This window comes from Dechloromonas sp. A34 (assembly GCF_026261605.1).
Taxonomy (GTDB): Bacteria; Pseudomonadota; Gammaproteobacteria; order Burkholderiales; family Rhodocyclaceae; genus Azonexus.
Map to the genome: position 1 here is coordinate 2,928,962 of NZ_CP102486.1, position 225,624 is coordinate 3,154,585.

At 62.6% G+C, this 225,624-nt stretch carries 217 protein-coding genes, 5 tRNA genes and 7 pseudogenes; 110 read left to right on the plus strand and 119 right to left on the minus strand.

Annotated features, from left to right (window positions below; genetic code table 11):
• Positions 1 to 56: 56 nt before the first annotated feature.
• Positions 57 to 2,705, minus strand: a complete 2,649-nt coding sequence (locus NQE15_RS14635; protein WP_265942412.1) for a chemotaxis protein CheB — start codon at positions 2,703 to 2,705, stop codon at positions 57 to 59.
• A 326-nt stretch (positions 2,706 to 3,031) separates the two neighbouring features.
• Between NQE15_RS14635 and NQE15_RS14640 the strand changes: the two genes are divergently transcribed.
• The 8 genes from NQE15_RS14640 (at position 3,032) to NQE15_RS14675 (ending at position 10,020) form a co-directional block, all read left to right on the plus strand.
• Complete coding sequence (locus tag NQE15_RS14640) at positions 3,032 to 5,581, plus strand: PAS domain S-box protein (protein WP_265942413.1); 2,550 nt, start codon at positions 3,032 to 3,034, stop codon at positions 5,579 to 5,581.
• A 304-nt stretch (positions 5,582 to 5,885) separates the two neighbouring features.
• Positions 5,886 to 6,923: a phospholipase A gene (locus tag NQE15_RS14645; protein ID WP_265942414.1), complete on the plus strand. Its 1,038-nt coding sequence runs from the start codon at positions 5,886 to 5,888 to the stop codon at positions 6,921 to 6,923.
• Positions 6,924 to 6,926: 3 nt separating this feature from the next.
• A complete protein-coding gene (locus NQE15_RS14650; RefSeq protein WP_265942415.1) occupies positions 6,927 to 7,616 on the plus strand; it encodes a VIT1/CCC1 transporter family protein in 690 nt (229 codons plus the stop codon).
• Positions 7,617 to 7,838: 222 nt separating this feature from the next.
• The gene (locus NQE15_RS14655; protein WP_265942416.1) at positions 7,839 to 8,450 is read left to right on the plus strand and encodes a hypothetical protein; all 612 of its coding nucleotides are present in this window, start codon (positions 7,839 to 7,841) and stop codon (positions 8,448 to 8,450) included.
• Positions 8,451 to 8,518: 68 nt separating this feature from the next.
• Positions 8,519 to 8,731, plus strand: a complete 213-nt coding sequence (locus NQE15_RS14660; protein WP_265942417.1) for a glycine zipper 2TM domain-containing protein — start codon at positions 8,519 to 8,521, stop codon at positions 8,729 to 8,731.
• Positions 8,732 to 8,824: 93 nt separating this feature from the next.
• Positions 8,825 to 9,022 carry a hypothetical protein gene (locus NQE15_RS14665; RefSeq protein WP_265942418.1) on the plus strand — a complete coding sequence of 66 codons (198 nt, stop codon included), beginning with the start codon at positions 8,825 to 8,827 and terminating at the stop codon, positions 9,020 to 9,022.
• An 84-nt stretch (positions 9,023 to 9,106) separates the two neighbouring features.
• Entirely contained in the window at positions 9,107 to 9,466 is a 360-nt protein-coding gene (locus NQE15_RS14670; protein WP_323054895.1) for a hypothetical protein, read from the plus strand.
• A gap of 125 nt (positions 9,467 to 9,591) precedes the next feature.
• A complete protein-coding gene (locus tag NQE15_RS14675) occupies positions 9,592 to 10,020 on the plus strand; it encodes a hypothetical protein (protein ID WP_265942419.1) in 429 nt (142 codons plus the stop codon).
• Positions 10,021 to 10,154: 134 nt separating this feature from the next.
• Here NQE15_RS14675 and NQE15_RS14680 read toward each other — a convergent pair whose 3' ends face one another.
• From NQE15_RS14680 to NQE15_RS14690, 3 genes are all read right to left on the minus strand, one after another.
• The gene (locus NQE15_RS14680; RefSeq protein WP_265942420.1) at positions 10,155 to 10,511 is read right to left on the minus strand and encodes a DnaJ domain-containing protein; all 357 of its coding nucleotides are present in this window, start codon (positions 10,509 to 10,511) and stop codon (positions 10,155 to 10,157) included.
• 265 nt (positions 10,512 to 10,776) lie between these two features.
• Positions 10,777 to 11,340, minus strand: coding sequence for a lipid-binding SYLF domain-containing protein (locus tag NQE15_RS14685; protein ID WP_265942421.1), 564 nt, complete (start codon positions 11,338 to 11,340; stop codon positions 10,777 to 10,779).
• A 228-nt stretch (positions 11,341 to 11,568) separates the two neighbouring features.
• Positions 11,569 to 11,865 carry a heavy-metal-associated domain-containing protein gene (locus tag NQE15_RS14690; protein ID WP_265942422.1) on the minus strand — a complete coding sequence of 99 codons (297 nt, stop codon included), beginning with the start codon at positions 11,863 to 11,865 and terminating at the stop codon, positions 11,569 to 11,571.
• 180 nt (positions 11,866 to 12,045) lie between these two features.
• On the opposite strand from NQE15_RS14690, the gene NQE15_RS14695 reads away from it, so the two are divergent.
• Entirely contained in the window at positions 12,046 to 12,546 is a 501-nt protein-coding gene (locus NQE15_RS14695; RefSeq protein ID WP_265942423.1) for a group I truncated hemoglobin, read from the plus strand.
• A gap of 48 nt (positions 12,547 to 12,594) precedes the next feature.
• On the opposite strand, the gene NQE15_RS14700 is transcribed toward NQE15_RS14695, so the two are convergent.
• Positions 12,595 to 13,497, minus strand: coding sequence for a LysR family transcriptional regulator (locus NQE15_RS14700; protein WP_265942424.1), 903 nt, complete (start codon positions 13,495 to 13,497; stop codon positions 12,595 to 12,597).
• Between the two features lie 134 nt (positions 13,498 to 13,631).
• On the opposite strand from NQE15_RS14700, the gene NQE15_RS14705 reads away from it, so the two are divergent.
• Both NQE15_RS14705 and fghA read left to right on the plus strand, forming a co-directional pair.
• Positions 13,632 to 14,747 (plus strand): S-(hydroxymethyl)glutathione dehydrogenase/class III alcohol dehydrogenase, encoded by a 1,116-nt coding sequence (locus NQE15_RS14705; RefSeq protein ID WP_416336468.1) that lies wholly within the window; start codon positions 13,632 to 13,634, stop codon positions 14,745 to 14,747.
• Between the two features lie 10 nt (positions 14,748 to 14,757).
• Positions 14,758 to 15,606, plus strand: a complete 849-nt coding sequence (gene fghA, locus NQE15_RS14710) for an S-formylglutathione hydrolase (protein ID WP_265942425.1) — start codon at positions 14,758 to 14,760, stop codon at positions 15,604 to 15,606.
• On the opposite strand, the gene NQE15_RS14715 is transcribed toward fghA, so the two are convergent.
• The 6 genes from NQE15_RS14715 to NQE15_RS14740 form a co-directional block, all read right to left on the minus strand.
• On the minus strand, positions 15,603 to 16,304 hold the full coding sequence (locus tag NQE15_RS14715) for an ABC-type transport auxiliary lipoprotein family protein (RefSeq protein ID WP_265942426.1): 702 nt from the start codon (positions 16,302 to 16,304) through the stop codon (positions 15,603 to 15,605). The two genes, fghA and NQE15_RS14715, sit on opposite strands and share 4 nt — an antisense overlap.
• Positions 16,219 to 17,250 carry an MlaD family protein gene (locus tag NQE15_RS14720; RefSeq protein WP_265942427.1) on the minus strand — a complete coding sequence of 344 codons (1,032 nt, stop codon included), beginning with the start codon at positions 17,248 to 17,250 and terminating at the stop codon, positions 16,219 to 16,221. Before NQE15_RS14720 ends, NQE15_RS14715 begins: the two co-directional genes overlap by 86 nt.
• Positions 17,250 to 18,041, minus strand: coding sequence for an ABC transporter ATP-binding protein (locus NQE15_RS14725; RefSeq protein ID WP_265942428.1), 792 nt, complete (start codon positions 18,039 to 18,041; stop codon positions 17,250 to 17,252). The genes NQE15_RS14720 and NQE15_RS14725 overlap by 1 nt, the downstream gene beginning before the upstream one ends.
• 1 nt (position 18,042) lies before the next feature.
• Positions 18,043 to 18,819 (minus strand): ABC transporter permease, encoded by a 777-nt coding sequence (locus NQE15_RS14730; RefSeq protein WP_323054993.1) that lies wholly within the window; start codon positions 18,817 to 18,819, stop codon positions 18,043 to 18,045.
• The gene (locus tag NQE15_RS14735; protein WP_265942429.1) at positions 18,714 to 19,178 is read right to left on the minus strand and encodes an STAS domain-containing protein; all 465 of its coding nucleotides are present in this window, start codon (positions 19,176 to 19,178) and stop codon (positions 18,714 to 18,716) included. Before NQE15_RS14735 ends, NQE15_RS14730 begins: the two co-directional genes overlap by 106 nt.
• 117 nt (positions 19,179 to 19,295) lie before the next feature.
• Positions 19,296 to 19,619, minus strand: a complete 324-nt coding sequence (locus NQE15_RS14740; RefSeq protein WP_265942430.1) for a BON domain-containing protein — start codon at positions 19,617 to 19,619, stop codon at positions 19,296 to 19,298.
• 230 nt (positions 19,620 to 19,849) lie between these two features.
• On the opposite strand from NQE15_RS14740, the gene NQE15_RS14745 reads away from it, so the two are divergent.
• The 9 genes from NQE15_RS14745 (at position 19,850) to NQE15_RS14785 (ending at position 29,560) form a co-directional block, all read left to right on the plus strand.
• Complete coding sequence (locus NQE15_RS14745) at positions 19,850 to 22,552, plus strand: DUF6600 domain-containing protein (protein ID WP_265942431.1); 2,703 nt, start codon at positions 19,850 to 19,852, stop codon at positions 22,550 to 22,552.
• Between the two features lie 314 nt (positions 22,553 to 22,866).
• A complete protein-coding gene (locus tag NQE15_RS14750) occupies positions 22,867 to 23,259 on the plus strand; it encodes a Spy/CpxP family protein refolding chaperone (protein WP_265942432.1) in 393 nt (130 codons plus the stop codon).
• 88 nt (positions 23,260 to 23,347) lie between these two features.
• A complete protein-coding gene (locus NQE15_RS14755) occupies positions 23,348 to 23,686 on the plus strand; it encodes a hypothetical protein (RefSeq protein WP_265942433.1) in 339 nt (112 codons plus the stop codon).
• Between the two features lie 378 nt (positions 23,687 to 24,064).
• Positions 24,065 to 24,187, plus strand: a complete 123-nt coding sequence (locus tag NQE15_RS14760) for a hypothetical protein (RefSeq protein ID WP_265942434.1) — start codon at positions 24,065 to 24,067, stop codon at positions 24,185 to 24,187.
• A gap of 95 nt (positions 24,188 to 24,282) precedes the next feature.
• Complete coding sequence (gene cls / locus NQE15_RS14765; protein WP_265942435.1) at positions 24,283 to 25,671, plus strand: cardiolipin synthase; 1,389 nt, start codon at positions 24,283 to 24,285, stop codon at positions 25,669 to 25,671.
• Between the two features lie 332 nt (positions 25,672 to 26,003).
• Positions 26,004 to 26,531 (plus strand): hypothetical protein, encoded by a 528-nt coding sequence (locus NQE15_RS14770; RefSeq protein ID WP_265942436.1) that lies wholly within the window; start codon positions 26,004 to 26,006, stop codon positions 26,529 to 26,531.
• A 277-nt stretch (positions 26,532 to 26,808) separates the two neighbouring features.
• A complete protein-coding gene (locus NQE15_RS14775) occupies positions 26,809 to 27,603 on the plus strand; it encodes a flavodoxin family protein (protein WP_265942437.1) in 795 nt (264 codons plus the stop codon).
• A 6-nt stretch (positions 27,604 to 27,609) separates the two neighbouring features.
• A complete protein-coding gene (locus tag NQE15_RS14780; protein WP_265942438.1) occupies positions 27,610 to 28,929 on the plus strand; it encodes a PQQ-dependent sugar dehydrogenase in 1,320 nt (439 codons plus the stop codon).
• 133 nt (positions 28,930 to 29,062) lie between these two features.
• A complete protein-coding gene (locus NQE15_RS14785) occupies positions 29,063 to 29,560 on the plus strand; it encodes a 2OG-Fe(II) oxygenase (RefSeq protein ID WP_265942439.1) in 498 nt (165 codons plus the stop codon).
• Between the two features lie 17 nt (positions 29,561 to 29,577).
• Here NQE15_RS14785 and pgl read toward each other — a convergent pair whose 3' ends face one another.
• The 6 genes from pgl to NQE15_RS14815 all read right to left on the minus strand — a co-directional run bounded on the left by pgl (position 29,578) and on the right by NQE15_RS14815 (position 34,402).
• Positions 29,578 to 30,270 (minus strand): 6-phosphogluconolactonase, encoded by a 693-nt coding sequence (gene pgl / locus NQE15_RS14790; protein WP_265942440.1) that lies wholly within the window; start codon positions 30,268 to 30,270, stop codon positions 29,578 to 29,580.
• Positions 30,257 to 31,741: a glucose-6-phosphate dehydrogenase gene (gene zwf / locus NQE15_RS14795; RefSeq protein ID WP_265942441.1), complete on the minus strand. Its 1,485-nt coding sequence runs from the start codon at positions 31,739 to 31,741 to the stop codon at positions 30,257 to 30,259. The genes pgl and zwf overlap by 14 nt, the downstream gene beginning before the upstream one ends.
• Positions 31,738 to 33,177 carry a decarboxylating NADP(+)-dependent phosphogluconate dehydrogenase gene (gene gnd, locus NQE15_RS14800; protein ID WP_265942442.1) on the minus strand — a complete coding sequence of 480 codons (1,440 nt, stop codon included), beginning with the start codon at positions 33,175 to 33,177 and terminating at the stop codon, positions 31,738 to 31,740. The genes zwf and gnd overlap by 4 nt, the downstream gene beginning before the upstream one ends.
• Positions 33,178 to 33,275: 98 nt before the next feature.
• Positions 33,276 to 33,476 carry a hypothetical protein gene (locus NQE15_RS14805; protein ID WP_265942443.1) on the minus strand — a complete coding sequence of 67 codons (201 nt, stop codon included), beginning with the start codon at positions 33,474 to 33,476 and terminating at the stop codon, positions 33,276 to 33,278.
• A gap of 17 nt (positions 33,477 to 33,493) precedes the next feature.
• Entirely contained in the window at positions 33,494 to 33,919 is a 426-nt protein-coding gene (locus NQE15_RS14810) for an OsmC family protein (protein ID WP_265942444.1), read from the minus strand.
• Positions 33,920 to 33,943: 24 nt separating this feature from the next.
• Positions 33,944 to 34,402: a CHRD domain-containing protein gene (locus NQE15_RS14815; protein ID WP_265942445.1), complete on the minus strand. Its 459-nt coding sequence runs from the start codon at positions 34,400 to 34,402 to the stop codon at positions 33,944 to 33,946.
• Between the two features lie 201 nt (positions 34,403 to 34,603).
• Here NQE15_RS14815 and NQE15_RS14820 point away from each other — a divergent pair, with 201 nt between their 5' ends.
• From NQE15_RS14820 to tal, 7 genes are all read left to right on the plus strand, one after another.
• Positions 34,604 to 35,188, plus strand: coding sequence for an NADPH-dependent FMN reductase (locus NQE15_RS14820; protein ID WP_265942446.1), 585 nt, complete (start codon positions 34,604 to 34,606; stop codon positions 35,186 to 35,188).
• Positions 35,185 to 35,388 (plus strand): hypothetical protein, encoded by a 204-nt coding sequence (locus NQE15_RS14825; RefSeq protein ID WP_265942447.1) that lies wholly within the window; start codon positions 35,185 to 35,187, stop codon positions 35,386 to 35,388. Before NQE15_RS14820 ends, NQE15_RS14825 begins: the two co-directional genes overlap by 4 nt.
• Positions 35,389 to 35,443: 55 nt before the next feature.
• The gene (locus NQE15_RS14830; protein WP_265942448.1) at positions 35,444 to 36,463 is read left to right on the plus strand and encodes an alpha/beta hydrolase family esterase; all 1,020 of its coding nucleotides are present in this window, start codon (positions 35,444 to 35,446) and stop codon (positions 36,461 to 36,463) included.
• 127 nt (positions 36,464 to 36,590) lie between these two features.
• Complete coding sequence (locus NQE15_RS14835) at positions 36,591 to 37,034, plus strand: PRC-barrel domain-containing protein (protein WP_265942449.1); 444 nt, start codon at positions 36,591 to 36,593, stop codon at positions 37,032 to 37,034.
• Positions 37,035 to 37,052: 18 nt separating this feature from the next.
• Positions 37,053 to 37,286 (plus strand): DnaJ domain-containing protein, encoded by a 234-nt coding sequence (locus NQE15_RS14840; protein ID WP_265942450.1) that lies wholly within the window; start codon positions 37,053 to 37,055, stop codon positions 37,284 to 37,286.
• A gap of 32 nt (positions 37,287 to 37,318) precedes the next feature.
• Entirely contained in the window at positions 37,319 to 39,688 is a 2,370-nt protein-coding gene (locus NQE15_RS14845) for a phosphoketolase (RefSeq protein WP_265942451.1), read from the plus strand.
• Complete coding sequence (gene tal / locus NQE15_RS14850) at positions 39,685 to 40,770, plus strand: transaldolase (protein ID WP_265942452.1); 1,086 nt, start codon at positions 39,685 to 39,687, stop codon at positions 40,768 to 40,770. The genes NQE15_RS14845 and tal overlap by 4 nt, the downstream gene beginning before the upstream one ends.
• 12 nt (positions 40,771 to 40,782) lie before the next feature.
• On the opposite strand, the gene NQE15_RS14855 is transcribed toward tal, so the two are convergent.
• On the minus strand, positions 40,783 to 41,487 hold the full coding sequence (locus NQE15_RS14855; protein ID WP_265942453.1) for an alpha/beta fold hydrolase: 705 nt from the start codon (positions 41,485 to 41,487) through the stop codon (positions 40,783 to 40,785).
• Positions 41,488 to 41,515: 28 nt separating this feature from the next.
• A complete protein-coding gene (locus NQE15_RS23900; RefSeq protein ID WP_323054896.1) occupies positions 41,516 to 42,640 on the minus strand; it encodes a beta/gamma crystallin-related protein in 1,125 nt (374 codons plus the stop codon).
• Positions 42,641 to 43,122: 482 nt separating this feature from the next.
• Here NQE15_RS23900 and NQE15_RS14870 point away from each other — a divergent pair, with 482 nt between their 5' ends.
• Positions 43,123 to 43,278: a hypothetical protein gene (locus tag NQE15_RS14870; RefSeq protein WP_265942454.1), complete on the plus strand. Its 156-nt coding sequence runs from the start codon at positions 43,123 to 43,125 to the stop codon at positions 43,276 to 43,278.
• Positions 43,279 to 43,318: 40 nt separating this feature from the next.
• The gene (locus tag NQE15_RS14875; RefSeq protein ID WP_265942455.1) at positions 43,319 to 43,897 is read left to right on the plus strand and encodes a chemotaxis protein CheB; all 579 of its coding nucleotides are present in this window, start codon (positions 43,319 to 43,321) and stop codon (positions 43,895 to 43,897) included.
• A gap of 48 nt (positions 43,898 to 43,945) precedes the next feature.
• Here the strand turns inward: NQE15_RS14875 and NQE15_RS14880 are convergent, their stop codons facing one another.
• Together NQE15_RS14880 and NQE15_RS14885 are read right to left on the minus strand one after the other, a co-directional pair.
• A complete protein-coding gene (locus NQE15_RS14880; protein WP_265942456.1) occupies positions 43,946 to 46,108 on the minus strand; it encodes an ATP-binding protein in 2,163 nt (720 codons plus the stop codon).
• Positions 46,109 to 46,366: 258 nt separating this feature from the next.
• The gene (locus tag NQE15_RS14885; RefSeq protein ID WP_265942457.1) at positions 46,367 to 46,858 is read right to left on the minus strand and encodes a phasin family protein; all 492 of its coding nucleotides are present in this window, start codon (positions 46,856 to 46,858) and stop codon (positions 46,367 to 46,369) included.
• 275 nt (positions 46,859 to 47,133) lie between these two features.
• Here NQE15_RS14885 and NQE15_RS14890 point away from each other — a divergent pair, with 275 nt between their 5' ends.
• The 4 genes from NQE15_RS14890 (at position 47,134) to NQE15_RS14910 (ending at position 54,639) form a co-directional block, all read left to right on the plus strand.
• Positions 47,134 to 49,758, plus strand: coding sequence for a diguanylate cyclase domain-containing protein (locus NQE15_RS14890; RefSeq protein ID WP_323054994.1), 2,625 nt, complete (start codon positions 47,134 to 47,136; stop codon positions 49,756 to 49,758).
• 168 nt (positions 49,759 to 49,926) lie between these two features.
• Positions 49,927 to 50,463, plus strand: a complete 537-nt coding sequence (locus NQE15_RS14900; protein WP_265942458.1) for a phasin family protein — start codon at positions 49,927 to 49,929, stop codon at positions 50,461 to 50,463.
• 246 nt (positions 50,464 to 50,709) lie between these two features.
• A complete protein-coding gene (locus NQE15_RS14905; protein WP_265942459.1) occupies positions 50,710 to 51,219 on the plus strand; it encodes a hypothetical protein in 510 nt (169 codons plus the stop codon).
• A 402-nt stretch (positions 51,220 to 51,621) separates the two neighbouring features.
• Positions 51,622 to 54,639 (plus strand): EAL domain-containing protein, encoded by a 3,018-nt coding sequence (locus tag NQE15_RS14910; protein WP_265942460.1) that lies wholly within the window; start codon positions 51,622 to 51,624, stop codon positions 54,637 to 54,639.
• Between the two features lie 40 nt (positions 54,640 to 54,679).
• Here the strand turns inward: NQE15_RS14910 and NQE15_RS14915 are convergent, their stop codons facing one another.
• The 3 genes from NQE15_RS14915 to NQE15_RS14925 are packed head-to-tail and all read right to left on the minus strand — an operon-like array spanning position 54,680 to position 58,379.
• Entirely contained in the window at positions 54,680 to 56,473 is a 1,794-nt protein-coding gene (locus NQE15_RS14915; RefSeq protein WP_265942461.1) for a putative bifunctional diguanylate cyclase/phosphodiesterase, read from the minus strand.
• A gap of 11 nt (positions 56,474 to 56,484) precedes the next feature.
• Positions 56,485 to 57,963: an ATPase domain-containing protein gene (locus tag NQE15_RS14920; RefSeq protein WP_265942462.1), complete on the minus strand. Its 1,479-nt coding sequence runs from the start codon at positions 57,961 to 57,963 to the stop codon at positions 56,485 to 56,487.
• Complete coding sequence (locus NQE15_RS14925) at positions 57,960 to 58,379, minus strand: hypothetical protein (RefSeq protein ID WP_265942463.1); 420 nt, start codon at positions 58,377 to 58,379, stop codon at positions 57,960 to 57,962. The genes NQE15_RS14920 and NQE15_RS14925 overlap by 4 nt, the downstream gene beginning before the upstream one ends.
• A gap of 296 nt (positions 58,380 to 58,675) precedes the next feature.
• On the opposite strand from NQE15_RS14925, the gene NQE15_RS14930 reads away from it, so the two are divergent.
• On the plus strand, positions 58,676 to 58,876 hold the full coding sequence (locus tag NQE15_RS14930) for a hypothetical protein (RefSeq protein ID WP_265942464.1): 201 nt from the start codon (positions 58,676 to 58,678) through the stop codon (positions 58,874 to 58,876).
• Between the two features lie 40 nt (positions 58,877 to 58,916).
• Here the strand turns inward: NQE15_RS14930 and NQE15_RS14935 are convergent, their stop codons facing one another.
• The 3 genes from NQE15_RS14935 to NQE15_RS14945 form a co-directional block, all read right to left on the minus strand.
• Positions 58,917 to 59,303 (minus strand): low affinity iron permease family protein, encoded by a 387-nt coding sequence (locus NQE15_RS14935; RefSeq protein WP_416336469.1) that lies wholly within the window; start codon positions 59,301 to 59,303, stop codon positions 58,917 to 58,919.
• A gap of 83 nt (positions 59,304 to 59,386) precedes the next feature.
• Positions 59,387 to 59,551, minus strand: coding sequence for a DUF1328 domain-containing protein (locus tag NQE15_RS14940; RefSeq protein WP_265942466.1), 165 nt, complete (start codon positions 59,549 to 59,551; stop codon positions 59,387 to 59,389).
• Positions 59,552 to 59,610: 59 nt separating this feature from the next.
• Positions 59,611 to 59,769, minus strand: a complete 159-nt coding sequence (locus NQE15_RS14945) for a DUF3309 domain-containing protein (protein ID WP_265942467.1) — start codon at positions 59,767 to 59,769, stop codon at positions 59,611 to 59,613.
• 228 nt (positions 59,770 to 59,997) lie between these two features.
• Between NQE15_RS14945 and NQE15_RS14950 the strand changes: the two genes are divergently transcribed.
• From NQE15_RS14950 to NQE15_RS15055, 22 genes and pseudogenes are all read left to right on the plus strand, one after another.
• Complete coding sequence (locus tag NQE15_RS14950) at positions 59,998 to 60,330, plus strand: DUF883 family protein (RefSeq protein ID WP_265942468.1); 333 nt, start codon at positions 59,998 to 60,000, stop codon at positions 60,328 to 60,330.
• A 217-nt stretch (positions 60,331 to 60,547) separates the two neighbouring features.
• Complete coding sequence (locus NQE15_RS14955; RefSeq protein WP_265942469.1) at positions 60,548 to 60,772, plus strand: CsbD family protein; 225 nt, start codon at positions 60,548 to 60,550, stop codon at positions 60,770 to 60,772.
• A gap of 243 nt (positions 60,773 to 61,015) precedes the next feature.
• Positions 61,016 to 61,303: a ferritin-like domain-containing protein gene (locus NQE15_RS14960; RefSeq protein ID WP_265942470.1), complete on the plus strand. Its 288-nt coding sequence runs from the start codon at positions 61,016 to 61,018 to the stop codon at positions 61,301 to 61,303.
• Between the two features lie 7 nt (positions 61,304 to 61,310).
• Positions 61,311 to 63,838 (plus strand): annotated as a pseudogene (locus tag NQE15_RS14965) (EAL domain-containing protein).
• A 161-nt stretch (positions 63,839 to 63,999) separates the two neighbouring features.
• Positions 64,000 to 65,184, plus strand: a complete 1,185-nt coding sequence (locus tag NQE15_RS14970) for a hypothetical protein (protein WP_265942471.1) — start codon at positions 64,000 to 64,002, stop codon at positions 65,182 to 65,184.
• 35 nt (positions 65,185 to 65,219) lie between these two features.
• Positions 65,220 to 70,439 carry a glucoamylase family protein gene (locus NQE15_RS14975; RefSeq protein WP_265942472.1) on the plus strand — a complete coding sequence of 1,740 codons (5,220 nt, stop codon included), beginning with the start codon at positions 65,220 to 65,222 and terminating at the stop codon, positions 70,437 to 70,439.
• Positions 70,352 to 72,742 (plus strand): GH36-type glycosyl hydrolase domain-containing protein, encoded by a 2,391-nt coding sequence (locus tag NQE15_RS14980; protein ID WP_265942473.1) that lies wholly within the window; start codon positions 70,352 to 70,354, stop codon positions 72,740 to 72,742. The genes NQE15_RS14975 and NQE15_RS14980 overlap by 88 nt, the downstream gene beginning before the upstream one ends.
• 317 nt (positions 72,743 to 73,059) lie before the next feature.
• Complete coding sequence (locus NQE15_RS14985; RefSeq protein WP_265942474.1) at positions 73,060 to 74,010, plus strand: endonuclease/exonuclease/phosphatase family protein; 951 nt, start codon at positions 73,060 to 73,062, stop codon at positions 74,008 to 74,010.
• Positions 74,011 to 74,534: 524 nt separating this feature from the next.
• Entirely contained in the window at positions 74,535 to 75,074 is a 540-nt protein-coding gene (locus tag NQE15_RS14990) for a hypothetical protein (protein WP_265942475.1), read from the plus strand.
• Positions 75,071 to 75,412, plus strand: coding sequence for a M15 family metallopeptidase (locus NQE15_RS14995; RefSeq protein WP_265942476.1), 342 nt, complete (start codon positions 75,071 to 75,073; stop codon positions 75,410 to 75,412). The genes NQE15_RS14990 and NQE15_RS14995 overlap by 4 nt, the downstream gene beginning before the upstream one ends.
• Positions 75,409 to 75,669 carry a hypothetical protein gene (locus NQE15_RS15000; protein WP_265942477.1) on the plus strand — a complete coding sequence of 87 codons (261 nt, stop codon included), beginning with the start codon at positions 75,409 to 75,411 and terminating at the stop codon, positions 75,667 to 75,669. The genes NQE15_RS14995 and NQE15_RS15000 overlap by 4 nt, the downstream gene beginning before the upstream one ends.
• Positions 75,670 to 75,733: 64 nt before the next feature.
• Positions 75,734 to 77,428: a replication endonuclease gene (locus NQE15_RS15005; RefSeq protein ID WP_265942478.1), complete on the plus strand. Its 1,695-nt coding sequence runs from the start codon at positions 75,734 to 75,736 to the stop codon at positions 77,426 to 77,428.
• Between the two features lie 102 nt (positions 77,429 to 77,530).
• Positions 77,531 to 78,052: a hypothetical protein gene (locus tag NQE15_RS15010; protein WP_265942479.1), complete on the plus strand. Its 522-nt coding sequence runs from the start codon at positions 77,531 to 77,533 to the stop codon at positions 78,050 to 78,052.
• Between the two features lie 4 nt (positions 78,053 to 78,056).
• On the plus strand, positions 78,057 to 78,257 hold the full coding sequence (locus NQE15_RS15015; protein ID WP_265942480.1) for a hypothetical protein: 201 nt from the start codon (positions 78,057 to 78,059) through the stop codon (positions 78,255 to 78,257).
• A 3-nt stretch (positions 78,258 to 78,260) separates the two neighbouring features.
• Positions 78,261 to 78,443 (plus strand): hypothetical protein, encoded by a 183-nt coding sequence (locus NQE15_RS15020; RefSeq protein WP_265942481.1) that lies wholly within the window; start codon positions 78,261 to 78,263, stop codon positions 78,441 to 78,443.
• Positions 78,443 to 79,264, plus strand: coding sequence for a hypothetical protein (locus tag NQE15_RS15025; protein WP_265942482.1), 822 nt, complete (start codon positions 78,443 to 78,445; stop codon positions 79,262 to 79,264). Before NQE15_RS15020 ends, NQE15_RS15025 begins: the two co-directional genes overlap by 1 nt.
• A complete protein-coding gene (locus NQE15_RS15030; protein ID WP_265942483.1) occupies positions 79,261 to 79,878 on the plus strand; it encodes a hypothetical protein in 618 nt (205 codons plus the stop codon). Before NQE15_RS15025 ends, NQE15_RS15030 begins: the two co-directional genes overlap by 4 nt.
• Before the next feature lie 3 nt (positions 79,879 to 79,881).
• Positions 79,882 to 80,679, plus strand: a complete 798-nt coding sequence (locus tag NQE15_RS15035; RefSeq protein WP_265942484.1) for a hypothetical protein — start codon at positions 79,882 to 79,884, stop codon at positions 80,677 to 80,679.
• 3 nt (positions 80,680 to 80,682) lie between these two features.
• A complete protein-coding gene (locus NQE15_RS15040; RefSeq protein WP_265942485.1) occupies positions 80,683 to 81,405 on the plus strand; it encodes a hypothetical protein in 723 nt (240 codons plus the stop codon).
• Positions 81,402 to 81,737 (plus strand): HU family DNA-binding protein, encoded by a 336-nt coding sequence (locus NQE15_RS15045; protein ID WP_265942486.1) that lies wholly within the window; start codon positions 81,402 to 81,404, stop codon positions 81,735 to 81,737. The genes NQE15_RS15040 and NQE15_RS15045 overlap by 4 nt, the downstream gene beginning before the upstream one ends.
• A gap of 127 nt (positions 81,738 to 81,864) precedes the next feature.
• Entirely contained in the window at positions 81,865 to 82,743 is an 879-nt protein-coding gene (locus NQE15_RS15050; RefSeq protein WP_265942487.1) for a hypothetical protein, read from the plus strand.
• A gap of 96 nt (positions 82,744 to 82,839) precedes the next feature.
• On the plus strand, positions 82,840 to 83,106 hold the full coding sequence (locus NQE15_RS15055; protein ID WP_265942488.1) for a hypothetical protein: 267 nt from the start codon (positions 82,840 to 82,842) through the stop codon (positions 83,104 to 83,106).
• Positions 83,107 to 83,219: 113 nt separating this feature from the next.
• Here NQE15_RS15055 and NQE15_RS15060 read toward each other — a convergent pair whose 3' ends face one another.
• Together NQE15_RS15060 and NQE15_RS15065 are read right to left on the minus strand one after the other, a co-directional pair.
• On the minus strand, positions 83,220 to 83,669 hold the full coding sequence (locus NQE15_RS15060; protein WP_265942489.1) for a hypothetical protein: 450 nt from the start codon (positions 83,667 to 83,669) through the stop codon (positions 83,220 to 83,222).
• 32 nt (positions 83,670 to 83,701) lie between these two features.
• Positions 83,702 to 84,313, minus strand: coding sequence for an EAL and HDOD domain-containing protein (locus NQE15_RS15065; protein ID WP_265942490.1), 612 nt, complete (start codon positions 84,311 to 84,313; stop codon positions 83,702 to 83,704).
• Between the two features lie 562 nt (positions 84,314 to 84,875).
• Between NQE15_RS15065 and NQE15_RS15070 the strand changes: the two genes are divergently transcribed.
• Together NQE15_RS15070 and cfa are read left to right on the plus strand one after the other, a co-directional pair.
• Positions 84,876 to 86,891, plus strand: a complete 2,016-nt coding sequence (locus NQE15_RS15070) for an AsmA family protein (protein ID WP_265942491.1) — start codon at positions 84,876 to 84,878, stop codon at positions 86,889 to 86,891.
• A gap of 7 nt (positions 86,892 to 86,898) precedes the next feature.
• Positions 86,899 to 88,209: a cyclopropane fatty acyl phospholipid synthase gene (gene cfa, locus NQE15_RS15075; protein ID WP_265942492.1), complete on the plus strand. Its 1,311-nt coding sequence runs from the start codon at positions 86,899 to 86,901 to the stop codon at positions 88,207 to 88,209.
• A 252-nt stretch (positions 88,210 to 88,461) separates the two neighbouring features.
• Here cfa and NQE15_RS15080 read toward each other — a convergent pair whose 3' ends face one another.
• The 12 genes and pseudogenes from NQE15_RS15080 to NQE15_RS15140 all read right to left on the minus strand — a co-directional run bounded on the left by NQE15_RS15080 (position 88,462) and on the right by NQE15_RS15140 (position 108,121).
• The gene (locus tag NQE15_RS15080; RefSeq protein WP_265942493.1) at positions 88,462 to 89,733 is read right to left on the minus strand and encodes a glycoside hydrolase 100 family protein; all 1,272 of its coding nucleotides are present in this window, start codon (positions 89,731 to 89,733) and stop codon (positions 88,462 to 88,464) included.
• Positions 89,730 to 92,786, minus strand: coding sequence for a malto-oligosyltrehalose synthase (gene treY / locus NQE15_RS15085; protein ID WP_416336545.1), 3,057 nt, complete (start codon positions 92,784 to 92,786; stop codon positions 89,730 to 89,732). The genes NQE15_RS15080 and treY overlap by 4 nt, the downstream gene beginning before the upstream one ends.
• An 87-nt stretch (positions 92,787 to 92,873) precedes the next feature.
• Positions 92,874 to 94,687 (minus strand): annotated as a pseudogene (malQ, locus tag NQE15_RS24080) (4-alpha-glucanotransferase); the annotation flags it as partial.
• Positions 94,688 to 94,961: 274 nt separating this feature from the next.
• Complete coding sequence (gene treZ, locus NQE15_RS15100; protein ID WP_265942496.1) at positions 94,962 to 96,839, minus strand: malto-oligosyltrehalose trehalohydrolase; 1,878 nt, start codon at positions 96,837 to 96,839, stop codon at positions 94,962 to 94,964.
• A gap of 106 nt (positions 96,840 to 96,945) precedes the next feature.
• Positions 96,946 to 99,096: a glycogen debranching protein GlgX gene (gene glgX / locus NQE15_RS15105; protein ID WP_265942497.1), complete on the minus strand. Its 2,151-nt coding sequence runs from the start codon at positions 99,094 to 99,096 to the stop codon at positions 96,946 to 96,948.
• A gap of 50 nt (positions 99,097 to 99,146) precedes the next feature.
• Positions 99,147 to 99,836: a mechanosensitive ion channel family protein gene (locus NQE15_RS15110; RefSeq protein ID WP_265942498.1), complete on the minus strand. Its 690-nt coding sequence runs from the start codon at positions 99,834 to 99,836 to the stop codon at positions 99,147 to 99,149.
• 10 nt (positions 99,837 to 99,846) lie between these two features.
• Positions 99,847 to 100,743 (minus strand): phosphotransferase, encoded by an 897-nt coding sequence (locus NQE15_RS15115; RefSeq protein ID WP_265942499.1) that lies wholly within the window; start codon positions 100,741 to 100,743, stop codon positions 99,847 to 99,849.
• On the minus strand, positions 100,740 to 103,244 hold the full coding sequence (gene treS / locus NQE15_RS15120) for a maltose alpha-D-glucosyltransferase (protein ID WP_265942500.1): 2,505 nt from the start codon (positions 103,242 to 103,244) through the stop codon (positions 100,740 to 100,742). The genes NQE15_RS15115 and treS overlap by 4 nt, the downstream gene beginning before the upstream one ends.
• A gap of 8 nt (positions 103,245 to 103,252) precedes the next feature.
• Positions 103,253 to 105,271, minus strand: coding sequence for an alpha-1,4-glucan--maltose-1-phosphate maltosyltransferase (locus tag NQE15_RS15125; protein ID WP_265942501.1), 2,019 nt, complete (start codon positions 105,269 to 105,271; stop codon positions 103,253 to 103,255).
• A gap of 79 nt (positions 105,272 to 105,350) precedes the next feature.
• Positions 105,351 to 107,300 carry a 1,4-alpha-glucan branching protein GlgB gene (glgB, locus tag NQE15_RS15130; RefSeq protein WP_265942502.1) on the minus strand — a complete coding sequence of 650 codons (1,950 nt, stop codon included), beginning with the start codon at positions 107,298 to 107,300 and terminating at the stop codon, positions 105,351 to 105,353.
• 24 nt (positions 107,301 to 107,324) lie between these two features.
• The gene (locus tag NQE15_RS15135) at positions 107,325 to 107,849 is read right to left on the minus strand and encodes a zinc ribbon-containing protein (protein WP_265942503.1); all 525 of its coding nucleotides are present in this window, start codon (positions 107,847 to 107,849) and stop codon (positions 107,325 to 107,327) included.
• A gap of 119 nt (positions 107,850 to 107,968) precedes the next feature.
• Positions 107,969 to 108,121 carry a hypothetical protein gene (locus NQE15_RS15140; RefSeq protein ID WP_265942504.1) on the minus strand — a complete coding sequence of 51 codons (153 nt, stop codon included), beginning with the start codon at positions 108,119 to 108,121 and terminating at the stop codon, positions 107,969 to 107,971.
• A 429-nt stretch (positions 108,122 to 108,550) separates the two neighbouring features.
• Here NQE15_RS15140 and NQE15_RS15145 point away from each other — a divergent pair, with 429 nt between their 5' ends.
• From NQE15_RS15145 to NQE15_RS15155, 3 genes are all read left to right on the plus strand, one after another.
• On the plus strand, positions 108,551 to 111,550 hold the full coding sequence (locus tag NQE15_RS15145) for an ATP-binding protein (protein WP_265942505.1): 3,000 nt from the start codon (positions 108,551 to 108,553) through the stop codon (positions 111,548 to 111,550).
• A 197-nt stretch (positions 111,551 to 111,747) separates the two neighbouring features.
• A complete protein-coding gene (locus NQE15_RS15150) occupies positions 111,748 to 113,217 on the plus strand; it encodes a sigma-54-dependent transcriptional regulator (RefSeq protein WP_265942506.1) in 1,470 nt (489 codons plus the stop codon).
• Positions 113,218 to 113,367: 150 nt separating this feature from the next.
• Entirely contained in the window at positions 113,368 to 114,717 is a 1,350-nt protein-coding gene (locus NQE15_RS15155) for a cation:proton antiporter (RefSeq protein ID WP_265942507.1), read from the plus strand.
• A gap of 23 nt (positions 114,718 to 114,740) precedes the next feature.
• On the opposite strand, the gene NQE15_RS15160 is transcribed toward NQE15_RS15155, so the two are convergent.
• The 7 genes from NQE15_RS15160 to NQE15_RS15190 form a co-directional block, all read right to left on the minus strand.
• Complete coding sequence (locus tag NQE15_RS15160) at positions 114,741 to 115,103, minus strand: EF-hand domain-containing protein (RefSeq protein ID WP_265942508.1); 363 nt, start codon at positions 115,101 to 115,103, stop codon at positions 114,741 to 114,743.
• A complete protein-coding gene (locus NQE15_RS15165) occupies positions 115,084 to 117,663 on the minus strand; it encodes a sensor domain-containing diguanylate cyclase (protein WP_265942509.1) in 2,580 nt (859 codons plus the stop codon). The genes NQE15_RS15160 and NQE15_RS15165 overlap by 20 nt, the downstream gene beginning before the upstream one ends.
• Entirely contained in the window at positions 117,660 to 117,914 is a 255-nt protein-coding gene (locus NQE15_RS15170; protein ID WP_265942510.1) for a hypothetical protein, read from the minus strand. The genes NQE15_RS15165 and NQE15_RS15170 overlap by 4 nt, the downstream gene beginning before the upstream one ends.
• Positions 117,915 to 117,924: 10 nt before the next feature.
• The gene (locus NQE15_RS15175; protein ID WP_265942511.1) at positions 117,925 to 118,224 is read right to left on the minus strand and encodes a hypothetical protein; all 300 of its coding nucleotides are present in this window, start codon (positions 118,222 to 118,224) and stop codon (positions 117,925 to 117,927) included.
• 129 nt (positions 118,225 to 118,353) lie between these two features.
• Positions 118,354 to 119,703: a phospholipase D-like domain-containing protein gene (locus NQE15_RS15180; protein ID WP_265942512.1), complete on the minus strand. Its 1,350-nt coding sequence runs from the start codon at positions 119,701 to 119,703 to the stop codon at positions 118,354 to 118,356.
• A 62-nt stretch (positions 119,704 to 119,765) separates the two neighbouring features.
• On the minus strand, positions 119,766 to 119,927 hold the full coding sequence (locus NQE15_RS15185) for a DUF1328 domain-containing protein (RefSeq protein ID WP_265942513.1): 162 nt from the start codon (positions 119,925 to 119,927) through the stop codon (positions 119,766 to 119,768).
• 97 nt (positions 119,928 to 120,024) lie between these two features.
• Positions 120,025 to 120,363: a BON domain-containing protein gene (locus NQE15_RS15190; protein ID WP_265942514.1), complete on the minus strand. Its 339-nt coding sequence runs from the start codon at positions 120,361 to 120,363 to the stop codon at positions 120,025 to 120,027.
• Positions 120,364 to 120,813: 450 nt separating this feature from the next.
• Here NQE15_RS15190 and NQE15_RS15195 point away from each other — a divergent pair, with 450 nt between their 5' ends.
• Complete coding sequence (locus NQE15_RS15195) at positions 120,814 to 120,963, plus strand: DUF3096 domain-containing protein (protein WP_265942515.1); 150 nt, start codon at positions 120,814 to 120,816, stop codon at positions 120,961 to 120,963.
• 104 nt (positions 120,964 to 121,067) lie between these two features.
• On the opposite strand, the gene NQE15_RS15200 is transcribed toward NQE15_RS15195, so the two are convergent.
• The 5 genes and pseudogenes from NQE15_RS15200 to NQE15_RS24090 form a co-directional block, all read right to left on the minus strand.
• The gene (locus NQE15_RS15200; protein ID WP_265942516.1) at positions 121,068 to 121,325 is read right to left on the minus strand and encodes a hypothetical protein; all 258 of its coding nucleotides are present in this window, start codon (positions 121,323 to 121,325) and stop codon (positions 121,068 to 121,070) included.
• A 73-nt stretch (positions 121,326 to 121,398) separates the two neighbouring features.
• Positions 121,399 to 121,689 (minus strand): hypothetical protein, encoded by a 291-nt coding sequence (locus NQE15_RS15205; RefSeq protein ID WP_265942517.1) that lies wholly within the window; start codon positions 121,687 to 121,689, stop codon positions 121,399 to 121,401.
• 47 nt (positions 121,690 to 121,736) lie between these two features.
• On the minus strand, positions 121,737 to 122,144 hold the full coding sequence (locus tag NQE15_RS15210; protein WP_265942518.1) for a TraR/DksA family transcriptional regulator: 408 nt from the start codon (positions 122,142 to 122,144) through the stop codon (positions 121,737 to 121,739).
• Between the two features lie 928 nt (positions 122,145 to 123,072).
• Entirely contained in the window at positions 123,073 to 124,074 is a 1,002-nt protein-coding gene (locus tag NQE15_RS24085) for a vitamin K epoxide reductase family protein (RefSeq protein ID WP_416336546.1), read from the minus strand.
• A 760-nt stretch (positions 124,075 to 124,834) separates the two neighbouring features.
• A pseudogene (locus tag NQE15_RS24090) lies at positions 124,835 to 125,632 on the minus strand (NAD-dependent epimerase/dehydratase family protein); the annotation flags it as partial.
• A 145-nt stretch (positions 125,633 to 125,777) separates the two neighbouring features.
• On the opposite strand from NQE15_RS24090, the gene NQE15_RS15220 reads away from it, so the two are divergent.
• Positions 125,778 to 126,308, plus strand: a complete 531-nt coding sequence (locus NQE15_RS15220) for a hypothetical protein (protein ID WP_265942520.1) — start codon at positions 125,778 to 125,780, stop codon at positions 126,306 to 126,308.
• A gap of 180 nt (positions 126,309 to 126,488) precedes the next feature.
• Here the strand turns inward: NQE15_RS15220 and NQE15_RS15225 are convergent, their stop codons facing one another.
• Positions 126,489 to 126,995, minus strand: a complete 507-nt coding sequence (locus NQE15_RS15225) for a DUF6496 domain-containing protein (RefSeq protein ID WP_265942521.1) — start codon at positions 126,993 to 126,995, stop codon at positions 126,489 to 126,491.
• Between the two features lie 180 nt (positions 126,996 to 127,175).
• Between NQE15_RS15225 and NQE15_RS15230 the strand changes: the two genes are divergently transcribed.
• Positions 127,176 to 127,349 carry a DUF1328 domain-containing protein gene (locus NQE15_RS15230; protein WP_265942522.1) on the plus strand — a complete coding sequence of 58 codons (174 nt, stop codon included), beginning with the start codon at positions 127,176 to 127,178 and terminating at the stop codon, positions 127,347 to 127,349.
• Between the two features lie 37 nt (positions 127,350 to 127,386).
• The gene (locus tag NQE15_RS15235; protein ID WP_265942523.1) at positions 127,387 to 127,536 is read left to right on the plus strand and encodes a hypothetical protein; all 150 of its coding nucleotides are present in this window, start codon (positions 127,387 to 127,389) and stop codon (positions 127,534 to 127,536) included.
• On the opposite strand, the gene NQE15_RS15240 is transcribed toward NQE15_RS15235, so the two are convergent.
• On the minus strand, positions 127,527 to 127,952 hold the full coding sequence (locus tag NQE15_RS15240) for a PRC-barrel domain-containing protein (RefSeq protein ID WP_265942524.1): 426 nt from the start codon (positions 127,950 to 127,952) through the stop codon (positions 127,527 to 127,529). The genes NQE15_RS15235 and NQE15_RS15240 overlap by 10 nt on opposite strands.
• A 173-nt stretch (positions 127,953 to 128,125) precedes the next feature.
• On the opposite strand from NQE15_RS15240, the gene NQE15_RS15245 reads away from it, so the two are divergent.
• Positions 128,126 to 128,386, plus strand: coding sequence for a hypothetical protein (locus tag NQE15_RS15245; RefSeq protein ID WP_265942525.1), 261 nt, complete (start codon positions 128,126 to 128,128; stop codon positions 128,384 to 128,386).
• Positions 128,387 to 128,395: 9 nt separating this feature from the next.
• Positions 128,396 to 128,695 carry a DUF421 domain-containing protein gene (locus NQE15_RS15250; protein WP_265942526.1) on the plus strand — a complete coding sequence of 100 codons (300 nt, stop codon included), beginning with the start codon at positions 128,396 to 128,398 and terminating at the stop codon, positions 128,693 to 128,695.
• Positions 128,696 to 128,942: 247 nt separating this feature from the next.
• Here the strand turns inward: NQE15_RS15250 and NQE15_RS15255 are convergent, their stop codons facing one another.
• The 3 genes from NQE15_RS15255 to NQE15_RS15265 all read right to left on the minus strand — a co-directional run bounded on the left by NQE15_RS15255 (position 128,943) and on the right by NQE15_RS15265 (position 130,858).
• The gene (locus NQE15_RS15255; protein WP_265942527.1) at positions 128,943 to 129,254 is read right to left on the minus strand and encodes a BON domain-containing protein; all 312 of its coding nucleotides are present in this window, start codon (positions 129,252 to 129,254) and stop codon (positions 128,943 to 128,945) included.
• 201 nt (positions 129,255 to 129,455) lie between these two features.
• On the minus strand, positions 129,456 to 130,316 hold the full coding sequence (locus NQE15_RS15260; RefSeq protein WP_265942528.1) for a Crp/Fnr family transcriptional regulator: 861 nt from the start codon (positions 130,314 to 130,316) through the stop codon (positions 129,456 to 129,458).
• Positions 130,317 to 130,333: 17 nt separating this feature from the next.
• Positions 130,334 to 130,858 carry a hypothetical protein gene (locus tag NQE15_RS15265; protein ID WP_265942529.1) on the minus strand — a complete coding sequence of 175 codons (525 nt, stop codon included), beginning with the start codon at positions 130,856 to 130,858 and terminating at the stop codon, positions 130,334 to 130,336.
• Between the two features lie 514 nt (positions 130,859 to 131,372).
• Between NQE15_RS15265 and NQE15_RS15270 the strand changes: the two genes are divergently transcribed.
• The 7 genes from NQE15_RS15270 (at position 131,373) to NQE15_RS15300 (ending at position 137,196) form a co-directional block, all read left to right on the plus strand.
• Positions 131,373 to 131,789 (plus strand): hypothetical protein, encoded by a 417-nt coding sequence (locus NQE15_RS15270; protein ID WP_265942530.1) that lies wholly within the window; start codon positions 131,373 to 131,375, stop codon positions 131,787 to 131,789.
• A gap of 81 nt (positions 131,790 to 131,870) precedes the next feature.
• A complete protein-coding gene (locus NQE15_RS15275; RefSeq protein ID WP_265942531.1) occupies positions 131,871 to 132,224 on the plus strand; it encodes a DUF883 family protein in 354 nt (117 codons plus the stop codon).
• A 58-nt stretch (positions 132,225 to 132,282) separates the two neighbouring features.
• Entirely contained in the window at positions 132,283 to 132,417 is a 135-nt protein-coding gene (locus NQE15_RS15280) for a cbb3-type cytochrome oxidase subunit 3 (RefSeq protein ID WP_265942532.1), read from the plus strand.
• 90 nt (positions 132,418 to 132,507) lie between these two features.
• A complete protein-coding gene (locus NQE15_RS15285) occupies positions 132,508 to 132,870 on the plus strand; it encodes a BON domain-containing protein (RefSeq protein WP_265942533.1) in 363 nt (120 codons plus the stop codon).
• Between the two features lie 81 nt (positions 132,871 to 132,951).
• Positions 132,952 to 133,881, plus strand: a complete 930-nt coding sequence (locus NQE15_RS15290) for a transglutaminase family protein (protein WP_265942534.1) — start codon at positions 132,952 to 132,954, stop codon at positions 133,879 to 133,881.
• Between the two features lie 311 nt (positions 133,882 to 134,192).
• Positions 134,193 to 136,430 carry a VTT domain-containing protein gene (locus NQE15_RS15295; RefSeq protein ID WP_265942535.1) on the plus strand — a complete coding sequence of 746 codons (2,238 nt, stop codon included), beginning with the start codon at positions 134,193 to 134,195 and terminating at the stop codon, positions 136,428 to 136,430.
• Positions 136,414 to 137,196, plus strand: coding sequence for an endonuclease/exonuclease/phosphatase family protein (locus tag NQE15_RS15300; RefSeq protein ID WP_265942536.1), 783 nt, complete (start codon positions 136,414 to 136,416; stop codon positions 137,194 to 137,196). Before NQE15_RS15295 ends, NQE15_RS15300 begins: the two co-directional genes overlap by 17 nt.
• 142 nt (positions 137,197 to 137,338) lie before the next feature.
• Here NQE15_RS15300 and NQE15_RS15305 read toward each other — a convergent pair whose 3' ends face one another.
• The 3 genes from NQE15_RS15305 to NQE15_RS15315 all read right to left on the minus strand — a co-directional run bounded on the left by NQE15_RS15305 (position 137,339) and on the right by NQE15_RS15315 (position 138,952).
• A complete protein-coding gene (locus NQE15_RS15305; protein WP_265942537.1) occupies positions 137,339 to 137,803 on the minus strand; it encodes an OsmC family protein in 465 nt (154 codons plus the stop codon).
• A 20-nt stretch (positions 137,804 to 137,823) separates the two neighbouring features.
• A complete protein-coding gene (locus NQE15_RS15310) occupies positions 137,824 to 138,387 on the minus strand; it encodes a ferritin-like domain-containing protein (RefSeq protein ID WP_265942538.1) in 564 nt (187 codons plus the stop codon).
• 142 nt (positions 138,388 to 138,529) lie between these two features.
• Entirely contained in the window at positions 138,530 to 138,952 is a 423-nt protein-coding gene (locus NQE15_RS15315) for a CBS domain-containing protein (protein WP_265942539.1), read from the minus strand.
• Positions 138,953 to 138,983: 31 nt separating this feature from the next.
• Here NQE15_RS15315 and NQE15_RS15320 point away from each other — a divergent pair, with 31 nt between their 5' ends.
• The 5 genes from NQE15_RS15320 (at position 138,984) to NQE15_RS15340 (ending at position 143,357) form a co-directional block, all read left to right on the plus strand.
• Positions 138,984 to 139,826: a hypothetical protein gene (locus tag NQE15_RS15320; RefSeq protein ID WP_265942540.1), complete on the plus strand. Its 843-nt coding sequence runs from the start codon at positions 138,984 to 138,986 to the stop codon at positions 139,824 to 139,826.
• A 43-nt stretch (positions 139,827 to 139,869) separates the two neighbouring features.
• On the plus strand, positions 139,870 to 141,753 hold the full coding sequence (locus NQE15_RS15325; protein WP_265942541.1) for a PHA/PHB synthase family protein: 1,884 nt from the start codon (positions 139,870 to 139,872) through the stop codon (positions 141,751 to 141,753).
• A 64-nt stretch (positions 141,754 to 141,817) separates the two neighbouring features.
• Positions 141,818 to 142,249: an SRPBCC family protein gene (locus NQE15_RS15330; RefSeq protein ID WP_265942542.1), complete on the plus strand. Its 432-nt coding sequence runs from the start codon at positions 141,818 to 141,820 to the stop codon at positions 142,247 to 142,249.
• Positions 142,250 to 142,278: 29 nt separating this feature from the next.
• Entirely contained in the window at positions 142,279 to 142,836 is a 558-nt protein-coding gene (locus NQE15_RS15335) for a septal ring lytic transglycosylase RlpA family protein (protein ID WP_265942543.1), read from the plus strand.
• A gap of 17 nt (positions 142,837 to 142,853) precedes the next feature.
• Positions 142,854 to 143,357 carry a hypothetical protein gene (locus NQE15_RS15340; RefSeq protein ID WP_265942544.1) on the plus strand — a complete coding sequence of 168 codons (504 nt, stop codon included), beginning with the start codon at positions 142,854 to 142,856 and terminating at the stop codon, positions 143,355 to 143,357.
• A gap of 77 nt (positions 143,358 to 143,434) precedes the next feature.
• Here the strand turns inward: NQE15_RS15340 and NQE15_RS15345 are convergent, their stop codons facing one another.
• From NQE15_RS15345 to NQE15_RS15380, 8 genes are all read right to left on the minus strand, one after another.
• Positions 143,435 to 143,893 carry a DUF1178 family protein gene (locus NQE15_RS15345; RefSeq protein ID WP_265942545.1) on the minus strand — a complete coding sequence of 153 codons (459 nt, stop codon included), beginning with the start codon at positions 143,891 to 143,893 and terminating at the stop codon, positions 143,435 to 143,437.
• 9 nt (positions 143,894 to 143,902) lie between these two features.
• A tRNA-Leu gene (locus NQE15_RS15350) sits at positions 143,903 to 143,988 on the minus strand.
• A gap of 71 nt (positions 143,989 to 144,059) precedes the next feature.
• Positions 144,060 to 144,135 (minus strand) — tRNA-Gly (locus NQE15_RS15355).
• Between the two features lie 7 nt (positions 144,136 to 144,142).
• A tRNA-Cys gene (locus tag NQE15_RS15360) sits at positions 144,143 to 144,216 on the minus strand.
• Positions 144,217 to 144,273: 57 nt separating this feature from the next.
• Positions 144,274 to 144,349 (minus strand) — tRNA-Gly (locus tag NQE15_RS15365).
• A 50-nt stretch (positions 144,350 to 144,399) separates the two neighbouring features.
• Positions 144,400 to 144,981 carry a CDP-diacylglycerol--glycerol-3-phosphate 3-phosphatidyltransferase gene (gene pgsA, locus NQE15_RS15370; protein ID WP_265942546.1) on the minus strand — a complete coding sequence of 194 codons (582 nt, stop codon included), beginning with the start codon at positions 144,979 to 144,981 and terminating at the stop codon, positions 144,400 to 144,402.
• Positions 144,982 to 144,984: 3 nt separating this feature from the next.
• Positions 144,985 to 146,796, minus strand: coding sequence for an excinuclease ABC subunit UvrC (gene uvrC, locus NQE15_RS15375; protein WP_265942547.1), 1,812 nt, complete (start codon positions 146,794 to 146,796; stop codon positions 144,985 to 144,987).
• A 12-nt stretch (positions 146,797 to 146,808) separates the two neighbouring features.
• On the minus strand, positions 146,809 to 147,492 hold the full coding sequence (locus NQE15_RS15380; RefSeq protein WP_265942548.1) for a uracil-DNA glycosylase: 684 nt from the start codon (positions 147,490 to 147,492) through the stop codon (positions 146,809 to 146,811).
• On the opposite strand from NQE15_RS15380, the pseudogene earP reads away from it, so the two are divergent.
• Both earP and efp read left to right on the plus strand, forming a co-directional pair.
• Positions 147,481 to 148,562, plus strand: a pseudogene (earP, locus tag NQE15_RS15385) (elongation factor P maturation arginine rhamnosyltransferase EarP). The gene NQE15_RS15380 and the pseudogene earP sit on opposite strands and share 12 nt — an antisense overlap.
• Positions 148,563 to 148,601: 39 nt before the next feature.
• Entirely contained in the window at positions 148,602 to 149,159 is a 558-nt protein-coding gene (gene efp / locus NQE15_RS15390; protein WP_265942549.1) for an elongation factor P, read from the plus strand.
• A gap of 54 nt (positions 149,160 to 149,213) precedes the next feature.
• On the opposite strand, the gene nagZ is transcribed toward efp, so the two are convergent.
• Genes nagZ through rpoE form a run of 13 tightly spaced genes read right to left on the minus strand, consistent with a single transcriptional unit; the run spans position 149,214 to position 159,362 of the window.
• Positions 149,214 to 150,233 carry a beta-N-acetylhexosaminidase gene (gene nagZ, locus NQE15_RS15395; RefSeq protein WP_265942550.1) on the minus strand — a complete coding sequence of 340 codons (1,020 nt, stop codon included), beginning with the start codon at positions 150,231 to 150,233 and terminating at the stop codon, positions 149,214 to 149,216.
• Positions 150,230 to 150,607: a holo-ACP synthase gene (gene acpS / locus NQE15_RS15400; RefSeq protein WP_265942551.1), complete on the minus strand. Its 378-nt coding sequence runs from the start codon at positions 150,605 to 150,607 to the stop codon at positions 150,230 to 150,232. The genes nagZ and acpS overlap by 4 nt, the downstream gene beginning before the upstream one ends.
• Entirely contained in the window at positions 150,604 to 151,359 is a 756-nt protein-coding gene (locus tag NQE15_RS15405; RefSeq protein ID WP_265942552.1) for a pyridoxine 5'-phosphate synthase, read from the minus strand. The genes acpS and NQE15_RS15405 overlap by 4 nt, the downstream gene beginning before the upstream one ends.
• Positions 151,356 to 152,084, minus strand: a complete 729-nt coding sequence (gene recO / locus NQE15_RS15410) for a DNA repair protein RecO (protein WP_265942553.1) — start codon at positions 152,082 to 152,084, stop codon at positions 151,356 to 151,358. The genes NQE15_RS15405 and recO overlap by 4 nt, the downstream gene beginning before the upstream one ends.
• A complete protein-coding gene (era, locus tag NQE15_RS15415) occupies positions 152,081 to 152,965 on the minus strand; it encodes a GTPase Era (RefSeq protein ID WP_323054897.1) in 885 nt (294 codons plus the stop codon). The genes recO and era overlap by 4 nt, the downstream gene beginning before the upstream one ends.
• A complete protein-coding gene (gene rnc, locus NQE15_RS15420; RefSeq protein ID WP_265942554.1) occupies positions 152,962 to 153,630 on the minus strand; it encodes a ribonuclease III in 669 nt (222 codons plus the stop codon). Before rnc ends, era begins: the two co-directional genes overlap by 4 nt.
• A gap of 3 nt (positions 153,631 to 153,633) precedes the next feature.
• Positions 153,634 to 153,987, minus strand: coding sequence for a DUF4845 domain-containing protein (locus tag NQE15_RS15425; RefSeq protein ID WP_265942555.1), 354 nt, complete (start codon positions 153,985 to 153,987; stop codon positions 153,634 to 153,636).
• Positions 153,988 to 153,997: 10 nt separating this feature from the next.
• Complete coding sequence (lepB, locus tag NQE15_RS15430; protein ID WP_265942556.1) at positions 153,998 to 154,786, minus strand: signal peptidase I; 789 nt, start codon at positions 154,784 to 154,786, stop codon at positions 153,998 to 154,000.
• 8 nt (positions 154,787 to 154,794) lie between these two features.
• Positions 154,795 to 156,585: a translation elongation factor 4 gene (gene lepA / locus NQE15_RS15435; protein ID WP_265942557.1), complete on the minus strand. Its 1,791-nt coding sequence runs from the start codon at positions 156,583 to 156,585 to the stop codon at positions 154,795 to 154,797.
• Positions 156,586 to 156,645: 60 nt separating this feature from the next.
• Positions 156,646 to 156,891, minus strand: a complete 246-nt coding sequence (locus tag NQE15_RS15440; protein WP_265942558.1) for a glutaredoxin family protein — start codon at positions 156,889 to 156,891, stop codon at positions 156,646 to 156,648.
• Positions 156,881 to 158,302 carry a DegQ family serine endoprotease gene (locus tag NQE15_RS15445; protein WP_265942559.1) on the minus strand — a complete coding sequence of 474 codons (1,422 nt, stop codon included), beginning with the start codon at positions 158,300 to 158,302 and terminating at the stop codon, positions 156,881 to 156,883. Before NQE15_RS15445 ends, NQE15_RS15440 begins: the two co-directional genes overlap by 11 nt.
• 23 nt (positions 158,303 to 158,325) lie before the next feature.
• Positions 158,326 to 158,760 carry a SoxR reducing system RseC family protein gene (locus NQE15_RS15450; protein WP_265942560.1) on the minus strand — a complete coding sequence of 145 codons (435 nt, stop codon included), beginning with the start codon at positions 158,758 to 158,760 and terminating at the stop codon, positions 158,326 to 158,328.
• 2 nt (positions 158,761 to 158,762) lie between these two features.
• Positions 158,763 to 159,362, minus strand: a complete 600-nt coding sequence (gene rpoE, locus NQE15_RS15455) for an RNA polymerase sigma factor RpoE (RefSeq protein ID WP_265942561.1) — start codon at positions 159,360 to 159,362, stop codon at positions 158,763 to 158,765.
• 172 nt (positions 159,363 to 159,534) lie between these two features.
• Here rpoE and nadB point away from each other — a divergent pair.
• Together nadB and NQE15_RS15465 are read left to right on the plus strand one after the other, a co-directional pair.
• Positions 159,535 to 160,616 (plus strand): annotated as a pseudogene (gene nadB / locus NQE15_RS15460) (L-aspartate oxidase); the annotation flags it as partial.
• Between the two features lie 216 nt (positions 160,617 to 160,832).
• Entirely contained in the window at positions 160,833 to 161,111 is a 279-nt protein-coding gene (locus tag NQE15_RS15465) for a hypothetical protein (RefSeq protein ID WP_265950300.1), read from the plus strand.
• Here the strand turns inward: NQE15_RS15465 and NQE15_RS15470 are convergent.
• From NQE15_RS15470 to NQE15_RS15510, 9 genes are all read right to left on the minus strand, one after another.
• Positions 161,086 to 161,523, minus strand: a complete 438-nt coding sequence (locus NQE15_RS15470; protein ID WP_265942562.1) for a protein YgfX — start codon at positions 161,521 to 161,523, stop codon at positions 161,086 to 161,088. The two genes, NQE15_RS15465 and NQE15_RS15470, sit on opposite strands and share 26 nt — an antisense overlap.
• 21 nt (positions 161,524 to 161,544) lie before the next feature.
• Entirely contained in the window at positions 161,545 to 162,780 is a 1,236-nt protein-coding gene (gene fabF / locus NQE15_RS15475; protein ID WP_265950303.1) for a beta-ketoacyl-ACP synthase II, read from the minus strand.
• Positions 162,781 to 162,852: 72 nt separating this feature from the next.
• On the minus strand, positions 162,853 to 163,089 hold the full coding sequence (acpP, locus tag NQE15_RS15480; protein ID WP_203466564.1) for an acyl carrier protein: 237 nt from the start codon (positions 163,087 to 163,089) through the stop codon (positions 162,853 to 162,855).
• A gap of 74 nt (positions 163,090 to 163,163) precedes the next feature.
• Entirely contained in the window at positions 163,164 to 163,904 is a 741-nt protein-coding gene (gene fabG / locus NQE15_RS15485) for a 3-oxoacyl-ACP reductase FabG (protein ID WP_265942563.1), read from the minus strand.
• Between the two features lie 3 nt (positions 163,905 to 163,907).
• Positions 163,908 to 164,834 (minus strand): ACP S-malonyltransferase, encoded by a 927-nt coding sequence (gene fabD / locus NQE15_RS15490; RefSeq protein WP_265942564.1) that lies wholly within the window; start codon positions 164,832 to 164,834, stop codon positions 163,908 to 163,910.
• Positions 164,835 to 164,852: 18 nt separating this feature from the next.
• Positions 164,853 to 165,812, minus strand: a complete 960-nt coding sequence (locus NQE15_RS15495) for a beta-ketoacyl-ACP synthase III (RefSeq protein WP_265942565.1) — start codon at positions 165,810 to 165,812, stop codon at positions 164,853 to 164,855.
• Positions 165,813 to 166,841, minus strand: coding sequence for a phosphate acyltransferase PlsX (plsX, locus tag NQE15_RS15500; RefSeq protein WP_265942566.1), 1,029 nt, complete (start codon positions 166,839 to 166,841; stop codon positions 165,813 to 165,815).
• A gap of 54 nt (positions 166,842 to 166,895) precedes the next feature.
• Entirely contained in the window at positions 166,896 to 167,075 is a 180-nt protein-coding gene (rpmF, locus tag NQE15_RS15505; RefSeq protein WP_203466559.1) for a 50S ribosomal protein L32, read from the minus strand.
• Between the two features lie 18 nt (positions 167,076 to 167,093).
• On the minus strand, positions 167,094 to 167,582 hold the full coding sequence (locus NQE15_RS15510; protein WP_265942567.1) for a YceD family protein: 489 nt from the start codon (positions 167,580 to 167,582) through the stop codon (positions 167,094 to 167,096).
• A gap of 110 nt (positions 167,583 to 167,692) precedes the next feature.
• Between NQE15_RS15510 and NQE15_RS15515 the strand changes: the two genes are divergently transcribed.
• Both NQE15_RS15515 and NQE15_RS15520 read left to right on the plus strand, forming a co-directional pair.
• Positions 167,693 to 168,274 carry a Maf family protein gene (locus NQE15_RS15515; protein ID WP_265950306.1) on the plus strand — a complete coding sequence of 194 codons (582 nt, stop codon included), beginning with the start codon at positions 167,693 to 167,695 and terminating at the stop codon, positions 168,272 to 168,274.
• On the plus strand, positions 168,274 to 168,981 hold the full coding sequence (locus NQE15_RS15520; RefSeq protein WP_265942568.1) for an SAM-dependent methyltransferase: 708 nt from the start codon (positions 168,274 to 168,276) through the stop codon (positions 168,979 to 168,981). Before NQE15_RS15515 ends, NQE15_RS15520 begins: the two co-directional genes overlap by 1 nt.
• 3 nt (positions 168,982 to 168,984) lie before the next feature.
• On the opposite strand, the gene NQE15_RS15525 is transcribed toward NQE15_RS15520, so the two are convergent.
• Genes NQE15_RS15525 through NQE15_RS15540 form a run of 4 tightly spaced genes read right to left on the minus strand, consistent with a single transcriptional unit; the run spans position 168,985 to position 171,941 of the window.
• A complete protein-coding gene (locus NQE15_RS15525; protein WP_265942569.1) occupies positions 168,985 to 169,947 on the minus strand; it encodes a S49 family peptidase in 963 nt (320 codons plus the stop codon).
• Positions 169,940 to 170,299, minus strand: coding sequence for a Rieske (2Fe-2S) protein (locus tag NQE15_RS15530; RefSeq protein WP_265942570.1), 360 nt, complete (start codon positions 170,297 to 170,299; stop codon positions 169,940 to 169,942). Before NQE15_RS15530 ends, NQE15_RS15525 begins: the two co-directional genes overlap by 8 nt.
• Positions 170,278 to 170,928, minus strand: coding sequence for an HAD family hydrolase (locus NQE15_RS15535; RefSeq protein WP_265942571.1), 651 nt, complete (start codon positions 170,926 to 170,928; stop codon positions 170,278 to 170,280). The genes NQE15_RS15530 and NQE15_RS15535 overlap by 22 nt, the downstream gene beginning before the upstream one ends.
• Positions 170,925 to 171,941 (minus strand): RluA family pseudouridine synthase, encoded by a 1,017-nt coding sequence (locus NQE15_RS15540; RefSeq protein WP_265942572.1) that lies wholly within the window; start codon positions 171,939 to 171,941, stop codon positions 170,925 to 170,927. The genes NQE15_RS15535 and NQE15_RS15540 overlap by 4 nt, the downstream gene beginning before the upstream one ends.
• 397 nt (positions 171,942 to 172,338) lie before the next feature.
• Here NQE15_RS15540 and NQE15_RS15545 point away from each other — a divergent pair, with 397 nt between their 5' ends.
• Positions 172,339 to 174,747, plus strand: a complete 2,409-nt coding sequence (locus NQE15_RS15545) for an Rne/Rng family ribonuclease (protein ID WP_416336470.1) — start codon at positions 172,339 to 172,341, stop codon at positions 174,745 to 174,747.
• A gap of 312 nt (positions 174,748 to 175,059) precedes the next feature.
• Here NQE15_RS15545 and NQE15_RS15550 read toward each other — a convergent pair whose 3' ends face one another.
• On the minus strand, positions 175,060 to 175,542 hold the full coding sequence (locus NQE15_RS15550) for a low molecular weight protein-tyrosine-phosphatase (protein WP_265942573.1): 483 nt from the start codon (positions 175,540 to 175,542) through the stop codon (positions 175,060 to 175,062).
• Positions 175,539 to 177,611: an excinuclease ABC subunit UvrB gene (gene uvrB, locus NQE15_RS15555; protein ID WP_265942574.1), complete on the minus strand. Its 2,073-nt coding sequence runs from the start codon at positions 177,609 to 177,611 to the stop codon at positions 175,539 to 175,541. Before uvrB ends, NQE15_RS15550 begins: the two co-directional genes overlap by 4 nt.
• Positions 177,612 to 177,687: 76 nt before the next feature.
• Here uvrB and NQE15_RS15560 point away from each other — a divergent pair, with 76 nt between their 5' ends.
• Positions 177,688 to 178,896 (plus strand): amino acid aminotransferase, encoded by a 1,209-nt coding sequence (locus tag NQE15_RS15560; RefSeq protein ID WP_265942575.1) that lies wholly within the window; start codon positions 177,688 to 177,690, stop codon positions 178,894 to 178,896.
• A gap of 45 nt (positions 178,897 to 178,941) precedes the next feature.
• Here NQE15_RS15560 and NQE15_RS15565 read toward each other — a convergent pair whose 3' ends face one another.
• The gene (locus NQE15_RS15565; protein ID WP_265942576.1) at positions 178,942 to 180,534 is read right to left on the minus strand and encodes a hypothetical protein; all 1,593 of its coding nucleotides are present in this window, start codon (positions 180,532 to 180,534) and stop codon (positions 178,942 to 178,944) included.
• A gap of 165 nt (positions 180,535 to 180,699) precedes the next feature.
• On the opposite strand from NQE15_RS15565, the gene NQE15_RS15570 reads away from it, so the two are divergent.
• The 4 genes from NQE15_RS15570 (at position 180,700) to NQE15_RS15585 (ending at position 184,038) form a co-directional block, all read left to right on the plus strand.
• A tRNA-Asn gene (locus NQE15_RS15570) sits at positions 180,700 to 180,775 on the plus strand.
• Positions 180,776 to 181,052: 277 nt separating this feature from the next.
• Positions 181,053 to 182,126, plus strand: coding sequence for a GTP 3',8-cyclase MoaA (gene moaA / locus NQE15_RS15575; protein WP_265942577.1), 1,074 nt, complete (start codon positions 181,053 to 181,055; stop codon positions 182,124 to 182,126).
• 15 nt (positions 182,127 to 182,141) lie between these two features.
• Complete coding sequence (locus NQE15_RS15580; RefSeq protein ID WP_265942578.1) at positions 182,142 to 183,134, plus strand: sensor domain-containing diguanylate cyclase; 993 nt, start codon at positions 182,142 to 182,144, stop codon at positions 183,132 to 183,134.
• 43 nt (positions 183,135 to 183,177) lie between these two features.
• Positions 183,178 to 184,038: a putative bifunctional diguanylate cyclase/phosphodiesterase gene (locus tag NQE15_RS15585; RefSeq protein ID WP_265942579.1), complete on the plus strand. Its 861-nt coding sequence runs from the start codon at positions 183,178 to 183,180 to the stop codon at positions 184,036 to 184,038.
• A gap of 112 nt (positions 184,039 to 184,150) precedes the next feature.
• Here NQE15_RS15585 and typA read toward each other — a convergent pair whose 3' ends face one another.
• The 8 genes and pseudogenes from typA to NQE15_RS15625 all read right to left on the minus strand — a co-directional run bounded on the left by typA (position 184,151) and on the right by NQE15_RS15625 (position 196,746).
• On the minus strand, positions 184,151 to 185,989 hold the full coding sequence (gene typA / locus NQE15_RS15590) for a translational GTPase TypA (RefSeq protein WP_265942580.1): 1,839 nt from the start codon (positions 185,987 to 185,989) through the stop codon (positions 184,151 to 184,153).
• Positions 185,990 to 186,094: 105 nt separating this feature from the next.
• Positions 186,095 to 186,484 carry a group II truncated hemoglobin gene (locus NQE15_RS15595; protein WP_265942581.1) on the minus strand — a complete coding sequence of 130 codons (390 nt, stop codon included), beginning with the start codon at positions 186,482 to 186,484 and terminating at the stop codon, positions 186,095 to 186,097.
• 27 nt (positions 186,485 to 186,511) lie between these two features.
• A complete protein-coding gene (locus NQE15_RS15600) occupies positions 186,512 to 188,647 on the minus strand; it encodes a YgiQ family radical SAM protein (RefSeq protein WP_265950309.1) in 2,136 nt (711 codons plus the stop codon).
• Between the two features lie 149 nt (positions 188,648 to 188,796).
• Positions 188,797 to 191,283, minus strand: coding sequence for an ABC transporter permease (locus NQE15_RS15605; protein WP_265942582.1), 2,487 nt, complete (start codon positions 191,281 to 191,283; stop codon positions 188,797 to 188,799).
• A complete protein-coding gene (locus NQE15_RS15610) occupies positions 191,280 to 193,367 on the minus strand; it encodes a putative bifunctional diguanylate cyclase/phosphodiesterase (protein WP_265942583.1) in 2,088 nt (695 codons plus the stop codon). The genes NQE15_RS15605 and NQE15_RS15610 overlap by 4 nt, the downstream gene beginning before the upstream one ends.
• A gap of 27 nt (positions 193,368 to 193,394) precedes the next feature.
• Positions 193,395 to 194,753 carry a DNA repair protein RadA gene (radA, locus tag NQE15_RS15615; RefSeq protein WP_265942584.1) on the minus strand — a complete coding sequence of 453 codons (1,359 nt, stop codon included), beginning with the start codon at positions 194,751 to 194,753 and terminating at the stop codon, positions 193,395 to 193,397.
• Positions 194,754 to 195,847: pseudogene (gene alr, locus NQE15_RS15620) on the minus strand (alanine racemase).
• Positions 195,844 to 196,746, minus strand: coding sequence for a LysR family transcriptional regulator (locus tag NQE15_RS15625; RefSeq protein WP_265942585.1), 903 nt, complete (start codon positions 196,744 to 196,746; stop codon positions 195,844 to 195,846). Before NQE15_RS15625 ends, alr begins: the two are co-directional and overlap by 4 nt.
• 274 nt (positions 196,747 to 197,020) lie before the next feature.
• On the opposite strand from NQE15_RS15625, the gene lplT reads away from it, so the two are divergent.
• Positions 197,021 to 198,286, plus strand: coding sequence for a lysophospholipid transporter LplT (gene lplT / locus NQE15_RS15630; protein WP_265942586.1), 1,266 nt, complete (start codon positions 197,021 to 197,023; stop codon positions 198,284 to 198,286).
• A gap of 7 nt (positions 198,287 to 198,293) precedes the next feature.
• On the opposite strand, the gene NQE15_RS15635 is transcribed toward lplT, so the two are convergent.
• Genes NQE15_RS15635 through NQE15_RS15650 form a run of 4 tightly spaced genes read right to left on the minus strand, consistent with a single transcriptional unit; the run spans position 198,294 to position 200,574 of the window.
• The gene (locus NQE15_RS15635; protein WP_265942587.1) at positions 198,294 to 199,097 is read right to left on the minus strand and encodes a uracil-DNA glycosylase; all 804 of its coding nucleotides are present in this window, start codon (positions 199,095 to 199,097) and stop codon (positions 198,294 to 198,296) included.
• The gene (gene rimI / locus NQE15_RS15640) at positions 199,094 to 199,555 is read right to left on the minus strand and encodes a ribosomal protein S18-alanine N-acetyltransferase (RefSeq protein ID WP_265942588.1); all 462 of its coding nucleotides are present in this window, start codon (positions 199,553 to 199,555) and stop codon (positions 199,094 to 199,096) included. Before rimI ends, NQE15_RS15635 begins: the two co-directional genes overlap by 4 nt.
• Positions 199,552 to 200,241 carry a tRNA (adenosine(37)-N6)-threonylcarbamoyltransferase complex dimerization subunit type 1 TsaB gene (gene tsaB / locus NQE15_RS15645; protein WP_265942589.1) on the minus strand — a complete coding sequence of 230 codons (690 nt, stop codon included), beginning with the start codon at positions 200,239 to 200,241 and terminating at the stop codon, positions 199,552 to 199,554. Before tsaB ends, rimI begins: the two co-directional genes overlap by 4 nt.
• Before the next feature lie 39 nt (positions 200,242 to 200,280).
• A complete protein-coding gene (locus tag NQE15_RS15650) occupies positions 200,281 to 200,574 on the minus strand; it encodes a hypothetical protein (RefSeq protein WP_265942590.1) in 294 nt (97 codons plus the stop codon).
• A gap of 160 nt (positions 200,575 to 200,734) precedes the next feature.
• On the opposite strand from NQE15_RS15650, the gene ompR reads away from it, so the two are divergent.
• Complete coding sequence (gene ompR, locus NQE15_RS15655) at positions 200,735 to 201,460, plus strand: two-component system response regulator OmpR (protein ID WP_265942591.1); 726 nt, start codon at positions 200,735 to 200,737, stop codon at positions 201,458 to 201,460.
• On the plus strand, positions 201,457 to 202,761 hold the full coding sequence (locus tag NQE15_RS15660) for an ATP-binding protein (RefSeq protein WP_265942592.1): 1,305 nt from the start codon (positions 201,457 to 201,459) through the stop codon (positions 202,759 to 202,761). The genes ompR and NQE15_RS15660 overlap by 4 nt, the downstream gene beginning before the upstream one ends.
• On the opposite strand, the gene NQE15_RS15665 is transcribed toward NQE15_RS15660, so the two are convergent.
• From NQE15_RS15665 to ispD, 5 genes are all read right to left on the minus strand, one after another.
• On the minus strand, positions 202,751 to 203,593 hold the full coding sequence (locus NQE15_RS15665; protein WP_265942593.1) for an HDOD domain-containing protein: 843 nt from the start codon (positions 203,591 to 203,593) through the stop codon (positions 202,751 to 202,753). The two genes, NQE15_RS15660 and NQE15_RS15665, sit on opposite strands and share 11 nt — an antisense overlap.
• Positions 203,590 to 203,910, minus strand: coding sequence for a hypothetical protein (locus tag NQE15_RS15670; RefSeq protein ID WP_265942594.1), 321 nt, complete (start codon positions 203,908 to 203,910; stop codon positions 203,590 to 203,592). Before NQE15_RS15670 ends, NQE15_RS15665 begins: the two co-directional genes overlap by 4 nt.
• Before the next feature lie 84 nt (positions 203,911 to 203,994).
• The gene (gene thpR, locus NQE15_RS15675) at positions 203,995 to 204,588 is read right to left on the minus strand and encodes an RNA 2',3'-cyclic phosphodiesterase (RefSeq protein WP_265942595.1); all 594 of its coding nucleotides are present in this window, start codon (positions 204,586 to 204,588) and stop codon (positions 203,995 to 203,997) included.
• Positions 204,578 to 205,060, minus strand: coding sequence for a 2-C-methyl-D-erythritol 2,4-cyclodiphosphate synthase (gene ispF, locus NQE15_RS15680; protein WP_265942596.1), 483 nt, complete (start codon positions 205,058 to 205,060; stop codon positions 204,578 to 204,580). Before ispF ends, thpR begins: the two co-directional genes overlap by 11 nt.
• Entirely contained in the window at positions 205,057 to 205,743 is a 687-nt protein-coding gene (gene ispD, locus NQE15_RS15685; RefSeq protein ID WP_265942597.1) for a 2-C-methyl-D-erythritol 4-phosphate cytidylyltransferase, read from the minus strand. Before ispD ends, ispF begins: the two co-directional genes overlap by 4 nt.
• Positions 205,744 to 205,784: 41 nt before the next feature.
• Between ispD and NQE15_RS15690 the strand changes: the two genes are divergently transcribed.
• From NQE15_RS15690 to NQE15_RS15725, 8 genes are all read left to right on the plus strand, one after another.
• Positions 205,785 to 207,041 (plus strand): MgtC/SapB family protein, encoded by a 1,257-nt coding sequence (locus NQE15_RS15690; RefSeq protein WP_265942598.1) that lies wholly within the window; start codon positions 205,785 to 205,787, stop codon positions 207,039 to 207,041.
• 10 nt (positions 207,042 to 207,051) lie between these two features.
• Positions 207,052 to 207,849: an AmmeMemoRadiSam system protein B gene (gene amrB / locus NQE15_RS15695; RefSeq protein ID WP_265942599.1), complete on the plus strand. Its 798-nt coding sequence runs from the start codon at positions 207,052 to 207,054 to the stop codon at positions 207,847 to 207,849.
• Positions 207,842 to 208,390 carry an AmmeMemoRadiSam system protein A gene (gene amrA / locus NQE15_RS15700; RefSeq protein ID WP_265942600.1) on the plus strand — a complete coding sequence of 183 codons (549 nt, stop codon included), beginning with the start codon at positions 207,842 to 207,844 and terminating at the stop codon, positions 208,388 to 208,390. The genes amrB and amrA overlap by 8 nt, the downstream gene beginning before the upstream one ends.
• Positions 208,387 to 209,481: an AmmeMemoRadiSam system radical SAM enzyme gene (gene amrS, locus NQE15_RS15705; RefSeq protein ID WP_265942601.1), complete on the plus strand. Its 1,095-nt coding sequence runs from the start codon at positions 208,387 to 208,389 to the stop codon at positions 209,479 to 209,481. Before amrA ends, amrS begins: the two co-directional genes overlap by 4 nt.
• Positions 209,478 to 210,068, plus strand: a complete 591-nt coding sequence (locus NQE15_RS15710) for a hypothetical protein (RefSeq protein WP_265942602.1) — start codon at positions 209,478 to 209,480, stop codon at positions 210,066 to 210,068. The genes amrS and NQE15_RS15710 overlap by 4 nt, the downstream gene beginning before the upstream one ends.
• 111 nt (positions 210,069 to 210,179) lie before the next feature.
• Positions 210,180 to 210,812 (plus strand): uracil phosphoribosyltransferase, encoded by a 633-nt coding sequence (gene upp / locus NQE15_RS15715; protein ID WP_265942603.1) that lies wholly within the window; start codon positions 210,180 to 210,182, stop codon positions 210,810 to 210,812.
• Positions 210,809 to 212,044 carry a uracil-xanthine permease family protein gene (locus NQE15_RS15720; RefSeq protein ID WP_265942604.1) on the plus strand — a complete coding sequence of 412 codons (1,236 nt, stop codon included), beginning with the start codon at positions 210,809 to 210,811 and terminating at the stop codon, positions 212,042 to 212,044. The genes upp and NQE15_RS15720 overlap by 4 nt, the downstream gene beginning before the upstream one ends.
• 4 nt (positions 212,045 to 212,048) lie before the next feature.
• Positions 212,049 to 212,825 carry a hypothetical protein gene (locus tag NQE15_RS15725; RefSeq protein WP_265942605.1) on the plus strand — a complete coding sequence of 259 codons (777 nt, stop codon included), beginning with the start codon at positions 212,049 to 212,051 and terminating at the stop codon, positions 212,823 to 212,825.
• Between the two features lie 18 nt (positions 212,826 to 212,843).
• Here the strand turns inward: NQE15_RS15725 and NQE15_RS15730 are convergent, their stop codons facing one another.
• Positions 212,844 to 214,052: an MFS transporter gene (locus NQE15_RS15730; protein WP_265942606.1), complete on the minus strand. Its 1,209-nt coding sequence runs from the start codon at positions 214,050 to 214,052 to the stop codon at positions 212,844 to 212,846.
• 58 nt (positions 214,053 to 214,110) lie between these two features.
• Here NQE15_RS15730 and mfd point away from each other — a divergent pair.
• The 8 genes and pseudogenes from mfd to serB all read left to right on the plus strand — a co-directional run bounded on the left by mfd (position 214,111) and on the right by serB (position 221,317).
• Positions 214,111 to 217,631, plus strand: a pseudogene (gene mfd / locus NQE15_RS15735) (transcription-repair coupling factor).
• A 2-nt stretch (positions 217,632 to 217,633) separates the two neighbouring features.
• Entirely contained in the window at positions 217,634 to 218,707 is a 1,074-nt protein-coding gene (locus NQE15_RS15740) for a 3-deoxy-7-phosphoheptulonate synthase (RefSeq protein ID WP_265942607.1), read from the plus strand.
• Positions 218,708 to 218,717: 10 nt separating this feature from the next.
• Positions 218,718 to 218,978, plus strand: coding sequence for a DUF4160 domain-containing protein (locus NQE15_RS15745; protein ID WP_265942608.1), 261 nt, complete (start codon positions 218,718 to 218,720; stop codon positions 218,976 to 218,978).
• Positions 218,933 to 219,253: a DUF2442 domain-containing protein gene (locus tag NQE15_RS15750; protein ID WP_265942609.1), complete on the plus strand. Its 321-nt coding sequence runs from the start codon at positions 218,933 to 218,935 to the stop codon at positions 219,251 to 219,253. Before NQE15_RS15745 ends, NQE15_RS15750 begins: the two co-directional genes overlap by 46 nt.
• A gap of 67 nt (positions 219,254 to 219,320) precedes the next feature.
• The gene (locus NQE15_RS15755) at positions 219,321 to 219,749 is read left to right on the plus strand and encodes a GNAT family N-acetyltransferase (RefSeq protein WP_265942610.1); all 429 of its coding nucleotides are present in this window, start codon (positions 219,321 to 219,323) and stop codon (positions 219,747 to 219,749) included.
• A 110-nt stretch (positions 219,750 to 219,859) separates the two neighbouring features.
• Positions 219,860 to 220,063, plus strand: coding sequence for a 4-oxalocrotonate tautomerase family protein (locus tag NQE15_RS15760; RefSeq protein ID WP_265942611.1), 204 nt, complete (start codon positions 219,860 to 219,862; stop codon positions 220,061 to 220,063).
• Positions 220,064 to 220,144: 81 nt separating this feature from the next.
• Entirely contained in the window at positions 220,145 to 220,462 is a 318-nt protein-coding gene (locus NQE15_RS15765) for a DUF167 domain-containing protein (RefSeq protein WP_265942612.1), read from the plus strand.
• Positions 220,463 to 220,471: 9 nt separating this feature from the next.
• On the plus strand, positions 220,472 to 221,317 hold the full coding sequence (gene serB, locus NQE15_RS15770) for a phosphoserine phosphatase SerB (protein ID WP_265942613.1): 846 nt from the start codon (positions 220,472 to 220,474) through the stop codon (positions 221,315 to 221,317).
• A gap of 9 nt (positions 221,318 to 221,326) precedes the next feature.
• On the opposite strand, the gene NQE15_RS15775 is transcribed toward serB, so the two are convergent.
• The 3 genes from NQE15_RS15775 to NQE15_RS15785 form a co-directional block, all read right to left on the minus strand.
• Complete coding sequence (locus NQE15_RS15775; RefSeq protein WP_265942614.1) at positions 221,327 to 223,057, minus strand: SulP family inorganic anion transporter; 1,731 nt, start codon at positions 223,055 to 223,057, stop codon at positions 221,327 to 221,329.
• A 138-nt stretch (positions 223,058 to 223,195) separates the two neighbouring features.
• Positions 223,196 to 224,203 carry a M48 family metallopeptidase gene (locus NQE15_RS15780; RefSeq protein ID WP_265942615.1) on the minus strand — a complete coding sequence of 336 codons (1,008 nt, stop codon included), beginning with the start codon at positions 224,201 to 224,203 and terminating at the stop codon, positions 223,196 to 223,198.
• Entirely contained in the window at positions 224,200 to 225,528 is a 1,329-nt protein-coding gene (locus tag NQE15_RS15785) for a DUF898 family protein (RefSeq protein WP_265942616.1), read from the minus strand. The genes NQE15_RS15780 and NQE15_RS15785 overlap by 4 nt, the downstream gene beginning before the upstream one ends.
• Positions 225,529 to 225,624: the final 96 nt, after the last annotated feature.

Here is a 225,624-nt window from a genome sequence, read left to right on the forward strand (position 1 = left end):
GAAAAGCGCAATCCCGTAGCGTTCGGCTTGCGGAATGGCCGCCCTGGTTTATCGCCTCAGGCCTTGTCGCCTTCCGACAATCGGAAAGTCTTGCCGTCCCGGCCGATGGCCCGCAGTTCAGCCTCCAGTTGCTTGGCGCGGCTGACGTCGTTGACGGTGATGACCACCCCGTCGATCACATTATCCAGCGTGCGGTAAGGCATGATCTTGACCTGGAACCAGCGGCCGTCGCCGGTGGCCACTTCGCGGTCCGAGAAGACCAGTGTGCGTAGCACTTCCTCGGCATCGCCGAGCAGCGTCGGATAGTCGAGGTCGGTGACGATGTCGGACAGGGCGCGGCCGAGATCGCTCGGGATCAGCTTGAAAATTCGCGTCGCCTGGGTCGTGAAGCGCCGGACGTGCAGCGCACTATCGAGGAAGACGGTGGCGATGTCGGTGCTGTTGAGCAGGTTCTTCATGTCGTTGTTGGCGGTCGACAGCTCATCAACCTTGGATTGCAGTTCGACATTGACCGTCTGCAATTCCTCGTTCAGGGACTGCATTTCCTCCTTGGAAGTCGTCAGTTCCTCGTTGGCCGACTGTAATTCCTCGTTGGTCGATTGCAACTCCTCGTTGGCCGACTTCAGTTCTTCCTGCGAACTCTGCATCTCCTCGCGCAGGGTCTGGACTTCCTGATGCTTCTGCTCCAGCGCCTGTTCCAGTTCGGCTTCGCGCTGGCTGCGCTTGCCGCCGTGCTTGCCGGCCGTGGCTTCCGGCAGGCGCAATGCCTTGGCGACATCGGCGAAGACCAGCATGATCATGCCGCGTAATGCGGCGGGTTCGGTAATCGGCTGCACCGTCAGATCGACGATCTGGGCGCTGCCATTGCTGCCGATTGCCAGGTTGTGGCAAACCACGCGCTCGCCGGTGCGCAGGGCCTTGGGCAGGGCAACGGCGATTTCCTGGCGCAAGCCATCGCGGGCCATGGCGTGGATGTTCCAGTTAACCTTGCCGGCGGCGGGTTCCAGGTACTTGCCGGTGCGCCCGCTGATATAGACCAGGTCGCCGGTGGCGGTGACCAGTACGGCGGCGGGCGAAAATTGCTGGAGCAGCAGGTCGTCGGCGAGATGTTGCAGATTGGCGGTGACTGGTTCGGGTTTGGTATCCATGAAAGGCTCGGTTTTGTTGTGAAAATTCCGGGTCGGGAATTCAAGGGTGGCGGAGCGCTGCGGGCTGTCGTTGCGTTTGAACAGGCGTGCCTTGGCTTCCAGCGGCACGAACAGGTCGCTGAAGTTGCCGATCGATTCGGCACTGCCCAGCAGTAGCACGCCGCCCGGCTTGAGACTGTAATGAAACAGCGGCAGCACCCGCTTTTGCAATTCGGCGCCCAGATAGATCAGCAGGTTGCGGCAGGTCAGGATGTCGAGCTTGGTAAAGGGCGGATCCAGGATCACGTCCTGCGGCGCGAAGACGACCATTTCGCGGATTTCCTTGTTGACCCGGTAGCCATTGCCTTCGTCGCTGAAAAAACGCTTCAGGCGCGCCTCGGATACGTCGGCTACGATATTGGCCGGATACAGGCCACGCCGCGCCTTCGCGATGGCGTCCGGGTCGAGATCGGTGGCGAAGATCTGCAGCGACAGGCGCGCGGTTGCCGGCAACTGGTCCAGCGCTTCGCGGAAAGTGATCGCCAGCGAAAAGGCTTCCTCGCCGGTCGAGCAGCCGGCCACCCAGGCCCGCAAGACGCTGCCCGGCGGGTGATTGGCCAGCAGTCCGGGCAACACCTTGCGTTCCAGATATTCCCAGGTCGCCGGGTCGCGAAAAAAGCTGGTGACGCCGATCAGCAGTTCCTTGAACAGCAGGTCGACTTCCTGCGGGTTCTCACGCAGGTAATGCACATAGTCGGCAATCCGGTCGAGCTGATGGATTGCCATCCGGCGCTCGACCCGGCGATAGACCGTCGTCTTCTTGTAGAGCGAAAAATCGTGGCCGGTGCGCGCCCGTAGCAGGATGCAGACCCTGTCGAAGGCGCTGCGCTGGTCGGCGGTTTCGATTTCCTGCAGATTTCTGCCGAGGGCCGTCGGGCGCAGGTGGTGCAGGGTCTCGACGATGCGCAGCGGCAGTTGTTCGGCGGGAGCGACGATATCGGCGAGGCCGGCCGCAATGGCGCTCTTTGGCATGCTGTCGTACTTGGCGGTGGCCGGTTCCTGGACCAGGGCAAGACCGCCGGCTTCCTTGATGGTGCGCAGGCCGAGCGTGCCATCCGAGCCCATGCCCGAGAGGATGACGCCGATGGCGAATTCGCGGCGGTCCTCGGCGAGGGCGTGGAAGAAGAAGTCGATCGGCAGGCGCAGGCCGCGCGGCGCCACTGGTTCGAGCAGGTAGAGGCTGCCGTGCAGGATGGAGATATCGGTGTTGGGCGGAATCACATAGACGTTGTCCGGCCGGACCTTCATCCGGTTACGGGCCGGCGTCACCGGCATTGCGGTGGACCGTTGCAGCAGTTCCGAAAGCATGGCCTCGCGGTCGGGGGAGAGATGCTGGATGACGACGAAGGCCATGCCGCTGGCCGGCGGGACATGAGCGAGAAACTGTTCCAGTGCCTCAAGGCCGCCGGCCGATGCACCGATTGCGACAATCGGGAAGGTGCGTGCCAGGACTGCCGGTTTCTCCTCCCCGGTCTTGGTCTGGCGGCTGGGCCGGCTCTTCATCACTTCCGCTGGCATCAGCCCTCTCTCCTGGGAAAATATTGGTGTCTCGGCGCAGAACATGGATTCAACGGTGCTGTAGCGCCGCAGCACGGTTAATGACGGGAGTCAGACTAGCACCGATTCTCCGGGATTTATGTGCCGTGACACACTTAACCGAGTGCCAGTCGTCGTCGGCGATATTTTTCCCGGGGATGGACGGGAAATTTACCGGAAATTCCGAAGACTTTCGCGCTATGTGTGCTTGCCGACATACAAATCCGTCATCGGGAACTAAGCTGAGAAAAGGGCCATGTTATGCATCACTCCAGATGCTCGGCAATCAATGGCCGTAGAGGTAATCAATGCCGTCGAATCCGCTGCAAAACCCGAAACAGAACCGCATACTGGCAGCCCTGACGCCTAATGATTACGCGCGCCTGCAGGACGATCTCGAACCCGTTACGCTGCATCTCGGCCAGGTGCTATTCGAGTCGGGCGACAGCCCGACCTACGTCTATTTTCCGGCGACCTGCATCGTTTCGCTGATCTTCACCACCCGCAAGGGGGCGTCTGCCGAACTGGCGATCACCGGCAACGACGGTCTGGTCGGCATTCCGCTGGTGCTCGGTGGCGAAACCACGACCCATCGGGCGGTGATTCAGAGCGAGGGGACGGCCTACCGGCTGAAGATCGAGGTCATGCGCTGGGAACTCGACCAGGGTGGCGAACTGCAGCATCTCGCCCTGCGCTACGCCCAGGCCCTGATGACGCAGATGGCGCAGAGCGTGGTCTGCAATCGCCACCACGCCGTGGACCAGCAGTTGTGCCGCTGGTTGTTGCTCAGTCTCGACCGCCTGCCGGGCAACCAGCTGAACATGACGCAGGAACTGATCGGCAACATGCTCGGCGTCCGCCGTGAAGCGGTGACCGAAGCCGCCGGCAAACTGCAGGCGGCGGGTTTGATCCAATACAGTCGTGGGCATATCACCATTCTCGATCGGCCGGGCCTCGAGTCCCGGGCCTGCGAATGCTACGCCGTGGTCAAGGCGGAATACGACCGGCTGTTTCAGTTCCCGGTCAATGAGCGCATCAAGAGCCGCTCGCGACCCAATCCGGAAACTTTCCGCAAGCGGGCCGAAGCGCGCTTCCTGCAGTCATCGCCAGAGGTGCCGAAGACGCCGTGGGATTACGCGCAGTTGGTGCATGAACTGCAGGTCCACCAGATCGAACTCGAAATGCACAACGAGGAGCTTCGTCATGCCTATGACGAGGCCGATGCCCTGCGTGACCGCTACGCCGACATCTACGATTTCGCCCCGGTTGGCTACTTCACACTCGACCGCCAGGGCGTCATCCTCGACATGAATCTTGCCGGTTCGATCCTGCTCGGCATCAAGGGTTCGCAGAAGGGCCGGCATCGTTTCGCCTCCCATGTCGTGGAGGACGACCTGCCGGTCTTCAACGGCTTCTTCGACAAGATACTGACGGCGACGCACAAGATGCAGTGCGAAGTCCAACTGGCGCCGACCACTCATCGTGGCGAGGCCAGCGTCAGGATCGAAGCCGTTCCCGATGAAAACGGCGACGAATGCCGCATGGTGGTGATGGACATTTCGGCCGCCAAGCAGGCCGAAAAGGCCTTGCAGGAGCGCGAGCAGTACCAGCGCGCCGTGCTCGATAATTTCCCCTTCAAGGTCTGGCTCAAGGACTCGCAATCACGTTTCCTGGCTGTCAACACGCCCTTCGCTACCACGTTCGGCAAGCCGTCGGCCGATGCCCTGATCGGCCAGTCCGATTTCGATATTTTCAGTCGGGATATCGCCGAGGCGCATCGGGCCGACGATCTGACCGTCCTCGAATCGGGCCAGCAGAAAACCGTGGTCGAGATGATCGAAGCCGACGGTCAGCGACGCTGGTTCGAGACCTACAAGTCGCCAGTGCATCTGGCGGGGCAGCCGATCGGCACCGTCGGTTTCGCGCGCGACATCACCGAACGTCACAATACCCAGCAGGCGCTGAAGAATTCGGAAAAGCGCTACCGCAGCTTCATCGAGAAGCTGCCACTCAGCGTCGCCATCCTTCAGGACGGCGTACTCAAATACCTGAATCCGAAAGGTCTGGAACTGATCGGCTACGCGCCCGACGAGTGCATCGGCAAACCCTTCCTGTCGCTGATCTTTGACGCCGATCGCCAATGGGCGATCGAGGCCCACAAGTCGCATTCGCTCGGCCAACTGCAAGCGTCAAGCTCCGAGATCCGCCTGCTGACCAAGTCGGGCCAGGTGATTGACTGCCTGATGCACGTCAATAGCGTCGAATGGGAAGGGCACATCGCCGTCCTGGCAACCCTCGAGGATGTCACCGCCACCAAGGCGATGGATCAGGAGCTGCGTCGTCTGGCCAGTATCGACACGCTGACCGAACTGGCCACCCGGACGCACTTCTACAGTCATATGGAACAGGCGCTTTCCCGGCTCAAGCGTGGTATCGATCCGGAAGTCGCCGTGCTGGTGCTCGAACTCGATGATTTTCCGGCGATCAGCGACGCCCTCGGTCATCTGGCCAGCGATGCCGTCCTGCACCTGTTCTCGGCACTGTTGCGCGAAGAATTGCGCAAGATCGATTTTGCCGCCCGGATCGATGGCGAGCGCTTCGCCGTTTTGCTGCCGAGCAGCCTGGCGGCGGCTCAGGTATTCGCCGAACGCTTGCGGGCGAAACTGGCCGGGATGGCAGTTACTGTCGGCAAGCGGCAGGTCACGATCACCGCCAGTATGGGGATCGCCATGTTGACTGCCGCCGATGGCTCGGCCGGTCAGGCGTTCCGGACGGCCGAATCGGGCGTCGCCAGAGCCCAAGGCGCCGGCGGCGATCGGGTGGTGGTTGCCGCCGCCGAGTTCGAAAGCGCTCATTGAGTTGATGGCCGGTGGCGCTGTCGTCGCCACCGGCCATCCATGTCTTGTGTGCGCTAGCGCACGGTGGCGCCTGGCGAAGCAGAAGACAATGACTTCAGGTGTTCGTGCCCCACCCCCAATTTCCGAACACCTTTTGTACTTTGCCCGGCACGGTCCGCCCGTTCCGGGCTTCTTTTTGCCGGCACCGGCGCCCGGCTTGCCCATAAGTTCGACAGCACACATACACGGTGCGCGCGATGGCAGACAATCCCCCGAAGACCGTCAGTGCCCAGGCCGGGAACGACGCGATCCGGGGAAACGAAAAATGAAGAAGAGAATGATCATCCCGCTGGCCATGCTGGCCGGGACCTGCATGGCCAACGAGCCATCCGCCACCTGCGCCGGCGAAGCGGACGACAGGCGGCGGCTCGCCTGCTATGACCGCTCGGTCGGCCGGCCGACCGACGTCTCTGCCGCATCGCCGGACGGTACCCGGGCCGTCGATAGCGGACTCGTCACCAACAACGAGAACCGACGCACGGCATCGGCCATGCAGTCGGCCTGGGAACTGGGCGACGCCGACAAGCGCCGCGATTTCGTAATCCGGACCTATCACCCCAACTTCCTGCTGCCGCTGCACTACACCTCGAACATCAACCGGACGCCGAGCAGTCCGACCCTGTCAGGAGGCTCGCTCAACCCGAACTATCGCCCGATCGAAGCCAAGCTGCAGATATCGCTGCGCGCCAAGGTGGTCGAGGACTTGTTGCTGCCGGGGGCCGACCTGTGGGTTGCCTATACCCAGCGCTCGTTATGGCAGGTCTGGGATACCAAGGATTCGGCGCCGTTCCGCAGTACCGACTATCAGCCGGAAATGATCTACGTCATCCCGGTGCCGGAGAAGCTGGGGGCTTTGCCTTTCGGCTGGAACTTGCGCATGGTTCAGCTCGGTGCCGTGCACCAGTCGAACGGGCAGAGCGATCCGCTGTCGCGCAGCTGGAACCGGCTCTATCTCGGACTGGGGCTGGAACACGGCGATTTTTCGCTGATGCTGCGCACCAACCAGCGCTTGCGCGTACAGGATCTGGATGACAATCCGGATCTCGTCGATTACATCGGCCGCAACGAAATGACCATGGCCTGGGCTCCCGGCCTCTCTACCTTCGGCCTGAACTGGCGCACCAACCTGAATTCGGTCAGCCGCGGTTCGCTGCAATTCGACTGGACCTATCCGGTTTTTGCCAGCCAGCCATCGGGCCTGCGCTGGTACGTGCAACTGTTCACCGGTTATGGCGAGACCCTGCTTGACTACAACCATCGCCAGACCAGCATTGGGGTCGGCCTCGCCTTGTTCCAGTTCTGAACCATGAGGCACACCGAGAAACACCGGACGGAACGCATCGGCTGGTTACGTGCTGCAGTCCTCGGTGCCAATGACGGCATCGTGTCCACAGCCAGTCTGGTGCTTGGTGTTGCGGCAGCCGGTGCCGATGCAAAAGGCGTTTTGGTCGCCGGCGTGGCCGGACTGGTTGCCGGTGCGGCCTCGATGGCTGCCGGCGAGTACGTTTCCGTTAGTTCTCAGGCTGATACGGAAAATGCCGATCTCGAACGCGAAAGGCGGGAACTGGCGGCTGACCCGGCGCACGAAAAAGCCGAGCTTTCCGCCATTTATGTCGGACGTGGCCTGGATAAGAGCGTTGCCTCGGAAGTCGCGACGCAATTGATGGCGCACGACGCCCTTGGCGCGCATGCACGTGACGAACTGGGTATTTCCGCAAGTCTCGGGGCCAGGCCGCTCCAGGCTGCGCTGACTTCTGCCGCCACCTTTTCGGTGGGGGCGGTACTGCCCCTGCTCGTTGTCCTGGTGGTCCCGGCATCGCTGCTTTTTTGGAGTGTTGCCGGTAGCGCCCTGTTGTTTCTTGCTCTGCTCGGCACCCTGTCGGCCTGGGCCGGCGGTGCCCCCTTGATCGTCGCGGCAGCCCGGGTGAGCTTCTGGGGGGCATTGGCGATGGCCCTGACGGCCGGCGTCGGCTCTTTGTTCGGCGTCTCCGCCTGAGACTGGCGGGGGCTGAATATATAGGCCGATCTATGTGCGCCAGCGGACAGATGGCAGCCCAACTGTCCCGTAGCCTCACCCCCATCGGAGCCAAAAGCAGTGCCTTCCTGGACTGCGGCAATGCGCGATGCTCAAGCACTGCGCGGTCTTGGCGAAGAAAACTGTGGTCCTGGCGTCGTTTGCCAGTGCAACGGTCCAAGGATCAACATTTAAGGAACGACAATGAAAAAACTCAACATCAATGCGATCGCCCTGGCGATCACCCTGGCATTCAGCGCCGGTGCCATGGCTGAAGGCATGTCCAAAGGCGATTACAAGGGCCACAAGGACAAGATTTCGGCGGAGTACAAGTCGGCCAAGGCCGCCTGCGGTTCGCTGGCCGGCAATGCCAGCGACGTCTGCGTCGCCGAAGCCAAGGGCAAGGAAAAGGTTGCCCTGGCCGATCTCGAAGCCAGCTACAAGCCGACCCAGAAAACCCGTTACGACGCCCGCGTCGCCAAGGCTGACGCCGACTACGGCGTGGCCAAGGAAAAGTGCGACGACCTGGCCGGCAATGCCAAGGACGTTTGCGTGAAGGAGGCGAAGGCCGCCGAAACCACCGCCAAGGCCGATGCCAAGGCACAGATGAAGACGGCAGCAGCCAACACGACGGCCAATGAAAAATCGGCCGACGCGCGCAACGATGCCAACAAGAAGGCCGTCGATGCCAACAAGGATGCCAAGGCCGACAAGGTTGATGCCCAGAAGGATGTTGCCAAGGAAAAGTGCGATGCCTACTCCGGTGCCGCCAAGGACAGCTGTCTGGACAAGATGAAAGTGAATTACACCAAGTAGGAAGTTCCCGTTGCACTCCGGCAATCGCCGGGTGCCGGAAACCAGAGGTTCAAGAAAGAGGTAATCCCATGAAATCAATGCAAAGCTATCTGCCCAGTGCCTTCGCCATCGTGCTGACGCTGGGGCTGGGGGCTTGTGCGGGCGCGTCGCAGGGCCAGAACACGGCCATCGGCGCCGGTGTCGGAGCGATCGGCGGGTCCGTTCTGACCGGCGGTAGCGCGGCGGGAACCATCGGCGGCGCCGTTGTCGGTGGTGTCGTCGGCCACGAAATCAAGAAGTAGGTCCCAATGACGAGCGGCGGTGATTCCCGGGAGGGCGTCACCACCCGCTCATTTCCCCGACGCCAGGTGGCAAGGGGGGAACAGGAGGAAATCATGATCAAACTCGGAAAAAGTGTCACCGTCGCCGTTGCAATGACCGCCTTGCTGGCGGCCCTGTATGGCTGCGAGAAGAAGGAAGGCCCGCTGGAAAAGGCGGGCAAGGCAGTCGACAACGCCGCCGCAACCGCGGGGCAGAATATCGAGAAAGCCGGCGAGAAGGTCCAGGACGCAGCCAAGGGCGACAAGAAGTAACGCCGCAACACCCAACCCCGCACTGAAAGGATCGCCCGCCTTCCGGCGAACGATTCTCCCCAAGCCTATTGAGAAGGACACACCATGAACTATTCGAAACTATCTGTCGTCGCGCTGATGACCCTTGCGCTGAGTGCCTGTATTACCGCGCCCGCCGGCCCACCCGGACCGCAAGGCGCGACCGGCAGTACTGGCGCCAAGGGTAGTACCGGCTACACCGGGGCGACCGGCAGCGTTGGTGCTACCGGCAATACCGGCGCTACGGGCTACACCGGCGCGGCCGGTGGCACGGGAGCCACGGGCGCGACTGGCTATACCGGGGCGACCGGCGATACCGGCGCCACCGGCAGCACGGGTGCAACCGGCACCACTGGCGCCAAGGGCAGCACCGGTGCCCGGGGCAGCACGACCGAAGGCACCGTGGTCATCGTTCCCGGGCGCTAATTTCGCCGTGGCATGATCGAGCACGCAGAGAAATTTCGGCGCCAATTAAGCGGCTACCGGAATTCGCGTTTCTGACGTGCTCACTTGTGCGGCCCGGCAACTGCAGCATATTGATGAGGATTCCCATGATGAGACTATTTCTGATCGCAGTCTTACTGGCGGCAGCAACCACGCCGGCCCGCGCGGCTGATGTCGGTGTGTCGGTCAACGTAGGCCAGCCTGGCTTTTACGGTCGACTCGATATCGGCGACTATCCGCCGCCGCGACTGATTTATCAGCAACCCCGGATGGTTCGCCGGGTCGAGGTGGACCGTCCGCCGGTCTATCTGCACGTGCCGCCAGGACACGCCAGGAACTGGCGCCGCCATTGTCGTGCCTACGACGCCTGTGGCGAACGGGTCTACTTTGTCCGAAACAGCTGGTACGAGCGCGAATATGTGCCGCGTTACCGGGATCGTCACGATGGACGCGGTGATGGCCGTCGCGACGGACACCGCGGTGATAATCGCGGCGATTGGCGCGACAACGATCATGATCGTGGTCGCAATCGCTGACCCAGAAAATATCGAGCGTTATTTGAGAGCCCCGGAAACCGGGGCTTTTTCTCGGTCGTATCGGCCAGACGGCAGAACCCGGTAAGACCGGGGCAGGGCGGAGGCGAACCGGCGGCAGGCCGATCGGCCGATGGCTATCGCCGGAAGGTGTATTTGTTGGAATCGCCCTTGCGAACTGGCCAGAACCATGGCCAGTAGCGCCAGAGGATGAAGCCGTAATCGAAGAAGCTGGCGCCGGCAGGGTCGGCGATCCCGGCGGCCTTGTCGCCAACGCAGAAATTGTTGATCTTGCGGTCGTAGGCGACACGTGACGCGGGCAGCTTGAGCGCCCGGTAAGCTTCCGCAACATCCTTGAATTTGCGCTCACCGTCGGCGTCTTCGGTAACGTCGGGATGAAAGCGCTGGGCGAGCGCTCGGTAAGCCCGTTTGATCTCGGCGCAGGAAGCGCAGCGGTCAATGCTCAATGTGTCGTAGTGGTCGTGGTTCTTCATGGATGGCTCCTTCGAAGCGGGGCCGCCGCCTCGTGCAAGGCAACCGTCTTTGATATCTGCTACTCAGTCGCCTTCACTACAGCCTACGCGTCGGGTGGGCACAGTCTGTGCCCTGCCGCGCATTAGGTCTCCATTGTCCAGTTTCCACGCAGCGGTCGCCGGATCGCCGGCACTTCGGCAAGTCGTATCTCCTGGACGTTAAAACGGCCCTGATTCACGATGGAATCAGGGCCGTCCGGGGTGCTGCGGACTTATTGGTTGCAGCTTAACGCTTGATGCGGGAAATCTTGGTGCCTTCGAGGCTCAGGCTGGCCATCAGGCCTTGCTGGTCGAAGATGAAGGCATAGGCATCGTTCTTCAGGGTCGAGGTCGAGAGATTCTTGGCAATGCCCTCATTGACCACGACGATGGTCGGGCCGACGCCGAATTCCCAGCCCTTGGAGTCATCCAGGTACTTGACGGCCTTGTCGCTCATCAGGAAGACCACATAACCGTATGACTCGGCGCCCGCTTGCCAGCCGAAGGAGGCGGTCACGGAGTTGTAGTAGTTACCGTATTTCCCGTCCTTGCTCAGAACGCCTTCACCATAGGCGCCGCCGAAGACCAGTCCGGCCTTGACCATCTTGGGGAATATCAGGATCGCCTTGGCTTTCTTGGAAAGGCTCTCGGCTGTCGGGTTGGACTTGTACAGGGTTTGCAGCGCCTGCGCGGCATCCTTGTTCAGATCCTCGGCGGATGCCGCGACGGCCTGCTGGCTGATGCTGCCCAGTGTGAAGACAGCGGCGGTGATCAGAATGAATTTCTGCAAAACACTTTGTGTATTGGTCATTTTCTTGTCCTCAAAATTGCAAAATGGAACTCGGCTTATCCTGATACGAGCCTTGAATTAACCGGCCGATGTGGATAAGAATTCCTGGGGACAGGTTAGCTTGGACGATTGGCGCTCACTGTTCGCTAGCGCACTTAAGAGGGGTTGATATGCTTGCGCGTTGAACAGCGGCGGCGCCAAAAAAATCCATGCATTGTCGCGATCGGGACAGGTTGCGAATAACGGCTTTCAATAGCGACACTCAGCTTCAAAACCGGCATCGACGATGGCTTGAAGAATGTCGTCCGGGCTAACGAAGCGGCCATGGTCAATACTGGCCTCGCCTTTTTCCAGTGATATCTCGACTTGGCCAATGCTTGGCAGGTCTTGTATGGCGTTGGCCAGGGTCCGAACGGAGTTCTCGTCGGTCAGACCGCTGATCTTGAAAAGCAAGTGCTGCATGGGATATCCGCGGCCAGAAGTAATTAGTGGCTGGTTCGGCAATGGTTTTTCCATGAAGTTCGCCGCCCGGGACTTTTCGACCATCAATCGACCTCATCAGCCTGTCCCGATGGCAGCCATTCAGAAGTGGTCAAAGCAACGCCCGGCAACTGATCGAGAGGGCTCTCCTATGTGCGCAGGGGAACAGACCAGCCCTGGCCTGGCCCACAAACTTCCTCGCACGCCCCCAGTCTTGGCGCGATGATTCAAATAAAGGAGATCGTGATGAAAAAGTACTTAATAACCGTACTGTCGATATTCACATTGACACTGGCTCTGCCGCTGCAAGCCGCTCCCGAGGCCGAGAAGAGTCTCTATGAACGGCTTGGCGGCGTCTTCGCCATTGCCGCGGTCATTGACCATTTTAGCGATGCGGTGGTGCAGAACCCGATCGTGGGCAAGACTTCCCAGAACCCGGCCCTCAGGGAATGGCACACCAAGAACCTGGGCCGCTTGCCGGGCCTCAAGTTCGAGCGGACCCTGTGGGTCTGCGAAGTCGCGGGCGGGCCGTTCAAATACTCGCCAACCAAGCCGGGCAAGATGCATTTAGGCCTTGAGGTGGCGCATCGTGACCTCAAGATCTCGCCGGAAGAATTCGACGAGGTAGCGGCCGAACTGGGGCGCAGTCTTGACTTCGCCAAGGTGCCGGCGCGTGAAAAGGGAGAAGTCCTCTCTGCCTTCGCGGCGCACAAGAAAGAAGTCACGGCAGGCTACAAGACGAAGTGATCTTCCCTGGCTGGCGCTTCGGCCTGCTATGCAGCAGCCGTTCGCTGGCTAATCAGCCCGTTCGCACCGATATTCCGGGCGAAGCGCCAGACCGCTCTTGAGGGCTTCGATCAGCAGACGGACCTTGGGCAGCGCGTAGCGCCGCTGGGGATAGACCGCCCATACCGCAGTGTTGGGGGGCTGATTCGCTTCGAGAAGGGAAACCAGGCTTCCTTTCTGCAACAGATCCACAACGTAGTAATCCGGAAGCTGGCTCAGGCCGAAGCCGCGCAGCGTCGCATCGAGCACGGCCTGGCCGCTATTGCAGCGCCAATTGCCGCTCGGCCGGAACTGGTGTTCGCGTTCGCCTTGCTGGAACAGCCACACGTCGCTGGTGCCGATCAGGCAATTGTGTTGTCCGAGTTCCGAAAGCGTGTGGGGACGACCGTAGCGTTCGAGGTAGGAGGGGGCCGCACACAGATACATGGCACGCGGCGACAGGCGGGTGGCGACCAGACTCGATTCGTTGAGCCGGCCGAGACGGATCGCCAGGTCGAAGCCCTCATGCACCATGTCCAGCGTGCGGTTGGTCAATTCGATATCGACTCGCAACTGCGGGTGATCGGCCATGAAGTCATTGACCAAAGGCACGATGAAGCGCTCGCCGTAGGCTACTGCAGCGGTCATGCGGAGCAGGCCGGCCGGCGCGTTCTGCAGATCGCCCATGGTCAGGAAAGCCTCGTCGCGTTCTTCGACCAGGCGCTGGCAGCGGGCAAAGAAAGTCTGACCGGCTTCGGTCAGCGATACCCGCCGGGTCGTCCGGTAGAGCAGCCGTGCCTGCAGACGCTCTTCGAGGGCGGCTACCTGTCGGCTGACGTGCGAGGAGGAAACATGCAGCGCCTCGGCTGCCCGGGCAAAGCTGCCGCTCTCGACCACGGCGACGAATTCATCCAGACCATCCCAGCGGCTCACTCGCTTACCCTCAAGCTGAAACCCTTCAAAGCTATTATCCCTGACAGGCAACAATCAATTGCACAGAACGAATTTATCGATCACTTGGCACTAATTATACTCAGCGCCATTCGTCTTCCTTCGAGAGAGCCATCATGACCATCAAATCCCGTGCCGCCGTCGCCTTCGCCGCCAACCAGCCGCTGCAGATCGTTGAAGTCGATGTCGAAGCGCCAAAGGCCGGCGAAGTGCTGGTCCGTATCGTCGCTTCCGGTGTTTGCCACACCGACGCCTTTACCCTCTCCGGCGACGACCCGGAAGGCATCTTCCCGTCCATCCTCGGCCATGAAGGCGGCGGCATCGTCGAAGCCATTGGCGAGGGCGTTACTTCACTGGCGGTCGGCGACCACGTCATCCCGCTGTACACGGCCGAATGCGGCAAGTGCAAGTTCTGCCTGTCGGGCAAGACCAATCTTTGCCAGGCGGTGCGCGCTACCCAGGGCAAGGGCCTGATGCCGGACGGCACCACGCGCTTCTCCTACAAGGGACAGCCGATCTACCACTACATGGGTTGCTCGACCTTCTCCGAATACACCGTGCTGCCGGAAATCTCGCTGGCCAAAATCGCCAAGGACGCGCCGCTGGAAAAGGTCTGTCTGCTCGGCTGTGGCGTCACCACCGGCATCGGCGCCGTACTCAACACCGCCAAGGTGGAAGCGGGCGCCACCGTCGCCATCTTCGGCCTGGGCGGCATCGGACTGGCGGCGATCATCGGCGCCACCATGGCCAAGGCCTCGCGCATCATCGCCATCGACATCAACCCGGCCAAGTTCGAGATCGCCCGCCAACTGGGCGCCACCGACTGCGTCAACCCGAAGGATTGCGCCAAGCCGATCCAGGAGGTCATCGTCGACATGACCGACGGCGGCGTCGATTACTCTTTCGAATGCGTCGGCAACGTGCACCTGATGCGCGCCGCGCTCGAGTGCTGCCACAAGGGCTGGGGCGAATCGACCATCATCGGCGTCGCCGGTGCCGGCCAGGAAATCAGCACCCGTCCGTTCCAGCTCGTCACCGGCCGCGTCTGGCGCGGTTCGGCCTTCGGCGGCGTCAAGGGCCGCAGCGAACTGCCAGGCTACGTCGAAAAGGCGCAGAAGGGCGAAATCCCGCTCGACACCTTCATCACCCACACCATGCCGCTCGAGCGGATCAACGAGGCCTTCGACCTGATGCACGAAGGCAAGAGCATCCGCACTGTCATTCATTTCTAGGGCGCCAGCGATGAACCTCGAAAACATCTCCTGCCAGAAAAGCTTCGGCGGCTGGCACAAGCGCTACCGGCATCGCTCCGCGACCCTGAATTGCGACATGAGCTTTGCCGTCTATCTACCGCCACAGGTCGAGGCCGGAGAAAGACTGCCGGTCGTGTACTGGCTGTCCGGACTGAGCTGCACCGACGAAAATTTCATGCAGAAGGCCGGCGCCCAGCGCATGGCCGCCGAGCTCGGACTGATCATCGTCGCCCCGGACACCAGTCCGCGTGGCCCGGAGGTGCCAGGTGACCCCGATGGCGGCTGGGACTTCGGGCTAGGGGCGGGCTTCTACCTGAACGCCACGCAGGCGCCCTGGGATCGGCACTATCGCATGCATGATTACGTGGTGCATGAACTGCCCGCCCTGATCGAGGCCAGTTTTCCGGTTACGGACCGGCGCGGTATCTGCGGGCACTCGATGGGCGGGCATGGCGCTCTGGTCTGTGCCCTGCGCAATCCCGGTCGCTACCAGTCGCTATCGGCCTTCGCCCCGATTTGCAACCCGATGACCGTGCCCTGGGGCGAAAAAGCCTTCTCGCGTTACCTGGGCGAGGACCGTTCGGCCTGGCGTGAATGGGATGCCAGCTTCCTGATCGCCCAGGCCGCAGAGCGCCTGCCCATCCTCATCGACCAGGGCGACCGTGACGATTTTCTGCCAACCCAGTTGAAACCGGAAACCTTGCGCGCCGCCGCCGAGGCGGCAAATCATCCGCTCGCGATACGCATGCAGGCCGGCTATGACCACAGCTACTATTTCATCGCCACTTTCATTGAGGACCATCTGCGGCATCATGCCCAATCGCTGAAGCCGGTTTAGCGGGCCGCCGTGGGTTGTTCTTCAGCTTGATGACGCGTCCTTGCCGCCGGTCGCCAGTTGCCCGCCGCTTCGACGCAAAAGCTGGCCAGGCGCTGCATGACGTTTTGCACGGCGCTATTCGCCGCCATCACGCCGCCGTAGGGATCGGCCTGGGCGGCCACCACGGCGTCGTCGAATTCCCGCCAGGCCAGCACCTGACGGCTGTCGTTATCGACCAGGTAGGCGCGTAGCGTGAAGCGGGCGCGACTGGGCGAACTGTCGAACTCATGCTGCAGGCGGACGATTTCGACATCGAGGCGGAGATCGCCGGCGGCAGCACTGGGGGTCAGGACGACGGCGCGGAAGGCACCGGTGTTCTCGAGCGCGGCGACGATGCTCGGAGCAATCATCCGAGCCGGCGTATCGACCCATTCGCTGTGCGCGAAATACTCCAGCTGGTAGGGCTCGCGGACGTAGATGATGCGCTGGCTGTCGAACCCGGCCGCGGCCCGCGGCGGATTGACGATCAGCGTCGGGGCGAGCGACCAGGGGGCCGGCGATGCGGTCGCCGCCTGCGCGCCGGGGCGGGCACCGTAAAGTGAATAGAAAGCCGGTTGCGTTTCCTTGGTCGCATCAAGAATGCTGCAGGCACCGAGCAGGGCCAGCAAAAGACCGGCGACGGCGAGCCGGGACAGGGGGGTATGTGCTGGGCTGATCATGGCTTTCGGCTTCCTTTGGATGATTCTCCCGGGCCATCCGGCACCGGTTTGCGGCCGAACAGCAGCCCGAGGGGTTGCGTTCGGTCTGATCGCTGAGGCGACGCAGCGAGGTGGTCAGCACGCTGAGTTCGCCGAGCAGGCGCTCCAGCTGGGGCAGGGTTTCCGCCGTGAAGCGGTTGATGTCGCCACCGACCGAGTTGATGGTCTTGCCGGCGCTGGCACTCGTTCCGGCGACTTCATTGCCCATTTTCTCGACGGCGTCGGCCGCCCGGCCGATGCGACCGATCAGCGGCTCGAGTTCGGCGCTCGCGCGCGCAGTATTTTTCATCGTCCGGGCGGCATCGACCAGGCCGGCGTCGATGCTCTCGTTACGGGCGGCCAGGGTGTGCGCCACGCTAGCGAGGTCGGCCAGGGTGCTCTTGATGGCCGCCTGGTTTTCCGGGCCGAGCATGGCGTTGAGATTGTTCGAGGTGCTATCCAGCTTGGCCAGCACGCTGGTCAGGATGTTCTCGAGGCGCGCGGCAAGCGACGGCTTGGTGCGGATCACCGGATACTCGTTGCCGGCGGTGGCCTGCAACAGGGGCATGTCGTTGGCGCCGCCGCTCAGTTCGACGTAGGCGATGCCGGTCAGCCCCTGCGTCTTGAGGACGGCCACGGTGTCCTGCTTGATCGGCGTGCCGTGCTCGATGGCGAAGAGCAGATTGACCCGCTCGGGATTGGCCGGGTCGAGGTGGATCTGCCGTACCTTGCCGACATCGACGCCGTTGTATTTGACCGGCGCATTGAGGTTGAGGCCGGCGACCGACTCCTCCGAGATCGCCATATAGAGATCGTATTTCTTCTGGAAGGCGCCGCCCGAGGCGAGCCACAGGGTGACGGCGACCAGCACGGCGCCGAGGATGACGACGAAGCTGCCGACCAGTGTGTAATTGACTTTGGTTTCCATCAGGTGGCCCCGCTCTGTTGCTGGGCGGCCCGCCCGCGCGGGCCGTCGAAGAATTGCCGGATTGCCGGGAGGTCGATGTCCGCCAGCTCGGCCATCGAGCCGACACCCTGCACCTTGCCGTCGCCGAGCACGGCGACGCGGTCGGTCACCTGCCACAGCAGGTCGAGATCGTGGGTGATGAGAACGATGGTCAGGCCGAACAAGTCGCGCAGTTTGCGGATCAGCTGGTCGATCTCGCCGGCGCTCTCGGGGTCGAGGCCGGCGGTCGGTTCGTCGAGAAAGAGCAGTTCCGGGTCGAGGGCCAGGGCGCGGGCGAGCGAGGCGCGTTTCATCATGCCGCCGCTCAGTTCGGCCGGGTACTGGGCGCCGACGGCCGGCTCCAGGCCGCTCATCGCCAGTTTCCAGTCGGCGATTTCGTCGATCAGCCGGTCGGCCAGCGCAGTGTGCTCGCGCAGCGGCAGGCCGACGTTTTCCTTGACGGTCAGCGAACCGAACAGCCCGCCGCTCTGGAACATCACCCCCCAGCGCTGGCGCAGGGCGAGGGCGGCGTCGTCGGCAATGTTCTCCAGATCGACGCCGAGCACCTGGATCGAGCCCGATTCGGGTTTCTGGAGCAGGATGATCTCCCGGAGCAAGGTCGATTTTCCCGAACCCGAGCCGCCGACCAGCGCGAAGATTTCGCCGCGCCCGACGACCAGATCGAGCCCGGCATGCACGACATGCTCGCCGAAGCGCGTCGTCAGCTGGCTGATCGCGATGGCCGGGGTGTCGATGGCGGTCCGGTCGTTCATCTCAGAGATCCAGGGCGCTGAAGGCGACCGAGAACAGGGCGTCGGCCACGATCACCAGGAAGATCGACTGGACCACGCTGCGCGTCGTCTGCCGCCCGACACTGTCGGCGCCGCCATGGGTGCGAAAACCCTGGAAACAGCCGACGGTGACGATGATCGCGGCAAACACCGGCGCCTTGCCGATGCCGATCAGAAAGTCAGTGACGCTGACCGTCTTGACGAAGCGGTCGAGGAATTCGACATAACTGACCGCCAACTGTGCGCGCGCCATCAGCATGCCGCCGAAGACGCCGAGGACGTCGGCAAACACCGTGAGCAGCGGCAGGGTGATGAGCAGGGCGACGATCTTGGGCAATACCAGCATGTCGAGCGGCGGGATGCCGATGGTGCGCATGGCGTCGATTTCCTCGGTCACCGCCATGGTGCCGATCTGTGCCGCATAGGCCGAACCCGAGCGGCCGGCGACGATGATGGCGGTGATCAGCGGCGCGAACTCGCGCAGCATCGAGAGGCCGACCAGATCGGCGACGAAGATGTTGGCACCGTATTGCCGGAGCTGGTCGGCGCCCTGGTAGGCGACGACGATGCCGAGCAGGAAGGAGAGCAGACCGACGATGGGCAGGGCGTCGAAACCGGCGCTGCGGATGTTGTAGAGGATGGGGCGCCAGCGGATCAGCGCCGGGCGGGCCAGCCAGCCGCCAAAGGCGAGCGTGCATTCGCCGACGAAGGCGAGCAGGGCGCTACCTTGTTGGAAGGCGGCAGCCGTGCTGCGGCCCAGGCTGGCGAGCCGGGATGTGGCGCGGGCGGGAGCCGGCGTGCCCGGAGCGGACGGGGGGCGACTTCCCGGCCAAGGACGTCGAGCAGTCTGGCGAACTCCGGACGCAATTGGCGCAGTTCGACGTTAGCCGAATCGTCCCGCAGTCGGTGCAGCAGTTTCTGCACGACCCAGGCGCCTGCCGTATCGAAAGCCTCGATGCCCGAGGCATCGATGACCCAGGAGGTGCCGGACGGCGCCGACAGGGCGTCGAACTCGGTGACGAGCTGGCCGATGCCGCGCGCCGTCCACGAACCCGACAATGCCAGTTCCTGCGGTGTCGTGCGGAAGATGGCAGCCGGTGCTGCCGGAGTAAGCGTCATGGCTCGTCTGACTGTCGAATGATTGCCCTGAACAGGCGAAGCGCCGGAGCGCCACTGTCAGCGAGCCTGCACGAAAAGCCGCCTTGGCACGAAATGCCCCCGGGCGGCAGCGGTTGCCTACTTGTCGGCCACGACCTTGATGTCATTCTTGACGTGGGTCACGCCCTTGACGCCTTTGGCAATCGAGACGGCCTTGTCCACTGCCGCCTGGCTCGCGGCCGTGCCGCTCAGGGTGACCGCGCCGGCCTTGTCGGTATCGACGTTGATCTTGACCAGGCTGGACATCTTTTCGGCGGCCAGTTCGGCCTTGATCTTGGTCGTAATGACCGAATCCTTGACGTATTCGGTTGGCGTCGACTTCTCGGCATCGGCGGTATAGCCGGCAACCGGTAGCAGCAACAGGCCGGCCACGAGGAAACTTGCGGTGAGTTTGTGGTTCATGGTGGATCCTTCCCAAATAGTTGAAAAAACGCGCGCCTGGCAACGCAGGGGGCTTGCCATTCGCCGTTATTAACGTTTAGCACGGACTGCCCCGGGGTTCTGTGCGGCGTCGTACATAGCGTGTTTTTCGCGGGGCGACCGGCTGCTTAGGTGCGCTGGCGCACAGATGCCGGTTTGGCGCTGGCGCATTCTGCAAGCCGGTTCAGCGAACGTTCGCGCAAGGAAACATCATGCCGGTACACCTCATTCATCGTCGCGCCCTGGTCTTCGTGGTCGGTCTGGCAATCGTCGCATTCAGCAACTGGGCCGCGGCCGATCCCCCCTCGCGGGTTGCCCGGCTCAGCTACACGGCCGGCGCCGTCAGCTTCTCGCCGGCCGGCGAAAACGACTGGGTGAAGGCGAGCCTCAACCGCCCGCTGGGTCCCGGTGACCGCCTGTGGACCGATAGCGGTGGTCGGGCGCGGGCCGAAATCCAGGTCGGCGGCGCGATGATCCGGATGGATGGTGGAACCAGCCTGTCCGTACTCAATCTCGACGATCGCATCACCCAGTTGCAGGTGACGCAGGGCTCGTTGAATGTCCGCGTCCGGCGGCTCGACGCGAATCAGGTCTTCGAGGTCGATACCCCGAATCTCGCCTTTACGTTGCGCCAGCCCGGTGCCTATCGGATCGATGTCGATCCCGAGGGCAATGCGACGACCATCATCGTCCGCCAGGGCAAGGGTGAGGCCTATGGCGAAGATGCGGCCTATGTGATCGATGCACAGCAGCCCTATCGCTTCACCGGTACCGGCCTGCGCGATTACCAGCGGCTCGAGGCGCAACGCCTCGATGATTTCGACCGCTGGGCGGGCAGCCGCGATCGCGGCTATGACAACTCGCGCTCCGCGCGTTATGTCTCTTCCGACGTCGTCGGCTATCAGGACCTCGATGACAACGGGACCTGGCGGGTCGATAACAGTTATGGCAACGTCTGGGTCCCGAATCGCGTTGCCACCAACTGGGTACCCTACAGCGATGGTCACTGGGCCTGGGTCGACCCCTGGGGCTGGACGTGGATTGACAATGCGCCCTGGGGTTATGCCGTCTCCCACTACGGTCGCTGGGCCAACCTGCGTGGCCAGTGGGCCTGGGTGCCCGGCCCGGTGCGATCCCGCGCCTACTACGCCCCGGCGCTGGTCGCTTTCGTCGGCGGCAGCAACTTCCAGCTCAGTATCTCGAGCGGCAGCATCGGCGCCGTCGCCTGGTTCCCGCTAGCCCCGCGCGAAGTCTATCGGCCATCCTATCCGGTCAGCCGACGCTACTTCGAAAACGTCAATCGCAGCAATACGGTGATCACTAACACGGTCATCAACCAGCAGTACACCACGATCAATACCACCAATGTGACCAACGTGGTGTACGCCAACCGCCAGATTACGGGCGCGGTGGTTGCCGTGCCGACGACGGCCTTTGTCCAGTCGCAGCCGGTGTCCAGCGGGCGGCAGCGGGTTTCCCGTGAGGCCCTGGTCGGGCGACCGGTGATGGTGGCGCCGAGTGTGGCGCCGACCGAAAGAAGTGTGCGGGGTGCTGCCGCCAACTCCGACCAGCCGCCACCCAAGGTCTTCCAGCGACCGGTCGTCGCGCGCACTGCTGTGCCTGCAGCCCATGCCGGCTTCGCGGCGCAACGCGAACAACTCGCTACCAAGCCTGGCCGGCCGCTCGATGCCGCCAGCCGCCAGAGATTGAAAGCCGAAGCCAGCGCACCGGCGCCGGTCGTCAAGGTTCTCGCCCCGAGCAACGAACCCGTCAAGGCGGCACCACCGCCGACTGCGGCGCGGCCGGATGAGCGGCGCGGCCGAGCGGAATCGCGTCAGGAATCAGTCGCACCGGTACTGCCGAGCGCACCGCCACCCGACAAGTCAGCGCCGACGGTCAAGCCGCCGGTGCCGGTTGCTTCGGTGCCGGAGGCGCGGGGAAAACGCGAGAGCGATGAGCGCCGTGGCTCGCCGAATGCGCGTCGGGATAGCGCCGTACCGATGGTGCCGAGCGCACCGCCACCCGACAAGTCAGCGCCGACGGCCAAGCCGCCGGTGCCGGTTGCTTCGGTGCCGGAGGCGCGGGGAAAACGCGAGAGCGATGAGCGCCGTGGCTCGCCGAATTCGCGTCGGGATAGCGCCGTACCGATGGTGCCGAGCGCACCGCCACCCGACAAGTCAGCGCCGACGGCCAAGCCGCCGGTGCCGGTTGCTTCGGTGCCGGAGGCGCGGGGCAAACGCGAGAGCGATGAGCGCCGCGGCTCGCCGGATGCGCGTCGGGATAGCGCCGTACCGATGCTGCCGAGCGCACCGCCACCCGACAAGGCTGCGGCACCGATGCCGAAGCCACGTGAGCAGCCGGAAACGGATGCCAGGCGCGAGCAGCGCTTGCCTGCTGCAACGCCGCCGTCAGAAAAGGCCGGCTCGGCAATACCCGCCCTCAGGCCGGACCGGAGCCAGGAAGCGGCCGGGCAGCCGCCTGAATCGCGCGGCCGGGGCGAAGCGCGCAACAGGAACGAGGCACCGGCCTCTCCGGTCGCCCAGCCCAAAGCCGCTGCGCCTCCGGAAAGCGCGCCACGACCGGCCAAAGCGCCGGAAGCGCCGGCCCGGGAGCCTCGTGGTCAGGACCAACGCGGTAGTGCCGAGCCGCGTCCGCCGGTGGTGACACCGCCGCCGCGCCCGCCCGAACCGAAAGCTCCGCCACCGCTGGCACCACCGCCGCAACCGGCTGCTCCGCCGCCTCCGCCTCTTCCAGCTCAGGCAGCCCCGCCGCCTCCGCCTCCGCCAGCGCCGAAGGCTGCACCACCGACACCGGCTCCCCAGGCCGCGCCACCGGCCACCGAGAAGCCGAAGGAGCAGCAACGCGGTCGTGGTGACAAGGAACGCGATGACGACAAGCCGCCGCGTGATAAATAGACAACCCGGCCAGTGACTGATGAGAACAACCGAGGGGCCGCCGCTCAAGCCGCAGCCCTCGGCTTTGTCTGGTGTCCGGTGTTTCATGGCCCATTGTGTGCCAGCAAACGGAGCGCCTCGGGCGGAAGGGAAATACTGAATCCTCGAAGGCCATGTCCGGGAATTGTCCGGGACGCAAGGGCCTGAGCCACGAGGAGAACGAACATGAAACAGAACCCCCTTCAATTTACCCAGGCTGGAGCGCGGCTGTTGGCGGCGGCGGCTCTGGCTGCCAGCCTGGTCTTCGCGCCGGCGCGGTGCTGGCTGCCGACAAGGTGTCCCACACGGTCCGCGCCGAGCAGCATGGCAAGAAGATGCACGACAAACTGATGATCACGCAGGCCCAGGAAGAGCAGTGGGGCAAGGTCGCCCAGGTCATGGCCGAGAACGCGAAGACCATGGATACCCTGACCCAGGCCAGGGCCGATCGCGCCAAGGAAATGACGGCGGTCGACGATCTCAAGTCCTATGGCGAGATCACCGATGCCCATGCCGACGGGATCAAGAAGCTGACGCCGGTGTTTGCGACCCTCTATGCCAGCATGTCGGACCCGCAGAAAAAAGTTGCCGATACCTTGTTCCGCCGCGGTGACCGCATGCAAGGCATGCACAGGCAGGGACATCGCCACGGTCATCGCCATGACCAAATGAAGCCCGACAGCAAGTGAGCCAGGCTCCGGAAGCCACTGATGAACTCAGGCGCTTCCGGCCGCGAGGCCACCGATGCACCCACCATCCCGGAAAGGGAAAACTACTATGACGAACACTTCAATAGGCCAGACCATCGACATCTGGTCGATCGGCCGCAAGCTGCTGTCGACCATCGCGATGGCATCGGCAGTGATGACGCTGAGCGTTTCACCTGCGCTCGCCGATCGAGACGGCAACCATGGTCGGGGCGACCGGCATGGCAAACACAGCCAGAAGCATTCGCGGGGCGATCACGACAGCTATCGCCAGGCCAACCGTTACCAGCGAACCTACCCGCAACCCTACTACTACGCCCAGCCCGTCTATGTCCCGCCACCGGTTTACTACGAACCGCAACGCTCGCCCGGCATCAGTCTGTTCTTCCCGCTTGACCTCCGGCGATAACGGCAAGGGCTGGCGCTCGCGATCGATCGCTGGTAACGCGACAGCCGCCGGCAGGCGGCGCTCGCCCAGGGTGGCTATCTGTGCGCCAGCGAACGGACCTGATCGACCTGGCATCGTATTGTTCAGAGGTCGCTCCCGATGGTCGCCAGACCATCAACAAGAGGCGTTTTCATTCAATAGCCAAGAGGAATCAAAATGAAATATTCAGTGATCTTTTCCGCAGTATTGGTCGCGCTGGCTTTAAGCGCATGTGACAAACCGACGGTGGTGCAACCGACTGTCGTGACCGTACCGGCTCCGGCTCCGGTTCCGGGCCCACCGGGCCCGACTGGGGCTACCGGCTCCAGCGGCATGACCGGATCCTCGGGGGCTCCTGGAATGACCGGCTCGACCGGCGATACCGGTGCCACCGGTTCGACCGGCGGCACTGGAGCGCAGGGCGAGCCAGGCAAAACTGGCGGCGATACCATTGTCGTTGTCCCGCCGGCCCCGGCACGCTGAGTATCCGGCAACACAAGGCAGGTCCCTGACCGCGGCTGAGCACCAGATTTCTGCGTAGCCGGTGCCGAGAGCCTGCCTCGTGTGGCAGGCAAACCATGCTCGCGCGCGGTTTCAGGTTTCTTGCGGTGGCGGCAGCCGTCCTGTTCGTGACGGCAGGGTGCGCCGCGCTCCCCGATAGCGATGCCCTGATCGATCAGCATTCCGGGCGGGCCGCCCAATTCGAGAATGCCGGCGGCCCGCTCTCGGCGCAGAAAGGCGCGGCCATCGTGGCCGACCTTAAACGCAGATCCGGCGACATCGATATTCTCGACAAGCAGATTGCGCTGGAACAGGCCATTGTCGGCAGCCCGCTGATCACCGGCAACAAGGTGCTCCTCCTGCAGGACGGTACGGCCACCTATGCGGCGATGTTTGCGGCAATCCGCGCCGCCCGCGACCATATCAATGTCGAAACCTACATCATCGAGGACGACGAAATCGGGCGCCAGTTCGCCGATCTGTTGCTGCTTCAGCAGCAGCGCGGCATTCAGGTCAATCTGATCTATGACAGCGTCGGCTGCATCAATACGCCCAAGGCCTTCTTCGAACGCCTGCAACAGGGCGGCATCAATGTCCTCGAATTCAACCCGATCAACCCGCTGGCGGCCGGCAAGCCGTGGTTGCTCAATCATCGCGACCACCGAAAACTGCTGGTGGTCGACGGGCGCATCGCCTTTCTGGGCGGGATCAATATCAGCAGCGTCTATTCCTCGGGGTCGGGTACCCGGCGGCACATGGAAGCTGAACAAAAGAAAAGTGCCTGGCGCGATACCGACCTGCAGGTCGAAGGTCCCGTGGTGGGCGAATTGCAGAAACTGTTCATCGAGACCTGGGCCAAGCAGCAGGGCAAGCCGCTGGCCGCCCGCAAGTATTTCCCCGAATTGCGGAGTCAGGGCAAGGATATCGTGCGCGCCATCGGCAGTTCGCCCGACGAGCCCTACAGCCTGATCTACGTGACGCTGATGTCGGCCATCGGCAATGCTGAACGCCAGATCCAGCTGACCAATGCCTACTTCGTTCCCGACGCCCAGTTGCTCAAGGCGCTGACCGATGCCGCCGGACGGGGCGTCGAGGTGACATTGATACTGCCCAGCCATACCGACTCGGAAATCGTATTTCAGGCCGGGCGCGCGCACTATTCCCCGCTGCTCAAGGCCGGCGTCAGGATCTATGAGCGGCGCGGTGCGCTGCTTCACTCGAAGACCGCGCTGATCGACGGCGTCTGGTCCTGCGTCGGCTCGACCAACCTCGACTGGCGCAGTTTTCTCGACAACGACGAGGTCAATGCGGTCGTGCTCGGGCGCGATTTCGCCGGGCAGATGACGGCGATGATCAACCGCGACCTCACAGCGTCGGAGGCGATCACTCTGGAGAAGTGGGAGCAGCGCTCGTTGCTGCTGCGCATCAAGGAGTGGGGCGCCAGCCTGTTGCAGCGACTGCTTTAGCCCACAGGGTTGCGGCCAAAAAAATGCCCGGTACGGGCTGGCCGTGCCGGGCAAAATACAGAAGGTGTTCGAAAAGGGGGTGGGGCGCGAACACCTGACGCCATGTTCTACTTATTCGTCATTAAGTTCTGTGCGCTACCGTACATAAGAGAAAACTTGTGCACCGGGGTCTGATCTCGCGACGGGATGGCGATCCGCTCCGACATGGCAGGGTTTTCGCCGCCGCCGTCGGCCTGGCCTGCTTGGGTGCGGCGGCGCACAGACCGGCCGGAAGGTGCCGACTAGCCTGTGGATTCACCCGTCGAGCACGGGTCAATCCAAGGAGAGTCAATATGGATCAATATCGCCATCACGTATCGGGCTTTTTTGCCCACCGCGAAGAAGCCGAAGGCGCGCTTTCCCGACTCGTCGAGCAGGGCCTGCCACGCAGTCAGTTGCAACTTTTCGCTGCCGACTCGGGGCCGGCCGTTACCAAGCCGCAGGGCGAGAGCAACGAGGTGCTGAACAACGTTCTGGTCGACGGCGCCATCGGTACGGCGGTCGGTACCGGCATTGGCGCCCTGGCGCAACTGGCGCTGGTTGCCAGCAGTGCCACCTTGTTCGTCGCCAGCCCGCTGGTTGCGCCGCTGGTCATGCTCGGCTGGGGCGCCAGTCTCGGTGCCCTGGTTGGCGCTGCCGCCGGAGCCAATACCGACGTCAAACCCAAGGAAGGCTGGCTTTCGGACCTGGTCCAGGATGCCATCGCCAACGGCCAGGTGGTTCTGGTCGTGCAGACCCGGACCGAGCAGGAGACGGCAACCGCCCGCGAGGTGATCGGCGCGGCAGTCGGCGAGTTCAAAGACGTTGCCAGCCTTACCTGAACATGATCGAGATTCGCAAAGGCCAGGCGCCGGCTCAACTTGAACGAACCGAGTTCAGTCGCCGTTTTCGCGAGGCCTTTGTCGATCCTGATTTCCGGAATGAAGATCAGGCTATCGCCCGGCTCGAAGAAATCGCCTGGCAGATATATCTCGTCGGCCGCAAGGCGCCCTTCACCCGCCGGGCGGGTCGGGGTATGCCGATCCCGAGTACGAACTGTCGGTCGAGTGGCTGGCGACCAAGGCGCGCATCGATGAAGCCCAGCGTCGCTGGTCTGATGTGGCGAGCTCGTCGCGGGTCCTGCTGATCTGCGGTTCGGCGCGCAATGACGGCACCTGTCCGGGCGAGATGTCGAAGTCTTTCCGATTGGTCGGGCTGGCTCGCGAAATCCTGGAGCAGGCGGCAATCGAGGTCGATGTGCTCGACCTCAGCCAGCTGACTTCCGAATATGGCCGCAACATCTTCCCCTGCAAGGGCTGCGTCTCGACAGCCATGCCGCTCTGCCACTGGCCGTGCAGTTGCTACCCGAACCACACGCTGAACCAGACCAACGACTGGATGGCGGAAATCTACGAACGATGGACCGCCGCCCATGCGGTGATCATCGTCACACCGGTCTATTGGTATCAAAGCCCCAGTCCCTTGAAGCTGATGATCGACCGCCTGGTCTGTGCCGACGGCGGCAACCCCGACCCGACCTCGACCTCGGGCAAGACGGCGGCCAAGGCCAAGGCGCTCGAAATGGCCGGCTGGGACTACCCGAAGCACCTGGCCGGGCGGGCTTATGGTCTGGTCGTCCACGGTGACGTGGCCGGTATCGAAGATGCCCGCCGCGCGCTGTCGGACTGGCTGGACTGGATGGGCTTCATCGATGCCGGTGCCGCCGCCCGGCTCGACCGCTACATCGGTTACTACGAGCCGTACGCAACCAGCCACGAAGCCCTGGACCGCGACGAAGCGATGCAGGAAGAAACGCGCAACGTGGCGCGGGCCGTCGCCAAGGCCGTGCTTGAGCTGCGGGCCGGACGACTGCAGGCCGTGCAGCCGGCGTTGTCGCGACCGCGACCCAAATAGAGGTGAATGATGAAAACGAACCTGACCCCGCTATTGATCGGCCTGCTGGCGCTGACCCTTGCCGCTTGCGGCGAAATGGCCAAGCTGCCGGTCTCGGCTGGCACCGGTAGCCAGCCGGCGTTGCCGGCGCCGGTACGGAATGTCATTCCCACCGTCAATATCGCACCGGCCAAAGGCTGGGCGGTCGGTGCCTCGCCGCTGGCGGCACCGGGCACCCGGGTCGCCGCGTTTGCCGGCGGCCTCGATCACCCGCGCTGGCTCTACGTGCTGCCCAATGGCGATGTACTGGTCGCCGAGACCAATGCCCCGCCCAAACCCGACGACGCCCAAGGCGTCAGGGGCTGGGTGATGGGCAAGGTGATGAAACGTGCCGGTGCGCGGGTGCCCAGCGCCAACCGCATTACCTTGCTGCGTGACGGCGATGGCGACGGGGTGGCCGAATTCCGCTCGGTATTGCTGGAAGGACTGAATTCGCCATTCGGCATGGCCCTGGTCGGCAACGATCTCTATGTCGCCAACTCGGATGCAGTACTGCGCTTTCCCTACACGGCCGGCGATACGCGCATCACGGTGCCCGGCACCAAGGTCGTCGACCTGCCGGCCGGCACGATCAATCACCATTGGACCAAGAACCTGATTGCCAGCCGGGACGGCAGCAAGCTCTATGTGACGGTCGGCTCGAACAGCAATGTGGCCGAACGCGGCATGGCGGCCGAGGAAGGCCGGGCCGCCATCTGGGAGGTGGATATCAAGACTGGAGCCCACCGGGTCTTCGCCTCCGGCCTGCGCAACCCGAATGGCCTGGCCTGGGAGCCGGCCAGCGGCGCGCTGTGGACGGTGGTCAATGAGCGCGACGAACTGGGCAGCGACCTGGTGCCTGATTACCTCACTTCGGTGCGCGCCGGCGCCTTTTACGGCTGGCCGTACAGCTATTACGGCCAGCATGTCGACGAGCGCGTCAGTCCGCCGCACCCCGAACTGGTGGCCAGCGCGATCGCCCCGGACTATGCCATCGGGCCGCACACCGGCTCGCTGGGCCTGGCTTCTTCGGCCGGTACGACATTGCCCGCTACTTTTGCCAATGGCATGTTCATTGGCCAACATGGCTCCTGGAACCGCAATCCGCACAGCGGTTACCAGGTGATCTTCGTTCCCTTCGCCAAGGGCAAGCCCTCCGGCGCACCGCCGGTGGAGGTGCTGACCGGTTTTCTCAGCAAGGACGGCGAAGCCTATGGCCGGCCGGTCGGCGTTGCGCTCGACAATCGCGGCGCGCTCCTGGTGGCAGATGATGTCGGCAACGTCATCTGGCGGGTGAGCGCACGATGAACAGCAGCGCTGGTCGTTTCACTTGAATAGCCATCCGCCCCCGCTCATTGAAAGAATTGCGCAACAATTGGAAAAAGTAGGCTATGTCGTTCTCCAGTATCCGCAGCTGAGGACATTGGCCAGGCGTTTGCTGGTGCGTTGCCAGAACGACGAAGTCTCACGCTTCCAACCGGCCGGGATTGGCCGGGGCGCGGCCAATCAGCGGCGTGAAAGCATCCGCGGTGACCTGATCAGTTGGTTCGATCTGGCGGACCACACCGACCGCGCCTATCTCGCCTGGATGGAAGAGCTGCGCCTGGGGCTGAATGCCGCCCTGTTTCTCGGCTTGTTCGACTACGAGTGTCACTACGCGATCTATGGCTCGGGTGCCGGCTACGCAAAGCATTCGGATGTCCTGAACGGGGCGCGGCAGCGCGTCCTGTCCACCGTGCTCTACCTGAACGAAGGCTGGCAGGAAGGCGATGGCGGCCAGCTGCGCCTGTTCGATCCGACCGGCGACGGGGTCATCGCGACGATCCAGCCGGAATTCGGCACGATGGTCATTTTCCTGAGCGAAGTCTTTCCGCATCAGGTGCTCACGGCAAACCGGCAACGGCGCAGTATTGCCGGATGGTTTCGCGGCCGCGAGTGAGCCGCGTTGTCGTTATCTCAGCCTGAGGCGAGACCGGCGGCGCGGGCGGTTCCGGTATCGACCAGCAGGCAGGCGTTGTCGGTTGCGGCCAGGGCGATGGGCAGCTTCTCGCCTTGCCGCCAGGCAGCCAGGGCGGCCGATTTCCCGGTGCCGCTGACCAGGATCAGCTGCCGGCGGCAGGCGCGCAGGCTCTGGTAGTTGAGGCTGACGCGCTCGGCCGGGGCTTTGGTCGCACCGTATACCGCGATCACCGGGTCGGGCGCGTCGGCGCTTCCCGGAAACAGGCTGGCCGTGTGGCCGTCCTCCCCCATGCCGAACACCACCAGATCGAAGGGCAGCTGGTCGGCGATGGTCTTCGCATAGGCGGCGGCGGCTGGCGCGGCGCCGAGTTCGGCCGGAATGACGTGCACCTGAGCCGCCGGGAGCGGCACATGCGCCAGCCAGGCCTGATACGCCAGCACGGAGTTGCGGGCGGGGTGGTCGGCCGGCAGGCAGCGCTCGTCGCCCCAGAAAATCTCCCAGGCCGCCCATTCCTGCCGGGCCGTGGCCAAGTGCTGATAAGCCCGGCCGGGCGTTCTGCCGCCGGCCAGCACCAGGCGAAAAATCCGCCGTGCGCGAATGGCTTCCTGCGCCGCGTCGACGATCAGGCGGCAGGCTTCGACGGCCAGCGCTTCGCCGTCGGCCAGGAGGCGCGTGTCAGCCGGCAGCATTCGGGAGAAAGTCCGCCTTGCCGTTGCAGCCCATGCTCTGCCGCCATTCCTGGCCGGCCTGGCCGAAGATCTGGTTGGCGGCCTTCGGCCCCCAGCTGCCGACCGGGTATTGCAGCGGCGGGTGCTCATCGTCGGCCCAGGCGCGCATCACCGGATCGACGACATTCCAGGCTGCCTTGACCTCGTCGTAGCGCAGGAACAGCGAACGATTGCCCTCGATGACATCGAGCAGCAAGTCCTCGTAGGCGTCGGCCTTGCGCTCGCCGGGATTGCCGACGCTGGCATCCATCACGATCTGCCGCGTCCTCGTCTCGGTGCCCGGCACCTTGGCGGAAATTTCCATCTGCACCACGTCGTCGGGCTGGATGCCGATCAGCAACCAGTTGGGGTGGACGGTGGCGGCGCTGGTCCCCTGAAAGAGCTGCATCGGCGGCTCGCGGAAGCGGACGGCGACCATCGAGCGGCGCTCCTTGAGGCGCTTGCCGGTGCGCAGGTAGAAGGGCACGTCGCGCCAGCGCCAGTTGTCGACATAGAGCTTCAACGCGGCGTAGGTCTCGGTGTGGCTGCCCGGGGCGATGCCCGGTTCCTGCTGGTAGCCGGCATACTGGGCGCGTACCGCGTGGCCGGTCAGTTGCGCGGTGTCCACCGGGCGGATGGAGCGCAGCACCTTGACTTTTTCATCGCGCAGCGACTCGGCCTCCAGCGAGACCGGCGGTTCCATCGCGAGCAGCGCGAGCACCTGCAACAGGTGGCTCTGGATCATGTCGCGGGTCGCTCCGCCATGGCCATCGTAGTAGCTGGCGCGGCCCTCGACGCCGACCGTCTCGGCATGCGTGATCTGCACATGGTCGATGTAATGGCGGTTCCACAGCGGTTCGAGGATCATGTTGGCGAAGCGCAGGACCAGCAGGTTCTGGACCGATTCCTTGCCGACGTAATGGTCGATGCGGTAGATCTGCTCTTCGCCGAGATGGGTGTTCAGTGCATGCTGCAGGTCGCGGGCCGATTGCAGGTCGTGGCCGAAGGGTTTCTCGACCACCATCCGCCGCCAGCCGTTGGTCTCGGCGAGCAGCCCGGCATCGGCCAACCCGACGGTCACCGGCACGTAGAGTTCGGGACTGACCGACAGGTAAAAGATGACGTTGCGGGCGCATTCGCCAGCCCCGATCCAGTTGCCCAGCGCCTGGTAGAAGGTGGCATCGTTCAAACTGCCGGCGAGATAGTCGAGGCGCTGGAGAAAGCCGTTCAGGCAGTCCGTCGCGTCCGCGCCGGCCTCGGCCAGTGTCTTGCGTACTTCGTCGCGCCAGTCGTCGCGGGCGTGGGCGGTCCGTCCGCAGCCGAGGATTTTTACGTCGGGGGCCAGGTAGCCGAGGCAATGCAACTGGTAGAGGGCCGGCAGGAGCTTGATCTTCGCCAGATTGCCGTTCGCCCCGAAAATCACGTAGGCATGCGACTCGGTGGTGCAGCTCATGGCAGCTGCTCCTCGACCCCGTCGCCCAGCCAGCGGGTGTGGAAATTTTCCGAGCCGTCGCGGTCGGTGCGCTGGTAGGAATGGGCGCCGAAGAAGTCGCGCTGCGCCTGGATGATGTTGGCCGAGCCGCTGGCGCAGCGGTAACCGTCGTAGAAGGCGAGGGCCGATGACAGGGCGGGTGCGGCGACGCCGCTGCCGACGGCGAGTGTCACCGCCTGGCGCCAGCCTGACTCGGCGGCCTTGAGCTCGCCGACAAAGAACGGGTCCTGGAGAAGGCTGGGCGGCACCGGGGTGCGCGAGAAACTGCGTTTGATGTCATCGAGAAAACGGCTGCGGATGATGCAGCCCGCGCGCCAGAGCAAAGCAATGTCGCCATAGGGCAGTACCCAGCCCTGAGCCTCGGCGGCGGCCTGCATCAGCATGAAACCTTGCGCGTAGGAGACCAGCTTGGCGGCATAGAGGGCGTCGTGCAGGGCGTCCAGGCAATCGGCGCGGCCGGATTCCTCGACCACCACCGGGGCGCTGCCGAGCAGGGCGGCGGCCGCTACCCGTTCGGCCTTGCGTGCCGAGAGCATCCGGGCGTGCACGGCCTCGCCGATCAGGGTCAACGGCACGGCGTGATCGAGGGCATCCTGCGCTGTCCACAGGCCGGTGCCTTTCTGCCCGGCGCGGTCGAGGATATGGTCGACCAGGGGGGCGCCGTCCTGGTCGCGCTGGCGCAGGATGCGGCTGGTGATGTCGATCAGGTAGGACTCGAGGCGGCCGGCATTCCATGCGGCGAAAGTGTCGGCCATCGCTTCATGGCTCATGCCCAGCGCGTGCTGCATCAGGTGGCAGACTTCAGCGATCAGCTGCATGTCGCCGTATTCGATGCCGTTATGCACCATCTTGACGTAATGGCCGGCTCCGCCATCGCCCAGCCACTGGCAGCAGGGCACACCATCGACGCGGGCGGCGATGGCCTGGAACATGTCGCGGATGACCGGCCAGGCGGCCGCGGCGCCGCCCGGCATCAACGACGGGCCGTGGCGGGCGCCTTCCTCGCCACCGGAGACGCCCATGCCGACAAAATGGATGCCTTTACTTGCCAGCTCACGGCAGCGTCGCGTGCTGTCCTGGTAATTGGAGTTGCCACCGTCGATCAGGATGTCGCCTGCTTCGAGCAGCGGCAGCAGTTGCCCGATCACCGCGTCAACCGCCCGTCCGGCGGTGACCATGAGCAGGATGACGCGCGGCGCGGCCAGATGGCTGACCAGTTGTTCGGGGCTATCGGCCGCGGTGATTGCCCGCTTCTGGCCATGGGCGGCGACGAATTCCGTAGTAACTGCTGCCGTGCGGTTATAGACGCTGAGGCGGAAACCCTTGTCGCTGAGGTTGAGCGCCAGATTGACACCCATCACGCCGAGGCCAATGACGCCGATATCTGCTGTGTTCATGCCTGACTCCGCATTTGAGGCCTGGTCGACGCTGGACAACGGGAAAACCGGCTTGTTCCCAAGCCGGGCCCGCCGCGGAGGGTGAAAAGGGGAGCGGCTCAGTAGCGGCGCGGGTCGTTCGGGCGACTGTCGTGCCGATTCGGCACGCCATCGTTGTCGCGGTCGCGGTCGACGCGATTCGGTACGCCGTCGCGGTCGCGGTCGCCGCGGTGTCCACCATCACGGTGGGGGGGGTCATAAACAACGCACCCGGTGAGGAGGGTGCTCAAGGCGATCAGCAATGCAGCAAGTGTTTTCATGTCGTTTCCTCGATGGTTCAGGGCGCCAGCTTGGCGTTCAGGGTGGGTTTGATGGACAACAGTTTCGATACCGGGCATTCCACCCTGGCAATCTCGGCAATCTTCTGAAAGTTTGCCAGGTCGCCGCCCGGAATGTCGGCGACCAGTTCGAGATGAACGGCGGTAATGGCAAAGCCGCCATCCTCTTTTTCGAGCGTCACCGACGCCGAGGTCTGGAGGCTCTTGGCCGTCATCCCTTCCTTCTCGAGCATCGCGGCGAGCGCCATGGTGAAACAGCCCGCGTGGGCGGCGGCAATCAGTTCTTCCGGATTGGTGCCCGGCTCGTCCTCGAAACGGGTGGCGACGCCATAGGTCGTCTCGCTCAGGATGCCGCTCTGGGTCGACAGCGCCCCCTTGCCATCCTTCAGGTTGCCGCGCCAGGCGGCTGATGCAGTGCGTTTCATCGATGTATTTCCTTGTCGTTCGGGTCAGTTGGCCAGACGCAACGGGACGCCGGGCAACTGCGCGCGGATTTCGCCGTCCGGGTGCTGGGCGCTATGGACATTGACATACAGCATGCCGGTAGCGTAGCTCGAGTAATGCGCTTCGCTGAGCCGGGTGCCGGCGGGTACGGCATAACTGTCGTTGGCACCCTTGATCAGCGTCACGATCGGCGGCCCATTCTTGCCGACAGCGGCTTCATGGATATGCGCCATGGTCGCCACCATGCCGGAAACCTTGATGCTGCCGCTGATGTTGCGGTCGGGGGTGACGGAAATTTGTCCCGAGGCAGTGGCCGCCGTGACCACCGGCGGCACCTCGGTCGCGCCATTCAGGGATAGCGTGATCGGCGATTCGGCATACAGGCTGGCCGAAGCGAGCAGCAGCAGGGCAAGCGGCACACCGCGCCGGAGCAGGGATGGTGGGGAGCGTGACGGCAGATTCATGGGGGCCTCCTTGGCTGGCAATCGGCATGGCGAAGGTGGCGAAGCGCCAGAGCCCCATGCGAACCACCACCTTGCGCCGCGATGAATTGCACTTCCGTTCGCCACCGCACATAGATTCCAGGTTTCTTGTGTGTGCTATCGAACAGAGATCGAGCGCCGGGGCTGGCATGCTTTGCCGGACTTAGGGACAGGGGGATGGAAATGAACCAGATCAGTATTCTCGGTATCGTCGGCAGTCAGCGCCCGCAGTCGTACAACCGGTTCGCCCTGAAGGCGGCGCAGGCGCTGGTGCCGGATGGGGTGACGATCGATTTGTTCGAACTGCACGACATTCCTTACTTCGCGCCGAAACACGAACACTCGGCGCCGCCTGCCGTCATCGAATTCAGGCGCCGGGTTATGGCCGCCGATGCCATCCTGTTTGCCACGCCGGAGTGTCATCACGCCGTGCCCGGCAAGCTGAAGAGCGCCATCGACTGGGCGTCGCGGCCTTACGGCGAGGGTGTCTGGCGGGGCAAGCCGGCGGCGGTGATGAGCGCTTCGACCGGCGGTCTGACGACGGCGCGGGCGCAACACCATCTCAACCAGATTCTTGCCGGCCTCGAGATGCCGATCGTTGATCGACCCGGCGGGATAAACGGCCATGCCGAACGGCGCTTCAGTCCGGACGGCGAACTGATTGATGACCTGACCCGACAGTTCATCCGCGGCCTGGTTGCCGAGCTGGCCAGCCTGGTCAGGGGCGAGTGGGCGGCGCGTGGATTCAGGGTCAAGGAGGTTGCATGAAAAAGGAACAGACCCCGCGGCGCAAGCCGGTGATGCGTGGCGCACTGGAAGGCGGCTGTGCTTCCTGGGCGCCGATCCGGCCTGCCGGAAACAAGGAATCGTCCGGGAATGCGACGGCCAGTAACGATCCGCAGACGACGCCGGATGCCGTCACTGGCTCAAATCCGCCGCCATCGTCTGCATCTGATGCTAAACGTTGAAGCTTCCGCTGGCGGCTGCTAAGGCCAGGGCAGACCCGGCACCGCAGGAGCGCGCGTGAGAAGGCGGAGCCGCACTTCGCCGTGGGCCAAGCTCTTCCAGCGCAGCCTGGCGACGGTCACCCGCGCCGCGGTCAAAACCGGTACCCGGGTTGTCAAACGTGCCGTCAAGCAGGCGACCAGGGCGGCCGTCGTCAGGAACAAGCCGCCACCGGGCGCCGGTGACTGGAGCCTGGGTGTTGCGCTGGGCACGAGCGGTGCACGCCGCTTCCGGCTCTACCGGCCGCCCGGCGTCAAATTCGGCGAACGGCTGCCGCTGGTCGTGATGTTGCACGGTTGCGGCCAGGACGCGAACGGCTTTGCGACGAGTACTCGGATGAACCGGATTGCCCAGCGCGAGCGATTTCTGGTTCTCTATCCGGAACAGGATCGTCTGGCCAATCCGCAAGGCTGCTGGAACTGGTTCGACACCTCATCCGGCCGCGCCTACGGCGAAGCCGCACTGATCATGCAGGCGATCGACCAGGTCTGCCTGCTCCATCCGGTCGATGCGGCGCGCGTGGCGATTGCCGGGCTGTCGGCCGGCGCCAGCATGGCGGCGCTGCTGGTCACCCGTCATCCCGGTCGTTTCAAGGCGGTGGTCATGCATTCCGGCATTCCGCCGGGGACCGCGCATTCCACCATGTCGGCGCTGGGCGCCATGCACGGCCGGCGCGGCACGCGACCGCTGGCGGCGACGCCGCTGACCATGGCCGCCTCCTGGCCGCCGCTGCTGGTCATTCATGGCGATGCCGATAGTGTGGTTTCGCCGAACAACGGCCGGGCTGCCGTTCAGGCCTGGGCCGATGCGGCGGGCGCCCGGGCCGGCGTGGAGCGCAGCGTCCAGCGCGGTCAGCGCTACCCGATGGTAGTGACCGATTTCAAGCGCCGGGGTAGCACGGTGGCGACGCTGGTCGCGGTCAGCCGGCTGGCCCATGCCTGGAGCGGCGGCGCCGCCAGCCAGCCGTTCAGCGACGGGCAGGGGCCGGATGCCTCGCGCATGGTCTGGGCCTTCGCCGCCCGGCAGTTCCGGTCCTGAGATGGATTGCCAGTCTTTGTTGGCTGGCGAACAGACGCTGCGGCAGTGGATGCCTAGCCTCGGCTTGGGTGAGCGTCGAGCCGGCGGCCACCTGGAACATTCCCCAACCCGGCGACAGGAGACAGACATGAACTACGAAGAACGCGATCCCTACGGCATGTACAAGGTAGAAACCGGCAACGCATCGGGCCCCGATGTCAGCCACGGCCCCGGACCCAACCTGATGGGGGCCGACACGCTGGTCGGCAACGATGTCTACAACAAGGCCGCCGAGGATGTCGGCGACATCAAGGAAATCATGATCGACATGCGTACCGGACGGGTGAGCTATGCCGTTCTGGCCTTTGGCGGTTTCATGGGTATGGGCGAGAAGCTCTTCGCCGTGCCCTGGGAGGCCCTGAAGCTGGATACCGAGAACAAGCGTTTCGAGCTCGATGTGAACAAGGAGCGCCTGGAAAGTGCCCCGGGTTTCGACCGCAACAAGTGGCCGGATATGGCCGACCCGACCTGGGAAGCCGGTATCCACGCCTATTACGGTACGACGCCGGGCGGCCTGCCGCCGACCATCTGACTCTGCCGCAGATGGCAATTGCCGGCCACGGTGCTGAACGTGGCTAAAAGCAAACCCGTTACCGCTAAGACGGTTCCATCAGGCGTCATCACCGTGCCCGCAGGAAATATCATGGGGGTGGCGGGCGATGTTGCCCAGGAGGAGATCAGGCGCGCCTATCGCCAGCTGGTCGGCCAATATCATCCGGATGTTGAGCAGGCGCCCGCTACCGATATCGGCTTCAAGGAACGCGGAGTGATGGGCGACGTATGAAGCGCCGCCTTTAATGAATCAAGGAGAAGCCAATGGCCTCAACTGAACCGGTGCTTGCCGCCGAACAACTCAAGCGGATGGATGCCTGGTGGCGGGCCGCCAACTACCTTTCGGTCGGACAGATCTACCTGCTCGACAATCCGCTGCTCAGGCAACCGCTGCTGCGCGAGCACATCAAGCCGCGCCTGCTCGGCCACTGGGGCACGACGCCCGGCCTGAACTTCATCTACGTGCATATGAACCGCGTCATCAAGGCGCGCGACCTGAGCATGATCTACATTGCCGGTCCCGGTCACGGCGGCCCGGCGGTGGTCGCCAACACCTGGCTGGAAGGCAGCTACAGCGAGCTGTATTCCGATATCTCGCAGGACGAGGAGGGCATGCGCCGGCTGTTCCGGCAGTTCTCCTTCCCCGGTGGTATTCCCAGCCACGCCGCACCGGAAACGCCGGGCTCGATTCACGAGGGCGGCGAACTCGGCTATGCCCTGTTCCATGCCTACGGCGCGGTCTTCGACAACCCCGATCTGATCGCCTGCTGTGTCGTCGGCGACGGCGAAGCGGAAACCGGGCCGCTGGCCACCTCCTGGCATTCCAACAAGTTCCTGAATCCGAAGACCGACGGCGCGGTGCTGCCGATCCTCCATCTCAACGGCTACAAGATCGCCAATCCGGCGGTGCTGGCGCGGATCAGCCACAGCGAGCTGGAATCCCTGTTCGTCGGCTACGGCTACAAGCCGATCTTCGTCGAAGGTGACGAGCCGGAAAAAATGCATCAGCTGATGGCGGCGGCGGTCGACATGGCACTCGACGAAATTCGCGACATCCAGCACCAGGCCCGGCAAAGTGGCGAAACGATCCGCCCGCGCTGGCCGATGATCGTGTTGCGTTCGCCCAAGGGGTGGACCGGGCCCAAGGAAGTCGACGGCAAGAAGAGCGAAGGCAACTGGCGTTCGCATCAGGTGCCGTTCAGCGACATGGAAAAGCCGGAACACATTCACCTGCTGGAGGACTGGATGCAGTCCTACTTCCCGCGCGAACTGTTCGATGCCGAGGGCCGGCTCAACGAGGAACTGGCGGCCCTGGCACCCGCCGGCGAACGGCGCATGGGGGCCAATCCCCATGCCAACGGCGGCGTGCTGCTGCACGACCTGCGGCTGCCCGATTTTCGCGACTACGCCGTAGACGTCCCAACCCCCGGCAGCAAGCGGGCCGAATCGACGCGTTCGATGGGTTTCTTCCTGCGCGACGTGATGCAAAAGAACCCGCACAATTTCCGCGTCTTCGGGCCCGATGAAACCGCTTCCAACCGCCTCGGCGCCTTGTTCGAGGTCACCAACCGGACCTGGATGGCCGATCTGCAAGCCGACGACGATCATCTCGCCGCCGATGGCCGGGTCATGGAAATCCTCTCCGAGCACGCCTGTGAGGGCTGGCTCGAAGGCTACCTGCTGACCGGCCGGCATGGCCTGTTTTCCTGCTACGAGGCCTTCATCCACATCATCGACTCGATGTTCAACCAGCACGCCAAGTGGCTCAAGGTCTGCGGCGAGATTCCCTGGCGGCGACCGATCGCCTCGCTGAATATCCTGCTCACCTCGCACGTCTGGCGCCAGGACCACAACGGTTTCTCGCACCAGGACCCGGGCTTCATCGACCACGTCGTGAACAAGAAGGCCGACATCATCCGCGTCTATCTGCCGCCCGATGCCAACACACTGCTCTACGTCACCGACGAGTGCCTGAAGAGCCGCAACCTGGTCAATGTCATCGTCGCCGGCAAGCAGCCGGAACGGCAGTGGCTGGACATGGCGGCGGCGATCAACCACGCCAGTGCCGGCATCGGCATGTGGGAATGGGCCTGCAGCGACCAGGACGGCGAGCCGGACATCGTGCTCGCCGCGGCCGGCGACGTGCCGACCCTGGAAATGCTGGCCGCCATCGACATCCTGCGCCAGATCGCGCCAGACTTGAAAATCCGCTTCATCAACGTCGTCAACCTGATGACCCTGCAACCGCGGGAAGAACATCCGCACGGTCTGTCGGATGCCGAATTTATTTCACTGTTCCGCAGCGACACGCCCATCCTCTTCGCCTATCACGGCTACCCCTGGCTGATTCACCGCCTGACCTACCGCCGCAGCAACCACGCCAACCTGCACGTCCGCGGCTACAAGGAGGAGGGCACGACGACGACGCCTTTCGACATGGTGGTCCTGAATAACCTCGACCGCTTCAATCTGGTAATGGATGTGGCGAACCAGGTGCCCAAGCTGCAGGCGCAGGCGGCCCACATCAAGCAGCAGATGCGCGACAAGCTCAACCAGCACACCCAGTACATCCACGAACACGGCGAAGACATGCCGGAAATTCGCGACTGGAAATGGCCGGAGGCCAAGGCATGAACGAGAACCCCCTGTTGGCGCTGAAAGCGCTGGGCCAGCACGTCTGGCTCGACAACTTGTCGCGCACCCTGTTGCGCGAAGGCAAGCTGCTGCGCCTGATCGGCGAGGACGGCATCGATGGCGTGACCTCGAATCCCGCCATCTTCCAGAAAGCCATTGCCGGCAGTCCGTACTATGCCGAGGATCTGGAACGCCTGCGCGCTGCCGGGCTGGATGCCGAGGCGATTTACGAAGGGCTGGTCATTCCCGATATCCAGGCTGCCTGCAACATCCTGTGGCCGGACTATGTCGCCAGTAGCGGCGAGTTTGGCTATGTCAGCCTGGAAGTCTCGCCGGAACTGGCGCATGACGCGGCGGCGACCGAAGCCGCGGCACTGAGATTGCGCGCGGCGGTGGAACGCGACAACCTGCTGATCAAGGTGCCGGGCACGCCGGCCGGGATACAGGCTTTCGAAAACCTGACCGCGGCCGGGGTCAGCGTCAATGTCACGCTGATCTTTTCGCTGGCCCAGTACGAGGCCGTAGCCCAGGCCTATCTGCGCGGGACATTGCGCTGGGTGGCAAGCGGCGGGCACGCCCGGCAGGTACGCTCGGTGGCGAGCATCTTCCTGAGCCGCATCGATACGCTGGTCGATAAGCTTCTGGCGGCGATCGGCACGCCGCCGGCCACGGCGATGATGGGCGAGAGCGGCGTCGCCGTCGCCAAGGTTTGCTATAGGCGTTACCGGGAACTCTTTGCCGGTGCCGCCTTCAACATGCAGCGTCTGGCGTCGGTGCGCCGCCAAACCCTGCTCTGGGCCAGTACCGGCACCAAGAACCTGGCTTACAGCGACCTGCTCTATGTCGAGCCGCTGATCGGCCCGGCGACCATCAACACGCTGCCGGATGCGACCCTGACTGCTTTTCGGGAGCATGGCAAGGTGCAAGACCGGCTGGCCGAAGACATGGACCAGGCAATAGCCCGGATCGATGCCCTGGCCGGGCTGGGGATCGACCTGAACGAAGTTGGCGAAACCTTGCAGGGAGAAGGCCTGAGCCTTTTTGCCGAGGCCTATCGGGCGATCCTGCGCGAGATGGCATGATCGCCCCGGCGATCAGAGCTTGCTGCTCTTGATCCAGTCGACCAGAAGTTGACTGACTTCGGCGGGCTGGTCGAGCGTCGCCAAGTGGCCGCATTGCTCGATGAGCTTGAGCTTGGCATGCTTGATGCCGTCGGCGATTTCTTTCGCCAGTTCGGGCGGCGTGATCAGGTCGTCCCGGCCGCAGATCACCAGGGTCGGGCAATTGATGGCCGCCAGGGTCGGCCGGCTGTCGGGTCGCCCCATGATCGCCCGCTGCTGGCGCTCGAAAACCTCCTTGCCGAGGCTGGTCGCCATCGACTGGATGACGCCGCGCACGGCGGGAAGATTCATCAGCTCGGGATGCGAGAGGCGGGGTAGCAATTGCTCGGTCACCGCATCGAGATCGGTGGCGGCCAGCTCGATCAGCTCTTCACGTTTGGCGGTGGCTTCGGCACTGTCGGGGCGGGCTGTGGTGTCCATCAGGACCAGTCCGCTGACCCGCTCGGGCGCCTGACGCATGATCTCGAAGGCAACGTAGCCGCCCAGCGATAGGCCGAGCAGCACAAAACGCTCGGCCGTGGCCGCCTGCAGCACGCTGGCGGCCATCTCGGCGATGCTCCCGGCCGTGCTCAGGTCGCCGACTTCGACGGTTCCCAGTGGCGACAAGGCGGCAATCTGGTCGGTGAACAGGCTGGCATCGTTGAGCAGCCCGGGTAGCAACAAGAAATTCAGTTTCATTCTTTCCTCCAGAATCCAATACGGTTTTCTAGCTGCGCGGTTCGCCGCGCTCATTGACGGTGACCGTCGCGCCGGGGCGGTTCGTCATCTGGATGCGATGTTCCTGACCGCGAAATTCGTAGGAGACATCCCAGTACTCGGGGCGGCTGGCGGCCGGGGTGTCGGCGCAACGCTGGACGTCACGGGTCTGGGCCGGGCTTTCGCCGCGACCGATGTTGGCGCCCAGGAACCCGCCGGCGACGGCGCCACCTGCTGTGGCCAGGTCCTTGCCGCGTCCGCCTCCGACCTGATGGCCGAGGACGCCACCGATCACGGCGCCGGCAATGGCGCCCGGAATGTTGGCCGAACTGCTTGCCGGGGCTACTTGCTCCTGCTCGATCCAGCAGCGCTGCTCGGGTGTCCCCATGACGGCGCGGACCGCAGTGACCCTGGCTTCGTACAGGCGCTCGTTGTCGCGCCGACGGCTGTCGTAAACCGGCACTGGCGGCGGGGCGTAGCGCTCATCGTCGATGCGTGCGTCGGACTGGACTTCGCGGACGGATGAAACCCGATCGTTCAAGCCCATCGCCGCCAAGGACGGATAACGGCCCGGCCGCAAGATGACACAGCGACCGTTGAAGCCGGCGTCTTCGCAAACCTCCCAGCGGCCGTGGAGAACGACGACCGACGAGGCGCGGTCGTTGAACCCATGACGCACCATGTTGCCGACTCGTTCGTCCGTGCCGAATGAGCGGCCGGCAAAGCCCTCGTGTTCGAAGAACATGACCGGCGCGGTCGCGTTGTCCCGGGGCGGCGCCGGGGGCAGGGGGGCGTACTGGTTTTCATCGACGCGCGCATTCCGCCGGACCGGTTGTACCGAAGTAATACGGTTGTTCAAGCCCATCGAGGCGAGCGACGGGTAGTGGCCGGGACGCAGGACCACGCAGCGGCCGCGGAACCGCCGGTCATCGCAAACCTCCCAACGTTCGCTGGTGACGATTACCGACGAGGCACGGTCGTTGAACCCGAAGCGCTCGAAGTTGCGGACCTCATTTTCTGTCGAGAACGATTGCCCGGCAAAGCCTTCGCGTTCGTAAAAGGTCACTGTGGCGCTTGCCTGGGTGGCTATCGCCAGACTTGCCACGGCAAGGATGTTTCTGATACTGGAATTCATTTGTCTCTCCTGTGAAAGCGGAATCCGCCGAGGTCCTGCGGGGAGCAGGGCGCAGGGCCAAAGCATGGGAAGTTCCGCTTGTCCAGAATGTTGTGGAACACCTCCGGCGAACGGGGCATTGCTGTTGTGAATGAACCATAGTCCGCGCCGCCATCGCGGGTCTGTGCGCTGCCACACCAATCGCGCGGCGACCTTGGTATGGACCTCAGGCAGCGCGATCTATCCGCGTTCAATCCAGTCTGCGCTCAGCGCTTGTTCGAAAGGCCTATATGAGCGTTGGCGTACAGAGCACCAGGCGCGTCGCAGGTAAGGTGGTCTTTGGCATCTCGTGAATCTTCTTGGAGACGCGAGTCGCTTACGCAACCATGCGAAAGGAAACGCTCATGAACAACATCATCTACATCGTCGGGCTGGTCGTCGTCATCATTGCTGTCATGTCATTTTTCGGTCTGCGCTAAGCGCCGACTACTCAGGAGGATTTCATGAAACAGCGCCCCAACGACCCGCAGCAGAAATCGGGACAACTACCATCATCCTTGTCGGAAGCGGTGACCAAACAAAAGCAGCGCGCCGAACAACGCGAGGTCTCCGGCCGGCACAAGAATGATGGCTCCAAAGCACGCAAGGGTGGCCGTTAAGGGAACCCCTGGCGGCGTGGACGGCAGGCATTCCGACGGCGTGCCCGGCATAAAAAACTTCCCGATCGTTTGCGTCGGCGGTTCAGCCGGCGGCCTTGACGCCTACATCCGGCTATTGAAAAACCTGCCGCCGGATATGGGTGTGGCCATCGTGATCGTCAATCACATCACGATCATGCCAACGCAGCTCCATCAAGTGCTTCCCCGCTTCACCACCATGCCGGTGGACCTGATCACGGAAAATCTGGTCATCGAGCCCAACCGGGTATTCATCATCCCGGCAAACCGCGATTTGCACGTCGAGAATGGCGAGTTTCACCTCAAGCCGATCTCGAAGCCGCTGGGCTGGCCCGATGTCATCACCGTCTTCCTGCGCTCCCTGACCAACCACTGGGAGGGCAAACTGATCGCAATCATCGTCTCGGGTTACGACGGCGACGGTGCAGCCGCCCTGTGCGGTATCAAGGAGGTCGGCGGCATCACCATCGCGCAAAAACTCAGTACGGCAATTCAGCCCGACATGCCGGAAAGCGCCATCGCCAGCGGTTGCATCGATTTTGTGCTGTCGCCGGAAGCGATGGCTCATGAGATTGTGCGCATCGCCAACTTGCAGCTCTGAACGGTAGCCTGAATTCCCCCGGCAAGCAGCCGGTTTCGGGATGCCCGGCTAGCGGGGCGCCAGCCATTTCAGCAGAGTGATGAACAGGACACGCGGATTAACCGGCTTGGTAATGAAGTCGTTCATGCCGGCGTCGAGGCAGCGCGCCTTGTCCTCGCTAAAGGCATTGGCCGTCATCGCCACAATCGGCAGCTGGGCGCCGGCAGGCAACTGCCGTATCTGGCGGGTCGCCTCCAGTCCATCCATGTTGGGCATCTGCATGTCCATCAGGATCAGGTCGTAGTGATTGATGCCGGCCAGTCTGAGCGCCTCGACCCCATCGTTGGCACACTCCACGGATTGCCCGACAAGCTTCAACATTTCCAGCGTGACTTCCCGGTTGATCGGCTCGTCTTCCGCCAGCAGAATTCGACGACCGCGAAATTCGCGGAGTAGCTTTTCTTCAGCCGAGTCGGCTGCGGCGGCCGCGCTTGGCAGGCGGGATGCTTGCCCCTTCTTGAGCCGCGCGGTGAACCAGAAGGTGCTGCCGACACCGGGCGTGCTCGATACCCCGGCGGTGCCGCCCATCAGCTGGGCCAGCTTGCGCGTGATGGCCAGGCCCAGTCCGGTGCCACCGTACTGGCGCGTCGTCGAATTGTCGGCCTGTTCAAAGGAAGAAAATAGTTTCGGGATGACGCCTGGGGCAATGCCTATTCCGGTGTCCTCGACCTCGAAGCGAACCAGTACGCTGTCGTCCGTTTCCTCGTCCGGGTGCGCCCGCAAGGTAACGGCGCCCGTTTCGGTGAATTTGACGGCGTTCGCTGCAAGATTAAGCAGGGCCTGCTGGAGCCGGGTCGGATCACCGATCAGATGATGGGGGAGGGGTTGGGTGTCGACTTGCAGCTGAAGCTCCTTGGCCCGCGCCCGGTCGAACAGCATCGAGGCGACATTGGCGACCAGACTGCCGACGCTGACTTCGCTTTCGTCGAGGGCGAACTTGCCCGCGTCGATTTTCGACAGGTCGAGGATGGCATCGATGATCGCCAGCAGGTGATTGGCGGCGCCGGCAATTTTCTCCAACTTGTCCGATTCGTCCGCGCTCAATCCGCTGCGGCGCTGCAGGAGCATGGTCAACCCGACGATGGCATTCATCGGCGTGCGAATTTCGTGACTCATGTTGGCAAGGAATGAACTCTTGGCGCGACTGGCCGCCGAGGCGACCACCACCTGCTCCTTGAGTTGCCGGTTGAGTTCGATGATTTCGCCGGAACGCTGGCTAACCAGCGTTTCAAGATGGTGGCGATGCTGGTCGAGTTCCTCGGCGTTACGTTTGTGCTCGCTGACGTCTTCCTTGATCGCGACATAGTGCGTAATTTGGCCATCGGCCTGGCGTACCGGCGAGATGATGGCTTTCTCGACAAAGACTTCGCCATTCTTGCGCCGGTTGATGAACTCGCCATGCCAGGTTTCGCCGCTGGTCAGGGTTTGCCACATCTCGCCATAGGTTTCGCGTGGCGTTTGGCCGGAATGCAGCAGGCGCGGATTCTTGCCGAGGACTTCGTCGAGTGCATAGCCCGAGGCCACCGTGCAGGCGGCATTGGCATATTCGATATTGCCTTCCAGGTCGGTGATCACAACGCTTTGCGTGGTTTGTTCGACCGCCAGGGCCAATTGGCTTAGCTTGTCTTCGGCCAGTTTCGTGGCGCTGATGTCCACCACGGCCGCACGGAAAACCTCACCCTCGCCACTGAGCACCGTTTCGACATGGACGAATGGGCTTTTGGCGGCCGGGTCGCCGGTGACCAGGGCAATGTCACAGGTTTCACGGTCATGGCTGACGAATGCCTTGTTCAGCAACTCGGCAAATACCGGGCGGGCAGCAAGCGCGATGAAATCGGCGAAATGGCGACCGATCAAGCGGATGCGATCAACGCCCAGCAAACGGGCCCCTGCCAGATTGGCCTGGCGGATGATGCCGTGGCGGGAAAAGGTGAAATAGCCGACCGGAGCGAAGTCGTACAGTTCGGTGTAGCGGGCGAGCGCCGCCTCCAGTTGAGCCTGGCTTTCCAGCAACTCGTTATTCTGTATTTCCAGTTCGATCTGATGCACCTGCAGTTCGTGCACCAGGACCGCCAGATCAACCTCCGGAGAATAAGCGCTGGCCGCCACCTGTTTGTCCAGCATTGCCTCGGCAGCCCTGCGCAGGGCTGCGGCATCATTTTCCATGGTCATCGGGAGCCTTTCGGATGCAATCTTCCGCCAGCTACTGCAAGCCCATGCCGAAGGGAAATCCGGTTCATCTAGGTCCAGGCGTTGGGTCGGCTAACGGCCAGACCTTACGCTCATGCGAAAAGAATAGCCAAGCATGAATTTGCCCGGTGCATATAACGCTGTCGGTAAAAAATGGCCTGTCTCCGTGCCGCGCGAAAGTGGAAAAAAAGAGCCCCGACCGGCGGGGCTCCCAATTTGATAGCGCGATGGCCGTGGTCTTCAGGCGTGCTTCGCCGATTGCGAAGCTGTTGCCTTTGCCACTCTGGATGTAACGTCGGCCATTGCCTTGTGGTTTGCCTCCGTGATGGCGCTGACCTGATGCCCGAGGCTCTTGAATACGCCGTCGAATCCCTTGAGCCATGCGGCACTCGGGTTTGCGCCATGGCCATGCGCCGAAAAATAGGAGGTCATCAGCTGGGTCAGTTCTTGCTGGGTTTCCGTGGTCAGTTCCTGCACCTCCTGAAAATAGGCCATTGCGTTCTGCGTGGCCGTTTCGGGGATTGCCTTCTGGGCTTTCGTCGATGACGTCGAGTTGCCGGATTCAAGCATCAGGCTAGTAGCGGCGGCACTTTCCTCGAGCAGAGTCCGGGTCGTACTCAGATTCAGGTTGATCAAGTGCTCGAAGCTGGAAAGGACAATGTTCGAAAACGCCATTGCGGTGTCCGCATTGCTCTTGATTGCATCGATCTGTTCAGGGCTGTAACTCTGCATTTATTGCTCCTTGTTGGCTGGATAAGGCGTTCAGCGGGGCCGGCATATCGCCTTGACCAAAATTCGCAATGAACTCCAATGTTCAGTCTAGGGAATCGCCACGGTACTTTCTGTTGGTTGTCACACATAGCGATTGGCAGCTGCTGCTTGACATGCGGAGTCAATTGGACGTGCTTTTTGTGATTGTCACGATATGTGCGGAAACGAACATACCAACTGCGAATTTCTGACTATAGTTTTTCCATTGGCATAAGACGTTCGGGTTTTTGCCCGAGATGCAGTTCCAGAAAAAATGCCAGGGGAGCACGGTTGCGATGGTTTTAATTGACAGGCCAAAAGAGAACTTAATTCTGGCGGCGCTCGCCGGCGCTCAGTATGAGCGGCTGGTCGACAATCTCGAATTCATCCAGCTCGAACCGGGGCAGGTTCTCTACGACGCGGGAGATCGTCCGGGATATCTCTATTTCCCGACGACTTCGATTGTTTCGCTGGTGTTCACCACGATCAACGGTTCGACGGCAGAGTTGGCGATTGCCGGCAATGACGGGCTGGTTGGCGTTCCGATGGTTCTCGGCGGGCAAACCACGACCCATCGCGCCGTCGTGCAATGTGGCGGTCATACCTATCGGCTGAGGGCCGACCTGGCCCGCTGGGAGCTGGATCAGCCGGGCGGATTGCAGCAACTATCATTGCGCTACACCCAGGCCTTGATGACCCAGATGGCCCAGAGTGTCGTCTGCAATCGGCACCATTCGATCAAGCAGCAGCTATGCCGCTGGCTCTTGCTAAGCCTGGACCGTCTGCCGGGCAACCAGCTCAACATGACGCAGGAACTGATCGCCGGCATGCTCGGCGTGCGGCGCGAGGCGGTAACCGAGGCCGCAGGGAAGCTGCAGGCCGCCGGCCTGATTCAATACAGCCGGGGCCGGATCACGGTTATCGACCGGGCCGGTATCGAGGCGCAAGTCTGTGAGTGTTACGCCGTGGTGAAGGGCGAACTGGATCGCCTGTCTCGACTGGCACCGGATGAGGAGGCCAGTGACCGGGTCCGGCCGAACCTGGCGCCCCTGCGTCAGCGGGCCGAGTTGCAGCTCCAGGAAACCGGGCCGCCGGAGTTGGGCCAGGAGACTGATGCCGTACGGCTGTTGCATGAGCTCCAGGTCCATCAGATCGAACTTGAAATCCAGCTTGAAGAACTGCGCAGCATCAGTGGCGAGGCTTGTGCACTGCGCGACCGCTACGCCGACATCTATGATTTCGCGCCGGTCAGCTATTTCACGCTGAGTGCTCAAGGCACCATTCTCGATCTCAATCTTGCCGCCGCCATCCTGCTCGGCATCAAGCGCTCAGAGCAACGCAAGCATCGCTTCGCGGCCTTTGTCGCAACGTCATGCCTGAGCGAATTCAACTCTTTTCTCACCGGCGTTCTGAGCGGCCGCAGCAAGAAGGTATGCGAAATTACGCTGCTGCCAACCCGGCAGCGTCCGCAGGCGAGCATCAGAATCGAGGCCGTCTCGGACGAGAACGGTCAGGAGTGCCGGATGGTGGCGATCGATGTCTCCGCGGAAAGGCAAGCCGAAAAGCTGCTGGCGGATCGGGAGCACTACCTGCGCACCTTGCTCGACAACTTCCCGTTCATGGCCTGGCTGAAAGACGACCAGGGGCATTTCCTGGCTGCTAATCGGGCTTTTTCTTCCGCTGGGCTGGAGGAGGACGAGTGGGCTGATGATCAAGCCGTGCTGGCCGGCGGTTCCAGCCAGCCGGTGGAGTCGATGATCGAAACGGACGGACTGCGTCGGTGGTTCGAGATATATCAGGCGCCGGTCCAGTCGGGGGACTTGTTGGGGACGGTTGGTTTTTCGCGGGACATCACCGAGCGCAAGGAGCTCGAGCTGGCATTACAGGATAGCAATGCCTTGAAGCGCTCGATCCTGAATTCCGTGCCGACGGCGATTGCCGTCGTCGATGGCGATGGCGTGATTCTCGTGGTCAACGACCATTGGCGCGAATTTTCACGGGAAAACGGTATTGATCCGGGTAGTGCTGCGCCGCACACCGATGTCGGCGCCAATTACCTCGCCGTCTGCCAGGCCGGCATCGATGCCATGTCTCCTGGCGCACTGGCTGCCTACGACGGCATTCAGGCCGTCCTCAACGGAAAGTTGCCGAGCTTTCGCATGGAATACCAGTGCCCGTCACCAAAGCAGAACCGCTGGTACTTGATGACCGTCACGCCGCTCATGCAGAACGCGCGCGATGGCGCGGTTATCACGCACACGGATCTCACCGAGCGCAAGGCGATGGAGAGACAGATTCGCGAGCAGGCGTTCCACGATCCGCTCACCAAACTACCGAACCGGATCTTGTTCAAGGATCGACTTCGGTATGCCATGGCGTCCAGTAAACGGAGTGGTCGTTACAGCGCGCTGCTCTTCCTGAATCTGGACCACTTCAGGTCGCTGAACGATAGCCATGGACATGAAGTGGGCGACCTGTTGCTGATTGAGGTTGCCACTCGCCTGCAAATCGGCGTGCGCGAGATGGACAGCGTAGCTCGCCTCGGTGGCGATGAATTCCTCGTGATCATCAACGACCTGGATACCGATAAAACCAAGGCTGCCGTCAAGTGCAGTCTCATTGCCGATACTATCCGTACCTCGCTGGCCAAGCCCTATGCGCTGAAAATCAGGCAGGAGCGCAAGACGAAAACGCTCGAGTATTGTTGCTCGGTGAGTATCGGGGTATGCGTGTTTGTCAATCACGAAGCCAAGCCTGGCGATATCCTCAATTGGGCGGATAAAGCCATGAAGCAGGCCAAAGGTTCAGGGCGGAACGTGGTTCGCTTCCACGATGCGGATTTGAAACTGGCTTCGCCTGATCTTTTAACGGTTCACGGGTGATTTCCCGGCCCGTGTGCGGGGGCTGGGGCCAATTGGGCAGAAAGCGTCAAGCTGGTGTAAGTATTGTTTGAGACCATGCTTGGCGCTTTCAGGCATCCGTTCTTGCAGCGAAGTATTCTGTGTTGTTTGTGTCAAAAAAATGCCGTTTAACTCACTTAGGAGATACCCATGTCGATCAATGCCGAACAATTTGTCGCTGCCAACAAGGCCGCTGTCGATTCCCTGCTGGCTGTTGCCAACACCGCCCTGGCTTCGGCCGAGCGTATCGCCAGCCTGAACCTCAATACCGCCCGTGCTGCGCTGGAAGATACGGCCGCCGGTGCCAAGGCCCTGGCCGCCGCCAAGGATCCCAAGGAAGCCGCTGCCGTCCAGGCCTCCCTGGCTAAACCAGCCATCGAAAAGGCAGTCTCTTACACGCAGTCGATGGTCGAAATCACCAAGCAGACCCAGGAAGAGCTGGCCAAGATGGTCGAAGCCCAGTTCGGCGGTTTCCAGAAGTCCGTGGCCAGCCTGCTCGAGCAGGCTTCGAAGGCTGCTCCGGCCGGTTCTGAAGGCGCCTTCGCCGCCATCCAGAGCGCGATTGCCGCCGCCAATTCGGCTTTCGGCAACATGAATGCAGCGGCCAAGCAGTTCGCCGAAACCGCACAAGCCAACGTTGCCGCCGCAACCAAGGCCACCACTGCTGCGGCTAAGAAAGCCAAGTAATTCGCGCTTTCGCTGCCAGGAAAGGCCCGGTGACTTCACCGGGCCTTTTTGCTTGGTAGCGTAACCAAAGTGTCCTGGTCTGGCTGATCCGGTCCTGTTGCAGGAGCGATGAACAAGAAAAAGGGCACCAATCCCGCCTCTTTCCATCTAACGGACGGTACGTCAGCCCTTTTCAATTTCTGACATCGATTGAAATGCGCTGTGCTTTACCATTTCCTCGGTCATCGGACCGAGGTGGAGAGGACCATGTTAGATGATGATGTACGGTTTCAACTGATCAACCAGCGCTACCCTCATATCGGCAAAAAGCTCCTCGCCTTGTGGGAAACGGATGGGGTCGGCGATTACATCAGCGAGTTGCTCGGTGACACGCGCGGTGGTTCGCGCGCTGGTTTTCCGAAAGATATCGTCGCCACGCTGGAAGCCTTACGCATTGCCCACCTCAGGCTTCACCCCCGCGCCGCGCAAACCTCAGCCCCGGTTTCAGTTGCGGCTACGCTGGCAGAGAACGAGAACTTCAAGATCGTGAACGAACGGTTCCCGCACATCGGGAGAAAGTTGGCCGGGTTGTGGAGTTCCCAGGATTTTTCGGCATTTATCAACGAACTGTTCAGCGATACCCGCGGCGGAACGCGACAAGGCTTCCCAAAAGAGGTGTCGGTTGCGCTTTTCAGGCTGATGCAGGATCACGACCGGTTATATCCAGAGGTCGCTTATGAAGCACAGGATATCTGGAGCCTGAACAATAAGATCTAGGCCGCCCCGGTGTCGCCGTCGGGTGCCGGCGAACGTATAGATCATTCCCTGCCGCAAATCTGCCCGGCCTAGCCTGAGCCGATGCTGTCGCGTTGCCGCACCGTCCGGACAAGGCGTTGCGAGCCGCTTCTCGAAGCCACGCGCTGAGCCGGCGCCGTGGAAAATTGCGTGCGTTGCCGCGCAGACCAACATAGCTCTTCTCACTAGGCTTGCATTGAATATGGCTGCAGCATCTGTTGCGGAGGATGGGGCAGGGCGTTGACCTGCAACCAGCGCGGCCCACTTTGTGCAATCAGGGGAATCTATTTCGCATTGGAGCAGCACAACAGATTCAATGATCCGGAACATGCCATGACCTTGAACCAACCATTGCCCCGCAGATGGCGCTTTCTAGCCGAATGGATGTTTCTCCTTGGTGCTTTGTTGCTGCTGGGTGGATTTCTCGGCTATTTGCAGGTCCAGGAGTACCGGCAGGGCGAGATACTGGAGCGCGAACGTCTGGCGAGTCAGGCTGCGGTCATTGAAAAGAATGTAGTGCCGCAACTGCTTCTCGCCAATCGCGTCATTGAACAGATACTTGCCGACCTGCCCAGCTGGCAAGTCGAGAACGATGGCTTCAAGCGCGCCAATCGCCAGTTGCAGATCATCAACGACGCCATGATCGGGATCTACCCCATCCTGGTCATTCAGGCGGACGGGGCGGTAATCGCATCAAGCAACGAGACGCTGGTCGGCATGAACTTCGCCCAGCGTGACTATTTCAAGTCGGCGATCAGGAGTCCCGACCCCGGCATCTTTCAAGTCAGCGCACCGTTCAAGACCGCTCTCGGTTCCTGGGTGATCAGTCTGTCGCGAACGATTCGCCGGCCAGACGGCAAATTCGGTGGCATCGTCATTGTCAGCCTGGTGCCCGAGTATTTTTCCATCCTTCTTGATTCGGTGCGCTATGCGCCTGATATGCGAACGTCGATTGCCCATGGCGACGGCAAGCTGTTCCTGACCTTGCCGCACAACTCGGAAACCAATGGAGCGGATCTGGCCAAGCCTGGTAGCTTCTTCATGCGCCACCGGGAGAGTGGCCTGCCCGCCAATGTGTTCAGCGGGACCACTTTTGTGACGGGGGATGAACGCATGATGGCCTTGCGCACGATCCACCTCCCGACGATGGACAAAGCGCTGGTGGTGGCGGCAAGCCGGGAGTTGGCCGTGCTCTTTGCGCCGTGGCGAAAAAATTTCCTGGTGCAAGGCATTTTGCTGGGCGTGATCGCGCTATTCGGCTCGCTAGCGCTGTTGCTCACACAAAACCGGCGGCGCGATCAGTCCCGGGAACGTCGCCTGGCCGAGCATCGGATCAGCGACCTGCTGGAGGAGCAGCGTTTGATTTTCGACAACGCCCACGTCGGCATCGTCATGCTGAACCATCGCCAGGTGGTCAAATGCAATCGGCGTCAGGCGGAGATCTTCGGCTACGCTGGGCCGCAGGAGATCGAAGGCCGAAGCACGGAAATGTTTTATTGCTCGAACGAGCAATTCACTACAGTTGGTGAGCAGTTGTACCCGGAAATGGCGGAACACGGCTTCGCCCAGGTCGAGGCGGAGATGCGCCGAAAGGATGGAACGCGCATCTGGATCATGATGACCGGCCGCCCGTTGGACCCAACGGCGCCTCTCGACAGTTCGGTCTGGGTGTACACCGACATCACCGCTCGCCGGCTGGCTGAAACCGAGCAGCGGATCGCCGCCACGGCCTTTGAGGCGCAGGAAGGCATGATGATTACCGACCCCAGCGGTGTCATTCTGCGGGTTAATAGCGCCTTTACCGAAATCACCGGCTATACGGCCGTCGAATGCATCGGGCAGACCCCGAACTTTCTGCACTCCGGTCAGCACGATGCCGAGTTCTATCGCACCATGTGGGAGTGCATCAATCGTACCGGGGGGTGGCGAGGCGAGGTCTGGGACCGGCGCAAGAGTGGCGAAATCTATCCCAAATGGCTGAACATCGTGGCGGTGAAGGGCGGGGATGGCATTGTCAGCCATTACATCGGTACGCACTTCGATCTCACCGAACGCAAGAAATCCGAAGAAAGGATCAATCAGCTCGCCTTTTTCGACCAGCTGACCGGCCTGCCCAACCGTACGCTTCTGCATGACCGCCTGAAGCAGACCATGACGGCAAGCGCCCGCAGCGGGAGTTACGGTGCCTTGCTCTTTATCGACCTCGATAATTTCAAAACGCTCAACGACACGCTCGGTCATGACATGGGCGATCTGCTGCTCAAACAGGTTGCCCAGCGCTTGACGAGCTGTATCCGTGAAGGGGACACCGTGGCTCGCCTTGGCGGTGACGAGTTTGTGGTGGTGCTGACCGGCCTGAATTCGAGCGAGCTGGACGCCGTCGCCAATACCGAAATGGTTGCCGACAAAATTCTCGCTGTACTCAACCATATCTACCGGCTTGGCGATATCGCTCACGCGAGCACGGCAAGCATCGGGGTCACCGTGTTCAAGGGGCAACAGACGACAGTCGACGATCTGATGAAACAGGCCGATCTCGCGATGTACAGATCCAAGGAATCGGGACGCAATGCCTCGCACTTCTTCGACCCCCAGATGGAGTCGTTTGCCAAGGAGCGCGCCGCGCTGGAGAGCGACTTGCGCCTGGCGATCGAGGAGAATCAGTTCGTCCTGCACTATCAGGCTCAGGTAAACGACGGCGGCCAGGTTACGGGTGCGGAAGTCCTGGTGCGCTGGCTGCATCCGGTGCGCAAGCTGGTCTCGCCGGCCGACTTCATTCCCCTGGCCGAAGAGACCGGGCTGATCCTGCCCTTGGGCCACTGGGTTCTGCAGAGCGCTTGCCTGCAACTGGCCCTGTGGGCCAAGCGACCGGAGATGAGCCATCTCAACCTTGCCGTCAATGTCAGTGCCCGGCAGATACGCCAGGACGATTTTGTCAATGAAGTGCTTTCGCTTCTCGCGGAGACCGGCGCCGATCCGCAACGACTAAAGCTGGAGCTGACCGAAAGCCTCCTGGTGCACAACGTCGAGGAGATTATCGAAAAAATGCTGGCCCTGAAGAACCACGGTGTCGGCTTCTCGCTCGATGACTTCGGTACCGGGTATTCATCGCTGTCCTACCTGAAACGGCTGCCCCTGAGTCAGTTGAAGATCGACCAGTCGTTTGTCCGCGATGTGCTCATCGACCCCAACGATGCGGCGATTGCCAGAACGGTCGTGGCACTGGCCCAGAGCCTTGGCCTGGGGGTGATTGCCGAGGGCGTGGAAACGGCAGAGCAAAGGAATTTCCTGGCAGATGCTGGCTGCCACGCCTATCAGGGCTATTTCTTCAGCCGGCCGATTCCGATCGATGGCTTCGAGTCGTTTGCCCGTGGCGAACCGGCGGCCAACCTGAAGGCGTAAGCGGTCAACGCAGGGGGCGCCCGGATTTCGACTGCCTGGTTCAGGCTGGTTTCAGCAGGGCAGCGAAATCATCGGCGGGCAGGGGGCGATTGAAGTAATAGCCTTGTCCTTCGGTACATTGATGGGACTGCAGGAAGGCTAGTTGTTGCGGTGTTTCGATGCCTTCGGCAATGATCCGCAACTTGAGGCTCTTGCCCATGGCAATGATCGCGCTGACCAGGGAGCCTTCCGTGCTTTCACCATCGATGTCATGGATGAAGGACTGGTCGATTTTCAGCGTATCGACCGGGAAGCGCCGCAGATAGCTCAGGCTGGAATAGCCGGTACCAAAGTCGTCGATCGCGATCTGCACACCGAGCGCCTTCAGGGCGCGCAGGATTTCAGTGGTCGGCACCGTGTCCTGCATCAGCCCGCTTTCGGTCATTTCAATTTCGAGACGGCTTGGGTCGAGGCCGGTTTCGTCCAGAATGGCCCTGACGCCAGCGAGAAATCCCTCGCCATGGAATTCGGCCGCCGAGACGTTGACGGCGATCTGGCCGAAATTGAGACCGGCTTGCAACCACGCCACCGCCTGACGGCAGGCTTCGCCGAGCACCCACTTGCCGAGTGGCATGATCAGGCCGCATTTTTCGGCGACATTGATGAACTCGCTCGGAGAAATAACCGGTTGATTGGCCTGTTGCAGGCGAACCAGCGCTTCGGCACCGGTAATCGCGCCCGACTCGAGATTCACTTTCGGCTGGTAATGCAGGACAAATCCGCCCTCGTCGAGCGCCTGATGCAGCGCATCCTCGACCGATCGGCGGGCGACGGCGTGGGTGTTCATGTCCGGCGTGAACATCCGGTAGTTGTTGCGCCCGGATTTCTTGGCCCGATACATCGCCGTGTCGGCATTCCTGATTACGGTTTCGGCGTCCTTGCCGTCGTCAGGGTAGAGGCTGATGCCGATGCTCAAGGTGACGTGCAGCCGATGGCCGGCAATCTGGTGCGGCTCGGCCATGGTCTTGATCAATTTTTCGGCGGTAGCAACCGCGTCTTGTGCCGCATAGACCTCAGCCAGCAGGACGACGAATTCGTCGCCCCCCTGGCGGCTGACCGTATCCGAGTGACGGGGGAGGCAGTCTTGCAGGCGCTGCGCTGCGGACTGCAATAGCTGGTCGCCGATCGCATGTCCGAGCGAGTCGTTGATATGCTTGAAATGGTCAAGGTCGAGATACATCAGGGCGACGCGCTTGCCATGCCGCTCGGCCAGGGCGATCGCCTGGGCCAGGCGGTCGTTGAGCAGGACCCGGTTGGGCAAGCCGGTCAGAAAATCATGCTGGGCCATATACGACATCTGCTCGGTGACGCGTTCCGCCGCCTCGGTCATCGTCTGGGCGCGAACTGTTGCGACGACCAGACGTTCGTTCGCTTCCCGCAAGTCGGCCTCGGTGATCGCGCTCAACTCGGCCTTGGCCCGTGCTGCTTGTTCAGTCTGATCGGCAGCTTCCTGGCGAAGATCGGCAGCCACTTGACGCAAGTCGGCCGATTCCTGGCGCAAGTCGGCATTTTCCTGGCGCTGGTCGGCCGTTGCCTGGCGCAAGTCGGCATTTTCCTGGCGCTGGTCGGCCGTTGCCTGGCGCAAGTCGGCATTTTCCTGGCGCTGGTCGGCCGTTGCCTGGCGCCGGTCAGCTTTTTCTTCGCGCTGGTCGGCGATCCGTTCGTCGGCCAGGAGCGTCGCCTCGCGCTCGCCGAGTATCTTCAGGGCCGCGGTATGCGGCAAGGATTCGCTTGTCTTGGCGGCGGCTGGTTGCCCGGCGGTGCTGCTGGTACTCGGGACGTTCTTTTTTCGCATCGTTTCTTTCCTCATTCAATCGAGGCTGGTGCAGAGGTCTGTGTCGGCCGGCCACCGAGGATTCCCTCGTAATCGGCCACCGGATTGCCAATGACGATATGGCCGTCGACGATCTCGTATTGGCGGAGTTCGTCGCAGTGGGCGCTGCCGCGCACCTTGACGACGGCCATGACGCGTTTGAGGCGGCTCTCGACTTCGATGTAACGCTGGACAATGATGGCGTCGGTAAGAAAAGCCGAGCCATAGGGTGAAAAGCGGAGATCCGTGTAGCGGTCTTCGAGTTCCGAGGTCATCAGTACCGTGACACCGAGACCGGAGAGCACGGCGACCATGCGAAACAGCGACTCGCGAAAGTCTTCTCGGAAGCTCGGCGCTACCGCCAGTTCGAAGCCGGACAAGGAGTCGATCACCACCCGGGTGGCTTTCATCTTGTCAATGAGGTCGACCAGGCGTTGAACAATCTCGTCGATCGACAGATCCAGCGCCCGCGTATTGATCAGCCCGAGGCTGCCGGCGCGCACCATGTCGTCGATCGTGCGCGTTCGCGACTGGCTGGGTGTTTGCTCGAACGCGACGATGATGCCCGGCTCGCCGATGCGCACGCCCTCGGCCAGAAAGGCCGTGGCGAGTATGGTCTTGCCCGATCCGGATGGCCCCGCCACCAGCATCGAATAGCCAGCCGGCAAGCCGCCGCCGAGCATTTGGTCGAGGTCCGGGACGCCCATGGTCAGCCGTGCTTCGCTCGGTTTCGGGGCAGCCTCCTGGTGCGCTCTGCCGCTGTCGTCGCGAACGATGGCCGCGGGAAATACTTCGACCCCATCGCCGGTAATGCGAAAGGTATGCATCCCCGGGCGGGTTGCCTGGCCACGCATTTTCAGAACCTGCAGCTTGCGCACCATCGAATTGCGCGAGACGAGCTGGTCCAGTACGAGCAGGCCGTCGGCTACGGTGAACACCGGCGGGGGATCGCTTTCCGAGAGATATTCGCCAATCAGAAAGGTGGTCGCCTGCCAGCCGGTGAGGAGGACACCCAGTTGTTGGATGAACTGTTGCAGGTTGAGCCGGTCCTGCTTCTGGCGTCCTGCCTCGAGCATGACCGAACGGAACGAATCGACAAAGACCAGGGCTGGCGAAAATGCCTCGACCTCTTTGGTGATATGCGCCAGTAGCTGGTCGAAATTGCCCATCGAGATCTCGTCGCTCAAATTGACGAAGCGGATCGAGGTGTCGATTTTTTCGGCGTCGAAAAAGGAGAACTGCTGCTGATAACGCAGCATCTTCAAGGGCGGCTCGCCGAGCACGGTGAAGAACAGTGCCGGCCGCTCCGGTGTCGCCAGGGAGAACATGATCTGGTGGGCCAGCGTCGTCTTGCCTGAGCCTGGTGTTCCGACAATCAGATTGAAGGAAAATTCCGGCAGGCCGCCGCCCAGTATGGCATCGAGCCCGGGCACCCCGGTGGCGAGTCGGTGAATGGCGACTTTGTTGTTCATGTTGTGCTCTCCGGTTTTGATGCGGGTAACGGCGGTGCCCAGATCGGGGCCAGCAGACGCTCGGCCAGCGATTGGCCGATCAGGCTGGCCAGTAGCTCCGTGAAGGTCACAAAAAGGGCATCGCTGGCCTCGATGGCAAGCGCTGTCTCGCAACTGGCAAGGCGTGCCTGAAGGGCTGCCAGCAGTTCTTCAGTGCTGCTGCCCGCATGCCCGGCCACCGCCAGGCAGGGGAGGGTCCGGCCGGCGAGATGAAGAGAACGCCGGAGCAGGACATCGACCCCTTGCCCGCCGATCACCGGGGCGAGCCGGACTCTGGCGTCGTGCCAGATACTGATTGCGGCGTCGGCGACTGCCTTGGCGTCGGCGCCACTCCCAGCCCGCTGCACCAGTGTTCTCCTGCTGATCTCGCGGTTCATGTGGGAATCCCTCTTTGATATCGAAACGGGGGGAGGCAATTGCGTTCGCCACGACCTGCACGGCGAAATGCAATTGTCGTGCAGAGGCCTTGACGAATCTGTGCCCTGTCGCACATATCCGCACCGCGCACACAGCCGCATTCCAATCGCGTGCCCGGCAGTGCGAAATCCGTCTTACCCGGAGTGGCTATGGGTGCTGCCGTACGGAAAATGAAGTGGTCAACGACTAGCCTGTCGTTGAGGCCGGCCCCGATGTTTTCCCGGCAAAGCCGGTCGCCACCAGAAAAGGATTCATCATGAGCACACCCCTCAGAAAAACAGTCGCGTCGCCGTGTGCAACGGCAGCGGCGAACGATCTAGTCGCCAGCAGCCCGTTTGCCGACTACGAAAAGATTCATGCGCTGGCAATAAGGAGGGGGAACATTGCCGAGAACGGCAGCGAGTCGACAGCGCCCGCGCCAGTCGAAGAAGAGATTTGCTATCCGGGCGTCAGATAAATGCGATGGTCACCAAAGCCGCAAACGACAACCTGAAAAGCTAGATCAAGGCCCCATCGTCGCCGTCGGTTGCCGGCGAACCGGTATCGATATTCCCTTGCCGCAAGTCCGCCCGGGCGCGCTCGGCCAGTCGTTGATACTTGCTGCGGATGGCGTCGAGCTCAGCCTCTTCGAGTTGCTCGAGGTCGAGCAGGGCATTGTGAGCACCGTCGCTGGAACGGATCACTTCATCCAGCTTGATCTGCATGGCTTCGGAGTCGACGTTCTGGGTGTGCTGGATCAGAAACACCATCAAAAAGGTGACGATGGTGGTTCCCGTGTTGATGACCAGTTGCCAGGTGTCGCCGAAGCCGAATAGCGGGCCGCTGCAGATCCAGACCAGGATGATGCTGAGCGCGATGCCAAAGGTAGCCGGGCGGCCGGCCATGCGCGCCGTCCATTTGGCAAAACGACTGAAGCGCGACCGGTTGCGGGCGCGTGTCAAATGCTTGCCCGCGCAACCGGGGGTCGCTACTTGCGCCGTACCAGCCCCATGACGAGCGACACGACGAACAGCAGGATGAAGATGAAGAACAGGATCTTGGCAATCTCGACGGCACCGGCGGCAATGCCGGTGAAGCCGAAGAGCGCGGCGATCAACGCGACGATGAAGAACACGACGGCGTAGTGCAGCATGGTTTTTCCTTTCCTTAACTTCCCGTGTTCCGCTCAATAGACGGATTCGGGAGGAAACGTCACAGCTTGCCCAGCATGAAGAGTACGAGCAGGATCACCAGAACCAGCCCGAGACCGCCACTGGGACCGTAACCCCAGCCCCGACTGTGGGGCCAGCTGGGGAATGAGCCGATCAGCATGAGTACAACGATGATCAGCAGAATTGTTCCGATTGACATTTGATTTCTCCTTGTCCTGGTTTGTAGCCGCCCGGCGCCGATCTTGTAGATAAGCCAGCGCGGTGACTACTTGCCATCCAGACTACGCGGCCCCCACCCAGCGTCTGTACGCCAGCACACAGACAATGCCTGGCCGGTGGATGAGGATGTGATTCAGGAAAGTGCGCTTTCGGGTGCTTTCCCGCCACCGGCAATAGCCCCCTCGCAACATAGGCATAAGGAGAAATCATGATCAATGGAACGTTCACCAACGATGGGACGGTCGAAGGCAGCAAGCAGGCCCTCGTCACGGATCTCAAAAATGCTGTCGGCGATGCCGGCAACCTGGTCAACAACGCTGCCGCAGCAACTGTCGATGAGTTTGCACAGGCCAGAACCAAGCTCGAAGCCCGCCTTGACCAGGCCAAGACCCGGCTGATCGATGCCAGCCACGCGGTGTCGGACAAGGCCAAGTGCACGGCTGATGCCACCGATCAGTTCGTCCGGGACAACCCCTGGAAGGTGCTCGGGGTCGCCGCAGCGGCCGGGATTGTCATCGGCGCCATTCTCAGCCGCCGCTGATCGTCCGCGGCAGGATTTTGGGCGTCAGCCGGGCCGATGCCCGGCGCATATGTATCGAACCGTACTGACCGGCTGTGACCAAGCGAATAGTCTTGGTTCAGCATCAAGGGCTTTCCCGGCAAGTACCCAAAGACCTGCCAGTTCCGGAAAGCCCGCTGTCAGTCAGGATGCCCGAGTGGTCTGGTGACTGCTCGGAACACAAGCAAAGGAGTTGAACATGAACTGGGATATCGTTGAAGGTAACTGGAAACAATTCAAGGGCAAGGTCAAGACGCAGTGGGGCAAGCTCACCGACGACCACCTCGATGTGATCGCCGGCAAGCGCGACCAGTTGGCCGGCAAGCTGCAGGAAAGCTACGGCATCACCAAGGACGAAGCCGAGGAGCAGATCAAGCGTTTCGAAGATGCCAACAAGGACTTTCGTCCCCCCGGCGCTTCCTGAGCAAAGCGCAGCAAAATCACCATGAAAAGCCTTTTGCTGCCAGGGGGCAGTCTCGCCACACACGGCCGGTCATGCCCCCTTTGCAACGGTTCGACCAACCGTATTCCCCGACGCTGGATCGATTTGCTACAGAGCATTTTCGTTCCCGTTCAACGTCATCGTTGTCGTTCGATGCGCTGTGGCTGGGAAGGCAATCTGCGCGAGAAGTGATCGCTCCGGTCATACCATTTGAAGGAAGAGCACATGTCGAGCATCGGTTTTCACGAGCCTGTCGAAGAACTTTCCGCCGAAACGCGCGACCTGCATCGGGCCATCGTCTCCCTGATGGAGGAGTTCGAAGCCATCGACTGGTACAACCAGCGTTGCGATGCCTGCAGCGACACCGAACTCAAGGCCATCCTCGAACACAACCGGGATGAGGAAAAGGAACACGCCGCAATGTTGCTGGAGTGGATTCGGCGCCATGACGGCAAGCTCTCCGGACAGCTCAAGACCTATCTGTTCAGCGAAAAGCCGGTTGCCGGCCATTAGTAGAGTCATGCCGAATACCAGCCCGGCCGTGAGTACGCCGCCGACCACCGTTCTCCTGGTTGAAGACGATCCGGCCGACGCAAAGCTGATTCAGGAGGCACTGGCCGGGTCGGTCGGGCATACCTATCAGGTCACCTGGGTAACCCAGTTGTCGACGGCGCTTGAGTTGCTGGGCAAGGCCAGCAGCGACGTTATCCTGCTTGACCTGAGCCTGCCCGATGCAAAGGGTATCGAAGCATTCGACCAGATCTTCAAGGCGGCGCCGCGGGCGCTGATTCTCGTCCTCAGTGGCGCAACCGACGAAGAGTTGCTGTACCAGGCCATGCAGCGCGGCGCCCACGACTATTTTGCCAAGGGCCAGATCGATGCCCACTGGTTGCCACATGCGCTGCGCTACATCATGGATCGCAAGGTGGCGCAGGGCGCACTACGCGACAGCGAAGATCGTTTTCGGTCGATCAGCGACGCCTCGCCGCTTGGCATTTTCGTTTCCGATGCGCAGGGCGAATGCGTTTATACCAACGAGGCGTATCAGAAGATATCCGGGCTGAGCTTCGAGCAGGCCCTGGGCACCAAATGGAGCTCGGCGATCCATGCTGATGATCGGCAGCGCATCGTCGCTGAATGGCGCGACGCAGTGCGCAGCCAAGAGCCATTTCAGACCGAGGTGCGCTTTCTGCGTGAGGACGGCAGCCTGGTCTGGACCCGCCTGAATGCGGCCGCCATGCGCGATGGCCCGGGTTCGCGCGGCCGGGTGCAGACGGTCGAGGACATCACCGAACGCAAGGCCGCGGATCACGAGCTGGAACTGGCCCAGGAGGCCCTGTTCGAGGAGAAGGAGCGGGCCCAGGTGACGCTCAATTCGATTGGCGATGCCGTCCTGAGCACCGACATCTCGGGCAATGTCACCTTTCTGAATCAGGTGGCCGAGACGATGACCGGCTGGTCCGCCGCGGACGCGCAGGGTCGGCCGCTGACCGAAGTTTTCCGGATCATCGACGGGACAACCCGCCAGCCGGCCGATGACCCGGGGTGCCGCGCCATTGCCGAGAACCGGGTGGTCGGTCTGGCGACGGACAGCATCCTGATCCGGCGCGATGGTCTGGAGTCCGCCATCGAGGATTCCTCGGCCCCGATCCACCACCGGGATGGCCGGGTTACCGGCGCCGTGATCGTCTTTCACGATGTCAGCGAAGCGCGCGCCATGGCGCAGAAAATGTCGCATCTGGCCCAGCATGATTTCCTGACCGGCCTGCCCAACCGGCTGTTGCTGACCGAACGCTTTTCGCGGGCGATCGGGCAGGCGCAGCGGCACCGCAAGCAGGTCGCCTTGCTTTTCCTCGATCTCGACTACTTCAAGAACATCAATGATTCGCTTGGCCATGAAATCGGCGACCGCCTGCTGCAGTCGATTGCCGAGCGCCTGGTCGACTGCGTGCGGACGACCGATACCGTCTGTCGCCAGGGCGGCGACGAGTTCGTGATTCTGCTTGCCGAAATCGAACACCAGCAGGATGCGGCCCAGGTCGCCGACAAACTGCTGGCGGCCCTGCTCGTACCGCACCACATCGACGGCCATGACCTCCACGTCACTTTGAGCATCGGCATCAGCATCTATCCTGACGATGGCACCAGTGCCGATGCCGTGATGCAGAACGCTGATACCGCGATGTATCACGCCAAGGCCAAGGGGCGGAACAATTACCAGTTCTTCACCGCCGACATGAACGCCCGGGCCGTCCAGCGCCTGTACGTCGAGAACAGCCTGCGCCGGGCCTTGAAGCAGGACGAATTCGAACTGCACTATCAGCCGAAGATCGAAATCGCCTCCGGCGCGATGATCGGTGTCGAGGCGCTGGTCCGCTGGCAGGACCCGGATCTGGGCATGGTTTATCCGGGCCGCTTCGTGCCCATCGCCGAAGAGTGCGGCCTGATCGTGAACATCGGGCGCTGGGTGTTGCGCGAAGCCTGTCGCCAGGTTCAGGTCTGGCTCGCGGCCGGTCTGCCCGCCGTGCCGGTGTCGGTCAATATTTCGGCAGTTGAATTCAGGCACCTGGACTTCATCAAGGGGGTTACCCTGATCCTCGAGGAGACGGGCTGGACCCGCGCTATCTCGAACTGGAACTGACCGAAAGCATTCTGATGCACGAAGCCGAAACTTCGGCGCTGGTTCTTCAGAAACTCAAGGCAATGGGCATCAGTCTGGCCATCGACGACTTCGGTACCGGTTATTCGAGCCTCAGCTATCTCAATCGCTTCCCGATCGATACGCTGAAAATCGACCAGTCCTTCGTCCGCGATATCGCGACCAATGCTGACGATGCGGCCATCGTCAGCGCAGTCATCGCGATGGGCAAGAATCTCAAGCAGCGGGTTATTGCCGAGGGGGTTGAAACCCGCGAACAACTGGCATTTCTGACCAGCCAGCAATGCGACGAAGGGCAGGGCTACCTGTTCAGCTACCCGGTGTCGGCCGGGGACTTCGCCCGTTTGCTGGCGGCTGCCCCGACCGAGGCACATCCGCGGCCGACCTGAGCCGGCGGGGAGGGGGCGCTATGTGCTCCAGCGCACTGAGCTGGTCAGTGCTATCCCATATCCTGAATGGATGCGTCGATACGCTCCGCGCGGAACGCGGATGCCCTTCGCCACGGTGACATGCGTCGCTGAACCAAATTTTCGCGAAAGGTCGCCCCGAATTGAGTGCAGGTAACAAACTCTCCGAATATCTTCGGCAGTTGCTGGTGCGGTTGCGCGGTGGCGAAACAACGCGGGGTTCGGTTGATGGGGAGGCGCCACTGCGCGCCGAGTTGTATAGCGCCGACCAGATGGCGCAGCATGGCAAGGCGCTGGCGGCAAACCACCGCCTGGCTTCCGGCCCGGCCCCCGACTTGCTGCTGGCCAGGCTGGCCGACAATGAAAACATCCTGGTCGGTGTCTGCCAGTTGCTGACCTCGGCAGTGGCCGACAACCGGCGGATCACCCCGGCTGGCGAATGGCTGCTCGACAATTTTTACCTGATCGAAGAGCAGATCCGGACTGCCAAGCGCCACCTGCCCAAGGGCTACAGCCTCGAACTGCCCCGCCTGGCCAGTGGTCAATCGGCCGGCCGGCCGCGGGTCTACGACATCGCGCTGGAAACGGTTGCCCATGGCGATGGCCGGGTCGATACCGAAACGCTGACCCGCTTCGTAGCCGCCTACCAGAGCGTCACCGATCTCAAACTGGGTGAGTTGTGGGCGATTCCGATCATGTTGCGCCTGGCGGTGATCGAAAACCTTCGCCGCGTCGGGGTGCGGATTGCCGCCGGCTGGGACGAGCGCAACCTGGCGGATTCCTGGGCCGACCTGATGGTCGATGCCGCCGACAACGACCCGAAAAGCCTGATCCTGGTGATCGCCGACATGGCGCGCTCGAATCCCCCGATGGGCAGTTCCTTCGTTGCCGAACTGGCGCGTCGCCTGCAGGGCAGGGGGCCGGCCCTGGCCTTGCCGCTGACCTGGATCGAACAGCGTCTGGCCGAATCCGGCCTGACCATCGCCCAGTTGGTCCAGACGGAAAACCAGTTGCAGGCCGCCGATCAGGTCTCGATCAGTAACAGCATCGGCAGTCTGCGGGTGCTCGGGGCAATGGACTGGCAGGAATTCGTCGAGACGCTCAGCGTCGTCGAGCAAAGCCTGCGCGAAGACCCCGCCGGCGTCTATGGCCAGATGGATTTCGCGACCCGCGACCGCTACCGTCACGCCGCCGAAGAAATTGCCCGCTATGGCAGCTTGAGCGAGGGCGAAGTCGCCCGTCAGGCTGTCGAACTGGCCCGCGCCGGGGGCTGGCCGAAAGCGCCGGCGCGGCCGGCGAGCGGGCCGGGCATGTCGGTTTCTATCTGATCGACCAGGGGCGGCCACAACTCGAACAAATCGCGGTGGTTCGCCTGTCCATCATCCGCCGCTTGCGCCGGGCGGCGGCAAGGCAGCCGCTGCTGATCTATCTCGGGGCGATCGTGCTGGTCACGACGCTGATCGGCGGCGGCCTCCTGGCGCTCGGCATGCCGGCAGGTCTCCCCGTCTGGCTGCTGGTGCCGATCGGCCTGGTCGTGCTGCTGGCCAGCAGCCAACTGGCGCTGGCACTGGTGAACTGGCTCGCCACCTTGCTGGTCGCGGCACATCCGTTGTCGAGAATGGATTTCTCCACCGGAATTCCGGTCTCGGCGCGGACTCTGGTCGTCGTGCCAACCATGCTGACCAGCCCGGCCGGGGTCGAGGATCTGGTCGAGGCGCTGGAGGTCCGTTTCCTGGCCAATCGCGACCCCAGCCTGCATTTCGGGCTGCTCACCGATTTTCGCGATGCGCCGCAGGAAACGCTGGCCGAAGATGCGGATCTGGTCGAACTGGCCAGCCGCCGGATCGATGAGTTGAACGCCAAATACGGCAGCATGGTCGAGCCGGAGCGGGGCGACATCTTCTTCCTCTTCCACCGTCCACGGCTGTGGAATGCGCAGGAAAGCGTCTGGATGGGCTACGAGCGCAAGCGCGGCAAACTGGCCGATCTCAACGCGCTGTTGCGCGGCAACGCCGGCGGCTTTTCGCATCTGGCCGGCAATCCGGCCGACCTGGCCGGCGTCCGCTACGTCATCACGCTGGATACCGACACGCAGTTGCCCCGCGACTCGGCGCATCAGTTCGTCGGCGCCATGGCCCACCCGCTGAACCGGCCGCACTTCGACCCGGTGAAGCGGCGCGTCACCGCGGGCTACGGCATCCTGCAACCGCGGGTCGCGGTCAGCCTGCCCGGCACCAACCGCTCGCTCTACGCCCGCCTCTATGGTGGCGAACCGGGCATCGATCCCTATACGCGCGCCGTTTCCGACGTCTATCAGGACGTCTTCGGCGAAGGTTCCTTCATCGGCAAGGGCATCTACGATGTCGATGCCTTCGAACTGGCGCTGGGTGGGCGTTTCCCCGAGAACCGCATCCTCAGCCACGATCTGCTCGAGGGCTGTTATGTCCGGGCCGGGCTGTTGAGCGATGTCCAGTTGTTCGAGGATTATCCGGCCCGTTACAGCGCCGACGTCAGCCGCCGCTACCGCTGGATCCGTGGCGACTGGCAATTGGCCGGCTGGCTGCGGCGGCGTGTGCCCTGCGCCTGTGCCGGCGAGACTGTGCGCCACCAGCGCAATCCGCTTTCCGCCCTGTCGCAGTGGAAACTGTTCGACAATTTGCGGCGCAGCGTCGTTCCCGCTGCGCTGCTGCTGGTCCTGCTGCTCGGCTGGACGCTCATGCCCTCGGCCGGACTGTGGACTGCCGCCGTCATCGGCATCCTGCTGATTCCTGCCATGTGCGCCGCCGGCCTCGACCTGGTACGCAAGCCGGACGAGGTGCTCTTCCGGCAACACCTGGCGGCCGTCGCCGACTCGGCTCTCCGGCATCTCAAACAGGTCGCGTTCGAACTGGCCTGTCTGCCCTACACGGCATTTTTCAGTCTCGATGCCATCGCCCGCACGCTCTGGCGCATGCTGGTCACCCGCAAACCGATGCTCGAATGGAATCCATCGAGCGAAGTCGATCGCGAACTCGCGAGCCGTGACCGCAGCGGCCTGGCCGCCAGTTTCCGCTGCATGTGGGTCGGCCCGCTCGTGGCCACTGCGGCCGCTTTCTATCTGACCGCAGCGCGCCCGGAAACGCTGGCCGTGGCCGGGGCGGTCCTGCTGCTCTGGCTGGCTTCTCCGGTCATTGCCTGGTGGGTCAGCCGGCCGCTCGTCCGCCGCCAGGCAACGCTGAGCAGCGAACAGCGCTTCTTCCTGCGCCACCTGTCGCGGCGGACCTGGGCCTTCTTCGACAATTTCGTCGGCGCCGAAGACCACTGGCTGCCGCCCGACAATTTCCAGGAATACCGGATTGCCTCGATTGCCCATCGCACCTCGCCGACCAACATGGGGCTGGCGCTGCTGGCCAATCTCTCTGCCTACGACTTCGGCTACCTGACGGCCGGCCGACTGCTCGAGCGGACCGCGCAGACGCTGAGCACCATGGCCGGCCTGGAGCAGCACCGCGGCCACTTCTACAACTGGTATGACACTCAGACCCTGCTGCCGTTGCCGCCGCTCTATGTATCGACAGTAGACAGCGGCAACCTGGCAGGCCATCTGCTGACCTTGCGGGCCGGCCTGTGCGCACTGGCCGACGAGAAGATTCTGCCGCCACGGCTGTATGCCGGCTTGCGCGACACGCTCGGCGTATTGACCGAAACCGCCGAAGCCGGCACCAAGGGTACGCTGGCGGCGTTCGCGAAGCTGCTCGATGCCGCCGCCGCAGCGCCGCCCGCCACCGTCGGTGCCGCCCGCCTGACGCTGCAACATCTGGCCAACAACGCGGCCGATCTGGGTATCGAGATTACCGCCAGCCTTGCCGCCCGCGACCCAACCCTGCCGGCCAGTGAGGCCAGCGACTGGGCGCAGGCGCTGGCCGGGCAAATCGCCGAGGCGCTGGCCGAACTGGACCGTTTTGCCAGCGATCCGGCAACCGATGCCCTGCCCACCCTGCGCCATCTGGCAGGGGAGGGCAACGCCTTTGCCACCGCCCGGCTGCAGGTGATCGAAGACCTCGCCGGCCAGGCCGGCCAACTGGCCGACATGGAATACGGCTTCCTGTTCGACAAGGGGCGCCAGCTGCTGACCATCGGCTACAACGTGGCCGAGCACCGCGCCGACACCAGCTATTACGATCTGCTGGCCTCCGAGGCGCGGCTGTGCAGCTTCGTCGCCATCGCCCAGGGCCAGGTGCCGCAGGAGAGCTGGTTCTCGCTCGGCCGCCTGCTGACTGGCACTGGCGGCGAACCGGCGCTGCTTTCGTGGAGCGGCTCGATGTTCGAGTACCTGATGCCGATGCTGGTCATGCCGAGCTACGACAACACGCTGCTCGACCAGACCTGCAAGGCAGCGGTTGCCCGGCAGATCGAGTACGGCAGTCAGCGCAGTGTGCCCTGGGGGATTTCGGAGTCGGGCTACAACACGGTCGATGGCCATCTGAATTACCAGTACCGTGCGTTCGGTGTGCCGGGCCTCGGGCTCAAGCGCGGCCTGGCCGAGGATTTGGTGGTGGCGCCCTATGCGACGGCGCTGGCGCTGATGGTGGCTCCCGAAGCTGCCTGCCAGAATCTGCAACGCCTGGCCGGGGAGGGTGCGCTCGGCAAGTTCGGCTTTTTCGAAGCCATCGACTACACGCCGGCCCGCCAGCGGCGCGGCCAGGCCAAGGTGGTAGTGCACTCCTATATGGCCCACCATCAGGGGATGAGCCTGCTGGCGCTGGCTTATCTGCTGCTCGATCGCCCGATGCAGCGGCGTTTCTCGTCCGAGCGCCTGTTCCAGGCGGTGATGCTGTTGCTGCAGGAACGGATTCCCAAGGCGACCTCGCTGTTTGCCCATACCGCGCAGCTTTCCGAAGTGCGTGCCACCTCGCTTGCTGCCGAGATGCCAATCCGGGTTTTCGCGACGCCGAATACGCCGATCCCCGAGGTCCAGTTGCTGTCGAACGGGCGCTATCACGTGATGGTGACCAATGCCGGCGGTGGCTACAGCCGCTGGAACGACCTTGCCGTCACCCGCTGGCGCGAGGATGGTACCTGCGACAACCGCGGCACCTTCTGCTACATCCGCGACCTGGCCAGCCAGACCTTCTGGTCGAACGCCCACCAGCCCACGCTCAAGCGCTCGGCCAGCTACGAGGCGATTTTTTCCGAAGGCCGGGCCGAGTTCCGCCGGCACGACGCGGTCGGCAGCGGCGAAGTCAGTTTCGAGACCTATACCGAGATCGTCGTTTCGCCGGAGGACGACATCGAGTTGCGTCGCGTCCGCATCACCAACCGCTCGCGGCAGCGCCGCGACATCGATGTCACCAGCTACGCCGAAGTGGTGATCGCAGCGCCGGCCTCGGACGATCTGCATCCGGCCTTCAGCAGTCTGTTCGTGCAGACCGAGATCCTGCGCGACCGCCGGGCCATCCTCTGTTCGCGGCGACCGCGCTCGCCCGGCGAGCGGCCGCCATGGATGCTGCACTTGATGGCGGTGCATGGCGCGGAAATCGGCGAGGTTTCCTATGAAACCGATCGCCAGCGCTTTGTCGGCCGGACGCGAACCCCGGCCGATCCGCTGGCGCTCAACGAACCCGGCGCGCTGTCCGGTGCCGATGGCTCGGTGCTCGATCCGGTCGTCGCCATCCGCCATCTGCTGACCCTGGGCCCGGAACAGTCGGTGACCATCGACCTGGTATCGGGGGTCGCCGAGAGCCGCGAGATGGCCCTCGGCCTGATCGATAAATACCAGGACCGGCATCTTGCCGACCGCGTCTTCGACCTGACCTGGACACACAGCCAGGTGGTCCTGCGCCAGCTCAACGCGACCGAGGCCGATGCCCAGCTCTATGCCCGGCTGGCCAGTTCGGTGATCCATGCCAATGCCTCGTTGCGCGCCGATGCCAGTGTCCTTGCCCGCAACCGCCGCGGCCAGTCCGGGCTGTGGGGCTACGCCATCTCCGGCGATCTGCCGATCGTCCTGCTGCAGATCGGCGATGCCGCCAATATCGATCTCGTCCGCCAACTGGTCCAGGCCCATGCCTACTGGCGACTGAAAGGCCTGGCCGTCGATCTGGTGATCTGGAACGAGGACCATGCCGGTTACCGGCAGCGCCTGCACGACCAGATCATGGGGCTGATCGCTTCGGGGATCGAGGCCAGCGTCATCGACCGGCCGGGCGGCATCTTCGTCCGCCTCGCCGAGCAGATTTCGGGCGAGGACCGCATCCTGCTCCAGTCGGTGGCCCGCGTCGTGATTACCGACGGCCGTGGCATGCTGGCCGAACAGCTCGAGCAGCGCAATCTGCCCGAAGCCCGGGTGCCGCGCCTCGAGCCGAGCCGGCGCTATAGCCCGGAAGCACCGCCGCCGGCAACCGGGCCGCGTCGCGATCTGCAGTTCTTCAATGGTCTCGGCGGCTTTGCCCGGATGGCCGCGAGTACGTCATTGCGCTGGCGCCCGGACAGACGACGCCGGCGCCGTGGAGCAACGTGCTGGCCAATCCGCAATTCGGCACCGTCGTTTCGGAAAGCGGCATGGCCTATACCTGGAGCGAAAACGCCCACGAGTTCCGGCTGACGCCCTGGCTCAACGATCCGGTCAGCGATGTCGGCGGCGAAGCCATCTACTTGCGCGATGACGACACCGGGCGCTTCTGGTCGCCGACGCCCTTGCCGGCCGGGGACGGTTTGTCCTACCTCATCCGTCATGGCTTCGGTTACAGCGTTTTCGAGACCCGCTGCGCCGGTATCAGCAGCGAGCTCTGGGTATTCGTCGCGGCCGACGCCGCGGTCAAGTTTTCCGTGCTCAAGGTGCGCAATGAATCGGGCCGCTCGCGGACGCTGTCGGCCACGGCTTACACCGAGTGGGTGCTGGGCGATCTGCCGGCCAAGTCGGCCATGCATATCGGCACCGAACTCGCCCCGGCGGGCGGTGCGCTCTATGCGCGCAATCCCTACAGCATGGAATTCGCCGAGCGCGTTGCCTTCTTCGATGTCGATGATCCGGGGCGCACCCTGACTGGCGACCGCGTCGAGTTTCTCGGGCGCAACGGCAGCCTGCACAATCCGGCGGCGATGCAGCGCGCGCATCTTTCCGGCCGCGTCGGCGTCGGGCTCGACCCCTGCGCTGCGCTGCAGGTGGCTTTCGAACTGGCCGACGGCCAGGAACGGGAGATCGTTTTCCGGCTCGGGGTGGGGCGCAATGCCGACGATGTCGGCCAGCTGGTCCAGCGCTTTCGCGGCGGCATGGCGGCTCTCCAGGCACTCGAAGCAGTGCGCCAGCACTGGCGCCGGACGCTCGGCGTGGTGCAGGTGACGACACCCGATCCCGCTGTTAACGTGCTGGCCAACGGCTGGCTGATCTATCAGACCCTGGCCTGTCGCATCTGGGCCCGTAGCGGCTATTACCAGTCCGGCGGCGCCTTTGGCTTCCGCGATCAGCTGCAGGATGTCATGGCGCTGGTACACGCTGAACCGGGACTGGTTCGCGCCCATCTGCTGCTTTGCGCCAGCCGCCAGTTCCTGGAAGGCGATGTCCAGCACTGGTGGCACCCGCCCGCCGGGCGCGGCGTGCGCACCCATTGTTCGGATGATTATCTGTGGTTGCCGCTGGCGGTGTGCCGCTATGTGACGAGCAGTGGCGATCGCGGCGTGCTCGATGAGACGGTGTCGTTTCTCGAAGGGCGCCCGGTCAATCCGGAAGACGACTCCTATTACGATCTGCCGGGCGGCTCGTTCGAGTCGGCCAGCCTGTACGAGCATTGTGTGCGTGCCATCCGCCATGGCTTGACCTCCGGGGCGCATGGCCTGCCGCTGATCGGCTCCGGCGACTGGAATGACGGCATGAACCGGGTCGGTGTGCTGGGCAAGGGCGAAAGTGTCTGGCTCGGCTTCTTCCTCTGTGAAGTCCTGCGCCGTTTCGGCGAGGTGGCGGTGGGGCATGGCGACCCGGCGTTCGCCGAGTTTTGCCGAGGGGAGGGCGCCCGACTCCGCCTGAACCTCGAGGAACACGGCTGGGACGGCGCCTGGTATCGTCGCGCCTACTTCGACGACGGCACGCCGCTCGGTTCGACCAGCAACGCCGAATGCCGGATCGACTCGATTTCTCAAAGCTGGTCGGTGCTTTCCGGCGCCGGCGATGCGCAGCGTTCGCGCATGGCCATGAATGCGCTGGATGAACGCCTGGTACGGCGCAAGGATGGCCTGGTGCAGCTACTCGATCCGCCATTCAGCAAATCGCTGCTCGATCCCGGCTATATCCGCGGCTACGTGCCCGGGGTGCGGGAAAACGGCGGGCAATACACCCACGGCGCGATCTGGGCGGCCATGGCGTTCGCCGAATTGGGCGACAGCGCCCGGGCCTGGGAACTGCTGGCCATGATCAATCCGGTTAACCACGGGCTGACGGCGGACGACGTAGCTCGCTACAAAGTGGAGCCTTACGTCGTCACCGCCGATGTCTACGCCGTGCCGCCGCATGTCGGCCGGGGCGGCTGGAGCTGGTACACCGGATCGGCCGGCTGGATGTACCGCCTGATCGTAGAATCGCTGATCGGCCTGCGGCGCGAAGGCGAGACGCTTCATTTCACGCCGTGCCTGCCAGCAGATTGGCCGAGCATCAGTATCCGATACCGGATTCATGAAACGGACTATCAAATTACCATCGGCCAAACGGGCGCGGACTCGACATCGGAGGTGGGATCAATCACCGACGCCATCGATGGTGTCCTGCATGACGCCAATGCCGTTCAGTTGATTGAGTTCGTTAAATTAGCCTCGTCAGGAAAGACGACAATTAGTCATTCAATTGCGCAGACTTGGCAGTTATCTTTGATTTCCAATGGTTCGTCACGTTTTGCAGTGATTTGCGACTCAAAATAATTGACTCCGTTACGTCCAGACTGATCTTGAATCCGCCAAATAAATGCCCAAGGTTCAATCTGAACCCTGGGCATTTGTTTTATAAAACACTCTAGAATAATTATTTACTGAGATTTTTATACAAATACATGATTCAACTTCTGAATTTAAATTGGACTGGAGGTGGCGCAGAACTGTTGCGGCATCGGCGTGATGAAGCCGAGACTGAATTCGCCATCAGGGCTGACCAGATAATCAGTTGGTCGATAGGCTGCTATCAATGAAGGCAAATCTTTCCAAATAATGCACTATGCTGAGGTAGTAAATGGAGGTGAAACATGCCAGCTTTTCCAAAGCCCAAGTTTTCCTTTGAATACGATCTAAACGCGGAGGTTGGCCGCCTGCGTAAGCACAAGAAAGTGCGCGCAATTCCCAACCGAGAGCAAGGCAAGCTTCTGGTGGGCACATGGAATATTGCAAATCTCGGCGCCCAGCAACGGCGGGATCAAGACCTTTCGATTATCGCCGAGGTTGTCAGCTGGTTTGACATCACCGCGGTGCAGGAATGTCGGGAGAACTTTGGCGATTTGTTCGACATACAAAAAAAGCTTCCAAAGTCCTACCGCATCGTCATGTCTGATGCATCGGGGAATAATGAGCGGATGGCGTTTGTTTACGACAAACGGAAGTTATCCGTACTGGAGGAAATTGGCGAGATTGCTTTCCCGCCTTCCAGCCTCAAGTCGATCAAACTTCCTGGAATTGATGCTCAGTTCAACGGATTTGACCGCACCCCGTATCTGGCTGCATTTGCAGTAGGTGATACGTCCATGATGTTCGTCAATGTCCATTTGTATTTCGGGAACGAGAAACCGGAATCCGTGGCTCGCCGGTCATTGGAGACATTCGCGGTAGCCAAATGGGCGGACCTGAGAAAAAGAAGTCTTTTTTCTTTCACGCGTGAGCTGGTCGCCCTGGGTGACTTCAACATGCCCAAATGCGAGCCTGGTGATCCGATCTACAAAGCCCTTACCAAACTCGGCCTGGAACTCCCTGAGCATTCCACTCAAATAGCCTCGAGCATCAGCAGTAGCGCAAACTACGACCAGATTGCCTTTTTCCCGGAGACGACGCGCAATCACTTCACGGGAAAGAAGGGCGTGTTTGATTTCGATGCGGTGATCTTCCCTGAACTATGGCAGAACGGGACAAATATGAAGGACTTCAAAACCTACCTGCGTTATTTCATATCCGACCACCGACCGATGTGGGTGCAGTTGTCGATCTAAAATCGGGTTGTGCGAGCGTTGAGGGGGATTTGGTAAGGCAGCTTGCCGCGACGCGCTTTTTGGTCGCCGCCTTCGTTCAAATGAGTTCGCATAATTTGTATTCGCCGGGCCGTTATTGGTGGCCTGGCAGGGCAGGTTAGGGGAGGTTTCGACTACTGGCGCGGGCGTGTTTTTGGTGGTGAAGTTGGCGGCCAGGGCGGCGCCGGGATCAAGGCCGAGCAAAGCAGCGGCGGCCAGGGCGGCGGCCGGGGAAAGGTGGCCGCGTGCGGTGGCCTGGCTGAATGCCTGGCGGCTCATGCCGAGCGCGGCGGCGCAGTGGGCGGCGATGGGGTAGCGGCTGGCGAGTCGTTGCAGAAGGGTTTCCATGGTGCGGGCCCTTCCATTAACCGCGCCCGGCGGCGCGTTGTTGTGTCGCCTTCGTGGGATCGTTTTTCGATGCCTACTTATTCCCGTCAACGTGTGGTTGACGGAACCGGATTACATGCCGGAAAAATAAACTTCGCTTGTTCTGAGCGGGGTTAATCATGGAAAGCGTTCAGATGATGGCCGGCGGCCATGTGGGGCACGTTCGCGCTGTTTTTTCGCGGCGTCGGCAGGGTTTCGCGGTGCCAGTCGATTTGCTGCGGGTGCATTTGCGGGGATGCAATCGGCTTTCGGCCGAGCGCCATAACGCGGCGGTGTATGAGCGACTAGCCGGGGATTTTGCCGGCTATCTGGTGACAGAAAGCGATTGCGATTCGATCAGCGATGCCGAAACGTTTGAGGCCATTGACTTAGTTTTGGCCGATGGCAAGGCGACAACGGAAGAAACGGCGCAGCAAAGGGCGCGGGCGGCGTTGGGTATTGATGATTTGCCGGTGTGGCGTGATAGGGAGTCGGGGCGCGTGGTGTGCCTGGGTTCAATAAATTACGTTCGCGGGTTGCGGGATGGGTTCGATTCTTTCGAGCGCGATTGCCTGGACGCGCCGCACCATTTGCCGGCGGGTAGCGTGACGCGCCATGTAGCAAACGGCGAGGCGATGGCATCGGATCGGCGTTTTTTTCGGGATGGGTGGTTCAAATGAGCGCCCTTTCCGATCAACAGAAAAAGTTCTCTCTGATGCTGGCCGCCTTGATTGTTGAGGCCGATCGCCAGGGGTTCGGGGTGACGATGGGCGAGGCTTACCGTTCGCCGGAAGAGGCGCGGCGCCTGGCGTTGGCGGGCCGGGGAATTGTCGAGTCGTTGCATTGCAAGCGCCTGGCCGTGGATTTGTGCATGTGGCGAGGTCAGCGCCTGCTGACGCTGACGGAAGAATATGAACCGCTCGGCGTGTGGTGGGAAAGCCAGGGCGGCGCCTGGGGTGGGCGCTTCAAGCGAGCCGATGGAAATCATTTTTCGCTCGCCTTTGGGGGGTTCCAATGAGCGCGGCGGCGGTGGTCCATCTGGAAGAGGCGCGGCGCATCCTGGGCGGTGAGCGAGATCCGTTGCGGCCGGTGTGGGATCAACAGGCAACCGACAAAGAGCGGCGCCTGTTGCTGGCGATGGCCGGCGCCACGATGGCCGAGGCGCAAGCCTGGTCGGGCCGGGCGTGGTGCGATTTGCGGCCGGAAGTGCGTAGCAATATTGCCGGCGGTTTGCGCCGGTTTAAGGCCTGGGCTGAGCGGGTGACGAGTGGATAATTCGGCGCCTGGGGTGTTGCGGCGGGTTGAGCCTTGGTGCATTCCATACGCTGACGGAACGCGCTTGATTGATGCCCGCTTGCGCGGCGTCGAGGCCAGGCAGCAAGAAGAGGCCCGCAAATGGATGAAAGCCAGGCTCGCCGGGATGCCGGCGATTTGGGCAAAACAGATTGCTGCCGAGCATGGCCGGCGGGGCGGGCTGGATAGCGGGCCGGCGAATGCCTGGCTACTCGATATGACCGGCAAGGCGGCCGGGCGCTTGCCGTTGGCGGCCAATGATTACGACATCCGCGAGGCGGCCGAAGAGGCGGCGCGGGTGGCGGTTCTGTTCGCCAAAGAGGAAATTCACGGCGGCGCCGGAAATGCGGCGGTGCGGGTGGTTCTCGAGGATCATTGCCGATCATGGGGGATTGAGCCGGCCGGGCAAGAAGGCATTCCGGGAATGTTGCGCATGATGGATTCGCGCTGGTATTTGCGCCGGATGCGGAGGGCGCATAACCGGCGGGCCGAGGGCGCGGCGATTGTTGGCGGCGTGGTGCGGCGGGGTCTGTGGCCGTATGCCTCGCAGGATGCGGTGCAGCGGCGCCAGGATCAACGCAAGCGCAACGCGGCGGCCATGGATAGGGCCGAGGCGGTGGCGGCCGATGGCGAGCGCGTGGCGATGGCTGACGTTGTGGCCGGAAGCCTGGCGAACCCGGAAAACAAGCGGGCTGAACTGATGGTCAGAATTCGCGGCTGCGATGGTTACGCATCGTTGCAGGGGTGGGCGTGCGAGTTTTGGACGCTGACCACGCCAAGCCGGTTTCACGCGCAACGGATAACCGGCGCCTGTGCCGAGGCAAACCCGAATTACCGGGGCGCCACGCCACGCGAGGCGCAGCAATGGCTTTGCCGAATTTGGGCGCGGGCGCGGGCGGCCTGGAAGCGGCGCGGCCTGGTCGTGGCCGGCTTGCGAACGGCGGAACCGCATCACGATGGATGCCCGCATTGGCATTTGATTGTCTATGGGGTGGCCGAGGATGTGCGTCTAGCCCGCCAGTTGTTGCGGGTCTATGCAATGCGCGATTGCGGCGGCGAGCCGGGCGCCTGGGGTCATCGGTTTAATTTCAAGATAGCCGAGGAAGGCACGGGCGCGGCGGCCTATGCGGCGGCCTATGTCTCGAAAAACATTGACGGCGGCGGCATGGATGGCGAGCGCGATAGTGAAACCGGGCGCAAGGTTTCGGATGCGGTAAAGCGGGTTGATGCCTGGGCTTCGCATTGGGGCATTCGGCAATTTCAGTTCTTTGGAATGCCGGCCGTTGGGATTTGGCGCTGTTTGCGCCGGGTCGAAATGAACACGATGCCGCCAGGCTCAGATATATATCAAGCGTGGATGGCCGCCGATGATTCGGACTGGTGCAATTTTTGGATACACGCGGCGCGGGGCGGCCTGGCGCTGATTAAGGCCGGAATCGGCCGGCTGACCGAGTATGGCGACGAAGCGGCGGCAACGATTGCCGGGGTTGCCGAGGGCGCCCGGCGCCTGATGCTCAAAGCCCGTGATTGGGTTATTCATTGGGGCGGGATCGGCAAAAAAACGGACGGGGTTGCTTTTGATCTTCCTCGGTCCTGTGTCTCTAACTGTACGCGGGGCGATCTGGAAAAGCGGGCAGACCTAGACCAAGAGGAAAAGAGGCGGCGCGGTTTCGCGCTGGCTGAGCGTGAATTCGCCGGCATGGCGGCGGCAATTTTCGAGGATGCGCGGGCCGTGGCATAGCGGCGATAAATAAAACTTGCAACGTCGATAAATTTTATTTATGGTGCGGCCAGGTTGATAGCGTGTTGCTATCGGCTAACCATTTTCCAAAGGGGAAAAGCTATGCGTAAATCTCTCCGCGCTCTGGCCGCCATCGTTGCCGCTGCCAATCCGGGTGTTCTGTCCTTCCATCTGGCCGCCATTACTGGCGACAAGTCGCTCAAGTTCAACGGCCGCGTGGTCGTCGATGGAACTACCTACGAGGTCGCTGCCGACAATGGCAAGATCAAGAAGTATTCCGATGCTGACGGCTTCACGAAAGACCTTGCCGCCTACTTCGCCACGCCTTCGGGCACCTACGAAATCAGCGTTGAAACCGGCCTGATTCTGGTGTCTCCGCTGCCGGCTGACCTAAAGAAAAACGCCGCTGCCAAGGTTGTTTCCCTGGGTGCCAAGAAAACCGCGCAGCAAGCCATTGTTACCGGCCTGGATGCCGATTTGGCTTTGATGGCCGGTTGGGATGTCGGCAACGCGTTGCAGGTCGCCCGCTTCAACGAGGTGACGGCGCAGAAGGTGTCTGTTGTCGCTGACATCGCCGCAATTGACGCGCTGATCGTCACTTACACCGCCATTGCCAATAGCTAAAGCGGTGGAACCCGATCTGCTATTGCAGGTCGGGCTTTCTGTGTTGGCAGCGGGTGCCGTCTATGGCGGCATTCGCCAGGATTTGAAATACCTGCACGAAAAGACCGACGCGGCGCGAAAGAGCGCCAGGCGGGCGCATAGGCGATTAGATGCGCTGATTACCAAAGGCCGGGCGGGCGAGCGGGCCGGCGATCTAGGGGAGTGAAAAGTGGGAATCACCAAAGACAACAAGGTATTGCAGCGTTTGCGCGAACCTTCAACGATGGCCGGGTTGGGCGCTCTGGCGCTTCTGTTCGGTCTGCCGCCGGATACCATCAACGTTGTTTTGCAGGCGGTGGGGGCGATCCTGGGAGTCCTGGCTGTGGTTTTGCCGGAAAAGGGCGGTAACTGATGTTCGCCACTTACGCATTCAACGGAAATGCGTCCATGGTTCAGGTGGTGGCCGATGTTGTGGCGTTGATCTGTGGCGGTTCGGTGGCTTCGCTGTCGGCTTCGTGCAACAAGGCGCTAACAACGGTGGCCGGTGCGGCAACGCCATATTCCGCGCCATCGGCGCAGAGTTTTGGCGTTGTGCAAGCAACGTGCATGGATGGCGTCAGCAAGAAAATATTCCGCTTGGTGGCAACGTCAAACGTTGCGACGTTGCAGGCTTACGATACTTGGAACGGCGCAACCAATACCGGGACCAATGCGACAACGGCGCGCAATTGCATGTATTTGGATGCGAATCCGGGGACGCTTTGGATTGTGGCAACGGATGAAATTTTGGCCATTGGCATGGCAAATACCTATTGCGGAATAGGGTTTGAAATCAAGCGGGAAGCGCCTTTCATGGTCGGAACGTCGCGGCCGTGTTGGGGCGTGGTGACAAATTCAGCCTATGCGCCGGAAATGCCGAGGGCCAAAAGTATGACGGCGGCCGGCGATCAGGTAATTGTTCCGGTCTATCTGACCAGCCCGCTTAATGGTCTGACGTTCGGATTCCCAAGGGGGGCCGACGATTTGAATTACAACCAAATGCTGCCGTGTTTCGCAATGCTGCAATACGGTGGCTATATCTACGCGGGCGCGATCCGTGGGGCGATGTGCGGGGCAGAGGCAATAGGCGCGGTTGGCGACAATTACACGGATGACATCGGCAGAAATTACCTGCTAATTAAGACCGGGGCGCCAACGCCATCGCATAAAACTATTGCGGTGTTGCGCGGATGACTGAGCGAACGGGGCGCCTTGTCGGTGGCGATCTGTTCATGGTGCCGGGTGGTTTTGTTGATGCCGCCCAAAATTTCGCCGGGCATATCGAGGCGATAGTTCTGGAAATGGTGCCGGGCGGCTATGCGCGAACGTCGCAGAGTTTTTCGGGTGTCGGGGTGGTGCAGGCCGGGGCAGGGGAGGCGCCAGGCGGCGGCGGTAGCGTCGATTTGCCGGCGGCTTGGCAGTCGGTGGAATTGCCGGCCGGCTATATCTGCCCTCTGCTCGGCCAGGTCGCTTTGGCGCGAGGCGAGGCGGTGGCCTATGACGCGGCCAGCAAGCGGCTGACCATCGGCGGCCGGGTGTTGATCGGCACGGCCGGCAAGGTGTTTGCCTTCGCCAGCAAGCCGGCGGCCGATATGTGGGAGTCGATCAATCGGGCGCGGGTGGCGCGGGAATTGGAATTGCTGGCCGGGCTGACGGCGGGCGCGGTGGTCGCCTTCAAGGCCGGCAAGGTGGAAGGGATGCAGGCGAGGGCGGCGAGGATAACCGCCAATGCGGCAAAAACGGCCGATCCGCAAAAGCGGGCGGCGCTTACGGCCGAGGCCGGATTTTATGCAACGAAGTGGAGCTAAAAAATGTACGGTGTTTATTCGTGGAACGCGGGCGCGGTGGCCGCACAGGTGCAGGCCGATCTAGTGGCGTTGATTGCCGGCGCGGCCGTGGGCGATCTGTCGGCAAGCTGCAATAAGGCGGCGAGTTCGCGGGCCGGTGGCGCCTCGGGTTGGTCGGTGGTCGATGCCGGCTATGGTGTGGTTTCGATGCCGGGCCAGGCCGGCGGGCCGGGGGCTTTCGGGCGCGTCACGGTGTCGGCAGCGCCGCGCATTCAGTTAGCGGCGGTTGATGCCTGGAATATGGGAACCCATGCCGCCGGGTTTCAGACTACTGCGATTGATTGCTCGCAATCGCTATCGGTCGCGGGTTCGGTGACGGTCCTGGCGAGCGCGGCGGGTTTGTTGCTGGCGGCGTCGGATTGGGGCTTTTGGGCCTTCGTCGGCGAGGTCAAGCGGGATGGTCAATCGCTGGTCGGTGACGCGCTGGCGCCGGGTTCGATCATCGTCAATGTCAATGGTCAATGCTACATGCCGAGGCTTAAAAGCCCTTCGGCCGTGGGCGATCTGTCCGGGCCTTCGGTGACGTTCGCCTCGTCGTTCGGCACGCTGTCTGCGTCGGCTTCGCGCAACAGGGCCGAGTCGCTCTATATCCCGATGGTGCCGGCCGTGGTGGCTTACTCGTCGGTGCCGGTGGGCGAAGTGGCGGGCCTGATGATTGCCGGCGGCTATGGTCAGTCGGGAGATTTCATGCTCGATAGCTCGGGCGGTGATTTCCTGATTGCCAAGTTTTCAAACACGCTTTGCGCGGTGCCGAGGGTCTAAGCGGTGGCCCAACTCAATACCGGCGGGCGAGTCGATATTGGCGATGTTTTTGGCGCGGCGTTGCGGCTCAAGGTCGGGGCGCGGCCGAGCCTGGCCGCCGTGGTCGTTGGGGCACGCCTGGCGATTGCCTTTCGTCTGCTCGGCTTGCCGTTGGGATTGCAAAGGGCAGGGCGGCTAGAAATTTCAACGCGCTTGCGGGCCTGGTCGAGTGGATCGGGCCAGGATGCCGGGCGGCGCTTGTCGATTACAAAGCGGCTCGGCCGGTTTCAGGTGGGGGCCATTGCCGGCGCGGGCGGGCCTGGGGTGTCGGCCGGTGAAACGTTCATAGACTTGCCGCCGGTGTGGTCGGCCTTCGCCTTGCCGGCGGGGTACATCGGCCGCGAAGTGGCGGGACTGGCGATCATGCGCGGCGAGCCGGTGGAATTCGCGGCCGGGCGGGTGACGATTGGCGGCCGGTTGTTGATCGGGCCGGCGGGCGCCGACGAATTTTTCGACAATTCGGCAGCAGTGGCGCGGTGGGTTAGTTTGCGGGTTGGTGATGCCGCGTTGTGGTTGGGTGCGGTTGGTTTGCCGGATGGGGCCGAGCGCGATGCGTTGCTATCCAAATATCGGAATTCCGGCGCGGTGGCGGTTCGCAAATACGCCAGGCAGTTGCCGAAAGGCGGCGAGGCGGCGCGGCGCGTGGCCCTGGTGAGCGATCTTGATTGGGTGGGGTTGAGGGTATGAACCGGGCAGAATTGGCGGCGGTGGTGGCGCAGGCCACGGGGGAGAATGCAACCCATGTCGAGGATATTTTGCGCTATGCGGAAAGCGCCATAGTCAAGGCGGTGACGCAGGGCGAATGGGTGGAGCTTCGATACTTCGGGAAGTTCGTCACAAAGAAGCAAGCGGCGCGGCGAATCAAGATGCCGAAAACCGGAATATGGCACCAAATACCAGCGACAACGCGGGTTAGTTTCGAGGCGTCGAAGTATTTCAAGGCGTCGGTGGCGGGGAGGAAACCGGGCGGGCAATACATTGAAGCCAGGGCGGCCCGGCCATCGGTCATTGAGCGGTAAAAAATGGCTGTTGTCTTACGGATAAGAAAAAAGACGCAAAATAATGTTTTCTTCCCGGAAGCGCCGAATGTTTCTAATTTTTGAGTCTTATGAATAAGACCTATTTTTGACCGAGAGGGGGCCGTAAATGCCGCTGCCGCTGTTGTTGATTCCGCTTTGGGAAGTGTTGGTCGCGATCCTGTCATGGGTTGCGGCAAACAAGGTGCGGGCGCTGACCATCGCCGCGTTGACGTCGCCGATGGCTGACGCGCTGACAGATAACGAGCTATCGGAACTGATGCGACGTTTGCGAAACGGGTTCGCGGCAACCATTAATTCCCTGATTGATACGTCGTTAAACGGCGATGATTTCGAGTCGGCGCAACGCTTCAAAATCGGGCTTGGGCGAGAGATTGGCGCCCGTGCAGGCATCGTGTTGCGTGATGTGACAGACCGAGAAACGTTGCGCGAGGATTTGGAAAGTCATGCGCTTTTGCTGTTCGAGCAGAAAACAGGGATGCGCCTTACATCACTGCGCGACAAAGAGGCGATCAAGCAGGATTTTGCCAGGCTGGCGGCGTCTTATGTGGCCGAGAATGCCGGTATTCCGTTGTCAAACATCCTCGATCCCGAGGCGGTCAAGGCCGATGTCATGGAATGGGCGCAAGATCAGGCCATGATAAGAATTAGCGAAAACGTTGATGCTGCGTTGCAGGCCAGGCTCTCGAGCGGGGTTTCGTTGCTCCAACAAATGCGCGATTCAACGGGTAAAAATGTGAGTCCAAAGGCGCTTTTGGTTGGGATCAATGATGCGATTGTTTCGCGCTATATAGTGCGGGTTGATGTCTTGGACGCTATGAGCAAGCCGGATCGGCGCCGGATGTCAAACCGCATTGCACAAAGAAAATTCAGGGATCGGGCGAACCCGAGTTCGCCGCTGTACGATGGGCGAACGGGTGGGAAGGCGGTCTATGTGGCGAAGGGGTGGCAAGTGCAGCAAACGCCGCCGGCCGAGCCGCCAGGGTGAAAGCGAACGATATTGAGATAGCCGGCAATTGCCGGCTATTCTTTTTGGGCAATTGGTGCAGAATATGCGCTCATGATTTTTTGATTGGGGCGGGCCGTGGGGTATATCGGGTTTTTCATCGGGGCGGCGCTGGCCGTGGGCGCCTTCAACTGGCGCGGGCGCGGCTTGGCCTGGCGCCTGGTGTGCGGGTTGGGTTGGGTCGTGTTGCAGGCTCTAGCGTTCGTTGGAAGCCTGATGGTGTCAGGTGAATGGTTATGGTCGGTCGCCTGGGCGATGTTGGCCGGATTCCTGGCGGCGGCTGTTCTGTGCGTTGTCGAGTGGTTGGCGATGGGCGCGAAAAAACTGGTAAGCCGGGGTAAATAGTTGGGTGCCGGTCTGTGGCAATAAATGGGCCCGTGATTTAGATCGCGGGCTTTTTTTTGCCCGTCGTTTCGATGGTCAATAGATTGCGCTTATGGCGCAATCAGAATAATCATTCAGGCGGCGAGGCGTTGTCTATTGCGTGCCGGGCGTTGCGTGGCTGATGATGCGCCCTTGTTCGTCGGTGGTCGTGGTTGGGGGTTGGCGAAGGCTTGATATTCCGTAATGGCGTCAGGCACAAAGCGAACCCAAGCCGGATCGATGGGCGGGCAATTGGCGATACTTTCGGTGAAGGTGCCGGCCTTCTTGGCGGCGAAAATCTTCTCCGGAACTCGCCAGCGAGAAACGTAGTAAGCGAATCGTGGTGAGTCGGCGCGGATGCCAGCCACGGCTAAAACCCAGCGTATCAGATCGATTGCGGTGTTTTGATCTTTGGAGGTTATGAAATGAACATTTGGCAAGGGCGCGGATTGTCCGCTTTTTTTTGTTCTCTGCAACTTCGCATAATTTGTATTATGTAAAATTGTAAATTTGGAAACGCCAATCGGTATTGCCCGAGCAAACATGGGATAGCAATTGGTTAGCGATCAGCCCTGCTCTAAATGCTCGGCGCTGGAATCGGCGGATCGAAGTGATAGCCCTGGAACAAGTCGAACTGCAGATCCATGCAGCGTTGTGCGCACTGGCTCGAGTCGACTTTCTCGGCCAGGAGTTGCAGCGGAAACTTGCGTAGCGCCCTGACCAGTTCCTCGAGGTTTTCGTCGTCGAGAGACAGAAGATCCACCTTCACTATGTCGGCGAGGTCGAACAATGGTGTGTACTCGTCCTGGCAATCGCAGACGTCGTCGAGGGCGAGATGGAAACCGCGGCGCTTCAGTTCGGCACAGCGGCAAATGACGCGCTCGTCGACCTCCACTGTTTCGAGAAGCTCGAGTACGACACGCCAGCAAGGCAAGGACTCGATCCGCGAGGAAAACAACATCTCGGCATCGACATTGATGAAACCCGGCAGGCCTCTCAGTACTTGCTGACCATGCCCGCCGTTGCCGTAGACGAGGTTAATGACTTCATCGGTGGCCAATGCATCGTCGCTTATCTGCGCAGCGATGGCATTGCCACGCCGGTGGAGCAATTCGAAAGCGGCCACTCGGCATTGCCGGTTACGGATGGGCTGCGGCGAAACGCGGATATCACAACTCTTCATGGACATGATTTCTCCTTTCCTTGACAGGCCAAACACCGAATTCATCGGTTGCAAAGCCGTCTTGGCTAGATTTCAAATACAGGAAGTGGGAGGTCCGATCCACGATGCCTTGATCGGGATCAGAGTCCGTGGTGATGCTGATGAAAAGTGGCAGGAGTCAAAACTATTCTTAGATTTCATGGATGATCTCCGTTGGCATCTGACAATTTGCCAAATATCCCTCCGGCAAGTGTATCGGGGGGTTGATTTCAGCATAGAAAGCCGGCCGGCAACTTGCTGTCGGAAGCAACTGAAATCGATGTAGGACTGTTCCTGCCCTGCTGACTCAGCCCGGCAGTTTGCCCGAATGGTGACGGAATCGCCCGACAGAGAATTCGGAATCGTCCGACAAATCGCCAGGCCGGGTTCGCCTAAACTGGAATTGGGCGCTTTCCGTCTCACTGCTGCGAGGAAATTTGGGAGCGCCGAACAATCGATTTGGAGGCATCTCCATGCAACGCCTCGTCTCGTTTGGCCCCAACCCGCCACCGGCGACTGTCGGCACGGCTGACCGCCTCATTGTCGGCCGATGACAGCGCGACACCGCTTCCTCTGGGCCCTGCCCTTGCTCCTCATCGCTGCCGTCGTGGCATGTGAGGCCAGCGGCTGGTTTTTCCTGCGCGCCCCGGCCGAATCCATCCTGACCTCGCAGATGGGGCGCGAGGTCAGGATTACGGCGCCGTTGCGGCTGCATTTTCGCCGCACGATCCGCCTTGAACTGGGCGCGCTGTGGATTGCCGCCCCGGCGGAGTTTTCTGTTCCCCACCTGGTCGACGCCCAGGGGCTGAAGCTGAGCCTGCATTATGCCGATCTGCTTGCGCTACGCCGGCCGACCGAACCATTGCGTCTCGCCGCCCTGGCGGCGGACTATATCGACGTTCGGCTGATTCGCCTGGCGGACGGTCAGGCAAGCTGGCAATTCGCAAGCGAAACGACGCGTCCGCCGCCCATTGTCGAGCACCTGGGGCTGCAAAGTGGTGAAATCGTTCTGCGCGACCCCACCCTCACCGCCGACCTCGATGCCCGAATCGGCACCCGGGAAAGCGAAGGTTCTCCGGCCGCCGTCGCCGAGATTTCCGGCCGGCTCAGGGAGCGTCCCTTGCGCGCCAGCATCACCCTGCCCGACGGGCTGCCGCGCACCCAGCCGGAGGAAGGTGGCGAGCCCATCGCGGCGCAAGGCAAGGCCGACTATGGCGGGCTGCATCTCGATTTCACGGGGACCGTCGGTGCCGACGACTTTCGCGGAGCGGTGGCCATCAAAGGTCCCTCCCTCAGCGTCCTCGGCCGCCTCTTCGACACGGTACTGCCCACCACCGCCCCGTTCACCTTGCAGGGCACGGTCGTCAAGGATTCGCCGGTCTGGCAGATAGCGGTAACCAGCGCCCGGGTCGGCAAGAGCGACCTGGCCGGCAATTTTACCTACGACACGCGCTCGCAACCGCCGCGTCTCGACGGCCGGCTCACCGGCCGTAACTTCGTCCTCGCCGATCTGGCCCCGGCCTTCGGTACGCGCAATGAAGATGGGGCCGTCGTTAACCCGGCGCGCGGCCGCACCCTGCCCGACCGCCCGCTCGACCTGCCGGCGCTGACTCGCCTCGACGCCGGTATCGCCATTGATCTCGAGCAGGTCGACTTGGGTTCCGCATTCCGCCAGCCGATCTCCCCGCTCCGCGCCAAGCTGACGCTCGACGGCGGCCGCATGACCCTGTCCGACATCGATGCCAGCACCGCCCAGGGCCTTCTCGCCGGCACACTGGCGATCGATGCCAGCCCCACCCGGCCGGAGTGGCGCGCCGACCTCGGCTGGGACGGCGTCCGCCTCGACAATTGGCTCAAGGCCGCCAAATCGGCCCCCGACGATATCCGCCGCCAGGCCACCGACCAGCCGCCGCCGCCCTGGTTCACCGGCAAGCTGCACGGCCGCACCCAACTCGTCGGCCACGGCCGGTCGACAGCCGAACTTCTGGCTTCCCTCGACGGCCGGACGACCATTTTCGTGCGCGACGGCAGCCTTTCCCACCTGGCGCTCGAAGCCATGGGGCTCGATGTCGCCCAAGGTCTGGGTTTGCTGCTGCGCGGTGATGACCGGCAGCCGGTGGAGTGCGCCGTGATCGATCTCGATGCCCGAAGCGGCCGCATGACGCCCCGCGTCGCCATGATCGCGACACCGGTAACGGTGGTCATGATCGACGGCAACATCGATTTTGTTCAGGAACAACTGGACCTGCGCCTCACCGCCAAGCCCCAGAACGTCTCGCCGCTAACCCTGCGCACGCCATTGCGGGTGCGCGGCTCCTTCGCCACCCCCAAGCTCTCCGCGGATGCCACCCCGATCGCCGCCCGGGCGGCGGGTGCCCTGGGCCTCGCCCTGCTCAACCCGCTGGCCGCCATCCTGCCCTTTGTCGACCTGGGTGTGCGTGACGCGGCGACCTGTAGCCAGGCGCTGGCCGGGCAGGTTTCGGGAGCCGACCGCCCTCCCCGCCGCTCGAGCCGCCCCGTGGAACCACCCGGCGCCAATCGGGATCAAATGAAACAAACTCAGTGAGGCTCGTATGCAAGCGAAAATCACACGCAGAGATCATCCTGGCAACCTCTCCGGCGAACGCTGGCGGTCGGCTGCCAGCTTGCAGCAGCCGGTGTCCGGCCAGACGGCTTTTGCGCCGCCCGGCCCGGTTTGTCCGGGAACGAGCCGCACCCCCCGGCGCCCGGCCGGCGCCGCCCGCGCCGGCTCTGTTTCGCGGGACGTGGCGGCCTTCGCGTCATTGCTGGCCGAGGCGGATATCCGTATCGACGGCGACCGGCCCTGGGACATCCAACTCCATTATCCGCAGGCGGCCCAACGCATCCTGGCGCGCGGCAGTCTCGGCTTGGGCGAGAGCTACATGGAGGGCTGGTGGGATTGCCCCCGGCTCGACGAGTTCATCGCCCGCCTGCTGTCCGCCCGGCTCGACGAAAAGGCCGGCGCCGCCCTGCGCGTGCTGCAGGTCGTGCGGGCACGCCTATTCAATCTGCAGAGCCTGCGTCGGGCCTGGCGGGTCGGCGAGGTGCACTACGATATCGGCAACGATTTCTTCGCCGCCATGCTCGACGGCCACATGGCTTACACCTGCGGCTACTGGGCCGACGCGGCAACGTTGGACGAGGCGCAGACCGCCAAGCTCGACCTGATCTGCCGCAAGCTCGGCCTGCGTCCCGGCATGCGCCTGCTCGACATCGGTTGCGGCTGGGGGAGCCTGATGCGCTATGCCGCCGAGCATTACGGCGCAAGCTGCGTCGGGATCACGATTTCGCGCGCCCAGGCGGAACTCGGGCGGCAGCGCTGCGCCGGACTGCCGGTCGAGTTCCAGTTGATCGATTATCGAGACTTCGGCCGCGATGGCGGCCAGCACGGCCAATTCGACTGCGTCGCCTCGATCGGCATGTTCGAGCACGTCGGCAACAAGAACCATCGCCCCTTCTTTGCCGTCGCCCGGCGCTGCCTGCGGGATGATGGCCTGTTCCTGCTGCACACGATCGGGAAAAACCAGCGTAGCACCCCGGCCGAACCGTGGATCGACCGCTATATCTTTCCCAACGCCGACCTGCCCTCGCTCGGCCAGATTGCCGACGCCTCGGAAGAATGCTTCGTCATCGAGGATGTCCACAACTTCGGCGCCGACTACGACCGCACGCTGATGGCCTGGAACGAGCGTTTCGAAGCGGCCTGGCCCCGGTTCGCCGAACATCGCGGCGAGCGCTTCCGGCGCATGTGGCGCTATTACCTGCTCGCCTGCGCCGGATCGTTCCGCGCCCGCACCAATCAACTCTGGCAGATCGTGCTCTCGCCGAGCGGCGTCGAGGGGGGTTATCGGCGCATGGTCTGAGTGCTCCATACCGGAGGCTTGCCGGTGTGCATTCTTGCTAGCTTGAGCGCACAGGCTCACTGTCGTTGACCAACAGAGCCACCCAGTTTCCCCCTGCTGGGTGACTAGCAGAAACGTGCCCGCTGCTATCCTTCAGGCCATCACAGGCTGAGTGGCCGGCAACCGATTACAACTGCCGTTCCAGACGAATGCTTACTGCCGAGTTGCAGGCATTGGCTGTCAGGCAGCTTGTTGACCAGCATCGCGATCATCTCAGCCGCCGGCCCTGGTGCCCTCGGTTGCATCGTAGATCCGCCGGAAGACGCGGTTGCCGAGTCCGTGGCGGGCGAGCAGGAACATCGCGGCATTCCAGGACTGTCCCGGCATGCCTTCGGGCCGGCCGCTGCGGCCGTGGAACCACTCGGTGAATCGCCAGCCGTTGGCCGCATTGGCCCGCGCCAGCCCGGCCAGTTCCTGCGCTGCCTGCGCTTGCCGGCCGACGGCTGCCAGCGCCAGGACCCAGAAGCCGCCGACGAAAGGCCAGATGCCGCCGTTGTGATAGCAGTATTCGAGATTCTGGCGGTGGCGGCCCATGTAGGTCCGCCAGAATGGATCGCACTGGCTGATCGGCGTGCAGGTGACGCGCACCGGGAAGGCGGCGCCGACCTGGTTACGCTGGATGCAGGCCAGGATACGACTGGTGCGGTACTCGTCGGCCAGACCGAACAAGGTCGCCAGCAAGTTCCCGAAGACATCGCCCTCCTCGCCCCAGTAACCGAGATTGACGAAGCTCAGGTACATCTCCTTATTGATCGGTTTGCGCCGGGCGTAATGGATCAACAGGCGCAGGCGCTTGTAGTCGGCGCGGTCCAGACCGAAGGGATGAAAGAGGTAATTGAAGTGTTCGCCGGTTTCGCCGACATGGGGCAGCCGGTAGAGTCCCTTGACGTAGTACCAGAGGGCGTTGCTGTAGAGCACGAAGCCCGAGCGCGGCATGATGTCGGCCCAGTCGCTGGCTTCGTTCTGCTGGAGCAGGAAGATCTGCTGATGCTCCTGGCACGAAAGCCAGCCGAGAGCCCGTCCGATCGGGTCGCGCAGGCGCCGATCCAGTCCCGGGACGCGGCGTGCGAGATGGGCGATGGCTATCAGCCACCACAGGGTGGCGTCGATACAGCCGAGATACCAGAAATCGGCACTGTTCGCCTCGGCATCGACATATTTCGGAATTTGCCCGTTGGCCGCCTGCTGGGCGCTCAGGGCCAGCAGGCTGCGCTCGGCGCCGGCGATCAGTTCGCCGTCGCCGCAGTGGGCGGCGGCGATGGCGCAGATCGCCGCATCGCGCCCGAAAACCCGGTCGTAGCCGCGCTGCCGGGCATCGCTGCCGGGCGTCGCCGCGCGAAAACCCTGCGGCCCGAGATTGGCGTGCAGCAGAGCGATGGCCCGCGCGGTGCACTCGGCGATCAGCGCCTCGCCATCGCGCGCCGAAGATGGCGGGAATCCGGGGCCACCGCCGGCCGGCACACCGTCCATTTCACTCGGTTTCATATCTCCCCCGCTTCCGGCAAGGCATCCGGGCCGCTGGCCAGCAAGGCCACCGGAAAATACTCGAGCAGGCGATCGAGCGCCAGGGCTTCTGGTGCCCCACTCCCCGCCCCGCCGGCCGGCCGCCAGACCTGGCCGGTCAGGACATTGAACCACGGCTGTCCGGCCAGCGGGGACGGCAATTCGATCCGCGTGTCGCCCCATGCCGCCCGTCCCTCTGGGGCCGTGCCCCGCCCGCCCTGGCGTTTGAGATCGAGTCGCGGCACCACCGTGATGACCGCCCGCTCGCCCAGGCGCCGGGCATAGGCGCAGACATGGGCGGCATCGCGACCGCCGGCCGGCAGCGGCAGATAGTCGCCGTCGCGGAACACCTCGGACCAACGCCGACGCCATTGCAGCGTGCACCAGATCATGTAGAGCTTGAGGCGACCGTCGGCCATCTCCGCCGCCAGTTCGCGCAGCGCCGGCCCCCAGCCCGCCGCCGGGGCGCCGGGGCGCGCGCTCCTCAGCTCCCGGAGTTCGGCCAGCCAACGCTCCCGCCAGGCAAAATCGACCGGCCGCCGGTTGTCCGGGTCCACCAGGTTGAACTGCCATAGCTCGTCGCCCTGGTAGATGTCCGGCACGCCCGGCGAGGTCAGCCTGACCAGGGTCTGGGCCAGGCCATTCAGCAGCCCGAAATGCGCCAGGCGGCGCGCCGCCGGCCCGAAGTCGGCAAGGAACAGGTTGTTCGCCCCGGGCGCCAGCAGGCCATCGACGAAGGCGCTGAGGGCGGCCTCATATTCGTCATTGATGTTGATCCAACTGCTCTGTTCCTTGGCTTCGCGCACTGCCTTCAACAGGTAGCAGCCGATGCGCTGCCGGTAGTCGGCCAGTGCCGCGTCGCTCATCTCGTGCAGCGGCCAGGTGCCGAACAGGGTCTGGTAGATCAGGTACTCGTCGTTGCGCGAAGGCGCCGGCTGGCCCTCCACCACGCGTTTCTTGCTGCGGTTGAGGCGCCGCCAGCGGTTCAGGGCGACTTTCCAGGCGGCGGGAATCTCGGAGAGGACATCGATGCGCGCGCGCACATCCGCGGAGCGTTTGCTGTCGTGGGTCGAGGCGGCCAGCATGGTGTACGGCCAGCGCTGCGCCCGCGCCCGGCTGAGGGCATGGAAGGCCGCCACGGTGATGCCGAAACGGCGCGGGTCGCCGCCGACATCGTTGAGCGAGACGAGCCGGTGATAGCGATAGAAGCCCGTGTCCTCCATACCCTTGGCCATGACTGGCGCCGTGTATTGCTGGAATTTCATGGCGAAGGTCCACACCCGCTGCCGGTAGGCGTCGCTGCCGTCGCCGGCGATGTCGCCGCTGAGGACGGCACGGACAAAATCGAAGACGCTGATGTCGGCCGCCGGGCTGCGCCGCTTGGCGACGGCCACGGCCCGCTCGATCAGGCGACGGTCCTGGGTGCCGAGCTGGCCGGCGGCGAAATAGCTGCGATAGACCGGGAAACAGGCCACTACCTCGGCCAGTGCCGCGCGCAGGCCGTTCAACGTGAAATCGCAGGTGTGGCGGCTGGCCGCCGCAATGCGCGACAGCTGGCTGGCGAGGACATTGAGCTCGCCCTGCAGCGACCAGCGGATGATCAGTTTCTTCGCGTCATGCACCAGTTCGTCGAATTCTGTCCGGCGGCCGGTGAATTCGGCATAGATCCGGCTCATGCGTTGCTCCGCCGCGGCATCGACGAAGAGGCCATTGACCTGGTTGGCGAAGCGGTAGCCGGTATCCCCGTGGATGGGCCACTCTTCGGCCAGCCGCTCGCCCTCGGCGAGAATTTTTTCGATCACCAGGTAGAGCGGCAGTTGGCGCCGCCGCCGGGGCGTCGCGCCAGTGCCTTCGCGGGCGCCGGCTGCGGCCTGCAGGTGGCGGAAATAGCGGGCCGGGTCGTAGAGCCCGTCGGCATGATCGATGCGCAACCCCTGCACCAGTCCTTCGTCCACCAGCGACAGTACCAGGCGGTGACAGTCGGCGAAGACCTCGGGATTCTCCATGCACACGGCGGCCAGGTCGTTCTGGTCGAAAAAGCGGCGGTAGTTGATCTCGTCGGCGGCGACGCGCCAGTAGGCCAGGCGGTAGGCCTGCGCCTTGATCAGGGCGTGCAGCGCATCGAAACGCTCGCCGTTGTCTGGCGCCGCCGCATCGTCGTCCGGCCCGGCGCCGCCGTTCAGGGCGGCGACGTTGGCCGCGAGATGCGCGGCAATCGCCGGCGCGGCGCTACAAAGAGCGGCCAGGTGACGCTTGTGCACCTCCTTGTCGCGCTGCCGTTCGGCGATCCTCTCCGGCCTCGTATCGCCGCGCTCCGGCAAGTGGCCGAAAGCGGTCGCCAGGCTCTGCAGTTCGAGCAGACTTTCGTCGCCGGCGCCCAGGGTGGCGCCCAGGAGGTCGAAGCGGTCCGCGATGATTCGCCCATAGCCGGCCGGATCGATGGGCAGCCGATGGGCGTAGTAGTGGAGGCTGAATTCGCCGCGCCCGGCATCGAAAGCCAGGCTCAGTTCGCCACGCCCGAGGACCGTGCCGTAGTGTTCGCCGAGGATGGGCAGCAGGACCTTGCCCTGCAGCTCCGGGTTCAGGGGTTGCCAGTCGATGTCGAAATAGTCGGCGTGGGCTGCCGCCGGGCCATTTTCCAGCACGTCCAGCCACCAGGCGTTGTCGGCGCCCATGACCCCCATGTGGTTGGGCACGAAGTCGAGAATCAGGCCCATGCCATGGTCCCGCAGGGTCGCCGCGAAATGCCGGAATTCCCCGGCCGTGCCGATTTCCGGATTGAAGGCGTTGTAGTCGACGATGTCGTAGCCGTGCGTGCTGCCCGGCCGAGCCTTCAGGCAGGGCGAGAGGTAGCAGTGGCTGATGCCGAGTTCGGCCAGGTAGGGCACGATTGCCGTGGCCTGGGCCAGGGTGAAGTCGCGATTGAGCTGAAGACGGTAGGTGGCGCGGGGGATTTGCGCCGCCCTGGCTGCGCTCCGCGGAGGTCGCGACTCCGGCAGCGCGCCGGCCGCCGGCCCGCGCTCGCGGCGCAGCATCTCGGCCAGTGCCAGCAGGCGCGGTTCGTCCGCCCAGGCTTCGAGTTCCAGCGGCAGGCGGCGCCGCCAGTTGGGATGGCTGGTCGTGGTCCCCGGCAGGTTGGTCTGGTCGATGACGCCGAAGACGTCCTCGAGCTGGACACCGAGCAGCATGGTCGGCGAGCGGGCCAGGTAAGCGTGTATCGCCAGCGCCAGCTCGGCCGTCATCGCCGGCACGGCGGCTGTCGGCAGCGCGCTGCCTTCCGCCAACAAGCCTTCGCGCTGCAAGGCGAGCAGCAAGCGGGCGCGGTCGCCGGCCCGTGCCACGACGGCGGCTTCCAGCTGCGCCGGCGCGGGCAGCTGGCCGAGAGCGGCGCGGGTGTCGATGTCGCGGCCCTGCCAGTAACCATAGAGGGTCGCCATGTCGTGGGTGCCGACCACGGCCAGCGCCTGGCGCGGATAGGCGGCCGGCGCCTTGAAACCGCCGCCGTCGTCGCGTTCGAAGAAGAGCGGGCGATAAGAGAGCACGCCGCGCTCGGCCACGGCGGCCCGGAACCCGGCGGGTACGGTACCGAGATCCTCGCCGATGACGGCGCAGCAGTGGCGCTGGCTCTCCAGGGCCAGGATGCCGAGCAGGTCGGCGAAGGGATAGCGGACATAGGCACCGGCCGCCGCACCCTCCCCGGACGGCACCCAGAAGACGTGCTCGAGGGCCATGACATGGTCGATGCGCAGGGCGCCGGCGTGGCGCATCGCGGCGCGCAGGGTGGCGATGAAGGGCGCGTAGGCAGTCTCGCGCAAGGCCTGCGGCAGCAGGGCAGCAGCCCCCAGTCCTGACCGTCGCGGCTGAAATCGTCGGGCGGCGCGCCGAGATGGGCGCCCCGGGCGTACCACGCCTGCCCGCTCCAGGCCTCGGCGCCGCCCGGATCGATGCCGAGGGCCAGATCCTGGTACAGGCCGATGGCGAGGCGGGGCGCCCCGCCCGCGCCGTCCTGCCTGGCCGCGGCCGCCAGCTGTTGGTCGGCCAGCCACTGCAGGTAGAGGTAAAAGTCGATTTCCTCGCCGTGCTCGGCCGCGTAGGCGCGGACCGCCGCGGCATCCGGCGACTGAAACTCAGCGGGCCAGGCCGGCCAGCCCCAGGACTGCCCATCGGCGGCACGAAAATGGGCCTGCAGTGCATCGAACAAGGCTTGTGCCTCGAGCGCTGCACCACCGGCGGCGCGGAACTGTCGCCAGGCCTTGGCCCGAGCGGTGTTAGGCACTAGGTGGTGGTCGCGAAAATGAGCAAAGGCCAGGCGCAGGGCCTCGAGTTTCGCCGCCGCCACCTGGCCGTAGTCGACCAGTTCGCCGGCCTGCAGACCACGCAGCCGGGCCTGGAAGTCAGGGCCTGCGACCAGGGCGCGGGCCGCGGCGCTGGCCTGGAAATCGGCGACGGCCTCGACGTCGATGTAGAGCACGTTCAGGAACAGCCGGCTGGACGGACTGTAGGGACTGCACCGCTCAGGCTGCTCGGGGAACAGCGCATGCAGCGGATTGACCCCGACCAGCGCGGCGCCGGCTCCGGCGGCATAGGCGACGACGGCCTGCAGGTCGGTGAAGTCGCCGATTCCCCAATTGAGCCGGGAACGCAGGCCGTAGAGTTGCAGGGTCGGCCCCCACGCCCTGCACTCACCACGCAGCACCTGGGGCCAGTAGCAAGTGGCCGGGGTGACGATGAGTTGCGTCGCCGCGGCAGCATCCTGCCCGGCGCTGGCCGGAGCCAGTTCGAGACGGTGATAGCCGATGCCCAGGGCCGGCAATGGCAGTTGCCAGCGTTGGAAGCGGGTGCCGGCGATGGTCCGCTCGGCGCGCAGCGGCAAGGCCGCGGGCGGAAAGTGCCGGTCTGCCGTTCGCCGCTTTCGAAAGTCAGCGACCAGCGCCACTCCGCCTGCGAAGACGTCGCCGGCAGCGTGAGCTCGACGGCAGCTTGCTCGACGTCGGCCCGCAACACCTTCACCGGCGGCAGCGGACGGCGCCAATCCCGGGTTTCCAGATCATCGGCGAGGGCTTCCAGGTCGCCAACCAGCACCAGCCCGAGGGCGGCGAGCAGTTTTTCCCGGGTCGCGTCGCTGGTCGCGCGCTGTTCGCCGCGGTAGTCGTCATACCCGTCCTCGATGCCGCAGCATGCCGCCAGGCGGCGGATGGCCTCGCCGCGGCTCATGGCCCGGCCCTGCCGCTCCTTGCCGCGGCGTCGAGCACCCAGGCTACGGACCAGGGCGGCAGGCGGCCGGCGGCCAGATCCTCGGCCGTGAGGCTGTCGCTGCGGTGGATGGCAACTCCCGGCGGCGGCGCCACGGGGCCGACCGGCTCGGCGCCGAGGTTGGCGAGAAGGGTCAGCCGGCTGCCATCGCCGAGGCGCCACGCGACCTCGAGGGCGGCCTCGCCGAGGGTGTCCCAGGCCGCCTGGCCCGATTTCATGCCGCGCAGGCGCGGCACGATCTGCTGCCGGCGGATCGCCAGCAGGCTGCGGTAGAAAACCAGCCAGCGCTCATGCGGCGGCGCCAGGCGGCTCGCCCAGTCCAGCACGCAGGCGGCAAAGGTGGATTCGGCATTGGGATCGGGCAGTTCGGACGGCTGCGCCGGGCCGTCGGCGGCCGTGACGGCCAGGAAGCGGGCGAGTTCCCGGCGGCGGCCGGCGCGCACCGCCGCCGCCAGTTGCGGTTCGAAATCGCAGAAATAGAGAAATGGCTGGGCGGCGGCGAATTCCTCGCCCATGAACAGCAGCGGCGGCGCCGGGGCGAGCAGCAGGATGGCGGTCGCCGCCGCCAGCGCCTCCGGCGGCACCAGCTGGCCGAGGCGTTCGCCGAAGGCCCGGTTGCCCACCTGGTCGTGGTTTTGCAGGAAGCCGACGAAGGCGGTCGGCGGCAGGTGGTCGCTCGGTTCGCCGCGCGGTACATGGCCGCGATACGGCGAGAATTCGCCCTGGAAGGCGAAGCCTTCGCCGAGGGCGCGGGCGAGGTGGCGGGCCGGCGCGCCGAAGAGCGCGGCGTAGTCGCCATAGTAGCCCTCCGCTTCGCCGGTCAGCAGGCGGTGCAGCGGGTGATGGAAATCGTCGTTCCACTGGGCCGTCGCGCAGCACGGCGCGCCTTCCGCATCGCGGCCGAGGTAGCGGGCCTGGTTGCGGTCGTTCTCCAGGATCAGGTGGATCTGGCGCTGGCGGCCCGGCCCCTGGCGCACGGCGGCGGCCAGCGCCTCGACGATATCCGGCGTCGAGGCGTCGTCGATGGCATGGACGGCATCGATGCGCAGCCCGTCGAAGTGATATTCCTCGAGCCAGTAGAGGGCGTTGTGGATGAAGAAGCTGCGCACCGGCTCGCTGTCCGGACCTTCGAAATTGATGGCCGGCCCCCAGGGCGTGCGGCGCGCGGCGTTGAAGAAAGGCTCGGCGTAGGTGTGCAGGTAGTTGCCTTCCGGCCCGAAGTGGTTGTAGACGACATCGAGCAGCACCATCAGGCCCCGCGCATGAGCGGCCTGGATCAGGCGTTTCAGGTCGTGCGGCCGGCCGTAGCTGCTGTCCGGCGCAAAGGGCAGGACGCCGTCGTAGCCCCAGTTGCGGCGGCCGGGAAAATCCGCCACCGGCATCAGTTCGATAGCCGTCACGCCGAGTTCCGCCAGGTCGTCGAGGCGGCCGGCGACGGCGGCGAAGCTGCCCTCCGCCGTGAAGCTGCCGACGTGCAGCTCGTAGATCACCGCCTCCTCCCAGGGCCGGCCGCGCCAGTCGCCGTCGGCCCAGGCGAAGGCGGCGGGGTCGATGACTTCGCTCGGCCCGTGCACGTCCTCGGGGTTGAAGCGGGAGGCGGGATCGGGGACGAGCCGTCCGCCGTCGATGCGGAAGCGGTAGCGACTGCCCGCCCCGGCCTCCGGCACGTCGACCGCGAACCAGCCCTGCCCGATCGCCGGCATCGGCAACTCGGCCGCCTCGAGACACAGGCTGACCTGCCGCGCCGATGGCGCCCACAGCCGGAAATGCACGCCGCCGCCGGGTTCGAGTTGGCTGCCGAAGGGCATGCGGTGGCTGCGGTGGAGCGGATTCATTGCGTCGCCTCCTTGTCTGTCATCGTGCTCCGGGCCGCCTCGCGTCGGCGGTGGGCGGCATTCGCGGGCGGGCGCATCCCCGCGCGGCGGGGCCCCTGCTTCCTGCTCATTGCGCCACCCACTGGTCAGGAGCCGGCCGCGCCAGGCGGAACAGGGCCATCGAGCGCCCGACCAGCGGGAACGGCTGGCCGCCGGGGCAAGTCCGGCCCTGGCCGACTTCGCCGCTGGCGGTGTCGAGGAGCAGTTCCCAGACCCGGCTGTTCTCCCAATCGGGCAGTTGGAAGGGGAGCGTCTCGTGGTGGGCGTTGAAGAGCACCAGCAGGTTGTCGTCGCGCACCCGGCGGCCGCGCCGGTCGCGCTCGTCGAGGCCGCTGGCGGCGAGGAACATGCCGAGGCAGCGGGCATAGCTTTCTTGCCAGGCTTCGTCGCTCATTTCGCTGCCGTCCGGGTTCATCCACAGGATGTCCTTGACGCCGCTACCCTTGAGCGGGCGCCCCTCGAAGAAGCGGCGGCGGCGAAATCCCGGATGCCGCTTGCGCAGGCGCAGCAGGTGGCCGACAAAGGCGAGGAAATTGCGCCGGGGCGGATCGAGTTGCCAATCGATCCAGCTCGTCGCGTTGTCCTGGCAATAGGCGTTGTTGTTGCCGCCCTGGCTGCTCCCCAGAATGTCCCCGGCGACCAGCATCGGCACCCCCTGCGAGAGCAGCAGGGTGGCCATCAGGTTGCGTTTCTGGCGGGCGCGCAGCACGAGGACCGCCGGATCGGCGGTCGGCCCCTCGACGCCGCAGTTCCAGGACAGGTTGCGGTCGCTGCCGTCGCGATTGTCCTCGCCGTTGGCTTCATTGTGCTTGGCGTCGTAGCTGACCAGATCTTCGAGGGTGAAGCCGTCGTGGGCAGTGACGAAGTTGATGCTGGCGTGGGGCCGCCGCCCGCTCGAGGCGTAAAGGTCGCTGGAGCCGGTGACGCGATAGGCGAATTCGCCGATCAGGCCGCCGTCGCCTTTCCAGTAGGCGCGCACGGCGTCGCGGTAGCGGTCGTTCCACTCGGCCCAGCCGAAGGGGAAATTGCCGACCTGGTAGCCGCCCTCGCCCAGGTCCCACGGCTCGGCGATGAGCTTGACCTGGGACAGCACCGGGTCCTGGTGGATGATGTCGAAAAAGGCGCTCAGCCGGTCCACCTCGTGCAGCTCGCGGGCCAGCGCCGAAGCCAGGTCGAAGCGGAAACCGTCGATGTGCATGTCCTCGACCCAGTAGCGCAGGCTGTCCATGATCAGCTGCAGGACATGCGGATGCTGCAGGTTGAGCGTATTGCCGCAGCCGGTGTAGTCCCGGTAGTAGCGCGGATCCTCGGGCGACAGGCGGTAGTAGGCGGCGTTGTCGATGCCGCGGAAACATAGCGTCGGCCCGAGCTGGCTGCCCTCCGCGGTATGGTTGTACACGACATCGAGGATAACCTCGATGCCGGCCGAATGCAGTACCTTGACCATGCTCTTGAACTCCTTGATCGAACCGGTGGCCGAGTAGCGGGCGTCCGGGGAAAAATAGCCGATCGAGTTGTAGCCCCAGTAATTGGCCAGCCCCCGGCTCACCAGATGGCGGTCGTCAACGGCGGTATGCACCGGCATCAGTTCGACCGCGGTAATGCCCAGCGCCTGCAGATGGGCGATGACCGGCGCCGTGACGAGCCCGGCGTAGGTGCCGCGCAAGGGCGGCGGAATATCCGGGTGGCCGATGGTGAAGCCCTTGACGTGCAGCTCGCAGATCACCGTTTCGTGCCACGGCGTGCGCGGCGGCCGGTCGTCGCCCCAGGTGAAGGCGGGATCGACCACCCGGCAGCGCGGCATGCCGGCGGCGTCGTCGCGGCGATCGATGCGCAGATCGCCGTAGCGGCCGCCGACCCGGTAGCCGAAATGGGCGTCGCTCCAGCGGATGGCGCCGACGATGTCGTGTGCGTAGGGGTCGAGCAGGAGCTTGTGCGGATTGAAACGGTGACCGTGCAGCGGGGCGTAGGGGCCGTGCACGCGGTAGCCGTAGAGCAGCCCGGGGCGGGCCTCGGGCAGGTAGCCGTGCCAGATCTGGCCGGTCCGCTCGGGCAGTTCGATGCGCTGGGTTTCGCGCCGTCCCTGGCGATCGAAGATGCATAACTCGACCTTGTGGGCATGCTCCGAAAAGAGGGCGAAATTGACCCCCTCGCCATCCCAGATGGCGCCGATCGGATAGGGAGCGCCGGGCCAGACGGCGGAGAGCGGAATATCCATCGCTTCAGGCCGCCTGCGGCGGCATCGCCCCTTGCTGCGGTCGGCGGAGACTAGTCATTGCCGGGCTCCCTCTTCTTCTGTTGCGGCCACCAGCGCTCCAGCAGGTTGGCCGCCCATTGCCGGCCGCCCAGGCCGAAGGCCAGGGCCAGGGCGAGCACGATGCCGGCGAGGATGATCAGGAAGCTCTCGCGGATGATGTCGCCGGCGATGCCCAACTGTTCGAGGGCGATCAGGACGACGAAAAGCATGACCGCATAGCGCGCCAGGCGGCCGAGCAGCGGCGCTTCGTCGAAGCCGACGTTGCGGCCGTAGATGGTGACGCTGCCGTCGATGAAGTAGGCGAAGTAGGCGCCGCCAGCGAGGATCACCACGGCCAGGATGACGCGCGGCACGAACAGGGCGATGCGGGACAGCAGCTCGCTGACGTAACTCAGGTCCAGACTGTTGCAGGCCATGATCAGGGCGGCGACGATCACCAGCCAATAGACCAGCGTGCCGAGAAGAGCGGTGGTGTCGGCCGTCGAGCCGCCCATCTGCAAGAAGGCGTCGATGCGGGCGCGCTCGGTCATGACGTGGAAGTTGATCGAGCGCAGGGCCTTGACGACGGTGAAGCGTGCTGCCTTGGCGAGCAGCCAGCCGGCGATGGCGATCGCCACCGCGAGCAGTACCCGGGGGAGAAAGGCCGCCGCTTCGGAGAGCAGCATGCGCAGGCTTTCAAGGGCGAGGTCGATCGTTTCCATGCCATTCTCCTCAGTCGCCGGGCGTCGCATCGAGCGCCGCCAGGATGCCCTGCAACGGCAGGAACACCCAGTCCGGCCGGTGGGCCAGCTCGTAGCGCAGTTCGTAAAGCGCCTTTTCGAGCAGGAACAGGTCGAGCAGCCGGCGCCCTTCCGACCATTCGCCATGGAGCCGGGCGCCACCGGCGGCGGCCGTCGCCACGTAGCTGTCGAGGAAGGTGCCTGTTACCTCCGCGCGCCAAGCATCGGCCTGCGCCGTCAGCGCCTCGCTATCCTTGGGCGACTCGCCGGCAACGCGGGCCAGCACCGTGCGTACCGCATAATCGAAGGAGCGCAGCATGCCGGCGACATCGCGCAGCGGCGAACTCTTTTGCCCCCGCTGGGCCAGGCTGCGCGTCGGCTCGCCTTCGAAATCGATGATGATGAAATCGTTGCGCGCGACCAGCACCTGCCCCAGATGGTAGTCGCCGTGCTGGCGGATCTTCAGCGATTCGAGAGTGGCCGGGGCGGCGCCCGCGATCCGCGCCAGCAGTTCCTGGCGCCGCGCCAGCAAGGTCTCGGCGAGCGGCCGCGCGTTCGCCGGCAGGCTCGGCAGGGCGTGTTCGAGCTGCGCCAGGCTGGCCATTGCCTCTTCGCCGGCGCTCTGCGTCCAGCCGCCGAGATCGCGCTCGGCGATCGGTTCCGGGTCGAACAGCGGGTCGCCCGTCGTCAGCGCCAGGGCCTGGTGCAATTCGGCCGTGCGCTGGCCCAGGGTGCGGACCAGGGCGAGATAGGCGCCATGCACGTCGGCCGGCAGTGCGCCGCCAGCGGCCGCCTCGAAGTTCTCGAAAAAGCGCTCGAGGTAAGCCAGGGTGTAACTCCAGCCGTCGCCCTGGTTCTCGACGTAGCTCTGGAGCAGGGCCAGCGTCATGCTGCCGCTGTCTTTGCCAATTTCGCTGCCGGCGGCGGGAGATATTCGATGGCGCCGGCGACCGGTACGCAGTTGGGAAAATGGGCGACGTCGGTCAGGAAACGGCCGATTTCCAGTTCCTGGCAAATCCCGGCCTGGAGATGGCGATAGAGTTTGAGAAAGAGCCGCTGCCCGAGGATGCGGATGCTGTTGCTGCTCTGCGCGGCCGGCGGGCGCACCGGCGTCAGCAGGGCCGGATCGTCGCCGACGAGAGCGGCGAAGGCGGCGCTCGGGGTGCAGCGGATGGCGCCGTGGGCGCAACTGAACTCCCGGCCGGCACCGATGGCGTCGACCAGGGCGCGGGCGAAGCTCTCGTCGACGAAGGCGTCGCCCAGCACCCCGAGCTGGGCCTGCATGCGGACCCGGGCCACGGTGGCTGGCAGCATGGCGCGCGAGCGTTCCTCGTCGCTTTCCCAGACCAGGGTCAGCGGCAGGAAATAGTTGGCGGCGCTGGCCGTCGCCCCGGCCCCGGTTTCGACGCGGAACACGGCGAGGAACCAGTTGCCGCGGGGATCGTTCCATTCGGCATGGTCGACCAGGGCAGCCTGGCGCACCGCCCCGCCCTGGCTCCCGAACCAGCGCTGCAGGGCGATGAAGCGCGGCAGGGTTTCGCGTTCGAGCTGGGCCCGCAGCTTCTCGGCGAGGCCGATGCGCCAGGGCACGACACGCTCCCGGAAGAGGCTGTGCCAGCCGTCGAAGAAAACCAGGACCGGCGCCTCTTCGGGCGGCAGGCGGTTCTCGTGCCAGCCCGGCGCGGCTTCGCCGGTGGCTAGGCGGAACCAGTAGAAACCGTGGCCCGGCAGCGTGATCAGGTAAGGCAGTTCGCCGACCGGCGGGAATGGCGTGCGGCCGAGCAGTTCCACCGGCACCCGTCCCTTGTAGGTGGCGAGGTCGAGTTCCACCGGCTGCGCCGTGCGCGCCAGGTTGGCGACGCAAAGCAGGGTCTGGTCTTCGTATTCGCGCAGGAAGGCGAGGATCTTGCGGTTGCCGGGATGGAGGAAGACCAGGCTGCCGCGGCCGAAGGCGCTGAAGCCCTTGCGCACGGCGAGCAGGCGTCGCGTCCAGTTGAGCAGCGAGGACGGATCGCGCGCCTGGGCCTCGACGTTCACCGCCTCATAGCCGTAGACCGGGTCCATGATCGGCGGCAGGTAAAGGCGTTGCGGGTCGGCCTTGGAGAAGCCAGCGTTGCGGTCCGGGCTCCACTGCATCGGCGTGCGCACCCCGTCGCGGTCGCCGAGGTAGACGTTGTCGCCCATGCCGAGTTCGTCGCCGTAGTAAATGATCGGCGAGCCGGGCATCGACATCAGCAGGGCGTTCATCAGCTTGATGCGCTCGGGGTCGTTTTCCATGAGCGGTGCCAGGCGGCGGCGGATGCCGAGGTTGATGCGGGCGCGACGGTCGGCGGCATACATCTGGTACATGTAGTCGCGTTCCTTGCTGGTCACCATTTCCAGCGTCAGTTCGTCGTGATTGCGCAGGAAGATGGCCCACTGGCAGCTCTCCGGGATGTCCGGCGTCTGCTGCATGATTTCGACCACCGGGTGGCGGTCCTCCTGGGCGATGGCCATGTACATGCGCGGCATGAGCGGGAAGTGGTAGGCCATGTGGCATTCGTCGCCGTCGCCGAAATAGTCGCGGACGTCCTCCGGCCACTGGTTGGCTTCGGCCAGCAGCAGACGGCCGCGGTAGTGGGCGTCGATGACGGCGCGGATTTCCTTGACCACGGCGTGGGTCTCGGGAAGGTTCTCGTTGTTGGTGCCCTCGCGTTCGCAGAGGTAGGGGATGGCGTCGAGTCGGAAGCCGTCGACGCCCTGGTCGAGCCAGAAACGCATGACCCGGACCAGGGCCTTCCTGACTGAGGGGTTGTCGAAGTTGAGGTCGGGCTGGTGCGAGAAGAAACGATGCCAGTAGTAGGCCTGCGCCACCGCGTCGTAGGTCCAGTTCGAGGTTTCGGTATCGCTGAAGATAATGCGCGTGCCGGCGTAGCGGCTATTGCTGTCGCTCCACACGTAGTAATCGCGCTTGCTCGAGCCGGGCGGTGCCCGGCGCGCCGCCTGGAACCAGGGATGGCTGTCCGAGGTGTGGTTTACGACCAGTTCGGTGATCACCCGCAGGCCGCGGCGGTGGGCCTGGCGTACGAACTGCCGGAAGTCGGCGCGGCTGCCGTAGTCGGCATTAACCCCGTGGTAGTCGGCGATGTCGTAGCCGTCGTCCTTCTGGGGCGAAGGGTAGAAAGGCAGCAGCCAGAGCGCGGTGACGCCGAGGTCCTGCAGGTAGTCGAGCTTCTGGATGAGGCCGGCGAAGTCGCCGATGCCGTCGTTGTTGCTGTCGAAAAAGGCCTTGACGTGCAGTTCGTAGATGACCGCATCCTTGTACCAGAACGGATCCCCGTTCGCCCCTTCGCCGCCGTTGGTATGCGCTTCCGGGGCTTGGTGTTCGGCAGGTAGCGGCGTCTCGCTCACGATGTCTCTCACAGGAAGTAGTCGAAATCGTGCTCGGTCCGGACATGCCGCCGCATGCGGAAGATGTGCGCCGGACTGTGCTGCGGATCGAGGGTGATGAAATTGCGCGGACCGCTCCACAGGTAGCGGCCATCGCCGAGCAGGTCGTGCACCTGGTAGGGGCGCGGCGGGTCGGCGATGCCGAAGCGTTCCAGCGGCAGGGTCAGCCAGCCGCTCTGGACATGGTGCGGGTCGAGATTGACGGCGACGATGATGGCGTCGGCCAGATCGTCGGTGTATTTCCCGTAGCAGAGGATCTGCTCGTTATCGACTTCGTAGAACTCGAGTTGCCAGTCCTGCTGCAAGGCCGGGTGTTCGCGGCGGATGCGGTTCACGCGGCCGATGATTTCGCGCAGGCTGTCCGAGCGCTCGAGATCCCAGTACCGCACCTGGTATTTTTCCGAGTCGCGGTATTCCTCGCCGCCCGGGTCGCGCGGCGTGGCTTCCAGCAATTCGAAGGCCGGGCCGTAGATGCCGTAGTTGGCGCCGAGGGTGGCGGCCAGCACCAGGCGCACGACGAAGCCGGGGCGGCCGCCGAACTGCAGGTATTCGGTCAGGATGTCCGGCGTATTGGGCCACAGGTTGGGCCGGAAAAACTCGCGCACCTCGCTCCGCGTCAGTTCGTCGAAATACTCCGTCAGTTCGCGCTTGCTGTTGCGCCAGGCGAAGTAGGTGTAGGACTGCGAGAAGCCGAGCTTGGCCAGCCGGTACATGAGCTTGGGCCGGGTGAAGGCCTCGGCCAGGAAAAGCACCTCGGGATGGTCGCGGCGCAGTTCGCCGATCAGCCATTCCCAGAACGGGAAAGCCTTGGTGTGGGGGTTGTCGACGCGGAAGATGGCGATCCCCTCGCCGATCCAGAATTCGAAGACGGCCTTGAGTTCCTGCCACAACTCGCGCCAGGCGGCGCTCTCGAAATCGATCGGGTAGATGTCCTCGTATTTCTTCGGCGGATTCTCGGCGTACTGCACGCTGCCGTCCGGGCGGTGGCGGAACCAGGCGGGATGTTCGCGCACCCAGGGATGGTCCGGGGAGCACTGGAAGGCGATGTCAAGGGCGATCTCGAGACCGAATTCCCGGGCCCGGGCCACCAGGTGGCGAAAATCGTCGAGACTGCCGAGCCGGGGTTCGATGGCGCAATGGCCGCCGCTCGCCGCGCCGATTGCCCACGGACTGCCGGGGTCGCCGGCCGCGGCGGTCAGCGTATTGTTCGGCCCCTTGCGCTGGGTGCTGCCGATGGGATGGATCGGCGGCAGATAGAGGACATCGAAGCCCATCGCCGCGACGTAGGGCAGACAGCGTTCGCAACTGGCGAAGGTGCCGTGGGCGGCGCCCTCCTCCGCGGCCAGGCAGGAGCGTGGGAAGATTTCGTACCAGGCGCCGCAGCGCGCCCGCGGCCGGTCGACCCAGAGCGGCAATTCCGGTTCGTGGGTGGTGGCCAGGCGCCGGTCCGGATAGCGCGCCGCCAGTTCGGCGAGCAGCGGATCGAGAGCGAGCAGCTTGCCGCGCTCGGCATCGGTTTCGCCGCGCAGGGCCGTGGCCAGCGCTTGCAGGCTGGCCCGGTCGGCGCCGTCGGCACGCCCCGCCGCCTGACTCGCCAGTTCGGCGCCCAGTTGCAGCGCGACGAGAATATCGGCGGCATCGACGCGCTGGGCCAGTTCGGCGCGCCAGGACAGGAAATGGTCGATCCAGGCGGTGACCGTATAGCGGTAGCCGCCCAGTTCATCGACCATGAAGTCGCCGCGCCAGCGATTGTTGGCCAGCGCCGCCATCGGCGTTTCCTGCCAGGCGCTCGCCCCGTCGCGCCGCCAGCGCAGCAGGCAGACAATTTTGTCGTGACCGTCGCAATAGGCATCGGCCTCGACCACCACCCGGTCGCCGCGGGAACGCTTGACGGCGAAGCGCCCGCCGTCGACCACCGGACTCAATCCTTCGACGACGACGCGGCAACGACCGTCGGCCAGCACCGAGGGGGTGGCGGCCGGGATCACGGCGCCGCCTCCTTGGCTGTCATCGCGCTCCAGGCCGCGGCCGGACGCATCCCCGCGACACGGGGGCCCTGCTTCCTGCTCATGTTGCCACCTCCGCCGGCTTGAAGACCAGCACGGCCAGCGGCGGCAGGGTCAGGCGCAGGGAATGGAAGCGCCCGTGCCAGGGCACTGGCGCCGCGTCCACGCCGCCCAGATTGCCCTGCCCGCTGCCACCGTAGAGCGGCGCGTCGCTGTTCAGGCATTCCTCCCAGCGGCCGCCGCGCGGCACGCCGACGGCGTAGTTGGTGCGCGGCAGCGGCGTGCAGTTGCAGACCACGAGCAGGATATCGTCGGCGTCGCGCCCCTGGCGCAGGTAGCTGAGCACGCTGTTGGCGCGGTCGCCGCTATCGACCCATTCGAAGCCGGCGGCCGTGAAATCGTCCTCGTAGAGCGCCCGCTGGGCGCGGTAGAAGCGGTTGAGGTCTTCGACCCAGCGCTGCAGGCCGCGATGCAGCGGATACTGCAGGACATGCCATTCGAGGCTCTCGTCATGCTGCCATTCGCGGCGCTGGCCGAACTCGCCGCCCATGAACAGCAGCTTCTTGCCGGGGTGGGTCCATTGGTAGCCATAGAGCAGGCGCAGGTTGGCGAACTGCTGCCATTCGTCGCCCGGCATCTTGCCGATCAACGAGCCCTTGCCGTGCACCACCTCGTCGTGGGAGAGCGGCAGCACGAAGTTCTCGTTGAAGGCATACCACAGGCTGAAAGTGATGCGCTCGTGGCAATAGGAGCGATAGAGCGGATCGCTGGCGAAGTACTGGAGGGTGTCGTGCATCCAGCCCATGTTCCATTTCATGCCGAAACCCAGGCCGCCGACATAGGTCGGGCGCGACACCATCGGCCAGGCGGTCGATTCCTCGGCCATCGTCTGGGTGTCGGGATGGTCGCGGTAGACGGCCTCGTTGACGTGGCGCAGGAAATCGATGGCATCGAGGTTTTCCTTGCCGCCATGGCGGTTGGGAATCCATTCGCCTTCGCGGCGGCCGTAGTCCAGGTAGAGCATCGAGGCGACGCCGTCGACCCGCAGCCCGTCGGCATGGTAGGTATCGAGCCAGAACAGCGCGCTGCTCATCAGGAAGGCGCGCACTTCGTGGCGGCCGTAGTTGAAGATGTAGCTCTTCCATTCCGGGTGGTAGCCGAGCTTTGGATCGGCATGTTCGTAGAGCTGGGTGCCGTCGAAGTAGGCCAGGCCGTGGGCATCGTCGGGGAAATGCGAAGGCACCCAGTCGATGATGACGCCGATGCCGTGGCGATGCAGGCTGTCCACCAGGAACATGAAATCTTCCGGGGTACCGTAGCGCGCCGTCGGCGCAAAATAGCCCGTGCCCTGGTAGCCCCAGGAGCCGTAGAAGGGATGCTCGGCGACCGGCATCAGTTCGACGTGGGTGAAGCCCAGTTGCTGCACGTAGGGCGGCAGTTGTTCGGCCAGTTCGCGATAGCTGAGGAAGCGGTTTCCGTCCTCCGGCACGCGGCGCCAGGAACCGAGATGCACCTCGTAGATGGAGAGCGGCGCTGCGAGCGCGTTGGCGTCGCGCCGGCCGGCCATCCAGGCCGCATCGCCCCATTCGTAATCGAGGCGCCAGACGCGCGACGCCGTGCGCGGCGGGCATTCCCAGGCCAGGGCCAGGGGGTCGCCCTTGTCGGCCTGGTAGTCGCGGTAGCGCGAGACGATGCGGTACTTGTAGGCCATACCATGAGCGACGCCCGGCACGAAGCCTTCCCAGATGCCGGAGCCGTCGTCGCGCCCGCGCAGAGAATGGCGGTCGGCCTCCCAGTCGTTGAAGTCACCGATCACCGAGACGCGGGCCGCGTTCGGCGCCCACACCGCGAACTGCGTCCCGTCGACGCCATCCTGTTGCCCGGGGTGGGAACCGAGCTTGTCATGCAGCTGGCTGTGGCTGCCTTCCTTGAACAGGTAGATGTCGCGGTCGCTGAACCGGCTGGCGACCGGCTGGGTCTGTTGTTCGCCCCGGGTTTCGCTCGCCGCCATGGTCTCGCCTCCCCTCGCCCGGATTCAGTAGCTCTTGCGGAAGCGCGTGCCCAGGCAGAGTGGGCAGGGAGCGACATGGGCCGTCCGGTCGAGCCGGATGACGTGATCGCAATTGAGACAGGTCAGCGTACCGGCGCTGGTGATTTCGCCGCTCTCGTAAATGATTGCCGCATCGGCTTTGTGCGACCATTCCTGCAGCATTTCACCGCCGCTGCGCAGCACGGTCGCCAGCGTTGCCAGCATGCCGTCGCGCAGACGCTCGGGCTGCAGGTGCTGTCCGGCTTCGCGGCCGAACTGGCGGGCCAGTCGCGCCTGCTCGTCGAGATGGAGGCCGAGGTCGCGACGCAGATACTCCTTGAAGCGCTCGCCCTGCCCGGCAGTTAACTCGCCGGCCGCGGCCAGCCGCTCCCGGGTCTTTTCCATGGCCGCCTCGAACCCTTGCCGGCCCAGGCTGCGCCCGCTCTGCACGGCTTCGGCGACATGCCCGGCAAAGCGGTCATAAGCGGCCTCGAGCCGCTCCTTGCTGTATTCATGTGTGTGATCGCTCATTCCTTCCTCCTTGCCCAAGACCGAATAATGGTCATGCCGGAGAGCAGTTCTTTTTGCTGCGACACCTGTAGTGAGGACCGGCCGGCGTTCGTGAAAGTTCCCGCCGCGCGAGACATGCGTCATATCTGCCGCGATGCGGGCAGCGATTGCGGCGGCAGGAACGGCCGGGCCGTCGAGCGTCCGATCTTGGCCGGTTGCGGTGCTCTGGCAATCACCATGATGGGTGGTGCCCCGGGCAGAAACAGGGTGGTAATTCTGATCCTGATACGCATGGCCGGTCTCCATTTTGGAAAATTGCCAGAATTTCCATTGGCAAACGTGCCGAAAGTGGAATCCAGTATATGAACCGGGCCTGGAAGGCGCTGTCAGACCTAACCGAAACGTCGGTAGGAGGATTCCTGCATGCCCGGGCACTGTTCCGCGACCGTGTTGTCCTGCAGCGGAGACTCCCGGGCGGGGCGACGCCGGCTTGCCGCTTGGGGCGACCGCCAAACGGCTCATGGTCGGAACTTCTTACCGCCGACCCGGAAAAATCTACAAGGTCTGCCCGGCCCGGCCTCGCCGGCGGCGCATCGCCGCTTGCGGCCGAAATGGCGCTACGGTGGCCGAAAGCTGCATGACGTTTTGATTTTTCACCCGGCACGGTCGTCCCGGGTCGCGGTTTCAGGTTTGGCGCTTTTTTTGCTTCTGTATCGCTTGCCATGACCAGGTTTTCAGCCCTTTTCCGCCGAATCGACGCGTTCTGGCCGAGCGCTTCGCTACGCACCTATCTGGTCGCCATGATCCTGCTGGCGACGCTGCCGATTGGCCTGTTGATGGGCTACTGGATCTTCACCGATCTCCAGGGGGACCAGCAGCGCATAAAGCTGGAGTTGCAGCAGTCGGCCAATTCCCTGGGCCAAATCGTCGAACGCGAGTTGGTTTCGTCGTTCGATGCCCTGACCATTCTCGCCGGCACGGATGCCATCCGGACCCACAACATCGTCGCTTTCGAAAAGACACTGCGCAGCACCCGCGCGCAGTTGCATCCGAACTGGCTCAGCGCCTACCTGCTCGACGAGCGGGGCAATCTGCTGTTCGACACCAGCTCGCAAAAACCGACCGGACGGTCGCGGCCCTCCGCCCCGCCGGCGGACGGCGCGAACAAACCGGCAGTTGGCAAGCCGGCACCGCTTGTCGATCATCGTCCGGACAAGGGCACCGTCGTCATCGAAGTTCCGGTGCTGGTCGATGGCAAGCTGCGCTACCGCCTCGGCGCCTGGATCGCTGCCACCGTCTGGCAGGACTTGCTGTACAAGGCCGGGACTCCGGCCGGTGCGGTGGCCGGAGTCTATGACCGGGAACACCGCCTGATTGCCCGAACCACGGCGCCGGCGGCATTTGTCGACGATACCCTGCCGCCAATGCTGGTCGGCTCGATCGGCAACGCTGCCGCGGGACTCCACCGGACCCAGCGCAGCGCGCAGATCGCCACCTACGATGCCTGGAAAACCATCGCCGTGGCCGGCTGGGTGGTCGATGTCGGAATGCCGGCCGGGCCGTTCGACGCCCGCCACAAGCGGGCGATCGTCCTGGCGCTGACGACCGGCTTGGCCTGCCTGGTCCTCGGCGTGGTCCTGGCCCTGCTGATGGCCCGCCGGCTGACCCATCCGCTCGATCAGCTGGCAACCGACCCCCGCAGCCAGGCCGGCAAGCGGATCGTGATCCGTGAGGTGGCGCAGTTGCGCGACGCCCTGGTCGCAGCCAAGGATCAGGAGGAAACCGTTCAAGCCCGCTTGAAAGCCAAGCGCGATCTGCTGCAACGCAAGGCCGACGAGTTCGAAACCCTGTTCGAAAGCAGCCCGATCGGCCTGGCCTTTGCCCAGGACCAGGCCTGCCGCGAGGTGCTACACAACGCCGCAATGAATGTGCTGATCGGCCCGCCGACGGCGCCGACGGCCCGCTTCCATCAAGGCCGGCAGGGCCGCCTGGAAGACGACAAGCAGCCGCTGCAGCGGGCCGCGGCGCGCGGCGAGTCGGTCCGCGGCCTCGAACTGGAACTGGTCAGCGAAGGCCAGGAACCCCGCTACGTACTGGTCAGCGCGGTGCCTCTATGCGACAACAACGGCCTGCCACGCGGCGCCCTCAGCGCCGTGGTCGACATCACCGTGCGCAAGCGGACCGAAGCTCATCTCGCCAGTGCCGAGAAAAATCTCCGCGAAAGCCAGCGCCTGATCGAACTGGCTCAGGAGGCCGGCCATCTCGGCTTCTTCCACTATCGCTTCGAAACCGACACGATGGCATGGACGCCGGGCCTCGCCCGCCTGTTCGGTATGGCGGCGGTGGCCAGGGAAAGCACCCTCGGCGATTTTCTGGTCAGCGTCGTCGACGGCCATCGCGAACGCATCGAAGCCGCGTTGCGCCGTGGCTGCGCCGACGAGCAGGACGAAGAGACGCTGGAATTCCCGATCCGGCTGCCCGACGGCACCGAACGCTGGCTGTCCTGCCGCATCATGACCAATTACGGCGACCATGGCCGGCCGCTGCAGATAACCGGCGTCAGCCTCGATATCAGCGACCAGAAAGAGGCGGAGCGCGGCCGGGCGGCGCTGATCCAGCGCGAACATGCGGCGCGCCTCGAAGCCGAGGCGGCGAACCGGGCCAAGGACGAATTTCTCGCCATGCTCGGCCATGAATTGCGCAATCCGCTGTCGGCGATTGCCGCGGCCATCGAGGTATTGAACCGGGTCGATCCCGGCGCCGACAATGCGACCAGCGCGCGCGCCGTGATCCTCCGCCAGACCCGTCATCTGGCTCGCCTGATGGACGATCTGCTCGATGTCGGCCGGGTCATCGCCGGCAAGATCCTGCTTGCCCGCCAGCCGCTCAACCTCGTGCCGCTGGTCGAACGGCTGGTGGCGACCATGCGCCTGACCGGCGTCGCCGACCGCCACCAGTTGTACGTCGCGCTCGACGAGGTGTGGATCGACGCCGACGCGACGCGCATCGAACAGGTCGTTAACAACCTGCTGACCAATGCCCTGAAATACACACCGGCCGGCGGACGCATCGACGTCAGGGTCGCCAGCGAGGGGACGCAGGCAGTACTCGAAGTCAGCGATACCGGGGTCGGCATCCACCCGACGCTGCTGCCCAAGGTCTTCGACCTCTTCGTCCAGGCCGAGCGCACCCTCGACCGGCGCGCCGGCGGCCTGGGTATCGGGTTGACCCTGGTCCGCCGCCTGGTCGAACTGCACGGCGGCACGGTCGGCGCCGCCAGTTCGGCCGCCGGCACCGTATTCACGGTACGCCTGCCGGCCGTCGAGGCGCCGGCCGGCGCGCCCCAGCGCCTGCTCGTCCCGCCCTCGCGCCGTCGCCGGATCGGGGTCATCGAGGACAACGAAGATGCGCTCGACTCCCTGCACAAGCTGCTGGAACTAGACGGCCATTCGGTCTGGTGCGCGACCGACGGTGTCAGCGGGCTGGCCACGCTGCTCGAAAACCGCCCCGACGTGGCGGTCGTCGACATCGGCCTGCCCGGGCTGACCGGCCTCGAAGTCGCCAAACGCAGCCGTGCCGCCGGCTATGCTGGGCGGATGATCGCCCTTTCCGGTTACGGCCAGGACAACTTCGGCGCGCAGGCCATGGCGGCCGGTTTCGACGCCTACATGGTCAAGCCGATCGATGCCGCCGAGCTGCGCCGGATGCTCGCCGAAGACTGAGCCGCGGCGGCGCAGGCTTTTCCGCCCGGCCGGGCCGGCCGCTGGCCGCCAATTTCTCCGGGCCGCCGAACTTCGACCGGCTTCGCTGGTCGACAATCCATCAAGTGTTGATTAATTCGTCATGGCCAACGGTTGTATGCGGACCGGCTAATTGAGCCGGCGTCTGTACCTTTGGTCGCGGAGATGGAGAGACTGACATGGGTCATGTGTTGATCGTCGAAGACAATCTCGACTCGGCGGAGATGATGGCTGCGCTGGTCGCCACTGAAGGATTCACCGTGGCGGTCGCCAATAGGCTGCGCGATGCCCGGCAGCAGCTGGCCTTGCACCCGCCCGACGTAGTCTTGCTCGATCTGAAGCTGCCGGACGGCAGTGGCATCGAATTGTTCGACGATCCGACCCTGCTCGAAAACTCCGAAGTGGTGTTGATCACCGGCCATGCCAGCCTGGAAACATCGATTCAGGCCTTCCGCCTGGGCGCCGCCGATTACCTGATCAAACCGGTGACGATGAAGCAGCTGCAGGGCATCCTGTCGCGCGTCATACGGCCGGCGGTGCTCAAAGTCGAGTTGGCCACGTTGAGTGAGGAATGGGAACGCAGCGGCCGTTTCGGGCACCTCTGGGGACGGTCGCCGGCGATGCACCGCGTCTATGAGCAGATCTCGCGTGTCGCGGCGACTGCGGTCACGGTTTTCATCACCGGCGAGAGCGGCACCGGCAAGGAAATGGTGGCGCATACCGTGCACGACCTGAGCCGCCGCCGCAACGAGCCGTTTCTGGCAGTGAACTGCGGCGCCATTTCGCCCAACCTGATCGAGAGCGAGATTTTCGGCCATGAGAAAGGCAGCTTCACCGGCGCCGACCGCCAGCACCTCGGCTTCTTCGAGCGGGCCCACGGTGGCACGCTGTTTCTTGACGAAGTCACGGAAATGCCGCTCGAACTGCAGGTCAAGCTGTTGCGCGTACTCGAGACGGGAACGCTGATGCGGGTCGGCTCGACGCACAGCCAGGAAATCGACGTCCGCGTCATCGCCGCCACCAACCGGCCGCCTGACGAGGCGGTGGCGGCCGGACGGTTACGCGAGGATCTGCTTTACCGGCTCAACGTCTTTCCGATCGAACTGCCACCGCTGCGCGAGCGGGCCGACGACATCGCGCTGCTCGCCGCGCAGTTCCTGGCTGACATCTGCCAGCATGAAGGCCAGATCAAGCGCCTTTCCCCCGCGGCGCTCGCTCGTCTGGCGGCTTATCGCTGGCCGGGCAACGTCCGCGAACTGCGCAACGTCGTGCAGCGCGCCTACCTGATGGCCGCCGACGAGATCATCACCGACCAATGGCTGCCCTGCGATGCGCCGGATGCCGCGCGCCCCGCCACGCCCGGCGACGGCCGTTCGATCACCCTCCCCCTCGGCACGACCCTGGCCGAAGCCGAGTATCAGTTGATACTGGCCACCCTGCAGCACTTCAACAACCACAAGGAACGCACCGCCGCCGTGCTCGGGGTCAGCCTGAAAACCCTCTACAACCGGCTCAAGGAATACGCCGCCGCCAATGCCGGCAGCGCCGGGGCGGCCGGAGACGAGCCGCCTGCCCAGGCGTTGCCCGATGCTCGGCTGGCGGTTGTCCGGCCCGATGGCGACCAGGAATCAGGTCTGATCGCCCGGTAGACGCGGTACGGCCGGATTACACCAGAAAAATTGAAAGATTCGGCCGGGCGGGGTTCAAACACCCATCTTCGATGTTTTGCCGGGCCTGCCGCTCCGCTGCCGCGGGCGGCGGTGCCCCTCCTTCGCTTTAATCTTGAGGACCGGGCTGCGATGTCTTTTTCGTTGTGGGCGCTCGTCATCGGGGCGCTGCTGATCACCATGGCCCTTGCCGGTTCCTTGCTCAAGCGTCTGCCGGTGAGTGCCTCGATGCTCTACCTGGGGGTCGGCTACGGCCTCGGCAGCGCCGATTGGGGGCCGATTCCACCGGACCCCCAGGGCTATGCCGCCCTCCTCGAACGGGTCAGCGAAGTGGCGCTGCTGATTTCGCTGTTCTCGGTCGGCCTGAAGCTCGGCCTGCCACTGACCAACCGCCAGTGGTACCTGCCGCTGCGTCTGGCTTTTCTCTCGATGGCGCTGACCGTCGCGCTGATCGCCGCGACCGGCTATTTCCTTCTCGGCCTGCCGCTCGGTGCCGCCATCCTGCTCGGCGGCATTCTCGCCCCGACTGATCCGGTTCTGGCCTCGGATGTCCAAGTGGACGAGCCCGGCGACCGTGATCGCCTGCGCTTTAGCCTCTCTGGCGAAGGCGGCCTCAACGACGGCGCCGCCTTCCCCTTTGTCTTTCTCGGCCTTGGCCTGCTCGGCCTGCACGATCTCGGGCCGGGCGGCTGGCGCTGGCTGGGCGTCGATCTGATCTGGGCCATTAGCGGCGGCCTGACTATCGGCGGCCTGCTTGGCACGATCATCGGCAAGCTCGTGGTCTATCTGCGCACCCACCACCAGGAAGCCGTCGGGCTCGACGAATTTCTCGCCATGGGCTTGGTCGCCCTCGCCTACGGCACGGCGCAGGTTTCCTACGCCTCCGGTTTTCTCGCGGTTTTTGCCGCCGGTCTCGCCTTGCAGCGCTGCAAGGGCCAGTCCCAGGAGAAACCGCTGTCCACCGATGGACCGGCCGGGCTGCGCGGCAAGCAAGCCCACCTTGCGGTCGCGACCGATCCGGAATTGGCCGGTGCCTACATGATGCAGGCCGTGCGCGGCTTTAACGAACAGATGGAGCGCATCGCCGAACTGGTCATCGTCCTCGTCGTCGGCGCCATGCTGCCCTACAGCCGCTTCGACTGGACGGCAATCAGTTTTATGCTGCTGCTCTTCATCGTACTGCGCCCGCTCTCGGTCTGGCTCGGCTTGCTCGGCGCCACGGTGTCGCGCGATCAACGGCTGCTGATCTCGTGGTTCGGCATCCGCGGCATCGGCTCGATCTACTACCTGATGTTCGCCCTGCACCACGGACTATCCGGCACCACCGCCGACCTGGCGATTACCCTGACGCTGACGACAGTCGCGGTGTCGATCGTCGTTCATGGCATCTCGGTAACGCCCCTGATGAAGCTCTACACCAGCCGGCAGTTCCGGAAGAGCCAGCTTCCGGACGGCGAAAATCGCCGCCATGAACCGCGCTGAGCCGTCCGTCGGACTACCCGAGGCTATTGGTTCGGCGCTTTGTAGATGGCCCACGCCCGGCGGAACTGGGCTCGCGTCAACTTGCCGCTGCGCCGGCTATCGACGCTCCGGAAAGCCTCGCCGAAGCCGAGCAGGTCTTTGGTGTCGTGGCGAGTCACATAACCCCGGCGGCCGACATCGAGTTCGTCGAATACCGCATCGGCACTTTTCAGATCGCTCGGCAAGGCCGGTTTGATGATTTCCGGCGGCGTCGTCGGCGGCAGCGGCGATGCCGCCGCCTTCCCGGCATCCGGCGCCCCGCCGTCGGCGCCATGCCCGTTCAGCGCCGTGAGCAGGACGGCGGTCAAGGCCAGATTCCGGTACCACCTAGAGTTCGCTTCTTTCATGATGTCCACCATCCTGACCACCGTTGCGGGCTGACCTCCCGGCGGGAGCGTCCGTGCCTGATTCCTTGCCGTTCGTCCGCGCCCCGCCGTTGGCGGCGGTGGCCGATCGATCCGCCGGCGCCGTCCGCTTCGTTTCCCCGGTGGGTCCGGCCGGGACAGCCGGTTCGTTGCGGTCCGCGCCGTCCGCCACGTCCGTCTCGAGCTCCGCCGTCCACCGCTTGACCCGGTTTCGACCGCTGTTCTTGGCGGCGTACAGGGCGCTGTCCGCCCGGCGCAGCAGATCGTCCGGCGCGTCGGTATCGAGATCGGCGACGCCGATCGACACCGTGACGGCGGGCAGTTGCGTCCCTTTGTGGTTCAGCGTGCAGGCGCCGATTTCCTCGCGGAGCTGGTTGAGGCGCGCGACGGCCTCGTCGATATGGACGCGCGGCATGAGGATCGCCAGCTCCTCGCCGCCGACCCGGCAGGCGATGTCGTAGGCCCGCACGAAGTGGCGCAGATGCTCGGCAACCTTCTTGAGCACCTCGTCGCCGGCCTCGTGGCCGAAATTGTCGTTGAAGTTCTTGAAATGGTCGATGTCGAGCATGGCCAGGATCAGGCCTTCGCCGGTGCGCTCGGAACGGCTGCGCTCGCGGTTAAGCGCCTCGTCGAAATAGCGGCGATTGTAGAGATCGGTCATCTCGTCATGGACCGCCTGTTCGCGCAAGGAAATACGCAGGCGCAGGTTGCCGAGCGACAGCTTGAGCGCATCGGCAAAGGTCTCGGCGCCCCAGGCGGCGCTCTGCAAAGCTTCTTCATCCATCGTCTCGTAGGCCACCAGATGGAGCACGCCGGGACGGTCGAAACTCTTCAGCAGGGGGGCGCATATCGTGTGCTTGATGCCCGGCGGCAGCGCCCGGTCGCCGCCGAAGTGGCTGCACACCGGCGACAGCACATGCTGGTCGGGCTCGATGCTGGACTGGTGCAGGCGCCCGCGGCGCACGGCCCAGCAGTCGGCCTCCATGGCGTGCTGGACAGTAAAGGACTCGCCCCAGCTGGCGGCAACCGTCATCAGGCCGCCATTGTCGGCAAAAGTCAGGGCGCCGCTCCAGCGCGGGAAGAGCTGCGGTCCGCCCTGGACGATGATCTGCTCGCTCTCGGCCTCGCTCTCGCAAAGTTGCAGCAGTTCGGTGAGCTGCTGCAGGCTCTCCATGAATTGCTGCGTTTCGCCCATCTTGTGGACGACTTGCTGCAGTGCCGTGTTGTGCTCCGCGGCGTGCGATTCCGCCTCCTTCAGGCCATTGATATCGACCAGGTAGGCGCGCAGCAGCTTGCCGAGGTTTTGCCGCTCGGCGACCACGTGGAGCAGATACCAGGGCCAGCTGCCATCGGCTTTCGCCAGTCGCACTTCGCACTGCGCCTGCGCGCCCGGCCGGGCGACGGCGCTCCGCACCGACTCGGCCAGACGCGGGGCGTCGTCGTCATGGACCAGCGCGTCGAGCGGCTGGCCGGCCGCCGGATGCGGCTCGGTCTGGCCCAGCGCATCGTGCAGGTTCGATGACGCCTGACGCAGCCGATGCGGCGCCTCGGCGTCGAAGGTCAGCACGATTACCGGCCCCGAGGCGAACAGCCGGCGCTCGGCGAACAGCAGGTGTTCGACGCGCTTGGTCCGGCTGATATCGAGCTGGGTGCCCACTATGCGGCGCGGGCTGCCGTCCGGCTGCCGTTCGACGACCTGGGCATGGACCAGGACCCAGAGCCAGGCCCCGCTGGCCGAGCGCAGGCGCACTTCGCAATGCACCCGGTCACGTTCGCCGGAAGCGAGTTCGCGCAGCAGGCGCTGGGCCTGGCCCAATTCACGCGGATGACAGAGCTGCGTCAGGGGATCGCGCGCTTGGCGAAGCCAGTCGCAGTGCGGGTCGTCGTGGCCGAGCAGGCAGGACCAGGCACCGCCGTAATCGACTTTTCCCGAAAGCAGATCCCAGTCGAAGACGGCCACATTGGCACTCTGCAACAACTGGTCGCAGCGCCGTTCGTGTTGGCCGATGCTCGCCAGTTTCGCCTGATCCAGCACCTGCAGGCGGCTGGCCAGCTCGGCGTCGGCGGCGCGCAGGGCGGCGATTTCAGCTTGACCGGTGAGCAGCGCGCGGCCGGTCAGATGGCGGCTGAACAAGAACAGGCCGATCACGGCCAGCGTATCGAATGCCGCCAGCCAGGCCAGCCCTTCGCCGTCGACCGCCATCGCGCGGCTTGCCAAAGCCGGCCAGTGCGCCAGGTGCATGAACTGGGGGAGCAGCCAGCCGGTGGTCAGCAGCAGGTTCGCTGCGCTACTGCGCCACAACACCGGCGGACGCCGCGCCAGCAAGGCCAGGGCCGTCAGCACGGCGGCGAAAGCCAGCAGCGCGGCGAGGGCCAGGCCGTCCGGCGACTCGACCCAGGCCGGGCCGGCGGCGTCGGCCAGGGCGCCTACGAGCGGCGCCAACAACGCGCTCGCCGTGAGCAGGCCGGCGGCGCCGAGCAGGCGGCGGAGCGAGGGCGGCTCGCTGCTCAGCTGCAAGGCCGGCACGGTGCAGCCGATCATCGGCAGCAGCAGAAGCAGTGCCAGGTTCCGGCTGGCGGCGATCGTCTCGGGGGCGCGTAGGCCAACCCGGCGATCAGCGCGGCGGCCGACCAGGCCACGGCCACCAGACTGCCGTCGAGCAGCAGCTGGCCCGGCCGATTGCCGCCCTCGGCTGGCGCCAGCGTCCGGGAGAAAAAGGCGAAGCAGGCGCTGGCCGCCAGGGCCAGCCCGAAGGACAGCGCACTCAACTCCGCGTTTTGCACAGCCAGCATGACGTCTCCATTACCACCCTCCCCTCTTCTTGACGGCCCGGCGGATCGCTTGCCGGGCGGCTTCGGCTATTTGTTCACATTCACGCCTTCCGGGGGGACCTCGGCGCCCGGCGAATGCTCCGGATTCGGCCGGGCCGGGCACGTTGGACGGGGTGCCGTGCAGATCGGTGTCGCGCAGCCCGCGACTGATGTCGCGCGCCGCTTGCTCGATGACCTGGCGTGGCCCCTTGCTTTCCTCGGTTGCCGGCGCAAGCTTCGCCGGCTCGGGGCGTGCTGCGCCGAAACGGCGCAGTCTTTTGCGTGGTTTCATGGTTTTACCTCCTTGGGCTGGCCGATTCGCCGGGATTACCCCGCCTTGGCTGCGCCAGAAAGAGTGATCCGGCGAATGGCCCGATGTCCGTAGTCCAGCAGAAAGCATGCCGAGTTGCCGGGACGCTTTTCACAACATGTATTCCCAGAACCCGACCAGCCATTCGAGCAAGCGGCTCTTGACGCCGCGCCGGGACCAGTCGCTGCGCACGACCTCGTACGAGGCCGACTGGTCGAGCCCGAACAACTGCTGCAGCTCGTTGGCGAAACCGCTGTCCAGTACCAGCAGGTCGGCCTCGAAGTTGTGTACCAGGCTGCGCCAGTCGAGATTGGTCGAGCCGACGCTGGACCAGACACCGTCGATCACCGCGGTCTTGGCATGGAGCAGCGCATCATGGCGTTCGAAGATGCGGACACCGGCTTCCAGCAACTCGCTGTAGCGCGACCGTCCGGCATAGAGCGGCGCCCAGAAGTCGCTGAAGCCGGGCAGCACCAGCCGGACATCGACGCCGCGCCGGGCGGCATCCTGCAAGGCGAGGCGAATGCGCTCATCGGGCACGAAGTAGCCGTAAGTCAGCCAGACCCGGCGCTGCGCGTGCTCGATGGCCGAGAGCAACGCCAGATAGAGTTCGTTGCGTTCGGCCAGCGGATCGGCGGCAACCAGCCGCATCGCCATGCCGCCGGCCCGTACCGCAGGCGGATTGATGCGCGGCTCTGCCCCGTCGGCGTCGGGGCAGCCCTGGCTGCGCCAGGTGTCGTCGAAGCGTTTCTGGAACTGATCGACGACCGGACCGCGAACGGCGACATGGGTGTCGCGCCAGCCTTCCGTCCGGCTGGGCGCCGCGCTCCGGCGGCTAAATGAACCGGAACTGTAGACACTGCTGATATTGATGCCGCCGGTGAAGGCGACGCGGTTATCGACGATCAGCAGCTTGCGGTGATCGCGGTTGTTCAGGCTCAAGCGGGCATCGCCCTGCAGGCGCAGCGGACTCACCGGATTGAATTCGCAGACGGCAATGCCGGCAGCCTTGAGGCGTGCGAAGTATTCATGCGGCGTGGCCAGCGAGCCGATGCTGTCGTAGAGCACGCGTACCGCCACCCGCTCGGCCCGCTTGGCCTCGAGTGCGCTGGCCAGGCGTTCGCCAATGCCGGCCGGTTCCAGCAGGTAGGTTTCGAGATCGATATGGTGGCGTGCCCGGTTGATCGCGCGCAACATGGCCCGCTCCGTCTGAGGGCCGTCGATCAGCAGGCGGGCGCTATTGCCCAGGGCCAGCGGAGCGCTCATTACGGCCTCGACCTCGCCGAGATGGCGGGCGAGCAGGCCGTGCACATCCTCGCCTTCAATGCGCTTCACCGCGGCGGCGGCTTGCGCAGCGTTCAGCGGTCCCGATTCGTCGTCCACCCTGATCGGCACTGGCTGCTGGCCGACCTCGGGCAACGGGCGGGCCGGCGGGCGGGTCGCGCAGGCGCCGAGAATCACGCTGAGACACAAAAGCCAAGGCCAACCAGTGGTCATCGCGCGATTGTCGGCCCGCATCTCGATTACCTTCGCAGCAGTCCGCCGAGCAGCGAAATCAGCGCCAGCACCAGGAAGATGTAGAAAAGGATCTTGGCGATACCGACGGCGCTCGCGGCGATACCGCCGAAGCCGAACAGCGCGGCGATCAATGCGATGATCAGGAATACTGCGGCATAGTGCAACATGATGGCTTTCTCCTGTCAGCACCTTGTCGGACTTTTCATCGGCCGGGATCAAGCCGGCCGATGGTCGTTACTGCCGCTCCGGGCAGGCGCCGGCCGATCAGGGCTGCTTGAGGCGAATGTCGTTGCGCACGGCCTTGACGCCCGGGACCTGATTGGCCAGTTGTGCGGCCCGCTCGATGGCCGTGCTGCTCGACGCAAAGCCAGACAGCTGGACCGTGCCCTTGAAAGTCTCGACCTTGACCTCGGTTGCCTTGACTTCCTTGTCCTTGACGAAGGCCGCCTTGACCTTGGCGGTGATCGCCGTATCGTCGACATACTCGCCGGCGCTTTCCTTGGCCGGCGGATTCGCGGTGGCCGGCGCCGGATCGTTGGCGATGGCGCCCAGCGGCAGGGCACCGAGAAGCAACAGGGTGGAAAGGCTGATTTTGTGTTTCATCGCGAGTCTCCTTGGGTGGGTGAAGGGAAAGTCTCCGGAACGCCATTGCTGCGGCATTGCCGGGAGCTCAATTCATGCTAGGCCCTCCCCTGGCGCCTCGCTGTCAGACCTTGCTGAAGCATTTGTAGGAAGGTTCCCGCATGTCCGGGCCACGATACAGCCCCGGTCAACCGGGTAATGCAAATGCCGCGCCACCTGCCGGCGGTCGGCCGTCACGACAGGCTCGCCCAGTAAAATTTGCGGGTTTGGCAGTAAGACTTACTGCCTGGCGCCGGGCGAGCCGCGTTAACCGCCAGGCGAGGCGGTCTGGTCTGCCCCATCGCCTTGGTATGGAATCTGCAGGACTGATTACTGTTCGCCCGATCCGGCATTTCCGCCAACCGGAATCCGCCATGGACGATGAAGCGAATACCCGGAACGACCTGCCCCCTGATATGGAGAGCGATGACTATGACCTTGCACCTTGCCCCCCTGGCCGCACTGATCGCCGGCATCCTGATCCTGGCTGTGCCCAGCCTGCTCAATTACATTGTCGCCATTTACCTGATCATCATCGGATTGGCCGGAATCTTCGGCTACCGCTCGACCCGTGTGCCCTAGGCAGGCCGACCCCCGATTGCAGCGCCGGAATTGCTTTCAGGCGACCAAGCCGCCGGGCGGAAGCCCGGCGAGGACCGAAAAGAGCCGGACGGCATTCCCCGGCGCTACTTTCGGACGGCGTTCTTGTACTGTTCCTCAGTGATTTTCCTGACCTCGAAACCACTCAGATTGACTTTGTCGCCGGTGGCTTTGTCGACAAATCGGGCATGTCCGTCGTCGTGCTCGATATCCCGGGTGTAATACGCCTTGCCGCTGGCCGTATCAGTCACCTGATAGTAGTGGCCGCCACATGCCGCGAGCAACGGTATTGCTGCCAACGCCGCCCAGCTCCGAAGTCGTTTGCTGGTCATCAACGTTTTCATCTCGCGTCTCCCAACGTGTCAAAAATTTCAATCCGTCGACCGTCTTGTCATGGCGCGGCGCCTCTCGCCAGCCTCAGATTGCAATCAGGCCTGGCCTGCGCAGCGTTGGATGCTGCGAATCGATCGTTTCTCCTGGCCTCGGGCGAGGCGGCAGTTCCTGGCTGGCGCCAGGGCCGAGCGGAACGCCAAACCGCTGTTCCCCCTCGATCAATGGCAAAACGATATCGCTCTTCGGCAGCGGGGTTTCCTGGCGCTGGCAGCCGATCAGGGCGGCGCCCAGCATGGCTGCCACGACCAGGGGCGGCAGCTGGCGGCAAGACTTACGGGCTGGCCGGTAAGGCTTACCGGCTGTTGACCTCGGCACTTGTTCCGTTTCTCCGTCGCTGCCTGGCCGGTGCTTGAGCAAGGTTGTCATTTAGTCCACGGTCCAAAATTCAGGGGCCGCCTCATGCTTTCTGACCGCCCTGTAACAGCCTGTTCGCAAAAGACCTGGCAATGCGGACAGCGGGTTGCCGTCGGCTGTGCCAGCAGGCGCTCGAAGGCGATCGCGCTGCCGCAGTCGATGCAGACGACGGCACTGCCGGCGGCAAGACGGGCGCGGGCGGCCTCGATAACGCGCAAGTCGCGGACGTCGCGGACCACGGCGCGGCTCGGGTGTTCGCGGATCAGTTCGATGTCGCCGGTGGTCGGCGTCATGCCGGGCGCACTGCAGTCGCGCAGGCGGGCGACATGTTCGTGCATCGCGGACTCCAGAACTCTCTCCTGGGCATCGAGCAGCTCGAACAAGGTAGCGCGTTGTTCATTGGTCAGTTGATTCATGGCGCCACTCCTCTCTTTTAAAAAAAGTGCTGCCGCACGCTGGCCGCGTCGGTCAGCCATAACGCAAGCGGTTTCGCCATCGCCGGCGGTTCGCGGACCGGCACGGGCAGGACATCGGGCGGAGGATCATCGATCCCGGGCGGCTCCTTGTCAGGCGGGAACTCCGGGGTCCTCGGTGGTACGGGGGCTTTGGCGGATCGGCAGGATTCGGCGGGTCGGGCTCGGCCGGCGGTGAAGCCGGAATATTGGCCAGCCAGCCCCTGCCAGCGATTCCCGGGCAGTGCTCCAGAGGAAGGCGCCGCCCGTTGGCCGGCCATCCGCGTTATCAGCGAACGAGCAATCGCGCGACGCGCGCCATAGACTTTGCTGCATGTTTTTTTCCTTTCGCAAACGGAGAGGGTCAGGATGCGTGACAGCTGCTTTGTTTATCCGTCCGGCCCGACCGCGCCGGGATTCATTGCCTTCCAGCAAACACCGTTCCACTCCTTGTTTTTCCGTGCTGCTGGCCGACTGGCGAGCTAAAGGCCGGTCTAAGACCGCCTTTGGCTCGACTTGGCCGCAATTTTTACCGATAACCGGTAAATCCTTCGCCGCCGCCGGCACGGCTGCCCGCCGCTGCTGCAGTCGACCGGAAATACGCCCTGTTTCACCGCATCACCTCGCCGAAATAGGCTGCCCGGGCTGCTCTTCCCTGCTCCGCAGATAGCGATCCCAGGTGCCGTAGTGGCTGACGATCGCCCCGCGCGGCAGGCAGAGTGCGATCAACGCCAGACCGGCGAAACCGCTGACGAGACTGCCGGCCACGCTGTAGCCCTCGAGTAGCCAGGGCGCAACCAGCAGCCAGGCCCGAAGGCACCATTTGCAAAGCGCAGTGGCCTGGCGACTTCGGCCAGGGCCATCACGGCAAAGGTGACAACCAGCGAGCCGATCACGTGGTCGTTATCGGCCGCCGGCCGGAGGTATCGAACAGCGGGCGGGTCAGCATCAGCCCGACACCGATGGCGGCGCTGATGGCCACGGTCCACGGTACGGTGACCCCGCCGCGGAGCATTTCGCGTACCACCGCGCCGGGTGGCGCCTCGAAATCGTCCGCGTAATCGGCGCTGCCGCCGTCGATGGTGTCGCCGTGGACAATCACGTGCCACAGCGATTTCCCCTGCCGCCGGCGTTCGCGGAGAAACTGCAGGGTGGCCAGGATTTCGTCGAAGGAATACGGGATCTGCAGCAACATGGCGACCGCTGCCAGCAGGCACAGCGTGCACCAGGTGCCGATGACGATCGGCTGGATGATGATGAAGACAATGCTGACCCCGCCGAGCGGCACGATCATCACGCCGAAGAGCAGCACCAGCCAGGGCATCGTGCGCCAGCGTCGCTTGTCGCCGATGACGCCGGTAATGATTTCGAGGACATAGGCGGCGCCGCCCAGTCCGGCGTCGGAAACCGGCCAGGCTTCGGAGACGGCCGAGGTGATGATGACCTCGCTGCCGTCGCCGAAGAAGGGATCCCAGGCGGCGTCGATATGGCCGAGCTGGAAGGCGGCGAGATAGCGCGAAATGAGCAGGCCGACAAGGGCCAGGGCGATGATCGGAATGCGCTGGTTCCACGAGGATGGGCTGTAATCCCAGCCGGGCGGCGTATCCGGCCCGACCAGCCGGGCGACCGGACTGACCCCGGGCGTCGCCGAAGAAGGGATCCCAGGCGGCGTCGATATGGCCGAGCTGGAAGGCGGCGAGATAGCGCGAAATGAGCAGGCCGACAAGGGCCAGGGCGATGATCGGAATGCGCTGGTTCCACGAGGATGGGCTGTAATCCCAGCCGGGCGGCGTATCCGGCCCGACCAGCCGGGCGACCGGACTGACCCCGGGCGTCGCCGGCACTCCCACCGCAAACAGGATGACCAGGGCGCCGACCAGCGTATCGTTGGCATAAGCGACGGCGCTCGGCGTCCAGAAAACCAGCGGCGCGAACAGCAGCCAGCTACCCAATGCGGCCGTCGCCCAGCGCGCCCAGCCGGTACGGCGGGACAGCGAAAAAAGGGCGAACAGGGTAATCAGCAGGCCGCTCAGGATGTCGCTGGCGGTCATCCAGGTATCCGCCAGCGGCAGGCCGCGCTGGTTGGGCGCCGGCAGTTCGCCGGCGATGCCCCAGTGCTCGGCCAGCCCGAAAATGAAGGGGCTGGAAACCAGCCACAGGCCGAGCGCCGCGTTGGCGAAATGGCACCACACCGTCTGCCCGTGCTGATGCCGATCGAGGGCCTCGAATTCGGCGATCAACTGCGTTTCCGGTGTTGGCTGCTCGGCCAGATCTTCCAGCCACAGCGGAATCGGGATGCGATTCCGGCGATACCAGGCGGCTGGGCTCTGTTTGAGCTGACCAATCATCCGGGGTAGCGTGCCGCGCAGGCTGTGGCGCGGTCGCCAGCCGAGCAGACTGGCGGCGCGCGAAATGTCCAGTTCGTAGTGATCGTCGGCCAGCCAGACCATGAAGGGCTTGATGAAGGGTTCGATGCCGCGGTCGATGGCGTCGGGGATGACGTCCTCGATCACCTCCTGAGCCCAGGCGCCGGTCGCCGCCACCGGCTTCGGGATGCGCCGCGTCGTCCAGGCTTCGCCATGGATTAGGCGCCCGATCAGGTTCTGCAGCGATTCGTAGCTTTCGCTGACCGGCTCGCCGATCAACACGGTCGTTTCTTCGCCCAGCTTAGACCGGGACTCCACGGTCAGGCGAAAGGCTGCGGCGACATCGTCGAGATGCACGAAGGCCTGGCCGTGGGCCGGGTCGCCGGGGAAGACATGGCTGAGCCGCTGCCGCTCGTAGATGCGCTGGATCTGGTAGGCCAGCGAGGGAACTTCGCAATCGTCGCTATAGACGCCAGCCAGGCGCAGGATGACTGCGGGAATCCGCCCGCGCTCGCGGCGCACCACCTCTTCCGCCGCCACCTTGGATTGCGGATACGGCCATTTCGGCGCCAGTTCGGCCGTTTCGTCGAGCGCCACGCCGGGCCGGGTCGGGGCGTGGACCAGCATGGTGCTGGCGTAGACGAACTGCTCGACTTCGAAACCTTGCAAGGCCTGCAGCAGGTGGCGCGTGCCCTGCACATTGACCGCTTCATAGCGCGCATCGGGCTCACCGGTGAAGTCGTAGAAGGCAGCCAGATGAATGACCGACGCCAGGCGTCCGCCGTAGCGCTCGCGCAGACTGCGGCAGGCGGCGGCGAGCGCCGCCTCGACGATGATATCGGCGTCGATGCAGTCGACCGCCTGCCGGCAGTCGAGTTCGAAGCCGACCACGGTGAAACACTCGGCCAGCGCCGCACCGATCGCGCTGCCGAGCCGCCCAGCCGAGCCGGTGACCAGAACCACAGGTTTTGCCGAAGCCATGTCCGTCTCCTTCAACCGCGGGTTGTCAAAGTCTGACCGGAGCAAATGGCGCGCCCGTTGCCGGCCTGCCCGAGCGCGCCGCTGTCGCTTCCTCAGCGGATTCATGGGGATAGCTCAGGGTCTGTCCGCCTGTTGTTGCGTTGGAAACTTTTTTCCTGCTGCCGGGTCATTGCAGGTAAATGCTTGTTGCAATTACTGCCATGCGGTTGGCGGTAGCTGGCGTCGCCGGACTGACGTGAGGAGGTGCGAAATGGACGAACTGCTGGCCTCTTTGGTGGCTGCCGCGATTCAGTTCAGCGGTTTGCCGCCCATCGAAACGCTGCCGCCTGTTCAGGCCATGCCGTATCAGGCCATGCTGGTCGAAATATGCGCCGACGAGCGCGCCGCTGTGCCGATGCTGCTGGCGCAGTATCGGCAATGCTCCGAACAGCACCGGATGATGACGACGGTGTGCGACGAATTGAAGGTCGAAGCCGATAGCCACGCTCAATGCATGCAGCAGCGCGGCTTGGTCGCGGCGTATCTGATTGAGCAGCGACGGATTGTCTATCGCAACGATCTGAACCTGGACAACGATGCAGATAACTCGTTCCTGGTTCATGAATACGTCCATGCCCTGCAAAACCAGTATTTCGGCGAGCAGATGTTCGAAACCTGCCAGGGCGTGATGGCGGCGGAGGAACAGGCTTACGCCGTGCAACAGAAATATCTGCGCTCGCGCAGCCAACTGCTGCGCGTCGGCGATCGCTTGCGCCTGGTTAGCTGTCGCGACATTCACTGATGGTTCGCCCGTAGCCGCCTGCACGGAGTCGGAGTAACTCATAAAAGCAAGCGGCTGACGAATACCCGGCTTTTTCCCGCCGAGCGGAAACGACAGCCGGCAATCGGCACCGGAAACTAGTCAAAAGGGCCAGTTTCATGGCCGGTCCCGCCCAGCGAATCAGCCGACGTTTCCCGTCCTTCAGCCGCCGCTGCGTCGGGCCGCCCGGGTTTGCGCCGCTTTACGGGCGACGGCGGAACGCCCGGCAGCTCCCTTGGTCTGCGCCCCCTGGCGGGCCGCAGCGGAGCGCTCGGCGGGACTGCGCTGGCGGGCAGCGGCCCGGCCTTGCTTGGCGAGCGCCGCCGGCGTTGCGGCGGCGTCCCCTTCGCGTTCCAACGCTCCCAGCGTGGCCTTGGCGCGGCGGCGGGAAACGCTGGTTCCGCCCGGCGCGCCATTTTTCAGGTCGCGTTCGGCCTTGCGCCGGGTTGCCTCGCTGCCGCTTCCTGCCTTCGGTGGCGGAAGCTTGACTCCGGCCCGGCGCGCTTCGGACAGGCCAATGGCAATGGCCTGCTTGGTCGAGCGGGCGCCGTGCCTGCCCTCGCGGATATGGTGTATTTCTTCACGAACGAATTCGCCGGCCTGTGTCGACGGCGACTTTCCTTCGCGCTTGTCCTTTTCGGCCCGTTCGATGGCTTTTCTGTCCGGCATCGCAACACCTCGCAAGATTAGTGGATCACGGGACAGGTCTGGCAAAACACATGCCCAGCCGCGGCCTGCCGGACAACATCCATTTTAGGTGGCTTGACTTGCCAACTGCGGCAACGGGGCATACGACTTGCTCCGGTATTGGCTGGTGCCGGTGAACCAAGGCACAAGGAGCAAAGAGCCATGATCAAACTAGCCATCATCTTTTTCATTATTTCCCTGGTCGCCGGGCTGCTGGGCTTCACCAATATCGCGGCCGGGGCGGCAGGCATTGCTAAAATCCTATTCTTCATCGCCCTGACCATCTTCCTCATCGTGCTGATCTTCGGCGTGCTGCTGGGGCTGTTGGCGTTTTAAGCGGATTGCGCTGCCGGCGGCTGACTCCGTCGGTCAATTGAAAAAAATGCTGTACCGTTTGAAAGAATTACCTGTTTCCCGCCTGTTGCGCCCGTCCGAACTGGCGGAAAAAAACGCGGCCAGGCGTCACCGCCTGGCCGCGTTCGAGTCCGGTATTAACCGGCTTTCAGGCATTGACTACCAGTAGGTCTGCTGCCCGTAATAGTCATGTACTTGCCGCGCCCAGGTGACGTCCGCCATGGCCGGCCAGTGGTCCTTGTCGAAACCCGGGGCGTTCTCCAGCTTTTCCTTGTCGGCGTCGAGAATGAAGCACTTGTGGTCCGCATCCAGCGTCAGTGCGCCCCACGGAATGGCGAACAGCTTGTCGGCAATGCCGAGAAAACCACCCGACGACAACACCGCGTAGGCTACCCGACCGCTCTGCACATCGATCATGATCTTCTTGATTTCGCCAAGATTCTCGCCCTCGTGATTGACCACATCGTCACCCTCGAGGGTGTCTGCCGCCATGACTTCGGGGCCGGGGCCTTCGCACGGGACACCACCGACGATTCTGGCCTGCTGGCTACTACTGCTGCTACCTGCATAAGTTGAACTTGCCATTTCATCTCTCCTAGATCAATACCAAGAAGCTGCTATCGGCACCATTGCCGACTTGGTGGGTTTGCGCTTCCATGGGAAGACTAATTGCCTTCAATCGCCCCTCGGGAATCGCCATTTGGCTTTAGCAATCGGCATGCCTTCGCTTAGTCATTGGCGATGCGCCCGCCATTCGGATGAATCACCTGGCCGGTGATGGAGGACGAAGCTTCGGGCATGCCCATTGCTCTCAAATGCAAACCATGTCACCCGATTGGCCCAGCCTCTTCGTTCTGAGCGTTTCGCCTGTGGAACTGTTTGTTCGCGGCAGCATTGTCTATCTTTTTCTGTTCGCTGTTTTCCGAACCATTCTGCAGCGCGACATCCGCACCGTCGGCATCGCCGACGTGCTGCTGGTGCTGGTCGCCGATGCCGCCCAGAATGCGATGGCCGCCTAATACCGCTCGGTGAGCGATGGAATCATCCTGATCTCGACCATCATCGGCTGGAACCTGCTGTTCGATTTCCTCGCCTACCGCTCACCCCGCTTGCGCCGCCTGCTCCAGCCGCCGGAAATCTGCCTTGTCCGCGATGGCCGGATCATTCATCGCAACCTGCGCCGCGAATATCTGAGCGAGGACGATCTCTACGCCCAGTTGCGCGAGCACGGTATTGCCGACTTGTCCGAGGTTCGCACCGCTTACATGGAAAGCGACGGCAAGATCAGCGTCATCCCCCGCCAGCCAGGGAAAACGTCGGCGAAATGATCGCCGCGCCCCGGCGTCACGATTCGGTATCTTTTGCCACGCCCGGGTGGAAGTTGCAGTCACTATTTCCAGCCGGTCGCTTCAACGGCTGGCGGGCTATGGCAGGCCTGTCCTAGACCATGCCGAGCAACCACAGGATCAGGAGCACAATCTATCCCTGCCCTGCCCGACCCGGGAGCCAGCAAGCTTCCACTCGCCGGAGCGGGCCGGGCAATGCTGGCGAGGGGATCGCCCCCCGCCCACCGTCCTATCTCAGGCGGATGTCATTGACCACGGACTTGACGCCCTTGACCTTGCGCGTCACTTCGGCGGCCCGCTCGATCTGATCGCGGGAACTGACGAAGCCGCTCAACTGAACCCGGCCCTTATAGGTCTCGACATTGATCTCGCTAACTTTCAACGCCGAATCCTCGAGGATGGCCGCTTTCACCTTTGTTGTGATCACGGTGTCGTCGACATAGTCCCCGGTGCCTTCGTGTCGCGGGGACGAGGCGCAACCGAGCACAAAGGCATAAAGAAGCGCAACAAAAAAGTAGGACATTCGATTCAACTGGTTCATGGCAAACCTCCTCCGTTACTGGTAATTGGGTAGATGCCGGCCAAGCTCAAATGGCACCCAATCCAGATACCTGCAAAACCCGAGCCAGTGTGCTTCCGGCCGGGGTAGCCATCCATTCCTGCCTTGATTTGCCCGTTGACCTGAATTTTTACCAGCCATCCAGAAAAAAATACAAAGTCGGCGCCCGGCTGGGAAGCCCGTTCAATTGGCCCACGACGCAGCGGGCAGAAGGCGTTCGGTTTCGCGCTTGATCACGGAATAGCATTCGCAGGCGTGATCTTCCAGGCCCGGACGATCGAGCACGGTGATATGTCCGCGGCTATAACGGATCATGCCGAGCCGTTGCAGCTTGCCGGCCGCCTCGGTGATCCCTTCGCGGCGGACGCCGATCATTTTCGAAATGTGTTCGTGGGTAATCGTCAGATCGTCGCCCGGCAAGCGGTCGAGGCTCGCCAGCAGGCAGCGGCACAGCTGCTGCTCGATCGAATGAAGGCGGTTGCAGCCGGCACTCTGCATCACCTGGGTGATCAACGACTGTGTGTAGCAGAGCAGTAGCCGGGTTACGGCCGGCGTCCGCTCAAACTCGTGCATCAGCACTCTGGCCGGCAGCCGGAAGGCATAGCCGGCGCTGAGCACGACGGCGCTGCAGGCCGACGTTTCAATGCCCATGAAGCGCGACAGGCCGACCATGCCTTCGATGCCGACCATCGCGGCCTGGGCCGAGGCCCCGTTTTCCATCATGCAGAGCAGCGAAACGATCGCGTTGGTCGGGAAGTAGACTTGGCTGTACAAGCCGCCGGCTTCCTCGATCAGGCAACTGCCGAGCGGCAGTTCGCACAGTTGCAGGTGGGGAGAAATGCGATTCCACACCTCGTCCGGCAGGGCCTTGAGCAGGCGGTTTTGGCGCGACAGTCGGTCGATGCTGACGACAGGCGCCCGTCCTGGCTGCGCCTGCAATGGCTGCCGAGTCTCAAGGTGCAGGCTAGTGATGGCGCTGCTCCTGCCGCTATTGATCGTCTTATGATCGGGTAGGCTGGTGGCTTTTCGCAAGGTCGACAACATGGCCATTCTCCTTCGTATCAGGCGACGCGCTGTTCATCGCGCACGGTCAAGGAATCACCGATGATCTTGGTCGCCAGGTTCTTTTCCGTCGCGGTCGGGGTTTCGACGATCAGCGTTACATGGCCGCTGCGGATGGCGTAGTGCACGAGATCGGCAAATTTCCCGTCACGCTTTTTCGCGCCCTTGTTGGCCCCGGCAGCTGCCCCGACCACGCCGCCGAGAACGGCGCCCCAGCCGAGCATGGCCAGCGGTGCGAGGAGCGGACTGGCAACGAACAGCGTCACGTTGGCCGCCACCAGCGCCACTTGTCCCAGGGCGCCAAGGCCGGTACCGACCAGTGTGCCGACGGTGCCGTCGATCAGCACCTCCTTCAACACCTCGTCGTCGTCGGCGAGCTGGGGATTGTCATCTTCGGCCCGCACCCGTTCGACCACCTTGATATGCTTGCGCAGGATGCCCTGTTCGATCAGTCGGCTGCGCACCGTCTCCGCTTCGGCACGGCTGGCGTAAATCCCGGTGACAATATGGCTCTCTGTTTTCATAATGATTTCTCCTTGGTTCAATGAACGATCCGGCTTGTCAAATTCACGGATTGGGCCGGGGTGAGCGGTTCCGGAAGGTGTTGAGGGCCATGGCCAACTTTGTGCCAACTGCAGGCCGCTGGCGCGGCATGGATCCCGGTACTGACTACCAGCAAACACCATTCCATTGACTGACTTTCCTCGCCCCGCCTGGCAGACGGTCGGTGAAGGCGCGGGCAAGGAGTCGCACGATGCATCGCCTTATCGCAATTTTTACCGATCATTCGGTAAATCCTTCTTGGTCGCCGTTTTGTTGAGTTTCGGAAAAACAGCGCCGGATCTTCGGCCCTACGCCGACTGCCGTTGTCTGCGCCAGCGAAGACGCTAGGCTGGCTGGCGCATGGCACGCCGCTTGCTGAAATTAGAGCAAGACTGTCCTGAATTCGAACCCTTCCCCTTTGGCCGCCGGGTGACGCTCTGCTGGCGCCGAGGCGTTGTGGCCGGTGCCCCGAATCGACAACATTAAGGAGGTAGCATGAAGGAACTCAATATCAACCTGTCCATAACCGCGTTGACCGTTGGCCTCGCCTTCTGCATCACCGGGCTGGCCGAAGGCCTGTCGAAAGACAGCTACAAGGCGGACAAGGAGTCGATCGCTGCCGAGTACAAGGCGGCCAAGAGCGCCTGTGGCGCCATGTCCGGCAACCAGAAGGATATCTGCGTCGCCCAGGCGAAAGGCAAGGAGAAGGTCGCCCTCGCCGAACTGGAAGCCAATTACAAGCCGTCGCCCAGGAACGACTACCAGGTTCGGGTCGCCAAGGCCGAGGCCGACTATGCGGTTGCCAAGGAGCAATGCGACGACAAGGCGGGCAATGCAAAGGACGTCTGCGTCAAGGAAGCCAAGGTGGCGGAAGCTGCTGCCAAGGCCGAGGCCACGGCAGCCATGAAGTAGGCGCCTGGCACTTGCCGGACGATCGGGGCGCAGGCCAAACATCCGGTGCCCCAGGTTTCATTCTCGATCAGGAAGACCAATATGAAACATAGTGCAGAAAATTTGCCGCTCCCCGTCGCCAAACTGGCAATCACCGCCGAGCAGGCGCATCAAGCCATCGATCAGCTTTCCGAAGCTGCCCGTCCGGCAGTATGGCGCACGGCGGCGAGCGCGCATCAGATGGTGGATCGCATTAGCGGCGCCTCCGACCGCGTGGCGCAACGGCTGGAGCGAACCGCCACCCGGCTGAAAGATGCCGAGCAGCATCTGCTTGGCGCCAGCCGCAGCTATGCCCACGACAATCCGCTCAAAATGGCAGGCATCGCATTGGCCGCCGGTTTTCTGATCAGCCTGCTGATCAGTTCCGGCAAGTCGACCCGAGGCAGCGCCAAGTAGCCGGCATCGGCCGGCTCACAGTGGCGCGACAAGGCCGGCCCGGAAACGGCTTGAAGCCATGGCGACCTGGGAATATACCGTTTGGCTGTTCATGCTGATCGCGCTGTTTGTCGGCGTCGTGATCTGGGCCTTCGGTCGCAAGCGCAAGAAGCGCTTCGAACAGGATTCCCGGATACCGTTCGATGATGAATAGATCTTCAGCCGCCGCGCCGCTTTTACCTCTTCACGGCAGCCGCGGTTGCCTCGGGGCGATGGGTGGTTACAAGGATCAAGGAGGCGTCAAGTGACCGGGAATAGCGCTACAGACATCAAGACCAAGGCACTCCTGGCGTTGTGCGGGAGCATTCTTGCCGGCGGCCTCATGCTTGGCGGCTGCGAGCGCGCGAACACCGAACCGGCGAGCCAGGTGCCGAGCGCCGCCGCTCCGCGCAGCAACGACGATGCCATCAATGCCCGGGTCAAAGCCCGGCTGGCATCCGATGCCGAACTGTTGCCGCTCCCCATTGCCGTTGAAACCCAGGACGGCAGAGTCACCCTGCGTGGCGTCGTACCGCAAGCCATGATCGCGCGAGCCGAGCAGCTGGTCGGGAATGTCGAAGGGGTTCGCGCCGTAGACAACCGGCTCGAGCCAGCCGCCGCTTCGTGATCGAAAGGATTCTCCATGCCTGCCCGGCCCGATGGCCGGCGGTATCGGTTGATCGCCGTTAGCGGACCCTGACCCCCTCCGATGCTGACCATCCGCCACATCACTATTTACCGCTACGCCCGGCCGGTGCAGATCGGAAGCCATCGACTGATGTTCCGGCCACGTGACAGCCACGATCTGCGGCTCTTTAGGGCGACCCTGACGATCAGCCCGCCGGCCGCCTCGATCCGCTGGCTGCATGATGTTTTCGGCAATTCGGTGACAATTGCCGAATTTTCCGCCGAAACAGCCGAACTGCGCTTCCAGAGCGATATCACGCTCGAGCACTATGCCCTTGATGCGCCGTATTTTCCGATCGAGGAATACGCCCGCACCTACCCTTTCAGTTATTCGAACGACGAAATCCCCGATCTCGCCCGGATGATCGAGCGCCACTACCCGGACCCCGAGCACAAGGTGGATAACTGGGCCAAGCAGTTCGCCACGCCGGAACCGGGCGCGGCGCCGAGTCTGGTCCAGACGCAGCCGATGCTCGAACGCATGATGCTGGCGATCAAGAACGGTTTTGCCTATGCGTTCCGTGTTGCCGAGGGCACGCAGACGCCGGTCGAAACGCTCGAGCGCGGCGCGGGCAGTTGTCGCGACTTCGCGCTGCTGATGATCGAAGCGGTCCGCAGCCTCGGCCTGGCCGCCCGTTTCGTCAGCGGCTACCAATACGACCCGGCCATCGATAACGGCATCGTCGATACGCCGGCCACCGGCGCGACCCATGCCTGGGTGCAGATTTACCTGCCCGGCGCCGGCTGGGTCGAATTCGACCCGACCAACGCCATCGTCGGCGGCAAGAACCTGATCCGCGTCGCCGTCGCCCGCGACCCGCGGCAGGCACTGCCGCTGACCGGAGAATGGGCGGGAAGCCCGGGCGACTATCTGGGTATGGAGGTGTCGGTCGTGGTCTGCGCGGTCAACGTCGAGTGCGACGGTCAGGCGCTGCCCCTCACGGACTCGTAAGATTTTCCCTGTTCGGTAAGATTTACACCCGCGCACGCCGGTTGGATGGCCCGGGAGTACCGGCCGTGCGTTGGTTCCATGACCAGGAAATCGTGCCACCCACGCTGCAGCCCCGCGGCGCCTGCGATGCCGGTCGGCCGGGGTGGCAAATGGCGCCCTTGGGCATGCACATTGCAGAAGGCTTTACATCCAGTTCAGCCGCGAAGTCGATGATGACCGCCTCCTGCCGCACGCCACTGACAACACTTGACTACCGGCTTATGGAAAATTGCGCTCTGCCTGCAGCCAGACTGCACCTTCGACAAGAAAATATGGACGAAAACGGCGCCGCGGCGATCGAAGCCGAGTGGTCGCCGGCCGCTCCGGGAAGCCTGTTCGCCATCGACCGGAACTGCTGCGCGGTCGGCCGTGCACACCATGTCGGATTGCTGGTGGATGGAGAGGAATATTTTCGCGCCTTCATCGTCGCTGCCGAACAGGCAACGCACTCGATCAACATCCTGGCCTGGGACTTCAACAGCAAGACCCAACTGCATTTCGCCGAAGATAAGCACGGCCCGCCGGCCCAACTCGGCGACTTCCTGAACTGGCTGGCGCGCCGCCGGCGCGGCCTGCAGATTCATGTTCTCGACTGGGACTATCCGCTGGTCTTCGGCACCGACCGCGAGTTCCGGACGCTCTATGGCTTCGGCTGGAAACCCCATCGCCGCGTCCATATAGCCTACGACAACACCCACCCGGTCGGCGCTTCGCACCATCAGAAGATCGTGGTCATCGACGACAGCATAGCCTTCATCGGCGGCTTCGACCTCACCGTGCGGCGTTGGGATACTTGCGCGCATCAGGCCGACGACGACCGCCGCAGCTATGGCAGCAAGCCCTACCCGCCGTTCCACGACCTGATGCTTGCCGTCGACGGCGAAGCGGCCGGGCAGGTGGCAGAGATTGTTCGCAGTCGCTGGCTCGCCGCGACCGGCCGCCATTTGCCTCCGGCCCCGCCACAGGAATTGCCCTGGCCGTCCGGCCTGCGCGTCGATCTCCATGAGGTCGACGTGGCATTCGCCCGCACCCTGCCCGAGACACCAGGCCAGCCGGGCGTCGCCGAAGTTGAAGCGCTCTTCTTCGACATGATCGCTGCCGCCCGGAAATTCATTTATATCGAAAACCAGTATTTCACCGCCCACTGTATCGGCGATGCACTGGCGGCAAGGCTAGACGAGCCTGACGGGCCCGAGATCATCATCGTCGTGCGCCGGTTCAGCCACGGCTGGCTCGAGGAGTACACCATGCATGTGCTGCGCAGCCGCCTCGTCCAGCGCCTGCGCGCCGCCGACCGCTACGGCCATTTCCATATTTTTTACCCGCATATCGAGGGGCTGGCCGACAGGACCTGCATCGACCTGCACTCCAAGCTGATGATCGTCGACGACGAAATCCTGCGCATCGGCTCGGCCAACCTGTCCAACCGTTCGATGGGCCTCGACAGCGAATGCGACGCTGCCATCGAGGCCCGCGGCGACCGGCGCATCGCCAGCGCCATCCGCGACTTCCGCAACCGTCTGCTCGGCGAACATCTCGACGTGCCAGCCGGCGAGGTCGAGGCGGCAGTCCACCACCAAGGCAGTCTGCACGGCGCTATCGCGGCCCTGGCCGGCCGGGAGCGGACGCTGCGCCCGCTTGAGGAACTGCCCGATTGGCCGCCGGCCGTGCTCGAACTGGCCAGCGTCGGCGACCCCGCACAGCCGGTGTCACTGGAAGGCTTGATCGATGAATTCAGCCCGGAGCGATTGACCAGCAGCGAGGACGAGTCCGAAGAGAATGCCCCCTCAGCCGCCCAATCTCGCCTCCGCACCCTGATCCGGCGTCTGGCACCGCGCCTGGCGGCGGCCATCCTCGCTGTCGCGGCACTGACTGCGTTGTGGCGCTATACGCCGCTGGCCGAGTGGCTGAACGCCGATCACGTCAGCGCCTGGGCGCGTGAGTTTGGCGGCCACTGGTGGGCGCCGCTTGTCATCGTTGCCGCCTACACGCCAGCCTGCATCGTGCTCTTCCCACGGCCGCTGATAACCTTCGCCGCGGTCATCGCCTTCGGCCCCCACCTCGGCTTCGCCTATGCGCTTTCAGGGATACTGCTCGCCGCGCTGCTCAGCTACCAAGCCGGCCACCACCTTCCACGGCATACCGTGCGCGACATGGCCGGCCCGCGCCTGCTGCACTTTGCCGAGATTTTGCGACGCCGCAGCCTGCTGACTGTGACGGCGCTACGCCTGGTGCCGCTGGCACCGTTTGCAGTCGAAGGACTGGTCGCCGCGGCCATTGGCATCCGCCTTTCGCCATTCATGCTCGGCACGCTGATCGGCATGCTGCCGGGCACCCTGACGACGACGATTTTCGGGCACCAGATCGAAGCCGCGCTGCATGATCCGTCGCAGGTCAATTACGGCCTGCTGGCGGCTGCCGTTGGTGTCGTTGCCCTGCTCTCGCTGGCCGTCCGCCACTGGCTGGTGGCCCAGCGCCGCCAGCATTCGGATCATGGCCACAAAATCTAACGCCCTCGCCAACTGGCACAGCCTGAATCAGACCCTCGGCGGCGACTGCCTGCGCGTCGCTTCCTACAACATCCACCGCTGCATCGGCCGCGACCGGCTCCTCGATGTCGAGCGGGTGGCACAGGTGATCCGCGAACTCGGCTGCGACGTCATTGGCTTGCAGGAAGTGGACAACCGCTCCGACGGCCGCCACGATTCGATGCAACTCGACTACCTGGCACAGGCGACAGCGACAACGCCGGTCGCCGGCAACACCATCGTGCACCATCAAGGCAGCTACGGTAACGCGCTGCTCAGCCGCCACCCCGTCGTCGCCATCCGCCGTCACGATTTCAGCTACCTGGGCCGCGAGCCGCGCGGCGCCCTGGAAGTCGATGTCGCAGTCGGCGACCGAGTGATCAGCATCGTCGTCACCCACCTTGGACTGCGCCCGATCGAGCGCCGTTTCCAGGTCCGCCAGATGCTCGGCCTGCTGCGCGAAATCCCGGCCGACCAGATGACCGTCGTCCTCGGGGACATCAACGAATGGCTACCCATGGGGCGGCCCTTGCGCTGGCTGCATGGCATGCTCGGCCACTCCCCGGCCGAACGCTCCTTCCCGTCCGGATTGCCGCTGTTCGCCCTGGACCGGGTATGGGTCCGACCGCGCCGCTCGCTGCTCGCCTTTACCACCCATCCCTCGCATACCGCCCGCGTCGCTTCGGACCATCTGCCGGTCAAGGCACTGATCGCCACCGGGCTGGCGCCCGAAGCGGAAAAGCAGTGAATTTTGCGGCATCAACGCCGTCAACTGCCCCGTCAACTGCCGGCTCTGGGGGTTTTCCCCCCATTTGCGACGTCGGCGTTATGAACAGCTAACGGCTACGACTCGCGTGCCGCCCCGGCAGCCCGGACTGGCCGCTGCGGGCTCAGGTTTCGGCGGCATAAACGTCATTGCCGGCCCCGTCGACCACCTTGACATGCACCGGGATGCCCCGCCGGATGCTGTCGGTGACCACGCAGTAATTCTCGAATTGCTGCATGCAGCGACCGAAATTCGCCACTTGCCCGGCTATCTCCTGCAGCCGGATGACTACCTCGATGCCGCCGATCCGCTGGTGACCATGCTCGTTCGGGGCCAGTGTCGTCGTCACCTCGGCCTGCAGCGTGGCCGGCTCCTGCTGGAACTTGCGCAAGCAGAACAACAGGCTGGCGGTCAGGCAGTTGCCTACCGCCACCGCCAGCACCTGGCTGGCATTGGGGCCTTCGCCGGCGCTCAGAGGGCCGGGTTCGTCGAGCACAATATCCGGCACGCCGGGCTGCCCGAAGCTGGCTTCGAACTGATAGCCCTGCTTCTGTGCCAAGTGCACCGTGAAAACCGTCGGTTCGAACATGACGTTATTCTGCGGACCGCTCAGGCGGCCGGCGTGTGGCTGGCACCGATCTGGTGGATCAGGGTGCGCAGGTCTTCGGCATGCTCTTCCTCGACCGCCAGCACCTCCTCGAACAGACGACGGGTGGTCGGGTCGGCATCACCCAGGTAAGCGATGATTTCCTTGTAGCTTTCGATGGCGATGCGTTCGGCCACCAGGTCTTCGCGAATCATGTCGACGATGCTCTTGCCCTCGAGATATTCAGCATGGCTGCGGGTACTCAGGGTGTCGGGCGAATAGTCCGGCTCGCCGCCCAACTGTGTGATGCGGTTGGCGAATTTCTCGGCATGCAGTTCTTCCTCTTGGGCATGCTGCAGGAACTCCTGCGCGATGCTCAGCGAAGTTAGACCCTTGGCCGAATGATAGTGGCGCTTGTAGCGCAGACTGCAGACGATCTCGGTGGCCAGTGCTTCATTGAGCAGGCGGAGGACGGTATCCCGATCGGCACCGTAGTCGTCGGTAATGGCGCCCTCCTCGATATGACGGCGGGCGCGGAAACGAATCGTCGCGATGGACGAAAGATTGGTGGTGCTTGGTGCAGGCATTTGATGCTCCTTGCCGGATAGCCCGAAACGCCTCCCGTCGGCCGGGAAGGGCGGAATTACGGCTCGCCCCGACTGGACGTGCAGGCGGGCCAGGCCCCAGCTTTTCTTGATGGAAAGGGATGGCAAACCGAGCTCGTTGCCGTCAGTGGCCGCGCGGCACAGACAGCCCGCACACTGTGTCGCCCGCCACTTCCGATCCTTCGCAATTGGCGATATCCGCCAGTGCCAGGATGCCGACCAGATGCTTGTCATGGTCGACGACAGGCAGCCGGTGCAGCTGGATGTCGCCCATGTTCCGGGCGACATCCGAGAGTTCGGCGTCGTCGAAACAGTATTTGACATCCTGGCTCATCACCTCGCGCACCGTGGTCGCATTGGGCGATTTTCCATTGGCCACGGCCCGGATGGCGATGTCGCGATCGGTGATCATGCCGACCAACAGGTCATTCTCACCGACCGGCAGACTGCCGAGGTCGCACTCGGCCATGATCGTCGCGACGTCGCGAATGCTCTGGTCGGGATTGGCGATGTGGACCTGGCGGGTCATTGCTTCGCTTACTCGCATGATGGTTCTCCTTCACGTTGGTCAATCGAGCTTGTTGCGCAGCAAGGACTATTCCTGCACCGGCCAGGGCGACCAGCCGGTCGAAGAGGCAAACAGTCCGCCCGGATTTGCCGGCGGGTCGGTAAAACTTACGGCAACTTTGGTATCCGGCCGGCACCATTGCCCAGGTCGCTGGCGCGGCCATCGCCAGGCCAAGCTCGCGGCGACCTGCCGCGTCTTGGCAGCCGGCGATTTGGCACGGCGTTTGCTGGACAGCGGGCGAGAGCGTCCTGCGCAAGGCACTCCGGAAATTCATCCGCCACGGACATTTGTCGCCCCCCCACCGGCGACCTGTCGGCGAATGACCGGACCCTTGGCCCAAGCCCTTCCCTTTTGGCTTACGGGCGACGCTCTCTTCGCGAGACAAGCCGGGCTTCGCGCCCCCCAATCGACGACATCAAGGAGCTACAACATCATGACGGAACTCAACCGCAAACTGACCATCGCCGCGCTTACGCTCGGCCTCGCCTTCAGCATCAACGTGGTCGCCGCAGAAGGCCTTTCCAGCGATAGCTACAAGGCGGGCAGGGACAAGATCGCCGCCGATTACAAATCAGCGTCGGCCCCCTGCAAAACGATGTCCGGCAACGCCAAGGATGTCTGTATGGCCGAGGCAAAAGGCCAGGAGAAAGTCGCCAAGGCCGAGCTGAAAGCCACTTACAAACCGACCGCGAAGAGCCGGTATGAGGTGAGTATCGCCAAGGCCGAGGCCGAATACGAGGTCGCCAAGGAAAAATGTGACGATCAGGCAGGGGCTGCCAAGGATTCCTGCGTCAAGGAAGCGAAGTCGGCGCGAGCTGCTGCGAAAGCCGATGCCAAGGCGGCCAAGAAGTAGCGCGCAAGCTTAGGCCGTCGATCAACGTCGAGGAGCAATCGGCATGGGAAAATCTTCGGACGCCGAAGGCATCAGATCCGAGGCCGAGCGGGAACTCACCGCCAATCACCTGGCGCAGGCGAGTAGCGCGCTGCCAGCCCACACCCAGCCCCTGACCGGCGAAGGCACCGGCTACAGCCACAAGCGGGTGGCGCCGAAAATCGGCCCGGTGCTGCGCACCACCGATTTCGACCGCGTACTGCACGCCATGATCGGCCGCCTGACCGGCGGCGTTTCACCGACCGCCCTCACCCTTGCCTATCTCGACTGGATTGCCCATCTGGCTATCCAGCCCGGCAAGCAGAGTGACCTGGCGCAGGCTGCTATCGAGAAATTCAACCATCTGGTCCGTTTCGCCACCCGTTGCGCCCTGCACTACGACCGGAAGGACTGTGCCGAACTGCGCGACAGCGACGCCCGCTTCCGGACCGAAAGCTGGGGGCGATGGCCGTTCAATGTCTTTGCCGAGGCCTTTCTGCTCGGCGAGGAATGGTGGCAGCAGACCACCTCGACCGTGCAGGGCGTCAGCCAGCATCACCGCGACCTGCTTTCCTTCCTCGCCCGCCAATTGACCGACACCTGCTCGCCATCGAATTTCCCGTGGACCAACCCGGATATCCTGAAAACCACGCAGGAGCAGCTCGGAACCAATCTCCTGAAGGGGGGCGTCCATGCCATCGAAGATCTCGCCCGCCATTTCAACCACCGCCAGCCGGTCGGCGCCGAGCCCTTTGCGCCGGGCAGTGGCGTGGCGCTGACGCCGGGCAAGGTGATCTACCGCAACCGCCTGATGGAACTGATCCAGTATTCGCCGCAGACCGGGCTAGTTCATGCCGAGCCCCTGCTCATCGTGCCGGCCTGGATCATGAAGTACTACATCCTCGACCTCTCGCCGCAAAATTCTCTGGTCCGCTACCTGGTCGAGCACGGCCACACCGTGTTCATGATTTCCTGGATCAATCCGGGGCAGGACGAAGGCTGCTTCGGCCTCGACGACTATCGCCGGATGGGCATCATGGAAGCACTGGACGCGGTGCAGGCGGTACTGCCCGGGCAAAAGGTCCATGCCGTCGGCTATTGCCTCGGCGGCACCCTGCTGACCCTGAGCGCGGCGGCCATGGCCCGCGAAGGCGACGACCGGCTGGCAACGGTTTCGCTCTTTGCCGCCCAGGTCGATTTCGAGGAGGCCGGCGAACTGCTGCTCTTCATCGATGAAGCGCAGCTCACTTTTCTCGAAAACATGATGGCCGAGCAGGGCTATCTTGACAAGGACCAGCTCTCGGCCGCCTTCAACCTGCTGCGCTCGAAGGACCTGGTCTGGTCGAAGGTGGTGGATGAATACCTGGAAGGCGAACGCCAGCCGATGTTCGACCTGATGGCATGGAGCGCCGACGCGACGCGCCTGCCCTTCCGCATGCATTCGGAGTACCTGCGCAGCCTCTTCCTCAATAACGACCTGGCCGAGGGACGCTATATCGTCGACGGCGACGGCATCGCGCTGACCGACATCCGGGTGCCGATCTTCGCGGTCGGCACAGAAAAGGACCACATCGCGCCCTGGCGTTCGGTCTACAAAGTGCATCTCTACACCGATACCGAGGTGACCTTCGTGCTGACCAGCGGCGGCCACAACGCCGGCATCATCAGTGAGCCGGGGCGGGCCCGTCGCGGCTACCGGATGACCTCACACGAAGCTCGCGACCACTACCTGCATCCGGCACGCTGGTATGCCACCGCTCCGGCCTATGGCGATTCATGGTGGTCGGCGTGGCTGGACTGGCTGGCCGAACGATCGCACGGCAGGATCACTCCGCCGGCCATCGGGGCACCGGAAAAAGGCATTGTCGCCCTTGACGATGCACCAGGCAGTTACGTGCATCAGGCCTAGTCGCTCGCCCTCGGCAAACCCGGGCAGGCTTCCTTTCGATCTCGCCACCACGAGGAGCAAACCCATGAGCACGTTGCCATTGAAAACGACGGCATTGACGATCAGCCGCACGATAGCGGCCAGTCCCGACGAAGTGTTCGACCGCTGGCTCGACCCCAGCAAGCCCGGAAGCCCGTGGTTCGGCGTCGCACAAGCCGTTGTCCAGCCGGCAGTCGGAGGACTCTTCTATCATGTGGTTCAGTTCGAAGGTCACGACTGGGCGCATTACGGACGCTTCATCGCGCTCGATCGACCCCGGCGCGTCGCGCATACCTGGGTCTCCGAGGCAACCCGTGGCCTCGAGTCCGTCGTCGAGTTGACTCTTGAGCCCGAGGGCGACCAGACCCTGGCCACCTTGCGCCAGACGAATGTTCCGGATGACGAAATGGGCCGTCGCCACGAAGCGGGTTGGGGCTATGTCCTTGATGCAATCGCCGGGCACCTCGCCAGCCGCTGAAGCGCTGATTGCCATGGAGCAACAACGCCATGACGGAGATTGCCAAAGCTAAGCGGTTTGCCATGGCCTTCGCGATCTGGGCATCCGTCGCCGTGGCAAGCGGGCTCGTACCGGAAATCTGCCCGGCCGCGAATGCCACTGAGCAGCAATCGGCCCTGGCCCGGCAGCATGTCTCGCGGGCACCGTCGCGAGCACTCGACCACTCGGGCCGTCCGCGCATCGGCAAGGCTTCTTTCTATGCGAAAAAATTCGCCGGCAGAAAGATGGCGAACGGTCGATTAATGAACCCGCATGGCGACAATGCGGCAAGCCGGACACTGCCTTTGGGCACCACGGCCCGTGTCACTAACCTCAAGACCGGGCAGAGCGCGGTGGTCAATATCGAGGACCGCGGCCCCTATGTAAAGGGCAGGATCATCGATCTCTCGCCATCGACCGCCAGGAAAATCGGGATCGATCGCGAGGAAGGGATCGGCATGGTCGAAGTCGCTCCGCTCACCATCCCAGTGCCAAACGGCAGTCTGAAAGCCGGGGCCGCCGCCAGGGAGATGAAAGCAGACCAGCGCCCCATCGCTCAAGGCGGTTAGCCCCTGAGCACACCGCTATGCTTCCCGGAACCGTGCTCAAACGGATAGCCAACGGCCCCCGCTCAGTCTACTTGGGGATCATCTGTTTCGTCATTGCCGGTAGCGCATTCACGGAAGATGCGACTTTCTCGACCACGCTGGGCACGGCCGTTCTGTGTCTTGACGACCTGGCGCCTGGCTATTTCTACAACTACCTGAACCAGAAACAAGACCCCTACAAGGCCGAACAGGGAGCCTACTGGTTCAAGACCTCGGAACAGCTTTTCGGGGCGCCGCTCACCGAGGTCTTCATCAGCGACGGGAGTAGCCGGTATGCCTTCGTTGGCGCAGTTTCCTCACTGTCGCCGGACGAACTGGCGGAAGCTGTCTCGGCAGCCGCGCCGGCCGGAGCCGGTTTCAAAAGACTCAGCCCAACGGACCGCTATTCGATTTTTGTTTCCCCGACCGGTTCGGAGATCGCCTATCAAGGAAGAAAAGCGAAGATATTCTGTCGTCAGGACCGGACTCAACTGTCCAATTGAAGCGGGTTACGATCTAGAATATAGTTTAATAAATAACTGTAACAAATTGAATTAACTAATTAAATCGTAATTAACGATCAGTTCAATTCACTTTCGTTGATATTGGCCAAGCGCAGTATGGCGATGCCCTCTTCGCCCAAGGCTTCGCATTCCTCTTCCGTCGCGTTGCCTCTGATCGGACGTTCGGGAGCCTCTTTGTAATGGATCTTGCGTGCTTCCTCGACAAACGATTGACCGACGTCCTCGCACTTGTTGACCATCTCCTGCACCAGTTGCCGATACATGGCCATTACCTGAGTGCCGGCCGGCATCATCGCGGTGCTCGCACCACTTTTCGTATGGGCGGATTCGTGATGGCTTTCCTCTACGTGATGTGAGCCAATGGCAACAGCCGAAGGCACCCGCTTGACGACATGAATGTCGCACTGCGGGCAGCAGACGAGAAGGCGTTCCTGTTGCGAGTCGTAATCGGTCGCACTTTGAAACCAGCCCTCGAATCGATGGCCGTTTTCACAGCAAAGGTCGTAGATAATCATTGATGGTCCTGGTGCCCGGGACGGGAATCGAACCCGTACAGCCAAAGGCCGAGAGATTTTAAGTCTCTTGTGTCTACCAATTTCACCACCCGGGCGGCATGTCGATTATATCGGTGGTGTCCCGATACGAAAAAGGGAAAGCGCTCGGCGCTTTCCCTTCGTATTTTGGAGCGGCAGAAGAGTCTCGAACTCTCGACCTCAACCTTGGCAAGGTTGCGCTCTACCAACTGAGCTACTGCCGCAAATTCTTGGAGGCGCGAGCCGGAGTCGAACCGACCTACACGGATTTGCAATCCGGTGCATAACCGCTTTGCTATCGCGCCAAGAATACTAATTATGCGATACAACAAGAAAGAAGGCGTTGCTTCTCTCAGCAAAACTGGAGCGGCAGAAGAGTCTCGAACTCTCGACCTCAACCTTGGCAAGGTTGCGCTCTACCAACTGAGCTACTGCCGCGTCAAACAGAGCGCGCATTATAGACGCCCCAAGGGGGTTGTCAACATCGGCTACTGTTTTTCCGCGCTACGCTTGGCAATTTCCGGCCAGGCCATGCGCAGGTAGTAGCCCATCGACCAGAGGGTCAACAAGGCTGCAATCCAGATCAGCCAGTTGCCGATGATGCGAACATCGAAGCCGAACAGTGGCGCCGAATACAACAGCAGTGGAATCGCCGTCATTTGCGCGGCTGTCTTGATCTTGCCAAGCATGGACACCGCCACGCTTTTCGCGGCCCCAATCTTGGCCATCCACTCACGCAGGGCGGAAATGGTGATTTCGCGTCCGATGATGATGGTGGCGACGATGGCATCGGTTCTACCGAGTTGGACCAGGATAATCAGTGCTGCCGCCACCATCAGCTTATCTGCAACTGGATCGAGAAAGGCACCAAAAGCCGATGTCTGGTCCAGCTTTCGCGCCAGATAGCCGTCAGCCCAGTCAGTGAACGCTGCCGCCACAAATAGCCAGGTGGCGGCAAAATCGCGCTCGTGGGGTGTCGCCCAGCCTGCTGGCAGGAAATAGACGGCGATAAGCAGCGGTATCGCGACAATACGGAGCCAGGTAAGGAGAATGGGCAGGTTGAAGGGCATGTGTCAGTGTAATGCGGAATAAATCTTTTCGGCCATTTCCCGACTGATGCCGGGCACCTCTGTCAATTGTTCGAGGCTCGCCGCGAGTACTCCGGTCAGCCCCCCAAATCTTGAAACCAGTGCTTTCCGTCGTGCGGGGCCAATGCCGGGAAGACTTTCGAGCGTCGACGTTTTCCTGGTCTTGCCACGTTGGGCACGATGGCCGGTGATGGCGAAACGGTGGGCTTCGTCGCGAATTTCCTGGATCAGATGCAATGCCGGGTGTTCCGGCGGCAATTGTAGCGGCTCCCGGCCGATCGGAAAAATTAGCGTTTCCAGGCCTGGCTTGCGTTCCACCCCTTTGGCCACGCCCAGCATCGGGAGGTGCGCCAGTCCGAGATCGGCCAGCGCGCTGTAGGCTGAACTGACCTGTCCTTTGCCGCCATCGATCAGAATCAGGTCTGGTGCCGTCCCCTCCCCGGCTGCGATGCTGTCATAGCGTCGGGTTACTGCCTGACGCATGGCGGCATAATCGTCACCGGGCTGGATATCGCGGATGTTGAAGCGACGGTAATCGGACTTCTTCATGGCGCTTCCCTGATAAACCACACAGGAGGCAACGGCAGCCTCGCCCATGGTATGGCTGATATCGAAGCATTCGATCCGAACGATCGGCTCGGCTAGCTGCAGGGCTTCCTGCAGAGCGGCCAGGCGTTGCTCCTGCTGGGCAGTCGCCTGATTGCGGGCAAGAATGGCAAGGCGACCATTCTGCATGGCCATCTCGACCCAGGCTTTTTGCGTGACCGAGCGCGCTTCCTGGATCGGCACCGGTCGACCGGCAAGTTCACTCAACGTCGATTCGGTTTCGCTCCCCTCCTCTTCCGACGGCAACGGGGACACGAGCAATCGGGCGGGCGCCGGGTGCGCGGCATAGTGCTGACGGATGAACGCCGCAACCGCGTCGGCTCCCGTTGATTCACCGACGTTGCTCGGAAACAGCGGACGGTCACCGAGATGCCTGCCGCCGCGAACCATGGCGAGATTGACGCACAACTGCCCGGCTTCCTTGAGCGCCACCACGATATCGACGTCTTCGCCCTTGCTGCTGGAGACGTACTGTTTTTCCTGCACTTGGTGCAGCGACTGGATCTGGTCGCGATAGACGGCCGCCTGCTCGAAGGCCAGGCGCTCGGCGGCCTCTTCCATTGACCGGGTCAGGCGCTTGGTGACTTCCTGTTGTTTGCCGAGCAGGAACATCGTCGCCAACTGGACATCGGCCGCATAGTCTTCCGGCGCAATGAGGTCAACGCACGGTCCGCTGCAGCGCTTGATCTGATAGAGCAGGCAGGGGCGGGAGCGATTGGCGAAAACCGAGTCTTCACAGGTCCGCAGGCGAAACATCTTTTGCAGCAATTGAATACTGTCACGCACGGCCCACGAGGAAGGGTACGGTCCGAAATAGTCGGCTTTGCGGTCCGGACTGCCCCGATAGAACCCCAGACGTGGATACTTGCCCTTCGTTACAACGATGTAAGGATAGGATTTGTCATCGCGAAACAGGATGTTGTAGCGCGGCGCCAGCGACTTGATCAGATTGTTCTCGAGCAGCAGCGCTTCGGCCTCGGTGCGCGTCGCCGTCGTCTCGACAACCGCAATCTGGCTGACCATATGGGCGATGCGCGGGCTCGACAGATTTTCGCGAAAGTACGACGACACCCGCTTTTTCAGATTCTTGGCCTTGCCGACGTAAAGGACGTAGCCGGAGGCATCCAGCATGCGGTAAACACCCGGCAACTCGGTCAACGAGGCGAGAAATGCCTTGGCATCGAACCCCATGGCCGTACCTGATTAACCTAGCCGAGCCTTGACGCCGGCAAAAACGGCTTCGAAACTCTCGCGAGATAGACGCCCGGTGCGCCAGTTGTAGCCACTGCAGTGATAGCTGTCGATGAGCAGACGACCATCCGGCAAGGCGTGGCTAACGTTGTGCCCAAAAACAAAACTCTTCGGCTTGAGGCTATAGCTCCAGAGCAAAGCCTGGTGTGCGATGGCGCCCAAGGCAACGATGACTTTCAAGGCTGGCATCGCGGCCAGTTCGGCTTGCAGATGGCTATTGCACTGGCGGATTTCGGCTGTAGTCGGCTTGTTGGCCGGGGGCAGGCAACGCACGGCATTGGTAATACGGCAGTTGTGCAACTGCATGGCCGGATTGGCCCAATTGTCCGACCCGAGCGGCTCCGCGGCGCTGGCAAAGCCGAAACGATGCAGGGCCGGGTAAAGCAGTTCGCCGGCGACGTCACCGGTAAATGGGCGACCGGTACGATTCGCTCCTTTTTCACCGGGGCCGAGGCCGACGACGAGCAGTTCGGCATCGAGGGCGCCGAAGGCGGGAACGGGCAACGCGTGCCAGTCGGGGTCGCGCCGACGAATGTTCGCCAGGTGTTCGGCCAGGCGCGGACAGGCAATGCAGTCTTGAGGATCGGTAAAGGCAGGCATGGCGGCGATGTTAGCATGGCGGCCATGCAGCTTCATTGGGACATCTTTTGCCGCGTGATCGACAACTATGGTGACATAGGCGTCTGCTGGCGGCTCGCCCGGCAACTGGCCGCGGAACATGGCAAGCAGGTTCGCTTATGGCTGGATGACCTGGATTGCCTGCAGCCCCTCTGCCCGGCTATCGATGTGACCCAGGCCCGACAGCAATGCCAAGGCGTCGACATCATTCATTGGACTGAAACACCAACCGTCGACCGCGTTGGCGAGGTTGTAATCGAGGCTTTTGCCTGCGAGCTTCCGACAGCCTATCTCGACGCCATGACGCAAACGCTACCCAAGCCGTGTTGGATCAATCTCGAATACCTGACCGCGGAGTCCTGGACTGTGAGCTGCCATGGCCTGGCTTCGCCCCACCCTTCCCTGCCGCTGACCAAATACTTCTTTTTCCCCGGCTTCTCGGCAGGCACCGGCGGCTTGTTGCGGGAAGAAGGCCTGCTGGCCGAGCTCGAGCGCGAAATGGCGCAGCTTCAAGACCGTAGCGGCCTCGAGATCAGCCTTTTTTGCTACGACACGCCCCCGTTGGTGCACTGCTCGACCTGCTCGCCAAATCGCCGACCGAAATTCGCCTGCATGTCGCACCCGGCAAACCGCTGGCAGCCGTCGCTTCACATCTGGGCGGTAGCGGTCCGTGGCAACGTGGCATGCTCAGCGTGCTGCCGTTCGCCTTCCTGCCCCAGGATGAATATGATCGCCTGCTATGGCGCTGCGACGTCAATTTCGTGCGCGGTGAGGACTCTTTCGTTCGCGCCCAGTGGGCTGGGCGGCCTTTCGTCTGGCAGATTTACCAACAGCAGGAAGCGGCGCACCTAGTCAAGCTGGAGGCTTTTCTGGATATATACGCCAGCGAATTGAAGCCGTCGGCGGCGAGCGCCACTCTCAATCTCTTCAGGGCATGGAATTCTGGTGGCGACTTGCGGCAACCGTGGGCCGATTTTCTCACGGCAAGGAGCGAAATCGCCCGTCACAGCAAGGCTTGGGCGATTCACCTGGCGCAAAATCCGAATCTTGCCGAATCGCTCGTCAAGTTCTGCGCCGCCAAGGTATAATCCGACGCTTTTATTTTTCAGCTTTTTTGGGAATCCCGAATGAAGACCGCAATGGAACTCCGCTCCGGCAACGTCATTATGGTTGGTGCCGACCCGCTCGTCGTCCAGAAGACCGAGTACAACAAGTCTGGCCGTAACGCCGCTGTGGTCAAGATGAAGCTCAAGAACCTGTTGTCCGGCGCTGCTTCCGAAGCCGTCTACAAGGCTGACGACAAGTTTGAAGTGGTTCAGCTCGACAAGAAGGAAGTGACCTACTCCTACTTCGCTGACCCGATGTACGTTTTCATGGATGCCGAGTACAACCAGTTCGAAGTCGAAGCCGAGAACATGGTCGATGCGCTCAAGTATCTGGAAGATGGTCTGGCCTGCGAAGTCGTTTTCTACGACGGCAAGGCCATTTCGGTCGAACTGCCGAACAGCGTGGTGCGCGAAGTGATCTACACCGAACCCGCTGTCAAGGGCGATACCTCGGGCAAGGTCTTGAAGCCTGCCCGCCTGGCTACCGGTTTCGAGCTGCCAGTTCCGGCTTTCGTCAGCATTGGCGACAAGATCGAAATCGACACCCGTACCGACGAATACAAGAGCCGCGCCAAGTAATCCGCGATCTTCTTAGTTGGTTCAATCGGGCAGCTTCGGCTGCCCGATTTCATTTCAGGCCGTCAATTGCGCGATGCTTTGCAAGGCCGCCTGATACCGCGGCTCGGCCTGAAGGGCTGGCCAAGCTTTTGCCGGTTGCCCGGAGAGCAGCACCTCGACCCGCTTGCCTCGTCTGGCATCAATCTCCGGCTTCCACTCAGCCAGAACTTCCGCCACGGCCTCAGGTGCGTTGCACACCAGCAACATGTCGCAACCGGCACGGTAGGCGGTGTCGACTCGATTGAGCATGCTGCCGACGATGCCAGCCCCAGCCATCGAGAGATCATCGGTGAAAACGACACCCTCAAAGTTAATGTCGTTTCTTAGATAATTTATCCATTTATTTGAAAATACAGCTGTATTGCAATCCATACAGTTGTAAATCACATGTGCTGCCATCACCGCATCCAGATCGAGGCGACGATAAGGAACGAGGTCTTCCTGCATTGCTTCCAGGCTACGGTCGTCGACCGGCAACTCGACGTGCGAGTCGGGAATCACATAGCCGTGACCGGGAAAATGTTTGCCGCAGGAACCCATTCCAGCCTCGCGCAAGCCGCCATTCAAGGCATCGGCCAGCGCCACCACGGCGGCAGGCTGACGGTGGAAGGCGCGATCGCCAATGACCCGTGACGGGCCGTAGTCAAGATCAAGAACAGGCGTAAATGAGTAATCGACACCACGCGCCCGCAACTCAGCAGCAAGCACGTAGCCGACATCGCGGGCAGCAGCCAGGCCGGCCTCCGGGCTCCGATCCCATAAACGGCCGAGCGCGGCCATCGGTGGCAGGCGGGTAAATCCGTCGCGGAAACGCTGTACCCTGCCCCCTTCGTGATCGACAGCGATCAGCAAGGCGGGCGAGCGCAAGGCGTGAATTTCCCCGGTCAGCACTTCCAGTTGCTGCGGATTGGCATAGTTTCGACTGAAGAGAATGATGCCGCCCACCAAGGGATGACAAAGGCGCTCGCGGTCGAGGTCGGTAAGTTGAAGACCGGCGATGTCGATCATCAGCGGGCCGAGGTCGAGGTACATCATGGACGTTCCAGAATGACGTAGGCGATGGCGTAATCAGCTTCATCGCTCAGCGAAAGGTGAGCCTTGAGGCCCTGGGTTTCGATCATTTCAGCCAGCTGACCGCAAAAAACCAGGATCGGTTTGCCCAGTTCGTCATGGCTGACGGCAATGGCCGGCAAGACCGCAGGCGGCCGCACGCCGGTGCCCAGCGCCTTGCTGAAAGCCTCCTTGGCGGCAAAGCGCTTGGCAAGAAACCGTCCCTTGTTGGCGGCTCGGGTGAATTCGACAATTTCCTGCGGCGCCAGCAACTTCTCCACCGCCCGGTCGCCATGCCGATCCCACATGCCTTGCAGGCGCTTGACAGCGACGATGTCGGTGCCAATTCCGTAGATCATTCGCCGCACTCAGCTGCTTCGCGCATCAGTTGCTTCATTTCGCGCACCGCTTCGCGCAGGCCGACAAAAATGGAGCGGCTGACAATGGCATGGCCGATATGCAGTTCGCGCACCCCGGCCAGCCGCGCCACGGGCTGCACGTTGTAGTAGTTCAAGGCATGGCCGGCGTTGAAGCGCATGCCGAGGTCGCGAATGCGCTGACCGGCCCGGCGAATCTTCGTCAGCTCGGCGAGTACGGCCGGCGCTTCGGCATCGCGACCGCGCGCATGGAAGGCATGGGCATAAGGGCCGGTATGGATTTCACAGACGCTGGCGTCGATCCGCGCGGCAGCTTCGATTTGCGGCAACTCGGCATCGATGAAGACGCTGGTGACGATGCCGGCCTCAGCCAACCGGGCAATGACGTCTTTGAGTCGCGACTCCTGGGCAACGATGTCGAGGCCGCCCTCGGTGGTTACTTCATGGCGGCCTTCGGGAACCAGCATGGCCATTTCCGGCTGCAATCCGCAGGCGATGCCGACCATCTCGTCAGTCGCCGCCATTTCCAGGTTGAGCTTGACCTGCGTCAGTTCGCGCAGGCGCCGCACATCGGCATCCTGAATGTGTCGACGATCTTCGCGCAGATGGACGGTAATGCCGTCAGCGCCGCCGAGATGGGCTTCAACGGCTCCCCACACGGGATCTGGCTCATAGGTCTGGCGCGCCTGGCGCAGTGTGGCGATGTGGTCGATATTGACGCCGAGTTCGATCATAGTTCCTGCAACTCCCTGAATATCTTGCGTGTTTCGAGTTCCTTGCCGGCCAGATAATAAGCCATCAATGTCCGCATCAGCTGTTTGGCTTCGAGACGTGAACGCGGGTCGGCGAAGTCCTCCGCCTCCAGGTCGAGCAGCGTCTTGCCGCACAGCACCTGGGCGGCGGCTTCGGCATGCTCCAGGCGGACCGGCCCCTGCTCCATCTGATAGTGGTAGAAGGCGGCAGGGTAGATAGGCAGGCCTTCGTTGTCGTGGGTCAGGGTCAAGCCATAGCCCAGTTCCTGCAACAGCGCTTTTTCGAAGCGACGCAGGTCGGCTTCACGTACCCTGCCGGCCGGATCAGACCCCAAGCGAGCCAGCATTTCGGCATAACGGGCAAACAGTTGCTCATGAGAGTCCTCACGCGGCAGCAGGTGCATTAGCAATTCGTTCAGGTAGTAGCCGCAGAACAGGGCTTCACCGGCCAGCAGCGGTTGCCCACCTTGCCATTCGGCCTTCATCAGGGTCAGGACTTCGCCTTTGCCGGCCCAGCCGACTTCAAGCGGCTGAAAAGCCATCAGCAGGCCGCGGATCGCCGACCGCGGGCGCCGGGCGCCGCGTGCCAACAAGGCCATGCGTCCGAAATCGCGGGAAAAAACTTCGACAATGAGGCTGGTTTCGCGAAACGGATATGTGTGCAAGACGTAGGCCGGCTGGCCATCGACTTTGCTGCGCAGATTCATTCGTAACCGAGACTCTTCAGCAAACGTTCGTCATCGTTCCAGCCGGATTTGACCTTGACCCAGACCTCGAGATAGACCTTGCCGGCAAACAGGCGCTCCATGTCCTGGCGGGCTTCGCTGGCAATGCGCTTGAGCGACTCGCCGCCCTTGCCGATGACGATGGCCTTGTGGCCGTCACGGTCAACAACGATGGCGGCGAAGATGCGCCGTAGATTGCCCTCGACCTCGAAGCGTTCGATCTCGACAGTGGTGGCATAAGGCAATTCGTCGCCGAGCAGGCGAAAGACCTTTTCGCGAATGTACTCGGCGGCCAGAAAGCGTTCGCTTTTGTCGGTCAGGTCATCTTCCGGGAACATCAGGCCTTCGTTGGGTAAGTGCTTGCGCGCCTCGGCCAGCAATTCATCGGTTTGTCGTCCCTTGGTCGCGCTGATCGGGACGATGGCCGCATAATCGTGTTCTGCCGCAACCTGCGCCAGGAAAGGCAGCAAGGCATTGCGCTCCTTGAACTGGTCGGTCTTGTTGACCACCAGAATGACCGGACGGTCCTTCGGCAATAGTTTGACCACCGCCTGATCCTTGGCGTCATAGCGGCCGGCCTCGATAACGAACAAAACCAGATCGACGTCGCTCAGGGTCTGCGTGACGCCACGATTCATCGCCCGGTTGAGCGCATTGGAAAACTTGGTCTGAAAACCCGGGGTATCGACGAATACGTACTGTGCATCCTCGTTGGTGACGATGCCGGTGATTCGGTGGCGGGTGGTTTGCGCCTTGCGCGAAACGATACTGATTTTCTCGCCGACCAGTCGGTTGAGTAACGTGGACTTGCCGACGTTGGGGCGACCAACGATGGCGATATATCCGGAGCGGATTTTTTTCATACTAGCAGTTCCTTCAAGGCTTTTTCGGCAGCGACCTGTTCGGCAATCCGGCGACTGGCGCCGTGACCAATGGTGCGTAGCGGTGGATTGTCTATTTCGCAGGCCACCTCAAAGCGCTGCTCGTGAGCGGCACCGGAGGCTTCGAGCAACTGATAGCGCGGTAGAGGCTTCTTTCGCCCCTGCAGCCATTCTTGCAAGCTGGTTTTGGGATCCTTCTGGACCTGTCCGGGCTTGAGTTCGTCCAGCAACGGCGCGTAGAGATTGACGACTACGGCATGCGCTGCATCAAAACCGGCGTCGAGGTAGATTGCGCCAAACAGGGCTTCGAGGGCGTCCGCCAGAATGGAGGGGCGCTGGGCTCCGCCGCTTTTCAATTCGCCCTCGCCGAGGCGCAGACTGTCGCCGAGATTTAATTGAGTGGCCAGCCGATGCAGCGCTTCCTGGCGGACCAGATTGGCCCGCAAACGCGAGAGATCGCCCTCCGGCAGATTGGGAAAGCGGTGAAACAACGCAGCGGCGATCACGCAATCGAGTATGCCGTCACCGAGGAATTCCAGCCGCTCGTTGTTCGGCGTGCCAAAGCTGCGGTGCGTCAGGGCGGTTCGGAGAAGAAGCTGATCCGAAAAGTTGTGGCCAAGTTTCTGGGCGACAGACAGCGCAGTCATCCCTTATTGCCCGACACTGCTTCCCTTGTAGTCAATAAGCAGGCTGACGTTCCAAAAGAGCGGGATCCGCTTTTCGTAGGCGAATTCGATAACGATCTTTCCGCCATTCTTGGAAATCTCAAGTTCTTTGCCCGAAAACTCCAGCATGTCGATTTCCGCGAAGCGGTCGAAAGTATTGCGGACATCGGCCACCGTTGATTCCGGCCCCATTTTGGCCGCGGTCGCTTTGACATCCTTCAGAATCTTGGAGTACTCGATGACGCTGGGGGTTACTTTCATACCGAGTACGGCGACCAGAATGAAAATGATGCCCCAGAAGATCAAGCCAGAAAGCGCTACGCCGCGTTGATATTTCATTTGATATCCCTTACTTGAACGAACCAATTCGGCCAAGATCACTGAAATTCAGCCAGATGAAGAAAGCCTTGCCGACGATATTCTCTTCAGGTACGAAACCCCAGGCGCGACTGTCGCGGCTGTTGTCCCGGTTGTCGCCCATCATGAAGTAATGCCCGGCAGGAACCTTGCAAGTCACGCCAGCGGCATTGTAAATACAATTTTCGCGATGCGGAAAGCGTCCGCCGTCCGGCACGAATGCCGGAGCATCGGTATCGTTGAGCAGTCGATGTTCGACATTGCCCATCTTGGCGAGATATTGCTCCGAGTAGTAAAGGCGCTCCGGATGAAGAAAATCGGCCGTCTTGGTCATTTCAACCGGCTGACCGTTGATCGTCAGGCGCTTGTTCTGATAGCTCACCGTATCACCCGGCACCCCGACGACGCGCTTGATGTAATCGAGCGAAGGGTCTTCCGGGTAACGAAAAACCATGACATCGCCGCGTTGCGGCTCATTGATGCTGATGATCTTCTTGTTGATCACCGGCAGGCGGATACCGTAGGTGTATTTATTGACCAGAATGAAGTCGCCAACCAGCAGGGTCGGAATCATCGAACCCGAGGGAATCTTGAATGGTTCAAAGAGGAAGGAACGGAGTACGAAAACGATCAGGATTACCGGAAAAAAACTAGCCCCCCACTCTACCCAGAATGGCTCAGGTCCATTCTTGCTACGCAGTTTCCGGAACTTCAGAACATCGACTGCGTAAAGCACGCCGGTCACCACCAGCAATACAAACAGTATCAAGGCAAAGTTCATCACAATTCTCAGTTATCGACGCGCAGTACTGCAAGGAAGGCTTCCTGCGGGATTTCCACGCTGCCAACCTGCTTCATTCGTTTCTTGCCGGCCTTCTGCTTTTCCAACAGCTTCTTCTTGCGGGTAATGTCGCCGCCGTAACACTTGGCCAGCACGTCCTTGCGCATGGCTTTGACATTTTCGCGGGCGATGATGTGCGAGCCAATGGCTGCCTGGATCGCGACGTCGTACATCTGGCGCGGGATCAATTCGCGCATCTTGGAAGCGAGTTCCCGACCGCGATATTGCGAGTTGGCGCGATGGACGATCAGCGATAGCGCATCGACTTTTTCGCTATTGATCAGGATGTCGAGCTTGACGACATCGGCTGCCCGGTATTCCTTGAAGTCGTAGTCGAGCGAGGCATAGCCCTTGGAGCACGACTTTAGCTTGTCGAAGAAGTCCATCACCACTTCAGCCATTGGCATCTCATAGACCACTTTGACCTGGCGGCCGTGGTAATGCATGTCGACCTGATTGCCCCGCTTCTGGTTGCAGAGCGTAATGACATTGCCCAGATAATCCTGCGGCACGAAAATCGTCGCCGTAATGATCGGTTCGCGAATTTCTTCGATCTTGCTGAGCTCGGGGAGCTTGGCAGGATTCTCAATCTGGATCAGCGAACCATCCCGCATGACCACTTCGTAAACCACAGTCGGTGCCGTGGTAATCAGATCCTGATCGAACTCGCGCTCCAGGCGCTCCTGGACGATTTCCATGTGCAGCAAGCCAAGGAAGCCGCAACGGAAGCCGAAACCGAGCGCCTGCGAAACCTCTGGCTCGTATTGCAGGGAAGCGTCGTTGAGCTTGAGCTTTTCCAGTGATTCGCGTAGCAAGTCGTACTGATTGGACTCGACCGGATAGAGGCCGGCAAAGACCTGTGGCTTGATTTCCTTGAAGCCGGGCAAGGCGGCGGCGGCCTTGCGATCGACCCGAGTAATCGTGTCGCCGACCTTGGCTGCCGTCAGTTCCTTGATGCCGGAAATGACGAAACCGACCTCGCCGGCACGCAGTGCATCGCGTGAAACCGATTTCGGCGAGAAGACACCGACCTGCTCGCACAATTGAAGTGCGCCGGTTGCCATGAACAAGAGCTTGTCCTTTGGGCGCATCACGCCATCGACAACGCGAACCAGCATCACAACACCGACGTAGTTATCGAACCACGAGTCGATGATCAGGGCCTTGAGCGGGGCATCCGGATCGCCCTGCGGCGGCGGCACGCGGGCGACCACTGCCTCGAGAATATCCTCCACGCCAAGACCTGTCTTGGCCGAGCACAAAACTGCATCGGTCGCATCGATACCGATCACATCCTCGATTTCCTGGCGCGCGTTGTCCGGGTCAGCCGACGGCAGGTCAATCTTGTTCAGCACCGGCACGACTTCGACATCCAGCTCAATTGCGGTGTAGCAGTTGGCCACCGTTTGTGCCTCGACGCCCTGCGAGGCATCAACCACCAGCAGCGCTCCTTCGCAGGCCGACAACGAGCGGGACACCTCATAGGAGAAGTCTACGTGCCCCGGGGTGTCGATCAGGTTCAAGTTATAGATCTTGCCGTCACGCGCTTTGTATTGCAGAGACGCCGTCTGCGCCTTGATGGTGATCCCGCGCTCACGCTCGATATCCATCGAGTCGAGAACTTGGGCTTCCATTTCGCGGTCGGATAGTCCGCCACAGAGGTGAATGATGCGATCGGCGAGTGTGGACTTGCCGTGATCGATGTGGGCGATGATCGAGAAATTACGGATGTGATCCATTGATGCGAGTAAAAAAGGGCGCTTTCTCAGCGCCCTTCCCTGTTCAGAAGACCCTGAATTTTAGCGGATTCCGGCCAAATATTCACGGGTTTTAGGCTCGTCCAGGAAGTAATGGCAAATCTCGTTGTCGCCATGTAGCAATACCGGTACCAGTTCGTCGTACTTTGCCTCCAAAGCTGGATCGGCATCGACATCCAATACGCACACGGTAGCTCCGAATTCGGCAGCCAGCGGAGCCAGCGCCAGTTCCATGTCATGGCACAGGTGGCAATAACTGCGGCTCATCACGGTCAGTTCAATTCCCATTCAAACCCTTGATCGTGACAAAGGTTTGCATGTCGCCTCGCCGGATGAGCAAGGTGACATTACTGCCCTTCTCGAACTGGGCCAACAGCTTATTGAACTGATCGACCGTTTTTACCTCGGTGGTCGCCCCTTTACTGATTACTGCGATAACGATGTCCCCTGGGCGCAAATCGGTACGCACCCCAGCGCTTCGCACGTCCTCGATGAGCAGACCTGAATTCATTTTCAGCTCCCGCTTCTGCTCGGCGTTGAGTTCGCTGACGACCAGACCAAGACGATTCGCGACCTGCTCGGGAGGCTTACCACCCCGCGACGGCCGGGCATTGGCTAGTTTCTCCTCCTGCATCTCGCCAACCGTGATGCTTATCTCACGCGTCGCCCCCTTGCGCCAGATCTGAGCCACCGAGCGCGCTCCTGGCCGGGTGGAGCCAACCATACGCGGCAAGTCAGCGGAATTGTTGATAATTTTGCCGTCAAATCTCAGGATCACATCGCCGGGCTCCAATCCAGCCTTTTCTGCCGGCCCTCCTTTCTCGACGGCGTTCACCACGGCACCGATCGGCTTGCCCAACCCCAGCGAGTCGGCCAGTTCTTTGCTGACTTCCTGAATGACAACCCCAAGGCGCCCTCGGCTGACCTTGCCCGAGGTGCGAAGCTGATTCTGAACCTCCATAGCCACGTCGATGGGAATGGCAAACGAAACTCCCATGTAACCACCGCTGCGGCTATAGATCTGCGAATTGATACCGACCACTTCGCCGCGCATGTTGAAAAGCGGACCGCCCGAGTTGCCAGGGTTGATGGCAACATCGGTCTGAATGAAAGGAACATAGTTTTCCTGCGGTAGCGAGCGCCCCTTGGCCGAAACGATTCCAGCCGTTACCGAGTTGTCGAATCCGAACGGCGAACCGATGGCGACCACCCATTCGCCCACCTTCAGTTGGGCGGGATCGGCCAGCCTGACCGCCGGTAAACCACTAGCCTCGATCTTGATCAGCGCCACGTCGGTCCGCTTGTCGGCACCTATTGTCTTGGCCTTGAACTCGCGCTTGTCGGTCAGACGGACGGTGACCTCGTCGGCACCGTCGACCACATGGGCATTGGTGAGAATATATCCATCGCTACTGATGATAAAACCGGAGCCGAGCGACTTGTTCTCGAACTCACGCGGCGTCGCCCCACTGGGCGGACGCGGAATGAAACGCTTGAAAAACTCGAAAGCGGGGTCGTTCTCATCAAACGGGAAGGGCATCAACTGACTCTGTCCGCGGGTCACCTGGGTCGTACTGATGTTAACGACCGCTAGCCCCTGCTTCTCGGCCAGTTCAGTAAAGTCGGGTAGCCCGCGAGTCTGCGCGCTGGCGAAGGAGCACAAAAAAACAAGCGAAAGAAGTGCAATGAAGCGTTTCATAGGCAACGTACCTCCTGATTCGACTAGGGCCTGGAAACGATATGAGGACGATCCGCAATATTTCCAGAGTCAGCACGAGAACGAATTCCGACATAAAGAATGGAAAGAGCCAGGCAGCTAACAGCCCCCATCATGGCTCCGACATCACCGTTCATTGACATGCCAAGGACGGCACCTGCAATGGTTGCCAGCAATGGGAATCCATAGGCAAAATTCGCCGTGCGTCGAACGCTGCCAGCCGAGATGGCCACGGTCACCTGGTCACCAACCCCAGCGCCGGCGGAGTTGTCAACCCGATATGTCTTGTGTCCGCTGCAGAACATCTGCGTCAGGCTCTGACCACCACAGCCGCCCTCCTCGTGGCACCGGCCGCAGCCGCCTGCTTCGACTTCAACGACGGCCTGATTGCCGTTAACCGCGCGAACAATGGCGCGGATGGTGCTCATTTCTTGATTCATGCTTACCACCGTCGGTCCGGTGCGGTATCCAGTAAGGGGCGGAGCTTGGCGGCGACCGCTTCGCGGGCGCGAAAGATGCGGGAGCGCACGGTGCCTATCGGGCAGTCCATGATGGCGGCGATTTCCTCGTAGGACATGCCATCGATTTCGCGGAGTACGATCGCAGTCCGCAACTCGTCTGGCAACGCTTCCATTGCAGCATTCACGGTCTGGCCGATCTGCTTGGAGAGCAACAGGCTTTCCGGGGTGTTGATGTCACGCAACTGGCTAGCGTCCTCAAAGCCTTCCGCTTCTTCGGCATCGTATTCGGTCGTCGTTGGCGCACGGCGGCCCTGTGAAACCAGGTAGTTCTTTGCCGTATTGATACCGATGCGGTAAAGCCAGGTATAAAAAGCACTATCCCCGCGAAAGGACGGCAAGGCGCGATATGCCTTGATGAATGCCTCTTGCGATACATCTTCGACTTCCGCCTGGTCACGAATGAAACGTGAAAGCAAACGTCCCAACTTACGCTGGTACTTGCTCACCAACTGGTCGAAGGCGCGCTGATCTCCGCCTTGTGCCCGTTCGACCAGTGCCTGATCGATCTCGCGCTCACTCATGTCTCACTTATTCCCTGGGGGTGGTCGTTGGTATGGTTATCAGAAACAGTATAGCGCAGCATTTTTTGTGCAGCGGATCACTAATTATCCTTAATTGTGACACTCTGTAACGGGGTAAATCGTTTCTTGCATGCTATATTTCTCGCAAAACTATCCTAATTAGAGAACCGCCGTGCAGAATTTTGATGTAATTATCATTGGCAGTGGTCTGGCTGGACAATCGGCCGCCCTCAGATTGGCTAAAGACCACCGTGTCGCCTTGGTCAGCAAGCGTAGTCTTGAAGATTCTGCTTCGGGTTGGGCTCAGGGAGGTATTGCGGCGGTTCTCGATAGCAAGGATTCGATCGAGGCGCACATTCAGGACACGCTGATTGCCGGCGCCTGGCTCAATGATGAACCGGCAACCCGTTTCGTAGTGGAAAATGGCCGGCGAGCCATCGATTGGCTGATCGAACAGGGAGTCCCCTTCACCAAGGACGAGGCGGGCTATCACCTGACCCGCGAAGGTGGCCACAGCGCTCGCCGCGTCATTCACGTCGCAGATGCAACAGGCTTTGCCGTGCAGGATACGCTGACCAAAAAAGTCCGCGCCAATCCCAATATCACGGTACTGGAAAGCCATATTGCCATTGATCTGATCACCGGCGAGAAACTAGGTACCGGCGAGAACCGCTGCTTTGGGGCTTATGTTCTTGATAGTCGAAACGGCGAAGTCATCACCATTGGCGCGCCAAACACCTTGCTGGCCACAGGTGGCGCCGGCAAGGTCTATCTCTACACGACTAATCCGGATACATCGACCGGCGACGGGATCGCCATGGCTTACCGGGCTGGTTGCCGGGTATCCAATATGGAGTTCATCCAGTTTCATCCAACCTGCCTCTACCACCCGCAGGCCAAGTCTTTCCTGATATCGGAAGCAGTGCGCGGAGAGGGGGGGTGCTCCGTCTGCCCGACGGTACCCGTTTCATGCCTGAGCATGACGACCGGGCGGAACTCGCGCCGCGTGATATCGTCGCCCGCGCCATTGACTTCGAGATGAAGAAGCGTGGCCTCGATTGTGTTTTTCTTGACATATCGCACAAGGGTGAAGCCTTCATCCTTAACCACTTTCCGAATATTCATGCCCGTTGCCTCGAACTGGGTATCGATATTGCCCGGGAGCCAATCCCTGTCGTCCCGGCGGCGCATTACACCTGTGGTGGAGTGATCAGCGATCTCCATGGGAGAACTGATGTCGCCGGCCTCTATGTTGCCGGCGAGGCCTCCTGCACCGGTCTGCACGGGGCGAATCGTCTGGCATCGAATTCACTGCTGGAGTGCCTCGTCTTCTCCGAAGCCGTGGTCAAAGACATTCTTGGTCATAGTCCGCTGCCACTACCCGCCCTGCCGCGCTGGGATGAAAGTCGCGTCACCGATGCCGACGAGGAAGTGGTCATCTCACATAACTGGGATGAGCTTCGCCGTTTTATGTGGGACTACGTCGGGATTGTGCGAACGACCAAACGCCTGAAACGTGCCGGGCACCGTATTGGTCTGTTGATGCGGGAAATCGAAGAGTTTTACGCTAATTTCAGGGTTAGCCACGACCTGATCGAACTGCGCAACCTGGTGGCAACAGCCGACCTCATCGTTCGCTGCGCCATGCAGCGCAAGGAGAGCCGCGGGCTTCACTTCTCGCGCGACTATCCGGACATGTTGAAAAAGGCAAAAAGCAGCGTCCTCAGGCGTCGTCGTTCGGCGCGCTGAAATCCGCCTGCCAGCGCAGGAAGACGCGAAGGCGGCGGAAATCTTCCGCTTCCAGATTATCGATTGTCGCAATCAGCGTACACACTCGCCCACCATCGGTCTTCAGGCGAGCGATAGTCAGCCAGGGATGAACAATCGCGCCTGGCCTGAGTTCGGCCGTGGAAAACTCTTCCATGCCGGCGAGCGCAACCGAAAGATGCCCCGTTCGCTCAAAGTGAATAGCGGCACATTGCGGTGACAATCTATGCCATGTGTAGGCGGCGCAATACCAGACCGCCAGCAGCATTGCGCCCTGCACAACAATCGATTGCGGGAATGCGATAACGACCAGGCTGGCCAACAACGCGCTAAGAAAAACTAGGCTATCCAGCAAACGCGAACGGTGCAGTCCGATGGTGATCGGAAGCTGCACCGTTCTAACTCAACAGCCAGATCAGATACGCTTGAAAACCAGCGAACCGTTGGTTCCGCCGAAACCGAAGTTGTTCTTCAGCGCGACGTCAATCTTCATCGGCCGCGCCGCATTGGCGCAGTAATCCAGATCGCACTCCGGATCCTGATTGAAGATGTTAATGGTCGGCGGCGAAATCTGGTGATGGAGAGCAAGCACCGTAAACAGTGACTCGATACCACCAGCACCGCCCAAGAGATGGCCGGTCATCGACTTCGTCGAATTGACCACCAGCTTATAAGCCGCTTCACCAAAGGCTTGCTTGACCGCTTCGGTTTCGTTCTTGTCGCCAAGTGGCGTCGAGGTGCCATGGGCGTTCAAGTACTGGACGTCGGACGGAGCGACACCGGCATTCTTAAGCGCATTGAGCATCGAACGGCGTGGGCCGTCCGTATTCGGCGCGGTGATGTGATAGGCATCGCCGCTCATGCCATAGCCGGCCAGTTCGGCATAGATTTTCGCGCCACGCGCTTTGGCATGCTCGTACTCTTCCAGCACGAGGACGCCGGCACCCTCGCCCAGGACGAAACCATCACGATCCTTGTCCCATGGGCGACTTGCCGTGGCGGGATCATCATTGCGGGTGGACAATGCCCGGGCGGCACAGAAACCTCCCATGCCGAGCGGAGAAATCGTCGACTCGGCACCACCGGCAACCATCACATCAGCGTCGCCATATTCAATGATGCGCGCGGCTTCGCCAATCGAGTGCGTACCCGTCGTACAGGCCGTCACCAGGGCGATATTCGGTCCCTTGAAGCCATACTCGATCGATAGATTGCCGGAGATCATGTTGATAATCGAACCCGGGACGAAGAACGGGGAAACCTTGCGGACACCGCCGGCAGCGTACTCGTCCTTGGTCGCTTCGATCAGTGGCAAACCGCCGATACCGGAACCAATGGCAACACCGACCCGTTCCAGGTCTACTACATTTTCCTTGTCGAGCCCGGCATCGCGCACGGCCTGAATACCGGCCGCCAAGCCGAAATGGATAAAATCATCCATGCGACGGGCGTCTTTGGCGGAAATATAGCTGGTGATATCAAAATTCTTGACCTCGCCGGCGAACCGGACAGGGAAGGTGGAGGTGTCGAACTTGGTGATATTGGCGATGCCGGAGCGGCCTGCCAGAATATTCTGCCAAGCTTCTTCGACGGTGTTTCCGACTGGACTAACGAGGCCCAGACCGGTAATTACGACTCTGCGACGTGCCAAGGTGCACTCCGAAAACAAATGTGGCAAGGCCGGCCAAGGGGGCCGGCCTTGCCTTAGTCAACCAGAATTGGATTACTTCTTGTTGGCGAGGATGAAATCGACAGCCTGCTGTACCGTCGTGATCTTTTCAGCCTGGTCATCAGGAATTTCAGTCTCGAATTCCTCTTCCAGTGCCATGACCAGTTCGACGGTGTCCAGGGAATCCGCGCCCAGATCGTCCACAAAAGAGGACTCGTTCTTGATGTCCGCTTCGTTCACGCCCAGTTGTTCGGCGACGATCTTCTTGACGCGCTCTACGATGTTATCCATTAGAAAAGCTCCTTCCCCTCAGGGGTACGAAAAAAAACGTTACAAGTTTACCAAAAGCCTGGGGCTTCGGGAAATCAATCCATGAACATGCCGCCATTCACATGCACTGTCGTGCCCGTGACATAGGCAGCAGCCGGGGATACGAGAAAACCGACGGCACCGGCAATATCTTCCGGTGTGCCGGCGCGGCCAAGCGGAATCGCTGCCAGCATGGCCTGCTTCTGTTCTTCCGTCAAAGCATGCGTCATGTCGGTAGCGATAAAGCCTGGCGCGACGCAATTGACGGTGATGTTGCGACTACCCAACTCGCGGGCCAGCGAACGACTCATGCCCGCAACCCCGGCCTTGGCCGCGCAATAATTGGCCTGACCGGCATTTCCGGAGTAGCCGACCACCGAAGTGATGTTCACGATACGACCAAAGCGGGCCTTCATCATGCCACGCATGACACCGCGCGAAAGCCGGAAAACTGCCTTCAGGTTGGTGTCGATCACGGCATCCCACTCATCGTCACCCATGCGCATGGATAGATTGTCGCGAGTGATGCCGGCATTGTTGACCAGGACGGTGATCGCACCAAATTCTTTGTTGAGGTCAGCGAGCACAGCATCGGTCAGGGTTGAGTCACATACATTCAATGTAACCCCTCTCCCCTTGATGCCGGCTTCCGCCAAGTAGCCGGCAATCTTGCCTGCGCCGTCGTCGCTGGTTGCTGTACCGATTACGGTCGCACCCTGTCTCCCTAGTTCCAGTGCAATGGCGCGACCTATGCCGCGCGTGGCGCCCGTTACCAAGGCAATTTTTTCGTTCAGCATGAATTACTCCAGACCAAGATTGGCATCGATGGAGGCGGCATCGGCCAGTGCAACGCCTGTCACGCCATCGGCACAGCGCTTGGTCAGGCCTGCCAGGACTTTGCCCGGACCGCATTCAGCTACAGTGGTGATGCCCATGGCGGCCATCGACTGAATGGTCTCAACCCAACGCACGGGATTGTAGGCCTGACGAATCAGTGCATCCTTAATGCGCGAGGTATCGTTTTCGATCGTGACGTCAACGTTGTTGATGACCGGAATCTGCGGTGCATTCAATGTCAATTCGGCAAGACGGGCCGCCAGCTTGTCGGCGGCTGGCCGAATCAGCGAAGAATGGAACGGTGCGGAAACCGGCAGTGCCTTGGCCATCTTGGCACCGCGTGCCTTGCAGGCTTCCATGGCGCGCTCGACGGCTGCCTTGTGGCCGGCAATCACGGTCTGGCCATTGGCGTTGAAATTGACTGGTTCGACCACTTCACCCTGCGCCGCTTCGGCGCAGGCAGCCCCAATACCGGCATTATCCAACCCAAGCACCGCGGCCATGGCACCAGTACCAACTGGCACGGCCTCTTGCATGGCAGCCGCCCGCAGGCGAACCAGCGGCACGGCATCCTTAAAGTCAATGACGCCGGCAGCAACCAGTGCTGAATACTCGCCAAGACTATGACCGGCGACAACCGTCGGCTTGCGTCCGCCCTTTTCCAGCCAAAGGCGCCAAGCGGCAATGCCGGCGGTCAACATGACCGGCTGGGTATTGATCGTTTGCGTCAGGATTTCGGCAGGACCTTCGGCGACCATGGTCCACAGATCGTCGCCCAGGGCAGCCGAAGCCTCATCGAAGGTGGCGCGAACCACGGCAGCATCGCCGTAGGCGGCCATCATGCCAACGCTCTGCGAGCCCTGGCCGGGAAATACAAAGGCAAAAGACATGTTGTCCAGTCTCCTGAATCAGAATTCAAGCAGGGCTGCGCCCCAGGTAAAGCCGCCGCCCACACCTTCCAGCAGAACCTTCTGGCCGCGCTGGATACGTCCATCACGGACCGCTTCGTCTAGCGCCAGCGGGACCGATGCAGCTGAAGTGTTGCCGTGGCGATCAACGGTGACGATTACCCGCTCACGGCCAATTCCGAGCTTCTTGCCCGTGGCGTCGATGATGCGAATATTCGCCTGATGAGGAATTAGCCAGTCGACATCACTGGTCAGGATGCCTGCCGAATGACAAACCTCTTCGGCAATATCCGCCAGCACGCGCACGGCAAATTTGAAGACTGCCTGACCATCCATGCGCAGGAAGGGGTCGCCGATGACTTGGCCGCCGCAGATTTGGCCAGGAACGTTCAGAATACTGTTCTGGCTGCCATCTGCGTGCATGGCGGTAGCCAGAATACCCGGTTTCTCGGAGGCCTCAAGGACAACCGCACCTGCTCCATCGCCGAACAATACGCAGGTTCCACGATCTTTCCAGTCGAGAATGCGCGAAAAAATTTCGGCACCAATAACCAAGGCCTTTTTATGGCTACCGGAAATGATGAACTTCTCAGCAATCCCGAGTGCATAGGTGAAACCGGCGCAAACAGCCTGCACGTCGAAAGCGGTGGCGCCCCGGTTGCCCAGCTTGCCCTGAATCAGGCAGGCCGTACTCGGGAAGATGAAATCTGGCGTCGACGTGGCGACGATAATTAGATCGAGCTCGCTGGCAGCAATCCCAGCCATTTCCAGCGCTCGCTGCGCGGCAACCAAACCCAGTTCGCTAGAGGTGGTACCTGGCTCAGCCAGATAACGGCTGCGAATACCGGTGCGGGTAACGATCCACTCGTCGTTGGTATCGATACCGCGAGCGGCCAGATCGTCGTTGCTCACGGGATTGCCGGGGAGGCAACTGCCGGTTCCGATCAGACGTGCATACATTCAGAGAGTCTCCACAGCAACGGCTGAAGCCGCGGCCATTTGGGCGATACGCCCAGTTATGCGTTCCAGAACCCGGTTTTCCGCCGCATCGTAGGCGCGGGAAAGGGCATTACCAAAGGACAGTACGTCTGCAGAACCATGGCTCTTGACTGAAATGCCCTTGAGGCCAAGCAGAATGGCACCGTTGTAACGCCGGTGGTCGAAACGCTTCTTGAAATTATTGAGCACCGAAATGGCAATCAGTGCGGCAATCTTGGTCAGCCAGTTACGCTTGAACTCGCTACGTAAGGACGAAGCCAGCATTTGGGCCAAGCCTTCGGAGGTCTTCAAGGCGACGTTACCAACAAATCCGTCGCAGACGATTACATCGGCGTCGCCATTGTAAATTCCATCGCCTTCGACATTGCCGATGAAATTGAGATCCGAGGCGCGTAGCAATTCCGCCGCGGCCTTTACGACCTCGTCTCCCTTGATTTCTTCCTCGCCGATATTAAGGATACCGACCGTCGGGCGCTCGATATGCTCCATGGCAGCCACCAGCATGGCCCCCATGATGCCGAACTGCAGCAGATGCTCAGGCCCGCAATCGACGTTCGCGCCAAGATCGAGCATATGGGTATGCCCCTTGACCGTCGGTAACGGGGCACAAATGGCCGGGCGATCGATGCCAGGCAGCATTTTCAGAACAAAGCGGGAAATAGCCATCAATGCGCCGGTATTCCCAGCCGAGACGCAAGCGTCCGCCTCCCCGGCCTTGACCAGGTTAACGGCAACTCGCATGGACGAGTCCTTCTTGTTACGCAGGGCGAGCGCTGGCGATTCGTCCATTGCCACAACTTCGGAGGCGTGAACGATACGGAGGCGGGGATTTTCAGCATGGCTGCCGAGCAATGGGCGCAAGACCCCCTCCTGACCGACCAGGATGAGATTGGCTGCCGAATGCTCCGCAAGAAACTGGATAGCCGCCGGCACCGTCACTGACGGACCGTGGTCACCCCCCATGCAATCGATGGCGATGCGGGTTGTCATGGCAAAAGAAAAGGCAGGCAGCCCGAAACGAACCGCCTGCCCCTCAATGAATGATTACTCGCCTTTTGCCTTCAGGACTTTCTTGCCACGGTAAAAACCATTGGGAGAAATATGGTGACGCAGATGCGTTTCACCGGTGGTCGGCTCGACGGCCAGCGGCGGGGCAACCAGGAAGTCGTGGGCGCGGTGCATGCCACGCTTGGAAGGGGATTTTTTGTTCTGCTGAACGGCCATGTTGATACTCCAATAAAATCAGTTCGGCTTGCCTTTAAGCCCAGCCAACTTTGCGAACGGATTAATCCGTTCGCCAGCGTCAGCTGCGCCAGGCAAACCACATTTTTCGTGCCGCGGCGCGACTGGCAGGGTCAGAAGGATTTCATCCTCCACCAGATCGACCACATTCAGTTCGCGAGCCACCGGCAAGAAATCCCGGGTGTCGTCTTCCAGCTCATCCTGCGACAACTCGGCACCTTCGGGGACGAGCTGCAGCAAATTGTCGACATCGAGATCAAAAGCAACGGATTTCAGGCAGCGCTGACAGGCCAGCGGGAGAACTCCCGAAACCTCCAGATGCAGCATGAGTTCGCCGTTTGCCCCCTTGAACCCCTCCAGGCGAAAAGTCACCTCTCCTGACACCTCTGCAAGCAGATCGTGCAGGCGTTCAAGTGCCGAAACCGCCAATGTTCCTTCTAGAACACGACCTTCCCGGGCAAATACGAAAGCGTCCGAAATTCTTTTCAATCTGAGCTGTTGCGACTTAAACCCGAGATGATATTATTTTTGGCTTTCCAAGTCAAAACAAAGTGCTGCTTCAAGAACTATCTGCAACACCTTGTTGTAATGAGTCTTTCATGTCACAGAAATTGATTCTCGCCTCAACCTCCCCTTACCGGCGGGAGTTGCTGGGCCGCCTGGGCCTGCCGTTCGACGTCGCCAACCCGCAAACCGACGAAAGCGCCTTACCGGGGGAAATGCCCGAGTCGCTCGCTTTGCGGCTATCCGAAGCCAAGGCCAGGGCAGTTGCGGAAGCCTATCCAGATGCCTTGATTATCGGCAGCGACCAGGTTGCCACGGTGGGTAGTCAGATCTACGGGAAACCCGGCTCACACGAACGTGCCGTCAAGCAGTTGCGCGCCCTTTCTGGGAAAACTGTCAATTTCTTTACTGGCCTGTGTTTGTTCAACGCCCGCACCGGCGCAGCCGACGTACGAGGCATACCAACCTTGGTAACCTTCCGCGAGCTGAGCGATGCGGAAATCGACAACTATTTGCGCCGCGAACCGGCCTACAACTGCGCCGGTTCGGCCAAATCAGAAGGGCTGGGCATCGCATTGCTGCGCAGCATGAACGGTGACGACCCGAATGCCCTGGTCGGCCTGCCATTGATCGCGCTTTGCGATATGCTGCGCCAGCAAGGCGTGGCGGTGCTTTAATGACTGGGAATCTCTACCTGATTCCCGTCCCCCTTGGTCCGACACCTCCGCAGGAGTCCTTGCCAGCCAGTGTACTGGCTGTCATCAAGCCGCTGACCCATTTTGTCGTTGAGCAAGCCAAAACCGCCCGCGCCTTTCTGAAAGCGGTGGGCACCGATACCCCGCTGCAGGAATTGCAGCTGACCGAGTTAAATGAGCACACTAAGGCCGATGCACTGGATCGCCTACTGGCCCCTTTGCGTAACGGCCAGGACGTCGGCTTGCTTTCCGAGGCGGGCTGTCCAGCCGTCGCCGACCCCGGAGCCAATCTGGTCGCACTAGCCCAGAGCGAGAATATTCGGGTCGTACCCTTGATTGGCCCCTCTTCCCTGCTTCTGGCCCTGATGGCTTCGGGCCTGAACGGCCAGCGTTTTGCCTTCCAGGGTTACCTGCCAGCAAAAGAGGCCGGGCGAACGAAGGCCTTGCGCGACCTCGAAAGCGAATCACGCAAACGGAAGCAGACGCAGATCTTCATCGAGACGCCCTATCGCAACCGGCAGATGTTCGACAGCATCTTGCAGTCTTGCCAACCCGGAACCCGGCTTGCCGTCGCGACCGACCTGACCCTACCGGCCGAGTCGGTACTGACGCGGTCAATAGAGCAGTGGAAAAAACAAACGCCGCCCGAAATCGAGCGGCGTCCGACTGTGTTCCTGATGCTTGCATGAGCTTTATTGAAGGCGCACGCTATGGGCGCCCTCTGAAACACCGTTCCAGAAACCGGCGAAGGTACTAGCCCCCAGTCGCTTGGCAAAGCGTTCGGCAATATTGTCCTTCACGGAATAGTCGAGTACTTTTTCCGCTTTCACAATGTCTCGTGCCACCGAGTCTACGCTGCCAAAGTCATCGGCCAGGCCGAGTTCGACACTCTGCACCCCGGTCCACATCAACCCCGAAAACATATCGGGAGACTCCTTGAGCCGCTTACCGCGCCCAGCCTTGACGACTTCAATGAATTGTTTGTGGATATCGTTGAGCAAGACTTGAGCGTGTTCTTTATGCTGGGGCGCCTGGGGCGAGAAAGGATCGAGAAAACCTTTGTTGTCGCCGGCTGTCAGCAGACGGCGCTCGACCCCCAGTTTGTCCATCGTCCCGGTAAAGCCAAAACCGTCCATCAGCACACCAATCGAGCCGACGATACTGGCCTTGTTGACATAAATCTTGTCCGCGGCCGCTGCCACGAAATAGCCGCCCGAGGCGCACATGTCCTCGACCACTGCATAAAGCACCTTGTCCGGGTACTTGACCCGCAGGCGACGGATCTCGTCACTGATGATTCCAGCCTGCACAGGGCTTCCGCCCGGGCTATTGATGCGCAGGATAATGCCGACCGAATTTTTTGCCTCGAAAGCACTATTGAGGGCGGCGATCATATTTTCCCCGTTGGCCTCCCCCTTGGACTGAATGACGCCATTCAGGTTAACCAGCGCCGTATGGCGCTCCTGGTGCTCGACATCAGCCCCCCAATCGACGACGGCAACCAGAACAACGAGCAAGTAGGCAAAACCCAGGAATTTGAAAAAAACACCCCAGCGCCGGCGGGAGCGCTGCTCCTCGAGCGCCGCGAAGGCGAGCTTTTCAAGGGTCTGACGCTCCCAGCCGGGAGTGCCATTAGTGGGTTGGGGGCTATCCATGATTATTTTGTTGGTCCAGAAAAATGTTGCCTTCGATCTCGCTGACGCTGAGAGGTTTCAAACCCTTCCCCTGGCACCGTCCACCGAGACATCTGCCCGTTTCCGGAGCATAAAGCGCGCCATGAATCGAGCAAATTAAGTATAGCTTGGAATCATCGAAGAACTGTCCGGGCAACCAGTCGAGTTGCGCCGGAACGTGGCCGCATTCATTCAAATAGCCATAAACCCGGCCATGGAAACGAACCACGAAGGCTGGTACGTCTCGCTCGTAACGTTTGATGGTAAAGCGGACACCGTTGCCCGCTTCGACAAGGTCTTGACTGGCGCAGATCAGGCGAAGCTCGTCAGCCATTGGTCGAGTTCCCGAACGCTATGCAGACAAGCCAATGGCTTGTGCTCAAGCAGATGCTCGTGCGGATGCGCACCGTAAGTTACTGCCAGGCTGTCGACACCGGCATTGCTCGCCATCAACAGGTCGTGCGAAGTATCGCCAATCATCACCGTCGAAGCAGCCGCAACGCCAAACTCCGCCATCAGTTCGTCGAGCATCTGCGGGTGCGGTTTGGACTGGCATTCATCGGCGCAGCGCGAAGCCTGGAATAGCGGCCGCAAACCGGAGTGATCGAGCGCTCGATCAAGACCTTGGCGACTCTTCCCGGTCGCCACACTCAGAATATGGCCGGCTGCCTGGAGGCGAGCCAGCATTTCACGAACACAGGGGAACAAGGTCAGTTGATGATCACCAGACAGATAATGGAAGCGATAGCGCTCGACCATGGCCTGATAGCTATCCGGCTGAAGGTCGGGCACGGCGTGGCGCAGGGCGTCGGCCAAGCCAAGCCCGATCACATGGCGGGCGCGTGCATCATCGGGAATCGCCAGTCCGAGGTCGCGACAGGCCGACTGGATCGCCAAAACAATCGCGCCCGCGGAGTCAAGCAGTGTGCCATCCCAATCAAAAACAACAAGCTCGTATTTCATTTGCCTGACGTACCCTTTGCAAAAATATCGCCAACATTCTCAGCGCTGAATTCCCGTGCCTGTTGCTGGTCGACCGCAGCAATATAGGATTTGATCCCGTCAGGTAGTGCTGCGACGCATTCCATCGGTGTCGCTGTCAGCGGATGGCGGAAAACCATCCGCCAGGCATGCAGCGCCATACGTTTTAGTCCGTCGCGCTTCAGGCTCCTATTGAGTATGAAATCGCCATATTTTTCGTCACCCAGAATCGGGAAGCCAAGGTGCGAGAGATGAACGCGTATTTGATGCGTCCGTCCGGTTTTTAGTTGCGCTTCAAGCAGGCTCATCTCGGGCCAACGCGCCAGCAGCCGAAAAACAGTATGCGACGGCTTGCCTTCGGAATTGACCGAAACCCGCCGCTCGCCGCTTTCAGTAAGGAATTTGTATAAAGGCAGTTTGACGTGCTGGGTATTGTTCATCCAGCGCCCCTTAACCAATACCAGGTAACGTTTGTCAGCACCGGCGCCGTGCTCGCGAAACATATCGTGTAGCGCAGTCAGGGCGAGTCGTTTTTTTCCGACGAGAAGAATGCCGGAGGTTTCGCGGTCGAGTCGATGCGCCAGTTCCAAAAACTTGGCCAGTGGTCGTTGTCGACGCAAGGCTTCGATGACGCCGAAGCTGACCCCGCTGCCACCATGCACCGCGATACCTTCAGGCTTGTCGATGACCAGCAGCGCATCGTCTTCATAGATGATTGGGAGATCGACGCGCTGCTTGGCAGCCTCGTCGACTTCGTTTTGTGGACGCTCGGCGAGGCGAATCGGCGGAATGCGTAATTTGTCGCCGGCACGTAGGCGATAGGTCGCATCGACCCGCCCGCTATTCACCCGTACTTCGCCGCTACGCAGAATGCGATAGAGATGACTCTTCGGCACCCCCTTGCAAACGCGAATCAAAAAGTTGTCGAGACGCTGGCCCTGCTCTTCTTCGCCGATCACCAGATGGGTGACGGAATTGTTACCAGCACTGTTCATTTTCTAATATACTGCCCACGTTTTACGTCTCGGTTTGCAAGAGATTCCGAACCATCAGACCGTTTGCCTCGCACTGAAAGCGCGACCGCCACGCGGCAGGCTCCGAAGTCTCTCTTGCGCGACTTGCACAAGCCAGACCAACGTAAAACGACTGGTTAAGTTCACTCACCAAAAGTAGTGATGTTAATGGATTAGCCCGCCGTAAGCACGCACGGATTGCCCGTTGCAGGAATTTTCAGGTTGCGCATTTCAAGAAAAAGCACGCAACCGTTGTTGATCAGCACTTTCATCGTCGCCATCGCCATTTACCTATGACGCAACCCGATAACTGAAACTGTCGCTGCCCTGTACGGGTGTTCCGTTGCAGCGTGCCCTGGTGCGCTGGAGCCCCAAAACAATGAAACGCATGCTATTCAATGCGACACAGGCGGAAGAACTCCGTGTCGCCATTGTCGATGGTCAGAAACTGATTGATCTCGACATTGAATCCGCCAGCAAAGAGCAACGCAAGAGCAACATTTACAAGGGTGTCATCACCCGCATCGAACCCAGCCTCGAAGCCTGCTTCGTCGACTATGGTGCCGATCGCCATGGTTTCCTGCCCTTCAAGGAAGTCTCGCGCGCTTACTTTCAGCCCGGTGTCGAAGTTTCCCGCGCCAAGATCAACGAAGCGCTGAAAGAAGGCCAAGAACTGATCGTCCAGGTCGACAAGGACGAGCGTGGCAACAAGGGTGCCGCCCTCACCACCTATGTTTCCCTGGCTGGCCGCTATCTGGTTCTGATGCCGAACAACCCGCGCGGCGGCGGCGTCTCCCGTCGAGTTGACGGTGACGAGCGCGCCGAATTGCGCGACACCATGGATCAACTCGAAGTGCCCAACGGCATGAGCCTGATCGCACGCACTGCGGCCATCGGCCGCCAGGCTGAAGAACTGCAGTGGGATTTGAACTATCTGCTGCAACTATGGACTGCCATTGAAGGCGCCGCCAAGCAACAGAACGGGGCTTTCCTGATTTATCTCGAAGGTAGCCTGGTAATTCGCGCCATTCGCGACTACTTCCATTCGGAAATCGGCGAAATCCTCATCGACACCGACGAGGTCTACGACCAAGCCCGCGCCTTTATGGGCACGGTGATGCCGGCCAATGTCAATCGCGTCAAGCGCTATCGTGACGATGTGCCACTGTTCTCCCGCTTCCAGATCGAACACCAGATCGAAACCGCATTTGTCCGCCAGGTCAATCTGCCGTCCGGTGGTGCCATCGTCATCGACCACACCGAAGCCTTGGTCGCGGTCGACGTCAATTCCGGGCGCGCTACCAAGGGTGCCGATATTGAAGAAACCGCCTTCAAGACCAACATGGAAGCGGCTGAAGAACTGGCTCGCCAGTTGCGCCTACGCGATCTCGGTGGCCTGATCGTCATCGATTTCATCGATATGGAAAACCAGCGCAATCAGCGCGAAGTCGAAAACCGCCTGCGCGATGCGCTGCGCTTCGACCGCGCTCGCGTCCAGATGGGCAAGATCAGCCGCTTCGGCCTGATGGAACTGTCCCGTCAGCGCCTGCGTCCTGCCCTGGCCGAAACCAGCTATATCTCTTGCCCACGCTGCACCGGCACCGGTCACATCCGCTCCTGCGAGTCCGCTGCGCTGCATATCCTACGCATCCTTGAAGAAGAAGCGATGAAGGAAAACACCGGCGCCGTGCATGTCCAGGTTCCGGTCGATGTCGCCACCTTCCTGCTCAATGAAAAACGTCCGGAAGTTCAGGCCATCGAGTTGCGTCACAAGGTCACCATCCTGCTGATCCCGAATATCCATCTCGAAACGCCGGCGCACACCATTACCCGCTTGCGCCACGACGATCTGAACAACGAAGACATCCGCGAGCCCTCCTACAAGATGGTCGACGCACCGACCGAGGAGGCGATCAAGCAGGCAACCCAGCAGGAAGCTGCCAAACCGCGCCAGGAGGCGATGGTCAAGAGCATTTCGCCGGAACAGCCGGCTCCGCTTTTTGCCGAGAAAACGGTTGAGGCACCGGTACAAGCGCCTGCCAAATCCGAAGGCGGTCTGTTCTCGAAAATCGCTGCCTGGTTCCGTAGCGCACCGCAAGCGGTCGAACCGGCACCCGCTCCCGAGCCGGCCAAGAAGGCTCGCGAAGGACGCAACGACGGTCGCCGCGAACGCGGCGAAGGTCGTGATGGTCGCCGTGGGGGACGTAACGCCAATCGCCGCGACGAAGAGCGCGGTGACCGCAACCATGAGCCGGCAGAGCGCAAAGAGCGTGGCAATCGCAATGAGCGTACCGGCGAAAAGCCTCCTCGCGACGAAGCGGCCGCCGCCAGTGGCGAGCGCAAGGAGCGTCGTCCGCGAGGCGAGCGCAAGGAGCGCGGCGAACGCCAGCAGGCCGACGCCAACGTAAGCAAACCGGTTACCGACGTTGCGGCAAATGATGTTTCCGCAATCGGTGCGCCGCCAAATTCGGGTGAGGGCCAGGAGGCCGGCAACGGCGAGGAGCAAGGCGCACGTCGCCGTGGTCGTCGCGGCGGCCGCGGCCGTGGCGAACGTCGTCCGGAAGCTGAAGCCACATCCGCAGCGCCGCAGGTAGAGGAAAGCGCGTCAGTAATCAACGAAGCCCCAACCCCCCTGCTCGACCAGGAACCGGTCGTAGTCATGATCCCGGCAGTGGAAACCGCTGCTTCAATCGAGATTGCAACCCCGGTCGTGGAAACGACGGTAGTTTCTGAAGTCCAGCCGGTAGCCGCTGAAGTGGCTACACCCATCGTCGAGCCCCCCCGGTAGAGGTCGTTGCAGTTGAGGTTGAAGTCGAGAGCAGCGTCAACGCTCCTGTCCCGACCCCGCCCGTCGTTGCCTCCGTCGATCTGGATAAGACTCTGGCCGATAACGGACTGGTTCTGGTACAGACCACAGCGCCAGCCGTCGTTGCTCAATCCGAAGCACCGGTCAAACTGGGCCGCCCCGCAAGCAGAAGCCGCTTGCCGAGCAGGCCGAAGAGGCGCCGCTGGTGATGGTCGAAACCGGCAAGTAATTCCGGATAGCTGGACGAAAAAAGGGGCACCTTCGGGTGCCCCTTTTTATTGATAGAGAACCAGTTCAGGTTCTGCCGATTTTCTGCTTGATTTCTTCAATCAGCCCCTGGGCTGCATCCTCGACCATATCCAGCACCAGATCGAAGCCGTGGCCCAAGCCATAGTAAGGATCCGGCACTTCGTCATCGTCGAAATTCTTGGCGTAATCCATGAACAGCTTGATTCGCTCCTTTTGCTCCGGTGTCGCCATGCGCCAGAGGTTGTCGAGATTGCTCTTGTCCATGGCCAGAATCAGGTCGAAATAGTCGAGATCCTGGCGGGCGACCTTACGGGCTCGTAACTGGGTCAGATTGTAGCCGCGGGCCGAAGCTGCCCGCTGAGTACGCGAATCGGGTGCCTCGCCGACATGGTAGCCATGCGTACCCGCAGAATCAACTTCAACTGCATCGACTAACCCATTATTTTTAATATATTTTCTAATTACGCCCTCTGCCGTTGGTGAGCGGCAGATGTTGCCCATACAGACGAGCAGCACGCGAAAGCTCATTTCGTCTCATCTCCGTTGGGGTCGTGCCGCACCGCGCCGAATACCCGCTCCTTCAACTGGAACAGTTCGTCGCGAGCCGCCGCCGCTTTTTCGAATTCCAGGTTTCTCGCACACTCGAGCATCAATTTTTCGAGCCGCTTGATTTCCCTGGCAACCGTCTTCTCATCCATTGCTTCGTAGGCGGCCTGACGCTGTGCCACCTTCAGTTCGGTCTGCGCGGTACCGCTATCATAAACACCGTCGATAATGTCCTTGATCCTCTTGGACACTCCGCGTGGCGTGATGCCGTGCTCCACGTTGAAGCCAATCTGTTTCTCCCTCCGTCGCTCGGTTTCGGCGATGGCGCGCTGCATGGATTTTGTAATCGTATCAGCATAGAGGATCGCTGTGCCATTGATGTGGCGGGCGGCACGGCCTATTGTCTGAATCAGAGAGCGCTCCGAGCGCAGAAAACCTTCCTTGTCGGCATCGAGAATGGTAACCAGTGAAACCTCGGGGATATCCAGGCCCTCGCGCAGCAGGTTGATGCCAACCAGGACATCGAACTCGCCCAGGCGCAGATCGCGGATGATTTCGACGCGCTCAACCGTGTCGATATCCGAGTGCAGATAACGCACCTTGATTCCGTTGTCGGCCAGGAAGTCCGTCAGGTCCTCGGCCATACGCTTGGTCAGGGTCGTTACCAGCACGCGCTCGCCCGCCGCGACGCGCTTTTTGGCCTCAAGCAACAGATCATCGACTTGCGTCGAAGCCGGTCGGACAATGACCTCCGGGTCGATCAACCCGGTTGGTCTGGCAACTTGCTCGACGACCTGCCCGGCATGCTGGTTCTCGTATTCGGCCGGCGTTGCCGAGACGAATATCGTCTGCCGCAAATGCGCTTCGAACTCGTTGAACTGCAGCGGCCGGTTGTCGAGCGCCGACGGTAGCCGGAAGCCGTAGTCGACGAGATTTTCCTTGCGCGACCGGTCACCCTTGTACATGCCGCCAACCTGGCCGATCGAGACGTGCGATTCGTCGATGAAGATCAGGGCATCGGACGGCAGATAGTCGATCAGCGTCGGCGGCGCCTCGCCCGGCTTGCGTCCGGAAAGGTGCCGCGAGTAATTCTCGATACCTTTGCAGAAGCCGATCTGGTCAAGCAGTTCGAGATCGAACTTTGTGCGTTGCTCGATACGTTGGGCTTCGACCAACTTGTTGCTTTTCGCGAAGTAGTCGATGCGCTCGCGCAGTTCCTGCTTGATGCCTTCAATGGCCCGTAGCACCGTGCTTCTTGGCGTGACGTAATGGGAAGCCGGGAAAACGGTGAAGCGCAGGGCCTTGTGCAAGAGATGCCCGGTCAGCGGATCGAAGAATTGCAGGCTTTCAATTTCGTCGTCGAACAGCGAAACACGGATGGCGTGCTCGGCATGTTCGGCCGGAAAGATGTCGATGATGTCGCCCCGCACACGGAAGATGCCGCGATGAAAATCCACGTCGTTGCGCTCGTACTGCATGTCGGACAAACGCTTGACCATGGCGCGCTGATCCAGCTTGTCGCCGACCCGCATGGTCAGGATCATGTTGTGGTATTCGTCGCGGTCGCCGATGCCGTAGATGCATGACACGGTAGCCACGATCACGACGTCGCGCCGCTCGATCAGACTTTTGGTGGCCGACAGACGCATCTGTTCGATATGGTCGTTGATCGCGCTGTCCTTTTCGATGAACAGGTCGCGCGACGGAACATAGGCCTCGGGCTGGTAGTAGTCATAGTACGAAACGAAGTACTCGACGGCGTTTTCCGGGAAAAACTCCCTGAATTCCGAATACAGCTGTGCCGCCAGCGTCTTGTTCGGCGCCAGCACCAATGCCGGGCGACCGGTCCGTGCGATGACGTTGGCCATCGTGTAGGTCTTGCCGGAGCCGGTCACGCCGAGCAGTGTCTGAAAGGAGAGGCCATCCTCCAGCCCTTCGACCAGCTGGCGAATCGCCTCGGGCTGATCGCCGGCCGGTGGAAACGGCTGGTGCAATCGATACGGGCTGCCTTCAAAGCAGACAACCGGGATGCTGGTCTTGGTTTCGCTCATGCTAAAATTCTTCGGTTATTCCTCGCGTAGCGAAGGCGCTGCGCGGACAGTGTTCCTATTATTCCATGGAGTCTTTATGTCCTCTTCGATCTTTGCTGCGGTGGAAATGGCCCCGCGTGATCCCATCCTCGGCCTGAACGAATCATTCAATGCCGACACGCGTAGCACCAAGGTCAACCTCGGCGTTGGCGTCTATTTCGACGACAACGGCAAGATTCCCCTCCTCGCCGCCGTCAAGACCGCCGAAGATGCCCGCGTCAAGGCGGCGCTGCCGCGCGGCTACCAGCCGATCGAAGGCAACCCCGCCTACAACACCGCCGTGCAGAACCTGCTGCTAGGCAAGGACTCCGAACTGATCGCCAAGGGCCAGGTCATCACCGCCCAGGCCCTCGGCGGCACCGGCGCCCTGAAGATCGGTGCCGATTACCTGAAGCGCCTGAACCCGAACGCCAAGGTCTACATCAGCGCCCCGTCCTGGGAAAATCACCGCGCCCTGTTCGAATCCGCCGGCTTCGTCGTCGAGAACTATCCGTACTACGACGCGGCCACCCGTGGCGTTAACTTCGCCGGCATGAAGGACTGCCTGAACAGCCTGGCCGCCGGCTCAGTCATCGTCCTGCACGCCTGCTGCCACAACCCGACCGGCGCCGACCTGTCGGATGCCCAGTGGGGCGAAGTCGTCGCCATCTGCCAGGAACGCGGTCTGGTGCCCTTCCTAGACATGGCCTACCAGGGTTTTGCCGACGGCATCGATGCCGATGCCGTGGCCGTTCGCGCCTTCTCTGCATCCGGCCTGCAGTTCTTCGCCTCCAGCTCGTTCTCCAAGAACTTCTCGCTGTACGGCGAACGAGTCGGCGCCCTGTCCATCATCACCGCCAGCAAGGACGAATCGGCTCGCGTGATGTCGCAGGTAAAGCGCGTCATCCGCACTAACTACTCCAACCCACCGACCCATGGCGGCGCGCTGGTTGCCGGCGTGCTGGCATCTGCCGAACTGCGCCAGATGTGGGAAGCCGAACTGGCCGGCATGCGCGATCGCATCCGCGCCATGCGCACCGGTCTGGTCGATGCCATCAAGGCTCAAGGCGTAACCCAGGACTTCTCATTCGTTGCCCAGCAGCGCGGCATGTTCTCCTACACCGGCCTGACCGCCGCCCAGGTAGATCGCATGCGCGAAGAGTTCGGCATCTACGCTGTGTCCACTGGCCGCATCTGTCTGGCTGCGCTGAACACCAAGAATCTGGACTACGTGGCCAAGGCCATCGCGGCCGTCACCAAGGCCTGATCGCCTGTTGCACCAGTCAAAGGCGAGACTCCGGTCTCGCCTTTTTTATTGAGTGCCCGAGGCCACCAGATCCGGCAATACGCCAGAAATCCGGACCGGCACGACCCAACTCGATACCGACGTCTTTATCCCCACTGTCAGACTGCCATCTACAACACGATCGCGGTTGACCACAAACTCCCCTGCGGCGGTCATCATGCCGACATCCAGGTGAACGTCGCGCCCCATTGTCCGGCCTGAATTGATCGTGAGCTTCGCGCGCAGGCGGTCAAATTTCGTTGCTCCCGAACGCACTACCGAACCCGTTCCGCGACGAGCCACTTCGCCGAGGTCTACACCGTGCAAAATGCCCCGGGCAACATCGGCATCCAGCATGGCCTCAACACTGTGCCACAGACTTTCCCAGTCGTTGCCGCCGCCCCGCAGGCGGAGGGTGCCGCCGAGTTCCCCTTCCAGCCTTAAGGATGGGGCAAAAGCTGCGCTAATCATGCGGCAATCCAGCCGGCTCAGCGTTGCTTCTCCGGCCATGACCAAGCCGCTCCGCCAGTCGAGCAGCCAGTTTCCCTTGACGATGCCGCCCAGAAACACGGTATCCAGATTCTGAATCAGCAGCTTGTCCTTTTGCAGGAGGCCCTTGGCCTGCAGAGAGCTGAAGGAAGCCGGCAAACCTCCCGGCTTCCAACCCAACCCCTCGATGTTGAGCAGTATTCCCTGAGGACTTGGCGCCGCTTCCAGCCGAATGCTGTGTTCGGCTGCCTGAAATGACGATCTTTCGACAGTTCCATCCGCCTTGAACAGAATTTCGCCGGAAATATCATGAAGAGCCAGATCGCGAATGCTCACCAGACTATGGTCGACACGAAGTTGCTGAATCAGCAACTTGTTTTCCGAGCTTGCCGGCACCGCGCCGAGCGTCGAGAAGATAGCAACCAGTCGATTGGCGGTCAGCGCAGCGCCGGAGGCAGTCACACTGGGAATCCGGCGCATCCCGCTACCGAGCAACAAGTGAGGGGATGCAATATGGATTGTTTCGATCCGGGAATCGGCTTCCTCCCCGAGACGGATGTCCTCCAGATTCAGTAGCGGCATCGGTGAAAAACTCAACCCAACATGGCCGATTTTCACCGGGGTCTGCAAGTACTGAGTCGCTGCACTCTCGATTGCCGGCTTCAAATTGTCATAAGGATAGAAAACTCCGAGTCCAATCAGCAAAACGACGATGAGCAGCAATCCGCTGGTGATCGCTTTCCGTACGGAAATCCTCCTCTCGCCGTCACGGAGCAGCACCTCAGGCGGCCGATCGGGTTCAAACAGAAACTTTTCGCCTCCCGCCTTCGGTGAAGGCCTCGGGGATGGTTTGTCGAATGAGTGGGAATGCCTGCCAACCTCCCCCGGACCCGCTACTTTTTCGGTAGTGGGCGTTTTGGGACCAAAAGTTGAGAATTGTGAAAGTGCGGAAATCTGGTCATTTCGGGCTTGCAGCTTGTTGTCATCCCAAATCGACACCGCTTCGAAACTAGGCGAGATAAACCCGCCTTCTTCCAGTTCCCGCAATGCGCTTTCGACCAGATGCAAATTGCCGATCTTCGCGGCCAGATCCTGGACCGTCAGATTGCCGTCGACCAGGACGAGCACCATGCGCAGATTGCGTTGGACAACGCGTGTACTTTGCCTTACCGCCTCGTCCCCGGTCGGCGTTTTTGCGTAAACTAGTTTAGGTTCCATAAACCAAGGTTTTTCTTCTTAAAATACTACAAGATGCTTGACGCTAGAGGGGTCGCTCCCTATAATGCGGACCTCTGTTCCTCGATAGCTCAGTCGGTAGAGCGCCGGACTGTTAATCCGTAGGTCCCTGGTTCGAGCCCAGGTCGGGGAGCCAAATGTTTCAAGCAAAAAGCCCAGGTCAAAAGCCTGGGCTTTTTGTTGTCAAAATTTTTTCGCAGCATGGATTTTGTGTCGCCGAGTTTCACAATGCAATCGCCGTATGCGTCCCTATATCGGACCCATAATAGCACCAGCCCTCTTGCTGAGTTGGAGAGTCGCGCCGCCAGGAACTTTACGGTTTTTGATCCATCTACTTGTGTGGAGAGGCGTCGATACTGATAATCACCCATGAGACAACTGAGTTGCCCTTTCGGCAACAACGAAAATAAACCATGCATAACGAAACACTGAGGCCGGAATCCACACCAGCCGGGTTTGCCGACTTCAAGCCGACCATTGTGTCAACAACTCAACAGCACGCCGACGGCACGCTGGTCGATAAGTATGGGCGACGTATTACTTATGTTCGGCTATCGATTACCGATCGCTGTGATTTTCGTTGCACCTACTGTATGGCTGAGGAAATGACCTTCGTGCCGCACCACGAAGTGATGAGCCTTGAAGAGTGCCTTCGCGTAGTTACGGTTTTCGCCGGACTCGGCGTCACGAAGTTGAGAATTACCGGTGGCGAACCGCTGGTTCGTAAGAACGCCATGTGGCTGATCGAGCGCTTGGGCGCCCTGCCCGGCATTGATAACCTGGTATTGACCAGCAACGGTTCGCAACTCGATCGTTTCGCCCGCCCGCTTCATGCTGCGGGGGTGAAGCGCATCAACATCAGTCTGGATACCCTGCAGGCAGAACGTTTCAAGAAGATCACCCGGATCGGCGACCTGAGAAAGGTCATGAGAGGGATCGAGGCCACTCGCGCCGCCGGCTTTACCCGAACCAAGCTCAACACAGTCATGATGCGCGGCACCAATGACGACGAATTTTCAGATTTGGTTCAATTTGCAGTCGATAACGAACTCGACATTTCCTTTATCGAGGAAATGCCGCTCGGCGATATTCATGGTCGAAACACCAGCTATATCTCCTCCGAAGAGACCCGCGACGTTCTGGCCAAACGCTTTGAGTTGCTGCCATCTACCGAGAACTCTGGTGGTCCGGCGCGCTACTGGCGCATACCCGGTTCCGAATCGCGTATCGGCTTCATCTCGCCACATAGTCACAATTTCTGCGATACCTGCAACCGCGTGCGGATTACGGCCAAAGGCGAACTTTACCCCTGCCTGGGGCAAAACGATGCGATCAACCTGCTCCAGGTCCTGCACGCCCATAGCAGCGACGATGCCTTGCGCCAGGCCATCATGGACAGCATGGGTATCAAGCCCTACGGTCACGATTTCACCAAGCAGATGGATGAACCGCAGGTCGTTCGTTTCATGTCGATGACTGGCGGCTGACCAAACCGCCGGTCAATGCACCCGCCTTCCGGACGCCACACGTCGCAGCACCGACAATCACTTCGCCAGCGCCTATGGCTGACCACCAGCCTGCTCGCCCTTCTTGTCATCGGCGCCTGGCGCCTGCATGTCGGTACCGACTGGCTGGCCAATACGCTGCTCGCCTTCACACTAAGTGCGTTTGCCCTCTTGGTCTGGAGCGAATGGCACAAGTTGTGGCGCGTGCGACAGGCTTACGAAATGGCCATGCTCGCCGCGCACGATGGTTTTTGGGAATGGAACCCGATCAGCAAAGAACTCCATACAGGTAGTCGATTGCTGGAAATCCTTGGCTATCAGGAAGATTTTCTTCCCGATACCCATGCCTGGCTAAAACTGGTTCATCCGGATGATGTCGCCCTCTACAATGCTGCCGTTGCAGAACATCTCAAAGGCGAGACCGACTACTTCTACTGCGAATATCGGGTCCGGGCTCACAACGGTACCTATATCTGGATCGCCTCGCGTGGCATTGCCGTCCGTGATCGCCGGGGTCGGGCCTACCAAATGGTCGGCTCGGTTACCGACATAACCGACCGGCGCAACCACCAGGAGGCCATGGAGTTCTTGGCCCATCATGACGACCTGACCGGCTTGCCCAATCGCCTCCTACTCGCCGAACAACTCGCCGAATCAATCGAGCGCGTCCGGCAACGCAGCGAACGCCTTGCAGTTTTGTTCATCGATCTCGATCGCTTCAAGAACATCAACGACACCCTGGGTCACCGGGCTGGCGATCAACTGCTCCAGGGCGTTGCCCAGCGCCTGGGAGCCAATCTGCCAGCCGGCTGCCATTTGTTTCGCCAAGGAGGCGATGAATTCATTGTCCTGATGTCACCGGTCGCCGATTTGTCGGTCGCCCTGACTGCAGCCGGTCAGCTTCGAGAACTGATCACCACGACCTTCTCCGGGTTCGGGGCTGATTTCTTCACCAGCGCGAGCATTGGCATTAGCCATCTATCCGGATGATGCTGCGGACGGCGAAACCCTGCTGAAAAATGCCGATTCGGCGATGTACGAAGCCAAGGCGGCGGGAGGCAATTCGATTCGTGCACATACTGCCCTGATGAATCAGCGTCTGCTGGCACGCGTCACACTGGAAACCCAACTGCGAATGGCCATCGAGCAAAACGAGATGGAATTGCATTTTCAACCCCAGGTGGATGCTGTCAGTCGCCGACTGACCGGTGCCGAAGCTTTGCTGCGCTGGCGCCACGCCGGCCAATACATTCCTCCCGACCGTTTCATTCCGGTCGCCGAAGATACCGGGTTGATCATTTCGATCGGTGACTGGGTAATTGATCGGGCAATTGCCCATATTCTCGAATGGCGCCGCCTGACGGGAGATACGCCGCCAATCGCGATCAACCTGTCGCCACGCCAGTTCTGGCGCCCCGCCCTTTCACGCCTAGTGCTCGACAAGCTGCGGGCAGCCGGACTCCCACCTGGCGCACTGGAGGTTGAGGTCACCGAATCGGTGCTTCTCCATGCCGAAACCGGGAGTCTGGACGAATTGCAGAATTTCCGTGAATCGGGTGTCCGCATCGCCCTTGACGATTTTGGAACAGGCTATTCTTCACTCTCCTATCTGCGCCGGTTGCCGATCAGTATTCTGAAAATCGACCGATCTTTCATCATCGACCTGACCTCACCAGAGGAAAGCCAACGCAGCCAGGCGCTGGTCCGCGCCATTATCGTCATGGCCCATAACCTGTCCCTGACGGTGATTGCCGAAGGCGTCGAAACCACTGAGCAACTGGACTGTTTGCGCGCACTCGACTGCGATGTGATCCAGGGTTATTTGATCAGCCGCCCACTGCCGGCCAGCGAATTTGCTGCCAGATTCCTGGCCCAGCTGGAAAGCCGAGGCTGAGGCAACATCACAGGAAAATCGGGGCAGAAAAAAGGCGACCGAGTTGGTCGCCTTTTTTCTGCCCCGAGCCCATCCCTTATCGGGCGGCCCTGAGAATTACCAGATTATCAAATCATGCCCGCTGGGAGCGCTTGCGCTCGATTTCGGTCAGGAAGCGCTTGCGCAGGCGAATCGACTTCGGCGTCAACTCGACCAGTTCGTCTTCTTCGATGAACTCGACGGCGGCTTCCAGGCTGAGCTGGACCGGGGGCACCAGGCGAACAGCTTCATCGGTACCGGAAGCCCGGACGTTGGTCAGTTGCTTGCCCTTGATCGGATTGACCACGAGATCGTTTTCGCGACTGTGGATTCCGATGATCATGCCTTCGTACAACTTGTCGCCTGGGCTGACGAACATGCGGCCGCGATCCTGCAGCTTCCACAGTGCGTAGGCGACGGCTTCGCCGTTGTCCTGGGAAATCAGCACACCATTGCGACGCTCGGCTACGCTGCCGTCCTTGACCGGGGCGTATTCGTCAAACACGTGGCTCATCAGGCCGTTGCCGCGCGTCAGGTTCATGAATTCGCCCTGGAAGCCGATCAGGCCACGTGCCGGGATACGGTATTCGATACGGACGCGACCACGACCGTCCGGCACCATGTCCTGCAGGTCACCCTTGCGCATACCGAGGCTTTCCATGACGCCGCCTTGGGTATCCTCTTCGACGTCGACGGTCAGCATTTCATACGGCTCGCACTCGACACCGTTGATCGTCTTCTTGACGACGCGCGGACGACCGACGGCCAGTTCATAGCCTTCGCGACGCATGTTTTCGAGCAGGATGCCGAGGTGCAATTCGCCACGACCGGCGACGTCGAACACGTCACCGTTACCGGTGTCATGTACACGCAGGGCCATATTGGTCAGCAGTTCTTTATGCAGGCGATCACGGATCTGGCGGCTGGTGACGAACTTGCCTTCGGTACCGGCCAGCGGGCTGGTGTTGACCATGAACTGCATGGACAAGGTCGGCTCGTCGATCTTGAGCAGCGGCAGCGATTCCGGTTGCTCCGGATCGGTCACGGTACAGCCCAGCACCAGATCTTCAATACCGGTGATTTGGACGATATCGCCAGCGTGGCCCTCATCCAGCTCGATCTTGTTCAGGCCCTTGTAACCAAACACCTGGCCAATCTTGGCCTTGATCGGGGTGCGCTCATGTTCTGCAGCTTCTTCTTCGGTGCCGAACATGACCAGCACGTTCTGACCGGTCTTGACCTTGCCGCGATTGATCTTGCCGACGCCGATACGACCCACGTAGGAGGAGTAATCAAGGGCAGTAATCTGGAGCTGCAGCGGCGCTTCGATGTCGGTATCCGGAGCCGGCACATGACGAAGAATCGTATCGAACAGCGGAATCATGTTTTCGCGCGGCTGATCCAGTTCCATGGCGGCCCAGCCATTGAGGCCGGAAGCGTAGACGATCGGGAAATCCAGTTGCTCATCGGTCGCACCGAGTTTGTCGAACAGGTCGAAGGTCAGATTGACGGCCTGATCAGGATCGGCTCCGTCGCGGTCAACCTTGTTGACCAGAACGATTGGACGCAGGCCGAGGGCCAGCGCCTTCTTGGTGACGAAACGCGTTTGCGGCATCGGGCCTTCGGCAGCATCGACCAACAGGACCACGCCATCGACCATACCCAGCACGCGCTCGACTTCACCACCAAAGTCCGCGTGGCCCGGGGTGTCAACGATATTGATGTGAACGCCTTGGTACTCGACCGCAGTGTTCTTGGAAAGAATCGTGATGCCACGCTCTTTTTCCAGGTCGTTGGAGTCCATGACGCACTCGACCAACTGCTGGTGAGCGGCAAAAGTACCGGACTGGCGGAGCAACTGGTCGACCAGGGTGGTTTTACCATGGTCAACGTGGGCAATGATGGCGATGTTGCGAATGGGGCGAGCGGACATGCGGGCAACCTAAGTCTTTGATCGGGAAGGCGGGCATTCTAGCACATTCGGCCCGCCGCATGTTGCAGCGCAATAAGCCCAAATGACCCGGAGCCCCGCCCTACCTCAGCCTTCGCGATTGCGCATGAAATCGGCGGTATTGAAGAAATTACTCAACAACACCTTGCGAATATCTTCCTGGATACCGACATCCTCCATCGCCAGCACCATGCACGCCACCCACTGATCGCGCTCCTTGGTCCCGATGGCGAAGGGCATGTGGCGGGCCCGCAGTTTCGGATGGCCGAACTTCTCGACGAAGAGATCCGGGCCGCCAAACCAGCCGGAAAGGAACATGTAGAGCTTGTCGCGTGACCCCTGCAGGCTTTCCGGATGCATGGCCCGCAATTCGGCAAATTGTGGGGTGGCATCCATCAGTTCGTAAAAACGGTCGCAGAGCTTGCCGACGGCGGCCTCGCCGCCAATTTTTTCATAGGTGGTGGTCGTGTTTTCCATCTGTACTACTTCCCTGAGTCTTATGGTTTAACGTGGTTTGCGCGGGGCCAGGTTGCGTTTCGGTGCGACGGGGCCACCCGGACGAGCCGGACGTGGCGCCACGTTGCCGCGGGGCAGCGCCGCACGCGGCGTCTGGCGAGGCTGATTCTGGCTTGCTCTTGCCGGTTGGGCGCAGGCCTTGCCGGGCACGCTCGCAGGTTGCCAGGCCGGAATCAGCTGTTTCTTGCCATTGCCGATCAGGTCGGCGCGTCCCATTTCCTTGAGCGCCTCGCGCAACATCGGCCAATTGGCCGGGTCGTGGTAGCGCAGGAAAGCCTTGTGCAGTTTGCGCTGGCGGCCGTTGCGCACAGCCCCGACCTCCTCGCTGGTACGATTGACCTTCTTCAGCGGATTACGCTCGGTGTGGTACATCGTCGTCGCCAGTGCCATTGGCGTCGGCAGGAAGGTCTGTACCTGATCAAGGCGGAAATTGTTTTTCTTCAGCCACAGCGCCAGGTTCAGCATGTCTTCGTCGGTCGTCCCGGGGTGAGCAGCGATGAAATACGGGATCAGGTACTGCTCCTTGCCGGCCTCGCGCGAGAAGCGGTCGAACAGTTGCTTGAAGCGGTCGTAGGCACCGATGCCAGGCTTCATCATCTTGGAGAGCACGCCCTCCTCGGTATGCTCCGGGGCTATCTTGAGGTAGCCGCCAACGTGATGGGTGACCAGTTCCTTGATGTATTCGGGCGAGCGCACTGCCAGGTCGTAACGCAGACCAGAGCCAATCTGCACCTTTTTGACGCCCTTGATCGAACGCGCCCGGCGATACAGCGAGATCAGTTGCGAGTGATCGGTGTTCAGGTTCTCGCAGATCTCCGGATAGACGCAGGACAGTCGGCGACAGGCCGATTCGATCTTCTCGTCCTTGCACTTGAGGTGGAACATGTTGGCGGTCGGCCCGCCCAGATCAGAAACGATGCCGGTAAAGCCTGGCGTCTTGTCGCGCATTTCCTCGATTTCGCGGATCACCGAGTCTTCCGAGCGACTCTGGATGATGCGGCCTTCGTGCTCGGTGATCGAACAGAAGGTGCAGCCGCCGAAGCAGCCGCGCATGATATTGACCGAGAAACGGATCATTTCCCAGGCCGGAATCTTCGCCTCGCCATAGGCCGGGTGCTGGCGGCGGGCGTAGGGCAATTCGTAGACGGCGTCGAGTTCCTCGGTAGTCAGCGGAATCGGCGGCGGATTCAGCCAGACGTCGCGCTCGCCATGCGCCTGGACCAGCGCCCGGGCATTGCCGGGATTGGATTCGAGGTGAAAAGTCCGCGAGGCGTGGGCGTAGAGCACCGGGTCGTCCTTGACCTGCTCATAGGACGGCAGGCGGATGACGGTGTGGGCGCGCCGCGCCTTGCGGGCCGCCAGACGCTCGGCCTGCGACACGATGCGGACCGGATGTTCGCCGGGTGCCGTCGCCGCCGGGGCGGCACTGCCCATATCCATCGCATAGGGATCGGCGTGCTTGACCAGCGGCCCCGGGGTATCGACCGAGGTCGAATCCATGGCGTCCCAATCTTCGCCCGGCAGCCACCCCATCGGCACCATGAAGGCGGTGCCGCGTAGGTCGCGGATGTCGCCGATCTTCTCGCCCTTGGCCAGGCGATGCGCGACCTCGACGATGGCCCGCTCGGCATTGCCGAAGACTAGCAGGTCGGCCTTGGAATCGGGCAGCACGGAACGGCGTACCTTGTCCGACCAATAATCGTAATGGGCGATACGACGCAGGCTGGCCTCGATCGAGCCGATGACTACGGGCGTACCCGTGAAGGCCTCGCGACAGCGCTGGGCATAGACGGTGACGGCACGGTCCGGCCGCTTGTTGGGTTCGGCGTTCGGGGTATAGGCGTCGTCGGAGCGGATCTTGCGGTCGGAGGTGTAGCGGTTGACCATCGAATCCATGTTGCCGGCCGTGACGCCGAAAAACAGGTTGGGCTTGCCCAGCTTCTTGAAATCGGCCGCCGAATTCCAGTCTGGCTGACAGATGATGCCGACCCGGAAACCCTGCGCTTCGAGCAGGCGACCTATCAGCGCCATGCCGAAGCTGGGGTGGTCGATGTAGGCGTCGCCGGTAATCAGGATGACGTCACAGGAATCCCAGCCGAGCGTGTCCATTTCGGCGCGCGACATCGGCAGGAAGGGGGCCGGGCCGAAACGGTGGGCCCAGTATTTGCGGTGGCCGAACAGCGGTCGGCTGATTTGAGTATTTGAATCCATGCACTATTTTACCTGAGTGAACCGGTCAACAATACATCCTCGCTGCTGACACGGAAGCGCAGTTAGCCGGCGGCACGCAGGGCAAGCAACGGTGGCGTCTGCAACAACCGACGCATCGCCCACCAGCCGATACTCATCGCGATAACTGCACCGCCCAGCGCGGAGATGGCCGGCAACCAGGGATCGGCGCGCATCTCAATCTGGAATACCTGTTGCGCAATGACCTGGCCGAGCAGCATGGCACCGGCGGCGGCGATCAGGCCAGCGATACCTCCGACGATGGCCAGTTCGACCAGCATGGCCTGGCGCAACTGTACCCGGTGCGCCCCGAGCGCCCGCATCACCGCCATTTCGTAGCGTCGCTCATCAAACGCGGTAAACAAGGCCGAATAGAGCACGATGGCGCCGGCCACCAGCGTAAACAGGAAGATGAACTGAACTGCCCGGGTAACCTGCCCCATTACTGTCCGGAACTGCTCAATCACGACGCTGATGTCGATCACGGTCAGATTCGGAAAGCGCGCCACCAGTTGCGTGCCGAATGCCGGATTCTGCTCCGGCAGATGAAAGCTGGTGATGTAGCTGGCCGGCACGTCCTCAATTACCCCAGGCGGAGTCAGCACGAAGAAATTGACCCGCATCGAATCCCACTCCAGCTTGCGCAGGTTGCTGACACGAACCGTCTTCTCGACGCCGGCAATCGAGAACAGCAGTTCATCGCCGACCTTGATGCCTAGGGTCTGGGCCAGACCCTCCTCGACCGAAGCCAGGCCCTGCCCGGCCTCGCCCGGAGCAAACCAGCGGCCCGCCGTCACCCGGTTGCCGGGCGGTAGCATACTGCGCCACGACAGGTTGAATTCCCGGGCGACCAGCCGTTGCGCCCGCTCGTCGTCAGGAAAACTGCCCGGGTTGATGGCCTGCTCGCCGATCCGTAGCAGGCGCGCCCGGACCATAGGTGCCAGCTCGGCCTCGACGCCAACCGCGGAGAGCATCGCGGCTATGGCCGGGCGCTGGTCGGGCTGGATGTTGATGATGAAGCGATTGGGCGCATCGGCCGGCAAGCTCTGCTGCCAGGCATCGAACAATTCAGCCCGGGTGACGGTGAGCAGCAGCATGGCCATCAGGCCGATGGCCAGCGCCACGATCTGCAGTGCCGCCGACGGGCCGTGTCGGCCGAGATTGGCCAGGCCCTGCCGCCAACCAAAGCTGGAAGGTCCGCGCAAACGGGCCACGCTGCTCACCGCGAGCCGCCCGAGCAGCCAAAACCCGCCGAGCGCTGCTGTAAACCCGGCGATCGCCAGCCCCCCCAGCTTGGCATCGCCAGCGACGACGACGATCAGCCCGGCGAGCAGGCAAAAGCCGAGCAGATAGCCACCGAGCAGAAAAGGCTGGGGTGGCCCCAGTTCGCGGCGCAGCACGCGCAAGGTCGGCACCCTGGAGAGTTGCAGCAGGGGTGGCAGCGCAAAGCCGAACAGCAGCACGGCGGCCACTGCTGCACCCTGCCAGAGCGGTAGCCAGCCAGGCATGGGCAAACTGATGGCGAGCATCTTGCTGAGCCAGCCGACCAAAACAAAATGCGCGGCAAAACCGCTCAGGCAGCCAACCACCGCCGAAATCAATGCCAACCAGCCAAAGAGCTGGCCGTGCAGGCTGATCAGCCGGCCCTGGGTCAGCCCCAGGCAGCGCATGATGGCGCAGGCGTCAAGGTGGCGCTGCATGTAACGACGGGCTGCGAGCGCCACCGAAACGGCCGAGAGCACGACGGTCAGCAAGGTGGCAAGACCCAGGAAGCGTTGCGCCCGATCCAGCGCGTTGCGAATTTCCGGCCGCGCATTCTCGGCATCCTCCAGCCTCTCGCCGAGAACCAGTTGCTCCTTCAGCCAGCTCTTGAAACGGCTGATCGCTTTTTCGTCACCGGCGAACAGCAGGCGGTAGCGCAGTCGCGACCCGAACTGGACCAGGCCGGTAGCCGGAATGTCATCCAGATGCATCAGCAGACGGGGCGCCAAGCTGAAGAAGTTGATGCCCCGATCGGGTTCCAGCGTCAGAATCGCCGCGACGCGAAAATGCTGCCGGCCGACCATCACCTGGTCGTTTGGACCGACCTGCAAGGCGGTCGCCAGCCGCTCATCAAGCCAGACCGCACCGGGCTCCGGGCCGCCGGCCACCGGCAACCCTGCCTCGCCGAGACGCATCGACGTGGATAGTTGACCACGTAGCGGATAGGTTGGGCTGACCGCCTTGAGGTCGGCCAGTTGAGCTTGCTCGCCGGCAATCACCATGCTGGGAAAAATCAGGGTTTCCGCCATCCGCAGGCCACGCCGCCGCGCTTCGTCGACATACCGCTCGGGCAAGGGATGATCGGCGATCAGCACCAGATCCCCACCCATCAACTGTTGCGCTTCGCGCTCCAGGGTCTGGCGTACGCGGTCGGCAAAAAAGCCAACCGCGGTCACGGCGGCGACCGCGATGGCCAGTGCCGCGAACAGCAGGCGCAGCTCGCCGGAGCGAAGCTCCCGGCCAAGAAGCCGCCAGGACAGAGCTATCACTGAGCTGCCGCCCAGCGGGCGCGAAATTCGACCGGGTTGACCGCCCGTCCGTGAAGATGCCCCTGCAACTGCTGACAACCCAGTTGCGCCAGAAAGGCGGCTTGCTCGTCAGTTTCGACCCCTTCGGCGACAACCTCGAAATTCAGGCTGTTCGCCAGCTCCATGATGGTTCGGATAATCGCCTCGTCGCCGGAATTGCTGCCGATGCCCATGACGAAGGAACGGTCGATCTTCAACTGCTGCACCGGCAGCATTTTCAAGTAGCTCAGCGAGGAATAGCCGGTGCCGAAATCATCCAGCGCCAAACTGATACCCAACTCGCGCAAGCGCAACAGCACGCTGCGGGCGTCGCCGACGCCCATGACCACCGATTCGGTCAGTTCCAGCTTCAGGCTGGCGGCATCCATGCCGGTTTCGTCGAGAATGTCACGCAGGGTGTCAATAAACTCGGGTCTTTCCAGCTGTTTTACCGACAGATTGACCGAGACCCGCGGCAGGTCGAATCCGCTCCGCCGCCACTGCATCACCTGCTGGCAGGTTTCGCGCAATACAAGGTTGCCTAGCGGGATGATCATTCCCGAATCCTCGACCAGCGGAATGAAGCTCGACGGCATGACCAGACCGAGTTCCGGGCTGTTCCAGCGGACCAACGCCTCGGCCCCGACCAGCCTGCCACTCAGCGTATCGACCTGGGGCTGAAGGTGGACGGAAAACTCGCCGTGGTCAAGCGCCCGGCGCAGCAGGTTTTCCATGCGGATGCGCTCCCTGGCATCGCGCGTCATTTCAGGGGTATAGAAATGGAACTGCCCGCGGCCCACAGCCTTGGCGCGATACATCGCCGTATCGGCATTGCGCATCAGATCAAGAACGCTCGAGCCGTCGCCCGGAAAGAGGCTGATGCCGATCGACGCCGAGAGGAAGAGTTCATGGTCGCCCAGACGGAAGGGAGTGTCGAAGGCGTCGATGATCTCGCGGGCCAGCATTTCCACCTCTTCTTCGCTGCGTACCGCTTCCATCAGGCAGATGAATTCGTCTCCGCCCAGGCGGGCCAGCATGTCGATCAGCCCGACATGTTCGGAAAGCCGCGCCCCGACAGCGATGAGCAACTCATCGCCAACGCCGTGGCCCAGGGAGTCGTTGACCTGTTTGAACTGGTCGAGGTCGATGAACAAGACAGCCAGCCGTTGGTCTTCCTGCCCCGACTCCTGCAGGCTGTACTCCAGCCGTTCAATGAAACAGCGCCGGTTGGCCAGGCCGGTCAAGGGATCATGATAGGCCAGGTAATTGAGTTTGCTCTCGGCTTGCCGCCGCTCCGAAATCTCGGCCTTGAGCTGGGTGTTGGTGCGCTTGAGCTCGTCGGTGCGCGCCTCGACCTGAATCTCCAATGTGTCGCGCGCCGCCTCGATATGCCTTTCCTGCTCCTTGAGGATGCGCTGGGCGCGTCGCACCACCACGTACTGCATCAGGTAGAGCGCGGCAAAGACCAGGAAAACGCCGGCCGTGACCCACCACAGGCTGCGCTGCAACTGGACCATGAAGGGTGTGACGTCCTGATAGAGTTCGAAGACGCCTTCAATTGACTGGTCCTTGGCCATTACCGGGATGTAGCTCGCCAGCACATCGACTTCGGCCCGTGCCCCCTCGAAGGTATCGATACTGTTCCGATGTGTCAGATCGCTGGTCACCACGCCATTCATCGCAGCGCGGAATCCGGCGTTATCCAGACTGTTTTCGCCGATCTGTGCCGGGTCCGATGAAAAGACCGTCATCCCCAGACGGTTGTAGATCTTGACCCTGATCACCGCCGTGTGGCGCATCAGGGCAACGACGCTCTGCTTCAGTTCCTTGGCCTCGACGGATTGCTTGAGGAAATCCGCATCGCGCCCAACCGAGGCGTCCATCAGATTATCCAGGGGGTTGCGCAGCGAATTCTCGAAAACCTGCGCCATCGCCACATTACGGCTTTCGGCCAGTTCGGTAATCTGCTTCAGCGAAAGTTGCCGGTAGAACGGTCCCAACACCCCGGCCGCCAGCACGATGAGGATAAAACTGACCGTCGAGAAGTAGCGCGAAAGGTTGAACATGGTGGCGGAGATCAGTATTCCGGCAGCTTATTCCAACTCACGGATCCGCGCCACCGCTTCCTCGACGCGCCTAACGGCGATCACCTCCATGCCTGCAATCGCCTGTTTCGGCCGATTGGCCTCGGGAATCAGGGCCCGGGTGAAGCCCAGCTTGGCAGCTTCCTTCAGCCGCTCCTGGCCGCGCGGTGCCGGCCGGATCTCGCCGGCCAGGCCAACCTCACCAAATACTATAAGTTTCGATGGTAGAGGCTTGTTTTTCAACGACGATGTTATCGACAGCAGTACCGCCAGGTCGGCCGCCGGCTCGGTGATCTTGACGCCACCGACGGCATTGACGAAGACATCCTGGTCAAAGCACACAATCCCGGCGTGGCGATGCAGCACCGCCAGCAGCATGGCCAGCCGCTGCGCTTCGAGGCCGACCGTCAGGCGCCGCGGATTGCCGTGGGCACTATCGACCAGTGCCTGGATCTCGACCAGCAGGGGACGCGTGCCCTCCTGCGTCACCATCACGCAAGAGCCTGCGACGTCCTGGCCATGTTGCGACAGGAACAGTGCCGAGGGATTGCTCACGCCTTTCAACCCAGTTTCGGTCATCGCAAACACGCCGATTTCATTGACCGCGCCAAAGCGGTTCTTGATCGCCCGCACCAGGCGGAAACTGGAATGGGTATCGCCTTCGAAATAAAGCACGGTGTCTACAATGTGCTCCAGCACGCGCGGCCCGGCCAGCGCTCCGTCCTTGGTGACGTGGCCGACGAGCAGCACGGTGATGCCGGACTGCTTGGCCAGCCGCGTCAGCTGGGCCGCGCATTCGCGAACCTGGGCCACCGAACCCGGGGCGCTCGACAATTGATCGGACCACAGGGTCTGGATCGAGTCGATCACCGCCACCTGCGGTTTTTCCGCCTGCAAGGTAGCGAGAATGCGCTCCAGGTTGATCTCGGCCATCAGTTGCAGATCGCGGGTGTCGAGGCCAAGCCGGCGGGCGCGCAAAGCCACCTGTTCGCCCGATTCCTCGCCGCTGACGTAGAGCACCCGGTGCTCGGCCGAGAGATGGGCCAGCGCCTGCAACAGTAGGGTGCTCTTGCCGATGCCCGGGTCGCCACCGATCAGCACCACTCCGCCGGAGACCAGTCCGCCGCCGAGCGCCCGGTCGAATTCGCCGATCCCGGTCGCCACCCGCTCGACTTCACGGGCCTCGATTTGCGACAGCGTCTGCAACCGTGCCGTCGGCGCCAAGGACTCGAAGCGATGCCCCGTGCTTTTCTCGGCCACGCTTTCGACCAGGGTATTCCACTCGCTGCAACCCGGGCACTGGCCCTGCCATTTCGGGCTGCTCGCCCCGCACTCGCTACAAACGTAGATCGACTTCGCCTTGGCCACTCAGATATCCCCGATTTCCACCGGCACCCGCGGCGCCAGGGCACAGAACAGTTCGTAGGCAATGGTGCCGGCTGCGGCCGCCACCTCGTCGGCCGGCACCTCGCCGGCGGCTCCCCTGCCCCACAGCGTGACCGGGGCGCCGATGCCGGCTTCCGGGATGGCGCTCAGATCGCAGGCCAGCATGTCCATCGACACCCGCCCGACCGTCTGCGTACGCTTGCCCATCACCGCGATCGGCGTACCGTTCGGCGCATGCCGGGGTAACCGTCGGCATAACCGCAGGCGACGACACCGATCCGCATCGGGCGCTCGGCCACGAAGGTACCGCCGTAGCCGACGCGGTCGCCGGCCACCAAATCCTGCACGCCAATGATTCGACTTTCCAGCGCCATGGCCGGTTGCAGACCGAGTTCGGCAGCACTCTGTTCGGCAAAGGGGCTGGCGCCATAGAGCATGATGCCCGGCCGCACCCAGTCGCCGTGCGCCTGCGGGTGACGCAGGATGGCCGCCGAGTTGGCCAGACAGACCGGACCACTCCAGTCGCCGGCCAAAGCCCGGAAACGCTCAAGCTGACCAGCGATGCCGCGCTCGCCGTCGGCTTCGGCAAAATGGGTCATCAGCGTGACTTCGATCTGCGGTATCTGACGTAGCGTCTCCCAGGCCTTGGCCAGGGTGGGCGCTGTAAAGCCGAGGCGGTTCATGCCGGTATTCAGTTTCAGGCAGACCGCGACCGGCGCATCGAAACGCCCGGCCCGGACCAGCATTTCGAGTTGCTCCAGACAATGGATCACCGTCGTCAGGCGGTGCTCGATCACCGCCCGTACGTCACGCGCACTGAAGATGCCTTCAAGCAACAGAATCGGCTGGGTGACGCCGGCTTCGCGCAAGGCGACGGCGTTTTCGCACTCCAGCATGGCAAAGCCGTCCGCCTCGCCACGCAGCGCCTCGACCGCCCGCCACTGGCCGTGTCCATAGGCATTGGCCTTGATCACGGCCCAGGCCTTGGCGCTGGAGGCATGACGCTTGGCCAGGCGATAGTTGTGTAGCAGGGCCGCCGGCGCGATACGCGCCCGGATGGGACGGGAAGTCTTCATAAAGCCAGATCTTTCAGTTTGCTCTTGGCAAAGTCGATAAAGGTCGCGGCCAGCCGCGACTGGAAACGGTCCTGGGGATGAACGAGATAGAGGCTGCGTTTCAATGGCGGATGCAACGCAATGGCGACCAGTCCGCCGAGCCGGATCTCCTTGTCAACCACGGCCCGCGAGACGATGGCAAATCCGAGGCCGGTCGACACGACGCCTTTCAAGGCCTCCGGGCTCCCCAGCTCCATCTGGGTCTTCAGCGTTTCCGGAGCGATCTTGTGGGCGCGGAAATAACTGTCGGTAATTTCCCTGGTCCCTGAACCCGGCTCGCGGGAAATGAATTCATAATCGGCCAGCACTTTCGGCGTGACCGAGGTCATGCCGGCCAGCGGGTAGTCCGGCGTGCAGATCACCTGCAACTCGTCTTCGCAGCAAATCTGGCTGGCTAGCCCGGGAAGTTTGGCCGGCGCCTCGATCAGGCCGATATCGAGCGTGTGCTCGGCCACCCGTCCTTCGATGCTTTCGGAATTGGCGACGAACAGCCGCGCCCTGACCTGCGGGTAGAGCGCATTGAATTCGCCCAGCACGCGCGGCAGCATGAACTCGGCAATCGTCGTGCTGGCTCCGACCAGCAGCGGGCCGCGCATCTCGCCGGTCATTTCGCCAAGACGGGTTTCCATCTCGTCAGAAAGGGCGAGAATCTTTTCGGCGAAGGAAAGCACCAGTTCGCCGGCCGGCGTCAGCGAAATGCCGCCGTGGCGCCGTTCGAACAGTCGCGTACCGTATTGCTCCTCGAGTTGCTTGATCTGAAAAGTCACCGCCGGCTGAGACATGAATAGTGCATCGGCGGCGCGGGTGAAGCTCAGATTTTTGGCTACGGCATGAAAGACCTGCAAGCGCCGGTCAGCCATGATGGTTCTCCATTATGAGTGCGGGCGATATTCAATCACATTCTCGAACGCTTCCGCCGGGCACTTCGGGTTTTGATCAAAATTCAGGAGTCCTTGCGGCATTTCCGATGCTGTCATCGCAATTTAACCTCGCACCGTCAGGCTCTCCACCACCCCATCACGATTCGCGCTAACCGGCCCGCCGATACACAACTCGAACCGCACCGCAAGCCTTGCGCCACTTCCAAAGCGTGGTATAACCCTCGACCAAAGTTATAACGAGACAAAAGTCCAAGTGCCATTTGGCTTCTACATCATCATGGCAGCGCAGTTCTTTTCCGCGCTGGCCGACAACGCTCTGCTCATAGCCGCCATCGCCGCGCTTCGCGAGATGCATGCGCCATCCGAGTACGAACCGCTGCTCAAAACCTTCTTCACGGTCTCCTACGTCGTGCTGGCGGCGTTTGTCGGCGCCTTTGCCGACTCGATGCCAAAGGGTCGCGTGATGTTCATCAGCAACCTGATCAAGATCGTCGGTTGCAGCATGATGTTCTTCGGTGCCCATCCGCTGCTCGCCTATGCCGTCGTCGGCCTTGGCGCTGCTGCCTACTCGCCGGCCAAATACGGCATCCTCACCGAATACCTGCCGCATCGCCTGCTGGTCGTCGCCAATGGCTGGATCGAGGGCCTGACCGTCGGCGCCATCATTCTCGGGGTGGTCATCGGCGGCACCCTGATCCGCCCGGAAATTTCCCAGGTCCTGCTCGCCTTCGACTTTCCGCTGATTAACACCGGGGTCGATACCGTCGGTGAAATGGCCTTGTCGATCGTTGCCGTACTCTATTTACTGGCGACGCTATTCAATCTTTACGTCCCGGATACCGGTGTCGATCACAAGCAGCTGAAGAAGAACCCGTTCTTCCTGATTCACGAATTCAACCATTGCCTGGCGCTACTCTGGCGCGACAAGCTGGGGCAAATATCCCTGGCGGTCACCACGCTGTTCTGGGGCGCCGGAGCCACACTACAATTCATCGTCATCAAGTGGGCCGATACCGCACTCGATCTTGGCCTCTCCAAAGCGTCCCTGCTGCAGGGGGTGGTCGCGGTCGGCGTCGCCATCGGCGCCATCGTAGCCGCCAAGTACATCACGCTGCGTAAATCGGTACGGGTCATCCCGCTCGGCATTGCCATGGGTTTGATCGTTCTGATCATGAACTTCGTCAACAGCATCTGGCTGGCCGTGCCCTTGCTGATCCTGATCGGTGGCCTTTCCGGATTCTTCGTGGTGCCGATGAACGCCCTGCTCCAGCATCGTGGCCACATCCTGATGGGGGCCGGCCATTCGATCGCGGTGCAGAATTTCAACGAGAATCTGTCGATCCTGATCATGACCGGGCTCTACTACCTGATGATCCGGATGGACCTGTCAATCCACTGGGTGGTCACGCTGTTCGGCCTCTTCGTCAGCGGACTGATGTACATGATCCGTCTGCGCCATCTCGCCAACCAGAGGATTCAGGACGACGTCCAGCATCTGGACGACTCGGCCCATCACTAACCGTCGGTCAGAACGGCAGCACCGGGCTGGCCGCTTCACGCAAGACGCGGCGGGCAAATAGCAGATCTTCCCAGGCCTTGGCCTTGTCCGGCAGGTTTCGCAGCAGGTAGGCCGGGTGATAGGTCACGACGACCGGAATCCCGGCATACTCAAAACGTTTGCCACGCAACGAGGCGAGCGACTTGTCGTCGTGCAGCACGCTGTGCACCGCGACCTTGCCGAGCAGGACGATGATCTTCGGTTTGAGCAATGCAATCTGGCGTTCGAGATAAGGCCGGCAGGCAGCCAGTTCCGCTGCTTCCGGCGTCCGATTGCCGGGCGGCCGGCATTTCACCGCATTGCCGATATAGACCTTGTTGCCGCGTGCGATATCGAGCGCGCCCAGCATATTGTCAAGCAGCTTTCCGGCTTGCCCGACAAAGGGCTCGCCCTGGGCATCCTCGTCGGCGCCCGGCCCTTCACCGATAAACAGCCAGTCCGGATGCAAATCGCCGACCCCAAGCACCGCCTGCTTGCGCTGCTGACACAGCGGGCAGGCCTGGCACGTCGCTACCCGCCTGGCCAGTTCCGGCCAATCCAGGGTGTCGATATCGGCCATTCCCGACGCACCAAGCGGAGCGGCTGGAGCGATCGGCGGAGCTGGCTGCGCTGCCGTCGGTTGCAGTAGCGGCGGAGCCAACTCGGGCTGTCCGGTCGCGGCAACGGCGAGCGGGGCAGTAACGGATTCGGCGGCCGGCTGTTCGTTCTCCCGCAACACCCATATCGGCGAAATACCCATCTCGACCAGCATCTGCTCGCGGCTCAGGCTCATGCCAGTTCCTTCTCAAAAATCAATCCGTCCTCGCGGCCGACGATCGCGGGGTAGTAGCCCTTGCGTTGGCCGATCTGGCGAAAGCCGAAGTGCCGATACAACTCGACCGCCTTGTCGTTCGAGGGCCGGACTTCGAGAAACAGCATGCGTGCCCCACCCAGCCGGGCACACTCCATGGCGTGGCGCAGCAGCCGGGCGCCATAGCCCTGCCCCTGGTAACGCCTGCAGACACCAATGTTGAGCAGGTGCGCCTCGTCGATGACCGACATGACCACCGAAAAACCGATCAGGTCGCCACCCAGACGCAGAACCCAGACACTGTAGCCGGCGCTCAGCGAATCGGCGAAATTGCCCCGCGACCAGGGGAATGTCTGCAGCGATGCTTCGAGCGCCGCCACGGCATCGAGGTCGTGCTCGTTCATCGGGAAAAACTCGGCCGAAATTGACAGCTCGCTCACGCCCGTCCGCCGTCGGCCAGGCGCTCGGCCACCGTTTTGGCAACCTTGTCGCGGATATAGAGTGGCGCCGCCAGCGCCGGGTCGATACCCTCGCCCCGCTCGGCACGCGGCGCCGCCAGCCGAGCCAGGGCCGAAGCGGTCGGCAGAACCCCTGGCTGCACGTCAATACCGGCTGCCGTCAAACGTTCCTGCATGACGGGATAGGCCACCGGCGCATTGCCGCAGGCCAGCCAGACGGAATCACCGGGCAGCGCCACGTTGGACGGCGAGGCGACGCAAATCTCGCCGTCCAGCCGATAACCGTCGGCCACTCGCACATAGCGGCCGGAATAGACCTCACCCATCCGCGCATCGAGCAGCGCCAGCACGCGCTCGGCGCCGGTCAGCGCCGCCATCGCCTCGAGACTGGTGACTGGAATCAAAGGGATACTGGCGGCCACTGCCAAACCCTGGGCCGCACCACAAGCGATGCGCAGGCCGGTAAAGGCGCCCGGCCCGACGCCAAAGGCAATGGCATCGAGTTGGCTGACTTTCAACCCCGCATCGCGCAGCAGGTCGCGGACCAGGGGGAGCAAGGTTTCGGAGTGGGAGCGCCCGGTCGGGCAGAGTTTCTCGACCACTTCGCCATCACGCCAGAGGGCGCAGGAGCCAAGTTCGGTGGAGGTTTCGAGGGCAAGAATCAGCATGGGGCGCCATTTTACCGGAGGCACGCCCTGCTCGGGGCTTCAATCGCGGCGCCTGCCGTGTCCGCCCCGCCCATCGCGATAAGGCTGCCAGTCACGCTGCTCGCGGATTTCCTCGCGCATCCGGCGTCGGTCTTCGGGCGGCACGTCCCGCCAGCGCTGGCGCCGTTCATCACGCTGAATGTCGCGATCCTGCTGCCAGTGTTCGCGCATTTGCTGCCGCATCTGCCGGCGTTCTTCCGGCGGCAGATCGCGCCAATAACCCTGCGCCCAGCCAGTACCGGCCCCACCGAACAGGCTGAGGAACAACAGGGCGAGGACGAGACAGCGTTTCATGGCGATCGATGCTAGAACAGTTTTCATCTGCGGTCATTGTCCGTCCGCCCCGCGCGGACCACTGGCCGGAAGTGTAAAAGAATGTTTCCTGCGGCGGCGTGGCAATTCCTTGTTACCATTTCCCACGCTTCATTCACCGACCGCAATTATCCTTGCCCGCATGAACGAACAAACCCCTCACCTTCTCGTTGTCGACGACGACGCCCGCCTCCGTGATCTGCTGACCCGTTATCTCGGCGAGCAAGGCTTCACGGTGAAAGCCGTAGCCGACGGCAAACAGATGGACAAGCTGCGTAGCCGCGAGCATTTCCATCTGATCGTGCTCGACCTGATGATGCCCGGGGAAGACGGCCTGACCATTTGCCGTCGCCTGCGCGGCACCGGCGACCTGACGCCGATCGTCATGCTGACCGCCAAGGGCGACGATGTTGACCGTATCGTCGGGCTCGAAATGGGCGCCGACGACTACCTGCCCAAACCCTTCAACCCGCGTGAATTGCTTGCCCGCATCCACGCCGTGCTGCGCCGCCAGGGCAACCGGCCGCCGGGCGCACCGGAAGACGAGGCCGAGACGGTTCACTTCGGCAATATCGAAGTCGACCTCGCGGCCCGTTCCCTGAAGCGCGGCGACGAAATCTTGCCGCTGACCACCGGCGAGTTCGCCGTCCTCAAGGTTTTGCTCCAGCACCCGCGCCAGCCGCTGTCGCGCGACAAATTGATGACCCTGGCCCGCGGCCGTGAGCAGGGGCCGTTCGACCGCGCCATCGATGTCCAAGTTTCGCGGCTGCGCAAGCTGATCGAGAACGATCCCGCCCAGCCCCGCTACCTGCAGACGGTCTGGGGCTTCGGCTACGTCTTCGTGCCGGACGGTACGCCACGCGAATGATGCCGCGCACGCTGCTGGCGCGGACTTTCCTGCTGCTCGCCTGGCTCGTGTTGCTGACCACGGCGGCCTGGCTCAGCCTGTTCCGTTACATCGAGGCCGAACCGCGCGCCCGGGAAACGGCGCAACTGGCCGCCTCCGCGGTCAATCTGATCCGCGCCTCGCTGTTCGCCGCCGCCCCGGACAAGCGCCTCAATCTGTTCATGGAGTTTTCGACCCGCGAAGGCATTCGCCTGCTCCCGGCCGAGCCGGAAGACCGCATTGAAGCCATGCCCGACAGCCGTTTTCACCGACTGCTCCAGCGCGAACTGAGCACCCGCCTGGGCGAGCATACGCGAGTGGCCGCCAGCGTCGATGACCAGCCCGGATTCTGGGTCAGCTTTCGTCTCGACGAAACCGATGAAGAGGAGTACTGGCTGGTCCTGCCGCGCGAACGGGCCACACGCAGCATTGCCGGCCACTGGCTGAGCTGGGGCCTGCTGGCCATTGCCCTGGCCCTGGCTGTCGCCTGGCTGATCGCTTCGCGCATCAGCCGCCCCCTGAAGGCGATGGCGAAATCCGCCGAAACCGTTGGTCGCGGCCAAATACCGGCCCCCCTGCCGGAAGACGGGGCAGAGGAACTCAGTCGCCTGGCCCATGCCTTCAATACCATGGCCCGCGATCTCGAGCGCCACGACAAGGATCGCTCTGAAGTGCTGGCCGGCATCTCGCATGACCTACGCACGCCCCTCACCCGCTTGCGGCTCGAAGCCGAAATGAGCATTGCCGACGAAGGCGCCCGCCTGGCGGTCATCGCCGACATCGGGCAGATGGAAGCGGTGATTTCCCAGTTCATGGATTTCGCCCGCGCCGATTCCGGCGAGGCGGCGGAACAAACCGATCCGGCCAGCCTCCTGCAGGGCATCGCCGACCGCCAGGCCTGCGTCGGCCACCCGCTGTCGGTAACCGTCGGTGCCGCGCCGACCATGCTGCTGCGCCCGAAAGCCCTGACCCGCGCCGTCACCAACCTGATCGACAATGCCTGGAAATATGGTGGCGGCGAGATCACGCTGAACGCACAGGCGATCGCTGACGAACTGTGGATTGAAATCGGAGACCACGGTCCGGGCATCGCCGCCGACGAGGTGGATCGCCTGAAGCGCCCCTTCACCCGGCTCGACTCGGCGCGCAGCAATGCTGGCGGCACCGGCCTCGGCCTGGCCATCGTCGAGCGCGTGGCACGCCTGCATGAGGGCCGCCTCGAGCTGCTGCCCAACGCAGAGGGCGGGCTGCTCGCCCGCCTGGTCCTGCCGATCAGACGCTGAGCGCCTGGTCGGCCTCCTCGACGCCGCTCACCACCCGCGGCAGGACGGGGCGGATTTTTTCGGCATCCAGTCCGAGGCGCTGCCAGGCAGTGCCATCGACCGGCATCACCATTTCCGAATCGGCGCCGCTGTAGCCCAGGGCATGCGCCACGGCATCGGCAATGTGGATCAATTCGGCAAGCGATCCGGGCTCGGCCCTCCCCGGCGCATGGTGGTCGGCCAAAGCCTGGCGCAGCGCCAGCGGAAAGCGCCAGGTATCGGCCAGCAGTCCGCCGACTTCGCCGTGGTCCATCCCGAGAATGTGGCGCTCGGCGACAACCAGAAAACAATCTTGTTGTGTGCGATGCGCCAGTACCGCGGCGTACGGCTCGGGGAAGTTGGCGGCCAGAACCAGGGCGCCGATATCGTGCAACAGGCCGCCGGTGAAGGCCAGCTCCGGGTTGTGACCGGTCAGCGGGGCGAGCAGCCGGGTGGTGACGCCGACCGCGACGCCGTGCCGCAGATAGTTCCGGGTATCGAAGCCAGGACAATGATCGACCCGAAATGCCCCGTTGATGCCGACCGCCAGCACCATGCTGCGGACGGCGCGAAAGCCGAGCACCACAACCGCCTCGTTGATCGTGCCGACCTTGTGCTGCAAGCCATAGAAGGAAGAATTCGCCACCCGCAGCACGCGGGCGGTAAGCCCCTGGTCGAGGGCGATTTTTCGGGCGATGCTGCCGACGTCGACCTCCTCGTCGCCGAAGGTCGCGAGCAGCTCGGTAATGGCGCTCGGCAGGGCCGGCAACTGTTTCAGGCGGGTCACAACCCGCTCCCGATCAAGCGGCGTCATTGCGGCTGCTCCAGACGAAAATCGAGGATGGCCTGGTACAACTGCCGGGTTTCGGCGCCGTCGCCGGCCTTGCGGAAAAGCTGGTCGAGTTGCTCGACCACCCTCGCCCGCCGCGCTTCACGGGCCGCCGAGTCTTCCTCGATTTCGCGTTCGACCGTCAATGCCGCGATCTCCCGCCGCCGCAAACCCTGCAGCATGCTTTCGGTCAGTTCGCTGCCGGCCGGCACCAGCACCTGCCCCATCGCATCCGCGACTGCCTCGGCCAGTCGCATGCCGGGCTGGGCATCGTCAATCGCTATGGACTCCAAAACTTTCATTCGGTTTTTTCCTCCAGCATCAGCAGGCCGGGGCGTTTCACCTACCGTCAGCAGTATGGCATAGGCCGCACGATCCAGCCCATCCTAGGCGCCGAGCGGCGGAGCGGAAAATCGAGCTATCGTCTGGTAGCGCGAACCGGTAACGGCAAGCTGCGAACGGACCAGAACGAAGTCCTGACATGGCCAGCGCAAGGGTGCAATGGGCGGCAGTCGATGCGCGATGTCGCCTGCCGGACTCGCCGGAATCCGGCGTACCAATGTGACATGCGGAATGAAAGTGCGTTCGTGGTCGTGGGCAGAAAAACCGGCCTCGACAATGCCTTCCCGCAATTCGGCAACCAAGCCCCCGAGGGCTGGCACCGAAGCACGACACCCTGCCCACAACAAGCGCGGGCGGGGCCAGAAGCCGACCTGGTCGAGAGTCAGCTCGAAGGGCCGGAAGGCCACCCGGCGCGCCACATCGCACAACGTCGGCAATTGCGCCTCGGGAATATCACCAAGAAAAGCCAGGGTCAGGTGGATGGTATCCAGCCGCGTCGGCCGGCCGCCGAACTGCCCGGCCGCCGCCTCGGCAATCGCCGCCAGTTGGCCTGCCAGTTCGGGCGACGGCCAGAGGCCGAAGAAAACTCTGGCCGTCGCCGGCCGCTCGGTTTTTTCCGCTTGGCCCTCAGGCCGCACGCTGAACCAGCACGATGGCCTGGGCCTCGATCGCCTCTTCGCGGCCGAGATAGCCCAGGCGTTCGTTGGTCTTGCCCTTGATATTCACGGCATCGGGCGCTATCCCGAGATCGGCCGCGATATTCGCCACCATCGCCGCGGCATGCGGCGCGAGCTTGGGTTGCTGGGCAATCAGCGTCGCATCGACATTGACCGGTTGCCAGCCCTTCTCGGCGACCAGGGCGACGGCGGCACGGAGCAGCACGCGGCTGTCGGCGCCCTTGTAGCGCGGGTCGCTATCGGGAAAGTGGCGGCCGATATCGCCGAGCGCCACGGCGCCGAGCAGGGCATCGGTAATCGCATGGAGCAGCGCATCGGCGTCAGAATGGCCGAGCAGGCCGGTGGTGTGGGGAATCTCGACGCCGCCGAGGATCAGCTTGCGGCCGGCGACCAACTGGTGCACGTCGTACCCTTGTCCCACCCGAAAATTCATTTCCGTCCCCGCAAGATCATTACCGCCAAGGCCAGGTCGGCCGGATAAGTCACCTTCAGATTGGTCGTGTCGCTACGCACCAGTTTCGGCTTCAGGCCGAGCGCTTCGATCGCGCCCGCCTCGTCGGTGACGGCACTGCACTTGGCCAGGGCCTCGCTGAGGCGGCCGTAGCGGAACATCTGCGGCGTCTGCGCCTGCCACAGGCCGTCGCGCGGCTCGGTGGCGACGACCCGCTGTTCGGCATCGGCCCGCTTCAGCGTATCGGCGACCGGCACGGCGAGAATGCCGCCGACCGGGTCGTCAGCCAGATCGGCGAACAGCGCGGCCAGCATCTCGGCGCTCAGGCACGGGCGGGCCGCGTCATGGACCAGCACCCAGTCGTCGTCGGCCGCCACCATCGCCGCGGCGCGCAGTCCATTGCTGACGCTTTCAGCCCGCGTTGCGCCGCCGCAGCGCACGGTTTCCAGCTTGGAGCCCAGTTCCGACCAGTCGTACTGCGGCCACCAGGGATCGTCCGGCGAGAGCACCACCCAGACGCGATCGATCTCCGGGCAGGCCGTCAACGCAGCCAGGGCGTGGTAAATCAGCGGCCGTCCAAGCAGGCCCAGATACTGCTTGGGTTTCTCGGCACCGAAGCGGGAACCGCTGCCGGCAGCGGGAACAATTGCGAAATAGCGTGGCATGGCTTAATTTTACTAAATAACGATTAGAAAAGAGGAAAGGCATGAGCTTCATCGTCCCCGAACTGGCCGCCCCCCTGGAAGCTTTCGGGACAGCGTTGGGGATCGGCCTGCTGGTCGGCATGGAGCGCGAACGCCGACCCGATTCGGCGGCCGGCCTGCGGACTTTCGCCCTCGTCGCCATGCTCGGTTGCCTCTTTGCCCTGCTCGGCGAGAAAACCAGCGGTCCCTGGATGCTGGCGATCGGGCTGCTGGTCATCTCGGCGGCGATGGTCGCCTCCAATTTCTCGGCACAACAGGAAGAGCAGTATCGCGGCTTCACCTCCGAAGCCGCGATCATCGTTACCTACGGCCTGGGCGCCGCAGTCTGGTTCGGCTACGCGACGCTGGCCGTCATGCTCGGCATCACGACCACCGTCCTGCTTTATTTCAAGGCCGAACTGAAGCAGTTCAGCCAGCGCACGACGCCCAAGGACATCAACTCCATCCTGCAATTCGCCGTGCTCTCGCTGGTCATCCTGCCCATCCTGCCGAACCAGGATTTCGGCCCCTACGCCGCCCTCAACCCGCGCCAGATCTGGTGGATGGTGGTGCTGATCTCCGGCCTGGCGCTGTCCGGCTACCTCGCCCTGCGCATCGTCGGCACCCGCCACGGGGCGACGCTGCTCGGCATTTTTGGCGGCCTGGCATCGAGCACCGCGACGACCATGATGTTCTCCCGCCACGCCCGCGAACTGGGGCACCTGGTGCGCATGGCGGCACTCGTCATCCTGATCGCCAACGTCATGGTGATGATCCGTCTCGGCCTGGTTTCCGGCGTCGTCGCGCCGAGCCTGATTACCCCGATCGCCATCGTCTTCGCCTGCGGCATCGTGCCCGGGGTGGCGATGGCGCTGTACGGCTGGAAGATCCTCAGCGCCGGCGGCGAACTGCCGCTGCCGGAAGTCTCCAATCCGACCGAACTGAAAACCGCCATCTCTTTCGGCCTGCTCTACGCCGTCGTCCTCCTCGCCTCGGCCTGGCTGCAGGACATTGCCGGCAACAAGGGCCTCTACATCGTCGCCCTCGCCTCCGGCCTGACCGATGCCGACGCCAGCGTGCTGTCCACGCTGCGCATGTACAACCTGGAAAAAATTCCCAGCCACGAGGCGGTGATTGCCGTCACGCTGGCGCTGCTCGCCAATCTGGTCTTCAAGATCGGGCTGGTGATCAGCATCGGCGGCAGCAAGCTGGCCCGCCATGCCCTGCCCGGCCTGTTCGCCATCGGCGGCGGCATGGTCTTCGGCTTGATGCTGGTTTGAGAGGCCCGCCATGACACTCACCCGCCCGCCCGCCGTCGCCGGCATGTTCTACCCCGGCCAACCCGGAACCTTGACCAGCGCCGTCGATCAGTTGCTGGCCGCGGCACCGGCCAGCGCGATGCCGCAACCCAAGGCGCTGATCGTGCCGCACGCCGGCTACATCTACTCCGGCTCGACCGCGGCCATGGCCTATGCCGCGCTCGCCCCGTGGCGCTCGACGATCCGCCGCGTCGTTCTGCTGGGCCCGACCCATCGCGTGGCAGTCGATGGTCTTGCCCTGCCCCACAGCGAAGCCTTCGCCACGCCGCTCGGCAGCATCCCGCTGGATAGGGAAGCCATCGCCGAACTCGCCGAATTACCGCAGATCGTCTTCAGCGACCGCGTCCACGCCGAGGAGCACTCGCTGGAAGTCCACCTGCCCTTCCTCCAGCGCGTGCTCGACGTTTTCACGCTGGTCCCGCTCGCCGTCGGCGATGCCACGCCGCAGGCCGTCGGCGAGGTGCTCGACCGGCTCTGGGGCGGCCCGGAAACGCTGATCGTGATCAGCTCCGATCTCTCGCATTTCCTGCCCTATGCCGCAGCCAACCAGGTCGACGGCGAAACCTGCCAGCACATCCTGCAATTCGATAGCCATATCCGTCCCGAGCAGGCCTGCGGCGCCTTTCCGGTCAATGGTCTGCTTCTCGTCGCCCGCCGCCGCGGCCTGCTCCCGCAATTGATCCACCACTGCAATTCCGGCGATACGGCCGGCGACAAACAGCGCGTGGTCGGCTATGCGGCTTTTGCGTTCCACGAACCCCATGTCTGAACTCGGCCCCGTCCTGCTCCAGTTGGCCCGGGCCGCCATCGCCCAGCGCTTTGGCCACAGCCTGCCGGCGATCGCCGACCTGCCCGAATTGCACCGGCCCGGCGCCACGTTCGTCACGCTCAATCAGCACGGCCAGTTACGCGGTTGCATCGGCAGCCTGGAAGCCTGGCGCCCATTGCGCACCGACGTTCAGGAAAACGCCTGCGCCGCCGCCTTCCGCGACCCGCGCTTCGAACCGCTACGCGAAGATGAACTGCTATTGACCCGGCTCGAGGTCTCGCTGCTGACCTCGGCCGAACTGATGAATTGCCGTGACGAGTCCGATGCCCTCAGCCAGCTGCGCCCGAACATCGATGGCGTGATCTTCACTGCCGGCCACCACCGCTCCACCTTCCTGCCGCAGGTCTGGGAGCAATTGCCCGATCCTGGCGAATTCATGGCCCACCTGAAACAAAAGGCCGGTCTGGCAGTCGACTATTGGGGACCGAATGTTCAACTCGAACGCTACAGTGTCAAAAAATGGAAGGAGGCTCTGCCATGAGCCCATCCGAAACCCTGCATCCCGGCCGCTGGTGGCATACCCTGCCCGACGGCCGCGTCCAGTGCGATCTCTGCCCGCGCGACTGCCAATTGCACGAAGGCCAGCGCGGCGCCTGTTTCGTCCGCCAGCGTGTCAATGACGCCATCCAGCTGACGACCTACGGCCGCTCCTCCGGCTTCTGCATCGACCCCATCGAGAAGAAGCCGCTCAACCACTTCTACCCGGGCAGCAGCATCCTCTCCTTCGGCACCGCCGGCTGCAATCTGAGCTGCAAGTTCTGCCAGAACTGGGACATTTCCAAGTCGAAGGACATGGACCGCCTGATGGACGAAGCCAGCCCGCAGGCCATCGCCAGCGCGGCCCGGCGCAATCGGGCCGATGCCGTGGCCTATACCTACAACGACCCGGTGATTTTCGCCGAATACGCCATCGACACGGCGCTCGCCTGCCATGAACAGGGCATCCGCAACGTCGCCGTCACCGCCGGCTACATCCACGCCGAACCGGCCCGCGAATTCTTCGCCGTGATGGATGCCGCCAATGTCGACCTCAAGGCCTTCACCGACTACTTCTACCACAAGCTCTGCGTCGCCCACCTGCAGCCGGTGCTCGACACGCTGGCCTACATCCACCATGAAACCGACTGCTGGCTGGAAATCACCACCTTGTTGATCCCCGGCCACAATGACAACCCCGACGAAATCAAGGAACTCGCCACCTGGGTCGAGCGCGAACTCAGCCCGGAGGTACCGCTGCACTTCTCGGCCTTTCATCCCGACTGGAAGATGGCCGACATCCCGCCGACACCACCCGCCACCCTCAGCCTGGCCCGCAGCATCGCCATCGACGCCGGCCTGCACTACGTCTATACCGGCAATGTTCATGACAGCGAAGGCGGCACCACTTTCTGCCCAAACTGCGACGCCGCACTGATCGTCCGCGACTGGTACGACATTCGTCGCTACGAACTCGGCCCCGACGGTAGCTGCCCGCATTGCCGGACCGCCATCGCCGGCCGTTTCGGCCCGGCGCTCGGGCACGATGGCAGCGCCTTCGGGGCGCGCCGCATCCCGATCCGCATCGCGCCATGAATCGCAGCATCAGTCTCCATACTCCGCACGGCATCCTGCATGGCCAGCTCGAACTGCCGGATCGGCCGAAAGGTCTGATCCTCCTCGCCCGCGCCCACCATGCACCGATCGACGTGCTGATCGCCGCCAATCTGGCCGCCCGCGGCTACGCGATTTTCGGCATGGAACTGCTCTCCAGCCAGGAAGTGCACTTCGCCGACGCCACCCAGAATGTGCCGCGCCTGAGCCAGCGCCTGCTCGACATCCTTAGCCTGATCGCCCGCGACGGCGACATGCAGGAACTGCCGCTCGCCATCTTCGCCACCGGCGACGCCTCGCCCGCCGCAATCCGCGCCGCCGCCCAGCGCGACACACAAGTCCGGGCCGTGGCCTGTCACGGCGGGCTGATCGACCGCGCTGGACTGCAGGCACTCAAACTGCTCGAAGCCCCGCTGTTGACCCTCTTCGACACCGAAGACAGCGCCGGGAGAACAGCCTTCCAGCGCGCAGCCCTGCATTTGTCCGATATCCACGAAAGCCACGTCCTCAACCAAGGCGAAGACCCGGTGCTGCGGGTCGCCGCCTGGTTCGCCCTGCATTTGCGTTAGTGTTCCGCCGAACAAAGCGCTGCGCCCGATCTATGTGATTTCCGCTATGGGCGGCCGTTGCCGAATCAATTAACCTTGCCTACTTCATCCATTCGCACGCAAGGAATTCCCATGCCGGTGATCGAAGTCCGCCACCCCCTGGTCAAACACAAGATCGGCCTGATGCGCGAAGGCGACATCAGCACGAAGAAATTCCGCGAACTGACCGCCGAAGTCGCCCGTCTGCTGACTTACGAGGCCTGTAGCGACTTCGAGCTGGAAAAATGCACCATCGCCGGCTGGGCCGGCCCGGTCGAGATCGACCAGATCAAGGGCAAGAAAGTCACCGTCGTCCCCATCCTGCGTGCCGGGCTGGGCATGCTCGACGGCGTCCTCGACCTGATTCCCAACGCCAAGGTCAGCGTCGTCGGCATCGCCCGCAATCACCAGACCCTGGTCCCGGAACCCTATTTCGAACGCTTCGTCGGCCAGCTCGAGGAACGCCTGGCACTGATCATCGACCCCATGCTGGCCACCGGCGGCTCGCTGATCGCCACCATCGACATGCTCAAGCGCAACGGCTGCCGGCACATCAAGGCGCTTGTCCTGGTCGCCGCGCCGGAAGGCATCGCGGCACTGCAGGCCGCCCACCCCGAGGTCCAGCTCTACACCGCCGCCATCGACAGCCACCTCAACGAAGTCGGCTACATCATCCCCGGCCTCGGGGACGCCGGCGACAAGATTTTCGGGACCAAGGAAGCATGAGCGCCGGCCACGAGCCGGTCTGGCGCACCGCCCTCTCCGGGGCGCAAATCCTCTTCGTCGCCTTCGGGGCGACCGTGCTGGTGCCGCTGCTCACCGGCCTCAACCCGAGTCTGGCCCTGCTCGGTGCCGGCGTCGGCACGCTGATCTTCCAGATCTGCACCAAGCGCCAGGTGCCGATCTACCTCGGTTCCAGCTTCGCCTTCATCGCGCCGGTCATCTACTCGGTGCAGACCTGGGGCATGCCGGCCACGCTCGGCGCCCTGGCCTCGGCCAGCTTCTTCTACTACGTCGCCGCGGCGCTGGTCAAATGGCGCGGCGTCGGGCTGATCCACAAGCTGCTGCCGCCGGTCGTCATCGGCCCGGTGGTCATGGTCATCGGCCTCGGGCTGGCCCAGGTCGCGGTCGGCATGGCGACCGGCAAGGCTGGCGAAACGCAGGTCGTGCCCTACGAAACGGCGATCGCGATTGCCGCCATCTCGCTACTCGCCACCATGCTGACGGCCATCCGGGCGCAGGGACTGTTGAAGCTGGTGCCGATTCTGATCGGTGTCGCGGTCGGCTATGTCGCCTCGCTGGTCGTCGGCATCGTCGATTTCAGCCGGGTGCATGACGCCGCCTGGCTCGCCATGCCCGGATTCGGCTCGCCGGAGTTCAACCTCGCCGCCATCCTGTTCATGATCCCGGTCGCCATCGCGCCCATCGTCGAACACGTCGGCGGCATCCTCGCCATCGGTTCGGTGGCCGGCAAGGACTACACCGAAAACCCCGGCCTGCATCGCACCCTGCTCGGCGACGGCCTGGCGGTCAATGTCGTCGGCCTGTTCGGCGGCCCGCCGGTGACCACCTACGGCGAGGTCACCGGTGCCGTAATGCTGACCCACAACTACAACCCGGTGGTCATGACTTGGGCCGCCGGCTTCGCCATCCTGATGGCCTTCGTCGGCAAGTTCGGCGCCCTGCTGCAGACCATCCCGTTGCCGGTGATGGGCGGCATCATGGTCCTGCTCTTCGGCTCGATCGCCGGCATCGGCCTGAAGACGCTGCTGGACGCGCGGGTCAATCTGTCCAGCGCGCGCAACCTGTGCATCGTCTCGGTGACACTGGTCACTGGCATCGGCGGCCTGGCCGTGCACATCGGCAGCTTCTCGCTGCAGGGCATCAGCCTGTGCGGCGTGCTTGCGGTACTGCTCAACCTGCTGCTGCCCCAGGAACCCAAGAGCGCCGACCGCTGAGCCGATGTTCAGAAAATTCCGCATCCTGATCCTGCTGCTGGTTCTCGCTACGGTCGCCCTCGGCACCTGGCGCGCCAACAGCCGGCTGACCGCCTGGCAGCACACGGTCCACATAGCCATCTACCCGATTGCCGCCGACGACTCGCCGGCCACCGCCCGTTTCATCGGCGAGCTGAACAATGAAAGTTTCGCGGAGATCGGGCAATGGCTGCAGGGCCAGAGCGACCGCTACGGGCACACGGTATTGCAGCCCGTTGCCGTCCGAGTCGCGCCGGTGGTCGCTGCGCAACCGCCGCTGCCGCCCGGCCGCCCGAGCGTGCTCGATACCATCCTGTGGAGCCTGAAACTCCGTTGGTGGGCGTCGCAACATGATCAGATCGACGGCCCGAAACCCAACGTCCGGCTCTTTGTCCTCTTCCACGATCCCGAACGCACGACCGCCGTTCCTCACTCCACCGGCCTGAGCAAGGGCCAGGTCGGCATCATCCACGCCTTCGCCAGCCGCCTTCAAGGCAAGCAGAACAGCGTGGTCATCGCCCATGAGCTGCTGCATACCTTCGGCGCCAGCGACAAGTACGATCCTGCCACCCGGCAGCCGGTCTATCCGCAGGGCTACGCCGAACCCGAGCGTAATCCCCGGCTGCCGCAGCAATTCGCCGAAATCATGGGCGGTCGCACCCCGATTGACGAACAAAATGCGGAAATTCCGGGCAGCCTGGCCGAAACCCTTATCGGGCCGGCGACGGCAAGCGAGATCGGCTTGTTGCGACCGCCTCGCTAAAGCCATCGAGGTCGTGACTCAGCTTTCGCCAACCCGTCCGAGATAGAGCGCCAACGCCACCACCAGGCCGATGCAGACGACCAGTGTGCCGACCACCCCGGGCCAGCCGGCATGCGTCCAGGGCCAACCCACCGCACTGCCCAGCGTGCTGCCGCCCAGGTAGTAGCTCGACAGATAGAGCGCCGAAACGAGGCCGCGCCGTTCGCGGGCGCGCCGTCCGACCCAACTACTGGCCACGGCATGGGTCGCGAAATAGCCGAAGGTGAACACGGCCAGCCCGAGCACGATGAGCCAGAGCGGCGAGGCCAGCGTGATCGCGATGCCGCCGATCATGGCGCCACTCATGATCAGCATGATGCGGCGGCGCCCAAGACGATCCGCCAGATGCCCGGCCCAGGCCGACGACACGCTGCCCACGGCATAGAGCAGGAAAACCGCCCCGATGGCCGCCGGCCCCAGGTGGTAGGGCTCGAGGCTGAGGCGAAAGCCGAGATAGTTGTAGATGCCGACGAAGCTACCCATGATCAGGAAGGCGACCATGAACAGCCAGGGCAAGCCGGGATCGGCATAGATTTGCCGGACATCGGCCAGCAGTAGGCGCGGCTGCAGGGAGCGCGGCACGAAATGTCGCGCCGGCGGCAGCAGGCGCCACAACGAAAAGGCGCACAGAACGCTGACCAGACCGAGTGCCGCCAGCCCATAGCGCCAGCCAAACCATTCGGTGAGCAGGCCGGACACCACGCGACCCGACATGCCGCCCAGCGCGTTGGCCGCAATGTAAAGCCCCATGGCCCGGCCCCGGGCATCCGGCGCGATTTCCTCGCCCAGGTAAGCCATGGCGGCGGCCGGCACGGCGGCGATGCAGGCACCGAGCGCCGCCCGGCAGAGCAGCAACGCGAGAAAACTCGGGGCCAGGGCCGAGAGCAGGGCAAACAGCGCCGCACCGACCAGGCCGGCTTTCATGGCCCGTTCGCGGCCGTAGCGATCGGCCAGCAGGCTCAACGGAATGAGCAGGAACGCCATCGCCGCAGTACCGGCCGCGACGCTCAGACTGGCCTCGCCCGGACTGACCGCGAATTCGCTGGTCAGTTGCGGCAAAACCGGCTGCGTGCCGTAGAGCAGCGAGAAGCAGCTGAACCCGGCCAGGGCGAGCGCCAGATTGGCGCGTTGAAAGGCGGCCGTACCGGCCTGCAGGCCATCCGAAGCCTCGGATTGTCGTTCGCCCATGCGGAACCCGTGTCGCTATTCAGTGAAGGAAGAATACGGCATTTCCCGGCGCCACCGCATGCCGGCTCCCTCGCCAGCCCGGTCTTGCCTCTGCCCAACGGCTATAATTCAACTCCCCCTACGCCGTAACCGCGCCCTAGTGTCCGCTCCCAAATCCCTGCTTGCCCTCCCCGCCCTGCCCAAGCCCGGCGCTCGTATCGATCTGCCGCTGTTGGCCGGCTCGGCCGATGCCCTGGCGCTTGCCGAACTGGCCGGCCAGAGCAAAGGACGCCTGCTCGCCGTGGTCACCGCCAGCGCCGCCGATGCCCAGCGCCTGCTCGACGAGATCCCCTGGTTCGCGCCGGGCTGAAAGTGCGCCTGCTGCCGGACTGGGAAACCCTGCCCTACGACCATTTCTCGCCGCACCAGGACCTGGTTTCCGAGCGCCTGGCGACGTTGTGGGCGGCCTTGCAGGGCGAGGTGGAAATCCTGCTGGTGCCGGCATCGACCGCCGTCAACCGGCTGGCGCCGCCGGAATTCATGGCCGCCTACACCTTCGAGTTCAGGAAGGGCCAGAAACTCGACGCCGAGAAGTTCCGCAGCCAGGTGACGCTGGCCGGCTACGCCCACGTCACGCAGGTCGTGTCGCCCGGCGAATACTCGATTCGCGGCGGCCTGATCGACCTCTTCCCGATGGGCTCGCAACTGCCCTACCGGCTCGACCTCTTCGACGACGAAATCGAGAGCATCAAGACCTTCGACGTCGACACCCAGCGCACCGTCTTTCCAGTGCCCGAAGTCCGCCTGCTGCCGGCCCGCGAATTCCCGATGGACGACAAGGGCCGTACCCATTTCCGCCAGTGCTTCCGCGAGCGCTTCGAGGGCGACCCGGCCAAATCGGGCATCTACAAGGACATCTCGACCGGCATCGCCAGCGCTGGCATCGAGTACTACCTGCCGCTGTTCTTCGACGAAACGGCAACGATTTTCGACTACCTGCCCAAGGATGCGATCTTCGTCACCCACGGCGACGCGCCGGCCGCCATCGCCGCCTTCTGGAGCGACACGAAGTCGCGCTACAACCTGTTGCAGGGTGACAAGGCGCGGCCGCTGCTGGCGCCGGACGAGCTGTTCCTGACTGACGAGGCCTTCTTCACCGCCGCCAAGTCCTACGGCCGCCTGGCCCTGGCCCGCCATAACGGCGAAGCCGCCGGCAAGCTGCCCAATGTTGCCGTCGACCGGCGCAGCGAAGACCCGCTCGGCGCCTTGAAAAACCACCTCGCCAGCTTCAAGGGCCGCGTGCTGCTGGTCGCCGAAACTGCCGGCCGCCGCGAAACGCTGGCTGCGATGTTCGCCGAGCACGGCCTGAAGCCGGCGGCCAGCGCCGATCTGACCGGCTTCATCGCCGGCGACGCCAGGCTGGCGCTGGGCATCGGCCCATTGCAGGCGGGGTTCACGCTCGACCAGCTGGCCTTCATCACCGAAACCGAACTCTTCGCCGGCACGCCGCGCCGCACCCGGCGCGAAGCCCAGAAGAAGGCCACTTTCGACAACTGGCTCAAGGACCTCACCGAGCTCAAGGTCGGCGACCCAGTGGTCCATGAAAGCCACGGCATCGGCCGCTATCGCGGTCTGGTGCGCATGGACCTCGGCCTCGGCGAGCAGGAATTCCTCGAACTGCATTACGCCAACGAGGCCAAGCTCTTCGTGCCAGTCGCCCAGTTGCATGTGATCTCGCGCTACTCCGGCGCCGATCCGGAAAGCGCGCCGCTACACACCCTCGGCTCCGGCCAGTGGGAAAAGGCCAAGCGCAAGGCCGCCGAGCAGGCGCACGACACCGCCGCCGAACTGCTCGCCCTCTACGCTGCCCGCGCCGCCCGCCAGGGCCACGCCTTCGCCTTCAAGGAAACCGACTACGAGGCCTTCGCCGACGGCTTCGGCTTCGAGGAAACCAACGACCAAGCCACCGCCATCGCCGCCGTGATCGACGACATGCGCTCCGGCAAGCCGATGGACCGCCTGGTCTGCGGCGATGTCGGCTTCGGCAAGACCGAAGTCGCCCTGCGCGCCGCTTTCTGCGCCGTGGCCGGCGGCAAGCAGGTCGCCGTGCTCTGCCCGACCACCCTGCTCTGCGAACAGCATTACCAGACCTTTACCGACCGCTTCGCCGACTGGCCGGTGCGCATCGCCGAAATCTCCCGCTTCAAGACCGCCAAGGAATCGGCGCAAGCCTTGCAGGAGCTGGCCGAAGGCAAGATCGACATCATCATCGGCACCCACAAGCTGATCGGCAAGGACGTCAAGTTCAAGCGTCTGGGTCTCGTCGTCATCGACGAGGAACACCGTTTCGGCGTGCGCCAGAAGGAAACCCTGAAAGCGATGCGGGCCGAGGTCGATGTCCTGACCCTGACCGCGACGCCGATCCCGCGCACGCTGGCGATTAGCATGGAAGGCCTGCGCGATTTCTCGGTAATCGCCACCGCACCGCAGAAGCGCCTGGCGATCAAAACCTTCGTCAGCAAGTTCTCCGACGGCATCATCCGCGAAGCCGTGCTGCGCGAACTCAAGCGCGGCGGTCAGGTGTATTTCCTGCACAACGAAGTCGACACCATCGACAACATGCGGGAAAAGCTCGAAAAGCTGGTGCCCGAAGCGCGCATCGTCATCGGCCACGGCCAGATGAACGAACGCGAGCTGGAGCGCGTGATGCGCGACTTCACCGGCCAGCGCGCCAATGTGCTGCTGTGCACGACCATCATCGAAACCGGCATCGACAACCCGCACGCCAACACCATCCTGATCAACCGCTCCGAGAAATTCGGCCTCGCCCAGTTGCACCAGCTGCGAGGCCGGGTCGGCCGCTCGCACCACCAGGCCTACGCCTACCTGCTGGTCCAGGACGAAAAGGCGATGACCAAGCAAGCGAAGATGCGCCTCGAAGCCATCCAGGCCATGGAGGAACTCGGCTCCGGCTTCTTCCTCGCCATGCACGACCTGGAAATCCGCGGCGCCGGCGAAGTGCTGGGCGACAACCAGTCCGGCGAAATGCAGGAAGTCGGTTTCAACATGTACACCGACATGCTCAACCGCGCCGTCGCCGCCCTCAAGCAGGGCAAGCATCTCGAAGCCACCGACCTGACGCAGCCGCTCGGCATCGGCACCGAAATCAACCTGCGCACCCCGGCCCTGCTGCCCGACGCCTACTGCCCGGACGTCCACGAACGCCTGACCCTCTACAAGCGCCTGGCCAACGGCGAAACCGCCGAGGACATCGACGCCCTACAGGAAGAATTGATCGACCGCTTCGGCGAACTGCCGCTGCAAGGCCAGTCGCTGCTCGCCACACACCGCCTGCGCCTGCTGGTCAAACCGCTGTTGATCCAGAAACTGGACGCCACCAATGACCAGATCACTATCCAGTTCAGCCCGGAATTCACCAAAAACCCGCCCATCGAGCCGATCAAGATCATCAATCTGATCCAGAAAAACCGCAGCTACAAGTTAGCCGGACAGGATAAAATTTCCCTTCTACGCCACTGCCCGACCCTGAACGACAAGGTCGCCGCGGTAAAAGACATGATTCGCCAGCTGAGCCACTGACCATGACCACACACCACATCGACAACATCAACGTCACCGCCTTCGACGAAATGCCGACGCCGGAAGAAATCCACGCCCGCCTGCCGCTTTCCGAGAAAGCCGCCAAGACGGTCACCCACGGTCGCCATCTGTTGCGCAACATCCTCGACCGCAAGGACCACCGCCTGGTCGTCGTCGTCGGCCCCTGTTCGATCCACGACCCGATCGCCGGCCTCGACTACGCCCACCGCCTGAAGAAACTGTCCGAAGAAGTCGGCGACACGCTGCAACTGATCATGCGCGTCTATTTCGAAAAGCCGCGCACCACGGTCGGCTGGAAGGGCTACATCAACGACCCGTTCATGGACGACAGCTTCCAGATCGACGTCGGCATGGCCAAGGCCCGCGAATTCCTGCTCCAGGTCGCCGAAATCGGCATGCCGACCGGCACCGAGGCGCTCGACCCGAATTCGCCGCAGTACTACGGCGACCTCATCACCTGGACCGCCATCGGCGCCCGCACCACCGAATCGCAAACCCACCGCGAGATGTCCTCCGGGCTCTCGACCCCGGTCGGCTTCAAGAACGGCACCAGCGGCGACCTCGGCGTGGCGATCAACGCCATCCTCTCCGCCTCCAAGCCGCACTCCTTCCTCGGCCTGACCAGCCAGGGCCGGGTCGCCGTCGTCCGCACCAAGGGCAACGCCTACGGCCACATCGTGCTGCGCGGCGGCGACGGCCGCCCGAACTACGACACCGTCTCGGTCGCCATGGTCGAACAGGCGCTGACCAAAGCCAAGCTGCCGCACAACATCGTCGTCGACTGCTCGCACGCCAACAGCTTCAAGAAGCCGGAACTGCAACCGCTGGTCATGGCCGACGTCGTCAACCAAGTCCGCCTCGGCAACAAGTCGCTGGTCGGCGTGATGATCGAATCCAACATCGAAGCCGGCAACCAGTCGATCCCGGCCGACCTCAGCCAGCTCAAATACGGCTGCTCGGTGACCGACGGCTGCGTCGATTGGGCGACCACCGAAAAGATGATTCGCGATGCGGCGGTGCTGCTGCGGGACGTGCTGCCGGAACGGCTTTCCTGAGAAAAAGACGATGCCGACCATCAGCCAGTTCTTCGGCATCGTCATCCAGATGTTCTGGCGCGAACACGCGCCACCCCACTTCCACGCCATGTATGGTGAATACGAAGCGCTGATCGACATCCGTACACTGGAGGTCATCGGCGGCCGCCTGCCCAAACGCGCGTTGAACTTGACCATAGAATGGGCTATCGAACATCGGCCCGAGTTGATGGAGGATTGGGAACTATGCCAAGCCAGACAGCTACCGAAGAAAATTCAACCGCTGGAGTAACGCCGGCGGCCCCCTGGCGTATTCAGGCCGTCTCGGTCCTGCCAAATCACCGGCTCGCCCTGACGTTCCGTGACGGCCTGATTGGAGTCGCGGATTTTTCGGCAATCGGAACAACCGCCAACCCCGGCATCTACGCGCCATTGGTCGACATCAACTTCTTTGGTCAGGTAAAAATTGAACTTGGCGTTCTTACTTGGCCTAACGGCGCGGACATTGACCCAGCCTGGCTGCATGAAAATTTGGCAACCGATAAAACGTGGTCTGTCCCCTTTTAGGCCCACAGTCGCTGGACGCTGCGCGATAAAGCCGCGCAGCGCCGGTTAGCTCTACGTTAGCAACTGCATGGAAATCCAGCTTCGCGTGATTAACGCCCCCTCTGAATTCAGGGCTGCTCCGTTGCGTGATCGAGCGTCGGTGAGTACCAAGGCTGCATTTACGACGCACTACGCCGCAGTGAGCGGAGAGCAAGAGGTAGCTTTTGTTGCTCTCGACCTTCCTGACCACAAGAGATATTTTTGTGTATATGAGCTACTCGTTGATCCATCGCACCGCTGTCGTGGCTACGGAGCTGCAGTCATACGAAAGTGCAGGGAGTTTGCTACCCGAGAGGGTTTCGAAAAGATATGCCTGAAACCATGGCCTATCGAAGCCGGCGGCTCAGAAGAAAAACTCAGGGCCTGGTACACCAAGCTCGACTTTGTTCAAAGCCCTGAACAAAGCGATCTTATGGAAATAGTTTTTACTGCCTCGCCTGATGAAAAAATCGCCTAACCCTATGGTCGAGGCGCTTCGTCGCTGGGATGCCGAAGAACAATAGGGGTCAGACCCTTGTTCTTCAGCGGCACCTTCCCCAGTGGCACTAATTAAAATTTGGAGAAAAAATGCCTTACGTAAACATTAAGATCACCAAGGAAGGTGCGACCGCAGAGCAAAAGGCTCGCCTGATCGAGGGCGTCACCCAGCTGCTGGTCGATGTTCTCGGCAAGAACCCGAAGACCACCGTGGTCGTGATCGATGAAGTCGATACCGACAATTGGGGGGTCGGCGGCGAATCGATCACCGTCCGCCGAGCGCGGGGCGAGTAGGCTTTTCGTAACTCGTTCCCGCCGATGAAAGCCAAGCGCAGCAAACCCCGCCATGCAGTCGAGAGCACAGAAGGCCATCCCATGAACTCGTTCTGCGAATGGGATGGCGACACGCTGGTCCTCAACATCCTCGGCCAGCCCAATGCCAACCGCGACGTCATCGGCAAGCCCAAGGGCAAGCAGCTCCAGGTCAGCGTGACGGCGGCGCCGGTGGCGGGCCGGGCGACGGATCACATGGTGCGCTTTCTGGCGGCAGAATTTGCGGTTTCGCCTTCGGCCATCACGGTGGTGTTCGGGCGCTTCAACATCAACAAACAACTCCGCATCCGCTCGCCGCAAGACCTGCCGGCCGTCGTCGCCAAGCACCTGGCACAGCAACCCTTACAACTTGAACTCTGACAGCACATCATGAACCTCATCATCCAGGGCGGTGCCCTCCCCACTTTTCTGCTCGAACGTATCGTTGCCGCGACCGGCGCCAGTGCCGTCGAACCGCGTCCGCCGCAGGTGGTCCGCCTGACGGGCGCGACGCGCACGGCGGAGTTCGAGGCGCTGATTCCGCTGCTCGAAGCGGAGAAACTCGACTGGGCCTTCGTCCAGGGCAACAAGAAGCTGTCCGACTTCGGCCTGATCTGCTTCGACATGGATTCGACCCTGATCACCATCGAATGCATCGACGAGCTGGCCGACTTCGCCGGCAAGAAGGCCGAGGTGTCAGCCGTCACCGAAGCCGCCATGCGCGGCGAGATCGACTACAGGGAGAGCCTGCGCCGCCGCCTGGCCTTGCTCGCCGGGCTCGATGCCCGCGTGCTGGCGCGCGTCTATGGCGAACGCCTGCTGCTCTCGGCGGGCGCCCGCGAACTGCTGGCCGCCGCGCAGAACGCAGGGCTGCGTACGGCGATCCTGTCCGGCGGCTTTACCTACTTTACCGAGCGCCTACGCATCGAACTGGGCTTCGATTTCGCCACTTCGAACGAACTGGAAATTTCCGGCGGCAAGCTGACCGGGCGGGTCGTCGGCGACATCGTCGATGCCTCGGCCAAGGCACATCACCTGGCGCGCCTGACCGACGAACTGGGACTACACAAGGATCAGGTGATCGCCTGCGGCGACGGCGCCAACGACTTGCTGATGATGGCCGAGGCCGGCCTGTCGGTGGCCTTCCGCGCCAAGCCGGCAACGCGGGCCAAGGCCGATGTGGCGATCAATTTCGGTGGTCTGGATTCCCTGCTCAACCTGTTCGACGACGCGTAAGAACAGCGTCTATATATCCGGACACCAGACCTCGGGTGGCGCCAGCTTTTCGTAAGCGGCGTTGGCCGACAGAAAAACCTCGCCGGTAAGCGCGTTCCACAGCACGGATTTCATCAGCCTGTCTTGCACCGGCCCCTTGACCTCGGCCAGGTGCAGCTTGATGCCTCGCTCGGCAAGATCTTGGTTGATCTCGCCAAACACCTCGACTGCAGTCGTGTCGAGCAGGTTAACGCCGCTCATCACCAGCACCAGGTCGTGCGCATCAGCCACGCCTTCCAGCTCCTGGTTCAGGCGTTGCTCGACAGCGCCCAGGTTGCCAAAGAACAGGCGCTCGTCGATGCGGACGAAAAGCACGCCGGGCAGCGTCTCGACCTCGTAGCGGGCAACGTTGCGGAAATGCTCGGTCCCGGGCACCCGCCCGACGACAGCGATATGGGGCGAACTGACGCGAAACAGCAAGGTCGCCATCGACAACACAATACCCATGCCGATCCCCGCCTCCAGGCCAAAGAGCAGTACGCCACCGGCAGTGCACAACAAGGCCAGCGCATCCGCCCGGTCGTAGGACCAGGCCTGGCGGAGTGCCTGCAAATCGATCATCGAGGTCGCGGCCATGATGATGCTGGCCGACAGCACGGCCAGCGGCAGACGCTCGAACCAGCTGGCGGCGCCGGCTAGCACGCCGATCATGGCGAGGGCCGAGACGATGCTGGCCAAGGGCGTCTGGGCGCCGGCCGCGACATTGATCGCCGAGCGCGACAGGCCGCCGCCGACCGGCATGCCGCCGGAAAAGGCGGCAACGACATTGGCCGCGCCCAACCCAACCAGTTCGGCATTGGCGTCGATCCGTTCGCGCCGCTTGATGGCCAGGGCCTGGGCCATGGTGATGCTCTGCACCATGCCGATCAGCATCATCAGGAAGGCCGGAACGATCAGGCTGCGCGTCGCATCGAAGCCGGGCAGGAAGAAGTTGAACGCAGGCAGGCCGGCGGCCACCGAACCGACCACGGCCACCCCGTGGGCCCGGTCGAGATCGAACTCGATCACCGCCAGCGTACCGACCAGCACGACCACCAGCGGCATGACGCGGACAACGAAGGCTGCCCGCTGGCTGGCGAGGCCGGCCTTGACCAGCCAGCCGGCGAGTGTCGAACGGACGACGGCGAGCACGAGCAATGCCGTCAGGCCGATGGCCAGCGTCGGGAGATGGCTTTGTGGCAGTTTGCTCAGCACGTCGAGCATGACCTCGCCGCTGCTCGCGCCATGCGGCGTCACGCCGAGCAGATATTTCAACTGGCTGATGATGATCAGCACCGCCGAACCGGAAATGAAACCGCTGATCACCGGCCGGCTCAGCAACTGCGACAGGAAGCCCAGGCGCAGCACACCGCAGGCCAGCAACATGGCACCGGAGAGCAACGACAAGGCGGCCGCCAGAGCGATGTATTCAGGCGAGCCGGGGCTGGCGATCGGGCTCAAGACGGCGTAGGTCATGATCGCCGTGACGGCGACCGGCCCAACCGCCTGCACCATGCTGCTACCCAGCCAGGCATAGGCGATGACCGGCAGGATGCTGACGTACAGCCCCTGTTGCGGCGGCAACCCGGCGAGCAAGGCGTAGGCGAGGCTCTGCGGAATGACCAGGATGGTCACCATCAAGCCGGCGGTGATGTCGGCGCCGAGTTTTTCTCTGGGGTAATGGGTAAGCCAGGCGGGGAGAAGTCTGGAGAACGCGGACATTGCTGGCAAAGCCTTACCGGAGCGGTCGATGGCGGAAAGTCCGGCAGTATCGGCCGCCGGGATAGGAGGCGTCAATCGGCTGACGAGCCAAGGCCACGGCCCGGGATGGCCGGGATGCCTGGCCTTGGCCGTCGAAAATCAGCGCATGGCGCGCAGGCGGGCGATGCGTTCGGCCGTGTCGGGGTGGGTGGACAGGCCGTCCCATCCTGCCCCGGCGCTGCCCTTGGCGCCATGGGCTTTTTCCATGCGCTCGAGCATCGCGGCCAGCGGCTCGGTCCCCCGCCCGGCCGCCAGCATGGTACGCGCGGCATAGGCATCGGCTTCGAATTCGAATTCGCGCGAATAGCGGGATTCGAGGACCAGGACGCCCAGGCCGGCGGCAACCGACGAGATGTCGCCGAGGTAGACACCGACCACGAAGGAAACCACCGATGACTGGATCAACTGGCGCAGCCCGTGGCGATTGGCGACATGCCCCAGTTCGTGGGCAATGACGCCGGCTACTTCATCGTCGCTTTCGGCCAGCCGGATCAGTTGATCGAATATCACGACATCGCCGCTGGGCAGCGCGAAGGCATTGGGGCCCGTGGCCGAGGAGCGGAAGTGCAGGCGGTAGGCCGGCAGATCGCTGCCGGTCTGCAAGACCTTCTGGACATGTTCACTCAAGGCGGTGCGGCGTGCCTCGCTGAGCACGGATTGGTTGAGCAGGCGCTCGTCGAGGACGGCCAGGGTGTGCTGCGACATGGATTGCAGTACGGGCTCCGGAATGCGCGGGGCCAGCACCTTGGCGATGGCGGGCAGGCCCCAGAAATAGAGTGCCACGATCAGCAACACTGCCCCGGCCAGGGAGCCCAGCGCCCAGGTCCAGCGGGTTTGCATGCGGACCACCGGCGACTCGGCGAAGCCGGCCGCCTTCAGCCAGTGCGCGAAGGCATCGAGGTCGGCGACTTCGAACATCGCGCCGTCGGCAAAGCGGACAAAGCGCGGCGAACGCCCCATCGCCTCGGAGATGTCGACCTCGCCACGCCCGGCCCGCCGTTCGCCGAACTGGCCGCGGGCGACGATTTCGTCACCGACCGCAAACAGCTCGGCCGACTGGCGCAACGGCGTGCGCCCGTCGTAGTAGCAAGCGGCAACCCCTTTCACAGCCCGATGTCCAGGTCGAACATTTCGGCTGCTTCGTCGCCGATGGCGCTGGCCGTGCTGGCTTCGCCGGCAACGAAGTCGTTCAGGCTGCCGCTGACCGCGAGGGCAAGATACTCGGCGCGGAAGCGGGCGACCCGCACCTGTGCCCAGGGAATAAACAGCCCGAGCGTGAAGATGATGGCCAGCCAGTTCACCACGGTCAGCCCGATATAGCCGCCGACCGGCAGGCGGCTGACGAAACGGTGGAAACCGAGACGGGTCGTGCCCCAGATGGCATTGGTAATGCGCGCCGCGACATAGGGCACGATGACCGCTTGCGAGATCACCAGCAGCAGGGGGATCAGCATGAAAACGACGCCCAGGGCGAGGAAGGCTTCCTTGCCGGCAGCGCCGGCGGCCGCCATCCCGGCAATGACGCCGAGGGCGACGATAAGGCCGATGAAGATTAGGCCGGGGAGCAGGAATATCTTGTAGAGGGTGCCGGTGGTGACGGCGCAATCGAAAGCCGTCGTCCCGAAGCGCGTGTTGTCGAGGATGAACTTGCGCACTTGCCGGTAGAAAACCGGGAAAGCCAGCCAGAGCGTCAATGGAACGAGCAGCCCATAGCCGAAAAATACCTTGAAGGCCTGCCCATAGCTGCCGTGGAACGAGAAACGCAGGCCGCGGTAGCTGGTGTTGTGCGCCCGGAAGCGGAAGGCTTTGACGGCCAGCCAGGGAAGCAGCGCCAGCAGACCGAGGGCGACGATCCCGTAGGCCAGCGGACTGATATTCTGGGCCACGGAAAGGCTGAGCAGCAGCACGACGGCGACAGCCCGGCCCTTGAGGATGGCGATCGGCTGACCGTGGTAGTCGAAGCCCGAGCCGTCGAGCAGCAGGTTGCGGTGAAAGTACTGTTCGCGCCGCACCTTGGCCCAGGCCGAGTAGATGCCGAGGGTGAGGATGCTGAGCAGGAGATTGACGATCCAGATGCGGAAATACTCGCCGCCATCGCCGACAAAGCGGAAATTCTCCTCGTGCCGCTCGGCAGTTTCGGCGGCGGCGTCGCCCGCCTGCACTGGTGCAGCTGGGGCGGCCGGTTCGGGAACGAGTGCTGCGGGCGGCGCTTTTTCCAGAGTGGCGTCATAGGCTTGCCGCGCCTCGGGGTCGCCGAGCGTCTGGAAGGCCTGGCGCAGGGCATTGAGGTGTTCTGCTGTCGGCCTCTCCTGCGCCTTCATCATTTCCCGGAAGCTATCGAGTTGCCGGGCGTAGGCCGCCTTGATTTCGGCCAGCGTGGCCTCCGGCCCGATGCCGAGCACTTCGTAGTAAGTGGCTGCAAGCGTTTGCATCTTTCCCCCAGTGAATGTCGGCACCGCCTAGAATCGCGCCATTTTATCCATTTGGCACGCCGGGTGGATGACAAACAACTGGTAATTGCATTCTGC

Excerpts from the sequence above, each read along its gene's own strand:
- NQE15_RS14635 (WP_265942412.1), bottom strand. The coding sequence starts at position 2,705 with ATGCCAGCGGAAGTGATGAAGAGCCGGCCCAGCCGCCAGACCAAGACC.
- NQE15_RS14640 (WP_265942413.1), top strand. The coding sequence starts at position 3,032 with ATGCCGTCGAATCCGCTGCAAAACCCGAAACAGAACCGCATACTGGCA.
- NQE15_RS14645 (WP_265942414.1), top strand. The coding sequence starts at position 5,886 with ATGAAGAAGAGAATGATCATCCCGCTGGCCATGCTGGCCGGGACCTGC.
- NQE15_RS14650 (WP_265942415.1), top strand. The coding sequence starts at position 6,927 with ATGAGGCACACCGAGAAACACCGGACGGAACGCATCGGCTGGTTACGT.
- NQE15_RS14655 (WP_265942416.1), top strand. The coding sequence starts at position 7,839 with ATGAAAAAACTCAACATCAATGCGATCGCCCTGGCGATCACCCTGGCA.
- NQE15_RS14660 (WP_265942417.1), top strand. The coding sequence starts at position 8,519 with ATGAAATCAATGCAAAGCTATCTGCCCAGTGCCTTCGCCATCGTGCTG.
- NQE15_RS14665 (WP_265942418.1), top strand. The coding sequence starts at position 8,825 with ATGATCAAACTCGGAAAAAGTGTCACCGTCGCCGTTGCAATGACCGCC.
- NQE15_RS14670 (WP_323054895.1), top strand. The coding sequence starts at position 9,107 with ATGAACTATTCGAAACTATCTGTCGTCGCGCTGATGACCCTTGCGCTG.
- NQE15_RS14675 (WP_265942419.1), top strand. The coding sequence starts at position 9,592 with ATGATGAGACTATTTCTGATCGCAGTCTTACTGGCGGCAGCAACCACG.
- NQE15_RS14680 (WP_265942420.1), bottom strand. The coding sequence starts at position 10,511 with ATGAAGAACCACGACCACTACGACACATTGAGCATTGACCGCTGCGCT.
- NQE15_RS14685 (WP_265942421.1), bottom strand. The coding sequence starts at position 11,340 with ATGACCAATACACAAAGTGTTTTGCAGAAATTCATTCTGATCACCGCC.
- NQE15_RS14690 (WP_265942422.1), bottom strand. The coding sequence starts at position 11,865 with ATGGTCGAAAAGTCCCGGGCGGCGAACTTCATGGAAAAACCATTGCCG.
- NQE15_RS14695 (WP_265942423.1), top strand. The coding sequence starts at position 12,046 with ATGAAAAAGTACTTAATAACCGTACTGTCGATATTCACATTGACACTG.
- NQE15_RS14705 (WP_416336468.1), top strand. The coding sequence starts at position 13,632 with ATGACCATCAAATCCCGTGCCGCCGTCGCCTTCGCCGCCAACCAGCCG.
- fghA (WP_265942425.1), top strand. The coding sequence starts at position 14,758 with ATGAACCTCGAAAACATCTCCTGCCAGAAAAGCTTCGGCGGCTGGCAC.
- NQE15_RS14715 (WP_265942426.1), bottom strand. The coding sequence starts at position 16,304 with ATGATCAGCCCAGCACATACCCCCCTGTCCCGGCTCGCCGTCGCCGGT.
- NQE15_RS14720 (WP_265942427.1), bottom strand. The coding sequence starts at position 17,250 with ATGGAAACCAAAGTCAATTACACACTGGTCGGCAGCTTCGTCGTCATC.
- NQE15_RS14725 (WP_265942428.1), bottom strand. The coding sequence starts at position 18,041 with ATGAACGACCGGACCGCCATCGACACCCCGGCCATCGCGATCAGCCAG.
- NQE15_RS14735 (WP_265942429.1), bottom strand. The coding sequence starts at position 19,178 with ATGACGCTTACTCCGGCAGCACCGGCTGCCATCTTCCGCACGACACCG.
- NQE15_RS14740 (WP_265942430.1), bottom strand. The coding sequence starts at position 19,619 with ATGAACCACAAACTCACCGCAAGTTTCCTCGTGGCCGGCCTGTTGCTG.
- NQE15_RS14745 (WP_265942431.1), top strand. The coding sequence starts at position 19,850 with ATGCCGGTACACCTCATTCATCGTCGCGCCCTGGTCTTCGTGGTCGGT.
- NQE15_RS14755 (WP_265942433.1), top strand. The coding sequence starts at position 23,348 with ATGACGAACACTTCAATAGGCCAGACCATCGACATCTGGTCGATCGGC.
- NQE15_RS14760 (WP_265942434.1), top strand. The coding sequence starts at position 24,065 with ATGACCGGCTCGACCGGCGATACCGGTGCCACCGGTTCGACCGGCGGC.
- cls (WP_265942435.1), top strand. The coding sequence starts at position 24,283 with ATGCTCGCGCGCGGTTTCAGGTTTCTTGCGGTGGCGGCAGCCGTCCTG.
- NQE15_RS14770 (WP_265942436.1), top strand. The coding sequence starts at position 26,004 with ATGGATCAATATCGCCATCACGTATCGGGCTTTTTTGCCCACCGCGAA.
- NQE15_RS14780 (WP_265942438.1), top strand. The coding sequence starts at position 27,610 with ATGATGAAAACGAACCTGACCCCGCTATTGATCGGCCTGCTGGCGCTG.
- pgl (WP_265942440.1), bottom strand. The coding sequence starts at position 30,270 with ATGCTGCCGGCTGACACGCGCCTCCTGGCCGACGGCGAAGCGCTGGCC.
- zwf (WP_265942441.1), bottom strand. The coding sequence starts at position 31,741 with ATGAGCTGCACCACCGAGTCGCATGCCTACGTGATTTTCGGGGCGAAC.
- gnd (WP_265942442.1), bottom strand. The coding sequence starts at position 33,177 with ATGAACACAGCAGATATCGGCGTCATTGGCCTCGGCGTGATGGGTGTC.
- NQE15_RS14805 (WP_265942443.1), bottom strand. The coding sequence starts at position 33,476 with ATGAAAACACTTGCTGCATTGCTGATCGCCTTGAGCACCCTCCTCACC.
- NQE15_RS14810 (WP_265942444.1), bottom strand. The coding sequence starts at position 33,919 with ATGAAACGCACTGCATCAGCCGCCTGGCGCGGCAACCTGAAGGATGGC.
- NQE15_RS14815 (WP_265942445.1), bottom strand. The coding sequence starts at position 34,402 with ATGAATCTGCCGTCACGCTCCCCACCATCCCTGCTCCGGCGCGGTGTG.
- NQE15_RS14820 (WP_265942446.1), top strand. The coding sequence starts at position 34,604 with ATGAACCAGATCAGTATTCTCGGTATCGTCGGCAGTCAGCGCCCGCAG.
- NQE15_RS14825 (WP_265942447.1), top strand. The coding sequence starts at position 35,185 with ATGAAAAAGGAACAGACCCCGCGGCGCAAGCCGGTGATGCGTGGCGCA.
- NQE15_RS14835 (WP_265942449.1), top strand. The coding sequence starts at position 36,591 with ATGAACTACGAAGAACGCGATCCCTACGGCATGTACAAGGTAGAAACC.
- NQE15_RS14845 (WP_265942451.1), top strand. The coding sequence starts at position 37,319 with ATGGCCTCAACTGAACCGGTGCTTGCCGCCGAACAACTCAAGCGGATG.
- tal (WP_265942452.1), top strand. The coding sequence starts at position 39,685 with ATGAACGAGAACCCCCTGTTGGCGCTGAAAGCGCTGGGCCAGCACGTC.
- NQE15_RS14855 (WP_265942453.1), bottom strand. The coding sequence starts at position 41,487 with ATGAAACTGAATTTCTTGTTGCTACCCGGGCTGCTCAACGATGCCAGC.
- NQE15_RS23900 (WP_323054896.1), bottom strand. The coding sequence starts at position 42,640 with ATGAATTCCAGTATCAGAAACATCCTTGCCGTGGCAAGTCTGGCGATA.
- NQE15_RS14870 (WP_265942454.1), top strand. The coding sequence starts at position 43,123 with ATGAAACAGCGCCCCAACGACCCGCAGCAGAAATCGGGACAACTACCA.
- NQE15_RS14880 (WP_265942456.1), bottom strand. The coding sequence starts at position 46,108 with ATGACCATGGAAAATGATGCCGCAGCCCTGCGCAGGGCTGCCGAGGCA.
- NQE15_RS14885 (WP_265942457.1), bottom strand. The coding sequence starts at position 46,858 with ATGCAGAGTTACAGCCCTGAACAGATCGATGCAATCAAGAGCAATGCG.
- NQE15_RS14890 (WP_323054994.1), top strand. The coding sequence starts at position 47,134 with ATGCAGTTCCAGAAAAAATGCCAGGGGAGCACGGTTGCGATGGTTTTA.
- NQE15_RS14900 (WP_265942458.1), top strand. The coding sequence starts at position 49,927 with ATGTCGATCAATGCCGAACAATTTGTCGCTGCCAACAAGGCCGCTGTC.
- NQE15_RS14905 (WP_265942459.1), top strand. The coding sequence starts at position 50,710 with ATGTTAGATGATGATGTACGGTTTCAACTGATCAACCAGCGCTACCCT.
- NQE15_RS14910 (WP_265942460.1), top strand. The coding sequence starts at position 51,622 with ATGTTTCTCCTTGGTGCTTTGTTGCTGCTGGGTGGATTTCTCGGCTAT.
- NQE15_RS14915 (WP_265942461.1), bottom strand. The coding sequence starts at position 56,473 with ATGCGAAAAAAGAACGTCCCGAGTACCAGCAGCACCGCCGGGCAACCA.
- NQE15_RS14920 (WP_265942462.1), bottom strand. The coding sequence starts at position 57,963 with ATGAACAACAAAGTCGCCATTCACCGACTCGCCACCGGGGTGCCCGGG.
- NQE15_RS14925 (WP_265942463.1), bottom strand. The coding sequence starts at position 58,379 with ATGAACCGCGAGATCAGCAGGAGAACACTGGTGCAGCGGGCTGGGAGT.
- NQE15_RS14930 (WP_265942464.1), top strand. The coding sequence starts at position 58,676 with ATGAGCACACCCCTCAGAAAAACAGTCGCGTCGCCGTGTGCAACGGCA.
- NQE15_RS14935 (WP_416336469.1), bottom strand. The coding sequence starts at position 59,303 with ATGGCCGGCCGCCCGGCTACCTTTGGCATCGCGCTCAGCATCATCCTG.
- NQE15_RS14940 (WP_265942466.1), bottom strand. The coding sequence starts at position 59,551 with ATGCTGCACTACGCCGTCGTGTTCTTCATCGTCGCGTTGATCGCCGCG.
- NQE15_RS14945 (WP_265942467.1), bottom strand. The coding sequence starts at position 59,769 with ATGTCAATCGGAACAATTCTGCTGATCATCGTTGTACTCATGCTGATC.
- NQE15_RS14950 (WP_265942468.1), top strand. The coding sequence starts at position 59,998 with ATGATCAATGGAACGTTCACCAACGATGGGACGGTCGAAGGCAGCAAG.
- NQE15_RS14955 (WP_265942469.1), top strand. The coding sequence starts at position 60,548 with ATGAACTGGGATATCGTTGAAGGTAACTGGAAACAATTCAAGGGCAAG.
- NQE15_RS14960 (WP_265942470.1), top strand. The coding sequence starts at position 61,016 with ATGTCGAGCATCGGTTTTCACGAGCCTGTCGAAGAACTTTCCGCCGAA.
- NQE15_RS14985 (WP_265942474.1), top strand. The coding sequence starts at position 73,060 with ATGCCAGCTTTTCCAAAGCCCAAGTTTTCCTTTGAATACGATCTAAAC.
- NQE15_RS14990 (WP_265942475.1), top strand. The coding sequence starts at position 74,535 with ATGGAAAGCGTTCAGATGATGGCCGGCGGCCATGTGGGGCACGTTCGC.
- NQE15_RS14995 (WP_265942476.1), top strand. The coding sequence starts at position 75,071 with ATGAGCGCCCTTTCCGATCAACAGAAAAAGTTCTCTCTGATGCTGGCC.
- NQE15_RS15000 (WP_265942477.1), top strand. The coding sequence starts at position 75,409 with ATGAGCGCGGCGGCGGTGGTCCATCTGGAAGAGGCGCGGCGCATCCTG.
- NQE15_RS15010 (WP_265942479.1), top strand. The coding sequence starts at position 77,531 with ATGCGTAAATCTCTCCGCGCTCTGGCCGCCATCGTTGCCGCTGCCAAT.
- NQE15_RS15025 (WP_265942482.1), top strand. The coding sequence starts at position 78,443 with ATGTTCGCCACTTACGCATTCAACGGAAATGCGTCCATGGTTCAGGTG.
- NQE15_RS15030 (WP_265942483.1), top strand. The coding sequence starts at position 79,261 with ATGACTGAGCGAACGGGGCGCCTTGTCGGTGGCGATCTGTTCATGGTG.
- NQE15_RS15035 (WP_265942484.1), top strand. The coding sequence starts at position 79,882 with ATGTACGGTGTTTATTCGTGGAACGCGGGCGCGGTGGCCGCACAGGTG.
- NQE15_RS15045 (WP_265942486.1), top strand. The coding sequence starts at position 81,402 with ATGAACCGGGCAGAATTGGCGGCGGTGGTGGCGCAGGCCACGGGGGAG.
- NQE15_RS15050 (WP_265942487.1), top strand. The coding sequence starts at position 81,865 with ATGCCGCTGCCGCTGTTGTTGATTCCGCTTTGGGAAGTGTTGGTCGCG.
- NQE15_RS15060 (WP_265942489.1), bottom strand. The coding sequence starts at position 83,669 with ATGTTTGCTCGGGCAATACCGATTGGCGTTTCCAAATTTACAATTTTA.
- NQE15_RS15065 (WP_265942490.1), bottom strand. The coding sequence starts at position 84,313 with ATGTCCATGAAGAGTTGTGATATCCGCGTTTCGCCGCAGCCCATCCGT.
- NQE15_RS15070 (WP_265942491.1), top strand. The coding sequence starts at position 84,876 with ATGACAGCGCGACACCGCTTCCTCTGGGCCCTGCCCTTGCTCCTCATC.
- cfa (WP_265942492.1), top strand. The coding sequence starts at position 86,899 with ATGCAAGCGAAAATCACACGCAGAGATCATCCTGGCAACCTCTCCGGC.
- NQE15_RS15080 (WP_265942493.1), bottom strand. The coding sequence starts at position 89,733 with ATGAAACCGAGTGAAATGGACGGTGTGCCGGCCGGCGGTGGCCCCGGA.
- treY (WP_416336545.1), bottom strand. The coding sequence starts at position 92,786 with ATGCTGCGCCGCGAGCGCGGGCCGGCGGCCGGCGCGCTGCCGGAGTCG.
- treZ (WP_265942496.1), bottom strand. The coding sequence starts at position 96,839 with ATGAATCCGCTCCACCGCAGCCACCGCATGCCCTTCGGCAGCCAACTC.
- glgX (WP_265942497.1), bottom strand. The coding sequence starts at position 99,096 with ATGGATATTCCGCTCTCCGCCGTCTGGCCCGGCGCTCCCTATCCGATC.
- NQE15_RS15110 (WP_265942498.1), bottom strand. The coding sequence starts at position 99,836 with ATGGAAACGATCGACCTCGCCCTTGAAAGCCTGCGCATGCTGCTCTCC.
- NQE15_RS15115 (WP_265942499.1), bottom strand. The coding sequence starts at position 100,743 with ATGACGCTGGCCCTGCTCCAGAGCTACGTCGAGAACCAGGGCGACGGC.
- glgB (WP_265942502.1), bottom strand. The coding sequence starts at position 107,300 with ATGGCGGCGAGCGAAACCCGGGGCGAACAACAGACCCAGCCGGTCGCC.
- NQE15_RS15135 (WP_265942503.1), bottom strand. The coding sequence starts at position 107,849 with ATGAGCGATCACACACATGAATACAGCAAGGAGCGGCTCGAGGCCGCT.
- NQE15_RS15140 (WP_265942504.1), bottom strand. The coding sequence starts at position 108,121 with ATGCGTATCAGGATCAGAATTACCACCCTGTTTCTGCCCGGGGCACCA.
- NQE15_RS15145 (WP_265942505.1), top strand. The coding sequence starts at position 108,551 with ATGACCAGGTTTTCAGCCCTTTTCCGCCGAATCGACGCGTTCTGGCCG.
- NQE15_RS15150 (WP_265942506.1), top strand. The coding sequence starts at position 111,748 with ATGGGTCATGTGTTGATCGTCGAAGACAATCTCGACTCGGCGGAGATG.
- NQE15_RS15155 (WP_265942507.1), top strand. The coding sequence starts at position 113,368 with ATGTCTTTTTCGTTGTGGGCGCTCGTCATCGGGGCGCTGCTGATCACC.
- NQE15_RS15160 (WP_265942508.1), bottom strand. The coding sequence starts at position 115,103 with ATGAAAGAAGCGAACTCTAGGTGGTACCGGAATCTGGCCTTGACCGCC.
- NQE15_RS15165 (WP_265942509.1), bottom strand. The coding sequence starts at position 117,663 with ATGATCGGCTGCACCGTGCCGGCCTTGCAGCTGAGCAGCGAGCCGCCC.
- NQE15_RS15170 (WP_265942510.1), bottom strand. The coding sequence starts at position 117,914 with ATGCTGGCTGTGCAAAACGCGGAGTTGAGTGCGCTGTCCTTCGGGCTG.
- NQE15_RS15175 (WP_265942511.1), bottom strand. The coding sequence starts at position 118,224 with ATGAAACCACGCAAAAGACTGCGCCGTTTCGGCGCAGCACGCCCCGAG.
- NQE15_RS15185 (WP_265942513.1), bottom strand. The coding sequence starts at position 119,927 with ATGTTGCACTATGCCGCAGTATTCCTGATCATCGCATTGATCGCCGCG.
- NQE15_RS15190 (WP_265942514.1), bottom strand. The coding sequence starts at position 120,363 with ATGAAACACAAAATCAGCCTTTCCACCCTGTTGCTTCTCGGTGCCCTG.
- NQE15_RS15195 (WP_265942515.1), top strand. The coding sequence starts at position 120,814 with ATGACCTTGCACCTTGCCCCCCTGGCCGCACTGATCGCCGGCATCCTG.
- NQE15_RS15200 (WP_265942516.1), bottom strand. The coding sequence starts at position 121,325 with ATGAAAACGTTGATGACCAGCAAACGACTTCGGAGCTGGGCGGCGTTG.
- NQE15_RS15210 (WP_265942518.1), bottom strand. The coding sequence starts at position 122,144 with ATGAATCAACTGACCAATGAACAACGCGCTACCTTGTTCGAGCTGCTC.
- NQE15_RS24085 (WP_416336546.1), bottom strand. The coding sequence starts at position 124,074 with ATGCCAACGATACGCTGGTCGGCGCCCTGGTCATCCTGTTTGCGGTGG.
- NQE15_RS15220 (WP_265942520.1), top strand. The coding sequence starts at position 125,778 with ATGGACGAACTGCTGGCCTCTTTGGTGGCTGCCGCGATTCAGTTCAGC.
- NQE15_RS15225 (WP_265942521.1), bottom strand. The coding sequence starts at position 126,995 with ATGCCGGACAGAAAAGCCATCGAACGGGCCGAAAAGGACAAGCGCGAA.
- NQE15_RS15230 (WP_265942522.1), top strand. The coding sequence starts at position 127,176 with ATGATCAAACTAGCCATCATCTTTTTCATTATTTCCCTGGTCGCCGGG.
- NQE15_RS15240 (WP_265942524.1), bottom strand. The coding sequence starts at position 127,952 with ATGGCAAGTTCAACTTATGCAGGTAGCAGCAGTAGTAGCCAGCAGGCC.
- NQE15_RS15245 (WP_265942525.1), top strand. The coding sequence starts at position 128,126 with ATGAATCACCTGGCCGGTGATGGAGGACGAAGCTTCGGGCATGCCCAT.
- NQE15_RS15255 (WP_265942527.1), bottom strand. The coding sequence starts at position 129,254 with ATGAACCAGTTGAATCGAATGTCCTACTTTTTTGTTGCGCTTCTTTAT.
- NQE15_RS15260 (WP_265942528.1), bottom strand. The coding sequence starts at position 130,316 with ATGTTGTCGACCTTGCGAAAAGCCACCAGCCTACCCGATCATAAGACG.
- NQE15_RS15265 (WP_265942529.1), bottom strand. The coding sequence starts at position 130,858 with ATGAAAACAGAGAGCCATATTGTCACCGGGATTTACGCCAGCCGTGCC.
- NQE15_RS15270 (WP_265942530.1), top strand. The coding sequence starts at position 131,373 with ATGAAGGAACTCAATATCAACCTGTCCATAACCGCGTTGACCGTTGGC.
- NQE15_RS15275 (WP_265942531.1), top strand. The coding sequence starts at position 131,871 with ATGAAACATAGTGCAGAAAATTTGCCGCTCCCCGTCGCCAAACTGGCA.
- NQE15_RS15280 (WP_265942532.1), top strand. The coding sequence starts at position 132,283 with ATGGCGACCTGGGAATATACCGTTTGGCTGTTCATGCTGATCGCGCTG.
- NQE15_RS15290 (WP_265942534.1), top strand. The coding sequence starts at position 132,952 with ATGCTGACCATCCGCCACATCACTATTTACCGCTACGCCCGGCCGGTG.
- NQE15_RS15295 (WP_265942535.1), top strand. The coding sequence starts at position 134,193 with ATGGACGAAAACGGCGCCGCGGCGATCGAAGCCGAGTGGTCGCCGGCC.
- NQE15_RS15300 (WP_265942536.1), top strand. The coding sequence starts at position 136,414 with ATGGCCACAAAATCTAACGCCCTCGCCAACTGGCACAGCCTGAATCAG.
- NQE15_RS15305 (WP_265942537.1), bottom strand. The coding sequence starts at position 137,803 with ATGTTCGAACCGACGGTTTTCACGGTGCACTTGGCACAGAAGCAGGGC.
- NQE15_RS15310 (WP_265942538.1), bottom strand. The coding sequence starts at position 138,387 with ATGCCTGCACCAAGCACCACCAATCTTTCGTCCATCGCGACGATTCGT.
- NQE15_RS15315 (WP_265942539.1), bottom strand. The coding sequence starts at position 138,952 with ATGCGAGTAAGCGAAGCAATGACCCGCCAGGTCCACATCGCCAATCCC.
- NQE15_RS15325 (WP_265942541.1), top strand. The coding sequence starts at position 139,870 with ATGGGAAAATCTTCGGACGCCGAAGGCATCAGATCCGAGGCCGAGCGG.
- NQE15_RS15330 (WP_265942542.1), top strand. The coding sequence starts at position 141,818 with ATGAGCACGTTGCCATTGAAAACGACGGCATTGACGATCAGCCGCACG.
- NQE15_RS15335 (WP_265942543.1), top strand. The coding sequence starts at position 142,279 with ATGACGGAGATTGCCAAAGCTAAGCGGTTTGCCATGGCCTTCGCGATC.
- NQE15_RS15340 (WP_265942544.1), top strand. The coding sequence starts at position 142,854 with ATGCTTCCCGGAACCGTGCTCAAACGGATAGCCAACGGCCCCCGCTCA.
- NQE15_RS15345 (WP_265942545.1), bottom strand. The coding sequence starts at position 143,893 with ATGATTATCTACGACCTTTGCTGTGAAAACGGCCATCGATTCGAGGGC.
- pgsA (WP_265942546.1), bottom strand. The coding sequence starts at position 144,981 with ATGCCCTTCAACCTGCCCATTCTCCTTACCTGGCTCCGTATTGTCGCG.
- uvrC (WP_265942547.1), bottom strand. The coding sequence starts at position 146,796 with ATGGGGTTCGATGCCAAGGCATTTCTCGCCTCGTTGACCGAGTTGCCG.
- NQE15_RS15380 (WP_265942548.1), bottom strand. The coding sequence starts at position 147,492 with ATGAAGCTGCATGGCCGCCATGCTAACATCGCCGCCATGCCTGCCTTT.
- efp (WP_265942549.1), top strand. The coding sequence starts at position 148,602 with ATGAAGACCGCAATGGAACTCCGCTCCGGCAACGTCATTATGGTTGGT.
- nagZ (WP_265942550.1), bottom strand. The coding sequence starts at position 150,233 with ATGATGTACCTCGACCTCGGCCCGCTGATGATCGACATCGCCGGTCTT.
- acpS (WP_265942551.1), bottom strand. The coding sequence starts at position 150,607 with ATGATCTACGGAATTGGCACCGACATCGTCGCTGTCAAGCGCCTGCAA.
- NQE15_RS15405 (WP_265942552.1), bottom strand. The coding sequence starts at position 151,359 with ATGATCGAACTCGGCGTCAATATCGACCACATCGCCACACTGCGCCAG.
- recO (WP_265942553.1), bottom strand. The coding sequence starts at position 152,084 with ATGAATCTGCGCAGCAAAGTCGATGGCCAGCCGGCCTACGTCTTGCAC.
- era (WP_323054897.1), bottom strand. The coding sequence starts at position 152,965 with ATGAAAAAAATCCGCTCCGGATATATCGCCATCGTTGGTCGCCCCAAC.
- rnc (WP_265942554.1), bottom strand. The coding sequence starts at position 153,630 with ATGACTGCGCTGTCTGTCGCCCAGAAACTTGGCCACAACTTTTCGGAT.
- NQE15_RS15425 (WP_265942555.1), bottom strand. The coding sequence starts at position 153,987 with ATGAAATATCAACGCGGCGTAGCGCTTTCTGGCTTGATCTTCTGGGGC.
- lepB (WP_265942556.1), bottom strand. The coding sequence starts at position 154,786 with ATGAACTTTGCCTTGATACTGTTTGTATTGCTGGTGGTGACCGGCGTG.
- lepA (WP_265942557.1), bottom strand. The coding sequence starts at position 156,585 with ATGGATCACATCCGTAATTTCTCGATCATCGCCCACATCGATCACGGC.
- NQE15_RS15440 (WP_265942558.1), bottom strand. The coding sequence starts at position 156,891 with ATGGGAATTGAACTGACCGTGATGAGCCGCAGTTATTGCCACCTGTGC.
- NQE15_RS15445 (WP_265942559.1), bottom strand. The coding sequence starts at position 158,302 with ATGAAACGCTTCATTGCACTTCTTTCGCTTGTTTTTTTGTGCTCCTTC.
- NQE15_RS15450 (WP_265942560.1), bottom strand. The coding sequence starts at position 158,760 with ATGAATCAAGAAATGAGCACCATCCGCGCCATTGTTCGCGCGGTTAAC.
- rpoE (WP_265942561.1), bottom strand. The coding sequence starts at position 159,362 with ATGAGTGAGCGCGAGATCGATCAGGCACTGGTCGAACGGGCACAAGGC.
- NQE15_RS15465 (WP_265950300.1), top strand. The coding sequence starts at position 160,833 with ATGTGGGACTACGTCGGGATTGTGCGAACGACCAAACGCCTGAAACGT.
- acpP (WP_203466564.1), bottom strand. The coding sequence starts at position 163,089 with ATGGATAACATCGTAGAGCGCGTCAAGAAGATCGTCGCCGAACAACTG.
- fabG (WP_265942563.1), bottom strand. The coding sequence starts at position 163,904 with ATGCTGAACGAAAAAATTGCCTTGGTAACGGGCGCCACGCGCGGCATA.
- fabD (WP_265942564.1), bottom strand. The coding sequence starts at position 164,834 with ATGTCTTTTGCCTTTGTATTTCCCGGCCAGGGCTCGCAGAGCGTTGGC.
- NQE15_RS15495 (WP_265942565.1), bottom strand. The coding sequence starts at position 165,812 with ATGTATGCACGTCTGATCGGAACCGGCAGTTGCCTCCCCGGCAATCCC.
- plsX (WP_265942566.1), bottom strand. The coding sequence starts at position 166,841 with ATGACAACCCGCATCGCCATCGATTGCATGGGGGGTGACCACGGTCCG.
- rpmF (WP_203466559.1), bottom strand. The coding sequence starts at position 167,075 with ATGGCCGTTCAGCAGAACAAAAAATCCCCTTCCAAGCGTGGCATGCAC.
- NQE15_RS15515 (WP_265950306.1), top strand. The coding sequence starts at position 167,693 with ATGTCACAGAAATTGATTCTCGCCTCAACCTCCCCTTACCGGCGGGAG.
- NQE15_RS15520 (WP_265942568.1), top strand. The coding sequence starts at position 168,274 with ATGACTGGGAATCTCTACCTGATTCCCGTCCCCCTTGGTCCGACACCT.
- NQE15_RS15525 (WP_265942569.1), bottom strand. The coding sequence starts at position 169,947 with ATGGATAGCCCCCAACCCACTAATGGCACTCCCGGCTGGGAGCGTCAG.
- NQE15_RS15530 (WP_265942570.1), bottom strand. The coding sequence starts at position 170,299 with ATGGCTGACGAGCTTCGCCTGATCTGCGCCAGTCAAGACCTTGTCGAA.
- NQE15_RS15535 (WP_265942571.1), bottom strand. The coding sequence starts at position 170,928 with ATGAAATACGAGCTTGTTGTTTTTGATTGGGATGGCACACTGCTTGAC.
- NQE15_RS15540 (WP_265942572.1), bottom strand. The coding sequence starts at position 171,941 with ATGAACAGTGCTGGTAACAATTCCGTCACCCATCTGGTGATCGGCGAA.
- NQE15_RS15545 (WP_416336470.1), top strand. The coding sequence starts at position 172,339 with ATGAAACGCATGCTATTCAATGCGACACAGGCGGAAGAACTCCGTGTC.
- NQE15_RS15550 (WP_265942573.1), bottom strand. The coding sequence starts at position 175,542 with ATGAGCTTTCGCGTGCTGCTCGTCTGTATGGGCAACATCTGCCGCTCA.
- uvrB (WP_265942574.1), bottom strand. The coding sequence starts at position 177,611 with ATGAGCGAAACCAAGACCAGCATCCCGGTTGTCTGCTTTGAAGGCAGC.
- NQE15_RS15560 (WP_265942575.1), top strand. The coding sequence starts at position 177,688 with ATGTCCTCTTCGATCTTTGCTGCGGTGGAAATGGCCCCGCGTGATCCC.
- NQE15_RS15565 (WP_265942576.1), bottom strand. The coding sequence starts at position 180,534 with ATGGTGCTCGTCCTGGTCGACGGCAATCTGACGGTCCAGGATCTGGCC.
- moaA (WP_265942577.1), top strand. The coding sequence starts at position 181,053 with ATGCATAACGAAACACTGAGGCCGGAATCCACACCAGCCGGGTTTGCC.
- NQE15_RS15580 (WP_265942578.1), top strand. The coding sequence starts at position 182,142 with ATGCACCCGCCTTCCGGACGCCACACGTCGCAGCACCGACAATCACTT.
- NQE15_RS15585 (WP_265942579.1), top strand. The coding sequence starts at position 183,178 with ATGTACGAAGCCAAGGCGGCGGGAGGCAATTCGATTCGTGCACATACT.
- typA (WP_265942580.1), bottom strand. The coding sequence starts at position 185,989 with ATGTCCGCTCGCCCCATTCGCAACATCGCCATCATTGCCCACGTTGAC.
- NQE15_RS15595 (WP_265942581.1), bottom strand. The coding sequence starts at position 186,484 with ATGGAAAACACGACCACCACCTATGAAAAAATTGGCGGCGAGGCCGCC.
- NQE15_RS15600 (WP_265950309.1), bottom strand. The coding sequence starts at position 188,647 with ATGTCGCGCGCCGAAATGGACACGCTCGGCTGGGATTCCTGTGACGTC.
- NQE15_RS15610 (WP_265942583.1), bottom strand. The coding sequence starts at position 193,367 with ATGTTCAACCTTTCGCGCTACTTCTCGACGGTCAGTTTTATCCTCATC.
- NQE15_RS15625 (WP_265942585.1), bottom strand. The coding sequence starts at position 196,746 with ATGGCTGACCGGCGCTTGCAGGTCTTTCATGCCGTAGCCAAAAATCTG.
- NQE15_RS15635 (WP_265942587.1), bottom strand. The coding sequence starts at position 199,097 with ATGAGCCTGAGCCGCGAGCAGATGCTGGTCGAGATGGGTATTTCGCCG.
- tsaB (WP_265942589.1), bottom strand. The coding sequence starts at position 200,241 with ATGCTGATTCTTGCCCTCGAAACCTCCACCGAACTTGGCTCCTGCGCC.
- NQE15_RS15650 (WP_265942590.1), bottom strand. The coding sequence starts at position 200,574 with ATGAAACGCTGTCTCGTCCTCGCCCTGTTGTTCCTCAGCCTGTTCGGT.
- ompR (WP_265942591.1), top strand. The coding sequence starts at position 200,735 with ATGAACGAACAAACCCCTCACCTTCTCGTTGTCGACGACGACGCCCGC.
- NQE15_RS15660 (WP_265942592.1), top strand. The coding sequence starts at position 201,457 with ATGATGCCGCGCACGCTGCTGGCGCGGACTTTCCTGCTGCTCGCCTGG.
- NQE15_RS15665 (WP_265942593.1), bottom strand. The coding sequence starts at position 203,593 with ATGACGCCGCTTGATCGGGAGCGGGTTGTGACCCGCCTGAAACAGTTG.
- NQE15_RS15670 (WP_265942594.1), bottom strand. The coding sequence starts at position 203,910 with ATGAAAGTTTTGGAGTCCATAGCGATTGACGATGCCCAGCCCGGCATG.
- ispF (WP_265942596.1), bottom strand. The coding sequence starts at position 205,060 with ATGAATTTTCGGGTGGGACAAGGGTACGACGTGCACCAGTTGGTCGCC.
- ispD (WP_265942597.1), bottom strand. The coding sequence starts at position 205,743 with ATGCCACGCTATTTCGCAATTGTTCCCGCTGCCGGCAGCGGTTCCCGC.
- NQE15_RS15690 (WP_265942598.1), top strand. The coding sequence starts at position 205,785 with ATGAGCTTCATCGTCCCCGAACTGGCCGCCCCCCTGGAAGCTTTCGGG.
- amrB (WP_265942599.1), top strand. The coding sequence starts at position 207,052 with ATGACACTCACCCGCCCGCCCGCCGTCGCCGGCATGTTCTACCCCGGC.
- amrA (WP_265942600.1), top strand. The coding sequence starts at position 207,842 with ATGTCTGAACTCGGCCCCGTCCTGCTCCAGTTGGCCCGGGCCGCCATC.
- amrS (WP_265942601.1), top strand. The coding sequence starts at position 208,387 with ATGAGCCCATCCGAAACCCTGCATCCCGGCCGCTGGTGGCATACCCTG.
- NQE15_RS15710 (WP_265942602.1), top strand. The coding sequence starts at position 209,478 with ATGAATCGCAGCATCAGTCTCCATACTCCGCACGGCATCCTGCATGGC.
- upp (WP_265942603.1), top strand. The coding sequence starts at position 210,180 with ATGCCGGTGATCGAAGTCCGCCACCCCCTGGTCAAACACAAGATCGGC.
- NQE15_RS15720 (WP_265942604.1), top strand. The coding sequence starts at position 210,809 with ATGAGCGCCGGCCACGAGCCGGTCTGGCGCACCGCCCTCTCCGGGGCG.
- NQE15_RS15725 (WP_265942605.1), top strand. The coding sequence starts at position 212,049 with ATGTTCAGAAAATTCCGCATCCTGATCCTGCTGCTGGTTCTCGCTACG.
- NQE15_RS15730 (WP_265942606.1), bottom strand. The coding sequence starts at position 214,052 with ATGGGCGAACGACAATCCGAGGCTTCGGATGGCCTGCAGGCCGGTACG.
- NQE15_RS15740 (WP_265942607.1), top strand. The coding sequence starts at position 217,634 with ATGACCACACACCACATCGACAACATCAACGTCACCGCCTTCGACGAA.
- NQE15_RS15745 (WP_265942608.1), top strand. The coding sequence starts at position 218,718 with ATGCCGACCATCAGCCAGTTCTTCGGCATCGTCATCCAGATGTTCTGG.
- NQE15_RS15750 (WP_265942609.1), top strand. The coding sequence starts at position 218,933 with ATGCCAAGCCAGACAGCTACCGAAGAAAATTCAACCGCTGGAGTAACG.
- NQE15_RS15755 (WP_265942610.1), top strand. The coding sequence starts at position 219,321 with ATGGAAATCCAGCTTCGCGTGATTAACGCCCCCTCTGAATTCAGGGCT.
- NQE15_RS15760 (WP_265942611.1), top strand. The coding sequence starts at position 219,860 with ATGCCTTACGTAAACATTAAGATCACCAAGGAAGGTGCGACCGCAGAG.
- NQE15_RS15765 (WP_265942612.1), top strand. The coding sequence starts at position 220,145 with ATGAACTCGTTCTGCGAATGGGATGGCGACACGCTGGTCCTCAACATC.
- serB (WP_265942613.1), top strand. The coding sequence starts at position 220,472 with ATGAACCTCATCATCCAGGGCGGTGCCCTCCCCACTTTTCTGCTCGAA.
- NQE15_RS15775 (WP_265942614.1), bottom strand. The coding sequence starts at position 223,057 with ATGTCCGCGTTCTCCAGACTTCTCCCCGCCTGGCTTACCCATTACCCC.
- NQE15_RS15785 (WP_265942616.1), bottom strand. The coding sequence starts at position 225,528 with ATGCAAACGCTTGCAGCCACTTACTACGAAGTGCTCGGCATCGGGCCG.